Origin of the sequence: Nannocystis exedens (assembly GCF_002343915.1) — a bacterium.
GTDB classification, from domain to species: domain Bacteria; phylum Myxococcota_A; class Polyangia; order Nannocystales; family Nannocystaceae; genus Nannocystis; species Nannocystis exedens.
The window spans coordinates 6,824,634-7,055,319 of record NZ_NETK01000001.1 but is presented as its reverse complement, the minus strand read 5'-3'; the positions used below and the strand labels follow the sequence as shown (position 1 = coordinate 7,055,319).

Here is a 230,686-nt window from a genome sequence, read left to right as displayed (position 1 = left end):
GCTGGGCGGCGTCTTCGGCGCTCCCGGCTGTGCGACCTCAGTGGAGCCTGCGCGATCTCCTGGGGAGGCGTCGATGGCCCCGCAGGACGGCGGCGGAGGCGACGCCTGCGAACGCTGGCCCGCCGGGCAGCGCGAACAAATCGCGGCGGTGCAGCCGCACGTGCGGTCGGCGGCCAAGAAGAACAAGCTCGACCCGCGGCTCATCAACGCGGTGATCTGGGTCGAGAGCAAGTTCAACGCGCGGGCCCGAGGCCCGGGGGGCACGCAGGGGCTCATGCAGCTGATGCCCTCGACCGCGCGCGAGCTGGCGAGCAGCCTCGGCGAGCGCTCGCGCCCGCTCGACCCCGGCTTCAACGTGCGCGCCGGCAGCCTCTACCTGGCCCGCATGATCCGCAAGTTCGACGGCAACACCGAGCTCGGGCTGGCCGCTTACCACGGCGGACCGGGGCACGTGCTCAAGTGGCGCAAGGCCGGCAAGCGCGGCGTGCCCGACGGCAGCAAGAAGTACGTCGAGAAGATCAACGCCGCCAAGAAGATGTTCTGAGCCGCCCGCGGGGATGCGCGCCGGCCCGGAGCCGCGGAGTCAGAGCCGTGCGCGCGGGCCGACCCTCTTGAGGGGGCGCCCTTCGCGGGATCCCGCCCGAGCTCCTGTCCCGAGCGCCTGTCCCGAGCGACAAGTCCCTCCGAACAGGGCCCTCGGGACATGCCCGTCAGGACATGTCCCGGAGCGCCGAAACTCAGCGGGCGGCGGTCTTGCCGGTCTTCTCGAGGAACTCCTCGTAGTTGCCGGGGAACAGGTCGTAGCCCTTGTCGCCCTTGAGCTCGAGCACCTGGGTGGCGACCTCGGAGACCATGGCGTGGTCGTGGGACACGAAGATCAGCGTGCCCTCGTACTTCTGCATCGCCTCGGTGAGGGCGCGGATCGACTCGAGGTCGAGGTGGTTGGTCGGCTCGTCGAGCAGCAGCAGGCTCGGCTTGATCAGCGTCATCTTGGCCAGCAGGAGGCGCACCGTCTCGCCGCCGCTGAGCGCCTTGACCGGCTTGTCGGCGTCCTCCGAGGGGAACAGCATGCGCCCGAGCAGGCCGCGGATCTCCTCGACCGTCGACTTCGGGTCCCACTGGTACAGCCACTGGAACGCGGTCCGGTTCTCGACCTTGCCGAGCCCCTCCTCGTGGTCCTGCGGCAGGTAGCCGAGCACGACCTCGTGGCCGAGCGTGACCTTGCCGCGGTCGGGCTCGTAGGTGCCGGCGATGCACTTGAGCAGGGTCGTCTTGCCGATGCCGTTGGGGCCGACGATGGCGATCTTCTCGCCGCGGGTGGCGTTGAAGGTGATGTCCTTGAGGACAGGCTTGCCGTCGAACGACTTCCACAGGCGGTCGACCGACAGCGCCAGCTTTCCGCTCGGGGTCTTCTGCTCGAAGCGGATGAACGGCCGCTGGATGTTGCTGCGCTTGAGGTCGACGAGCTCGATCTTGGCGATCGCGCGCCGCCGCGACTGCGCCTGGCTGGCCTTCTTGGCGTTGGCGCCGAACCGCTGGATGAACTCCTTGAGCTCGGAGATCCGCTTCTGCTTGCTCTGGTTCTGCTTCTCGGCCGAGATCCGGTACTGGATCTTCTGCCGCAGCATGTCGTCGTAGCCGCCGGTGTAGGTGATGATGTTCTCGTAGTCGACGTCGGCGGTGTGGGTGCAGACCTCGTTGAGGAAGTGGCGATCGTGCGAGATGACGACCAGCACGCCCTTATACTCGAGCAGGAAGTTCGTCAGCCAGTGGATCGACTCGAGGTCGAGGTGGTTCGTCGGCTCGTCGAGCAGCAGGATGTCGGGGTTACCGAACAGCGCCTGGGCCAGCAGCACGCGCAGGCGCATGCCGCCGGTCAAGGTCGACAGCGGCTGCTCGTGCTCGGCGGCCGGGATGCCGAGGCCCTCGAGCAGGCGCTCGGCCTCGGTCTCGGCGCCGTAGCCGTCCTCCTCGCTGATGATCATCTCGAGCTCGCCGAGGCGCATGCCGACCTCGTCGCTCATGTCGCCGCTGGCGAGCAGCTTGTCCTTCTCCTCCATGGCGTCCCACAGGCGGCGGTTGCCCATGATGACGACGTCGCGGATCCGGCAATTCTCGTAGCGGAAGTGGTCCTGGTGGAGGACCGACAGGCGCGTCCGCGGCGGCTTCCACACGCCGCCCTTGTCGGGGTCGAGCTCGCCGGCGAGGATCTTCATGAAGGTCGACTTGCCGGCGCCGTTCGCCCCCGTCAGACCGTAGCGGTGACCGGGCTCGAACGACGTCGTGACGTCGTCGAACAGCACCTTCCCGCCGTACGACTTGGTGATCTCAGATACCGTCAGCATCGCTGGCTTCCTCGCAAATAACCTCGTTCAGGGCCGCGCCCCGATCGGCGACGATCGCAAGGCGCCACAAGGCCCCGAGGCCGGCACGCCGCTTGCCGGGCGCGCCGGTGCGTGGTTAGCTTGCGGGACTTGCACCGGCAACGCCCAATCCTCCTCGCCGTGAGCCTCATCGCGGTCGCAGCGTGGGGGGTTCCTCACGAGGTGCAGGCCTGCAGCTGCATGCCGCCGCCCGCGCCCACCGTCGCCCGCGACCAGGCCGAGGCCGTGTTCGAGGGCCGCGTCGAGCACGTGCAGACCTCCGACACCACCGGCATGGTCCGCTACGTGCTCGCCGTCCAGCGGGTGTTCAAGGGCGACCTGCCGGCGTCGACGACGATCGTCACCCGCTCCAGCAGCGCCGCCTGCGGCCGCAGCTTCGTCCTCGGCAAGCACTACCTGGTCTACGCCCACCGCACCGGCGAGGGCGATCTCGGCGACACGATGTGCTCACGCACCCGGCAGATGGGCACCGCCGACGAAGATCTCGCGGCGCTCGGCGCCGGCACGCCGCCCCCGGCTCCGGCCTCGCCCGAGACGCAGAGCCGCGAACCGCCGCGCATCGAGCCTCCAGCCGCGCCGCCGGCCGTGGACGGCCCAGCCCCGGCCACCCGCCGCGGCTGCGACCTGGCCGCCAGCGGCCCCGCCAGCCTCGCCGGCCTCGCCCTCCTCGCCCTCCGCCGTCGCCCGCGCCGCCGCTGATGTGCGCGATCCCGCGCATGCAGACCCCTGTCAGCGAGCCCGGAGCCTGATAGCCTTCGCGCCCGTCTGGGCGGCATGCCTGGAGCCACCACGACCGTCGCCGACGGCCGGGATTCCGTGCATGCTTGCGCCAGCCTGGAGACCGCCCTGATGTCGTTTGGCCTGTTCCGCGTCCCCGACCCAGTCAACGAAGCCGTGCGCACGTACGCGCCCGACACGCCGGAACGGGCTTCGCTCAAGGCCTGCTACGCCGACCTCGCCGGTAAGAAGTTCGACCTCCCGCTGTGGATCGGCGGCAAGGCGGTCCGGACGGGCAACATCAGCCCCATCATCTGCCCCCACAACCGCAAGGCCGAGCTCGGCGGGTTCCACCAGGCAGGGACCCGCGAGGTCGGCGACGCCATCGCTGCGGCTCAGGCCGCTCGCGCCGACTGGGCGGCGATGCCGTGGGACCAGCGGGCGGCGATCTTTCTGCGGGCGGCGGCGCTGCTGCGCGGGCCGTTCCGCGACCGGCTCAACGCGGCGACGATGCTGAACCAGTCGAAGACCGCCCACCAGGCCGAGATCGACGCCGCCTGCGAGCTCATCGACTTCTTCCACTTCAACGTCCACTACCTGACGCAGCTCTACGCCGAGCAGCCGATCTCGGCCCCCGGCACGTGGAACCGGGTCGAGTACCGCCCGCTCGACGGCTTCGTGTTCGCCGTGACGCCGTTCAACTTCACGTCGATCGCCGGCAACCTGCCGACGGCGCCGGCGCTGTGCGGCAACACGGTGGTGTGGAAGCCGGCCTCGACCGCGGTGCTGTCGGGCTCGGTGATCATGGAGCTGCTGCAGGCCGCCGGCCTGCCGCCGGGCGTCATCAACTTCGTGCCCGGCTCGCCCGCGGCCATCGGCGAGCAGGTGCTGGCCCACCGCGACCTGGCCGGCGTCCACTTCACCGGCTCGACCCCGGTGTTCAAGCAGATGTGGCGGTCGATCGGCAACAACATCGACAACTACGTCAGCTACCCGCGCCTGGTCGGAGAGACAGGCGGCAAGGACTTCGTGTTCGCCCACCCGAGCGCGGACGTGCAGTCGCTGGCGCACAACCTGCTGCGCGGCGCCTTCGAGTACCAGGGCCAGAAGTGCTCGGCCGCCTCGCGGGCGTACATCCCCGACAACCTGTGGCCGCAGGTGCGGGAGATCCTGGCCGACGGCATCGCCGGCATCAAGGTCGGCGACGTCGGCGACTTCACCAACTTCATGGGCGCGGTGATCGACGCCCGCAGCTACGCCAAGCTGCGCGAGGCGATCGAGGAGGCGCGCAGCCGCCAGGGCGGGCGCGTCGGCGAGGTCATCGGCGGCGAGAGCGACGACAAGACCGGCTTTTTCATCCGCCCGGCGATCATCGCCGGGGTCGAGCCCGACTACCGAACGATGAAGGAGGAGCTGTTCGGGCCGGTGCTCACGGTCCACATCTACCCGCAGGGGCGCTTCGAGGAGACGCTGGCGCTGTGCGAGCGCGGCAGCGAGTACGCGCTGACCGGCGCCATCTTCGCCGAGAACCGGGGCGCGATCGTCGAGGCGACCGAGACGCTGCGCCACGCGGCCGGCAACTTCTACATCAACGACAAGCCGACCGGCGCCGTGGTTGGCCAGCAGCCGTTCGGCGGCAGCAAGGCGAGCGGCACCAACGACAAGGCGGGCAGTCTGCTCAACCTGGTGCGGTGGATCTCCCCGCGGACGATCAAGGAGACCTTCACGCCCCTCCGCGACTACCGCTATCCGTTCATGAACGCCGGCTAGGGCGGCGTCCTCGGCCGCACAGCGGGCTGCGCGCATCCGCGCCTCGACTTCGTCTACCTTCGCCCGTAAGCCAGTCCCGAGGACCCCTCATGCGACACGTCACCCTCTCCGCCTGCGCGTCCCTCGTCCTGCTCCTTGGGGCATGTTCCAACGGCAAGGCGACGGAGGCCGAGTGCGCCCAGTTCGCGGCCCACTTCGAGAGGTTGATGGCCGGCGGGGCCAGCCCGGCCGAGGTCGACAAGACCACCCGGCTGGCGAAGGACATGGCGAAGGACCTCCAGGCCACGTGCCTGAGCGAGGGCACCGCCGCCGAGGTCCGCTGCGCGCTGGCGGCCGACTCGATGGAAGCGCTGCAGCGCTGCGGCGACGCCAAGTGAGGCGACCATGGCCACGGCCCCGGACGAGCGCGGCGTCGTCGTCGGCGTTCACGTCAACCCCGCGGGCGGGGTGCCGAAGCACGCCGTCGGCCTTGCGCTGGTGACCACGAGCGGGGTCGCCGGCGACCGCCAGCGCGACCTCAAGCACCACGGGGGCCCCGACCGCGCGGTCTGTCTGTTCGCGCTCGAGCGCATCGAGGCGCTGGCCGCCGAGGGTCACCCGATCGCCCCCGGCACCACCGGCGAGAACCTCACGATCGCCGGCCTCGACTGGGACCGCGTCGGCGTCGGCGACCGCCTGGCCGTCGGCGACGACGTGCTGCTCGAGATCACCGGCCCCGCCCCGCCCTGCAACACGATCGCCGGCTCGTTCACGGGCGGCGAGTTCAAGCGGATCTCCGCCAAGCTCCACCCCGGGTGGAGCCGCCTCTACGCCCGGGTCCTGCGCGAGGGCGTGGTCCGCGAGCGAGCCGCGGTCTGTCTGCTCGGGCAGGACCCTTAGGACCTGCCCTTCCGCACATGCACTCAGGGACATGCCCGAAGGGGCATGCCCGGACGGGCACGCCCCTCGCGCGCCGCCGGCGGGCTCAGCAGCCGCGCTTGCGCCGGCGCAGGCTGCTGAAGAAGCCCTTCTTCGGCTCGGCGACCGACTCGCCGCCGAGCTCGGCGAGCTCGCGCAGGAGGTCCTCCTGGTCGCCCGACAGCTTGGTCGGCACGGTGACCTCGACGTGGATGTGGTGGTCGCCGAAGCCGCGCCCGCCGATCACCGGCACGCCCTTGCCCTTGCGGGTGATGACGTGGTTCGGCTGGGTGCCGGCCTCGAGCTCGAGGTCGATGTCGCCGGACAGGGTCGCGGCCTTGACGGTGCAGCCGAGCGCCGCCTGGACCATCGAGATCGTGACCTTCGAGTGGACGTCGTACTCGTCGCGCTGGAACCGCTCGTCGGGCTGGACGGCGACCTCGACGTAGAGGTTGCCGGGCGGGCCGCCCTTGACGCCGGCCATGCCGCGGCCGGGGATCCGCAAGGTCTGGCCGTCGTCGACGCCGGCGGGGATGTTGACCTTGAGGGTGGCCTCGCGCTGGACCGCGCCGGTGCCCGAGCAGGTCTTGCACGGCGAGGTGATCATCGACCCCTGGCCCTGGCAGCGCGGGCAGGTGGTCTGGATGGTGAAGAAGCCCTGGCGGTGGATCACCTGTCCGTGACCGCCGCACTGACTGCAGGTTTGCGGCCTGGTGCCGGGGGCGGCGCCGCTGCCGTTGCAGTCGTCACAGGCCTCGCGGCGCTGGACCGTGAGCTCGCGCTCGACGCCGGACACCGCCTCGGCGAACGGGATGACCACGCGGGTCTTGAGGTCCCCGCCGCGCTGCGGGCCGTCGCGACGGCCGCCGAACCCGAGGTTGCCGAACAGGTCGCCGAACAGGTCGCTGAAGCGGCTGAAGATCTCGTCGGTGCCCTGGAAACCGGAGAAGCCGGCGCGCGACGGGCCCTCGTGGCCGTATTGATCGTAGAGCCGACGCTTGTTGTCGTCGCTCAGCACCTCGAACGCCTCGGCCGCCTCCTTGAACCGCTCCTCGGCCTCGGGGTTGCCGGGGTTGCGGTCGGGATGCCACTGCATCGCCGCCTTCCGATAGGCGCGCTTGATGTCGGGCGCAGGAGCCGTTCGTTCGACCCCGAGAACCTCATAGTAATCGCGTTTTGCGGGCACCGCGCGCGAGAAGCTAAACACCTGAGTGGTCGCTGTCAACGACGGCTCCCCCGAGTCGGCGGGGGCGGCCGTGCGGACCGCCACGCGCTCAGCGGAGCGCGCGCGGCGATGACGCTTGTGGTAGCGTGGCGCCCCCGAGGACACTGCCCGATGCACAAGACTGCTCTCATCCGCGCGCTCGTAGCGACCACCTGCGCACTCCCGGTCCTCGCCGCCGGGTGCAAGGAAGAACCGATCCCGCTGTTCGACGAGCAGGGCACCTGGGTGCTCTCGCTGTTCGCGCTCGAGGACGGCGACGTCATCGGCGACTTCGGCTCCGGCCTGCGTCAAGAGAAGTACATGATCTTCTTCGACAAGGAGGCGAAGGTCGTGGCCGCCGCGGCGTGCAACGACTCGATGGGGGACCAGGGCCTGAAGTCGAGCCAGTGCGACCTGAGCAAGGAGCAGGGCGGCTACTACTGCCGCTGCTTCGAGTACGAGTACGACGAGACGCTGATGACCTGGACCGAGTTCGTGCCCAAGGGCCAGCCGGAGCCGCCGCAGCCGAGCGAGGAGGACATCGCCGCCGGCGTGGTGCCGCCGAAGGAGGGGGTCCGGATCCAGCTCGAAGAGTACAGCCCGGAGACGTACAACGAGACCTACCGCTACACGCCGCTGCCGTTCGGCGTGTTCGACAGCAACGGCGTGACCTCGCAGTACGTCTTCCAGGGCCGCAGCGAGGCGTTCTTCGACGTGACCGGCTGCCGTGAGGTGTGCGGCATCGCCGGCGAGCCCGAGATGTGAGCCCCGCGCCGTTCCCTCGCCGGAGCGCTTCCGCTATCCTCGCCCGCGGAGGCGCTCGGCTCGCTGGTGCGGCCCCCGGTCTTCAACACCGGAGTGGGGTGCGAGGAGCGCCCTGGGCAGGTTCGATTCCTGTGCGCCTCCGATCTCCTCGGCACTGACGCATGTTCGATCCCACTTCCGGCCTGCTCGCGCTCCTCGTCGCCGTCTTCGCGTCCGCCGGCCTGCTGGTCGCCGCCCTCGGCGGCGCCCCGCAGCTCCGCGGCCTGGCGCAAGCGTTCCGCCCCAGCCGCGCGCGGCTCCGCCTGTGGGCGGGCGCCGGCCTCGGCGCGGTCGTCGGGGCCGCGTTCGCGCTCGCCGTCGGCGGCCCCGGCGCGCTCGCCTGGTGGTGGCTCGCCGGCCTGCTCGGCGCCGGCCTCCACTGGGCCGAGGCGCGCCTCGGCGACGGCGAGGCCGATGACGTGTCCCGAAGTTCCGGTCGCTTCGGACATGTCTTGAAGTTCCTGTCCGCGTGCGCAGGTCTTGCCGCCGCCCTCGCCGCCGGCGGGCTGCTGCTCGCCCAGCAAGGCGGCGAGGTCCTGCGCGACGGCCTCGGCCTGGCCCCGTGGGCGGCGGGTCCGCTGCTGGCCGCGATCGTGCTGGCGCTCGCGCTGGTCGCTCGTCGTCGGCCCGACGGCGACGACCTCGCCGGCGTCGGCCTGCTGGCGGGCTTCGCCCTGGTGGCGTGGGCCACCCTGGCGCTGGCCGCCCTGCTGGCCGCCCCGGGCGCGCTCGCGGCTGGCCTTTCGACCATGGTCGAGGAGGCATGGACCGGCGAGGCCGCGCTGGCCGGCGCGCTGGCGGCCGCGGGCCAGGCTGTCCTTTGGAGCAGCTTCGCGGCCGGCCCCGGCACGGGCGGCGCCGAAGGCGGCGACCCGGCCGAACCAGCCGAGCGGGTGGTGGCCGTCGCCCCGCTGACGGCCGCCGCGGCCACCCTCGCCGGCCTGCTCGTGCTCGCGGGCGGGGACCCGCGCGCGCCGGTGTTCTCGGTCGAGCCGAGCGCGCTGCCCGGCGCCCCGGCCGGCGCGGTCGCGCTCGAGCAGCACCTCGGCGTCGGTCTGCAGCCGAGCGACTACGGCCAGACCATCGTGCTCGCCGACGGCCTCGGCCTCGAGCCGGGCAAGCGCTACGAGGTCGTGCTGCGCGCCGACCCGCGCGGGCACCGGGCCGGCGAGATCATCCCCGGCGACAACCTCGTGGTGGTGCCGGCCTACGCCGTCGCGGCCGACGTCGACACCGTCATCCTGCGCGACAAGGACCCGGCGCGCGCCGGCAACCCCGGCTTCGACGTCCACGTCGCCTGCACGCGCGAGCACGTGAAGACCCGCGTCGGCGAGTTCTACAAGCTGCGCCCGCGCGACCCCAACATCAACCTGTTCCAGCTCATGCGGGCGCGCGACCTCGACGGGCCGTACGTGCCGCTGCGCGACTACCACTTCGTCGCCAGCGTCCGCGCCACCGTCACGCTCGGCAGTAACCAGACCCGCCACCTCCTTTACGAGGAGCCGCGCCCCGACGACGCCCCGGCCGACCCCAGCCTGCGCGAGCTCGTCACGCTCAACTACGCCGGTCCGTACCTCGACCCCGGCGGCGCGACCGAGGCTCCGCCGCTCGCCTTCGTCGGCGCGCCGGGGGCCGCGCTGGCGCTCGACCAGCGCGTCCACCTCCGCCTCGACCCCCCCACCCGCGGTCTGGAACTCGGGTTCGTCAATCGCCTCGGCGAGCTCGAGGTCCCGCCGTGGGATCTGCTCGCCGGCGCCACGTTCGCGGTGCTGCCCCACCGCGACGATCCGCAGCTCGACCTGCGCGTGCCGGTGCAGAGCCGTCTCGCCTTCGGCCGCCTGCGCTTCACCAGCGCCGACCCCGCGATCGCGTTCAGCGAGCTGGCCAAGACTCACCCCGAGCACGGGGTCCCGCGCCTGGTGCCGCCGAGCCACCGCTTCGCCGCCGAGGTCCGGGCCCCCACCCGCGTGCCGCCGCCGCGCCCCGCGGGCTTCGTGTTGATTCCGCTTCACCGCGACCTGCGGCCGACCGGCAACCCCGGCTACTCGCTGTACACCCCGCACCCGGCCGAGCTGCTGCTGGCGGGCATGCAGGCGCCCGTGCGCGACCAGTTCGGCGCCGCGCAGGTGCTGCCCGGGCTGCACGCCGCGCTGGGCCAGGCGGGGTCGGTGGCCGGCGGTCTCGTGCTCGGCGCGCTCACCCTCGCGGGGCTGATGTTCTGGCTGCGACGGAGCCAGCGCTTCGCCGCGCGCTGCTTCGGCGGCGGCGAGGCAGGGGCCGCGCTCGTGTTCCTCGTCTGCGTCGTCGCCGGCCCCGCGTGCGATCCGGCCGCGCTGCTGCGGATCGCCGTGCCGAGCGTGGCGCTCTGCGCTGTGCTGGGACTCACCGGCATCCTCGTCCGGCTGCCCCAGTTGCGACGGCGCTGAGCGCACGCGCCGGGCCGCTCGGCCTCGGGGTCTTCACAGGCCCTAGCACTGCGACGGCTCGCCGCGCTTGTCGGGCCCGCGCGCGCCGGATAGCGTGTCCGTATGACGCGCCCCCAGCTCTCGATCTCCGCAGCCCTCGCGCTCGTGCTCGCCCCTGCGTGCGGCGACAGCACCGGCGCCACTTCCACGGACGGCCCGGCCTCCAACGTCAACGTGACCGACGACGAGCCCGAGGGGGCCACCGACAGCGAGTCGGACGGCTCCGAGCCGACCACCACGGACGCGCCCGAGCCGTTCGTGCCGGTGCCGGCGGTCGGCGGCATCGAGCTCGAGTGGGTCGAGGCCAACCAGGGCATCGGGGTGGCGATCGGCCGCGACGGCGCGGGCGTCGGCGGGTCCGACCGCACCTCGTACCTGCTGCAGAACCGGCTCACGCTGATCCGCGCGTTCTGGAAGAAGCTGCCCGAAGACTGGGTCCCGCGCCAGATCGAGGCCCGGCTGATCATCAGCGGCTACCCCGAGGGGGAGAAGGTGCTGACGAGCAAGGTGGTGGTCGAGGGCGACTCGTTCGTCGGCAACCTCGAGAAGAGCTTCTACTGGGGGCTCATGCCGGCCGAGGTGATCCCCGGGCTCAAGTACCGCATCGAGCTGTGGGAGACCGAGAAGGGCTGGGCGCAGATCGATCCGGCCACGCAGCCCGGCAAGAACCCGCCCAACCTGCCGCTGTCGGGCAACGCCTTCATCGGCATCGAGGACAGCTACCAGGTCTTGAAGGTGACCATCGTCCCGTACAACTACAACTTCGGCGGCTGCGTCACGACGCCGGACACGTCGGCGGAGACGATGAAGAAGTTCGAGAACTACATGTTCATGATGAACCCGATCGAGAAGCTCGAGATCACGATGCACGAGCCGATCGATTGGCAGGGCGAGCTGACGCACTTCGGCCAGCTCAACCAGTTCATGGTCGACCTGCGCCAGCAGGACGGCGCGCCGCCGGAGCAGTACTACTTCGGCTACGTCGACGTGTGCTCGAGCGGCCTCGGCGGCGCCGGCGGGCAGGCGATCGACATCCCGAGCGGCGCGCTCAAGTCCGACGCGTGGAAGCGGATCTCCTCGGGGCTGTCGCTGCCCGGCAACGTCGAGTACGCGGCCGAGACCTTCGTCCACGAGGTCGGCCACTCGCAGGGCCGCTACCACATCGCGTGCAACGGCGAGGCCGGGACCGACAACACCTATCCGATCCCGGGCGGCGACATCGGCGAGTGGGGCTTCGGCATCACCAACTTCAAGCTCTATCACCCCACCGTCCACAAGGACTACATGACCTACTGCCACCCGGTGTGGGCCTCGACGTTCGGGTGGAACAAGGTCTACCCGACCATCCAGCAGCTCAGCTCGTGGGACATGTCCGGCGCGCCCGCGCCCGAGGACGACGGCGCGATCCTCCTCGGCATGGTCTACCCCGACGGCACCGAGTCGTGGATCACCACCCCCGGCGCGGTCGACGAGAACAACCTCAGCGCGGTGCAGAGCGTCGAGTTCTTCGCCGGCGGCGAGCAGCTCGCCGTCCACGCCGCCGAGGTCCGGCCGCAGCCCGACAGCGACGTCGTCAACATCGTCGTCCGCCTGCCCGAGGGCTTCGATGACGTGACCCAGATCGCCCGCGTCGACGGGGCCCGCCGCACCGTCACCAAGGCCGAGCACATCAAGATCAGCCACAAGTACAAGTCGCTGCCGCTGACCGACAAGTAGCGGCTCGGTTCACTCTTTGTCCGAAGGGACATGTCGCGCGCGACATGTCCCTTCGCGCATTGTCGGCATCGAAATAGTTTTAAAAAGTGGAAGGGCCCCGGCGCGGGTGCGCCGGAGCCCCTCGGGTCAGGCGAGGCCTGGACTCACGCGCGCTTGCGCGAGCGGCGGACGCCGAACACGCCGAGCAGCAGCAGCGAGCCCCAGAGGCCGCGGGTGCCGCTGCCGTCGGCGACGCAGCCGCAGCCGTCGTCGTCGAGCTGGCACTGGCCGTCGGCGCCCGGGGCGGCGCCGTCGGGGCACTGGCCGTCGCTGTCCGTGGCAGTATCGCCGCAGTCCTCCGGGCAGGTCTCCTCCTCGCCGGGGTCGCACACGCCGTCGCCGCAGACGGGGCAGTCCTCCGGGCAGGTCTCGCCGCCGGTCGGCTCGCACACGCCGTCGCACTCGCCGCTGGTGTCGCCGCAATCCTCCGGGCACACCTCGCCGTCGTCACAAGTGCCGTCGCCGCACACCGACCCGGAGTCGCTCTCCGAGTCGGGGCAGTCCTCGGGGCACACCTCGTCGGGGTCGCACACCCCGTTGCACGGGCAGTCCTCGGGGCAGATCTCGTTGTTCTCGGCCGGCTCGTCGCACGTGCCGTTGCCGCAGGTGTTCTCGCACATCACGCAGGTCGGCGAGTCGTCGTCGCAGGCCTCCCACTCCTGCACGACCCCGTCGCCGCAGTCGTCCGGGTCGACCTGCAGCTCGACCGAGAACGGGCCGACGCAGGTGCGATTCTCGGCGGCATCGATGGCGCAGTACTGCCAGGTCAGCGTGTCGGTCTTGCTGCCGTTGTAGGGCACGGTGAAGCCGACCCGCCACAGCGCCTCGCCGAACCAGATCGACGGGGCGATGAACTTCTTCGGGTCGTCGTCCGCCATCGTCACCAGCTCTTGCGGGTCGGCGAGGCCGAGCGCGAACTCCATGTACGGCAGGCGGCGGCCGTGGGTGGTGAGGGTCGCGCCGTCGCCGGTGAGCTTGAGGCTCGTCAGGTTCGGGTCGAACCAGTAATCGTGCCAGTGGCTCGGCGTCTTGTAGTCGTTGACGCGGGCCTCGAAGCCGGCCTCTTGCCCGAAGAACAGCAGCGTGCCGAGCTTGTCCTCGAGGTTGTCGTCGTAGATCCGCGGCGGCTGCGTGTCGACCGGCACGCCGTCGGCCGGGTCGTCGCGGCCGAACAGCACGAAGTTCGGCAGGCCCGCGTCGCGCGTGGCCAGCGCGACGTCCTCGCGCTTGTCGTGGTTGAAGTCGGCGAACATCAGGCCGAACGTCTGCGCCAGCTCCGGCACCACCGGGAAGGCCGCGTCCATCGGCACCGAGGCCGGCGTGAACTTGCTGCCGTTGTTGAGGAACAGCCGCGAGTTCTTGTCGTTGGGCCCGAGGCGCAGGCCGGTGGTCACGAAGTCGGGCGTGCCGTTGCTGTCGAAGTCGAGCGTCGCGGCGTCGAAGTCGAGCTTCGGCGGGTTGTGCACGATCTCCCAGAAGCCGGCCGGGTTGTCGGCGAAGTCGCCGCTGCCGTCGTTGATGATCACCGAGTTGCGCTTGGCGCAGTAGTCGATGCCCATGATGTCGACGCAGTTGCCCATCTGGCCGACGCCGTCCTGCAGCGTGACGACATCGATGAAGCCGTCGCCGGTGAAGTCCATCGGCGTGAAGGCGGCGTTGACCTGCTTGGCGACGTTGCTCTCGAGCGCGGCGATCGGCAGGTGGGTGAAGTTGCCGTCGCCCCCGTTCTTGAGCACGATCGCCCAGCCGACGCCGCGGGTGGCGACCAGCACGTCGAGCGCGTAGTCGTTGTCGATGTCGGCCAGCTCGAGGTCGAACGACCAGACGGCCCAGCTCTCCATGCCCATCGGCAGGTTGGCGGCGCCGTCCTCGAAGGTGCCGTCGCCGTTGCCGAGCCACAGGCGGAGCGACGCGCCCTGGTCGACCGGGTCGCCGTAGGGCTGGCTCGAGCCCCAGTCGGTGGCGACGATGTCGAGGTCGCCGTCGCCGTCGACGTCGCCGAGCTCGAGGTCGCCGATGCTCTTGTTGAGGCTGGGGGCGATGTCCTGGCGGGTGAAGGCGCCGCCGCCCTCGTTGACGAGGACGTAGCTCTGGCCGGTGTAGTTGACGCCGACCACGAGGTCGGCGTCGCCGTCGCCGTCGATGTCGCCGGCCTTGATCGCGTAGGCGTTGTCGGGCTCGTCGAACACGCCGCCCTGGGCGGTGAAGCCGGTGCCGGCGTTGTTGACGAACAGCTGGTTCGGCTGCGCGTTCTGGTCGCCGCCGGTGTTGTCGCCCGAGCTGTTGGCGAACACGACGTCGACGAAGCCGTCGTTGTTGATGTCGACCAGTTCGACCTTCTGGGTGATGAGCCCGGTGTCCGGCAGGGTGATGCCGGCGTCGAGCGCCCACGGGGCCGCGCCGGCCAGCGCCGGCAGCAGCGCCGTCGACACGGCCGTGACGGCCTGGAGCACGCGACCCGGACGAGGACAGGAGATGGACCTAATGCGAGCGTCGAACATGGCGTTTCACTTTCAAGCGAGGGACGAAATCGTCAGCGAAAGACAGGTCAAAATCGAACGGGGCCGAAGGCGCGGGCGGACGAGCCGCCGGGCCCTCGGCCCCGGTGGTGCCGGCACTACGCGCGCTTGCGGAAGCGACGCACGCCGAACACGCCGAACAGCAGCAGCGACGCCCACAGCCCGCGCGTGCCGTCCTCCGGCTCGGCCACGCAGCCGCAGCCGTCGTCGTCGAGCTGGCACTGGCCGTCGACGCCGCCGGCCGTGTCGGGGCACTCGCCGTCGCTCGCCGACGCGCCGCTGCAGTCCGCCGGGCAGTTCTCCGCGTTCTCCGGCGGGTTGGTGCAGATGTCGTCGCCACACACCGCGCAGTCCTCGGGGCACGACATCGGCGTCTCGTTGGCATCACAGACGCCGTTGCCACAAACGCCGCCGTCCGTCGGCTCGGGCAGGCAGTCGTCGGGGCAGTTCTCCTCGTTCTCGGGCGGGTTCTGGCAGATGTCGTCGCCGCACACGCCGTCGTAGTCGCAGTCGTCGGGGCAGTTGGTCGCGTCCTCCGGCGGCTCGCAGGCCCCGTCGTGGTCGCACGGCCCGCAGTCCTCCGGGCAGTTCTGCTCGTTCTCCGGCGGGTTCTGGCAGGTGCCGTCGCCGCACACGCCGTCGTAGTCGCAGTCGTCGGGGCAGTTCTGCGCGTCCTCGGGCGGCTCGCACGCGCCGTCGTTGTCGCACGGCCCGCCGCAGTCCTCCGGGCAATTCTCGGCGTTCTCGTTCGGGTCGCAGGTCCCGTTGCCGCAGGTCTCCTCGCACTCGACGCAGGTCGCCGAGTCGCTGTCGCAGGTCTCCCACTCCTGGACGACGCCGTCGCCGCAGTCCTCCGGGTCGACCTGCAGCTCGACCGAGAACGGGCCGACGCAGGTCTTGTTCTCGGCGGCGTCGATGGCACAGTACTGCCAGGTCAGCGTGTCGGTCTTGCTGCCGGCGAAGGGCACGGTGAAGCCGACCCGCCACAGCGCCTCGCCGAACCAGATCGATGGGGCGATGAACTTCTTCGGGTCGTTGTCCGCCATCGTCACCAGCTCTTGCGGGTCGGCGAGGCCGAGCGCGAACTCCATGTACGGCAGGCGGCGGTTGTGCGCCGTCAGCGTCGCGCCGTCGCCGGTCAGGTTGAGCGCGGCGAGGTTGTTGTCGATCATGAAGTCGTGCCAGCGGACCGGGGTCTTGTAGTCGTCGACGCGCGCCTCGATCCCGGCCTCCTGGCCGAAGAACAGCAGCGTGCCGAGCTTGGCGGCGAACCCGTCGTCGTAGATCCGCGGCACCGTGGTGTCGACCGCGACGCCGTCGGTCGGGTCGTCGCGGCCGAACAGCACGAAGTTCGGCAGCGCCGCGTCGCGCGAGGCCAGCGCGACGTCCTCGCGCTTGTCGTGGTTGAAGTCGGCGAACTGCAGGCCGAACGTGAACGCCAGCTCGGGCACGATCGGGAACGCCGCGTCGAGCGGGACCGACGCCGGCTCGACCGCGGTGCCGTTCTTGTTGAGGAACAGCCGCGAGTTCTTGTCGTTCGGCCCGAGGCGCAGGCCGGTGACCACGAAGTCGGGGCGAGCGTCGTTGTTGAAGTCGAGGGTGGCGGCGTCAAAGTCGAGCTTGGCCGGGTTGTTGACGATCGCCCAGTAGCCGCCCTGGTTGTCGGTCGGGTAGTTGCCCATCCCGTTGTTGATCAGGACGGAGTTGCGCTTCGCGCAGTACTGCACGTTCATGATCTCGATGCAGTTGCCGCCCTGGCCGACGCCGTCCTGCAGCGTGATGAGGTCGATGAAGCCGTCGCCGTTGAAGTCGCTCGGCGTGAACGAAGAATTGACCTGCTTGGCGATGTTGACCTCGAGCGCCGGCACCGTCAGCTTGGTGAAGGTGCCGGTGCCGTCGTTCTGCAGGCCGAAGCCGAAGCCGACGCCGCGGTTCGAGACCAGCACGTCGAGCGCGTAGTCGTTGTCGACGTCGACGAGCTCGATGTCGAACGACCAGGCGGACCAGGTCGCCATGCCCATCGGCAGCTGCGGGTCGCCGTTGTCGAAGGTGCCGTCGCCGTTGCCGAGCCACAGGTGCAGCGAAGCGCCCTGGTCGACCGGGTCGCCGTAGGGCTGGCTCGAGCCCCAGTCGGTGGCGACGATGTCGAGGTCGCCGTCGCCGTCGACGTCGCCGAGCTCGAGGTCGCCGATGCTCTTGTTGTTCCCCGGCCCGATGTCCTGGCGGGTGAACTCGTTGTTGCCCTCGTTGAGGAGGACGTAGCTCTGGCCGGTGAAGTTGACGCCGACCACGAGGTCGGCGTCGCCGTCGTTGTCGAGGTCACCGGCCTTGATCACGTAGGCGTTGTCGGCCTCCTCGAACACCGAGCCCTGCTCGGTGAAGCCGGCCCCGCCGTCGTTGATGAGCAGCTGGTTGGGCTGGGCGTTCTGGACGCTGCCGGTGTTGTCGCCCGAGCTGTTGGCGAACACGATGTCGACGAAGCCGTCGTTGTTGACGTCGACCAGCTCGACCTTTTGCGCCACGAAGCCGCCGTCCGGGAGCTGCACGTTCGCATCGAGCGCCCACGGAGCCGCGCCCGCGGCCGACGGCATCAGCGCCGCCGTAAGGGCCGTCACGACCTTGAGACTCCGGGAGAGGGGTTGAGACTTCGGCAGACGGACGAACTGCATGATGTTTGAACCTTCAATCGGGGGGAACAAAGTCGAGGCAGACCCGACGGGGCCGCCCGCGACGCGGCCCTGGAGCGCCGTAGCCAGCATAAGAAGGGTCTCGCGCCGGCGTCCAGTAAAGAGTGAGGTCACGCGCGGTCTCGAGCCTCCGGGCTTACACCCCTGCGCAATGGGAAAACCGGACGCCGGGCCCTTGGAACAGGCGACGTCCGTGTGACACATCGGCGGCCACGCCGCGACCACCTGTCTGCAAGAACAGGTGACCTCAGGCGCGCTGGGCGCTACGCACCCCCCGGACCTGCACCCGCGGTCCGACGTCGCGGAGGTCTCAGATCCCGACGACGTCGCCGTGCTTGCGGACGACGTAGCCGAGGCTGAGGCTTGCGCGCCCGTAACCCGGCAGCTCGACCTTCCAGCGCACCAGCCCGTTGCTGTCGGGCCGCGCCCGATCGCTGGTGCTCGCCGCGTCGACCTCGATCTTCACCTTCTCGAGCTCCGACACCGGCACCCGTTCGCTGACCTGCACCGTGCGGGGCTGCGGGCCGAGGTTGCTGAGCTTGACCTCGATCTTGTGGATCTGCGACGTCCAGCCCGACAGCATCGCTCGCTCCTCGCGCGCCTGCGTCACCGTCCGCTGCACCCGCACGGCCCCGTCCGGGCCCCAGCCGATGGCGAAGTTCTCGTGCGGCGCGATGAACAACACGCTGGTGCGACCGACGAACCCGCCGTTTTTGATCAGGTCGACCGGGCCGGCGAGGATCGGGTGATGCAGGCGGTCGTTGACGTGCGTGGTCTTCAGGATCACCGCCTCGGCGAGCTCAGCCATCAGCACGTACTCGCTGGTGGTCTTGAGCGTCCCGCTCATCAGCGGCACGCGGTACGGCCGCCCGTCGCTCGGCACGCTGGCGCGGGCGGCGGCGCGCAGGGTCAGCACCTCGCCGCCGTCGTCGATGCCGGGCAGGTCCTGCGAGCGCTGCTTCGGCGCCGCGCCGAGCCCGGTGGTCTGCACCTCCTGCTCGCGCGCCTCGACGACGATGGCCTCGCTCTTGCGCTGGACGAACAGCACGTCGCTGGCGAGCTGCGGCGGCTCGGTGCCGAGCGACGGCCGCTCGGTCGAAAAGACGAGCTGCACGTCGCTCCAGTCCTCGCCGGTGTTCTGCCACACGCAGCCCTCGCTGCTGAAGTGCAGCACCGGGTCGGCGCCCTTGACCAGCTCGACCAGCTGCGCGCGGTGGTACGGCCGCCAGCACGCGCCCGGGACCACGTAGTCGACCTGCACGCCGTAGACGCCGGCGGCCGCGACCCACACCTCGATCACGACCTCGGCCGCGACCGCGTCGCTGACCTGCGAGGTCGCGCCGATCCGCTGGTTCAGGCGCTTGAGCTCGTGCTCGACCTCGGTGATCTCGAAGTCGAGCTCGAGCCGCTTTTGCCGGGCCTCGCGCTCGCGCGCGGCGACCCGCTCGAGCGCCTCGGCCCACTTCGCCGGCTCGTCCTGGCCGTAGCAGACGTCGACGCCGATGTCCTGGATCGTGACCTCGCCGACCCCGGCGAGCGCCGCCTCGTGGCGCTGCGCCAGCTCGCGCGCGGCCTGCAGCTCGGCTAGCCTCTGGGACAGGCGCTCGCGCTCGCGCTGCAGCTCGCGCGCGCGCTCGGGCTTGTCGTCGCCGAGCACCAGCTTCGAGCGGCGGACCCGCACGTCGCTGACGCGCTCGCGCGCGCCGTCGCCGGTCTTCTGGCCCTGCGGGACGATCGCCGCGCACAGCGTCTTGTCGGCCAGCACCGGGGCGACGCCGGCGATCCGCAGGCGCGTGAGGCCGGCGCGCAGCTCGAGCGCGGCGCGGCGGACGACGTGGGCGCGGTCCTCGAGGACGGTGACCTCGACGATCGGGGCCTTGAACTCGACCGGGGCGATCGACGGGGTGGCGGGCTCGTGCTTGTCGATGACGGAGGGCTCGGACATGACTCACTCCCGGCGGTTGCCGCCGACCAGTTCCTTCTTCGCGGAGATCCGGACCACGTAGGTCGCGCTGAGCTTCTTCTGCTGGCCGGCGGGCACCTGCACGCGCCAGCGATGGCCGCCCTGGAGCTCGTAGTGCTCGGGCTCGAACGGGGCCCAGGCCGGCTCGACCGCGCCGACGTCGATCTGGATCTCGTCCTCGCGCTCGCGCAGGCTCGGCAGCCGCTCCTGCACCTCGACCTCGACCGGCCGCGCCGAGCGGTTGGCGACCTCGATCTCGATGTCGTGGCGCAGCGACAGCGAGCCGCCCATCAGTCCGGCCGCCTCTTCCCTGTAGTGGGTGTTGCGCGAGACCTTGATCGCCTGCTCGACGCCGAGGCCGATCTGCACCTCGCCGCGCGGCGGGGCGACCTTGAGGTCGGCCGACAGCAGGTAGTCGCCGCCGACGTAGATGTCCGCCGGACCAGGCAGCAGCGGCGCGTCGAGCGGGTTCTTCAGCTTGACGAAGCGGTACACGTCGGTGCTCTCGCGCGGCACCACCACGTAGCCGAGCTGGATCGGCGCCTGCTGCTTGAGCAGCGGCACCGAGTGGTAGTCGCCGTCGGACGGGATGTCGATCGGCGTCTCGGCGGCGTACACGTAGTCGAAGCCGAACCACGACTCGGCGAACCGGTGGCGCGGCGGCAGCCCGCGGGCGCCGGCCTGCTGCGCCCGCGCCACCGCGCCGTCGATCAGCGACACGACGTCGATCTCGCGCGTCACCTCGCGCACCCACAACATCTCGAGGTAGCGCTCGCGCCGGTGCGACAGCGTCAGCACGCCGCGCCGGCTGGCCTCGGGGCCAGGCATGCGCAGGTCGCCGTACGCGAGCTGCTCCGGCGCCGCTTCGTGCTCGGGCTCCGGCTCGAGCCGCGCCAGCCCGCCGCGCGGCGCCCCGCCGCCCCCGCCCTCGGACCCGCCGAACAGGCCCGCCAGGGCCCCGCCGGCGTCTGCCAGCGCCCCGCCGAAGCCGCCGCCCTTGCGCTGCGCCGCGGCGAACGTCATCGCCTGCGGAGCCGCGGGGGTCGGCGGTGGCGGCGGAGCGGGCGGCGGCGGGGCCGAGCGCATCGGCGGCGCCGTCGGTCGCGCCGGCGCGCCGACCTTGGCCTCCAGCCGCGGGCCCCCGGGCGGCGTCGGCTGGTTGCGCGCCTGCTCGAGCTGCTGCAGCTGCGAGAGCAGCTGTCGCTGCTGCGGGCTCACCATCCCGCTCTGCGTCACCGCGCTCGGCATGTCGGCGGCCAGCGTGTCGATCTCGCGGTCGACCCACTCGTCGCTCGGGGCCGGCTCGGGCGTCGGCTTGCGCCGCGGCGGCCCGGCGCCGGCGAGGAAGCGGTCGTAATCGGCGTACAGCTCCGCGGCTCCGGCCGGCGGCGCCCGCCAGCCGCGGCGCTGCGGCGGCGGTTGGCGGCGACCGATCCGCAACGCCTGCATCTCCGGGAGCTCGACCCATCGCTGGGCGTCCGCGGTCGCCAGCGTGAGGCGCACGCCGGTCCAGTCCTCGCCGGTGTCCTGGGCCACCACCGCGCGCACCGCCACCGTCGCGCGGGCCATGTCGCGGCTCAGGCTCACCGCGTAGGCCGGGGCCCAGCGGGCGCCGGGCACCATGTACTCGAGGATCACGCGCACCGGCGTCGTCGGCACGTCGTGCGCGCGCAGGCTGATGAGCGCCGCCTTGCGCAGCTCGTGCGGCTTGGCCTGGCGCGCCTTCGAGGCCGCCTGGCGCCGGGTTTCGAGGTGCTCGCGGCGCTCCTCGGCCTGGCGCTGCTCGCCGTGGAGCTGTTGCAGCTGCACGTCGATCGCCGCCAGCTGCTGCTGCTGGAACTCGATCAGCGACAACCTCGCCGTCGTCGGCGACGGTAGCGGCGAATGCCCGCGCTTGTTGGCCGGGCGCTCGAACACCTGCAGCCGCTCGATGCGGGCCCGCTGGGCCTCGAGGTGAGCGCGGCGGTCGGCGAGCGAGCGGACCTCGCGGCGGGCCTGCTTGAGCTCGGCGTCGTCGGGCGGCGGCAGGGCCGGGTCGGGCACCGCGAGGTCGAGCGCGACCCGCAGGTCCACCGCCACCGGCAGCTCGCCGCCCTCGCCCTCGACGCGCACGCGGACCGAGCCGTCCTCGAGGCTCAGCGGCAGCCCGAGCACCTTGACCTGCGGCGGGACCGGCTGCGCCGCCAGCAAGATCGCCGAGCGACAGACCAGCGCGCCCTGGCGATACACCGTGACCGAATCGATCCGCGAGGTCAGGACGGGGACGTTCATACGCCGGCGGATTATGCCCGCGTCTCGGCCGGCGATCGTCGGCCGACCGACGCGACGCCGCGAGTCGCGGCGAAATCGCCGTTCCACGCGGTTCCACGGGCTCTGCGCGGGCCCACGCGCCGCGAGTGCGACGCCTCCGCGCCCGGGCACGCGGGCGAGCGCGAGCCGCAGCGCGGCCGCGCTCGTCCGCGGGGCGATCACGCCGGCACGCGCTCGACGCTCTTGCGGTCGAAGAAGCGGTGGGCCGCGATCGCCTTGACGAACTGCTGCGCCACCTGCTGCGCGTCGGCCGGCTTGCGCGAGCCGACCACACCTGGCTCTTTGAGCAGGTCGTTCTCGGTCCCGCCCGGCGGCACGATGCCGCTGGCGAGCAGCAGGTCGAGACCCTCGCCGGTGGCCGCGAGCGGCTTGTAGTGGGCGAACGCCTCGGCGACGAAGTGGAGCGCCAGGCCCTCCTTCTTCAGCGCCGCCGCGCTGTCGGCCCCGCCGGGCACGTAGACCGCGTCGTAGAACACCGACGCCGCGGTCTTGAGCGACTTCTGCGGCGCGAGCTGCTTGCCGTCGCTGCGCTTGACCGGCGCCATCGACGGCGCGACGACCTCGACGAGCGCGCCGCCGGCGGTGAGCGCCGCCTTGATCGCGTCGACCTGGGCCCCGTCGACCCCGTCGGCCACCAGCACCGCGATCTGGCGGGTCTGGATGGTGTCCTTGACGGTGTGGGCCATGCTGAGCTCGGGCGCCTTGATGTTCGCGTAGTCCTGGCGCAGGCCCGGCGGCGACGTCACGCCGTACTTGGCCCACTCGGCCTTGAGGCGCTTCATCGCCGACGCGGGGTCGTCGACGGTGAGGCCGAGGTTCTTGGCCACGCGCTCGGCCAGCTGGACGTCGACCTGGGTCAGCAGGTCGATCATCCGCTTCCGGATCGCCACCGTGTCGACCATGCTGAGCTCGAAGCTGAACGCGTCGACGATGTGCTGCTTCTCGGCGTCCGACTGGTTGCGCCAGAACAGCTCGGCCTGGCCGAAGTGGTCGCCGAACCGCGGGCTGCGCTCACGGACCTTCTTGCCCTCCACCTTCTCGGGGAAGGTGTTGAAGCCCCGGGCGCCGGCGTGGAACGGGCAACCCTTCGCCAGCGAGTTCGGCGAGTAGGCGACCGGCCCCTTGTTGATCATGTGGCGCATGTGCCCCTCGCGCTGATTGTTGACGATCGCGTTCTCGGGGCGGTTGATCGGCAGCTCGTGGAAGTTCGGGCTGCCGAGGCGGCTCAGCTGGGTGTCGAGGTACGAGAACAGTCGGCCCTGCAGCAGCGGGTCCTCGGAGAAGTCGATGCCCGGCACCAGGTGCGACGGGCAGAACGCTACCTGCTCCGTCTCGGCGAAGAAGTTGTCGGGGTTGCGGTCGAGCACCAGGCGGCCGACCTTCTGCAGCGGCACCAGCTGCTCCGGCCACACCTTGGTCGGGTCGAGCACGTCGAACGGGAATTGGCCCTCCTCGCCCTCGGGGATGGTTTGGATGGCGAAGTCCCACTCGGGGTACTGCCCGCGCTCGATCGCCTGCCACAGGTCGAGGCGGTGGTAGTCGGGGTTCTTGCCGCTGATCTTCTGCGCCTCGTCCCACACGACCGAGTGGAGGCCGAGCTTCGGCTTCCAGTGGAACTTGACGAAGTGGGCCTTGCCGTCCTCGTCGATCAGGCGGAACGTGTTGACGCCGAAGCCCTCGATCATGCGCAGGCTGCGGGGGATCGCCCGGTCGGACATCACCCACATCAGCATGTGCGTGCTCTCGGGGGTCAGCGACACGAAGTCCCAGAACGTGTCGTGGGCCGAGGCCGCCTGCGGGATCTCGTTGTGCTGCTCGGGCTTCACCGCGTGGATGATGTCCGGGAACTTGATCGCGTCCTGAATGAAGAAGACCGGGATGTTGTTGCCGACGAGGTCGAAGATGCCGTCCTCGGTGTAGAACTTGACCGCGAAGCCGCGCACGTCGCGGGCCAGGTCGGTCGAGCCGCGCGAGCCGGCCACCGTCGAGAAGCGGACGAACACCTTCGTCTTCTGCCCGACCTTGCGCAGGAACTTGGCGGTCGTGAATTTCTTTAGCGACTGCGTCACCTCGAAGTAGCCGTGGGCCCCTTCGCCGCGGGCGTGGACCACCCGCTCGGGGATCCGCTCGTGGTCGAAGTGGGTGATCTTCTCGCGCAGGATGAAGTCTTCGAGCAGCGTCGGGCCGCGCGGGCCCCCCCTCAGCGAATTGTTGTCGTCGCCGACCGCGACCCCCTGATTCGTCGTCAAGTCCGGGCAATTGCCGGGGCCACGCGGCGCCTCGTCCTTCTCGTTGCGATCGTCCGTCGACATCTCGTCCTCCCTTGGGCCGTCCGTGCCAGCGACGCGACGGCCGCCCTCCTTAGCACCCTGGTCGATCGGTGCAACCGCGCCCGCCGCGAACGACGCCGGCCGAGACTCTCGGGGCCGCTCGACGAGGCCGCGCGCAGCCGACCGCCGCGTCCGCGCGGCGCCATCGATCTGTCCTTCAGGACATCAGCCGGCGGTGCTCGGACCCAAGCACAGCGGCCGCGGCAGTTGCATCGTCAGGCAGTGCAGGCTGCCGCCCTGCTCGATGAGCGGCAGGCAATCGACGCCGACCACCTCGCGGCCGGGGAACGCCTCGGCGAGGCGCGACAGCGCCTCCGCGTCGGCCGGGTCGTCATACGTGGGCACCAGCACCGCGCCGTCGATCACCAGGAAGTTGGCGTAGGTCGCGGGCAAGCGGCGCCCGCCGAGGCCGAAGCGCGGGCGCGGCCACGGCAGCGGCACCAGCTCGTAGGGTTCGCCGCTCAGCGTGCGCAGCGCGGCCAGCTCGGCGGCCATCGCCTGCAGCTCCTCCCAGTGCGAGTCGGCGTTGTCGGTGCAGCTCTGGTACGCGATCGTGCGCGCGTCGCAGAAGCGGGCCAGGGTGTCGATGTGGCCGTCGGTGTCGTCGCCCTCGAGCCAGCCGCGGCGCAGCCACAGCACCCGCTGCGCGCCGAGGTGCCGGCGCAGCGCCGCCTCGAGCGCCGGCGCGGCGAGCCCGCTGCGGTGGTCGGACAGCAGGCAGCGCTCGGTCGTCAGGATCGTGCCCTCGCCGTCGGACTCGACGCTGCCGCCCTCGAGCACCAGCGGCACGATCTCGAGCGGCGCCGCGGCGAACGCCCCGAGCGCGTGCAGCCGCTGCGGGATCACGTCGTCCCGGGTCGCCGCGAACTTGTCGCCCCAGCCGTTGAACACGAAGTCGAGCACCCGCGGCGCCCCGTCGACCATCACCGTCAGCGGCCCGTGGTCGCGGGCCCAGGTGTCGTCGCACGGGACCGCGTGCAGCACCGCGCGCGCGTCGTCGACCCCGGCGCGGCGCAGCAGCGCGCGCACGTGGGCGGCCAGCGCGGCGTCGTGGCACGCGATCACCGCCACCTCGCGCAGCGCGATCTGCCGCGCGATCTCGACGAACACCGGCTCGACCTGGCGCAGCGTCGGCCCCCAGTCGCTGCCCGCGTGCGGCCACGTCAGCAGCACCCCGGCCTGCGGCGCCCACTCCGCCGGCAGCACACGTGTCTCTTCGACCATGTCCCTTCGCCCCTGTCTTTTAAAACCTGTCTCTTCGCTCAGGGCACCGCCGCCGGGACCGCCCGCGCCGCGATCACCTGCCGGATCGACAGCCCCGGCGAGCCGGGCACGATCAGCCGCAGCGGCCCCTCGTCGGGCGGCAGCCCGAGCGCGACGATCACGTCGTCGCGCCCGACGGTGGCCGCGCTCACCGTCTGCTTGTAGCCGTCGGCGGCGATGACCTCGACGTCGACCCCGGACGCCACGCCCGCGGCCAGCAGCGCCTCGCGCAGGCGCGGGCCGGCGTAGCGCTTGTCGCCGACCGCGACCTCGATCTGCGGCAGCTCGGCCAGGCGCGCGGCCGCCAGCGACTCGGAGCGCGACCCCGTCTGCACCTCGAGCGCGCCGGCCGGCGGCGTGGCGGAGCAGGCGGACGCGGCGAGCACGGCGGCGAGGGCGAGCGCGGGGCGGAGCATGCGCGCGAGCATATCCGCGCCCCGTGCGGCGGGCAAGGTGCGGCTCAGTCGACGCGCTCGATCGCCGTGCAGTCGCTGGTCACCTGCGCCTTCTGCTTGCCCTGGATCGGCTGGTACGTCGCCAGCAGCTCGCCGTCCTTGCCGAGCAGGAAGAGCTGTTCCGCGCCGCCGGTGATCGTCTCGCGCGCAGCATTGAGCAGGAGGACCTTGCGCCCGCTGCCCGCCGCGGCACCGACCTCGACGGTGACGTCGTTGCCGCAGGCGTTGAAGATCGAGACGTGGAACTCGGTGACCGACGACGACGGCGGCGGCGCGCTCGTGGTGGCGGGTTTGTCACAGCCGACGACGGACAGCAGCAGCAGGGGGATGATCGGGGCCAGACGCATGGGCAGATCCTCTCGCCGCCCACTCTATCAATTCGTGGCGCCCGCGCCTGCGCTGTCCGACCACCCAGCCTCGGCACTCGCCGCGCCGCTCAGGATTCATGCTCTTGTCAGGACTCGTGAGCTATCGAAGCTTTAGGTGCAGTTCACCCGCGAGCGAGGGATCTGGCGTCAGCGAGACCGTGAGTACGTGGCGCCCCGGCCAAAGGACACCCGGGGCTGATTGACCTTCGCTGGCGAGGATGACATTGGAAGAACCCTTATCACCGACCGGACACGAATCGAGCATGGCGAAAAGCTCGTCTCCGCCGCCGGCCGAGGAAATCGTCATGCGCGAATTCCCCTGCTGCACGACGTCGAGCGAGAAGGCCGTTCGAAAGGTCCCGGAGATCCCGAAAGTCACCCCATCACCGCAGGCCCAGGACAACGTCGTGTCAAGAGAGCCCAGACCATCCCACTGGATCGTCGGGGAGTCGGCACATAGTGGATCGACACCGTGACCCACGACAGGAGCCATAGACGCATCCTCGAGGAAATCATCCAGAGATGTGCCGAACACCTCCTTGTATGCCGCGGCAAGTTGGGCGAGACCATCGTCGTAATCCAGGCGGGACCGAAAGTCGACGTACTGAGCCATGCTGCCGCGGGCGAGCAGCGCGCCGACGAAGTGCATGGATAGGACACCTCCTGGGTGTCGGCCTGGTGCGACGCCGGCTTTGAAGACCGCCGGAAACTCCGGGAGGACCTCCGCGCTTGACCATGCCGTGCTCAGGTAGTTCGCCATTCCCTCCTCGAACACTGGATGAGAGCGTCCGAGCGCGGGAATCTCGACGGCATGAACGAGTTCGTGCAAGAGATCGAGCTCGGTCGAATAGACGACCCCGTGCCCGTCGGGACCGTCCCGCTCGAAGCAGCCGAGCGCATTCGGGGGACAGATCCACGTGTCCTCGCTGTGGAGCGCCCGTGGAACCCAAACGTAATGGATCGGCGTAGATGGCGGGTCGAGCTCCAGCGTCTCCGCGACGAACTCGACGAATCGGTCCATCGAGGCCAGCTTGTCGCTCATGCAGACCACAGCCTCGTCGCTGAGGCCGTCCGGATACACCCAGGTGTGATACTCGATGTATTGACTTGAAGCGACGGTGGCCGGGAGGCCCGGCTCGCATACGTCGCAGGCCGACAACAAGCACAGACTTGAGAGCCGGCGCAGGCGCGCAGGGCGCCAACGAGAGCGGGGTGTCGTCGGCTGAGGCACGGCGTGGATCAGAGGAAACGCGCCGTGAAAGACCAACTGCCCAGAAGATCTTGATCGGCGTGCGAGATCTCTAGCACGCCGTTGTCGAGCGTGCCAAACACAAAGTTGCTGATCGGGTAGACTTCGTCGTAGCTGCCGTTCTCACCGAAGGGCTCTGGCGTCCCTGACACCGTCCCGGCGATCCGAAGGTAAATGCTCCCGGGCGGGAAGATCACGTCCTCGGTGCTCGGCAGCCTCGAGCGCCGGCGCGGCGAGCCCGCTGCGGTGGTCGGACAGCAGGCAGCGCTCGGTCGTCAGGATCGTGCCCTCGCCGTCGGACTCGACGCTGCCGCCCTCGAGCACCAGCGGCACGATCTCGAGCGGCGCCGCGGCGAACGCCCCGAGCGCGTGCAGCCGCTGCGGGATCACGTCGTCCTTGGCCGCCGCGAACTTGTCGCCCCAGCCGTTGAACACGAAGTCGAGGACCCGCGGCGCCCCGTCGACCATCACCGTCAGCGGCCCGTGGTCGCGGGCCCAGGTGTCGTCGCACGGGACCGCGTGCAGCACCGCGCGCGCGTCGTCGACCCCGGCGCGGCGCAGCAGCGCGCGCACGTGGGCGGCCAGCGCGGCGTCGTGGCACGCGATCACCGCCACCTCGCGCAGCGCGATCTGCCGCGCGATCTCGACGAACACCGGCTCGACCTGGCGCAGCGTCGGCCCCCAGTCGCTGCCCGCGTGCGGCCACGTCAGCAGCACCCCGGCCTGCGGCGCCCACTCCGCCGGCAGCACACGTGTCTCTTCGACCATGTCCCTTCGCCCCTGTCTTTTAAAACCTGTCTCTTCGCTCAGGGCACCGCCGCCGGGACCGCCCGCGCCGCGATCACCTGCCGGATCGACAGCCCCGGCGAGCCGGGCACGATCAGCCGCAGCGGCCCCTCGTCGGGCGGCAGCCCGAGCGCGACGATCACGTCGTCGCGCCCGACGGTGGCCGCGCTCACCGTCTGCTTGTAGCCGTCGGCGGCGATGACCTCGACGTCGACCCCGGACGCCACGCCCGCGGCCAGCAGCGCCTCGCGCAGGCGCGGGCCGGCGTAGCGCTTGTCGCCGACCGCGACCTCGATCTGCGGCAGCTCGGCCAGGCGCGCGGCCGCCAGCGACTCGGAGCGCGACCCCGTCTGCACCTCGAGCGCGCCGGCCGGCGGCGTGGCGGAGCAGGCGGACGCGGCGAGCACGGCGGCGAGGGCGAGCGCGGGGCGGAGCATGCGCGCGAGCATATCCGCGCCCCGTGCGGCGGGCAAGGTGCGGCTCAGTCGACGCGCTCGATCGCCGTGCAGTCGCTGGTCACCTGCGCCTTCTGCTTGCCCTGGATCGGCTGGTACGTCGCCAGCAGCTCGCCGTCCTTGCCGAGCAGGAAGAGCTGTTCCGCGCCGCCGGTGATCGTCTCGCGCGCAGCATTGAGCAGGAGGACCTTGCGCCCGCTGCCCGCCGCGGCACCGACCTCGACGGTGACGTCGTTGCCGCAGGCGTTGAAGATCGAGACGTGGAACTCGGTGACCGACGACGACGGCGGCGGCGCGCTCGTGGTGGCGGGTTTGTCACAGCCGACGACACACAGCAGCAGGGGGACGATCGGGGCCAGGCGCATGGGTAGATCCTCTCGTCGCCCACTCTATCAATTCGCCTCGTCGCGCGTACACGTGTCCTGCGCCGGCGGTCGGCCGCAAGCCCCCTTGACGGGCGGCGCGCGGGCGCGTCTTGTGGGCGCCATGCATTCATTACGGACCGTCGTACCTCGCCTGTCGCTCCTCCTGTGTCTCCCCGTGGTCGCCTGCGGCGACTCGAGCGGCAACGTCACCGACTCGGGCCCCGGCGCCACCACCGCCGGACCGACCAGCACCGCCACCGAGCCCACCGCCACCGGCCCCACCACCGCCGGCCCCACCACCGATAGCCCGCCCACCTCGACCAGCACCCTCGGCACCGACACCGCCACCGGCACCGAGACCTCGCCCGGCACCGACACGGTGGGCACCGAGACCTCGCCCGGCACCGACAGCACCGACGGCACCGTCACCGACACCACGGCCACCTCGCAGACCAACACCGGCACCGACACCGGCAACGGCGCCCTCGACATCAACCCCAAGGACGTCACCCTCGAGATCATCGACGGCGCGATCGTCACTCAGGCCTTCACCGCGACCTACAACGGCGTCGACGTCACCGGCGACGTCGCGTGGAGCTACAACAAGCCGGAGATCGGCGAGATCCAGGTCAACGCCGAGTTCGTCCCGACCGGCACCCTCGGCGGCACCGGCACCCTCAAGGCCACCTACCAGGCCGACCAGGCCGAGACCTCCGTCTCGGTCAAGATCATCAAGAAGCTCGACCCCGGCGGCCTCGAGCCCGGCTGGGGCAACCCCGTCGGCCCCGACCCGTCGATGACGATCGTCTATCCGTACAACGAGACGGTCTTCCCGCTCAAGGTCGCTGCCCCCGTCGTCCAGTGGAACAACGTGCAGAACGGCGACCAGTACAAGCTGCACATCAGCGAGCAGTTCTACGACTACACCATCTACTTCACCACCAACGTCCCCGCGCGGCACCTCATCGACGCCGCCGAGTGGATCGCGATCTCCGAGTCCGGTCAGGGCGCCCAGAGCGACCCGATCAGCGTCGAGCTCCAGCGCAAGAGCGGCAACAACGTCTACGAGTCGGTCAAGCAGACCTGGCGCATGGCCCAGGCGCGCCTGCCTGGCCGCGTCTACTACTGGGAGCTCCCGGGTCAGTGCGGCGGCAACGCCAACGGCCGCGTCCTCAGCATCAAGCCGAGCGAGGCCCAGGCCAACGAGTTCTTCCAGCCCGGCTTCTGCTGGGGCTGTCACACCGTCAGCCGCGACGGCCGCACCGTCGCCGTGGTCGCCGACAACGGCAACATCCCGTTCCCGACCTTCACCATCGACGTCTCGCAGGAGCCGGCCGTCTACGGCAACATCCAGCCGAACCCCGGCCTCGGCGGCACCTTCAGCGCCTTCAACCACGACGGCACCAAACTGTTGCAGTCCAACGACCCGATCGACGCCATCAACTCGGTGCTGCGGGTGATCGACGTGATGAACGGCCAGGTCTTGAACCCCAACGTGCTGATGCCCGGCTGCGGCGAGCCGGCCTGGTCGCCCGACGGCAAGAAGATCGCCGCCACCTGCGGCTACCCGAACGGCGGCTGGACCTTCGACCAGAACCAGGCCGACCTCGTGGTCGCCGACGTCAACCCCGACGGCATCACCGTCACCAACCAGAAGGTCATCGTCCCCAAGGGCAACGACGTCGGTCGCCCGGCCTACCCGAACTTCTCGCCCGGCAACGAGTGGATCGTGTTCGGCCGCCCGACCCAGGGCGCGCGCTCGACCGGCAACGGCAAGCTGTTCCTCGTCGGCACCGAGGGCAACGACCTCGTCATGCTCGAAAAGGCCAGCTCCGACAACAAGAGCTTCAACCCGACCTTCGCCCCGCTCCGCGCCGGCGGCTACTTCTGGGTCGTCTTCATGTCCCGCCGCGACTACGGCAACACCCTCGTCGGCGCCAACCGCCAGCAGCTCTGGATCACCGCCATCAACGATCCGCCGAACGCCGGCACCGACCCGTCCAACCCGCCGTTCTACGTCCGCGGCCAGGAGGACTGCGCCCTGTCCGAGAACGCCTACTTCGCCCCCGACCCCTGCATCGAGGAGCCCAACAAGGTCTGCGAGTCCGGCATCGACTGCTGCTCCGGCCACTGCATCCAGATGGGCGAGATCAAGGTCTGCGGCGAGAAGGGCCCCTGCAGCGAGCCCGGCAACGCCTGCGAGTCCGACGCCGACTGCTGCGAGCCCGGCACCCCCTGCATCGACGGCTACTGCCAGCAGGTCTTCCCGCAGTGACGTGATATGTCCTTCGGGACATATCATGGCATGACCGCCCGCCGGCGCGGATCCGCGCCGGCGGTCGCGCTTTCTCCCACCCCGACATGTCCTCCGGGGCCTGTGATGATTTCGCGCCCTGTCGCGCGCTCGAGGGGACGCCACGCGCGCCTACAGGGGGATCCACCCGTCCGCCAATTCGACCGTCGCGCCGGCGCGCGTGCGCGCGGACGGTTTCGGGCTGCGCCTCGCGACCTGTCCCGAGCAACAGCCGACGTCGCTTGACGGCCGGCCGGCCTGCGCGTCTTGTGGGCGACATGCATTCGTTACGGACCGTCGTACCTCGTCTGTCGCTCCTCCTGTGTCTTCCGGTGGTCGCCTGCGGCGACTCGAGCGGCAACGTCACCGACTCGGGCCCCGGCACCACCACCGCCGGACCGACCAGCACCGCCACCGAGCCCACCGCCACCGGCCCCACCACCGCCGGCCCCACCACCGACAGCCCGCCCACCTCGACCAGCACTCTCGGCACCGACACCGCCACCGGCACCGAGACCTCGCCCGGCACCGACACGGTGGGCACCGAGACCTCGCCCGGCACCGACAGCACCGACGGCACCGTCACCGACACCACGGCCACCTCGCAGACCAACACCGGCACCGACACCGGCAACGGCGTCCTCGACATCAACCCCAAGGACGTCACCCTCGAGATCATCGACGGCGCGATCGTCACTCAGGCCTTCACCGCGACCTACAACGGCGTCGACGTCACCGGCGACGTCGCGTGGAGCTACAACAAGCCGGAGATCGGCGAGATCCAGGTCAACGCCGAGTTCGTCCCGACCGGCACCCTCGGCGGCACCGGCACCCTCAAGGCCACCTACCAGGCCGACCAGGCCGAGACCTCCGTCTCGGTCAAGATCATCAAGAAGCTCGACCCCGGCGGCCTCGAGCCCGGCTGGGGCAACCCCGTCGGCCCCGACCCGTCGATGACGATCGTCTATCCGTACAACGAGACGGTCTTCCCGCTCAAGGTCGCCGCCCCGGTCGTCCAGTGGAACAACGTGCAGAACGGCGACCAGTACAAGCTGCACATCAGCGAGCAGTTCTACGACTACACCATCTACTTCACCACCAACGTCCCCGCGCGGCACCTCATCGACGCCGCCGAGTGGATCGCGATCTCCGAGTCCGGTCAGGGCGCCCAGAGCGACCCGATCAGCGTCGAGCTCCAGCGCAAGAGCGGCAACAACGTCTACGAGTCGGTCAAGCAGACCTGGCGCATGGCCCAGGCGCGCCTGCCCGGCCGCGTCTACTACTGGGAGCTCCCGAGCCAGTGCGGCGGCAACGCCAACGGCCGCGTGCTCAGCATCAAGCCGAGCGAGGCCCAGGCCAACGAGTTCTTCCAGCCCGGCGGCTGCTGGGGCTGTCACACCGTCAGCCGCGACGGCCGCACCGTCGCCGCCGTGCGCGACAACGGTTCGCCGTTCCCGACCTTCACCATCGACGTGTCGGTCGAGCCGGCCGTCTACGGCAACATCCAGCCGAACCCCGGCCTCGGCGGCACCTTCAGCGCCTTCAACCACGACGGCACCAAGCTGCTGCAGTCCAACGACCCGGCCAACGCGGTCAGCTCGCTGCTGCGGGTGATCGACACCATGAACGGCGCGATCCTCAACCCCAACGTGCTGCAGACCGGCTGCGGTGAGCCGGCCTGGTCGCCCGACGGCAAGAAGATCGCCGCCACCTGCGGCTACCCGAACGGCGGCTGGACCTTCGACCAGAACCAGGCCGACCTCGTGGTCGCCGACGTCAACCCCGACGGCATCACCGTCACCAACCAGAAGGTCATCGTCCCCAAGGGCAACGACGTCGGTCGCCCGGCCTACCCGAACTTCTCGCCCGGCAACGAGTGGATCGTGTTCGGCCGCCCGACCCAGGGCGCGCGCTCGACCGGCAACGGCAAGCTGTTCCTCGTCGGCACCGAGGGCAACGACCTCGTCATGCTCGAGAAGGCCAGCTCCGACAACAAGAGCTTCAACCCGACCTTCGCCCCGCTCCGCGCCGGCGGCTACTTCTGGGTCGTCTTCATGTCCCGCCGCGACTACGGCAACACCCTCGTCGGCGCCAACCGCCAGCAGCTCTGGATCACCGCCATCAACGATCCGCCGAACGCCGGCACCGACCCGTCCAACCCGCCGTTCTACGTCCGCGGCCAGGAGGACTGCGCCCTGTCCGAGAACGCCTACTTCGCCCCCGACCCCTGCATCGAGGAGCCCAACAAGGTCTGCGAGTCCGGCATCGACTGCTGCTCCGGCCACTGCATCCAGATGGGCGAAATCAAGGTCTGCGGCGAGAAGGGCCCCTGCTCCGAACCCGGCAACGCCTGCGAGTCCGACGCCGACTGCTGCGAGCCCGGCACCCCCTGCATCGACGGCTACTGCCAGCAGGTCTTCCCGCAGTGACGTGACCTGTCCCTCGGGACACGTGTGATGATCGACGGCCCGCCGGCGTCCACGCGCCGGCGGGCGCGCTTCCTCGCCGCACGGCCATGTCCGAAAGGACAGGCTCATCCTCGCCGCGTCCGCCATCGCCGACAGTCTTCACGCAACAGAGAGCGCGGCCTCCGAAGGCCGACTCTGGAAACGCCGCACTCCGAACGCACCGTCGATCAAAAGCGCCCGGCCGCCGGGTCCCGCGCCTGGCGAACTCCGCTACCCTCGGAGGTCATGCACGATCCGCTCGGTTTGTACGCCCCCGACAATCGCGACGACCCCTACCCCGTGCTCGCGCGGCTGCGGCGCGAGGCGCCGCTGTACTTCGCCGGCAACGAGGGCGCGGGCTCGTTCATCGTCACGCGCTACGCCGACGTCGCGGCCGGCTTCCGCGACGGTCGCCTGTCGGCCAGCCGGGCGGAGGCGATGGCCAGGCGCCTGCCGTCGGAGGCGCGCCAGTGGTTCGCGCCGGTGGTCGACAACCTGGCGCACTGGATCTTGCTGCGCGACCCGCCGGACCACACGCGCCTGCGCAGCCTGCTCGGCCAGGCCTTCACGCCGCGCCTCGTCGAGACGTGGCGCCCGCGGATCCAGGAGATCCTCGGCGAGCTGGTGCGAGCGATCGAGCCCGGCGAGGTCGAGCTGGTGGGGGCGATCGCGGGCCCGCTGCCGGTGCTCGTGATCGGCGACATGCTCGGCCTGCCGCCGGAGGACCGCCACCGCCTCAAGGCCTGCTCCGACGCGATCGCCGCTTTCTTCGGCGCCACCGTCATGAGCCAGGCGCTGCTCGCCGGCGCACGCGCGGCGATCCTCGAGCTCGAGGAGTACTTCCGCAAGGCGCTCGCCGAGCGCCGCCAGACCCGGCGCCAGGACCTGCTCTCGGCGCTCGCCGCCGCCGAGGATCAGGGCTCGATGCTCAGCGAGCAGGAGCTGCTGTCGACCTGCACCGCGATCCTGTTCGGCGGCCACGAGACCACCACCAACCTGATCGCCAACACCGTCTACACCCTGCTGCGCTTCCCCGACCAGCTGCAGCGGCTGCGCGCCGAACCTGACCTCTTGGCCAGCACCATCGAGGAGGTCCTGCGCTTCGAGTGCCCCGTCTCGCGCATGGGCCGGGTCGCGCGCGTCGACTTCGAGTGGCACGGCCAGCAGGTCAAGGCCGGCGACCGCCTGTTCCTCTCGTTGGCCGGCGCCAACCGCGACGAGTCCCAGTTCCCCGAGCCCGACCGCTTCGACATCGCCCGCGCCGACAACCGCCACCTCGGCTTCTCGACCGGCCCGCACTACTGCATCGGCGCCGCCCTCGGCCGCCTCGAGGCTCGCCTCGCCCTCGAGGCACTGTTGAAATTTCCGCGCTGGGAGCTGCTCGAAAAGCCGACCTGGCTCGACAACCTGACGGTCCGGGGTCCGAAGGCGTTGCGCGTGGCCCTGAGCTGACCGCGCGGCGACCGGCGCGACGATTGTGGTACGCTCGAGGCGATGTCGGTGAGAAGGACAGCCTGGGTGGTGCCGGCGCTCTTGGGGACCTTTGCATGCGGCGGACCGGCCGCGCGCGAAGGGGAGCCGGCGAAGAGCCGGGAGGTCCTGGCCGCGGAGATCAAGGCCGCCGCGACCAAGGCCGAGCGGGACGACGCGGCGGAGGAGGCTCGGGAAGCGGAGAAGAAAGCCGCGCAGGAGCTGAAAGCCGCGCAGGAGCTGAAAGCCGCGCAGGAGCTGAAAGCCGCGCAGGGCATGGTCGAGACGAAGGCCGAGCCGGCGAAGCCCGAGGCCAAGGCGCCGGCGACGACCCCGGCCGCGGGCATCGAGTTCGGCAAGTGGACGCTCGCGAGCGCGACGTGGAGCGACGGCGGCGCGGCCGAGCTCACCGAGGCGCCGGCGCGATCGATCGCCGCCTGCCTGCGCACGGTGAAGCAGCCGCGGGCAGAAGTGGCCGTCACCGTCGAAGCCGGCAAGATCGCGCGCGCCGAGGTCAAGGGCGAATCACTCAAGTGCGTCGAGGAGCTCCGCGGCGTGGCGACCCCGGAGCTCGGCCGCGACGGCGAGTTCACGGCGATCTACCGCCAATAAGCCTCATTCCCCCACGGCGGGCGCCGCCCGCGAGCGACCCGCGCGCCGGCGGCGAGGTCTGCGGGCGCCTGTCTCTTCAGACAGCTTGAAGCCCGCGCCTGCGCCAGGCGAGCCCGGCGATCATCAGCCCGAACACGCCCGCCCCGTCCGTTCCGCCGCCGCGGCAGCCGCAGCCGGCCTCGCTGCCGTCCTGGGCGCCGTCGCCGGTGCTCGCGCCGTCGCCCGCGCTCGTGGTCGTGCTCGTGCTCGCCGCGTCGCCGCTGGTCGGCGCGCCGGTCGTCGGCGCCTCGCCGCCGCTGCTCGTGGTCGCCCCCGGCTCGCCGGTGCCCGTCTCCGCGGTGGTCGCCGGCAGCCCGGTGCTGGCCTCGCCCGTCGTCGATGCGCCGCCCGTGTCACTCGTGCTCGTCTCCGGCTCGCCCGTCGTCTCGCCGCTCGTCGTCGACTCCCCGCCGGTGGTCTCCTCGCCGATCGGCGCCGGCGGCTCGTAGGTGCTGCCGGGCTCGACCAATGTGATGACCATGCGGACCTCGGTCGGCATGTACAGCGCCGCCGTCTCGGGCCCGACGTTGTCGGCCGACGGCTTGCCGTTCATCGTGTCCTTGAGGATGCACGCGAACTTGTTGACGCCCTGCGTCCAGTCGACGAACTCGCCCGGCGGCGACCAGAACTGCGCGAACGTCGACTCCCACTCGTAGATCCCGACCTCGGTGTAGGTCGGCGACTGCAGCGTACACGCGTAGGTCGGGTTGGCCTCGAAGCACACCTGGAACTTGGTCTCCTGCGCCGTCGGCTTGGTCAGCACCTCGAGGTGGACCCACACCGAGCCCTGCGTCCAGTCGACCGGGCTCGTCCAGTCCGCCGGCACGTCCATCATCGGCGTCACCCGGTAGTGTGAATCGGCCAGGTCGGGCGCGTGGACCCACGTCTCGTCCATCACCACCAATTGCCCGGCTCGCGCCGCTCCGCCCGCCACCGCGACGAATGCCCCGAGCGCGAGCGCCAGTCCCTTCGTGTTCATGCGCGCCAAAATATCGACCTCGCCGCGCCCTCGCCACGGCGAACGCCGTGCGACGAAACGGGGCCGCGCCCGTGACGCGTGGGGGCGGCGATCGACTGGGCGATCGCCGGACCTGCATGCGCTCACTTGCGCCGGTACGTCAGCGCGTACTTGAGCGGGACCTCCAGCCGCGACGACGTGATCGTCACGCTCATCGTCAGCTTGTCGCCCGACTCGTCGAGCGTGAACACGCTGCGCCGGCCGCCGTCCTCGGCCTTGAACTCCATCACCAGGCGGCCCTTGACGAGCGAGAACGCGACCGTCAGCGGCGAGCCGTCGTCGGCGGTCCACGGCACCGCCGGACCGCCCAGCGTCCCCGAGATCGTGCGCCCGGCCGCGAACGTCGCCGTCACCCTGGTGCCCTCGACCACGAACGATATCTGCTCGCGGATCGGGTTGGCCGTGGTCAACCGCTTGCGGCCGATCCCGCGGATCAGCGCGTTCAGCTGCTGCACCGTCGTCTCGATCGCGTCGGTCAATTGCTGCCGCTGCGCCTCCCCGCCCGCGTAGCGGAACGTCCCCGCGAAGCGGTTCTGCTCCGGCTGGGCCGGCGCCGCCGGGGTCGGCGCGGGCGTCGGCGTGGCCACCGGCGCGGGCGTCGGCGCTGGCGTCGGCGGCGGGCTGTCCGCAGGGACAGGTGCCTCGGGCGCCGCCGGCGTCGTCGGTGACTTGTCCTTCGGGACAGGTTGCGGCTCGGTCGTCGGCTTGACCTTCTTCGCCGCCGCGGCCTTCTCGCCCTCCGCCTTGGCCTCCGGCCTGGCCTCCGCCACCGCGCTCGCCGGCGCCGCGCCGGTCGGCGCCGCCTCGGCCGGCGCCCCGGCGGTCGCGCTCGCCGCACCCGGCCCCGCGACGCCGGGCTCGACCGGAGCGGCCGCGGGCTCGGCCAGCGCCACCACCGGCTCGACCTTCGCCTCTGCGGCCGCCTCGGCCTTCACCTCGGCCTTCGCGTCCTCGGCGAACGGATCGTCGAACTCCTCGGGCACCGCGGGCGCAGGCGCCGGTGGTGCCGCTTCACCGCATCCCACGGCGAGGACGGTCGCGCACACGAGGAACCTGCGGAGCTGAACGGTAAGCATTGTCGCCACCATACCAGCGAACCCGCGTCTCCGTCGCGCGATCCGGCAATCCCCATTTCACGGGTCCTAGCGCCCCGCCGTCGCCGCGACCGGCTTCTTCGCCAGCCAGGGGTTCGAGTCCCCCGCGCGCACGCTCTGGAGCGTCTCGCCGACCACCGACGAATCGGCCGCCTGGGCCAGCGCCACGATGCTCTCGTGGTCGCGCAGCCAGATCCCCTCGAGCGCGCCCGCCGACGGATCGAACACCGGCAAGAACACGGTGAGCGGCCCGCTGCGCCCGCGGATCGGCACCTCCGGCGCTTGCACGAAGCTCACGGGCCCGCGGATCCGCGAGCGCGTCGTCTCCGACACCACGATCGGGCTCGCCAGCTGCTTCGTCAGCGCCTCGAGCCGCGACGCCACGTTGACCACGTCGCCGATCGCCGTGTACTCGCGGCGGCGGGGCGAACCGATGTCGCCGACGATCACGCGCCCGCTGTGCAGCCCGACCCCGATCTTCAGCGGCGGCACCCCCGAGCTCTCGCGGCTGACGTTGAAGCGGTGCAGCGCCTCTTGCATGTGAAGCGCGCACCACATCGCCCGGTCGGCGTGATCGGCCTGCTCGATGGGCGCGCCGAAGTACGCCATGATCCCGTCGCCCATGAATTTGTCGAGCGTCCCGCCGGCGGCGAAGATCACGTCGACCATACAGGTCAAATAATCGTTGAGCAGGCGGACCACCGCCTCGCTCGGCATCGACTCCGCCAGGGTCGTGAACCCGCGGATGTCGCTGAACAGCACCGTCAGCTCGCGCGACTCGCCGAGCGCCTGCTGCTCGCGGGCCTGGCTGAGCAGCTCCGCGACCGCCGGCGAGAAGTAGCGGCCCATGCGATCGAGGCGCAGCTGGTCGCGCGCCGTCGTCTCGATCAAGAACCGGAACCGGCCCATCAGGTAGGCGCAGGTCGCCGCCACCAGCGACAGCAGCAGCACGGTCGCCACCATCGCCCCCACCGTCACCCCGGCCGTCACCTGCAGCACGATCTCGAGCGCGCTGCCGACCACCGCGCACGCGACCACCAGCGGCCGCTGCAGCGTGATCGCCGACAGGATGATGAACAGCGCGAACACCCCGACCGCGAACCCGGCCGTGCCCGCCGCCGAGCCGGTGCCCATCGTGCTGTAGAGCAGGATGAAGATGAACGGCACGTCGACCAGCGCGATCGCCATGCCGAGCAGCGACGCGCGCGCGCCGAGGCGTCGGCCGGCGGCGTAGAGCACCCCCGCCGCGCCCCAGTAACCGGCCACGATCCACACCCCGCCCGCGCCCCACTCCGCCTGATGCAGCAGCAGGTCGAGCACCGTGTACAGCGCGAGCAGGCCGCTGGCGCCGACGAAGCGGATCGCGTTGACCCGGCGGACGGCTTGTTCCTGCTCCCGGCCGATCGCCGAGGCCATCGCGCTCTTCTGCCGCCTGCCGACTCGGGACCAGAACATCGTCGTCGTGGCGGATGATACGCCGACGGTCCGCCGCGCGAGCGAACGTCTTCGCTCGCGCATCCGCCCGGGCTCCGGTCAAGGTTGTGTAAAAGCCCACGTCGTCGCCGGCGAGCTCGCTGCCTCGCGCGTAGGGTGCAGGCATGCGCCACCGCCCCATGGAAGTCCTCGCCGCCAGCGCCATCGCCGTCTGCTGCCTCGCCCTGGCGATTCACCCCACGCTCCGCAGCCCCGCCGAGGTCGTCCCGGCGCCCGAGGTCGCGTCGGCCCCGCTGGCGGTCGCGACCCCGGCGCAGACACCCGCGGCCGCGCGCCCCCGCATCGACGTCGTGTTCGTCCTCGACACCACCGGCAGCATGTCGGGGCTCATCGAGGGCGCGAAGCAGAAGATCTGGGCGATCGCCAACCGCCTCGCCTCGGGCGAGCCGCGACCCGACCTGCGGATCGGCCTCGTCGCCTACCGCGACCTCGGTGACGAATACGTCACGAAGCGCTTCGACTTCTCCGCCGACATGGACGCCGTCTACGCCGAGCTGCTCGGCTACGAGGTCGGCGGCGGCGGCGACCACCCCGAGCACGTCGGCCGCGGCCTCGAGGACGCGCTCGACCGCATGCAGTGGAGCGCCGGCGACAAGGTCCTGAAGCTCGTGTTCCTGGTCGGCGACGCCCCGCCGCACGACGATTACCAGGACTCGCCCACCACCGCCGAGCTGGCCAGGCTGGCCGCGCAGCGCGGGATCCTCATCAACACCGTGCAGTGCGGCGCCTCGCCCGAGGCCGAGGCCGCCTGGCGGGCGATCGCTGGCGCGACCCGGGGCGAGTACAGCCAGATCGCCCAGAACGGCGGGGTCGTCGCCGTCTCGACCCCGTTCGACGACCGCCTGCAGGCGCTCAACAACGAGCTCTCGGCCACCGTGCTGACCTGGGGCAGCCGCGGCGACAAGCTGAGCGCGCAGGTCAAGCTCGGCAACCGCATGGCCATGTCGGCCAGCGCCGCCGCCGAGGCCGCGAGCTACAGCGCCAAGGTCGAGCGCATGAACAGCGAGGACCTGATCGGCGCGCTCGACGGCGGCCAGGCGCTCGCCGACATCCCGACCGACCGGCTGCCCGACGTCATGCAGGCGATGACCCCCGCCCAGCAGGCCGCGCACGTCGCCGACATGCGCCACAAGCGGTCCGCCGTGAACGAGCAGATCCGCGAGCTCTCGGCCCAGCGCGACGCCTATCTCCGCGACGCCGAGCGGGCCGCCGGCGCCGGCGACGGCTTCGACGCCACCGTCACCGACACCCTGCGCCGCCAGGCCGGCGCGATCGGGGTCGCGTACTGACACGATCAATCGTTCCATAGGACATGCTGCGCAGGACATGTCCGACCAGACATTCGCTCCTCGGCCCGGGCATGCCTCCAAGGACATGTCCCGTCGATCATCCACGCCCGGTGCGGCCCTGGAAGCGGGCGGACGGCCTCGCCTCACCCGAGGACATGTCCCGAGGGACACCCGCATCCTGCCGCGCGACGCGCAGCCGCGGCGGGCGGGCGGCCGCGCGTCGGGGCGGGCGCGGCCCGTCGCCGCGGATCAGCACGCCCGGGCTTGACGGCGGCGGGCGCTCGCCAATCCTGCGGGGCCATGAGAGCCGTTTACGTGTCCCTCTGTGTCCTCCTCGCGGCCGTCGCGGGCTGCCACAAGACCTCGGCCGACCGCCCCGTCGAGCACCCAGACGACGTCGCCGAGCGCGACGACGAGGCGCTGATCGTCGAGGCCGAGGAGCGCGAGGCGTTGCCGCCGGCGGTCGGCGTCGAGGCCGAGCCCGCGGGCGAGCGGCGGGTCGAGATCACCGGCGTGTTCATCGACGTCCCGCTCGCCACGGCCTGCGGGATCCCGCTGGCGCCGGAGGCTTACTTCGAGTTCGACTCGGCCGCGCCCGAGCCCGAGGACAACATCCTGCTGCGGCGCGTCGCCGAGTGCCTGACCACCGGGCCGCTGCGCGAGCACAAGGTCGAGCTGCGCGGCTACGCCGCGGCGAACCGCGACGAGTACAACGACAAGGTCGGCATGTCGCGCGCCGAGTCGGTCCGCGAGTTCCTCGCCACGCAGGGCGTCGACCCGGAGAGCATCGTCGTCCGCTCCGGCGGCGAGGCCGGCGCTGCGCCCGAGGCCCCGAGTGATTGGCCCTACGAGCGGCGCGTCGACGTCGTCTTGCTGCCCACCGACTGACGTCGCGGTGGGCGCCGCCGCTTGCCCGCGCCCTGGCCATGCACAAGACTAGAGGCGCGGAGGAAATCCGATGACCCGGCGCAGACAACCAATCGAGGACGGATTCCGGCATCCAGGCGATTTCGGGCAGGGGCCGCGATTCCCCGGGGGATTCGCCGAATCCAGAGTCCCGCTCGCCGATGCCTCGTATCAGGGCTATGGCGCGTACGCCACGCTCGACGGCACACGCGTCGACGAATCGGAGTATGCCGAGCTCGACTATACCGGCGTGGAGCTCGAGAGCGAGCTGACCCCGCCGGACCACAGCGGACGCGGCCCGCGCGGCTACCGTCGCTCGGACGAGTCGATCCGCGACGATCTCCACGTCCTCCTCACCGCTCACGACGAGATCGACGCCACCCAGGTCGAGGTCCTGGTCGAGCGCGGCGAGGTGCTCCTGCGCGGCCACGTCCGTCGCCGCGCGACCAAGCGCCTCATCGAGGACATCGCCTACCAGGTCGCCGGCGTCCGCGACGTCACCAACCTGCTGCGGATCGGCCCGCCTCCCCGCGCGCCGGAGCCCGAGCGCTTCGCCGACGACGACGTCGAGAGCAAGCCCCGCAGCACCCGCAAGGACGACCACCCGTCGCGCCGCGACGCGTGGGTCAGCGAGCACCTGCGCGACCGAGGCACGCTGCAGGACGAGGTGCAGCGCGCCATGGACCGCCGCGACCTGCGGAGCCACGTCTACACCGGCCCGCGCGACACCTCGGCCGGCGAGCGCATCTCTCCGCCCGAGCGCCCGCTCATCGTCCCCGACCCCCACCGGCCCCCGCCCGCGCCGGCCGACGAGGCGGTCGACCTCGACACCAAGGACCTCAACGCCGAGGCCCCCACGCTCGAAGACATCGACGAGGACGCGGCCGAGTCGTGATTTTATGACGAGACATGTCCGAACGGACATGTCCCATCATAAAGAGTTTGAGCTCATGGCCCGTACTTGCGGACCATCACGTCGCTGTTGAGGCCGGGCGCCACCGTCACGGTGCCGGTCACGACCACCCCGCCGTCGGGCGTGGACGCCACGTCGGTCGCCCCGTCGACCCCGCCGTTCATGCCCGCGACGACGTCGGTCCACATCACCCCGCCGTCGGCATCGTAGCGGCGGATCCACAGGTCCACGTCGTCCTCGCCCACGGCCGTGCCGCCGGCCGCGACGAAGCCACCGCCCGCCACCGCCGCGATCGCGGTGGCGTCGTCGCTCTGGCCGAACTCGCCGGCGAACGTGTCCGTCCACAGCACCTGGCCCGTCGCCTCGTACTTGCGCAGCCAGGCGTCGGCGAAGCCCCCTCCCGTCTCGACGCGGCCGGCGACGTACACCACCCCGTCGAGGTCGACCGCGACGTCGAGCGCCCAGTCGTTGCCGCTCATCCCGCCGTCGACCGTGTCCATCCAGCCGGGCGCTCCGTCGGGCCCGTATTGCAGGATCAGGATGTTGAACCCCTGCGTATCGGTCGATTCGCGGCCGACGGCGTAGACATTCCCGGCGCCGTCGACCGTCACGCCGCTGAGGCTGTCGAGCCCGCCGCCCGCGCCGACGTGGACGCGCGACCAGAGCTCGGCGCCGTTCTCGTCGTACTTGCGCACCAGGCCGTTGGTGTCCTGGGCCTGCTTGATGGTACCGGCCACCACCGGGTCGTCGCCGGCCATCGCCACCGCCGCGCCGGCGATCGGCGCGTCGTCGGTGAACTGCCACACCAGCTGTCCGGTCGGCGTGCACTTGCTGAGCCAGAACAGCCCCGGCTGCCCCTGCGCGATCGTCTGCCGGCCGACCGCGACCATGAACCCGCTCGGCTCGGCGGCGAGCCGGAGCGCAGAGTCGGCGGCGTTGACTCCGCCGTCGTACTGCTGCGTCCACTGGCTGACCCCTCCGGGGTCGAATTTTTGGATCAGCGCGTCGGGCCCGGCCGCCATGTCGACCACGCTGGCGGCGATGTAGATCTCGCCCGCCTCGTCCACCGCGATGCCGCCGGCGAGGTCCTCGCCGTTCTTGGTGCCCTCGACGATCACCGTCCAGCACACCTGCCCCGGCTCGGCCTGTCCCTTGGTACAGGCGGTCGTGCAGCAGTCGTCGTCGACCTGGTTGCCGTCGTCGCACGCCTCGTCGCCCGACACGATCCCGTCGCCGCACACCGGCACGGGCGGCTCGCTGGTGACGGTGGTGAGGGTGAACGAGGGATCGACCGTCGGATCGACCGTGGTGGTGGGCCCCGCGGTGGTCGGGCCCGCGGTCGTGCCCTCCGTCGTCGTCGCCGTCGCCGTCTCGGTGTCGCCGCCCGGGGAACTCGGCTGACAGGCGAGGAGCGGCGAGGAGACCACGACAGCAGCGCGGGTAAGCCAATGCATGGTCCGCGACTTTAGACCATGGCTTTCGCCGGTGAAAGTTCGTCCGCTTGCGCGCTCGCGCCCTTCGGCCTGCAGGCCCCCGACGACCTCGACGTCGCCTGGCGGGCCCGCGACGCGCCTCGCACGATGCGGCCGCGAGGTCCGCCGCCTGCGCGCCCGTCCGGCCGGCTCGCCGCCGCCGCGGCCGGTTCGCGGCGCCGGGCCCCGGGCTCCGGGCGGCGCGCTCGCCGGGCCTGCGGCGCTATACCTCGCCACCTTTTATGGCCGGCGACGTCGTCCATTACATTCAGGACCTGAGCGTCATCCTGGCGACCGCGGCGGTCACCAGCATGCTGTCGCAGCGGCTCAACCAGCCGCCGGTCCTCGGCTACGTGCTCGCGGGCGTGCTGATCGGCCCGTACGTGCCGGGCATCGAGGTCGCGCGCGACAGCGGCCTGCTGACCCACGACCTGTCGGAGTTCGGGGTCATCATGCTGATGTTCAGCATCGGCCTCGAGTTCAACCTGCGGAAGATCGCCCGGATCGGCCCCGCCGCCGGGCTCACCGCCCTGTTCGAGGTCGCGCTGATGATGACGCTCGGCTTCGGCTGCGCGCGCCTGTTCGGCTGGGACCGGATCCAGAGCCTGTTCGTCGCCGCCTGCATCTCGAGCTCGTCGACCATGATCGCCGCCAAGGCGTTCGAGGAGCACCGCCAGCGCGCCGACTTCGTCGACCTCGCGTTCGCCATCCTCGTGTTCGACGACATGCTGACGATCCTCGTGTTCGCGCTGCTGACCGCGGTCGCCAGCGGCAGCGGCGTGTCGGCCGGAGACTTCGCCTGGTCCGTGGGCCAGCTGATCGCCTTCTTGCTCGCCCTGCTGGCCCTCGGCCTGCTGGTGATCCCGCGCTTCATCCGCCGCGCCGCCGCCCACGAGCGGCCCGAGACCCTGCTGATCGCCAGCGTCGCCGTCTGCTTCATCATGACCTCGCTGGCCGCCGCCGCCGGCTACTCGATCGCCCTCGGCGCCTTCGTGGCCGGCATGCTGGTGTCCGAGTCCGGCGAGGGCCACAAGCTCGAGCCACACGTGCTGCCGCTGCGCAACATCTTCGGCGCGGTGTTCTTCGTGTCGGTCGGCATGCAGTCCGACCCGCTCGAGATCGGCGCCCAGTGGCCGCTCGTGCTCGCGCTGACCGCCGTGGTCCTGGTCGGCAAGATCGTCGGCGTGTCGACCGGCGCGTTCCTCACCGGCAACGGCCTCACCAACGCCGTGCGCGCCGGCCTCGGCTGCGCCCAGAACGGCGAGTTCTCGTTCATCATCGCCGCCTTCGCCATCGCCGCCGGGATCCTCGACAAGAGCATGTTCCCGGTGGTGGTCGGCGTGTCGCTGCTGACGCAGATCAGCACGCCCATGCTGGTGCGCCGCTCCGAGCGGGTGGCCGACGCGCTGCAGCGGTGGTCGCCCGGCCGGCTGCAGACGTTCGTCGACTTCTACGAGTCGTGGATCGAGCAGCTCCGCACTGCGCCGCGCACGGTGACGGTGTGGAGCCGGGTGCGCAGGTCGGTGATCCTGCTGGTGCTCGACGCGGCGCTGCTCCTCGTCAGCGCCGCGGGCTCGAGCCTGATCCACTGGGACGTGGTCAAGTTCTTCGCCGACCGCTTCCACCTGCCGCCGTCGCTGGTCGACGTCGTGTGGGTCACGCTGTCGCTCGTCGTCGTCGGCCTGTTCTTCCTCGGCGTGCTGCGCCACCTGCGAGCCGTCGCCCGCACGCTGGCGCGCATCGTCGTGCCGGCCCACGCCGACGACGGCCCCGACCTCGGCGCCGCGCCCCGCCGCGCGCTCACCGTCGCCCTCGAGGTCGCGCTCAGCCTCGCCGTCAGCGGCCCGCTGGTCGCCATCGCCCAGCCGTTCGTGCCGCTCAGCACGATCTTGTTGGTGCTCGGCCTCATCGCCCTGGTCCTTCTCTACGACGGCTGGCGCAGCCTCGCCAACCTGCAGGGCCACGTGCACGCCGGCACCGAGCTCATCGTCGCCATGCTGGCCAAGCAGAGCCACGAGGGCGGCGACGTGGACGAGGACCGATCGCTGCCGGGCGCGCGCGACCTCCTGCCCGGCTTCCCCGACCTCGCGCCGCTGCGCCTCGACCCTGGCGACTTCGCGATCGGCCGCACGCTCGCCGACCTGCAGCTGCGCCAGCGCTCCGGCGCGACGGTGATGGCGATCCACCGCCACTCGACGCCCGACACCTCGCCCGCGCCGTACGCCCCGCTCGCGCAGGGCGACGTGCTCGCGCTCGCCGGCACCCCCGAGGCGATCGCCCGCGCCCGCCAGATCCTCGAGCGCGGGTGACTCGCAAGCAAGCGTAGACCGCCACGCGAGTCGAAACTCGACGACCTGACCCGAAGACAAGGTGTCGGCCGCGTCAGCCGGCTCGCTCGCGTCCACGTCCGCCCGAGGTCCCGTCGACCATGCCACCAGGCCGCCGCTGGGCGAGCGTGCGCCGGCGCCGGGCCGTGCAGACGGCCGCGAGACTCGTTACTCTCCGCCCTGGTGCCCGCCCTCCCCCTCGCCCTCGCCCTCGTGGCCGCGTTCGCGCCCGCGGGCCTCGACCTCGAGTGGCAGGCCCCCGAGGGCTGCCCTCCGGCCGCGGAAGTCGCGGCCGCGACCAGCAAGCTGCTCGGCCGGCCGCTCGACCCCGGCGGTCCCGCCGAGCGCGTCCGCGCCCGCGCCCGCGTCGTCCGTGAGCCCCGCGGCTTCCGCCTCGACCTCGAGCTGCAGAGCCCTGCCGGCAGCGAGCGCCGCAGCCTCCGCGACCGCCGCTGCCAGGTGCTCGCCGACGCGGCCGCCGAGATCGTCGCCACCGCCGTCGACCCGAGCCTGGCCGCCGGCGTGCCGCCGGCGCTGCCGCCCGAGTCCGATGGGACATGGCCCGAAGAACCTGCCCCTTCAGACATAAATCAAAGCACACTTCAATCGGCCTCCGCGCCCGCCCCGCCGCCCGCGCCCGCCCCGGCTCCGGCGGCCGCGCCCGCCCCGGTCGCCGCCGACGACCCGCTCGCCGCCCCGCTCGCCGCCCATGCCCGCGCCGACGACCCGCTCGACGGTCCGACCCCGCCGCCCGCGCCCGCCCCGCCGCCCGATCCCTGGCGGGCCTCGCTGCGCCTCGCCAGCGTGTTCGATCAGGGCAGCCTGTCCGGGCCCACCGGCGGCTTCGCCGTCGCGCTCGGCGTCATGCGCCGGCGCTTCCGCGTCGAGCTCGGCGCCGCCGGCCTGGCGCCGCGCGAGACCCGGCCCGACCCGACGCTGGCGGCCGGGGCTCGCCTGTCCTTGTGGACAGCCACCCTGCGCGCCTGCGGCGTCGCCGGCATACGCCCGCGGCTCGAGCTGGTTGGCTGCGGCGGCCTGGAGGCCGGCGCGCTGCTCGGCGCCGGCCTCGGGGTCGAGGGCGCGCGCACGCGCGCGCAGCCGTGGTTCGCGGTGGTGGTCGGGCCCGAGCTGGCGGTCCCGCTCACGCGTGGGGTCGCGGTCACTCTCGGCGCCGACGCGGTGGTCCCGGTCGTGCGGCCCCTGTTCGTCCTGGACGGCGTCGGACCGGTGTTCCGCGCCAACCCGGCCGCCTTCCGCGCCGTCCTCGGCGTCCAGTTGAGAATTCCGTGACGGACCGGAAGCCCGGCGGCCAATCCCCGCACGACATGCCTCCGCTCGCCGCGCGGTCCGGTCCTTCTTCGGGGGTCGCCCCCGAGTTCGCCGTCGTCTTCCGCGAACACCACGACTTCGTGTGGCGGATCCTCCGCTACTTCGGCGTGCCGGCCGAGGCCGTCGACGACAAGGTCCAGGACGTCTTCCTCGTCGTCTATCGCCGCTGGGACGACTTCGACCGCCGCAGCTCGATGCGCAGCTGGCTCTACGGGATCGCCCGCCGCGTCGCCGCCGATCTCCGCCGCGGCACGATGCGCGCCGAACGTCGCCTGCGGGCCGTGCCCGATCCGTCGCCGGCCGTCGAGCCCGACCAGGCGCTCGCGCAGATCGAGGCCGCCGAGTTCGTCGAGCGCTTCCTCGCCACCCTCGACGACGACAAGCGCGAGGTGTTCGTCCTCGCCGAGCTCGAGTTCCTCACTGCGCCCGAGATCGCCGCCGCCACCGGCGCCAACACCAACACCGTCTACTCGCGACTTCGTGCCGCGCGCGCCCTGTTCGATCGCGCCGTGCGACGCTTCGCCCCCGAACTGCGGAGGACCCATGGCCAGCCACGATGACGATTCGCGCGATCTCCTGCTCGCCTACCGCGCGCGGCACGCCCCGTCGGCTCGCAACGCCGCCGACAACTGGCAGCAGCTCGTGCGGCGCATCGACGCCGGCGAGCCCGCGCCCGCCCTCGGCCCCGAGCGGGTTCCCGCGCGGCCCCCTTTTTCCTCCGCGCGGACGTGGGCGTTCGGCTTGCTCGCCGCCGCCGCGGCCGCGCTGCTCGCCGCCCGCCTCGTCTGGCCCGACAGCTTCTCGGCCCGCGGACGCGACGTCGGGGCCGCCGCGCCCTACCAGCACCAGCCCGACGCCCGCCCGCGAGCCGTCGAGGTCCCGGCCCCGCCCGCCGCCGCGGCCGCGGCTAGACCTGTCCCTTCGGACGTCTCCGAGGCGCCTGCCCCGGCCGCGCCGAGCGTCCATCGACCTGTCTCTTCGCCCATGCCCGAAAAGCCAGCCACGGAGGCCGACCTCGCGCGCGAGCTCGCCTCGGTCCGCGCCGCCGCCCAGGCCGTGCGCGACGGCGACGGCGCGACCGCCCTGCGCCACGCCGACGCCTACCTCGCGGCCCACCCCCGCGGCTCGCTGGTGCCGGAGGCGCGGCTGCGGCGGCTCGAGGCGCTGTGCCTCCTGGGCCGCGGCGACGAGGCGCGCCGCGAGGCCGACGCCTTCCTCGCCGACTACCCGCATTCCCCGCTGCGCGAGCGCGCGGCCGCGGCCTGCAAATAAAATCCGACGACTCGGACGGCCCGCGGCCATTGCCCGGCCGATGACACGCCTACCCCTCACGCTTTCCCTGCTCCTCCCCCTCGTCGCCGCCTGCGAGCTCAAGGGCGTCACGCTCACCGGAGACACCGAGGACGCGCCCTCGACCGGCGACGCCTCCGGGAATGGGAGCAACGACCCGAGCGCGACCACGGCCATCGACCCGACCGGCGAGACCACCGACCTCACCACCGGCAACGACACCTTCGAAGGTACGACCGGCGAGCCGCCCGTGACAGGCGCCGTCGACATCCTGTTCGTCATCGACAACTCCGGCAGCATGGCTCGCCACCAGAGCCTGCTCGCCTCGAGCATGCCCGCCCTGCTCTCCGACCTCGACGGCGTCAACCTGCGGATCGCCGTCACCACCACCGACACCGGCAACCCGCGCTGCCCCGCCGCGCAGAACACCCCCGAGGGCGGCAAGTTCGTCCTGCGCAGCTGCGTCGCAGCCGCCGCAGAGGGCGAGTTCGTGTTCAACGGGCAGGACTTCTCGAGCGCCTGCACCAACAAGTGTGCGCTCTCGGAACTCACGATCACGCCCACGGCCACCGCCCTCGACCCCGACCCCAAGCCACGCGCGTGGCTCGAGCGCACCGGCAGCGACCTCAACGTCACCGCCGACCTGGTCGACGCGCTCGCGTGCGCGTTGCCGCAGGGGGTCGCCGGCTGCGGCTTCGAATCGCCGCTGCAGGCGATGGCGATGGCGCTCGCGCAGGCGACCTCGCCCGACAGCCCCACCAACTACGGCTTCTTGCGCCCGGGGGCCGACCTGCGGATCGTCATCGTCACCGACGAGGCCGACTGCAGCTACGACCCGGAGTTCGACGAGATCTTCACCGGCAACAAGGCCTTCTGGTCCGACCCCAACGCGCCCGCGCCGACCAGCGCCGTCTGCTTCAACGCCGGCGTGAGTTGCGTCGGCGCCGGCCCGACCTACGCGAGCTGCGAGTCCGCCGACTTCGACAGCACCGCCACGATGACCTCGGACCCCGAGCAGGCCGTGCTGCACCCGGTGTCGAAGTACGTCCAGATCTTGCAAGACATTCAGGCGACCAAGACCGGCGGCGCGACGGTGAGCCTGGTCGCCATCGCCGGCGTCCCGAGCGGCTTCGAGACCGGCAACGTCCCGCTGACGTACGCCGACGACCCCGACCCCGTGCAGCAGGATCTGTTCGGCATCGGTCCCGGCTGTGTCAGCCCCACCGACGAGACCGTCGTCGCCATCCCGCCGACCCGCATGCTCGACGTCGCCGAGGCGCTCGGTACCCCGCAGTTCTTCTCGATCTGCGAGGGCAGCTTCGACGCCGCGATGATCGCCGCCGGCGCCGCGCCCTAGGCGTTCGGCCGCGGAGAGGGCCGCGCCTGTGTCACGGCTGTGTCACGGGCGGTTCCGCGCCGGTGCGCGCCGAGGCGGGAGATCGCGGCCCGCTCGGTGCTCGGGTCGCTGTGCAGGTACTCGGCCGTCGTCTTGATGTCGGCGTGCCCGAGCAGCCTGCGCAGCGTCTCCAGATCGATCCCCGCCCGGAGCGCGTGGGTCGCAAAGCTGTGCCGCAGCCGATGCGGCCCGAACGGACTCAGCTTGGCGCGACGAGCGGCGCTGTCGAGCAACGTCTCGACCGTCCACCTGGTCGCCGGCCGGTCGAGGCGGTCGTGGAGGAGCCACCCATCGGCGGATGAGGTGGCGAGCTCTCGCAGCGCCGCCGCGAGGCGCTCCGACATCGGCAACGTCCGCGGCTCGCCGCTCTTCGTCGGGTGAACCACGCGCTCGCCGCGAATGATGGCGATGGAGCGGCGCACGTGCAGGTCGTCGCCGTCGATGTCGCCCACCTGGAGGCCGGCGATCTCGGAGGCGCGGAGGCCGGCGTCGAGGCCGGCGAGTACGACGGCGAGATGCCGCGGACCGACTGCCTCAGCGCCCGCGATGAGTCGTTCGGCGTCGTCCTCCGCGAGCGAGACACGCTCGGTCGGCGGCTCCGTCCGGAGCACGCGGAGCGGACCGACGAGCGCGGGGCGCAGGCCGAGCCTGTGCGCGGCGTTGAGGCACGCCCGGACGATCGTCAGGTACGTGTTCGTCGTGGAGGAGTGCAAGCTCTCCATCTCCCGCTGCACCCGGGACAGGTCGAGCTCGCTGAGCTGGGCGACGGGCTTGTCGCCCAGCACCTTGCCCTGCTCGCCTGCCGCGCCAGCCTGCTTCGTTTGGCAGAGGTAGCGAAGCGCCTGCCGCCGCCGAATGAGGCTGCTCTCACGCACGCGCCGCGCTCGTTCGTTGGCTTCCCACTCCTCGCACCACTCGGCGACGGTCATCGCCGCGAGGCGCTGTTGCTCGGCTGCCGCCTCCTGCTCGACCTTCTCCGCGGTGGCCTTCTTCCGACCCTCGCGGCTCTGCGGGGGCGGCCTGCCGGCCTCGATCTCTCGGCGGACCTGCTCGCCCCATCGCTGGGCCGCCGACTTGCTGGTGATCGAGCGCGGCGCGTTGTAGCGGTAGCGCTCCGCCTTGAGCTTCCCCGGCGGCACGGCCCAGATCACGACCTGGAGCCGTGGCGTGCGGGCATCGGTGCGTTCAATCACATTTACACTCATCTGCGCGTTCTCTTTCCGCGCAGCCCTCAGCTCGACCCGTAGCGCCGAGCCGAGGGCGCGTCAAGCAGCAGGTGCGGGCTCAGCGAGCCAGACTTCGACCAGGGATCTTCACCAGGGACGGGACGTGGTCGCGGGCGACCATATCGTCGATTTGCCACGCTGTAGTGCCGAGGAACCGCGAGATCGCGGACCGCCGGACTACATCACCCCGGCGCTTTTGACATTTAACTGTCAACGGCGCTCCCCCAGTTTGACGAGCCACTTCTCAAGGTCGCTTCGAAGCCACCGCACACCCAAACCTGGAACTTTGATGGGAGGGGGAAGCTGGGCACGAGCCCGCATGTTCCTTACCTGCGTCTCGGTAGAGCCGATGAACTCGGCGACTTCGGTGGCCCGCATCAAGGCCGAAGAGCTCTTGGTTGGCCCCCGGGTTTCGCCGGCGTTTCCTGAGCCGTCGAGAGACTCATCGCAGGATACTGTTCCGTCTTCCCCACCTTCCACCATCCCTTCGCGTCCTATTTCAGAAGCGCTCGCCGACTAGGCTATGTCCGAAATCGCGCATCGGGCACAGGCGCAGGTAGCGGTGGATAAACGCCAGTTTAACCATCGCGCCGAAGTTGATGGCTTTCTTCTCGAACCGAGTGGCGATCCGGCGTGACTCCTTGAGCCAGCCGATGAGGCACTCGACGATGCTTCGACGCCGGTACGCGGCGCTGTCGAATGCGACAGGCCGAAGGGAGCGGTCCTCGTTCTCCTTACTCGGGATTACGGGCTGGATGCCGAGCTCCAACAGGTACTGGTCGACCCAGTTCGCTCGGTAACCCTTATCGCCGGCGAGCGCGACGGGCCAAGCCATCGGTGTCCCGTGCGTAAGCGTCCGGCGAGCTGCGTCGTGACGAGGAGCCGGCCGAGAGCCTACAAGGGCCCTCGGAGGCTGAATGTCGAAAGAGACCGAAGAAAAACGTGATGACCGCGGTGCTGTCGTGCCGCAGCCCGAGCCGCCGGCGCGAGGGACGTTCGCGCTGCTGATCCCGAGCAACATGTCCTGGCAGGCGAGCTCGTTCGGCGGGGCGCTGCGGCTGGACTTCCGGCCGATGCGGCCGAGAGAGCGGGCCAGCCGCGTGCGGGAGAAGGGCAAGCCATGAGCAGGGCGACGGAGGCGACGTGGCGCAAGCGGGTCGAAGGCTGGATCGCCAGCGGTCAGACCTGCAAGGAGTACGCAGCGCGCATCCGGGTCAATGCGCACACTCTGGGCTGGTGGAAGTGGCGCCTGCACGGTGCGCAGGACGGCGCCCAGGACCGGGGAACGGGCGGCGCCGGCTTCGTCGAGGTGACGCAGGAAATCGCCGCGTCGCTGACGAACGAGGCCGGCGTGCTCGAGCTCGAGGTCGGGCGCGTGGTGCTCCGGATCCGCGGTCATGTCGAGGCCGACATGCTCGGGCGCGTGCTCGACGTGCTGGAGGCTCGACGATGATCCCCTCGTCGGTGCGGATCTTCGTATGCACGGAGCCGCAGGACATGCGGCGCGGGTTTGATGCGCTCGCGCTCACGGTGCGGCAGGTGATCGGCGAGGACCCACGCGGCGGGGCGGTCTTCGTGTTCGCCAGTCGCAGGTCCGATCGCGTGAAGGTGCTGTGGTGGGACCGTAACGGCTACTGCCTGATGTACAAGCGGCTGCATCGGGCGCTGTTCCGCGTACCCGCGGCAGACGAGCCGTCGCAGCGCTCGGTGGTCGTCGACACGAAAAGCTTCGCGGAGCTGCTGCGAGGCGTCGAGCGAGCTCCACGCCGTGCGGGGCGAAATCGCTCTTGACGTGAGCTCTCAAAAGCGTACGTAGGAGACGTGACCGAGGTCGAGCTCGTCCGCCATGAACTCGAGAGCCGCATCCGCGAGCACGCGGACGCGATCGACAAGCTGACCGTCGAGCGCGAGCGGTACAAGAAGCTGTACATGGAACTGCTCGAGCGCTGCAAGCTGCTCGAGAAGGGCATCGTCGTCGGCAAGAAGGCCGAGCGCTTCACCGCCGGCGACGACCCGCAGCTCGCGCTGCAGATCCTCGAGATGATGCTCGCCGGCCGCGACGTCGTCGTCGAGGAGGTCGAGGAAGAAGTCGAGCTCGACGATGCCGACGACGAAGACGCCGACGACGCGGAAGTCGATCGTCCCGCGCCCACTCGGCGGCGCTCTCGCGGCCGCCGGCCCCTGCCCGAGAACCTTCCGTGGGTCGAGATCGAGGTGCTGCCGCCCGAGGTCGTGCGCGAGGGCCTCGACGCGTTCCAGGGATCGGCCAAGTCGTCAGCGAGGTGGTCGAGCGTCGACCGGCCTCGCTGGTCGTGGCGCGGATCGTCCGGCCGAAGTTTGTCCGCAAGGGCGAGGCGCCGGGCACGATCGACGGCGAGGGGCCGGCCGTGCAGATCGCGGAACGACTGGAGCTGCCGATCGAGCGCGGCCTCGCCGGCCCCGGCCTTCTCGCCGACACGATCGTGCATCGCTGGCAAGACCATCTGCCCGCGAACCGCCTCGAGGCGCTCTACGCCCGCGACGGCCTCCAGCTCGCGCGCTCGACGATCTGCGGCTGGCACGAGCAGCTCGCCGACCTGGTCGAGCCGCTCGTCGAGGCGATGTTCGCCGACGCCTTCACGCAGCCCTACCTCTGCATCGACGCGACCGGCGTCCTCGTGCAGGCGAAGGAGCAATACCAGCGCGCCCATTTCTGGGTGCTCGTCGCGCCGGACCGCCACGTCCTCTTCCGCTTCTCGCCGGCCCACGACAGCGAGGCCGTCGATCGGCTCCCGAAGGGCTATACGGGCTATCTCGTCGCCGACGCCCACGCCGTCTATGACCACTTGTATGCCAGCGGCGAGGTCGTCGAAGTCGGCTGCCGAGTAGGCGGGGGCGTCGCCGCCCCCGCCCCTCACAGACCCGGACGTGCAGGTTTCCCGCATCCGGTTCCTCGTGCGGCAGATTCGCTCGCTTCGGCGTACTTGTGAACGATGTGTGGCGCAGGGAGGGGATAGGCAGACAAGAGCCGATCGAACTGCTTCCATCTGCCTTGAGAGCCTCTCGAACGACGGTCGAGCCAGTAGTGCCAGACGCGCTGCACCTGGTGCGCGAACCAACGGATGCGTCGGCCATTCCCACTGATGCCGTAGTACGAGTAGTGCCCGGTCATCATCTGGGACAGTCGCTTGTGCTGGGCCGCCATCGGCTGGTGACGGTTCACCCGGCACCAGTCGCGGATGGCCTTGAGCGCACGCGCATAACGGTCCTTCGCCGTCCGCTGATGCACCACGTTCTTACCTCGCCTCGATTTCCCCCACACATGGGTGAAGCCGAGGAAGTTGAACGTGGTCGCCTGCGTGGCAGGGTGCCGCCCTCCGTCAGGGCGCTTGAAGCGGAAGTCGACCATCTTGGTCTTTTCGGGGTGCAGGCTGAGGCCGTACGCAGACAGCCGCTTGCCGAGCACCTCGCGGACGCGGATGCAGTCGAGGAAGTCTTCAAACCCCATGACGAGGTCGTCAGCAAATCGCACAAGAAAGCAGCGCCTCTTCATCCGAGGCCGAACGTCCCGCTGGTACCACTCATCCAGCACATGGTGCAGGAAGATGTTGGCGAGCAGCGGCGAGATCACTCCCCCCTGCGGCGTACCCGTCTCGGGGTGGCTCACCTGTCCACCCTCAAGTACGCCAGCCTTGAGCCATTTATCGATCATCTTGCGGACTACGCCGTCCACGACTCTCCGGTCGAGAAACTCCCTCAGCCGACGGTGATCGATCGTGTCGAAGTATTGCCGGATGTCGACATCCAGGACCCATCGGATCGTGCAATCCATGATCTGGTTGCGGATCTCCCGGAGTGCCATGTGCGCCGACCTTCCGCGCCGGAACCCATACGAGCATGGCTGGAAATCCACCTCGTAGATCGGCTCCAACAGCAACGCGATCGCTCGCTGCGCCACCTTGTCCTCGAACGTCGGGATCCCGAGCGGTCGCGTCGAGCCGTCCGCCTTGGGAATGTGCGCTCGTCTCACCGGCGGGGCTTTGTAACGGCCGGACTTGATCCGGTCCAGGAGGCTTTGAAGGTTCGCCTCCAGGTCCTTCTCATAATCTGCCGCGGTCTGCCCGTCGATGCCCATGGCGCCATCCTTCCGCGTCAGGTTGTACGCGTGTCGGAGCCATTCGATGTCGAGGTGGTGATTGAGCGAGGTGATCACCAACTTGGGATTGTTCCTCGCCAGCGTGGCTATCCGCGTCTGTTTCGTGGACACGCTTTCGGGCCTCATAGGACCCTCGTGTTTCTCAGACGCGGTTCTGCCGGCACGGCGCCCCCCTTCCCTCCGCTGGGTCCCCATGAGCCGAGTTCCCCAGCCTCCGCGGTACTACGAGAGCGCTACGACTTCCCGCCGCCGATACCCGTACACTTATGTATTCGCTTCCGGGCTCCACATGCTGCTCCCAGGTTCGCTCCCGTGCAGCAGGAGCGCGCTGCACGAGCCAGGTCCGTTCGGGTGCCGTGGACCAAAGCGGCATCTCACATGTGGCGACGACGGGATCTCCCAGGTTCCTGGGCGATCCATCCTGTGCCTTTGCCCTGTTCTCAGACCCCGGCCGAGCCTCCCGGTCCTCGCATAACGGACCGGAAAATGCTGTCCCCGTTTCCAACAAAACGAGGACCTCAGCAGCACATGATGTCGAGGCTCCATAGCAGGGCTTCAGCACCCGCTGTCTACGCTTCACGACGCACGTTACCGTACGCCGTGCAAGACTCGCTTCCGGCTGGCTGCTCGCCTTTACCGTGGGGGAGTCGAACCCCCTGGATCGCTTTGGAAGGTTTCTGATTTTCCTCTTTCTCCTTCCCCAGGCTTGGCCTGGCGCAAGCTGGGCCCATTGCAGGAGGTACTTCTTCAAGTGCCTCGGCTCGGAACCGGAGCTGGCCAGGCACGCGCTGTCGCTGATCAAGGCGCTCTTCAAGATCGAGCGGGCGCTGGCGACGGCGCCACGCAAGAAGCGAGAGTCGGTCCGGCAGGCGAAGTCGAAGCCGATCGTCGACGCATTCTTCCTCTGGTGCGACCAGCAGGCCGCGCTCGCCCTCGACGGCACGCCGCTGGCCAGGGCCCTCGGCTACGCTCGCAATCAGCGGACCGCCCTGCGGCGCTTCCTCGGCGACGGCCGGCTGCCGCTCGAGAACAACATCTCCGAGCGCAACCTCCGGCGCGAGGTCATCGGGCGCAAGAACTGGCTGTTCCTCGGCAGCGAGGAGGGGGCCCGCGCCAACACGCTCTTCGTGTCGCTCCTGGCGAGCTGCCAGCTCCACCGCATCGAGCCCTGGGCCTACCTCCGTGACCTGCTGTGCCTGCTCCCGTCGTGGCCCCGGCGCCGCGTCCTGGAGCTCGCCCCGGCCTTCTGGCAGGAGACTGTGAAACAGGAGGACACTCAGCAGCGGCTCGCCACCAACGTCTTCCGCCGCGTGTCGCTCGGGATGCATGCGAACGAGGTGTAGCCGAACCGCGGCTCAGCCAGGAACGCAGCTCGCCGGACGAATACGATACTGCGCCGTCTGTCACAGGTGATTCATTCTAATCACCTGTGACCCCTTCGCTTTTTGGGCTTTCCCTTGCCGGCGTGAGGGCGCGTCCGAGGAGCCCGTGACGGATCCGTGACAACTGGCTGCGCCGATGCCCGCGCGTTCTCGAGGGCCGTCACCGCGCGCCCCTGCGCGTCGCCAGTGTCGTGGAGGTAGGCGGCGACCGTGGTAGCGAGGTGTTGATGGCCGAGCAGCTTCTGGACCGAGCGCGGCCCCGCGCCGGCTCTCGGCGCTAAGGACAGGCGCAGGCGTCCTGGCGCGTTTTGCCGGCCCGTGGACGGCCGCCACCGCGCGCCGGAGGCGGCATGCACAACTTCAAGGGCAGGGCGTGGTCACGCTGTCGCGCTCGGTTGTGCTCCGAGAGGTCATGGGTCGCACGCCAAAGACGCACCTGCTCGCTGCGGCCGCAGCGTTCGCGGGTGTTCTCCAGCTCGTCGCCACGCTCGAGCTCGGCGCCTGCCGCGACCGCCTCGAGACCGACTCGCTCGTGGCTGTCCTCATAGGCATGTCCGAAACAACCTAACCTTCAGGACATGTCCTTTGAGGAGATGTCCTGATCATCACGGCAAGCACGGGCACTCGCACACCTCGCGCTGCGTCTCGCCGGACCAGCACGGCGCCAGATCGATCGGCGTGAACTCGCAGGGGATGTCGCGGAAGATCTCGGCCGTATTGTTCAGCGCGCCCGGGATCCCCTTGAAGTACGGCTGCTCCGGCCGGCCCGCGCACACCGACGGCGGTTGGCCGTTCCAGCAGCCCTCCCCCTCGCCGCGCAGGTTGACCGCGACGCAGCGCCCCACTGGCGGCTCGCGGCTGCACGTCTGCGCGTCGACGCGGGTCTGCACCGCCGACTCGGTCCACACGCAGCCGTTGAATCCCACCTCGCCCTGGAAATGGTTGCAGCTCGCCGCGTCGGCGAACCCCTCGCACAGCGACAGGATCGGCGTCTTGCAGCCCTCGTCGAGCTTGCACGCGCAGGCCGCCGGCGCGTTGGCGTCGAAGCAGCTGCACGCGACCCAATCGTCCGGTACGTCCTCGTGGTGCCCGACGACGCGGTACGCCCGCGGCTCCGGTCCTGGCACGTACATGATCGACCAGACCTCCGAGGACATCCCCAGCTCCTCGCTGCAGAACCCCACCGGCTCGCCGGTCCGGCACCCGTCGGCCCCCGCCACGATCTCGGTCGCCGCCCAGTAATTGCAGCCCGCCGCCTCGCAGCCGCTCTGGTCGTCGTTGTGCCGCGCGCAGCGCTCCGCATCGGTCGCGCACGCCGCCGCCATGGCCAGGAGCAAGAACAGCCACCCACGGGATATAAGCCAGGTCATCACCCCGCCAGGTTACCCCGACCACCGCGCCCTGAACACTGCGCGACTTGCGGCGCGCGCCGCCGGATCCCCGCGCATTCAGAACCGCAGCCGCAGCTCGAACTGCGCCCCGATCGGCTGCTGGAATTGCGTCGTCCCCCCCAAAGTTGCCCTGCGACGGCACCGCCACGCGCCTCGGAACGGCGTGCAGGAGCCTAGTGGACGGCCGCCACCGCGCCCCGGGAGCGGCGCGCAGGACCCTCATGGCTGTTGCGCCGCGCGGGGTGGATCAGGGCGCCGCGCTCGTAGCGCTGGCGGATGACTTCGTAGAGGTCGAGCGGTTCGTCGTGCTGCAGCGGGCGCAGGCCGAGGTCGTCGATGATAAGCAGATCGGGGGCGGTGAAGCGGAGCAGGCGCCGATCGTAGGTCTGATCGGCGCGGGCCATGCGGAGCTGGGCGAGCATGTCGGCGGCGGCGGCGCAGAGGACCTGATGGCCCTGGCGGCAGGCGCGGTGGCCGAGGGCCTGGGCGACGTGCGACTTACCGACGCCGGTGGGGGCCGATCAGCAGGGCGTTCTCGTGGCGCTCGACGAAGTGGCAGGTCGAGAGGTCGATGATCTTGGCGCGCGGCTCGTCGTCAGTCCCAGTCCCAACGCTCGAGGTGCGTGCGGAACCTGGGCTTCGCGTGGATCGTCAACCTGGCGCCGAGACGGGCGGCCAGCGCCTTCATCGCGGCGCGGCCGTCCTTGTGTCGGTCGACAACGCGGGCATCGATCTCGACGGTGGTGATCGCCCCCGTGGGGATCTTCATCGCCGCGATCTTGCCCTCGAGCCACGCCGAGGTGGCGAAGAAGAACAGCTGCGCGCCGCGCCCGGCGTACACCAGCTCCAGGCTGTCGAAGCGCACCGCTTCGAGCGCCGGAAAGCGCGGCCGCTCAGCCAGCGCCATCGCGATCTGGTGCCCGGGCCGGACGCCGATCCGTCGCAGTCGCTGGCGCGCCAGCTTCGAGCGCGCGAGCCAGCCATGCACGCGCTCCGCTCCCGCCTCGCCGTCATCGTCGTCGTCGTCGCCGAGGTCGTGCAGCGCGAAGCGCTCGAGCGCCCCGAACGGCTCGAGCAGCGCGGGGGTCAGGTGCTTCCGGTGCGCCCCGTCAGCGAAGGCGCTCAGCGCCCGCAGGCGCGCGGCCACGGGCCAGGCGGCCAGCTCAGCCACCGCGTCGATCGGCAGGTTGCGCAGGCTGACGAGCTGATCGAGGCGGCCGTCGCGGAGCAGCCCCTGAGGCGACCCGCCGTCACGCGCGTGCAACCACCGGACCCCGCGCCAGCGCGGGTCGGCCACGAGGGCGGCGGGCACGGCACGCACGAGCACACCACCCGCGAGCGTGCGGCGCTCGAACGCGAGGTCGTCGACGTCGTCGGAGAGCACCGCTGCGAGCGGTCCGAGGCCGGCCGCGAGGTGCTGGCGCTGAGCCGCCAGCAGGGCGCGCGACGGCGGACGACTGCGCGCCGCCAGCCCCACCGCCGTGCGCACCACCTCGCCCCACGGGTTGCCCTGCGCGGTGAGCCAGTCGGCCCACGCCAGCCGCGGATCGTCGCTCTCGGGATCGTCGTGGATCGCCGCGATCAGGCGCGCCTCCTGGGTGAGCTTCGGGACCGTCGCGCCGAGGCTACGCTGGATCGACCCCGAGAGCCAGCGCTCGCGGCCGACGTTGATGCTGCACCGATCGCCTCGCGGGTCCGGACCTCGACGTCCCGCAATGCCCGCGAAACTGCGCTGACGGCCCGGGTGTTCGACGGCCTGCGCTTACAGCATATCGTCTCAGCGTTCGCCGGGGAGCACGTGCCTGCTCAAGCGCGCGGTCTACAAGGGGCGCGCCGCTCCCGCGGCCATCCAGGCCTAACCGGCACCGGCGGCACCAATCGCAGCACCTCGTCCGGCTCGAGCGGCCCTTCGAGCGTCTGCACGAGCGGGCCGCGCAGCTGTTCGCCTGTCAAGAGTTCGAAACCGTGCATCTGAAACGCCGGTTCCACTTCGGCCTGGATTCAGGCCGAGGAGGGAGCTCCAGACAGTAGTCCGTGGAAGATCTTGGTGATGTGGTGTACAGGAAGCGCTAGGCCCCTCTACGTGGCCGTATACGAGGGGTTGTCGCGAAAACGGCCCGAATCGCGACAAAATCGAGACGAATTTTCGAGACATCCGGGAGATCGCACCGTCGCGCATCTCGGTTCCTGTGCCATCCCAGACAGTCCAGCGGGACAAGCCTTGAGGCCGCCAGTCGGCGGGCCGCCATGACAAGGGCTTCGTCCCACGTCAAGCTCAGCGACGTTCATGACGAGCGACGGCGAGCGCGAGCAGCGGGCCGTCGCGCCTCAGTACGTCCCGCCGACCCGAAGCCGTGCAGGAACGTCTCGAGCAGCCACGTCTGTGCGTCCGCGGTGGTGATGCGCTGCCGGGCGACGGAGGACCAGGCGCCGTACACCATCGCCTCGAGGATGTCCCCGAAAAACTCGCTCGGGACGTCGCCGCGGATGACACCCTCGCGGATCGCCGCGTCGAGCACCGGAGTGACGTGCGCGTCGACCTCCTCAGTGGCACGTGTCAGCTCGGGATCTTCGAACAGCTCGGCGGCGACGAGCAGGAAGTGGGTCCGGCTGCCCGCCTCGACGAGGATCTTGAACAGGTGCTGCAAACGCTCGCGGATCGGACCGCGGGCGAGCTCGGGTGCGCCGAGCCGCGCGCGGAGCTCGGCCAGCGCGCTCAGGCCGGCGGCGCGCACCAGATCGGTGCGCGTGGGGAAGTGGCGAAACAGCGTCGCCCGACCCACGCCCGCGCGCTGCACGACGACGTCGAGCCCCGCGCCCGGGTTCGCGGAGAGCACGTCGATCGCGGCCTCGAGGATCGCCTCGCGCGCGGAGGGTCGCAGCGGCGGCTTCGCCGGTTGGGTCACTTCAGGAGCTCCGCCCACGGTCGGCCGTTCGCGCGCGCGAGGAAGAGCGACGACAGGCACATCTCGTCGTCGGTGTTCTCGCCCCACGCGATCGGCGCCTGGTCGCCGCGAGTGTCGTAGGTGCAGGTCGTGTGGAGCAGTTCGTCGGGGGCCAGCGGCACGGGCTCAGTGTACAGGCCCGAGTCCTGCCAGTGGAAGTCCCAGCGCGGGACGTCCATGAGGCACGTCGACGTGCCGTCTGGACGTTCGACGACCAGCCGCTGCGTGCGCCCCCGCGTGTGCATGTGCGGGCCGACGCCGAAGGCGAGCATCGGCTCGTCCAGGCCCAGGTCGGTGAACCGGAAGCTGTGCTCGTGTTTCGCCGAGCTGAGGCCCGGCTCGAGCTGCAGCGCCAGGTCGTCGTACCCGAACAGCAGCACAGGCCACTCGACCTGCGGCGCGACCTCGAACGCGACGCGCGTGAGGTCGGGCCGGGCGCCAGCGGCCAGGTTGTAGTGGACCTCGAGCACGAGGCTGCCCGCTGCCGGGATCTCGACGCCGACGCCGGCGGGGTAGCGCTCGCCCAGCGACCCGGGAGCCCACCCGAAGACGCCGAGGACACCATCGTCGACCAGCCCACCGAAGCACGAGAAGCCGGGCCCCGGCGCCGCCGCGTCGCGCTCGGCGAATTTCGCCTCCGCGGATGGATCCATGATCGCGTAGCCGATGACGTGATGCACCTGCGCAAGCTCCCCCGGGGTCAACTGGAATCCCGTGACGAAGGTCGGCGTCGCGAACCCCGGCACAACGAAGCAGCGGTAGTCGTCCATGGGGTGCTCGGGCGTACCTGCGGGCGTGTAGGGCTCGGTCATGCCGAGCTCGACGGTCAGCGCCAGCGGCTCGGTCGTCGGCGCGACGAGCGGGCCCCGCGGCTCACCCTCGGGCATGCCGGCGTCGACCCACGCGGCGAACGTAGCGATCTCCTCGTCGGACATCCATCGCGCGTTGTCGTACGTCTGGCACGTGCCCGAGTTGTCGAGATTCCACGGGGGCATGGTCCGCGCCTGCACGGCAGCGACCAGCGCAGGGCCGAAGCTGCGGGCGTCGGCGTAGGTCTCGAGCGCGAAGGGTGCGACCATGCCCGCGGAGTGGCAGCTGACGCAGTGCTTCTCGAGCAGCGGGGCGACGCTCCGGGCGTAGTCCGGCAGGTCCGTCTCCTCGGGTTCGCTGCACGCGGTAGGCGCAAGGCAGGTGAAGAACAGGGCGATGCATGATACTTGTTGATCTCGCATGATACTTTGAAGTATCATCCGTCTACCCCCTCGTCAACCACCTTCCCGGGCTCGGGTTCGTGCTGCGGACCCAGCTCGACCCGATCCTGGGCATCGGGACCGCCCGAAACCGGACTCGGCCATCGTCCTGCCCGCGGCACGACCTCAGCGCCGGCCGAAGGCCACCCGTCACATCATCAAAGGGATGTCCTCATGAAGATCCTCGTTGTGGGCGCCGGAATCGCCGGCAGCGCCGTCGCTCTCATGCTCTCGCGGAGCGGACACGACGTCACCGTCGTCGACGCCGCCCCGGAGCCCCCCACCGGGGGGTTCCTGCTCCTCTTCGACTCGGTCGCCATGGAAGTCTTCGGGCAGCTCGGGGCGACGTCGATCGCCGAGCAGCACAGCGTTCCCACGCCCGAGATTTCCATCCGCATCAACGGTCGTCGTCTCACCTCTTTCACGTGGCCGGGGGCGCGGCTTGCTCGACGCGGCGCACTGATCGGGGCCCTCTCGCGCTACGTTGCTGAGACCGTCTCCATGACTTTCGGTCGCAAGCTCACCGGCATCGAGCAACGACTGGGAAGTGTCCAGGCGCATTACGAGGACGGATCCCACGAAACCTATGATCTCATCGTGGGAGCGGACGGCGTGAACTCGACCGTGCGTCGGCTCGTCATCGGCCCTGACGACGGCATGGTCTACCGCAACGGCCGCGTCCACCACTGGATCAGGGTGCCCGGGACCCTCGCCGGCACCTCGCGCGCGACCGTACTGCTGGCCAACGGGGTGCAGTGTCAATTCTTCCCGTACCCCGACCAAGACGCCACCCTCCTCGCGACGGTCATCCACGCCGGTGATGGCCGACTCGAACCAGCCGAACTCTTGCAGGCGTCCACCGACGTCCTCAGGCGTAGCGGACGCGAGTACGCAGCGTTCATCGAGCGTGTCAACGCCGTCGACCCGGACAGCACCCGCATCACCCGGTTCACGCAGGTCCGAGGGGAGCGCTGGCACGCCCCCCGGGTCGTGCTCGTCGGCGACGCCGCGCACTGCATCGACCCTCTCTCCGGGCTCGGCGCGCACGGCGGTCTCCTCGGCGCCGCGATCCTCACCGAAGAACTGAGCCGGACCCCACGGGACATCTGGGCAGCCAGCGAGCGATACACCCGACGCACTCGACGGTTCGTGCGCCCCAGCCAACTCTTCACCGCCGCACTCGTCGAAGCCAGCACCGGGAAGGGCATCCGTCGCTACCGCACCGTCGTGCCAGACCTCGTCCGAGCCTCGATCTCCTACCGCAACGTGCGGGTCCCGTCCGCCTCCTACGCGCCGCACAGGCGCTGAGAACCAGCGTCAGGTGACCCGATAGGCACAGAGCCGAGGTGCCAGACGCATCGAGGAAAGCATCGACGAAGATTGGATGATCCTCGGGATGGAGGAAGGCTGGAAGAAAGCTCGTGAGGCGCTGGATCCCGTGGCGAAGCGGTGTATTTATTTGATGGTATCCGATTACCTGACAAGGAAGGCAACGCCTGATCGCGTCCATCGCCAGCTTGGGCAGTTGATTGCGGAAGCGGATGTCAGGCTCTTGAGCATCCTCCTCCGCGTTGCGGATGGGTTGCATGAGGCCAATTACCCCGAAGCATCGCTTGCGTGGGTTTACGGCCCAACAGACAAACCCGGCCCCAAGTTCCATGAACTCCTGCTGCATGGGAAGGACTCACAGTGAGCCCGGCGTGTGGCGACAGCGGGGGTGACGGCAGCGCGTCCACCTCGAGCACCACCGAACCCGGCGCCACGAGCCCCGACACGTCGGCGGGCGAGTCGACGATGTCGGCCAGCGCGCCCGACACGACCATGGGCGCCGATGCCACGTCGAGCCCGACCACGTCGACCACGACCGAGCAGCCGACGACCAGCGACACGATGGCCGTCGACACCACGATCGGCGACACCACCACGACCGGCGACACCACCACGACCGGCGACACCACCACGACCGGCGACACCACCACGACCGGCGACACCACCACGACCGGCGACACCACGACCGAGAGCTCGACCAGCGACGGCAGCACTACCGGGATCGGCGGCGAGGCCAACGTGCTTTACGTGCGTGGCGACGGTCAAGACGGCAACCCCGGGACCGTCGAGCTGCCGCTGCGGACGATCCAGTGGGCCATTGACAGGGCCGGACAGCTGGGCACCATCGACACCATCCGCGTCGCCGAGGGCGACTACGCCGTCGACTACAGCAACGACGACCACATCGTGATGATCGACGGCGTCTCGCTGTACGGCAGCTACCGGGCCGACTGGGGCGAGCGCGACCCGGCGCAGTACGTCACGCGAATCATCGACGAGTCGGCGGTGGCGCTCCCGTCGTCCGACTCCGATCCCCACCGGTCGATCGAGATCCCCGCCGGCGTGTCCGGCGGCACGGTGCTCGACGGCTTCCACGTCGGCGTCTCGCGCGGGGAGCACCGGGCTGCGCTGTTCGTGGCGGGCGACGCCACCATCCGCAACAACGTCATCGAACCGACCGAGGACGTCGCCTCGACCCGGATCGTCGGCAATGGCGTCGACTTCGGCGACCCGAACATCGTCGCCAACCGCTTCCGCTTCGACGTCGTCGACGTCCCGAGGCCCTCGTTCGCCGTCACGGCGGTCAGTTCCAACGGCCTGATCGCCGACAACGTGATCGATATGTCCGCCGTGCTGGGCAAAGCGTACGGGATCTACCTGGAAGGCGGCGCGGCGAAGGTCCTGGGCAACAGCATCTACCTGCAGGACGTCGACATCGGCACCCCCTACGGGATCTGGTTGGGCATGAACGCGACGCCGACCGTCGACAACAACCTGATCGAGTCGGAAAACATCTCCGCGACTTGCGTCTTCTCGAACAGCGGCGGGTCGGTGCCGAAGAACGCGCGCAACAACGTGCTCGATTGCAACTGGACCCTCTACGGGAGCAGCCCGATGCGACAGTGGAAGACGGTGATGGAGTTCGAGGACGGGCTCGCGAACGCCGCCGACAACCTCAAGCTGGCGCAGACCATCGTCGGCCCCGACGACGACATGGTCCTCGACGCCCTCAGCCCGTGCACGGTGACGCAGGGCGGTCGCGACATCACCGCGGAAGTGCCGGACGACATCGACGGCCTCCCGCGCACGCTGCCGCTCAGCATCGGCGCGCACGAGTGGGACGGCGGCTGCCAGTGACCGCGCGCGAGCGGGCGCCCGGATCGCGGCGTGCTCGCGCGGTCACGGACCGCTCGCCGCCTCGAAGGCGCGCATGAACGTGTCGGCATCGACGGCGCAGGCGCGCAGCAGCTGGGGGAGCAAGGCCTGGAGGCGCTCGCCGCCCTCCCTGGCCGGGACCTTGTCGCCGGCCCACATGCGGGCGATCGCGTCGACCATGCCGATCAGGACCTCGACGCGCACGCTGCCGCTGAGGGACGGCGAGTCCTCGCTGCTGCCGCGGCGCTCGGCCTCGTCGGCGAGGGCGATGCAGCGGGTGCGGACCTCGTCGTAGCGGCCGGCGGCGAAGTGGACGTCGAGCTCGAGCGGGTCGGCGAGGTTGCGATCGCGCAGCAGCTAGCGTACCCTCGTTGACGGACCCCACCGCGCCGGGGGCCGCGTGCAGGACCGAATAGTCCGCGAATAGCGCAAAGACCCGAAAGCGTTCGGACTCCGCTTACTGGTCGCGCCGCAGGCCGCCCACGATCTACCTCCAGCCGCAGGGCGCCCGCGGCTATCGCACGATCGTCGAGCAGGAGCGCGTCTGCACCCGCCCGTAGTTTGTGCTCGCCCGGCGTCAGGCTGTGCGTCCTCTTGTTCGCCAGCTTCGTTTGACATGTCCTTCAGGACATCCATGCGATCACGAGCCATCGAAGGCCGCGACGAAGACCCGGATGAATCCATCGATATTCGCGGCCCCGAGTAGATACAGCGAGCCGTCGGCGCCGATCGTCACCCGGGCGCTCGCCAGCGCGTCCGTTGCGCAGGTATGGGACACGCCCGGGTCGCCCGAGGCCTCGACCTTGGCGACCCGCATCTCGCCGAACCAGTCGATGCCGATGGCCAGCTCGCCCGCGCCGTTGGAGGCGAGGTCGACGACCGAATCGTTGATGTCGAATTGCGGACCCGGATGCTCCCAGACGACCGTGCCATCTGCGGTGTAGCGCCCGACCGTCGAATTGTTGGTGCCGGAGAACATGGACGCGAACAGCATGTCGCCGCCTGCGAGCCAGCGCGCGTGCGCCCGATTCATCACCCCCTCCGGCTCGTGCGACCACAGCACCGCGGCGTCGGGCGAGAGCTTGACGGCCGAGCCCTTGGCGACACCCGACTGACTGCTCCAGTCGAAACCCGCCATCGTGCCGGCGGTGTCGACATCGAGCACGCTGATCGTCGCGCCGGGCAGCTCCTTGTCGAAGACCAGCGCGCCATCAACATCGTGCTTGATGAGCCGCGTGCGCGGGTCGTCCTCGGAGATCATGCTCAGGACCGTGTCGCCGGTGGAATTCACGGCGAATACGACCGGGGTGGGCTCGGGCGCTCCGAGCTCGCGCTCCCACACGAGCACCCCGTCTCGATCGTACTTGCGGATCCCGGTGGCGGGTTGGCCGCTGTAGCGCACATACGCGATATACCGGCTGTCCTCGGCGTCCACGCCGGCGAAGTGGTGCACCGTCTCCGGATGGGGGCCGACGATCACCGCATCGAGCAGGGCGCCCTCGGCGTCGAGCTCACGCACCACGAAGCCGGGACATTCGGGCCCGGCGATCAGCACGTGGCCGCGCGAGTCGACCGCCAGATCACTATAGGAGGCGGTCGTGCTGGTCGACACGTAGATCCAGCGTGCGCCCGGGCAGGCAAACTCGACCGGGTCCGGCATCGGCTCTCCGGTGCTTTCACCACTCGGAGCCCAGAGCGGCGAGAAGCCCTGCTCCGGCCATCCCTCGCACTCGCCAGGACCGCCGCTCTCCGTCGGCTGGTCGGGTTCTCCATCCGTCCAAGTCGCCTCACTGTCCGAGGTCGAGGTCGAGGTCGAGGTCGAGGTCGAGTCGGACGGCCCGCCCGTCGTCGCGTCGGTCGTCGAGCCTCCTGACGGACCCTCGGTGACGAAGAGCGGGGATTCCACGTTGCACTGGCAGAGGAGCAGCATGGCGAGTGTAGAAGTCGAACGCATGAACTACGCGCCGAGCAAGAAGCGCGCCGGACGAGAATCGAGAGCAGTGGCACCCGCGCAGCGGACCGCATGTCAACGCTCACGACAGGCGTGTCGGGCGCCGGCGCGAAGTAGCGGACCATGTGGAAGCCCGGCGGCGGGACGAGGGCACACAGGCGCGCCAGAAACTTGTCCGCGTCCATGTCGGCATGGGCGATGCCGCGGCGCCACGGGGTCTTGAAGTGGACGCGGACGCGGCCATCGGGGAGCGCCTGGACGGCGTTGTGTGCGAAGGGCGGGCGAAGGAGGTAGCGGCAGAGGCGTTCGAGCTGCTGGCGATCGCGGCCATCGACGGTCGTCGCGGCGTGGAGGTGCATGCCGAAGGCCGACATCGTCAGCGGCGGCGCGGCGACGGGCTCGGCTGCGGGCGCGAGGTGCGGGCCGGCGAGCGAGCGCTGCACGCAGGCGCGAAGCGTCGGGTCCATGTCGAGGTCGTCGTCCGCGTGCGCGGCGAGGAGCGCGTCATGCACCTGCGCGAGCACGGCGGTCATACGCGCTGGCGTCGGCGGGTCTGCATGCAGGAAGCGAATGCCCTCGCCGAGGTCCTCGAAGACGCCGTCCGTGACCAGGCAGTGCAGGTGGACGTAGAGACCGAGGTCGCTGCGGAATCGCTGCACCGCGACCATGACGCCGGCGTGCAGCGGCGTGACTGAGGCGAGGTCGTGCCGCTGCTTCACGGCGCGCCGCATGCCCTGCATCACCGCCCGCGCCAGCTCGCAGACCGCGGCGAGCAGGTCGGTGTCGTAGCCGAGCCGCACCGCCAGCGGGCCCTGGAACGAGAGGACCCATTGTCGGTACCCGCCGGCGGGCAGCACGTAGTCGACCAGGAGCGCCGCGCCCTCGGCCATCCGCCGGCCCATGCAGGACGGGCAGAAGCCGCGTCCCCGACACGCGAACGGCACCCGTAGCTCGTCCCCGCAGGTGCGGCAGGCCGTCCGCACGAACCCTCGTGCGAAGTCGCCGCAGCCCTCGAGACCCTCCAGCTCGGCCTTCACGAACTCCGGCAGCGGGCCGTGGCCGCTCTCCTCGAGCCGCTCAAGGAAGCCGGCGAGGTGCCGGCGCACGAGCACCGCTGCGTCGCAGTCGTGGGTCTGCCGCGGGACGTAGACGCCCGGCCTCGCGCACGCGGGCATGACGCCCGGCTCTGCATCCGCACGACCGCGCGCCCCCGCTCACCAAGTCGGCGAGATCGTTGCCGAGCCCGCGCCGCGTCACCGCGCCCTGGCCCGCACGCGGGACGGGTGGCCCGCACGCGGGACGCCTGCCGGCGTAGAGCGCCCAGGGCGAGTCGCTCGAGGTCGGCGCCCGCCGTCGCCAACGCCTCGACCAGCCCCTCCGAGCGCGCCGCGGCGCGACGCCGGACGGAGCCGGACGATCGCCCCCGAGCTCGCCGAGCTGGTGCGCCCGATGAAGCGCGACTCGCGCTTGCTAAGCTGACGGAGATTACCCAATCTAAGCGGGTTTTTGGGGCAGATTTGTGGCAACCAGAGGCACCCAGAGGCAACCCGTGGCAAGTCGCCCTCCCCGCCCAAGCCCCTCCGGGTGGAGATCCGCGGCGTTTTGGCAGCGGAGGAGCTTTTGGCGAGGATGGGTCAGAACTTGTTCCACAGATACTGGTTCACGTGTCACAGATGATTCGAGCTAATCACCTATGATGCTTACGCTTTTTGGGCATTCCCTTGCCCACCTAGGAACGGGTCCTCGGCGCCCGTGACGGATCCGTGACAACTTTCGGAGCCGACGCCCTCGCTTTCTCAAGCGCGACGACGGCGCGCTCCTGCGCGTCGCCCGTGTCGTGGAGGTATGCGGCGACCGTGGTAGCAAGGTGTTGGTGGCCGAGGAGCTTCTGGACCGACACCAGATCGGCGCCACCGGCGAGGGCGGAGGTCGCGGCGGAGTGGCGCAGGACGTGAGCGCCCTTGGTCTGGAGGCCGACCATCGCCTGCACGCGAGCGAGCCGATGACGGATGCCAGGCCGGCTGATCCGACCGCCGCTGCGTCCCTCGAACAGCGGGGCATCCTTCGGGCGGCCATCGACGAAGGGAACGAGCGCGGCCGTCAGCCGCTCGGTCATCGACAGGGTGCGCGGCTTGCCGTTCTTGGGCGGCGTGACCTCGCCGGTCGGGCTCACCGAGCGCTCGACTCGGAGCGTGCGGCGCTCGAGGTCCACGTCGCGGACCTCGAGCCCGATGAACTCACCCACCCGCAGCGCCGTCTCGCCGCACACCAGCAGGAGCGCGGCGTACTCGGGGCCGAGCTCCGTGGCCACGGAGACGAGCGCCTCGAACGTCCCGTCGTCGTACGCCTTCGAGACCGCCGCCTGGCGGTCCCTGATCTTCTCGATCTCCTCCGGCGGGGCGCTGCGCAGGCGAAGCACGTGGCAGCGCCGCAGCATCATGGCGAAGTCGTCCATCGCCTGGTTGATGGTCGTGGTCGCGTAGCCCCGCGCCCGCATCGCAGCGCGAACCTGGCTCGCCTCGGCCTCGCCCGCCTCCGCAACCGATGCGTCGCCCACGATCGCCACGACATGCTCGAGCTTCAGCCTCTTCGCCTCGATCGTCGAAGCCGCGTTGCCCCGCCCGGCGCAATCGGCGAGGTAGACCTTCACGGCCTCCCGAATCGTGTTGGGCCGCTTCGCCGATTGCACCGGCTGAGCCACCGGCTCGACCTTCTCCTCGACGGCCCTCGCCTTGCCGGCCTTGGCCTGCGGGGGCGGCCTCCCGGCTTCGATCTCCCGGCGGACCTGCTCGCCCCACCGCAGGGCCGCCGACTTGCTGGTGATCGAGCGCGGCGCGGTGTACCGGTACCGCTGTGCCTTGAGCCCACCGAGGGGCATGGCCTTGATGTCGACCTGCCATCCGGGCTCTTTCGTGTCCGTTCGTTGTCTCACCTTAACCATCTGCGCGTACCTTTCCGCGCAGTCCTGTGCCGGAGTTACCTCTGGCCAGGGCCGCGATCAAGTAAGGAATGGAAGATGTTGTTCGAGAGAGGCCGGGGCCGAACCTCTGGGTGCGTCTTCCCCTCCCCTCCCCTCCCCGTCGTCATACCCGCGATTAGTGCCGCTCCCCGAACTGAGCGAGCCACTTCTCAAGATCGCTTCGAAGCCATCGAACCCCCAGCCCCGGGATCTTGACGGGGGGCGGGAGTTGGGCGCGCGCCCGCATGTTCCGCACCTGCGCTTCAGTAGAGCCGATCCACTCGGCGACCTCGGAAGCCCTCAGCAGGGCTGATGAAGCGCTGGCCGGCTTCCAGCCCATGTCCGTGTTCCCTCCGCGAGCAGTACCTACCTTCACCACATTCCACCTCCGGTTAAATTGGCCACAGCCATCATTTCTTCCGCATGCTCAATCCAATGCCGATGCCGCACAGCACGCCGAACGCACCGGACACAGCGGCGCAGACCAGGGCCCGATTCTGGTCGGCGATGCCGAGGCGATGCAGGTCCGCGCGGGCCTGGCGGAGCTGATCAGTGAGCGCGCGCGCCTCGGCTCGCGCGAGCTCGAGGGCCTGCTCGACGTTCGAGGTCGTCATGGCCCTCGTCTCCGTCCCTTCGGCCAGAACGCGGCCGCGAGGGCGACGCCCAGCGCGCCGGTGATGACGAGCTTCTCCTCGAGGCCGACGGCCCTCATGGCGACGGCCTGGCCGCTGCCGTCGGCGTTCACGGTGCCCCGCCAGCGTGCGCCCGGGTAGAGCCGTGCGGTCAATGTCCACGGCTGAACGGTGACGACGAACACGTTGTCGGCGCTGCCGGCCATCCGCGAGATTTCAGCGAGCGCTGCGTTGAGATCCGGGACGTACTCGAGGACGCAGGACACGAACACGACGGCGGAGTCGTCGGCGATGTCGGCGATCGGGCCCTTGGTGATGTCGGCGACGACCGTGACCGGGCACCCGCGGCAGCCGTTCAAGTCGACGCACACGTCGCCGCAGCCGTAGGCACGCATCAGCCGGGTGTGCATGCCGGCGTCGGGGTCGCCGATCACGACGAGCCGGCGCCCGAGGGCCTCGGCCCGTTCGGTCGCGGCCTGAAAGGCGGCCGTTCGCTCGCGGAAGCGAATGAGGGCCGCGGCGCCTTCGACCAGGCCGACGTAGCCCAGGATCATGCGGGCTGCGATTTTGGGTGACGACACGTCAGCGCCACCTTTCGAGCGATGGGCCGCCGACCGTCGGCCAGAGATCCGCGGCGTCGGTGACGCAGATGCGATTGTCGAAATCGGTATTCACCCAATCCTCCGTTCTCGCGCCGGGCGGCGCGTCGTCGCATGTGCTTGTTTCCAAGGGCTCACTGCCGTGCAGCGGCCAGGGCGGCCGTCGCCAAGCCGAGGACGGCGATCCCCGTGGCGACATACGGGGCCCACTTCAGGATCGTCGCTACTCCTCTCGCGGCCTCGTTGGCGCCCGACGCGACCTCGCCGGCAGTCTCCGCTGCGGTCATGGCGGCTGTCTCAACGGACAGATAGAGCTGGCTCAGCGAGTTGTCGCGCAGAAAGTCGACGTCCCAGGTACGGATCGCATCGGCCCAGCCGTACTTGACCGTCTCCCAGGTCGTGTCGTCGGATGGGTCGTCGTGTAGTCCGCCGTCGTGCGTGGAGCCCTGGTTCTCGATCAGGATCGAGACTGGTGGCGGGTTGCCGTCGTGAGGCAAGACCGTCAGCCACGGGTCTTTGAACCACTCCTTCGACAGGCCGCGCATCCTCGTGATGAAAAGGTCGCGGGCGTCGCCTCGAGCGCCCGCATAGGCGTCGGTGGCGAGGGCCCGCGCGAGGTCGGTCAACGGGTCACGGTCGGCGGGCGCGATGAACTGGAGCGCCTGGAGGCGAGTGCGAAGATCGCGGTGCGGGTTGTCCAGGGCGCTCTCGAGGGCGTGTTTGATGGCAGGAGGCTTGCCGTCGTCAATACGCAGCAGCCACTTCGGATGCAGCCGCGCCAGGATCCCCTCCTCCTGGATCTGGGCGCCATAGCGGGCTTCTTTGTCGGCGTGCGTCCGTGCGACACCGTCAGCGGTGGCGGAGCTGATCGCCGCGTTGACGATCAGGAGCGCCTCCCACTTGCGGTCCTCGAGCTCCTCGAGTGTGAGGGTCGACAGCTCGTAGACCTTCTTCGCCAGGACGGCGATGTCCTTGTTGTCAGCCATCGGCCGAGGCTCCGGCGGCCTGGCGCTCGCGTTCGACGAGCGCCCGCATCGCGCTCACCTCATGCTCGAGGGCGACGACGCGGACGAGGCTCTGCGTGTGGTGCTGGTCGACCACCTCGGTGAACTCGCCGATCAGCTCGACGGCGCGCGCCACCTCTTGCTCCGTCGCCGCGAGGGGCAGCGGTGAGGCGACGGCGGGCTCCGTGATGGCCGAGGGCGTGGTCTCAGGCGCCGCTTCCGTGCCGGCCGAGGGCGCCTCGGCGGCGACCTCGCCCGTCTGCTCATGGGGGGCAGACCTCTGCCCTCGCGACGGCGCCGTGACTGGGGCGGGCGCGCTCTTGCCGGCGCGAAGTTCGTGGAGCTCCTGGCGCAGCTTGGCCAGCTCGGCCTCGGCGTGCTTCAGACGGAGGTCGAGCTCGGCCTCGTGGGCCGCCACGCGACGCTGGAGCGCGCCGAGCCGTTGCTCGACCAAGGCGACCAGCGAGGGCCGCGGCTCCGCCACGTTTGCCGTGGGCGGCGTGGCCGAAGCGGCAGCAGCGGCGTTGGACCAGGGCGTCGGCGGCTTGCCAGCAGCTCGGGCCGCGTCGAGGGCCTCGCGGGTGAACTCAGGCCGGACCTTCAGCAACCCGGGCGCGGTCATCGACGCCGGCGGAGTCGGCCACGTGGGCATCGCTCCTGGCGCCGGCATCGGCGATGCGGTCGTCGACGCCGGCGGGGTCGGCCATCTGGGCGTTGCTCCCGGCAGTGTCGGCGGCTCCATCGTCGGTGAAGGCGGGATCGGCCGCGCGTTACTCGGTCCCGGTTGCGGCGACGGCGGGGACACCGCTGCGTGCGGATTCGGCGGCGGCGTGACAACCGGCCCCGCATTCGTCGGCATCCCGCAACCGAACAGGACTGGCCGTCATGCTCGCACCGAACCGCCAAGCCTCACGTATCCGGGCCCGCGCAGGTGGTGCGGGCCTCGTATACTCATTCTGAGCGCGCCTGCGCGTGGAGGTCGCCCATGTCCCGCTGGGTCTCATCTGCCATCCTCGCCGTTTTCACCCTTCCCGCCTGTGCCGATCATGCACCGTCGTTCGCGGCCTTCGCAGCCTACGACTCGAAGATGTCCGGAGGGACAGGTGGCGGCAGCACCGACGGCGCGCCGATGACGACCGCGGAGGGGGGCACGAGCGCGTCGCCCATGGCGACGGCGGGCGACGCGGATGGGACCGACAGCGGTGGCGTGAGCAGCGGCGAGACCGGCTCCACCACCGCGAGCGACGCGGAACTGCTACAGCCGCGGATCCTCGAGGTCGATATGCCCGCGAAGGTCCACCTCGCGGGGCCGGTCGCCGTGAGCGTCACCACCGAGGACACGAGCCTCGTCCGCGCCTGGCTCGACGGCGTCGAGCTGGAGCCCTTCGCCGACCAGGGCGACGGCGTGTTCGTCGGTGAGGTGCCCATCTTCGGGGCGGTCGACAACGGCGAGCACGTGCTCGAAGTAACGGCGTCGAGCGGGCCGCTGGTGGCCCACTGGCCGCCGGCGACGTTCACGGTCGCTACGCCAGCCCCCGGCGGGCAGGCGTGGGCGACATTGGGGCCGAGCGGCTCGACCACGAGGCGCGTCGCCGTCACCCCCGAGGACGACGTGATCGAGGTCGGGTCGGTCGAGGTTGACGGGGTGTCGAAGCCGTCGATCCGCAAGCGTTCCCGCGCGAACGGGAGCGAGCTGTGGCCGGAGGGGACCATCGTCCTCGACGAGCGCGAGGGGTCGGCCGACGCGCTGGCCGTGCTCCCCGACGGGCGCATGTGGATCGCAATGAACGTCAAGAACGCGAACAAGCAGTGGCAGCCGCGGATCGTGCAGCTCGACGCCGCGGGCCACGAGACCGGCGTCGAGGCACCGACCGAGCCCGGCGCGACTGTGCGGGGGATCGCCGCCGACGACGAGGGCGGCGCCTTCGCAGTCGGGTTCGGAGGGTCGGGCTTCGGGGACATGGACATCGTGATGTGGTGGCTACGGCATGACGGCGTCGCCATGCACAGCGCGAAGACATGGGATCACGTGCCGGTCGGCGACCCGAATGCACCGGAATTCGACGATCTCGCGTTCGACGTGCTGCTCAAGGACGGCGTTGCGTGGATTGCCGGCGCGAGCACCGGCTTTCACGAGATCGACAAGAAACACACACGCGGCATCCTCGTGCAGATGGACCCGGAGACCGCCGCTCCGCTGGAGCCCCCGATTGTCGCGCCACCCTATGGCGACTGGAGCGATAGCATGTTCCTGGTCATCGGCGATCACCCGGACGGGGCGATCGTCACCGGCATGGAGGGCAAGAGTAGCGGCAATGCGCAGCAGATCACCGTGCAGGTGTACCAGCCTGACGGCGCGCGGACGTACTTGTGGAGCGGCTTTGCGAGCCCGGTGGCCTACGGGACGGGTGTCGCGTGGCTCTCCCACGGCGTGATGATCGTGTCGGGCGTCGTGCAGGACGGTGACGTGCTTCGCGGCCTCCTGTCTGGTCGCGGAGGGCCGGGGACGAATTTCGACCATTACTTCCCGGGTATCGAGCCCTCGGCCGCGAACGGCCTCGCACGTACGGCCTACAACCAGGTGCTCGTGGCGGGCGAGCGGACTTTGGGTGGCGTACGCCAGGCTCGAGTGGCGCGGATCCATCAGTGAGCGGTTTTACTGAGGGATAAAGGCGTTGCATGCGTCGTGAACGAGGCTCGCGGCGGCGCCGTTGAAGAACGGCGCGTAATTGTCCGCGCAGATGTCACCCTCTTCGCGGTAGGGGAACAGCCCGATCACGTCGCGGAGGTGCTGCCCGTAGGGTGGCGAATCATAAACGCAGCCCTCCACAGCCTCGCCCACCTGAAGCTGTGGGATGACAGCGAGTGCGACGATGGCGTGATCATCTCCACCCTTGGCGGCGACCACGGCCTCATAAACCTTATTCGCGCTCAACCATGAGTTTTCGTCGTCGGTGTCGGCAATGAACACGACGACGAGCAAGGCGTCGGGGCGGAGAAAGCCCGCGTTGCAGCCATCCGGTCCGTTGAGTTTAGGCGACACTGCCTCGACGAGCGAGTCGGCCATCTTCGTGTCCTTGCCGTCGCCCAGGGTGCCGACCTGGGCGATGCACTCGAACGCTTCGGGCTCCTGCTCACCAGCTATGTAGCGGTTGCCGTCGAGGTCGCAGGGCTTGTTGTACGCGTAGGGCCCGGCGTTGAAGACGAGCCCAGCGCCGAGGCGTTTGTCGCACGGCCCGACTTGATCGACATATTTTCCGCACTCGTAGCCGATTGCGTTCTCGCCGCAGTGACCCTGGTTCAGGCACCAGTCGGGCGACTCGCACACCTCGCCGCGCCAGTGGCCATCCGTGTTCACACTCATGATGTGCGTGTCGAACTCGGCGAAGTCCGCCGCGATCGTCTCGACGAACCCGGGGAAGCTGGCGAGCAGCTGAGCTTGCTCGTGTCGCATCGTGTGCATCGCCGAGATCAGGAACATGAAGTCGATCTTGCCCTTGCAGCCCTCGGGCGTCGGGTCGTCCAGGTCCGGCGGCGGCGCCATGTCGAACGTCGACACGGCGCCGGAGCTGCTCGCGGCGCTGTCCTCGCCGCCGCTCCCCGTCGAGGTTGACGAGGTCGATGTCGAGGTCGACGACGCCGCGCCCGAGCTGCTCAACGAGGGCTGGAAGGTCGTCACCCCGGGGCCCGTGGCGAAGCCGGAGGGCGCGTCGTTGTTGCAGCCGGAGAGGACGGCAGCGGCGAGCGCGAGACGGCGCATGGCTCCCCTAGCGTAGCGCGGGTGGCGCGGCATGTCACGCGCCTCGCCGGACCGTCGCGGCGCTTCCGGCAGCACCACTCCGTCGGCGGACCCGCCGTCGCGGGCGAGGGCCGCTCCTGCGAGAACCCGGGGCCGGGGGCGAAGTTGGGGAACGCGTCGTCGTTGCTCGGCCGACCACCGGACTCGCCGGGAGCGCGATCTGCCGGGTCCCGAGCGTCCGTCGTCTTTTCGAGGTCCGTCTCCCGTCACTCATGGTCAGCAGGATCGAGAGCGCCCTTAGGCGCCGCAGGAAGGACCGGGTCAACAGGCGAAATCAGTCGCTGGCGCTGAGCAGATGCGCGGACGAGCTTGGTAAGGCCGATGATCCACAGGACGCCCAGGGCCTTCGTCCACCAGCCTGGGTAGAAGATGAAGATGAGGAACGCAAGGTTGACGGCGTGATGTACCAGGCGGTTGTATCTTCCGAACAACCGGGTCATGAAGTGCTCATAGTCATCGAGACCGCTCAAACGAGAAGCGGGCGCAGGTACTTTTTCCGTCGATGAGGACTCGGCATCAGCAACCAGCATGCGCCGATGTCGCTGGACGAGCCGCTTGCGGGCAAGCCGCTCCACAAGGCCCCCCCAAAGTTGATAGTACAGGTAGAAGCCCAGCGCGGTCTGCCACCAGGCCACGTTAAAATGCAGCGTGAGCGGAAAGATGAGGGCGAAGAAGGGCAGCCAGAAGATGAGTGCGATGGGTGTCAGCAATGCCCGCGCCCAGAATTGATCAGTCGGCAACCAGCCCCAAGGCTGGGGGGGGAGCGGCGTATGAACTTTGAGCGCAGACATGGGCACCGTCTCGGCTAGTTCTGCGCGTTCTGGCATTTGTCATGCACGATGGCCCCGGTCTGCTTCCCCAGCCCGGTGCCCAGACTGACACAGGCGGCGGTGCCGAGACCTGTCGTCGCCAATTCACAGCCAGCGAACGCGCCGGCGGCGATTGCCAGGCCGCTGATTCCGGCCGCGAGACTGCAAAGGAGTCCTCGCGTCTCCGCCAGCACCTTGATGACCCCGTCATGGTCCCAGACTTGATAGACGCTTGCGACCAGGAGATGCGCTTCCTCATCGGTGAGAGCACCGAACGCGGTGCTCTCCGTGGTGACTTTGCCGTTTACGAATTCCTGCTCGGCGAGCACGCGCTGGTTGAGGATCAATCGCGCCACGCCGGTACCATCCTCGTCCATGCTTGTGGCAATGGTCACGTGACCGAGCGCGATGTGATAGTCGACCTGCATGTGGAGTCCGTCCGCCGTCTCCACGAAGGCGTCGACATGATGAAGGTCGATCGGCAATTCGAGGTTATTCAACGCTGTCTCTAGGTCAGCCTCGGCGGCATCGTTCGCCGTGGGCGCCCTGTCCGAAAACTCGTCCGGCGTGGCGGGCGCGGGACCGGCAGCGGGCGCTGCGAAGAGCGAGACGGCGATGAAGAGTTCGGTGAGCATATCCCGCCATGGCAAATGCTGGGCCGCTAACAAGCGGACGGCAAGATTCCCGGCCGCCGCTTCGGCGGCCCGGCCGTCCCGCCTGTGACCGAACAGGCCCCACACAAACAGGCGGAGGCTGCGACTCTCGCTCGCCCGGCGGGCGGAACTGTTCCGCGCCGACGTGTGCGAGCTGGCCGCCCTGGGTTGAGGCGCACTGCTGTGCCGGTCCGTGACTTCGCGGGTTCTCGAGGCGCGTCGAACTTCCCATGTTCACCCGCCCCCCGTTAATCTCGAACTCGTACACATAAGGAACCGCTCGCAATTTAAGAGCCGCCCGGCCGTCCGCGCCGCGACTCGGTGAGCAAGCCAGTGTAGCGGATGGTTAAGTGGCGGTACTCGTGTGGTGCGGGCGGCCTAAAAATTTTGCGGTCGCCCGCTGGATCATGCCAGACATGCGGCTCATGTTCATCGGAGGAGAAAACGAGTCATGAAGCGCATGCAATTCTTGAAGCTACTTCCGTCGGCGGCCTGTTTGGGGGCACTTCCGTGCATGGCCTTGGCGGGGGACGGCGCGCCCGCCGAGTACGAAGAGGTGAAGACAAACTCGGCGGGGGAAGCGCCCGAGGAACGCAGATTCGTTCTCCAAACGTATAACTGGCCAGAACTTGAATCATACTTGGGAGGCAGGAATCCGATCTCCTCCTGCGCAAGTCTTTATGGAGAGTGGCGTTGTGATGAGATCGCCAGAGCGAAGATCGCGTCCGTCTTCTGTGAGCGACAGGGCGCACTCGACTGGCAGTCTTTTTTGCCAGACTGTGGCGATTGGCCCTTCATGATGAAAACTGTCTATCAGGAGTTTGTTATCAACGGACAAGTCCGTCGACAGTGGACTACGGGACCGAGCGCCTGCCGATTTCGCTACGTGGTTTGCTCGTTCGATGTGCCCTAGCGACGATCCGCCGGCGCCCATGCAGCTCCGCGGGGGATCACATCGCTATCTTGCTCGGTCTGCACCAGCTCGGCCTGGTAGGTCCGCATCGACTCGACGGCGATGCAGAGTCAGGCCAGACGACGGGCAGCGCGGACGACAGGGGGAGCACGTCGCGGTGCGGCGCGGGCGAGCGCCGCCAGGTCCAACGTCGAGGGAGGGGTATGCCTTTCGACATGTCCTGGGACCCACGTGGCCGATGCCGAGCTCGCGCGCGGCGACGAAGAACGTAAGGGGCGCGCGGACCGCGAGCCCGGCGCCGACGCACGCGTCAGTCCGTCTCGTCGTTACCGAGCCGCTCCTGGCGGCGCCACCTCGGCAGCGTGACGAGAATCTCAGCAGTTTCGAGCTCGCGCACCCGCGCGAGCAGCCACGTCATCGCGGCCTCGTGCTCGAGATCGCCGTGGATCGGCCGCGACGCGCCGATCCACGGCGACACCCGGTTCCAGTCGACAGTCCAGCCCGGCGGCAAGTTGGTGGCGAGCGCCGCGATCGCGTCGTATGCAGCTCGGTCATCCGAGAATGGTAACTGTACGATGAACCGCGTCATGACGGCGCGGGCGCGTCCGGACTATACCGGCGGGGCATGGTCGGCGAGCGTGATGGCGCGGAAGACGTTGGCGGCGAGACGCTGCTGAGCGTCCTCGTGCTGGCGGGTCTGCTTCCAGGAGGCGGGAGCGAGCTCGAGGACGCGGCTCTTGGGCCAGGACGGCAGGACGCAGAAGAGGTCGCGCAGGTAAGCCCAGGGCTCGATGCCGTGGAGCTGGCAGCTGGCCAGGAGGGACACGAAGAGCGTGTTGGTGCGGGCGCCCTCGTCGCTGCCGAGGAACAGCCAGTTTTTCCTGCCGAGGACCTCGCGGCGGAGGTTCCGCTCGCTCACGTTGTTGTCGAGCGGCAGACGGCCGTCGACGAGGAAGCGCGTGAGTGCGGTCCGCTGGTTCTGCGCGTAGCGGATCGCCCTGGCGATCGGCGTCTCGTCGAGGACATCGGCGGCTTGCTCGTCACACCATGCGAAGAAGGCGTCGACGATCGGCCGCGACTTCTCGCGGCGGGTCTCTTCGCGCTTCTTCCGCGGCGCGGTCTTGATGGAGCGCTCGACGCGGAAGAGCCCCTTGATCAGCGCCAGGCCGCGTTCGGCCCGCTCGGGGTCCGAGCTCAGCGCCTTGAAGAAGTACCTCCGCGCGTGGGCCCAACACGCGACTTCGACGACGTTGCCTGTGTCGTACAAATGATCGTAGACCGAGTGGGCGTCGGCCACGAGGTAGCCCTTGTAGCCGGCGAGAAAGCGGTCGACCGCGGCGCTGTCGTGCTTGTGCGAGAAGCGGTAGAGGACGTGGCGCTCGGGCGCGACGAGGACCCAGAAGTGAGCGCGCTGGCACTGCTCCTCGGCGCGCACGAGGACGCCGGTCGCGTCGGTGCACAGGTACGGCGCCTGCAGAGCGTCGCGCAGCATCGCCTCCACGAGCGGCTCGACGAGGTCGGCGAGCTGCTCGTGCCAGCCGCAGATCGTCGAGCGCGACAGCTCGAGACCGTCACGGGCGTAGATGCTCTCCTGGCGGTGCAGCGGCGTGTGGTCCTGCCACCGACGGACGATCGTGTCGGCGAGCATCCCGGGCCCAGCGAGCCCGCGCTCGATCGGCCGCTCCGGCGGCTCGGCGATCTTCACCGGCGAAGGATCGGCGAGGTCCTCGACGATGCGCACAAACTTCGGCCGCACGAGCCGGACCACGACCAGCGACTCCGGCCGGCGCTCGATGACCTCGCTGATCTCCTCGCCGATCCGCTTGAACGCAGCGAGGCCCTCCTGCTGCACTTCAGGCGGCAGCACCTCGATGTCGACCCGCGGCAGGTTACAGCCGTTACATCGTCCACTGGGACCTCCGCGAGTCGATGACCGAACGAGACGTCGAGTGCATCCTGCAGCGCGCCCGGGAGCTGTTCCCCGGGGCGCGGCCCCGCATCGTCACCGACAACGGCCCCCAGTTCATCGCCCGCGATTTCAAGGAGTTCATCCGCGTCGCCGGCATGACCCACGTCCGGATCTCACCCGGCTACCCGCAGTCCAACGGCAAGCTCGAACGCTGGCACAAAACCTTCAAGTCCACGGCCTTACGGCCCGCAGCGCCATCGACGATCGATGAGGCCCGTCGCGTCACCGCCGACTTCGTCGAGCACTACAACGCCCGCCGCCTCCACAGTGCCATCGGCTACATTGCGCCGGTCGACAAGCTCGCCGGCCGCGAAGCTGCGATCTTCGTCGAACGCGACCGCAAACTCGAGGCCGCGCGAGAGCTCCGCCGTCAACGCCGAGAACTTGCTCGCCGACAACAAACCCACCATCATCCCAACCAGACCTGCCCACCCGCAAGTCCGTAAGCCGCACCTCCCTCGGTTGCATTCACGCTGAGCCAATACACCCGCATCCTCTACGGCGCCCGAGCTCCGCCCAGGCCGCCACGGCCCATCCCCCGGGCCAGGTGTTGTTGTTCGCCTGCTGCGCCCGGGTTCTTGCGGCCAGTTCGCCATGGTGTTCGCGCTGTAGCCCCGTTCGATAACGAGCGCCCTGGACCACGGTATAGCCCTCATCCGAGGCCATCGGCACCTCGAGCGCTGGACCCGGCGCGAGAATTGTGGTCTGAAACTTCTCAAGCGCGCGGCCTTCATCGCGGTTCTGTACGGGTGATGTACAACCTCCATCCTCTCCTTCTCGCCATCCTCGCGGTGGGTGCGACCGCCTGCGACGCGACGCGCCCTCGCGCCGTCACCCAGCCGCCTCCGCACGAGAGCGCGAAGCCGTCCGAGAAGCGCGTCACGCTCGCCGACGTCGGGCTCGATGCGGCCTCGCTCGATCGCACGGCCGATCCATGTCAGGACTTCTATCAGTACGCGTGCGGTGGCTGGCTCGCCACGCACGAGATCCCGGCCGATCGCGTGCGGTGGGGCAAGAACATCGAGGTCGGCGATCGAATCCAGGGCGAGCTGCGGGCGCTGCTCGAGAGCGCAGCATCGGAGCCCGCCGGCACGTTCTACGCGACGTGCGTCGACGAGGCGGCTCGCGAAGCCTCCGGCACCGCCGGCATCGATCCACTGCTCAAGACCGTGCGCGCGGTGCGCGATCGAAAGTCGCTGATCGCCGCGGTCGCCGAGCTCCACCGTCACAAAGTCGCCGCGCTGTTCGTGATCGCCAGCGAACAAGACGCGCGCGACGCGTCGCAGATGATCGCGAGCATCGATCAGAGCGACTTCGGGATGCTCGACCGGCACCACTACCTCGACGACGATGCGCGAGCGAAGGAGATCCGCGCGTTCTACGTCGAGCACGTCGGCCGCATGCTGCAGCTCGCGGGCACCAAGCCCGCCGAGGCGAAGCGGGCGGCGGCCGGTATCGTGGCGCTGGAGATCGAGCTCGCGAAGGTGTGGAAGACGCCGGTCGAGCGGCGCGATCCGGCGGGGATGTACAACAAGCTCGACCGCGCCGGGCTCGCGCGCCTCGCGCCGGCGTGGGACTGGGACGCGTACTTCAAGGCGCTCGGGTTCGCAGGCCTGCGCGAGGTCAACGTCACCGCGCCGGCGCTCCTGCAGGGCATCGAGCGGCTGCTCGGGTCGACCAAGCCGGAGCTGTGGCGCGCCTACCTCGAGTGGAAGGTGCTGAGCACCACCGCCGCGGCGCTGCCCAAGCGGTTCGAAGACGAAGCGTTCGCGCTGCGCCACCTGGTGACCGGGACGGAGCGGCTCCCCGACCGCTGGAAGCGATGCGTGATGACGACCGACGAGCTGCTCGGCGATGCGCTCGGCCGGCTGTTCGTCGGCCGCCACTTCGCGGAAGGCGACCGCGAGGCCGTGCGCGGGATGATCGCCGTGATCCGCGAGGCGTTCGGCAAGCGGCTCGATCAGCTCGATTGGATGGACGCCAAGACCAAGCAGCGCGCCCGCGAGAAGAGCAAGCAGATGAGCTCGCTGATCGGTTATCCGAGCACCTGGCGCGTCTACGACTTCCCGCTCGACTCCAAGGTGCACGCGGCGAACGTGCTCGCCGCGCGCGCGTTCGAGGTCAAGCACCAGCTGTCCAGGGTCGGTAAGCCGGTCGACCGCGAGGAGTGGCACATGACCGCGCCGTCGGTGAATGCGTTCTACGATCCACAGCGCAACCAGATGGGCTTTCCGGCGGGCTATCTGCAGCCACCGTTCTACTCGCGTCGCGCGAGCGTTGCCGTGAACATGGGCGCGGCCGGCGAGACCATCGGCCACGAGCTGACGCACGGCTTCGACGACGCGGGCTCGCAGTACGACGCCAAGGGCGACCTCGTCTCGTGGTGGGAGCCCGAGACGCGCAAGCGCTTCGAGGCCAAGACCCAGTGCGTGGTCGATCAATTCTCGGCCTACGAGACGCTCGGCGAGAAGGTCAATGGCAAGCTGACGCTCGGCGAGAACCTCGCCGACCTCGGCGGCGTCGAGCTCGCGTTCGAGGCGTACCGAGCGTTACGCGCCGGCGCTGCGGAGCGCCTCGTGGCCGACGGCTTCGACGAAGATCAGCAGTTCTTCCTGGCGCTCGCTCAGAAGCAGTGCACGAAGTGGCGCGAACCGCGAGAGCGCGCGCTGCTCAAGACCGGCATCCACGCGCCGAAGCGATTCCGGGTGAACGGGGCGGTCACCAACATGCCCGAGTTCGCCGCCGCGTTCTCGTGCGCCGAGGGCGCGCCCATGAACCCCCGGCAGCGTTGCGAGGTCTGGTGAGATCGTTCGCGCCGTCGCTCGCGATCGCTGTGGCTTGCGGCTCGCCACTGGCACCTCGCGCGCCGTTCGCGATCGAAGGCGCGGCCGCGTTGCTCGGCGATGGGGTCTGCTGATCGGCGAGGCGATCGAAGACCGCCGGGCGGGGCGGCGCGGGTGAGCCGACCGCGCTCCGGTGATCGCGTCCTTCGCCTCGTAGACGCTGGCCGTCGCGCCGGAGCCGATCCGCCAGATCAGCTTGTAGCGCTTGCCGAGGATCTTGCCGCTGCGATCGACGTCGTCCACGTGACCCGTCGATCCGCCGCCACCGCCCGCGCAGGTCGCGAGCGAGACGCCGGCGCCGGCCGAACCGGCGGTAGAAGCCGTGCGGCCAGCGCCGCCGTCGATCGCTGACGGCACCGACGAACCGCCTGCGCAGCGGCCGGGTCTGATCTGAAACCGGCCGATTCCACTTCCGAGAGGAGTGAGCAGGGGCGAGGCTTGAACGCCGTTCTGGCAGACGCCGAGGTCGGGCTTTGGTGATGTGGTGTACAGGAGGCGCTAGGCCCCTCCACGGGGCCCTATACGAGGGGTTGTCTCGAAAACTGCCCGAATCGCGACAAAATCGGGACGAATTTTCGAGACGTCCGGGAGATCGCGCTGTCGCGCATCAGGGGCCTTAGACGGGGCTGGACGCGTCCCCGGACCAAGCTTCGGGGCCGGAGGTCGCAGCGCCGTCGCGACAGCCGCGACGCGCCCGGGGAGCTGGACTTCCGCTGCGTGGAACGCATCCCTGACCAGTGCCAGGAGCGGCGGGCGCGACTGCGGCGGCACTCGCTGTTGTCCTCGAACGAACCAGGTCCAGCTCGACCGGCGTCACCAGGTCGAGCTTGACCTCGCGGCGCGACGTCACGCTCACGAGAAGGAAATGTCGAGGATCGTGAAGGTGCGCGGGCCGGCGGCCTCGAACGACGGCTCGCCCGCCCCGCGTGCGATCGCTTATCCTGTCGCGGGCTCATGAGCATCCCGAAGCGCGGTGCGAGGCGGATCATCGTCGACGGTCAGGAGTATGGGTGGCAGCTCCGCCGGCGGCCGACGCCCGATCAGCGGAGCGGCCGGACGCCGCTGCTGCTCGCCGTCGCGGCGCGCGACCGAGACGGCCCCGCGTTGCTCGTCCGCCTCCATCGTCCTCACCCGGGCAACCAGGTCGGTCTCACCTCCGCCGCCGTCACGCCGCGCGAGGTCGCCGAGCTGGTGCGCGAGGGTCTTCGCGCCGGCTGGCAACCTGCGCGACCCGGCCGGCAGTTCATCCTCGAACCGCGCGCCGCGGCCCGCGGCCCGCAGACATGGCCCCGAGGACAGGTACCATGTTCGCGCGAGCAGCTGCTCGCGCTCGCCCGCGGCCGCGAGTCCTGCGATCGACTGCGCCTCGCCGACACTCCGACCCACGTCTCCTGGCCCGCCGGCGGCGGGTTTCAGCCATGCGCGATCGTCATCAACGACCGTGACTTGATCGAGTGGGTCCGCGAGGTCGAGCGCCCGCACGCCGCCCGAGAGATCGCCGAGCGGCGCCGCGACGACCCTGGGCTCGACCTCAACGTCGACGGCCTCGTCGGCGACTACCTCCACCTCACGCGCCGCGAATTGGCCCTCCCGAGCCGTCACCTCTTCGAGCCCTCGGACGACATCCGCCACAGCTTCGGCGTCGCTGCCGACGACCCGATCCACGCCAAGACCACGGTCCTCCAGTGCACCTGCGGGATCCTCGAGTGCTGGTTCTTGCTGGTTCGCATCACTCTCTTCGACGCCTACGAGCGCGCGCTCGCCGAGTGACCCCGTGGCGCCCGAGCTCCACCTTCTCCGCGGCCCACCTGCGGCATGCCCCGCGTGTCAGGTCCGCCGAGTCCCGCCGCCGCGCGGACAGCGACATCCAGGTCTGGCGACCCGACCGCGACGGTCGCGGGGTCGTCGACGTGCTGCGCCACGCCGGTTGACGCGTTACATTGCCGCATGAGTTTCTTCGACCGCTTTCGCAAGAAAAAGCCTCCGACGGAGGACTCCGAGCAAACCACGGTCCCTCGCGGGCACCGCGTGGTGGTACATGCAGCGCCCGTCGAGCCGAGCGTGCAGTCGACTACGGGCAACGTCGTGATCGCGGGCTTCGGCGTCGCCGGCGACGATCCGGAGCGCGAGCTCACCTATGTCCTGGGTGCGCTCGACGCCGCGTTGCGCGAACCCGCCGGTCCCGCGTTGGTCGTCCACGTCAACCGCGAGCTCCGTATCTCCGAGCTGTTCGCGCCGGCGGATCCCGAGGTCGTCCAGTTTCACGCGCCCGTACATTGGGTATTTCATCAGGGCAGCGTGGCAGCCATGACGGCCGACTCGCGCCGCCTGCAGGCGCTGCTGCGGACGATGCATCGACTACGAACAACCGCGAACCCACCGATCTCGCAGGCCGTCTATATCGTCGATCCGCCCGGACCGCAGACCCTTCCGTTCGCCCGGCTCGTCCGCGGCGTCGGCATCCCGGTCAAACAGCCCGACGACCGTGACGGTGGCCTCGTCGTCCTGATCGAGGTCGAGCGACCAGAGGGCATCGTCCTGTGTGTGCACGCCGGCCGCGACTACCCCGACGACGCGCCCTTCGATCCTTATGCACACACCTGTAACGAGGCCAGAGATCGCGCCGAGGCGGCCGGCGACGCCGCGCTCGTCGAGCACCTCGCCGCCGAGGAGCGCGCCGGGCTCGCCGGGCGCATCGCGGCTCCCGAGGCCGCGCCCGCGGTCCTGCGCGCGCACCGACTCGGCCGCATTATCCTCGCGCTCGAGCGCGACGAGCCCGGCGCCCTTGAGGCGCTATGCGCCGAACTCCTGGCCCGCGCCGCGCCCCTCTACATGATGCGCGAACCCGACACCGGCGCGATCGAGGTCCGCGTCTACGGCGACGCCGGTCGTGCGCTACCGGCGTTCACCGATCTCCTCTGCCTCGAGCGAGCGAGCCGGGACATGGGCTTGCCACGCGATGCCTTCGAGATCGGCGTCATCCACCCGTACCAGCTGCTCGCCATGGCGGCCGACGGCGGACTGGGCGTGGCGATCTGCACGTATCGCGACGATACACCGGTCTATGCCGTACTCTCCGGCGAGCGGGTCCAGGCCATGACCGCAGTCGTGCCATGACCGCGCCTGACGTCCGGCGTGGTCTCCTCGACACTCTTGGCCAACCGAATCCTCACCGCGGGGCGCATTGCCGCTCTCCGAGAACGCCGGTTCCACTTCCCACAAGGAGAGTCGCACGACCCTATAAACAACGTTCAGGCGAGCGTCTGAGGCCAGATGTTGGTGATGTGGTGTAGAAGCACAGCTGCACCCCCGTGTGGGCTCGATTACTGTCAGCGACGATCTCGATCTGCGTAAATCCAGCGGCGAGGCGACGAAATGGTTTTGGTAGAAACTCGACGGGCCGCAGGCTTGTAGGCCAGATCACAAGAATTTCTGGTCGAGCGTAGCCGGGCCGGAGGCGTGTCCGGAGATTGGCGCCGCGTGGCGAGGCCGGGTAGCGGGGAGGCGCCGGAAAAAAAAACGGGGACGCCGGGATCAAGAGTTGGCGCTCTCCGGCGTCCCCCAACAACCTCCCCCAGCGACATTGTCGAAGAGACAGGTCGCGTGAAGGCTGCCACAGGACGGTGGGATCCGCAACGGGGACCGGCACGGAGGTGTCGTCGATCGAGAGCCGAACGAGCCGCGGGAGCCGAGGGGGATCCCGCTGCGCTGTGGAGCGTGCGGGAGCGCGACGTGGGTGTGCGACGCGTGCTGGTGCGGGCGGCGCTACTGCGGGCCGGGCTGCGCCAGGCAGGGGCGGCTGCGGAGGCAACGGGCGTCGAATCGACGGTATCAGCAGTCGAGGAAGGGTCGGCGCAAGCACGCTCAGCGACAGGCGAAGTATCGAACGGCGCAGCGGGCGAAGAAAGTGACGGAGCAGTGTCTCCCGCAGGACGGCGGAGACGGCGATGACTACCGGGACGCGGGATCGATCAGCGTGGAGCTGGTGACCGCGTCAGAAGGAGATTCATCGCATGAACATCGGGACATGGTCGATGAGGCTGAGGCCGCGACCGACGACGATCGAGCTGAGGCTGCAAGCGCGGGGGCAGGAGCTGCTGCGGGCGATCCTGCCGCGGCCCTCCCATCCGCGGGCGCTGGTGGCGCTGCTCGAGGGCCTCGCGCTGTGGCAGGGGGATGCGCTGCGCGTTGCTGTGTGTGTGGACGGCAGCTGCGATTCGTCTGGGCTCACGGGTCTGGGACTCTTCGGCGCGACTCTGGATGATCCCGGGAGCCCGCTGGTGCACGCTTACGAGCTCGCTCCCTTGCGTCTTGTCCTCCGTCTCCGACGACCACGGCCGCCGTCGACCGTGCAGTGGGATCTCGATCTGACCGGAGGTGAGAAGTGACGACGTCGGCCTTGACTCGGGCGAATGTCCTGCGGCTGTTTCACGCCGAGGGCTGGCGGATCGGCACGATCGCCGCGCAGCTCGGCCTGCACCACGGCACGGTGCGCAGGATCCTCCAGCACAACGGCGTGAAGCTGCCGGCGCCGAAGCGGCGGACGAAGGTGGATCCGTACCGCGCCTTCATCCGCGAGACGCTCGAGAAGTACCCGAAGCTGCGCGCGACGCGGATCCTGCAGATGGTCCGCACGCGCGGCTACACCGGCCAGATCTCGCGGCTGCGCGAGGTGGTCCGCGAGCTGCGACCCCGCCGGGCCGAGGCGTACCTGCGCCTTGCGACCTTGCCCGGAGAACAGGCCCAAGTGGACTGGGCCGACTTCGGCAAGGTCCGGGTCGGCCGGGCGACGCGCAAGCTGATGGCCTTCGTCATGGTGCTGAGCTGGTCGCGCGCGCTGTTCGTGCGCTTCTTCTACGACGCGCGGATGCCGAGCTTCCTCGCTGGCCATGTGCATGCATTCGCGTACTTCGGCGGCGCCGCGCGGGTCGTGCTCTACGACAACCTGAAGAGCGCGGTGCTCGAGCGACAGGGCGACGCGATCCGCCTCCACCCGACGCTCGTCGAGTTCGCGGGGCACTACCGCTATGAACCCAGGCCGGTCGCGCCGAGGAGGGGAAACGAGAAGGGTCGTGTCGAACGCGCGATTCGCTACCTGCGCGACGCATTCTTCGCCGGCCGCACTTTCGTCGGCCTCGACGACCTCAACGCGCAGGTGCTCGCATTCTGCCAGACCCTCGCCATGCAAAGACTGTGGCCCGACGACCGCGCCCGCACGGTCGAAAGCGCCTTCGCCGAGGAGCGCCCCTTGCTGCTGGTGGCGTCCGGCGAGCCGTTTCCGTGCGCCGAGCAGCAGCCCGTGCGCGCCGGCAAGACCCCGTACGTGCGCTTCGATCGCAACGACTACTCGATCCCGCACACCCACGTCTGCAAGGAGCTCGTCGTCGTCGCCGACGCCGAGCGCGTGCGCGTCGTCGACGGGACGCACGTGATCGCCGAGCACGCCCGCTGCTACGGCGCCGGCGAGGTCCTCGAGGACAGGTCGCACATCGACGCGCTGTGGTCCGAAAAGACCGGCGCCCGGACACATCGGGAGCTCGATCGCCTGCGGCGCGCGGTCCCGCGGAGCCAGGACTTCCTGCGCGCCCTCGCCGAGCGCGGCGAGCCGCTCGCCCGCGCCACCCGTCAGCTCGAGGAGCTCCTCGACGCCCACGGCGCCTGTCTCTTGGAGCAGGCCATCGACGACGCGCTCGCACGCGAGTTGCTATACATCCCGGCGCTGCGCAAGGCGATTGAGCAGCTCGCCCCGCCAGGACACCGGGAGGCGCCGGAGCTCCCGACGCGCCTGCGCGCGATCGTCGTGCGCCCGCACGACCTCCGCACCTACGACGCGCTCACCGCCGAGGAGAACGACGATGGCGACGAAGACACCTGACGCGACGCTGCGCGAGCGCGCCGCCGCGCTCGGGCTCTACGGCCTGCTCGCCCGCTGGCACGCCATCGAGGCCGAGCCGTGGCTGCGCCCGCTCATCGAGGCCGAAGAGGACGAACGCTGTCGACGCAGCCTCGCGCGTCGCCTCGAGGGCGCCAAGATCGGCGCCTTTAAGCCGATCGCCGACTTCGATTGGACGCACCCGCGGAAGATCGACCGCGAGGCGATCGAGGCTCTCTTCGAGCTCGACTTCCTCCGCGAGCACACCAACGTCGTCCTGATCGGCTCGGGCGGCGTCGGTAAGACGATGATCGCCCGCAACCTCGCCCACCGCGCGATCCGGGCCGGCCACACCGTCCGCGTCGTCGAGGCCGCCCAGATGCTCGGCGATCTCGCGGCCCAGCCCGACACCACGCGCCTGCGGAAGCGCCTCCGCCGCTACACCTCTCCCGCGCTCCTCGTCGTGGACGAGGTCGGCTACATGTCCTATGGGCAAGGCTACGCCGATCTGCTCTTCCAGGTGGTCAGCCAGCGATACCAACGACTCTCGACAATCGTAACCACCAACCGGATCTTCAGCGAGTGGCAGGAGGTGTTTCCGAGCGCGACCAGCATCGTCGCCGTCATCGACCGCCTGTGCCACAACGCCGAGGTCCTCACCATCGACGCCGAATCCTACCGGAACAAGGAGACCGTCGAACGCAACACGACCCGCAGAGCCGCCAGGCGCTCTCGTCGCAAATCCTGAGCCGCCACGGTCACCCTCGCTCGACGCCGGCCTCGCCGGCGTTTTCTGCCGCCGATTTTCGCCGCTGATTTCTGCCGCTGGATTTACGCGGATCTACGCCGTCGTCAACAATTACGAGGGTTGTCCCGAAAACAGCCAAATTCGCGACAAATTCGAGACGACTTTTTGAGGCAAGCGGGAGATCGCGCTACCGCGCATCCGGGTCCTGGCGTTGCCGTGGACCACCCGCAAGGCCAAGCCTCGTGGCCGCCGGACGGCGGGCCTTCGAGCCAAGGCGAAGCGAGCGCGCCATGCGACTGTTGTTCACCGCCGCGCGCGACCTCTGATCTCGAGCGTGACGACGTGCCGCGTCGTCGCGTCCGAGGTGGCAGGTCGAGCGTCGAGACGATCGAACGAAGGCAACTGTCGAGGAGCAGCGTCGGATCGAGCTCGACGTGTTGCACCTCGGCGAGCTCGACACGTCGGCCGACGTCGATCGCGAGCGTGAGCCGAGCGGGCCTTGTGCAGGCTTTCCGCCCCACCGGACCAAGCCCCGGGGCCGGTGGCCGCGCGGCCGTCGAGACAGATAGTTGGACGGCCGTGGCGTTGTTCGAGCCGATCGCGGCTTATCGAGAGGCGTGAGCGCGGCGAGCCGCCTCGTCGGGGTAAGCTCGTCCAAACGTTGATGCTCCTGGCTACCGAGACGGGATCGCGGACTCCGCGGCCGTCGAGGAAGATGGCACACACCATGAAGATGGGTACCGCCGACGTGATGTGCGACGTGTTCCCAAGGTCACCTGCCCTGGACGCCATGTTCTTGGAGCCGGTTCTAGCGCTCGCGCCGCAGTACCTCGATCAGCGCCGGGTATGTGAAGTGCATCTCGGTGTAGCCGCCGGACGCACGGAAAACCTCGCGACCGGTGGCATCGATGAATAGGTGAGTCGGATAGCTGTTGATCCCGACCGTATGCCGCCAGCCATCGTCCTTGGCAATCGTCGTGTGGAACCCCGCGCCCTCGTGCAGCGCCGCAATTCCGTCGGGATCGCTGGTCACGACCAAGAACTGCACGTCCTTCCGTCCGCGGTAGCGCCGCTGCAGCTTCGCCAGCTCGGGCGCCTCGAGCCTGCATCCGGTGCACCACGGCTCGGTCGCTATCACCACGATGACGCGCCCACGCAACGAGTCGCTCGAGATCCGGCCGCCGCTGCGCAGGTCGAGCTCGAACGGCGCGAGGGGCTTCGGCGGAGCGGCCCGCGCGGCGAGCACCTCTGCAATCCGTTCGTCCTTCCACTCGCGGTCGAGCCGCGCGATCGTGCGATCGAGATCGGCCTCTTTCCCGCCCCGCGCGCGCATGAGCTCGAGCAACCGGTCTCGGCATGCCCGCGCCCGCGCCCCCTCCCGTACTATCGCGCGCGCGAGGATCTGCTCGGCGTGGCGGAAGTCGCCGTCGCGCTCGGCCAATTCGGCAGCGAGCAGCGCGATGTCCGGCCGCGTCGGCCAGAGCTCGTTTGCACGCGAGATGTCGGCTCGCGCCTCCTCCAGCCGCGCCGCGCGCAGATGCACGAGCCCGCGGGCGTGATGGGCGAGCGCCTGCGAGGCCCGTCGATGTCGCTCGAGCTCGTCGGGTGCGACCACCATCTCGAACCCGGGTGGCATCTCGCGCGCGAGCGCGACCGCGCGCTCGGCGAGTGCACGCGCGAGCTCGAGGTCGCCGCCGCGGCTCGCCACGAGCACCGACGCCTGGGCGTCGTACCCCATCCCGAAGGGCGCCTCGAGCACGGCGCGCGCCACCGCTTCGACCCGCTGCAGCGGCGCTCCCGGCTCGCACTGCAGGAACTCGACGAGCGCGGCCGCCGTCGCCGCGCGCAGCGACGAGTCGCGGATCCTCGGCCGATCGAAGAAGGCGTCGACGGGCGCGCGCGCCTGCACCAGCGTGTCCGCCTCGGGCAGCGTGCCCGCCTCGTTTGCTAGCCTGCAGTCCCCCACGGCGCCGAACACCGACGCCGCCTGAAAGTCCCAGCGCTCGACCGCACGCGCCCCGGGGAAACGCCGACGCACGTCGTCCTGGATGGCCTGCGCGGCCTCGGCTGCCCCGAGCGACGACAGACCGTCGGCGAGCTGCGCGAGCGCGTCCGGATCGGTGCGGTGCTCGTCGGCGAGCGCCGCGAGGTCGCCGACCATCGCGCTGCGCAGCGAGGCGTCCTGACGCACGCGAGCCTGCGCGCGCAGCACGGTGAAGGCCAGCGCGTCGGGGCGCCGCGCCAGCGCCCGCTCAACGAGCTCGACCGCCAGATCGACTCGGCCGAGGCGTAGCCATCCCTCGGCCGCCCTGACAACGGCGAGCGTCCCCGAGGGCGCGGTCCGCTCGGCGCGGGCCACGAGTTCCTGCACTTGCTCGAGGCTCGGTCGCATCGGCGGCGGCGCGGACCCGAAGCGGAAGAACACGAGTCCGACTTGCTTCGCGTGCACGAAGTCCCGCACGCTGTCCGGCAGACCGGGAACAGCCGCGAGCGCAGCGAGCCCGTTTTCGTCGCTCTGCTTTGCCAGCACCTGCGCATGCAGCCACACGGCGTCGGGATGATCGCCGAGTTGTCTGCGGGCGCTCGCCACCAGTGCAACCGTCTCTTGCCGCGGAAGCATGCTCGAGCGCTCCTGCGCGTGCAGCAGGAGCGACCACCCGGATCCGTCGGGGACCGCCTCGCGGTGCGCCGCGAGCGCCTGAAGGTCGCTGTCCGCGAGCGCGGCCACGGCCGCGAGCCAGCGCAGCCGGACGTCGTCGGGAGAAGCCGCGAGCTGCACGTCGATGCGGGCTCGCGCGGCTTCGATGCGCTCTTCCAGCAGCAAGTCGCGAATCTCGTCGGCCATACGCGCGCTCGCCTGCGGGTCGAGCGCCCCCGCACGATCTGCCTTGTCTGGTCGCTCCACGGCCGGCGGATCCGGCCGCCGACACGCGAGCAAGACGGCGCCGAGGGCAGCCGTCACCCCGAGAACGCGCAGCGACCGGGTTTGCAGCGCGGTCGTCGCATCGATGCCTTCGGTGCTGGGTTGGAGTCCCACATCCGGCATGTTGCCGCGGAACTCGCCGGTCTCAAAGCGCGACATAGCAACCGCGCGTAGCGTCGACAAGCTCTTGCGACGGCCGCGATCGCGGCGGGGACGGTCAGGACGGTAGCCGCATCTGGAATGGTTCCACTTGGGGCCGTCTAAGACCGTGCTAGCCATTGTTCTAGTGCTCCGACCGCGACGTAGTGATCTGGCTGATTCTGAACACCGCTCGGGCTTGCTCCTTGGTGAACCGCCAAGTGATCTTCCGCCGCCGGCGGTGGGCGTCCTTGTTCCACAGAGACGTTCGACGGCGCAGTTCGGAGAGAGAGCCGATCCGAAGCCGTCCAAGGCATTCACGTGACCATAAGCTCGCCTCGTTCTCGGCAGGGTTGAGCCAACTCCCGTGCTTGGGAGTATAGTGCACGGTAAACCGGCTCCAAAGCTCGCGCCCCGCGTCATCGCCGAAAGCGGTGCATAACGAGTTCTGGCGGTGGGTGTTAAGATTGTCCATGACGAGGTGAATTGTCCGCGCCGAACGATATCGTTGAGCTATCTTGCGGAGAGCCCGAGCGAACTGCTTCGCCGTGCGGTTCGGCGTCGCATAGGTCAGGTGGCGCCCTGCCTTGGGTTCGACGATGCAGAAGACATTTGCGGTTCCGCGCCGCACGTATTCATAGTCTTGACGGGCCATGCGGCCAGGTGAGGCTGGCCGGCCAGGTCGAGCGGGGTCTCGAAGCACGACCGGTCGTTCATCCAGAGCGACGACCGGCTCCGACGCGTCGGCTGGTCGCGCCAGGGTGTCGAGGACGTCGTCCATCCGCGCGACGTACTCCTCGTCGATCTGAGGAACGCACCACATTTTTTTGGCTCTTCAGGGTTTGTGGTGGATACCGCTGACTCAGCGCGTGATCCCGGCAGGATAGAGGTCGAGGCCGCCGAGGTGGAAGTAGATCGCAGCTCGGAAGCGGTCGCGGTTACGGAAGCCGCGGGCGACGTACTTGAGCTTCTGGATGACCGAGTTAAGGCCCTCGGCAGAGGCGTTGGTGATCCGTTCGGTGGCTGCATGGATGATGCCGCCGAGGTGATTTTTGACCATGCGCGCGGCGGCCTTCATCGGCTCCAGGCGAGAGCGGATAGCCCAATCGTACCACATGCCCCATTGGTCCCGCATGTTGCTCGGCGAGGTGTGCTCCCAGACCTCCATCGCCGCCTCCTTGAGCGCCCACGCGCGGGCCGTCCGCAGCGAGCTCGTCCGCAGCGCCTCGAAGTCGTCCCAGACCTCCTTGCTCATCCGTTCGGGGTTGCGCAGCCAGAGGTACTTGGTGCCCTTGAGCCGGTTGTCGCCGAGGCCGTGGAGAGCGCGGTGTTCCTCGCGTCGCACGTGGTCGACGGCTTGACCGAGGCGCGCGGCGACGTGGTACTTGTCGAAGGCGATCTTCGCGTCGCCATCGGGGATGGCCTCGCGGACAGCTTGAATGTAGGGCTCGTGCATGTCCATGACGACCACGGAGACCGCAGCCCTCTCTGGGCGCGAAAAGCCGCTCAGGAAGCCCTTGAGGGCCCCCTTGCCGCGTCCGTCGGCGACGTGGATGACCCGCTTGCTGGCGGACTTCGGGTCATGCACGATCGTGACGTACTCGTGGCGCCGCTGGAAGGAGGTCTCGTCGACGGCGAGCATCTCCGGCAGCGCGACCTCGCGGCGCTCGAGTCCGCGTTGTACTGCACGCTCCTGGACGCCGGCGACCTGATCCCACGAGAGCCCGAGGCGCTCCGCGACCACTGCAATCGGCGCATCGCGGAGCCAGTCGATCACGAGCGCCTCGAACAGCGCGGTGAGCCGAGCGCTACCGTCCGCCCATGAGACGCGCATCGTGAGCGTACCGTGCTTCGGGCACGACGTCCGCGGTACGCCGGCTTCGATGATCGTCCGATACTGACACGTATCGAGGTGCCGCCATCGGCGAGTCCGCGTATCGTGACGGGGAACAGCCTGGCCACACTCCGGGCACGTCGTCGGCACATCGGGGTCGTGCTCGACCTCGATGACGATCTGCCCCTGCCCGAGCTGCAGCTTCACCGCAGCAACTCTCCAGGGAGCCTCGATACCGAGAATTCGGGCGTAGAGTTCGGTCTCTGCCATTTCGCGCACGATATCACGGCGCGATTTCGCGCGCAACCTGCGCCACCCTCAACCCTGAAGAGCCATTTTTTTCCCGCCACGGTTTGAGCGCGTGGTTTTTCAGCAACACCCGGATCGTCTCCCGGCCGACTTGGTCGACGAGCTTGCGTTTCATGCACTCCTCGACGATGAGCATGATTGTCCACCGAGCGCGTCCTTCAGGAGGTGGCCCGCAGACCATGGCGACGATCGCGGCTTCTTGCCGAGCATCGAGCTTCCGCGGTGGGACCGGTCGCTTCGCGTCCTTGAGCGCGACCTCGACGCCCGCAGCGAGATACCGCTCTCCAACCCGCCGAACCGAGGGGACCGCCGATCCAACCGCTGCCGCCGTCGCCGCCAGCGTCTTCCCCTCGTCCAGCAACTGCAGCATGCGAATTCGCTTCCAGGTCCGCACCGTGAGCCGCTCCCGGGCTTTTCGGCGCAGGAGCTCTCGATCCTCGTCCTTGAGCTTGAGTCCGGGGAACCGGGGCCGCGGCTTCTTCTGCCTCATGGCACCCGTAGATCACGTTCCAGGTCAGAGCGCAAATTCGCGCATCGTTTTCGGATCGCTACCTTACGGTCGCAGCACTAGGTCGGCGTTAGATGTCGGGCATTGGTGATGTGGCAGGTGCGCTGGTTTCAGACCCGGGGGCATGAGCTCGCGCGGCCGGCGGGCTGAGCTCGCGCCGCCTCAGGGCTGCCCCTGGCGGAAAGGGCGCGTCCGCCTCAACAGTGCAGCCAGAAAGCTCGCTAGCGCAAGAATCTGTCACAGGTCCTGACCTGTGACAGACTCTGGGACGAAACGTGACCAGCGAAGATAACCGCAGAACAAACCGAGCAAAGTCAACCCCGCGCGCATTTTCGAGAATTCAGGACTGCGCTGGCATTGGCGCGGAGTTTGCTAATACTTGGAATTTGTTCCACAGATACTGATTCGTCACCTCATGGTGGGGGAACTGCATCTCCGCCGGCTTGATCCGCGACCCTCGGCGCGTAGCGACGCCACGAGCCGATCGGGGTGTGACTGGAGCGCGAGCTGCGCCATCTACTTTCGGACTTCAACCGGGTCGACGCTGCGCCCTGCCGAGCCACCCCGCCCGCCTCCGGCGCCGTGCCTGCCGCCCGAAGGTGGGCCGCAACGATCCGTGCCCGTGTGGGAGCGGCTCGAAGTACAAGCGCTGCTGCGGCGCTCTCGAGTTAAGCCGGCCGGTCGAGCCACCACAGGCTGCCGTGCGCCACGGACTCGCGCGGCGCCCCGTGGATCGCGCCGGACCGTTACTACGCGGCCGCCTGTGTCGCCACCGCGCGGTGGTGCCACAGATTCAATCTGTGTCACGGACCAGGATGCAAGGAGACAGAACGAGATACCTACAGAGTAGGCCTCAGGACGGGCAAGTCCACGCGTAGTTTTGAGAAACGAGGGCTGCGCTGGTGTTGGCGCGGGACTTGCCGGTTTTTCGCTCAGTTCTTCTCGATCTGCGAGGGCAGCTTCGACGCCGCCATGATCGCCGCCGGCGCCGCCCCGTGACCGGCGGGCCCGACCACGCCGGGGCCTCACTCGCCCCGGCGCGGGATCAGGGGCCCGTCCGCTGACATCGCAGCAGACGATGAAGCGCGGGCGCGGCCCCGGCTCGGTGGTGACCACCACCCCCGGAAGTACCGCCGCGGCTACGCGCCCGACTCGTTCAGACCGAGGCCCGGGTGCCAGATCGGCCGCGCCCCGCGGGCCCGCTCCATCGCGTCGAGCAGGTGCAGCGCGCCCAGGCCGGTGGCGATGCATGCCTTTTCGGCCATGTCCTTCTGGGCAGGCGAGATGAACACGTCGTCGGCGCGGGTCGCATACACCGCGCACACCGCCCCGGCCACGAACCCGCGCAGGGTCGCCAGCGTCAGCAGGCACGCCGTCTCCATCTCGAGGTTCTTGACGCCCTGCCGGGCCAGGCGCTCGACGATGTCGGGCTCGCGCGGCGGGAAGCCGGCGATCGCCCGGCCCTGGCCGGCGTAGAAGCTCGGCGACGTGGCCGTCACGCCGACGTGGTAGCGCTGGCCGATCGCGTCGGCGGCGGCCGCCAGGGCCATCACCGCCTGCGGGTCGGCGACCGCGGGGTACGAGTCCTCCACATAGAAGCGCGTGGTGTTCTCGAGCCGCAGCGCGGCCTGCGAGATCACCAGGTCGCCGAGCGCCATGCCCGGCTGGAGCGCGCCGGTGCTGCCGCAGCGGATCATCACCGGCCGCTCGACGCACTGGCACAGCTCGACGATCGCGATCTCGGTGCTCGCGGCGCCCATGCCGGTGCCCATCACGCTGACGCGCAGGCCGTCGTGGCGGCCGGTGATCGTCACGTACTCGCGGTTCGAGCGCTCGAGCTCGACCGCTTCGAAGTTGCCGGCGACCCGGCGGGCGCGCTCGGGGTCGCCGACGAGGATCACGTGGCGGGCCACCTCGCCGGGCTTGAGGGCGATGTGGTACTGGCGGCCCTCGGCGTCGCGGACGTTTGTGGCGGACTCGTAGCCTTGCGTCATGTCTGCTCCTGACCTGTCCCGACGACCCTGTCGAAGGGGACATCTTCGTCCCAGCCGGCGACGATCGCCACCGACGCGCTGGCGCCGAGGCGCGAGGCGCCGGCGGCCAGCATGGCCCGGGCGGCCGCGGCGTCGGCGATCCCGCCGCTCGCCTTGACCCCCAAATTTGGGCCGACGGCGGCGCGCATCCGCTGGACCGCCGCGACCGTCGCCCCGCCCGGCCCGAAGCCCGTCGAGGTCTTCACGAACCGGGCCCCGCCGGCCACGCTGAGGCGACAGGCGACGTCGATCTCCTCGGGGGTGAGCAGCGCGGTCTCGAGGATCACCTTCGTGAGGTGTTGACCGCCGGCCGCGCCGACCACCCCCTGGATGTCCGCGAGGACAGCCGCCTCGTCGCCGTCGCGCAGGGCCCCGAGCGCGATCACCATGTCGAGCTCGTCCGCCCCGTCGGCCACCGCCCGGGCCGCCTCGGCGGCCTTGATCGCCGGCGTATTGGCGCCGAGCGGGAAGCCGATCACCGTGCAGACCTTCGTGCGCGCGCCCAGCGACGCCAGCGCGCGGCGGGCCAGCACGACGCGAGACGGCTGGACGCACACGCTGAAGAACCCGCCCTCGTGGGCCTCACGGCACAGCTGCTCGATCTGCGCCGCGGTCGCGGTCGCGCGGAGCAGCGTGTGGTCGATGGTGGCGGCCAGCTCGGCGCGGCGCATCGACCTCAGTTGCGGCACTCGGCCAGCTCTTGATTGATGTCGTTCGGCAGGTCGGGGCAGTCCTCGAGGTCCTCCGCGGCCTCCCCGCCGCAGCCGAGGCGGGCCAGGTCGGTGCAGGACTTGCTGTTCAGGCAGCTCGCGAGGCGGTTGTTGACCGCGGTACGGCAGTCGAGCTGGGCCTCGTAGTTGGCCTCGGCGTTCTTGAACAGCGCCTCGATGCAGGCCTGCTCGCCCTCGTCCGGGGGCGCCTCCGCGCGGCACTCCTCCTCGGACGAGTAGCCGATGTTGCCGCAGGCGCACCCGGCCACTGCCGCGGCGACCAGGGACTCGTTGAAGTCGTCGACGTGCGGGCCGACCCCGCAACCAGCGGCGAACGCGACCAGGACGGACACGATGGGCATGGAGAGGCGCTTCATGGGCAGTTCGCTCCTGCGGCCGTGACGGCCGGCGGGGCGGACGATAACAGCAGGGACCGCGTGCGACAACCGCGTTGTCTACCCGGTGACCGCCCGCGACCTGGTACATTGCGCGCACGTGATGGTCGCTCGCTGGTTCTGGTCCTTCGCCTTCACCCAGCTGGTGGAGGTGCCGATCTACCTGCGCGCGCTGGGCGGACCCGACCGCGTGCCGTCGCTCGCGTGGCCGCAGCGGGTGGGGCTCGCCTTCCTCGCCTCGGCGCTGACGCACCCCTACGTGTGGTTCGTGTTCTTCGGGGTGTTCTACTCGCGCGCCTACGAGGACCTCGCCTACCGCTGGCCGTTCCTCGAGACCCACCGCTACACCGTCTACTTCCTCCTCGCCGAGACCTTCGCCGTGGTCGTCGAGGCCCTGCTGCTGCGGGGCTGCGGCCTGAAGCGCGCCTTCTTGTGGTCGCTGCTGGCCAATGCCACCAGCGCCGGCCTCGGCTTCTTCAGCCGCTACCTCATCGGCTGGCCCGGGTGACATGTCAAAAAGGACAGGACTCTGGGGCCCTGTCCTTCCAACCATGCCCCAGAAGACATGCTCGTTCGCTCAGTAGCGGCGGGCCGGCGGCGGCGGCGCGTACTGGTTGTGGCGCTCGCTGGTGGCCGGGAACGGCCGCGGGTCGTGGGGCGGCGGCGGCGAGAAGTACGGGTCGACGATGATTCCGCGGGCGCGCAGGTTCTCGGCGCTGTCGTAGTAGACCGTCATCATCACGTCGGGCCGGCGCTTGTGGCGGCGCTCGAACGTCACCTCGCGCACCGAGCTGTAGGTCGTCTCGCCGTACTGGGTGCCGAGCCGCGGGCTCGGGTCGTACGGGGAGGCCGCCTCGGCCTGCGCGGAGCCGCCGCCGTGCGGGGCCGCGGCCGCGCGCTTGGCCTCCGGCGCGTCGGCCGGGGCGGGCGGCGGGGCCGAGCGCATCTGGCTCTCGACCCCGCCGGCGTCGTAGTCGCCGTAGTACGGCTCGTAGTACGGCCGCGTGGCGATCGGCGGCGGCGGCTGGCGCCGCAGCTTGCGCGGCTGGTGCTCCTTGAACACCGCCACCCCGATCACGCCGACGTGCTGCGGCGTGCCCCAGCGCCCCGAGTAGCTGTTGCCGACGTCGGTGAAGCGGAACGCCGCCACGTGGTCGAGCGACTGGCGGAAGCCCTCGATCAGCACCGAGCCGTACGGCTCGAGCACGTAGCCCCGCTGCGTCTTGTAGTTGCCGAGCTGCCCGCTCACCACGTCGCGCCCGTCGACCGTCACCACCGCCTCGACGCGCTCGCCCGAGTTGTTGCGGACGCGGATGTTGTAGCGCTCGCCCATCTGCCCGGCGACGAACACCGAGCCGCCGTGCTGGTAGGTCGGCAGCGCCCCGCCGTACCCGCTCTCGATCGTCAGCGACACCTCCTGGCCCCACGGCGGCGCCACCATCTGCCCCGAATCGCTCCACGGCCGGTGGGCCTCGGCGACGCCCGGTCCGCAGGCGAACACCGCCGCGCCGAGGAGAAGGGTCGCCATCAAGCCGAAGGACTTGCTGCTGGGTCGTCGCATGATCGTCTGTCTCCGCAGGCCCGCCGGGGGCAGGGCGAGGCCGTCCGCCGGCCTCGCGCCCCGAACGCCCCCCTGTCCGCGCGGCTTACAGCCGGCCGATCCGTGAAGATCGTCACGCCTCCGGCCCCCGGGTCGCGAGCGCCCGCGCGCTACCCTTCGCAGCCGTGCCGCTCCGCCGCTCCGCCCTCGCTGTCGCGCTCGCCTTCGGCCTGTCTCTCGGGACAGCTTGCAAGGGCCGCGGACCCGCCGCGCCCGAGCCCGGCGCCGCGCAGGTCGCCATGGGCTCGTGGCAGGAGTGGCTGCTGCTGACGCCGCTGGTCGACGCCGCCCGCTCGCACGCCGGCCCCACCACCGTCGCCGCGCTCGAGAAGGCCAGCAAGCTGCTGCAGGACGGCAAGGCCCGCAGCGCCGACGAGGTCCTCGCCGCGCTGGCCGACAGCGAGGGCCGCCACTGGATCACCGTCGCCCGCGCCGACCTGGCCGCGCTCTACTTCACCACGTGCATCCGTGGCGTCGCCTGGCGGCTCGTCGACCTCGACCCCAAGACCCCGCCCACGCGCAAGAGCGACTACAGCGAAGACACCAAGCTCGGCCCCGGCGACATCGCCGTCGAGGCGATGCTGACCAACCTCGACGCGGCGCTGACCGCCAAGGAGCCGATCCTCCAGACCCAGGCGCGGATCGCCCGCGCGCGCGCGACCGCCTACGTGTCGCGCTGCCCGCCCTCGAAGGAGGCCGCCGAGATGGCCCAGGGCGTGCTCAAGGGCGACCTCGCGGCGCTCGCGGCCGAGAACCACCTCACCCCCGACCTCGCGTTCCTGTGGGCCGGCGTGCAGATGGGCGAGTACTCGGGCGCCGCCGCCAAGCCGTTCCTGCTGCTGGCGCGCGAGGGCGGCTACGACGAGCCGACGATCTCCACCATGCTCGCCGTCATCGCCCTCGAGCAGCGCGAGTTCGCGGCCGCCGACAAGCACGCCGCCGAGGCCGAGGCCAACTACAAAAAGCTCGGCGACGTCGGCCAGCAAGCCCAGGCGCTGTTCCTCCGCGGCGAGGTCGCGCGCAACAAGGGCGACCTCAAAGCCGCGCGCGGCTTCTACGAGGCCGCGCGCAAGCTCGACGGCACGCACCTGCCGTCGCTGCTCGGGCTCACGCGCATGACCCTCGCCGCCGACGGCCAGAGCGCGGCGATCCGGCAGCTCCAGGCCGCCTTCCCGTCGATCCTCCTCGAGGGCCCGCTGGTCACCGACAAGCTCGAGCTCGCGCTCGACAACCTCGAGGCCTACGTCACCCTGCCGCAGGAGAACGACCTCATCACCGTCTGCCGTGACGCCCTCCTCGCCGACGTCGAGTCCGAGAAGGACCTCATGCGCCGCGGCCTGCGCTACTTCTTCGCCGCCACCATGGACGCCCGCCTGGCCGAGTACGACCACGCCCGCTCGCACGCCGTCCTCGCCCGCGACGAGTTCGACAACGCCAAGATCCCGCCGCCGATCGACATTGGCGCGTTCATCGAGCGGCTCGACCGCGTGCAGTGACGGGAATGCGCCGCCGAGCCTCGAGGTTTCGTCGGCATATGCGAACCTCCGCAACCTTTGTCTCGCTCACGCTCCTCGCCGCCTGCGGCGACGGCGAAGAGGCTTTCACGCAGCCGGAGATCCTCACCGACCAGAGCGGCGCCGTATTCGGCTGGGAGTGCGACGACGACGGGCGGTGCCGGCTGAGCCTGCTCGACGGGTCGCCGCCGCTGCCGGTCGACGACTGCGGGCCAAAGCTCGAGCCCGGCTACAGCTATTCGTGGAACCACATGATCGAGCTGTCGGCCGTGTGCGCCGATTCGCAGGGCTGGGTCAGCTTCGCGCGCCTCGGCCGGTTCGTCGTCTGCGAGTCCGACAGCGACTGCCCGCTCATCGGCGACGACGCCTACGAGTGTAACGCCGGCTTCTGCAAGAACTCCGACCAGGCGGAGTCCTTCGACGATCTGCCGAACCGCTGGGCGATGGAGCAGATCTGCCTGGGCCACATCCCGCGCTACGAGCCCTACGAGCCCTCGCCCGAGCTCGCCGCCGCGATCGACGAGGCCTGCCCCGGCGGGCCCAACGATCCCTGCCCGAGCCTGCCCGCAGGCTGCCCCGACCCGCGCGGCTGAAGGCCGTCGGAACGGCGATTCTCCGCGCCCGCCGGCCCTTTACCCGCCGCTCGCCTGCGCCGCGGCGGGCTCGTGTTAGGATGCCGCCATGCGACGTCTCGCGGTCCTCCCGCTGTTCGCGGCCGCCTGCATCATCGGCGAAGATCCGGTCGAGGAGCTCAACCCCGAGCGGCTGACCGATCAGAGCGGCGCCGTGTTCGCGTGGGACTGCACGCAGTACACCGGCTGCGAGGTGCGGCGGATCGAGGGCTCCGCGCCGCTGCCGAGCTGCGACGGCGACGAACGGCCGTGGTACGGCTACTCCTGGTCGCGCTTCATCTCGATCGACGGCGCCTGCGTGGTCCCGGGCGGCTACGGCGCGTGGGAGTTCGTCGACGAGTGGAGCCGCATGGTCGTGTGCGAGACCGACGCCGACTGTCCGCAGCTCAACTTCTTCCTCGACCCGGACGAGTTCGAGTGCCGCGCCGGCTACTGCCAGAGCACCGACCACATCGCCTACCCGCCGGAGGCCCTGCCCCGCCGCTTCGAGATGATCGACCTCTGTCTCGGCGACGTCGCCCGCGAAGACGGCTGGAACGACAGCCAGGAGTTCTGGGCCGCCCTCGACGAGGCCTGCCCCGCCGACGAACCGCTCGCGCCCTGCAAGTCGCTGCCCCCGGGCTGCCCCGACACGCGCGAGTGACTCACGGCGGCGTTCGTGCGCCTCCGCGAGTCGCTGCGCTCGCGTCCCGCCCGCGACGAGTCCGCGCCTGCGAGTGATGCGAGCGCTGATCCGCGAGTCCGAGCCCGCACGTGCCGCGAGCCCATCCCTCGCGGTCGCCGCCCGCTCAAGCGATGAGGCCCGAGCGCGCGTCCTCGGGCAGGTGCTCGAGCGCCGCCGCCAGTTGGTCGCGCACCGCAGCCGCGATCTTCTTGAGCAGCGCCTGCGCCTGCTCCTTGTTGCCGCCGGCGTCGACGAACGCGTCGTACTCCATGCGGGCGAACTCCAGCATCACCACCGGACCTGGCTGAAGGGACAGCAGCGGCCACGAGTAGCGCTCGACCGCGTGCTCGGCGTTGGGCGACAGCCGCCAGCGGTTGGCCAGCATGAAGCGGTCGTGGCCCTCGAGCGCCGCGGCGAGCGGCGCGCCGAGCTTGCCGATCACCGCGTCGCGGCTGGTCAGCAGGCGGTGCTGCAGCTTGAACGCCTCGAGCCGCTCGCGCCGGTCGTGCGGCGGGTAGCGCGGGTCGTCGCGGCGGAACGCCAGCCACGACAGGAACTCGTGGTTGTGCCGCCAGGCCAGGCGCTGGGCCTCGATCTCGGCCACCAGCTTGGCGATCCGGTTCGAGTGGCGGCGCTTCAGCGACACGCCGGTCTCGGTCATCATCTCGCGGATCTCCCGCGAGAACAGCGACAGCGAGGTGTGGCTGCGGGCCTCGTCGATCGCCTCGAGCGCGAGCCCGACGCCGAGGCCGACGTGCGCCGCGATCTGGATCGTCGTCACCACGATCCGCTCGTACAGGATCGGCATCACCTGCTTGAGATCGTCCTGCGCGACCGTGCGCGCCTTCTCGAGCGCCTCCTGCTTGGCCGCGGTCAAGCTGCGGCGGAGCTCCGCCACCGTGGGGTCGTACGCCGGATTGTCCGCGTGCGCGAGGAAGACTTCCTTCGCCGAAGCCATGGAGCGCTAACAGTAAGCAACATCGCCGCGCCTGGCTATAACTTGGCGAGAACGGGCGCGGATCGTCGGCGCCGCGCAGATGCGGGCGGCCACGCGCGGGCCCGCCCGGCCGTGCGCCCCCCGCGAAGGCCCCCGCGGCGCCTCCGGCTGTGTAAGGATGGCCCGCTGCCCCGCGTTTTTCGGGCCGAGCGCCGGGCGAGACCACACCCATCCCCGGGACGTTCCCCGCCCCGCCGGAGCCACCATGCCGCACGCGCGACGCCTCCTCTGTTCGACCCTGTCCCTCGCGCTCGTCACCGCCTGCAACCCGCCGGCGCCAGCCGCCACCGAGGGCCCGGTCGGCCCCGGAGGTACCCCCGTCGCCCCTGCAGACCCCAAGGGCGAGGCCGTCGCCGAGCTGACGAACTTCTCCGGCCCGGTCGGCGCGCGCACCGAGGACCTGCCCGAAGGGACATTCCTCGGCCCCGGCGCCAAGCTGCGCGCCGGCCAGACCCTCCTCGTCCCCCGCGGCACCATCGTCGAGATCCGGCTCAGCGGCGGCACCGTGCTGCGGATCAACGAGGACACCCGGCTCACCCTCCCCGACGCGCCCGACGCCCGCGCCCTCGACCTCGACCGCGGCGAGCTCGTCGCCATCGTCGCCGCGGGGCAGCCGCCGCTGGCCCTGCGCGCCGGCGCCGACACCTTCGACGTCTCGACCGGCGAGGCCCGTGTCCTCGCCCGCGGCGACCGCCGCAGCTACGACGTGGTCTATGGGTCAGCTCGCCTGCGCACCGCCGGCCAGGACGTCCCGCTCGGCCCCGGCGCCCACGTCGACACCCCGCTCGCCCCGCAGCAGCCGGCCCAGCCCGAGGTCAGCCTGCGCCCGCTCGAGGACACCGCCTGGTCGCGCGCCTTCGAGGTCGCCGCGCGCATGGCCGACGCCGTGCCCGCCGGCGTCGGCAGCCTCACCGCCCGCCGCGCCGGCAGCCAGACCGAGCTCTACAAGCTCGCGCTCGTCGATCAGAAGGTCCACGTCGCGATCTCCGGCCGGATCGCGCGCACCGAGATCGAGCAGACCTTCTACAACGAGGCGGCCGAGGTGCTCGAGGGCACGTACCGCTTCCCGCTGCCGGCCGACGCCTCGATCTCCGGCCTCCAGCTGCTGGTCGGCAACACGTGGATGAACGCCGAGATGCTGGAGAAGCAGCGCGCGCGCGCGATCTTCAAGCAGATCGTCGACGCCACCATCCCGCGCGACCCGGCCCTGCTCGAGTGGGAGCGCGGCAACATCTTCAAGCTCAAGATCTTCCCGATCCCCGGCCGCGGCGAGCGCAAAATCCGTCTCAGCTACACCCAGGTGCTGCCGGTCGTCGGTGACGACCTGCGTTACCGATACCCGATGACCGGCGCCAGCAGCGGCGCCAGCGGCACCGAGATCGAGAACTTCGAGTTCGCCATCGAGGTCGACAAGTCCGAGCTGCCGGCGACCGGCGAGCTCGTCACGCCGATGGCCGCGCTGCAGCGGCGCGACCTCGGCGACCGCGTCGAGCTGGCGACGAAGTCGCAGCGTTTCCGCCCGGTCCACGACCTCGGCGTCGACATCCCGCTGCCCGAGGGCGAGCGCCGGGTCCACACCGAGACCCACCTCGACCGCGACGGCCAGGCTTACTTCATGCTGGCATTCAAGCCAGATCTGAAGCTCGCGGCCAGCGACCGCCCGCGTCACTTCGCCTTCGTCCTCGACCGCAGCCACAGCACCACCCCCGACCTGTGGACCGTCGCGCGCAGCCTCGTGCAGTCGACCGCCGCCACCTTGCGCGACGGCGACCGCATCACCGTGCTCGCCTGCGACGCCGCCTGCGACGTCGCCCCCGGCGGCCTCGGGCCCGCCTCCGGCGCCCACCTCGCCGAGGTCGAGCGCTTCCTCGACGGCCAGCTCCTCGCCGGCGCCAGCGACATCGGCGGCATGATGCGCGCCGCCGCCGCCGCTCTCGGCACCGACGCGGCTGACCCGAAGGCCAGCCAGGCCGAGCGCGTGATCGTCTACCTCGGCGACGGCAGCCCCAGCGCCGGCGCGCTCGCCCCCGACGAGCTGCTCCGCGACGTCGAGCGCCCGCTCGCCGGCACGCGCGTGCAGGCCGTCGCGCTCGGCGCCCGCTCCGACCTCACCGTCCTGTCGGCGCTGGCCCGCAAGACCGGCGGCGACCTCCTGCGCGCCGACGCCAAGGACGACCTCCGCGGCCTCGCGCGCGAGCTCGGCCTGCGCGCCGCCCTCCCGGTCGCCCGCAACGTCGACATCAGCCTGCCGCACGGCATGGTCTACACCCACCCCGAGCAGATCGCCGGCGTCCGCCCCGGCGAGACCATCACCCTGGTCGGCAAGCTCAGCCAACCGGTCCACGGCCCGCTGACGATCCAGGCCACCGGTCCCGACGGACAGGTCGTTTCGGACAGGATCCAGGTCGACCTCGAGGCCGCCCCGGGCCCCGACGCCTCGCGCCGGGCCCACCTCCCGCGCACCTGGGCGCGCGAGGAGATCGAGGCGCTCACCGCCGGCCGCGGCCACGCCGCGCGCGCCGAGATCATCGACCTCTCGCGCCAGTACACCGTGCTCTCGCGCTACACCGCCCTCCTCGTGCTCGAGAACGACGCCATGTACCGCGAGTTCAACGTCGTACGTCAGTCCGGCCGCACCACCGGCTGGACCGGCAAGCTCGAGCCCGACAAGGCCGACGCCAAGGGCACGGTCGCCCCGACCGGCGGCGTGCCCGTGGCCACCGCGCCGGCCCCCGCGCAACCTGTCCCGAAGGACATGGAAGCCGCGCGCCCCGAGCCCCGGCCGGCGGAGAGCCCGGCCTTCGATCCGGCCCCGCCGCCGGCGCCGATGGCCGACGCCGCGAGCAGCACCCGCGAGAACAGGGGCAAGAACGCGGAAGAAGAGCTCTACGACAGCCTGGCCGGCGCGCAGGAGCGCGACGACGACCGCCGCGCCCGCGGTGCCGAGCAAGCCCCGGCCGCCGAGCCCGAGGCGCCGATCGATCTCGACGACGCGCCCGCCGACGAGAAGGTCGCCTCCCGTCCCGCGCCGACCTCGACGCCCGCGCCGGCCCCGGCCAAGAAAGAGGCCGCCAAGTCCAAGATGGACATCGCCGAGAGCTGGGACGGCGACGCGATCGCCAGCGGCGGCGGCGTCGGTCGCGGCTACGGCCCGCGCCCGTATCGCCCCAAACCTGTCTGGAAGGTCAGCCCCGCGACCGCCCCCACGGCCGCCACCACCGCCAAGATCGACGCCCTGCGCCGGGCCGTCGACATCGACCCGACCAGCCGCTCTGCGCACCGCAAGCTGGTCCAGGCGGCGATCCGCGCCGGGGCCACCGACGCCTTCACCTACGCCCGCGCCTGGGCCGAGGCCGACCCCGACCACGCCCCCGCGCTGATGGCCGTCGCCGACCTCCTCGCCGCCCGCTCCGACCCCGCCACCGCGCGCGCCTACGCCTCCGCGGCCGAGGTCAAGCCGTTCGACAAGGCGCTGCACCAGCAGCTCGCCCAGGGCTTCGCCAGCAAGGGCGACCTCGCCCGCAGCTGCGCCCACCGCCGCGCCCTCGTCAGCATCGACCCGGCGCGCGCCGGCTTCCGCGTCGACCTCGCCCGCTGCCTCTCGGGACAGGGCCGAACAGACATGGCCCGAGAGACACTCGCTGCCGCGCCCGCGCGCACGGCCGAGATCACCCGGGCCCTGCGCGACCTCGACCTCGGCACGCTGCGCCCGCAGCTCCCGGACCTGCCCGGCGGCGCCGACCTGCGCGCCAGCCTCGTGTTCACCGGCGTGGGCGACGTCGACATCGCCGTCGTCGACCCGAGCGGCCGCCGCCTGAGCGCGCTCCGCCCCGACGACGTCCTCGTCGCCGAGACCGCCAACGCCGAGGAGCTGATCTACCGCAGCGTCCGCAAGACCCTGGCGATCGAGGTCTCGCGGCTCTCCGGCCAGGGCGCGGTGACCGGCCAGCTGACCCTGCGCACCCCGACCGTCACTCGCACCTACCCCTTTACCCTCGACCAGGGCAGCTTGCGCCTCGCCACCGTCGGCTACAGTCTCAATTACGGCCGCGTGTACTACGACGAGTGACGCACGACCGAGACCCTCAGCCGACTACCGACGTGCCCGCTCGTTACGCCACCGTCCTCCTCCTCGTCGCCGGCCTCGCCGGCTGCAAGACCGCCGCGCGCGCCGGCGCCGGCGAGCCGGCCGTCGTGCTCGACCCTGCGGGTCCCGAGCCGACGGCGATCGGCGACCTGCCGATCTTGCGGCAGAAGGCCGCCATGGGCCTCGTCGACGTCGTCCGCGCCGAGCTCGTCCCGCGGCTCGCGGAGGCGCCCGACGCCGGCCCGGATCCCGGGCGCGACGCCCTCCGCGCCCTCGCCATCGAGCTCGCGCTGCGTCAGGACGACCAGCCCGCCGCGCTGAAGCAGCTGCAGGTCCTCGCCCGCGACCTCGACCGCCTCGGCCCGCGCGCCAGCGGGGCCGAGCGGGCCCGCTGGCACATCCTCCACGGCGCCCTGCTGAGCGCGCAGCAGCGCTACGCCGAGGCTCGCGGCCAGGACCTCGAGGCGCTGGCCGCCATCGACCTCACGCGCGAGCCCGGGCTCGCCGGCGACGCCTTCCGCGGCCTCGCGCGCGAGCAGCTCGCCCTCGGTCAGCCCGACAAGGCGCTCGAGTCGGTGCGCCGCGCCATGGCTGTCCACAAGGACAGCCTCGATCGGTTCGAGGACGGCGTGCTCGCGGTCGACATCCTGCTCGCCGCCGGCCAGCCGGTCGAGGCGGTGATCGCCGCCGGCAAGCTCTACGACGACGCGATCGCCACCGTCGGCCCCTCGACCCTCGCCCACGCCGAGGCGCTGGCGGCCGCCTCGTCCGCCACCTTCGCCTCCGGCGACCTCGAGGCTGCGATCACCTTCCTCGCCGACGCCCGCAAGATCTGGGGCGAGCTCCAGGCCGCCCGCAGCGACCCCAGCTTGCCGCTCAGCGCCCACCTCGAGCGCCGCCTCGGCGAGCTCGACGTCGTCACCCGCCGCGCCGCCGCCAACTCCGCGCCCGCCGGCAAGGCCGGCGAGTAGCCGCAGCCGCTCGCCTCGCCGGCTCCGCCCTGCATCCACGAAGACCGCGAACAGCCGTGGCCGCCAGCATCGCCGGAACCGGCTCTGCAGCGACGACGACCGCTCGCGTCACGCGGCCGCGGCGCAGCCTGGTGCGGGCTCGGCGACGCGCTCGACTCGTCGCAGGCCGCACGACACACCGTCACATGTCCCCAAAGACATCTCCTGCCTCACGCCCGCGCGGCCTGCCCCTGCGGGCATCGCCTCTCCGCGCTCGACCTGTCCCGGCGGACATCTCCGCACCCACCGCCCCCGGCGTCGGCGCCATATGTCCCGAGAGACAGCTCGCTACGCGCCATTTTGACCCGGGGCGTGGGCGCGCCGACCGGGCTTTTTGGACAGGCGTGTAACAACCGGAGGCGGTGATAGAGGTCACTCGCAGATCTGCGGGTGCGTCACGCTGTCGTCACGAATTACGCCGATCGAGGGCCTCGTCGCGGGAATAAAACGCCGCCGTGGATCCTGGGCCTCAGGGGATCCCCCGACGAGGGTGCGCTTCGGTCGTGGACTTGAGCCGGAGGGCGCCTGCGGGTACCTTGCCGCGAACCATGTCCGGAACCACCCGCCATGCAAGCATCGAGCTCGAGGCTCCGCGGACTGGGCTTCTCGCCTTCCTCCGCGACTTCCACAACAAGACGATCTTGTTCCGCGCCGGTGACTGGATCTTCGTCACCTACGGCATGATCGCCGGCCTCGCGTTCCTCGTCGGCGTGTCGACGGCGACCTGGTACATGGGCATGGTCGGGGCCGACACGGCGCAGACGGCCGGCTTCTACCTGTTCTTCGCCATCCCCTCGATCCTCATGGTCTCGCGCCTGACGAGCATTTTGCTCGAGTGGCGCGAGCTGTTCCGAAAGCCGCTGCAGACCCTGCTCAAGCCGGGCTACATGCTGCACGGCGGCATCTTCGGCGGCATGATGGCGTTCGCCGGCTACTCGCTGTTCACCAACATCAGCCTGCTGGCGCTGCTCGACGCGGCCGGCTTCTGCATGCCGCTCGGCGAGGCCATCTGCCGGCTCGGCTGCTACGTCTACGGCTGCTGCTGGGGCCGCCCGACCGACAGCCGGTTCGGCGTCGCCTACACCAGCCCGCACAGCAAGGTGCTGCGCTTCCGCCCCGACCTGCAGGGCGTGAAGATCCACCCGGCCCAGCTCTACGCGCTGACGGCCCACCTGGTCCAGTTCACGATCTTCTACGCGCTGCTGCCGTTCAAGGTGTTCGACGGCATGTTCGCCGCGCTGTACCTCATCAGCCACCCGGTGATCCGCTTCGCGCTCGAGCGGTTCCGCCAGGACGACCGCGGCAAGGTCGGTCGCTGGACGCACACCAACATCTACAGCCTGATGATGATCGCCTTCGGCCTGCTGGTCCTGGTGTTCGGCCTCGCCAGCGACGCCAGCAACCTGCCGATCAACCTCCAGCTGCGCTACGTCCACGTCATCGCCAACCCCGCGTCGATCCTCTACTTCGTCTTCATCTTCCTCGCGGCCTGCGCAGCCTTCGGCGTCCACTACAAGTCGGTCGGCTCGTGGCTCAGCAAGCCCTCGGGCGGGGTGAAGGTCGACATCAACGAGATGGGCCTCGGCGCCAACGACCGCGATCGCTGACCGGCGCCCCGTGAAGGCCCCCGACGGCCCGCACCCGCAAGGGGCGGGCCGTCGTCGTTTCTGCGGGCATTCCCTCCAATTGCCGGCGCCCCGGGGCGGACGCGCGCACTTGCCCCGCGGACGCACGCGGGACACCCTCAACGTGTGCGCTCGTCGACCCGTACGGCTTGCCTGCATCACGCGGCGTCCCCATCCGACGAGCCGGGCCGTGCTCCAGGGCCCGCGCCTGCCCGATCCGCGGTTGCGGCGAAGCGAGTGATTCGGCCGGCCGGGGGCTGGCCCGTCGGCGACACCGAGATCATGCCCCGATCGCGCTCCGCGATCGCTCCTGCTCCAGGTCCGAGGTGTAGGGCCGCGTGCGAGCTCGCTCTGTCACCTGGCCGTTCGACCATGTCCTTTGGGGCCCTCAGCATCGCCGCCGTCTGCACGCTGCTCGCCGCGTGTCGCGAGCCGGTCGGCGGCGGGCCCGAAGTTCTCGCGGAGGCCTGCACGGTCACCGAGCCCACGCGGGTGGTGGCCGCCCCGCCCGGCTTCGTCGCCGACCCCGCGGTCTGGTACGGCCTGGAGGTCCTCGGCGATCACCTCCTCTTCACCTTCGACCGCTTCGACGCCCCCGACCGCGTCTACTGGCGCTTCGATCGCTGCACCGGGGAGCTCGCCCCGTTCCCCGCGCTCGCGCCCGGCCTCCACAACCCCCACGCCATCACCACCGCCGACGGGCTCGTCGTCTACGCCAACGACGCGATCGGCAGGCCGTATATCCTCGGCCGCCTCGACGGCGACGAGGACCACGAGGCGCGGCCCGTGCCGGGCCTGCCCGAGAGCCTCGACGGCGCCGCCTCCGCGGGCGTGAATCCGGCGCCCTTTCACCTCTTCTACGAGCGGCACCCCAGCGAGCGCGGCGCGTACGCGGCCGGGATCGGCGGCGCCACCACCACCTGGTACCGCCACGACGGCGACCCCGACGTCCCCGCGGTCGCCCTCGGCGAGTTCGTCCTGGTCCGGGGCATCGCCGGCGAGTTCGGGCAGTACCACGTCCTGTACGACGACGGCGAGCTGCACCGCCTCGACATCCTCACCGGCGACAGCGAGCTCCTCCTCGCCGGTGTCCGTCACTTCCAGCCGCTCGCCGAGCAGAACAAGGTCGTCTGGCAGGAGCTCGGCGACGACCTCGTCGAGACGATCTACGTCCACGACTTCGCCACCGGCGACGACCTCGCGATCGCCGTCAACGACTTCGCGCAGCAGTCGTGGCTGCGCGACCCGGAGCAGGGCGACCTCGGCGGCGTCCGCGTCAGCGACCACGGCGACCTCGTCGCGCAGCCGGGCCCGGACCGCGTCCTCGTCAGGGTCGTGCGCACCACCGACGCCGAGAGCTTCGCCATCCCCGAGCACATCAGGTTCATCGGCTTCGCCGGCGAGCAGATCATCCTCCTCACCGAGGACGACCCCGAGCGCGTCCTGGTGCTGTGGGACCCGGTCGGCGGCGGCGTGCGCGAGTGGTACCGCGGCGCGGACGTCACCGTCGCCCTGCGCCGCGTCGACGGCGACCAGGTCGAGTACTTCCAGGGCGATCCCGGCGATTCCGACACCGGCACCCTCTGGCGCGTCGATCTGAGCACCGGCGAGCGCGAGCGGCTGCTCGTGCGCACGACCTGGAACCCGCTCGAGCTCGCCGACGGCCGCTACTTCATCGCCTTCGACCGCCAGGTCCTCCTCGGCCCGCCGCTGTCCGGCTCGGCCTACGTCGCCGAATTCACCCGCGACCTCAAGCTCGTCGACCCCGGGACCAGCCTCTACACCGCGATCGCCGACGACGTCACCGCCTACGCGCTCCTCCCCGACGTGGGCGTCGCCTACCTCGCCCCGCAGGGCCCGGCGCCCGGCGTGTGGATCCATCCCCTCCCGCTGAAGCAGTAACCCCAACACAAGTCTTCAAGGCCATGTCTCTTCGACCAGCATACCTCGCCGCCCTGCCGCTGCTGCTCGCAGCGTGCGGCGAGGACGCGGTCGCGCCGGAGAGCCTCGCCGCGGCCTGCCCGCTGCACGCGCCGGTGCGCCTGGCCGCCCCGCCCGACGGCTGGCAGCCCGGGCCCGCGCGGGTCTACCCGTTCAAGCAGCTCGGCGATCGCCTGCTCTACAGCTTCGACGACGCCGGCGACCCCGACCCCGGCTACTGGCTTATCCATCGCTGCGGCGGCGCCCCCCGGCGCTTCACCACCTTCACGCCCGGCACGGTCCTGCCGTTTTCGCTCGAGACCGCCGAGGGCACCCTCGTCTACGCCGTCGACCGCGAGGGTCGCCACGTCGTGCTCGACCGCCTCGACGTCCCCGGCTTCGACGTCCCGCGCCCGGTAGGCGGCCTGCCCGGCTACGACGTCCCCGGCGGCAGCCCGCACGAGGCCGGCTACGCCCTGTTCGCCAGCGTCAATCGCCCGACCGGCGCCGCCCGCCAGGCCGCCGGCGTCGAGGCCGGCACCGCCGTCGTCCACACCCACGACGGCGACCCCGACGCGCCCGCGCTGCTCCTCGGCGACAATGTCGTCAGCCTCGCCCAGCACGGCGGCCACGTCTTCGTCCTCGACGACGACGGCGTGCTGCGCAAGGTCGACCCGTTCACCCGCGAGCGCGAGCCCCTGCAGGACGGCGTCCGCTACTTCACCCTCGCCGGCGACGGCCGCCACCTGATCTGGCAGGCCATCGGCGACGACGACGTCGAGCCCGTCTACCTGCGCGACCTCGAGGTCCGCGCGCGGGTGGCCGTCGCCGACTTCGGCGTCGATCGCGAGATCGCCGTCAACGACTTCGCCGCCCGCTCGTGGAACCGCATGCCCGACCAGGACCTCGCCGCCGTCGGCCGCTGGACCTGGACCGGGGACAGCACCGCCGCCGCGCTCGTCGGCCCCGACGGCACCTTCGTCACCGCCGTGCGCACCGACACCGGCGAGCCGCTGGCGATCCCCGAGCACCGCGGGCAGCGCGGCGCGCTGGGCGACGACTTCGTGCTCGTCATGCCCGACGAGGGCACCCTCGTGCTCGCGCTGTGGCACCCGACCGACGGCGACCTGCGCGTGTGGTACCGCGGCCCGGCCGACGCGACCGTCGAGGCGGGCGCCCGCGTCGGCGACGAGCTCGAGTACTTCCTCGCCGATCCGACCGACGAAACCGCCGGCAGCCTCCTGCGCGTCGACCTGGGCACCGGCGAGCTGACCGAGCGGGCCCCGCGGATCGGCCGCGACTACCGCCCGCTCGACGCCCACCGCTACTTCACCGCCGTCCGCGCCGAGCCGGTGCAGGCCGGCGCCGAGATCCAGTGGACCTACGACCTGCTCGTGTTCGACGCCGACACCCGCGTCTACACCACCATCGCCGAGCGCGTCGACGACTTCGTCCACATGCCCGACCAGGGCGTCCTTTACCTCGACAGCCGCGGCGACGAGCCGGGCCTGTGGGCCGCCCCGCTCGCCTCGCACTGACATGTCTTCTCATCATGTTTTCAAAGACATGTATCCACAGGCAGCTCGACCTGCGGCCCGAGCGACGACGGCGCCCGCTCGACCCCGATGCCCGCGTGGCCCCCGGCCGCGCCGCTTCAACGACGACGCCTCCTCCGCTCGCCGTCGTCTTCGGCCTCGACGCCCCGGTTCGGACCCCTCGCTCCAGCCCAGTGAGTCGAGAATCCCATGGTTTTGGGAACATGTTTTGAAAGGCATGGTTTTTAAAACATGCTCTGTCGGCCGATCCTCGCCGCCCCGCTGATCGCCCTCGCCGTCGCGGCCTGTCAGCCCGACGAGCCGGCCTCGCTCTGCCCGCTGACCGGCCCGGTCCGCCTGGCCGCCCCGCCCGACGGTTGGGCCTTCGACCCGGCGGCCGAGCCGGAGGTCCTCGGCGTCGAGGACGGCCGGATCGCCTTCACCTACGATGAGCGCGACGCGACCTCCCACTGGCAGATCGACGCCTGCGGCGGCGAGCCGGAGCGAGTCGAGGAAGACGCGATCCCCTACCGCGAGCAGCTCCGCACGCTCGACACGCCGGCCGGCGAGGTCACCTACTACCTCGACGAGCTGACGCAGAAGATCCTCGTCGACCGCGACGATCTCCCCGAACCGCAGGTGCTCGCCGGCCTGCCTCCGGCCGACTACCGGGCTGATTATTGGCCCGACCGCATCGTGTTCGTCCGCAACGAGAAGCCGGGTACCCCCACCGGTTACGCCGCCGGCCTCGGCATGGCCACGTACACCCTCTACAGCCACGACGGCGATCCGGCGCAGCCGGCCCTGTTCCTCGCCGACGGGGTCGTCCGCTCCGACCGTCACGGCCTCGATCTGCTCGCGCTGCGTGACGACGGCGAGCTGCGACGCGTCGACGTCGACACCGGCGAGACCACCATCCTCCTCACGGGCGTGCGGGCCTTCTCCGTGTCCTCGCCCTCTCTGATCTGGCAGGAGATGGGCGACGACGTCGCCGAGCCGGTGTACCTCCGCGACCTCGACACCGGCAGCGAGCGACCGCTGCTAATCAACGACTTCTGCCAGCGCTCGTGGGGCCGCGATCCCGACTTCCCCGGCTCCAACTACGGCAGTTGGGGCTTCGACCACGAAACCGGTCTCGCCGGCCTCTCCGGTCCCGGCTACAAGCTCGCCGCCATGCACCGCCTCGCCGACGGCGCCGCGCTCGAGATCCCGGCGCACGACCAGTGGGAGATCTGGGACGACGGCATCGTCGTCTTCGAGACGTTCGAGCCCGGCGAGACCGTGTCGTTCAAGCTCTGGGACCCTGTGACGGGCGCCGAGCACGTGTGGTACCGCGGCGCGTTCGCCGACAGTCCGGCCTTTCTCGCCCACGACGGCGACGGCATCGACTACCTCGTCTTCACCGACCGCGACGCGTGGCTCGGCAGCCTGTGGCGCTACGACTTCGCCAGCGGCCGACACGCCGAGGTCTTGCCGCGCATGTCGTATTACCACTCCCGGCTCGACGACGGCCGCTACATCGTCCGCTTCCCGAGCTCCGACCTCGACGGCGCCGTCGACCTCGTCGTCATCGACCGCGACACCGGCAGCTACACCACACTCGCCGAGCGGGCCCACTCGCCCTGGCCGCTGCGCACCGACGAAGACCAGCTCGCCTACGCCTGGCTCGACCTGCTCGGCCCGGAGCCTGGCCTGTGGATGACGCCGTTGCCGCCGAAGTGACGGGTGCGGCCGCGCGCGCCGTGCGCGACCTCGCTCCCTGCGGGGCTGGCGGTGATGCGTCACCTCTGCTACCTCCCCGCGGGCCGTGAACGAGCTCGCCGCCGAAGTCGCCCGTCGTCGGACCTTTGCGATCATCAGCCACCCGGACGCCGGCAAGACCACGCTGACCGAGAAGCTCCTGCTGTACTCGGGCGCGATCCAGCTCGCGGGCGCGGTGCGGGCCAAGAAGGCCGGGCGGGCCACCACCTCCGACTGGATGGAGATGGAGCGCGAGCGCGGGATCTCCGTCACCACCTCGGTGATGAGCTTCGAGTACCCGCACCCCGAGCTGCCGCCCGACGCGCCGCCGGTGCAGGTCAACCTGCTCGACACGCCCGGCCACGCCGACTTCGGTGAGGACACCTACCGCGTGCTCACGGCCGTCGACGCCGCGCTGATGGTGATCGACGGCGCCAAGGGCGTCGAGGAGCGGACCGAGAAGCTGATCGAGATCTGCCGCCTGCGCGACACGCCGGTCGTCACCTTCATCAACAAGCTCGACCGCGAGTGCCTCGACCCGCTCGAGCTGATGAGCGACGTCGAGAAGAAGCTCGGCATGACCTGCTGCCCGCTGACCTGGCCGATCGGCATGGGCAAGCGCTTCAAGGGCGTCTACGACCTGATGCACAACCGCCTGCACCTGTTCCAGGCCCAGGGCCACGACAAGATCCAGCAGGGCATCCTGGTCGAGGGCCTGCACGATCCTCGGCTCGACGAGCTGCTCGGCGACCAGGTCGACGAGCTGCGCCAGGCCGCCGAGCTGCTCGGCGAGGCCAGCGCCCCGCTCGACCACGCCGCCTTCCTCGCCGGCAAGCAGACCCCGCTGCTGTTCGGCTCGGCGATGAACAACTTCGGCGTCCGCGAGCTGCTCGAGGCCTACATCCGCCTCGCGCCCGGCCCGCTCGCGCGCGAGGCGATCACCGGCCCCGCCGCCGCGACCGCGCCCGCCCCCGGCGAGCCCGTGCCCACGCGCAGGGTCGCGCCCACCGAGGAGGCCTTCTCCGGCTTCGTGTTCAAGATCCAGGCGAACATGGACCCGAACCACCGCGACCGCATGGCCTTCCTGCGCGTCTGCTCCGGCGTGTTCGAGCGCGGCATGCGGGCCCACCACTGCCGCCTCGGCCGCGAGGTCGGGCTCGGCAACGCGACGATGTTCATGGCCCGCGACCGCGAGATCGTCGAGGCCGCCTACGCCGGCGACATCATCGGCCTGCCCAACCACGGCACGATCAAGATCGGCGACACCTTCACCGCCGGCGAGCAGCTCCGCTTCACCGGGATCCCCAGCTTCGCCCCCGAGCTGTTCCGCCGCGTCCTGCTCAAGAGCCCGCTCAAGGCCAAGGCGCTGGCCAAGGGCCTGCAACAGCTCGCCGAGGAGGGCGCGATCCAGGTGTTCAAGCCGCTCGTCGGCAGCATGTTCATCGTCGGCGCCGTCGGTCAGCTCCAGCTCGAGGTGATGAAGCACCGCCTCAAGAGCGAGTACGACGTCGACGCCGACTACGAGAGCGTCGAGTACACCACCGCCCGCTGGATCACGCCCAAGCCGACCACGAAGAGCAAGATCGAGGTGCAGAAGATGCTCGAGGGCTTCCAGCAGAAGAACCAGGGCAACCTCGCCCACGACAGCCACGGCGACCTGGCCTACCTCGCGCCCAACAAGTGGAACCTGGCCAAGGTCGAGGAGCGCTTCCCCGACCTCCGCTTCAGCTCGACCCGCGAGCACACCTGAGCCGGCCGTGGCTCCGCGGCGCGAAAGAACGAAGCGAGCCCCTCGGCTCCTCCAGCCCGAGTGAGAGTCCCCCGCGACCGCCGCGCGGCTGCGAGCAGGTGACGGCGAGCACGGTCTCACCGTCCGCGCGAAAGTCCACGACCCCCTCGCGTAGACTCGCCCGCGTGTCTGCTCGCGTCCCGAGTTTGCCCGGCCTCGTCGTCGCCGCCGCCTTGAGCTCCGCCTGCCCCGACGATCGCCGAGCAGGTCGCGCGCGGCGAGTGGCATCGCGCCTGTCGCCGGGCTGACAGCGCCAAGGAGGTAGCCGAGCTCGAGCGGGCGCTGTGGCCCGAGTTCGCGGCCGGACTGACGCTCGACCTCCAGGTGTTCGACCGCCCCGCCCTCACGCGCGAGCCGGTCGAGGGCCCGCTGGCCGCTCGCGTGCTGCTGGTCCGCTTCGCCGGCGAGCTCGTGTCGCCGAGGCTGCAGCAGACCCGGGTCGAACTGGCCTACATCAGCGACGGCGACCGCCTGCATTTCGGCCCGCCCGCCGGCATCGACACCCCCCAGCTCCGCGAGAGCGAGCGAAGGCTGTACACCGGCCCGTTCGACGAAGGGCTCAGCGATCTCGGCATCGCCGCGCTGCTGCTGGCGCCCACGGGCGAGCCCGGCTACCCCGACGCCCTGAAGCCGCGGCTCGTCGACGGCATCCCGATCCCGCTGCGCGGCGGCGACAAAGTCGGCAAGCTGCGCCAGCGCTGGCATCGCGACGCGGTCGAGAGCGCCAATCGAGAGCGCTACGCGTGGGAGGTGGCGCGCGCGAAGGCCATCCGCAGCGACCCGACCTACGGGCCGGCCGCGGCCTTCATCGAGCAGCGCCTGACCCGCGGACAATGGTCGCTGCTCCTGCCCGCCTACGGGCCGCTGAAATCGACCCTGCGCGTGCGGGTCCAGGGCGTCGTCGTCCACGACGCCGGCGACGCGTGCCACGTCTACACCGAAGCCACGATCGCCCTCCCGGGCGACGGCGACCTGTCCGCCCGCGTCGACGCGCTGTTCGGAGCCGGCCCGCGCCGGCTGGCGGAGCTGCCGTGGCGGCTCTAGGTCGGACGCAGGCTGGCACTGGCATCGCCTGTCCCCGAGGCCATGTCATTCGCCGCGCGGCCTCCCAGCGCCGGTCCCGGCGCTCGCGCGAAGCCGAGTCTTCTCGCCGCGCGACGGGCTCGACGCGCGCGGCTTGAACCTGTCCCTTCAATCATTTCACGGCGCACCCGGGGTCCGTGACGCGCGCGATCCGTCGCGCACGGCCGACCCGGAGGCCGCCTGCATCTGTCCCTTCAGACATCTCGCCGGTGACGCGCACAGCCTCTGGCCGCGAGCACGGCGCGCCCGGCGCGACTCGCACGCGCGCAATCAACTGTCCTCGAGGACAGCTCGAATCCCAGCCCACGCCGCGGACCAGTGTCCGCTTGCGCCACCGCGAGCGATCGCGCCCCGACGCTCGTCACGGTCCTCACGGTGAACCGGTGATCCGCCGGGCCCCTCGCGGTCGCTCATGGGGGCCATGCCCGTGCAGCCCGGGATCGACGGCGACGCCAGCACCATCTGCGCCGACCTGTTGTCGGCGCGGTCGCGGCCCGAGCCGACCGCCGAGACCGGCGGCGAGTCCGCGCTGAGCACCGAAGCCGCGGCCGAGGCGAACGGCGGCGCACGACGCGGCCGCGGCCCCGCGGCCGGCGACGAGATCGGCGACTTCACCCTCCTGCGCCGCCTCGGCGAGGGCGGCATGGGCGTCGTGTTCGCCGCGTGGAGCCACAAGCTGGCCCGCCGCGTGGCGATCAAGATCCCGACCCGCAGCCTCGACGAGGTCGTGCGCGCCCGCATCATCCGCGAGGCCCAGAGCCTGGCCCAGGTCGACCACCCCAACGTCGTCCGGGTGTACGAGATCGGCGAGGAGGGCGAGAACCTCTTCATCGCCATGGAGCTGGTGGAGGGCGTCACCCTCCGCAAGTGGCAGACGGAGGCGCCGCGCGGCTGGCGGGAGATCGTGCAGATGTACCTGCAGGCCGGCCAAGGCCTGGCGGCCGCGCACCACGAGGGGCTGCTGCACCGCGACTTCAAGCCGAGCAACATCCTCGTCGACGGCGAGGGCCGCGTGCGCCTGATCGACTTCGGCCTCGCGCGCATGCGCGACTCGAGCCGCGACATCGCCGCCACCGTCGACGGCGACGAGCCCTCGGGCCCCGAGTTCGTGCTCACCAGCCGCGCCGGCACGCCGCGCTACATGGCCCCGGAGCTGTACGACACCGGCGCGACCGTCGACGCGCGCAGCGACCAGTACTCGTTCTGCGTCGCGCTGTGGGAGGCGCTGTTCGGCGAGCTGCCCGACTGGCGCCGCTCCGCGCCGCAGCCCCGGGCCGTGCCCGCCTGGCTGCTCGCCGCCCTGCGCCGCGGCCTGGCGCTCGACCGCGCCGATCGCTTCCCGACCATGGACGCCCTGCTGGCCGAGCTGACCGCCGGCCTGCAGCCCCGCCGCCGCCGCCCGCTCGCGGTCGTCGGCCTCGCGGCGGCCCTCGGCGCCGGCCTCGGCGCCGCGCTCCAGGGCAGCGGCACCGCCGACGCCTGCGCCGACCCGGCCGCCCTCGCCGAAGCGGTCTGGCCGGCCGAGCAGCGCGCGGCCCTGCGCTCGGCTGGCGAATCGGGCATGTCCATCGAGACATGGTTCTCGGAACATGTCCTGCAGTGGGCCGAGGCCCGCGCCCAGGCCTGCCGCGCCGGCGCGCGCTGGGACGAGGCGGCCCGCGCCCGCGCCCAGACCTGCCTCGACGAGCGCGAGCGGGCGCTGCGGGCGGTCGCCGGCGCGCTGGTCGACGCGCAGAGCCCCGCGAGCGAGCCGGCCGCCGGATCGGGGCAGCGCCTCGACGATCCCCCCGGCGCGCCCGCCGTCCCCGAGCTCGGCCGCGGCTGGGACGGCCGCCTGGCCCTGTGGGACCGCGCGCTCCCGCCGGCCGCCGACTGCGTCGACCCGCGCCGCCTGGCCTTCACCGTCGCGCCGCCTGTCCATATCGACCTGGCGGAAACGACATGGCTCGAGGAACAGCTCCAGTCCGGCGCCGCGCTCGCGCTCGCGGGCGACCCGGCGACCGCGGCCGCGCGGCTGTACCCGGCCCGCGCCCGCGCCGAGCAGGTCGGCGACCGCTGGCGCGCGGCCCGGGCCGACCTCGCGCTCGGCGTCGCCGCGATGCACGTCGGCGACGAGGCCGGGGCCCGCCGCCGCTTCGAGGCCGCGGCCAGCGACGCGGGCGCGGTCGGCGACGACTTCCTGGTCGCCGACGCCTGGCGCTGGCTGGTGTTCGTCGACGCCGCCCGCGACCCCGACCCGGAGCACGCGCTGCTGCTGCTGCCGCACGCCGAGAGCACGCTGTACCGGATCGGTCAGGCCACCGGCGCGCGCATGGTCGACCTGCAGCTGTCGGCCGCGTGGGCCGAGCTGCGCCGCGGCGACCTCGACGCGGCCCACGCCCGCCTGGCCCGCGCGCTGCAGCACGGGCAGGTCGACGAGGCGCTGGCCGCCCGGATCTTGCGTCACCACGCCGAGCAGGCCCACCAGCGCGGGCAGCACCTGCCGGCCGTCGACCTGGCCCGCCAGGCGCTGAGCCTGCAGCTCCGCCGCGAGGGCCCCGACTCGCGCGGCGTCGCCGACACCCGCCAGAGCCTGGCCCGCTACCAGCTCGCCGCCGGCCAGTACGCCGAGGCCGAGGCCAACCTGCGCGCCGCGCTGACCGTCGCCGCCGACGACCCCGACGCGCGCGAGCGCGCCAGCCTCGAGCTCGACCTCGCCGTCGTCCACTACACCCGCGGCGACCTCGCCTCCGCCCGCGCCGCCGCCGAGCGCGCCGCCGCGGCCTTCGCCGCCGTCGTCGATCCGTCGGCCGGCCGCGCCGACCGGATCGCGCTCGCCAAGCTGCGCGGCGACCTGTCCCTCGGGACAGACGATCGCGCCGCCCTGCGCAGCTACGAGGCCGGCCTCGCGCTGGTCGCCGCCGGCCCCGAGCTGCCGGAGACGCGCGACAACGCGGTCGCCATGCGCGTCGGGCTCGCGGCCGCGCGCCAGGGCCTCGGCGACCTCCCGGGCGCCGCCGACGCGATCCGGCGCGCGCTCGCCGAGCTCCGGGGCGTCTCGCCCGCCGTCGCCGCGTACGCCTGGGGCACCGCGGCCGAGCTCGAGCTCGAGCGCGGCCACAGGCGCGAGGCCGAGGCGCACTGTCGCCGCGCGCTCGCGCTTCTGCCCGACGACGACGCCACCGCCCGCGAGCTGCGGCAATTGTTGGTACGGATCCGAGCCTCCGGCCACGCCCGCCGGAAATGATCGGAGGATGTCGGATCTGCATGATCCGATCGACCTCGTCGCGCCACCCATAAGCGCCGATGTCGACCCGAATGACCTTCGTCCGCAGCCCCCGCCCGCTGATCGCGTCGTTCGTCCCCGTGACGCTGCCGGACGGCCTCCTCACCGTCCGCTACGGCACGAGCGGCAGCCTCCCGGTGTTCGAGTGCGTCGGGCAGCGCGTCAGCGGCGGCCGTATCAACCTGTCCCCAGAGACATGGATCGCCTGGCAGGACCGCGGCCTCGACCTCGTGGTCGAGCCCGGCGCGCCGAGCCCGGCCCGCACCGTCCGCGTCACCGCGACCAGCGGGCGCAACCTGCTGACCCCCGCCGGTGACCCGGTCCCGCTCGTCGCCACCGCGCGGCTCGGCGCCCGCCTCCTGTTCGATGGCGACGCCGGCATGAGCTTCAAGATCGCGCTGGACGGCCTGGGCGCCGTCGAGATCGACCTCGGCGACATCAGCAGCCAGATCCGCCCCCCGCCGCCCAAGCTGCCGCCGGACGCGCCCAAGCCGAACTGACGCGGCCGACCTGTCTCAAGCGCCACGTCTTGACGGCCGCCCGCGGCGCGGCTATTCGCGAGGGCGATGCCCCGCCGCGTCCTCCGCGTCGTCTTCTGGCTCCTCGGCGTGTTCGTGCTCATCACCGTCGGCGGCCTGTTCATGCCGCGGCAACACATCGCCATGGAGAGCGTGGTGCTGCCGGCCGCGCCCGAGGTTGTGTACGCGGCGGTGCGCGACGTCGAGTCGCAGCCGAGCTGGCGCTCCGACCTGAAGCGCGTCGAGCTCCTGCCCGACAAGGGCGACCGCCGGGTCTACCGCGAGATCGGCGACGACGGCGTGAACACGTTCGAGATCACCGAGGACGTGCCGAACGAGCGCTTCGTCAGCGAGATGGCCGACCCCGGCCGCTCCTTCGCCGGCCACTGGGTGTTCCAGTTCGCCCCCGCCGAGGGCGGCGGCACGCGCCTCACCCTCACCGAGGTCGGCGACGTGCCCAACCCCGCGCTGCGCTTCCTCGCCGGCGCCATCTTCGGCTGGGAGGGCGCCACGAAGCAGTACCTCGCCGACCTGCAGGCCCACCTGGCCAAGTCCTGAGGCGCGCGCTCACAGCAGCGCCACGCGCTCGACGGGCACGCCGCAGCGGCGCGCCGCCTCGACCTCGAAGCGCACCCACCGCGAGAGTCGGCTGTGCGGCGTCGCCACGTAGATCACGCGGTCGGCCGAGCGCACCCACTCGACGATCGTGCGCTGCGCCGACGTCGACCACCGCTGCGGGTAGTCGAGGAACACGAACTCGTCGCAGGCGCGCAGGCGCTCGAGGTGGGCGCGCGACAGCGGCAGGTCGCGGACCGCGTAGCTGATGAACGTGCGCCGGCGGTCGAACCGGCGGAGCGGGTTAAGCATGGTGCGTCAGCGCCAGGGCGACGAGCACGACCACGCCGACGTAGAAGTAGAACAGCTGCGACGCGTTGAGCAGGCTCGACAGCACCGAGCCGACGGCGTCCTTCTCGAGCCCGAGCGGCGACACCGAGTTGCCGAGCCCGCGGGCCAGGCGAGCCCGCCCGAGCGCCGCCGCGATCCCGCGCCGGGTCTTGCGCTGGTAGTAGAAGTTCTGCGCGTCGGCCAGCCAGAAGAACACCAGCAGCGCCAGGGCCAGCACCGCGCACTGGACGAAGCGGACGTCCTTGTCGACCAGCCACACCACCAGCGCCGCGCACAGGGCCACGCACAGCTTCTTCAGCTCGAGGCACTTGCCGGCGAACTGCAGCGTCGCCGCGTGCAGTTGGTCGACCTCCTTCCAGGCCACTTGCTCCTCGAAGCGCCGCCGCTCGGCGGCATTCTCCACGGCGCGGGACGGCTCGGGCTTCATCGGCGAGGAGATCGAGTCTGCCGCCTGCGCCGCGCGAACACCAGCAGCGGCAGCGCCCACGCCAGCGACTCGCGCTCGCGCGAGATCGCGCAACCCTCGGCCGGCTCGGCCATCACCAGGCAGTCGCCGTCGGGGCAGTCGTCGGGCAGCAGGTCGGCACCTGTCTCTTCGCGCAGCCAGGTCAGGATCGGGTACGGCACCCCGTAGACGCTGTCGCCGGTGCCGCATGGGCGAACCCCGCGCGACGTCACGCCCGCCAGGCGGTACGCGCCGCTCGACAGCCGCACGAACGCCGGCCCGCCCGAGTCCCCGCCGCACGCGTCCTGCCCCTCGCCGCCGGCCCGGAACTCGCGCCGGCTCTTGCTGAACGTGTCGATCGGCGTGGTCATGATCCGCTTGTGACCGACGTCGGCGGTGGTCTGCAGCGGGTCGTCCTCGGCGTCGCTGACGGTGCCGAAGCCGACCACGTGGATCTCGTCGCCCACGTGCATCGTCTCGTCCCACTCGTCTTGCGTGGTGATCGGCGGGATGATCTCCACCCCGTACGCGTCCTGGGCCAGGATCACGTAGCCGAAGTCCCACGCGTCCGACTTGCAGTCCTCGACACAGGCCGTCGGGTACACGCCGTAGCGCTCGACCGCGGCCACGCGCCGCTCGTCCTTGGTGTAGATCGAGTCGCCGAACACCACCGCCATCTCGTCGAGCTTGGGCTCGTGCGACAGGCAGTGCGCGGCCGTCAGCACCACCCGCGGGGCCACCAGGGTGCCGGTGCACAGGCTCGCGGTCGAGACCGTCTCCTGGCTGAGGATCGCCACCACCGAGGTCCACTCGTCGACCGGCACCTCCTCGCCGCCGACGATCGGCACCGGCCGCGGCGCCCCCGCGCCGAGCGGCAGTCCGCACAGGACGGAGAGCAGCGCCGCGGTCGGAAATGCGAGCATGGCCGCCAGCATATCACTGCAACATCGTCCGCGCCCGCTCGCCGACGTCCGGGTTCCGCCCGGCCCCTTGCGGGCGGCCGCGCCCGCGGGTACTAGGCCTTCACTCCAAGGAGCGTCCCATGTCCGTCGCCGTCGGCAGCCCCGCCCCCAACTTCGACCTCTTCGACAACGCCAGGCAGCGCGTCAGCCTCGCCGCCCAGAGCGGCAAGACCGTCGTCCTCGCCTTCTTCCCGGCCGCCTTCACCGCCGTCTGCGAGAAGGAGCTGTGCTCCTTCCGCGACTCGCTGGCCGCCCTCAACGGCCTCAACGCCACCGTGTTCGGCGTCTCGGTCGACGCGCCGTTCGCCAACAAGGCGTTCGCCGAGAAGAACGGCCTCAATTTCCCGCTGCTGTCCGACTACGCCCGCGAGGCCGTGCGCGCCTACGGCGTCGACCACGACGACTTCGCCGGCCTGCCCGGCTACACCGCCGCCAAGCGCTCGGTGTTCGTGATCGACCCCCAGGGCGTCGTCCGCTACGCGTGGGTCGCCCCGAACCCGGGCGTCGAGCCCAACTACGACGAGGTCAAGGCCGCCGTCAGCCAGATCGGCGCGTCCTCGGCCTCCTGAGCCGCCCACTCGCCGCGCTGCAGCCCGCCCGTCGCGCTGCGGCGGCGCTGCCCGATCGGACATGTTTTAAAAAACATGTCCCTTAAACCATCCCATGTCCTCGACCGGCGACGTGGGCGGCCACCCGACCCCCGTCGGCGCATGCGCGCGACCACACGCGACCGGAGCGCCGGCCCGCGCGCCGCCCGGAGTAAAGTGCCGGGATGAGCGCCCGTCCCGTCGCTTCCCGGCCGTGCGCACGGCGGTCCGCCGCGGCTCGCCCGCACCTGGGCCTCGAGGTCCGACCTCGCATGCTCGACGGGGGCATCGCCTCGCGCACCTCGCTGCCGGCGGCGATCGCCTCGCGCCCTCGCGCCCCCGCGACGGTCGGTCGCGCCCCCGCCCCGCGCTGCGCGTGGCTGCTCGCCGTCCTCGCGCTCGCCCCCGCCTGCTTCAGCGACGGCGGCTACCACCCGGCCGGCGCCACCGCGCTCACCACCGACGACGCCACCACCGACACCACGACCACCACGACCACCACGAGCACCACCGGCCTCGAGACGCCCGCGACCACGACCACGACCACCGGCGAGCCGGCGCCGGTGTGCGGCGACGGCGTCGTCGACCCCGACACCGAGGCCTGCGACGACGGCAACCGCGACGACGGCGACGCCTGCCTCGGCACCTGCGTCGCGGCGAGCTGCGGCGACGGCGTGGTCTGGCTCGGCGTCGAGGACTGCGACCAGGGCGCGGACAACCACCCGACCGCGCCCGACACCTGCCGCCCGACCTGCAAGCTGCCGGCCTGCGGCGACGGCGGCCTCTACGTCGGCCCGCTCGGCCCCGACGTCGCGCTCCCCGTCGGCGAGGAGGCGATCGACGGCGGAGACGACGCCCCGCGCATGATCGGCGCCGCGGCCGACGGCAGCTTCGTCGTCACCTGGCACGTCACCGGCCTGCTCGGGAAGGTCCAGACCCGGCGCGTCGACCCCGACGGTTTGCCGCTCGGCGGGGTCGTCGAAGTGGTCGAGCAACCGTTCCTGCAGATCCGCGACCCCGTGATCGCCGTCGCGCCGAACGGCGACTACGCGGTGGCCTGGCAGACCGAAGGCGACAGCGACCAGTTGACGGTCCGCGGCGTCGCCGCCGACCTGCCCGCCGCCGCCTTCGCGCTCACCGATCGCTCGGCCGCCTCTGCCGCGCTGGGCCTCGATCCGGGCGGCGCCCTGATCGCCGCCTACCGCGCCGGGGGCCTCAAGCAGACCCCGCAGATCTATCTCCGCCGCTTCCCGCTGTTCACCGACTCCGCGAGCCCGCCCGAGCAGGCGATCAGCGACCACCCGCTCGGCGCGGTCGGCTCGCCGACGATCGCGCTGCACGCCGACGGCGGCTTCCTGGTCGCGTGGAGCGACCCCGACGGCGCGATCGTCTACCGCCGCTTCACCCCCGACCTGGTCGCCGGCCGCCTCGTCACCACCGGCCTGGTCGTCGGCGGGGGCACCGGCGGCAACGCCCGCCCGTGGACTGGCGCCGCGCTCCAGCCGGACGGCGCCGCCGTGATCGCCGGCCGCGACGCCGACGGCCACCTCGTGCTGCAGCGCTTCGACGCCGCCGACTTCGCCCGCGGCAGCGTCCAGGTCGACGACGTCGACGCGCGCCACGTCCCCTTCGTCGACGTCGCCGCCGACGCGTGGGGCCACCTCGCCGTCGCCTGGTCGACCTGCGGCGCCCCCGGCGACGTCGCGCCGACCTGCGCCGACCTGCCCTCGGTCTCCTCGTTCCGCCGGTTCTACGCCGACCTGACCCCGCACGGCCCCGCCGCCGAGGTCACCACCCGCAACGGCATGCCCCGCCCGCTGTCCCTCGCCGTCGCCCCCACCGGCGCCGCCGCGGTGGCCCGGGTCGAGGGCGACAAGGTCCTTTTGAACATGTCCCCCGTGCAATGTCCTCCCTGACATTTCTGAAAGGGCATGTCCTCGAGGACAGCGTCATCACGAGCGAACGGCGACGACGCGCCCCGGCATGCAGGCCCGCTCGGCGAGCCCCGTCCCGCCGCTCGCGCGCTCCGGCGCGTGAACCCCGGCGTGCGGGAGCTGCCCGGCGAACGCCTTCCCTTCAGAGCATGTTCTCCTCGCCATCCGGCCCCGACCGAGCGCGGCCCAGGGCCGGCCGACCTCGCCGCTCGGGGCTTTTTGCCCCGCGTCCGCGCCCGTGCGAGCGGGGGCACACGCCGGCCCGCCCGCGGCGGGCGTGAGCCGGGGTAAGCTGGCGCCATGTCGACCCGGGCGATCGTAGCCGTGGTGTTCGCCTGCGCCGCCGCGGCCTGCTTCAGCGACGGCGGCCTGCACACCACCGGCGCCGCGACGACCTCCACCTCGACCTCCACCTCGACCTCGACCACCGGCAGCGCCACCGACGAGCCGACCGGCAGCGACCCGACCACCACCTCCTCGACCTCGACCACCGGCGACCCTGACCCCGTCTGCGGCGACGGCCGGCTCGACCCGGGCGAGCAGTGCGACGACGGCAACGACGACGACGCCGACGTCTGCCGCAACGACTGTCAGGCGGCCAGCTGCGGCGACGGCGTGGTCCAGCGCGGCGTCGAGGAGTGCGACGACGGCCCGGACAATCACCCGAGCGAGCCGACCGCCTGCCGGCCCGACTGTCACGAGCCCGCCTGCGGCGACGGGGCTTTGTACGTCGGTCCGCTCGGCGACCCGGTCCTCGCGACCGGTGACCCGAGCGCCCAGCAGAGCGACGATGTCCCGCGGGCGATCGGCGTCGACGCCCAGGGCACCTTCTCGGTCGCCTGGCGGATCAACGCCCTCCTCGATCGCCTCGACGTCCAGACCGTCGCCCCCGACGGCGCCCTCGTCGGCGACCCGCTCGACCTCGCCGACCCGCCCGTCCAGGCCCTCCGCGACCCCGTGATCGCCGTCGCGCCGGGCGGCGACCTCGCGCTCGCGTGGGAGGTCAACAGCAACAACGACGACATCATCGTCCGCGGCGTCGTCGCCGGCGTCGCCGAGCCCGGCTTCAACGCGATCGTCGGCAAGAACCCGATCCAGCAGTCCCCCGCGATCGCCCTCGACGACGCCGGCCGGCTCACGCTCGCCTACGTCAGCGGCGTGCTGCCCGACCTCTCGCAGGTCTTCGTGCGCCGGATCGACAACTTCGATCCTGACTCGCCGCCCGAGTTCGCGGTCAGCGACCACCTCGTCGGCGTCCCCGGTCCGCCGACGGTCGCGACCTGGCCCGACGGCGCCTTCGTGGTCGCCTGGGGCGATCCCACGGGCCCGATCGTCTACCGCCGCTTCACCGTCGACGGCGCGCCGGGGCCGACGATCACCAGCGACCTCGCGACCGGCGGGATCGCCGTCGCCGGCAGCGCCAACCCGTGGAGCGGCCTGACCGTGACCCCCGATCTGCGCGTCGTGCTCGGCGGCGTCGGCGAGGACGGCCGCGTCGCCCTGCAGACCTTCGACATCGCCGACGTCCCCGGGGCGATCGTCCCCGTCGCCGACGTCCCGCGGATGCACGCCCCGTTCGTCGACCTCGGCAGCGACGCGTGGGGCAACCTCGCCGTCGCCTGGGCCGAGTGCGGCGACGTCGACGTCCCGGTGCAGCCCGACTGCAGCGCGCTCGCCTCCGACCTGCGCCTGCGGTGGTTCCGCGCCGACCTCACCCCGCACACCGCGGTCACGGACGTGTACGCCACCGCGATGGGCGCTCCGCCGGCGATCGGCCTCGCCGTCGCGTCCTCGGGGCTCACCGGCGTCACCTACGTCACCGGCGAGGGCGTGGTCGTCCGCGTCGCCGGGCTGCAGTGTCCGGCCCCGTGATACCGTCGCGGCTCCACGCCTCTCGATGCACGCGGGCCGTCACGATCCCCTCGAGCACGTCATCCTGTGGACCCGGCGCGATCTCGCCGCTGCTCCAGCGGCGCGGCGAGATCTTGATGTAATTTTGACAATGTGAAGACCTGTCCCGAAGGACCTATCTTCACACCAGCAGATCGGGGTCGTCGGGGAACAGCCGCGCGGCGATGGCGGCGGCCCGCGACGACTCGCGCGGCAGCTCGAACACCATCACCTGGGCCTCGCTGACCGCGATCGACCATACCAGGCGCTCGTCCCCGCAATAGGTGCGGAGTAGCTCCTCGGGCGGGCGGCTGGCCAGCGCCTCGGCGAAGTTGGGGCCCATCGTCAGCGCCAGGCGGTCGACCAGGTAGGCCTGGACGCTGGTCCAGGTGCCCTTGTAGCCGCGCTCGGCCGCGTCGAGCAGGCGCGCGTCGGTGGTCCCGAGCGCCAGCGCCAGGCGCTCGCGGAAGCCCTCCGGGGCGTCGGCCGGCGGCGGCGTCACGACCTCGACGTCGATCGGCACCTCGAGGTCGCTGTCCGCTTGGGCCAGCCGGCGCAGCAGGATCGGCGACGAAGGGGTCCGGTCGCGTCGCGGGCGGGGTTTCAGTTCCATAGGTTCCATGGCCTCTTCCTCTCTCCGGTCCGCGGAGCGAGTGACCCGCGCGACTGCATGTCCATGCAATGATCCATTTCCACGTGCGAGCAATGGACAAACTGCTCGATCCCGCGACCCGGCGCGCGCACGCGCACGCGCGATCGCGCGCAAGCGGCCGCAATCGCCGTTTACCGCCGTCCCGAGGCCACGTGCGGCCTGCGCACGCGGACGCGCCGCTGTGACGGTCCGCGCCCCGGCCGCCGGCCGTCGACGACCGCGGAGCCCGGATCACACCCATCACATTCGGCGCGAATCAGCGGACCCTGTGCGACGTTCCACCGCTCCCTCTCGGCGCGTCACAGCCGGCGACGCGGACGATCCCGGCGCAGCCGCGGTCCGGAGGCCCGGCGAGCCAGCTCTTCCATGTAGTGGCGATCGTCGAGGTCCGGCACGCGCGTGCGGATCTGCGACAGCAGCTCCTCGACGTCGGGCTTGTCACAGCCGCGGTGGAGCTCGTCGACCAGGCTGAGCAGCAGCCGCTCGGAGCGTGCGCGGTCCGCTTCGATACGCCGGCGCAGCACGGTCCCCCGCACCACCAGGCCGATCACGACCGCCAGCGCGAGGCCCAGCACCCACGCGATGATCTGGCTGATCTGGATGCCCCTGTGCAGCATGTGGTCGAGGCGGGTCCACATCGACTCCTCGAGCTGGCCGAGGTCGCGCTTCACCTCGAGCTCGGCCAGCGCGTCGGCGGCGCCGAGCACCAATTGCTTGCTCGCCTCGCGCGAGACGATGCCGACCACCGGCACCAGCTCGTCGCGCACGGCGTCGCGCAGGGCCGGGGCCAGGTCCGCCCGCACCATCTTCTTCAGCCCGGGGCCCAGGTCCTCCTCCAGCACCTGCCGCAGCGCCGGCCCGAGGTCCTCCGTCAGCCCCTTGCCCGCCGACTGCGTCAGCGCCGTGACCGTCGTGCGCGTGAGGTCGTCGACCATCGCGCTGGCCTCGCGGCGCGTTCTCGGCGACAGCGCGGTATCGAGGGTCTGGCGGACCGTCGCCGCCAGCGCCGGGCTGATCTGCTCCTTCAGGCTCGTGCCCGCCGCCTTGGCGACCGCGTCGAGGTAGCGCGTGGTCATGTCGCGCAGCGCGGCCTGCCGCTGCTCGTCGGTGAGCCCGTCGAGCGCGCCCTCGACCAGCGACTCGGTCAGCTCGCGGCTCGCCTCCTGGATCTGCGGGTCCTGCAGCAGCTTCTGGATCCGCTGCTGCGCCTGTGGGTCCTCGAGGAAGCCGACGGTCTCGTCGAGCGCCGCCGGTACCGATTTGCGGACCACGCCCTCGGCGGTGAGACAGCCCGGAGCAGCGGACACGAGGAGAGCGATCAGGGAGACGCCGCGCAGGTCGATGGTTCGCATGTCAGAGCCATGTGTCGTGTCGTCGCAGCGGCCAATGCGTCCTTCGCAACAGGTGACGCGCGCCCAGGCTCGCGAGCGAAAGATCGCCGCAGATCCATCCTCCACGGCGCGATCGAACCACCGCTGCCGCGCGCGCGCGCCGTCTTCGCGATCGCGTTCACCGGCCTCGCGGCGGAGGACGCGCCGCAAGTTTCGCCGCCGAACGCCGTCGTCGCTTGACTCTGCTCGCACCTCGATCACGGTTCCCGTGGGAGCCGCGAGGCCCCGGAATGGAGGTCCACCGTGCTTTACTGGTCCATCGTCTTCTTCATCGTCGCCCTCGTCGCCGCCGTCTTCGGCTTCGGCGGCATCGCGGCCGAGAGCGCCTACATCGCCAAGATCCTGGCCTTCATCGGTCTCATCCTCGCCGTGGTCACCTTCGTGCTGCGGCGGTGAGCGACTTCCAGCCTGTCCTGCGGGACAGCTCGCTTCGTCCGTCCCACGAGGCTCGAGCTGTCCCGCAGGGCACCTCCTCGCGGGGCCGTGCTCACGGCTCCGCGCTCGTTTCTCCCGGCGGCGGGCCGCCGCAGCGGCACCAGCAGGCCGGCGGCACCGCGGAGAACTCCTCGTACGGGCACTTCGTCCACGGCCCGCTGCCGTCCACGGCCGCCGGCGCGGCGCAGCCGGTCGGCAGCTGCCGCCACAGGTAGCCGACGCCGTCCGACTCCTGGTAGTGCTGCAGCAGCAGCTCCGCCTCGAGGCAGGCGACCGGCCCGAAGTCGACGCAGGCCTCGTCGGCCGAGGTCGCCGGCGCGCACAGCCTGCGCGGCTCGCCGAGCACGCACTCGCCGGCCTCGACCGCCACGGTCACGACCTCGCCCCAGATGCACACGAGCCCGCCCGGCAGCTCGACCGCGGCGCAGGCCTCGGGCGTCTTGGCCAGCCAGCACAGGTCGGTCGCCGACAGCGGCGGCGGCGCGTCCGGTGCGGGCGCGGCGGTCGCTCCGACGCTCGAGCTCGCCGCGTCGCCGGGCCCGCCGGGCTCGGGCGCGCAGCCGATCAGCGCGAGCGCGACCAGCCCGGCGACGCGGATGCTACCGGGCCCCGAGGACATGTCCCGAAAGCCATCCCCTGCTCACGGCCCGACCGGGTAGCGGCTGGCGATCGCGATCCGGTTCCACAGGTTCATCTGGATCGCCAGCCACTCGACCGCGGCGATCTCCTCCGACGACAGCACCTCGGCGGCCTCGGCGTAGACGGTCTCGGGGATCTGGTCGTGGGCGACGAGGGTGACCGCCTCGGTCAGCTCGAGCGCCGCCCGCTCCTTGTCGGTGAAGTACTGCGTCTCGCGCCAGGCCGGCAGCACGCTGATGCGGTCGCTGGACTCGCCGGCGGCCAGCGCGTCGCGGCTGTGCATGCGCACGCAGTAGGCGCAGTGGTTGATCTGCGACGCGCGCAGGCGCAGCAGGTGGACGAAGCCGTCGGCCAGGCCGGCCGCCCGGGCGCGCTGCGTCACCTGCCCGTCGAGGGACACCACGGCGCGGTACAGCTCGGGGGCGATCTTGCCGAGGTTGACGCGGTGGTCCTGATTCATCGCCCGTCCCCCTGCTTGGCCTCGAGCTTGGCCCACGAGTCGCGCAGGCCGATCGTGCGGTTGACGACCAGGCGCTCGTCGGTGCTGTCGCGGTCGACGCAGAAGTAGGCCAGGCGCTCGAACTGAACGCGGGTGCCGGTGGGCGCGGCGGCCATGCTCGGCTCGACGCGGGCGTCGCGGACGACCTCGAGCGAATTCGGGTTGAGGTTGTCGAGGAACGTCTTGCCCTCGGGCGCCTCGTTCGGGTCCTCGGTCATGAACAGGCGGTCGTACAGGCGCGCCTCGACCGGCAGCGCGTGCGCGGCCGAGACCCAGTGGATCGTGCCCTTGACCTTGCGGCTCGCGTTCGGCTGGCCGGGGCGCGACGACGCGTCGAGCGTGCAGCGCAGCTCGAGGATCTCGCCCTGCGCGTCCTTCACCACCTCGTCGCAGCGGATGATGCCGACGTGGCGCAGCCGGACCTCGGCGCCCGGGCTCAGGCGGAACCAGCCCTTGACCGCCTGCTCCTTGAAGTCGTCGCGCTCGATCAGCAGCTCGCGGCCCAGCGGCACCGGCCGGGTCCCGCGCGCCGGGTCGTCGGCGAAGTACGGCGCGTCGATCCACTCGACCTCGCCCGCCGGCCAGTTCGTCAGCGTCACCTTGAGCGGGTGGAGCACGCCCATCACCCGCGGGCTGGTCGCGTTGAGGTGCTCGCGCAGCGCGTGCTCGAGCAGCGTCACGTCGATCATGCCGTTGCGCTTCGACACCCCGACGCGCTCGCACAGGTTGCGGATCGCCTCCGGCGTGTAGCCGCGGCGACGCAGCCCGGCCAGCGTCGGCATGCGCGGGTCGTCCCAGCCGGACACGATGCCCTCCTGCACCATCTGCTTGAGCTTGCGCTTGCCGAGCAGGGTGTAGCTGAGGTTCAGCTTGGCGAACTCGATCTGCTCCGGGTCGCCGGGCACCGTCAACTGGTCGAGGATCCAGTCGTACAGCGGGCGGTGGTCCTCGAACTCCAGCGTGCACAGCGAGTGGGTGATCCGCTCGAGCGCGTCGGAGATGCAGTGCGCGTAGTCGTACATCGGGTAGACGCACCACTGGTCGCCGGTGCGGTGGTGATGCACCTTCTTGATGCGGTAGATCGGCGGGTCGCGCATGTTGATGTTGCCGTGCTCGACGTCGATCTTGGCGCGCAGCACGTGCTCGCCCTCCTCGAACTCGCCGGCGCGCATGCGGCGGAACAGGTCGAGGTTCTCCTCGACGCTGCGCTCGCGGTACGGGCTCGCGGTGCCCTTCTTGTAGAAGTTGCCGCGGTAGGCCTTGATCTCCTCCGGCGTGAGGCTGTCGACGAACGCCTTGCCGGCGCGGATCAAGTCCTCGGCGAAGTCGTACAGCTGCTGGAAGTAGTCCGACGCGAAGTACTTGTGCTCGCCCCAGTCGAAGCCGAGCCAGCGGATGTCCTCCTGGATCGACTCGACGAACTCGACGTCTTCGGTGGCCGGGTTGGTGTCGTCGAAGCGGAGGTGGCAGCGGCCGCCGAACTCGGCGGCCATGCCGAAGTTGAGGCAGATCGACTTGGCGTGACCGATGTGGAGGTAGCCGTTGGGCTCGGGCGGGAAGCGGGTGCAAACCCGGCCGCCGCGCCGGCCGTCGGCGATGTCCTGGGCGATCCGCTCGCGGATGAAGTTCGAAGGTCCATCGTCGACGGGCGGCTGGCTCTCGCTGGTCATGGCGACGAGTTTCGTACTCCAGATGGGCCCGCAGGGTCAAACGGCGGCCCGCGGCGGCTTTGTGGCGGGAAATTTGCCCCTCCCGCGCGGCCCGTGTTTCCCTCGCCCCGTGAGCCTCGGATCTCCGCGCTGGACCGCCGTTCGCGCCTTCCTCGGCCGGCACGCCTACGTCGCCCTGGCGGCCGGCGCGCTGCTCGTGCTCACCCGCACCGTCGACTTCGCCCCGCCGCCGCTCGTCCGCGCCGACCCCTCGGCCCGCGGCGGCGCCGGCGAGCCGGTCGCGGTCCAGGAGTTCTCGCCCGAGCTGCGCAACCCCCGGGTCGTGCAGCTCCGCCTGGTCCTGCGCCGCTACGACGACCCCGCCCTGCCGGTCAAGGCCGACGACCACGCCCTCGACGACCGCGGCGACGTGCTCTCGTCCCCGCTCGTCACCGCCGTCGTCGGCACCGAGGCCGCGGTCGACCAGAAGATCGCGCTCGAGGGCGGCGACCTCCAGGTCCGCCTCGGCCTGCGCGCGACCCCGCGGCTGTCCCTCGGCGACGCCACGACGCTCGAGCACACGCTCGAGGTCCGCAGCGAGCGCACCGGCTGGCGCGGCCACCCGGAGATCCCGGTGTTCATCGCCGGCGGCACCCTCGGCGACCTCGACGGCCGCGGCCAGCGCTGGGTGTTCACCGTCGACGACCACCTGTTCAGCCTCGACCTCGAGGCCGTGCGCCCCGCCGGCCCGGTGTGATCCTCAGCCCGCCCGCGAGCCCGATGGGGCCGCGTGCGATCTTCGACCCCGCGCGCGCGCCGGCCGTCCCCGTGTGCTCTTCTGCCTCGCCCACGAGCGTGCGCCGGCCGTCCCCGTGTGCTCCACGGCCTCGCCCACGAGCCCGCCGCCGGCCTCATCGTCAGCCCGGACCACGAACCCGCGCCGCCGGCCTCGCGTGCTCTCCAGCCTCGCCCGGAAACCCGTTGCCGGCCTCGTGTGCTCCAGCCTCGCCCGGAAACCCGTTGCCGGCCTCGTGTGCTCCAGCCTCGTTCAGAAACCGCCGCCGGCCTCGTGGGCGCTTCAGCCTCGCCCGCGAGCGGGCCTGCCGGCCTCATCTTCAGCCTCGACCACGAGCCGCTGCCGGCCTCATCTCCACCCCGATCCCGAGCTCCGCGCTGCCGGCCTCGTGTGCTCGGCGAGACGGGCCCTGCGCCCGCCGCGAGGCCTCCGCCGCGAGGTGTCCGGAGCGACATGTTCTTTCAATTATGCTTTGAAAAGCATGTCCTGAAAAACATGCCCTTTCGGACCGCCGCGTCAACGCCGGTACGGGTCGTTCACGCGAGCCAGCAGGGTCGCCTCGAACGCTCGCAGCGCGATCATCGTCCGCCGCAGCTCGGCAAACACGTGCGCCAGGTCCGGGGCCTCCGGGTACAGCACCTCTTCCCACAGGTCGTCGCTGCGGTCGAACACCCCGGGGCGGAACAGCGCCGCGTAGAACGGCCCCGGCGACAGCCCGAGCCCGAGCAGGACCAGGCGCTCGCGCTCGTCGAGCCGGCGGAACAGCAGCAGCCACTCCCACAGCGCCCGGCGAGCCTCGCCGATCGCCCGGTCGTAGGCGTCGCAGCGGGCCCGCCGGCCCCACGGCGTCTCCGGGGCCAGCGGGTTGTCCCAGTACGACAGCGGGGTCGCCAGCGCGTGCCGGACCCATCGCGCCTGCCGGGCCAATTCGCCGAGCCCGCGGCTCAGGTGCGCGGTGCTGAGGCCGTCGCCTTCCTCGCTGAGGGCCGTCAGCTCGCGCAGCCGGGCGTCGCGCTCGCGCTCCCGCGACCACCAGCGCGCCGCTGCCGCGGCCGTGACCCCTGCGCCGACGGTGATCGCCCAGCTCACTGCCGTCAATGTGACCGATGCCGGGCGCCCGCTCAAGGCCGGCCGCGGGCGCACATTCGCTCACCACATGTCTCTTGAGACATGTACTCACATTGCCCCGCCGCTCGCCGGCGGTCGGCTGCCGTGATTTTCGCACGCCATTCGACGCGCCCGCACTCTCGATCCGCGGACGCGAGCGCCGGGGAGCGCGCGCCAGGCAGATCACGCGAGCCGCCCGTCCGCCTCCTGGACCGTCCCGCACCCCGCGCGGCTCCGGAAGAGTCGTCCTTGGCGCGAGCCCGCGGCCGGATTGCGCATGCGCGGGCTGTCGACCCACGACCTCAGGACCCCTGGCTCCTGGAGGAGACCTCACCGCACCGCGGACGTCGCGAGGGAGTCATCCTGCGCGGCACCGACGACGCGGGGAACACTGCTGGGTGAAGTCCGGAGGTCGCGAGCACCGCTCCAGGATCCCGAGACCCTCCCGCACCCGACTTCGTCACGCTCGAGCCGGCGTGGATCCATGCTCGGCTCCGACCCCCTCGCGCGAGGGGTCGAAGCCCACGAGCACGAGAGCAGGAGAACCCCCATCGTCCGTCCTGCCGCGACGTCACCTCCGCGAGCCCAGGCTCCGCTCGCAGCGCCTCCCGCTTCCGTCTCCCCCGCCATCGGCCCACGCGAGCTGCACGCAAGCTCCAGCATCCCTCGCCTCCCGGCGTCTTCCGCTTCGATGGCGAGGCCGTCTCCCTCTGACGATCGGCCCACGCGAGCTCCAGCCTCACTCGCCCCCGGCGCTCCGATCGCTCGACGCGAGCCCCGGCTCCGCGAGCCCGCCGGATCAGGGTCTTCCGCTTCGATGTCGCCGGACCGTCTCCCTCGGCGCTCGCGCGACGCGAGCTCCGCGAGCCTGCTCCCTTGCACCGGTTCCAGCTCGCGGCTCTGCCTCTGCCGAGCTCCGGCTCGCATGCTCCACGAGTCGAGCGCCACCTCGGCTCCTTGCTGATGCAGCGATCGGACTCGCCTCGAACCGATCGGGGACCGCCGCGGACGGACGACCGCGGACAGCAGACTCGTGTTGGCTCCACTCACCCCAGGGACAAACGCGAGGCGGGGCTGGTACCGTGCGATATCTGGATGACTGCGAGCTCCGAAGTCCGTCCCTTCCTCGATCTCCACGGATCCGACTTCTCGCGTGACCCGCACGCGGTGCTCCGGGCCGCGCGCGAGCAGAGCTGGTGCGCGGACACGGCGCTGGGCCCGGCGATCCTGCGCTACCGCGAGGTTCAGGCCACGCTGGCCCAGCGGACGCTGCGGACCCCCGGACCTGACTTTTTGGCCATGCAGGGGATCCACGACGGCCCGCTGGTCGAGATCATGTCCGGCTTCCTGCTCAACACCGAGGGCCCCGCGCACGATCGGCTGCGCCGGCTGATCAGCCGCTCGTTCACCGTCCGCCGCGTCGAGGCCGTGCGCCCGCGGATCGTCGCCATCGCCGAGGAGCTCACCGACGCACTGGTCGTCAAGGACCGCTGCGACCTCGTGGCCGAGTTCGCCGACCCGTTCGCGCGCCGCGTGCTGTGTGCATTCGTCGGCATCCCCGCCGACGCCCAGGCTCGCGTGCGCCGCTGGACCGCCGACCTCGGCCTGCTGTTCGGCCTCAGCGTCGCCGCCCACCGCGCCCAGATCGAGGCGTCGATGCTCGAGCTGCGCGCCTTCATCGACGATTTGATCGCGCTTCGCCGGCGCGACCCGCTCGACGACCTGCTCAGCGAGTTGGTGGCCGCCGAAACCAACGGCGACGCGCTCACGGACCTCGAGCTGCGGGCGATGATCGTCACCTTCATGTCGGCCGGCAGCGACACCGTGCTGAACCAGCTCGGGCACGCGTTCGCCGCCTTCCTCGCCCACCCGGAGCAGTGGCGCCTGCTCGCCGCGGACCCCTCCCTCGCGGCGGCCGCCGCCGAGGAGGTCGTGCGCTACTCGCCCGCCTCGCTGCTCGGGGTGCCGCGGATCGCCACCGCCGACGTCGAGGTCGCCGGCCACGTGTTCCCGCGCGGCAGCTTCCTCCTCCCGATCACCGGCTCCGCCAACCGCGACGCGCAGGTGTTCGCCGACCCCGACCGCTTCGACATCACCCGCAAGCGCGACGTCCACCTCACCTTCGGCGGCGGGATCCACTATTGCCTCGGCGCCGCGCTGGCGCGCGTGCAGCTGCAGATCACCCTGCCGATGCTCGCCGCCCGCCTCGGCGAGCTCCACCCCGACGGCCCGATCCCCTGGCTCCCGCCCACCGAGGCCGTCTACGGCCCGCTGAGCGTGCCGGTGGGCTACCGCGCCCGCGCCTGACCCCGCTCGCGCCGGTGGCGGCGAGCGCTCGGATGCAGGAGCCGCGACGCGAGCGGCGAGGCGAACTCGAAGAGGGCCGCCGGCACGGCTGTCGACCTACGACCCGGTCGCCCACCCGCACGGCAGCCCGCTGGACGCCTCGCGGAACGAACTCGGCCTCCGGGTCGGGAGGGTCGCGCGCCGACCCGCTCGCTGCCGCGATCGTCGAGCTCGAAGCCTGCGCGCCCGCCCGCCTGCCTGTACGATCATTGGAACTTTCGGACATATGCGCATACTCGCAGCGGACCGGCGCGTCCAGCGGACCGCGAGCATTCGGGGCCGCCGCGGCGGCGACCGGCGCGAGCCCGGTTTCGCCCGCGACGGGCCGCCGCCGCGGCGATTCGGGCGATAGGGCGGCTCACGCTCGAGCCCGCTGTATTGGTGCCAGTCGTGGCTCCGGGTCATAAGCCATCCGACCATTTTTTGGCGCGCCTCGGTCGCGACCGACCGGCGCGGCCCCCAGGTTCAAGGAGAATTCCCCATGCTCGCACGTTCAAGTCTGACCTTGCTGCTCTGCTGCACCTCGACCCTCGCGGCGGCGAAGGAGCCCGCGCAGGTCGCGGCTGCGCAGGCTCCCGTCGCGCGCCCGCTGGCGGCGCGCAACGTGGAGCCCGCGAACCAGCCGGGCCTGATCTCGCCCGGCAAGGAGCCGGACATCGTCCCGCCCGACTACAAGCGGGACTGGCGGACCGAGCAGCGCTTCCTGCAGGTCGGCACCGGCGTCTCGTGGGCGCTCGCCGGCCTCGGCACGATCGGCCTCATCGTTCCGCTCGCCATGCTCGGTCGCTGCAACAACGCGCAGGACGCCGGGGCGATGATCGACTGCAGCCAGGAGCGCCGCACCGCCGGCATCATGGCCCCGATCCTCGGCGTCCTCACGGCCGCCGCGATCGTCCCCGCCGTGATGTTCACCCGCCGCCTCGTCAAGCACGACGACAGGCGACCCGACAAGCGGCGCGCCGCCGTGGGCGTCGGCGCCGGCGGGCTGCAGCTGCAATTCTAGCAGGGCGCGCGAGGGTCCCGGCCGGCCGGGGCCGACATGTCCCTTCGGACAGGAGCCAAGCAACTGGGCGGCCGCGCGGCGCTCCGTCGCGGCTCCGCCACCCGCCACTCTGTCGCGCGGCTCCGCCACCCGCCACGGGCGGCTGGCCCGCTCGGCGACGGCGCGCCGCTCGCATGTCGGCGGGCCGCGGTTTATCCTCGCGGCCATGCCCGCTCGCCTGCGCGCCGCCGGTCCCGCCGACGCGGCCGACATCCACCGCCTGATCGTCGACCTCGCCACCTACGAGCGCGAACCGGACGCCGTGGAGGTGACCGTCGCCGAGCTGCGCGACCAGCTCGCCAGCGAGCGCCCGCCCTTCGAGTGCCTCCTCGCCGAGGACGACGGCGTTGTGGTCGGCTTCGCCCTCTACTTCCACAACTACTCGACCTGGCGCGGCCGGCCCGGCCTCTACCTCGAGGACCTGTTCGTCGACCCGGCGCGGCGCGGCCGCGGGATCGGCAAGCAGTTGCTCGTGCGCCTGGCCCAGATCGCCGTCGAGCGCGGCTGCGCCCGCATGGACTGGGCCGTGCTCGACTGGAACGCCCCCGCGATCGGCTTCTACGAGTCGCTCGGCGCCCGGGCCGTGGCGGACTGGACCATCTTCCGCCTCACCGGACCTGCGCTTTCAAACCTGGCCCAAGCGACATGACCCTCGGACTCGCTCGCCTGGACATCGACGCGCTCCTGGTCGCCCTGCTGGCGCTGGCCGCCGCGGCGGTCGTGGGAGTCGTCTGGCTGGTGGTCGCCGCGGTCCGGGCCGGCGTCGCGCGGGCCCGCCTGCGCGCCGCCATGCGCGAGACCGACGATCGCTGAGCGCTCGACTCCCGTCATTGCCGACTGCGACGATTCGCAATCGCATCAGGAACCCGGCGTGAGCGGGACCTGCTCGCCGCTGATCACAGCTGCGAGAGCATGCCGACGCGGGCGACCAGCGACTTGCTGCCCATCACGACCAGGCGACCGGTGGTGGCCAGCGCGTCGGCCATGTCCGGATCGCCGGTGACCAGGCTCTTGAAGTCGGCGCTGTCGATCGCCAGCTCGCACTGGGCGCCGGGCCAGTAGCCCTGCCACACGCCGGTTTTGGTGCGAGTGACCTCGACCCACCATTCGCCGCCGCCGGGGCCGGAGATCCGGAATTGATAGGTCCCGCCGATCTCGGCCGCGCCTGTCGGATTACGGCGGAGCGCCGCTGGCAGGTCCTCGTTGAAAAAGCGCTGGACGTTCATCCGCGGGTGCCGACGGTCACCCTGACACGCTGTTCCGCTGGAGTCAACGTTCCGGCGGCTCCCGCCGGTATCGCAGGAGCGCCGCTCGTGAAGGGCCCTATTGATCGCGGATGCCGCCGCCGAGTACGTCAGCGCACGGCCGTAGAACCAATGGTAGTACCCGGGCACACTGCGCCCTATGGCGCGCCATCGCGCGGAATGCGATGTCGCGACATCCGGCTGCTGCGCTGACGACAATGACGCGTCGCCTGGAGCGGCGCGCAGCGCGTGTCGCTCCAGGCGGCCGCGAGAGCGGGGCGCGCGGCTCGGGAGGCCTGCTCCGCCCGCCGTCAGTAGCGCGCCTTCGACAGCTGCACGAGCGTCTCGCGCAGCGTCTCGCGGGTGTGGCGCTCGCGCTTGATCCCGCCGTCGTGGCCGCCGAGCAGGATCTCGAGCGCGCGGCGGGCGACCTGCTCTTCTTGCGGGGCGAGCGGGTTGTCGGCGCGGCGGTCGTCGGCGAGGAGCTCGAGCATGCGCTGGATCCCCCGGGCCACCACGCCCTTCTGTTGCCGGTAGTAGTCGTCACGCAGGCGGTAGAAGTAGTCGGCGAAGATCTCGGCGTAGGCCGGCTCCTCGTCGGGGTGGCTCAGCGCCCAGGCGCCGATCCGCGACAGCAGGTCGGTGCGGAAGTGCGGCCCGGCCTTCGGGTCCATCGTCTTCTCGAGGCCCTGCATGAACTTCTCGTCGGGGTCGCGCAGGTTGCCGGTGACCGGGTCGAACATCTTCTCGCGCTTGACCGCGTGCTTGACGTGGACCACGTACTTCTTGAAGACCTCGAGGTAGCGGGCCTCGTCGACCAGGCCCATCGCCTCGCGGACCTCCCAGTCGGACGCGCTGAGCCAGTAGTTCCAGGCCGCCGCGGTGATGCTGCCCTCGCCGTCGAGCAGGTGGAACCCGCTCGCCGCCTTCGGCAGCAGCATCCAGCGGTGGTTGAGCGCGTCGCCCATGAACTTGCGCAGCTCCTTGAACAGCCGCGGCACGGTGACGCAGGTGGTGCCCGGCTCGCTGGCGGCCGCCAGCAGCACGCGCTTGAGGTCGCGGACCGAGGCGCCGAAGCTGCCCTCGTAGTCGCCGAGCAGGTGCTCGGCCCCCTCGGCGCGCACGACCGCCTGGGGGAACCGCTCCTGATGCATCTGCGGGACCGCCAGCAGCAGCTCGCGCGCCTCGTCGCTGGTCAGGCCGGCGGGCACGCGGCCGTACGCGTAGAGGTCGGCCTTGTCGAGCGGCCCGAGGCGCGACAGCACCGCCTGCAGCTTGGGCGAGTACTCGGCCGGGTTGGGCGGGCGCAGGCGCGTCATCACGCCCCACAGCGCCAGGATCCGCGGCACGTGCGGGGCGATGTGGATCCCCCGCAGCACGTCGCCGACCTGCTCCTGGTAGACCTTGCGCTCGACCCGGTAGTCGAGCAGGTACGGCACCGGGATCAGCTCGAGGCGCCCGCGCAGGCTCTGGTACTCGCCCGAGCGCAGCGCGCGGAACTCGAGCAGGTTGAGGTCGTTGGCCGAGCCGCTGAACACCACGTCGAGCGCCAGCACCACGTGCTCGAGCGCGACCTGCCCCGACTCGGTGGCCGTCAGCAAGTACTTGTAGTGCTCGTACGGCCGCTTCAGCAGATCGCTGAAGTTGATCAGCCCGCGGTTGGCGTCGACCAGGTCGCCCTGACAGGCGAACAGCACCTGCCCGCCGACCGCCGGCGGCAGGCTGGCGTAGGCGCGGTCGCCGGTGACCGGGAAGCTGCGCGCGTCGGCGGTCTGCTTCGGCTCGACGGTGACGAGCCCGCTGCGGTACTGCCGGCTGAGGAACAGCCGCTCGACCTGCACGTGCTGGTACACCTTGCGCAGGTCGCCCTGGTAGATGTTGAGCAGGGCGTCGAAGATCCGCCGGTTGCGCTGCGACAGGTCGCCGCGCAGCGCCGCCTCGCTGATCACGAAGTGCTCGAGCTTGCCGTCCTGCGGGTCACGGGCCTGGGCCGCCCGCAGCTGCGACTCCAGCAGCGCCGCCCGCTCCGACATCGGGATCAGGTAGAGCGGCGGGTCCTTGTTCTCGTCGCTCAGCTTGGCGTCGATCGCCTCGGCGCCGAGCTTGGCGAACGTCGCCTCGCCGATCGCCGCGCTCCACGGCCCGCTGCCGAACCCGATGCCCCCGCTCTTCGAGGTCTTGCTGGGGAACACCCACGAGAAGCGATAGAGCGCCCCGCCGTCGGTCTCGGAGTAGGCCTCGAGCGCGCGCATCACCGCGTCGAGGAAGGTCGTCTTGGCCGAGCCGTTGGGCCCGTGCAAGAGCAGCAGCTTGTTGACGCGGCCGATCCGGACGAAGCTGTCGAGCGCCTCGTAGAACGCGTTCTGGGCCGGCTCCTGGCCGACCAGGCGGCCCGAGCCGCCGTCGAACTCGCAGTCGAACAGCTTGAAGCGCGAGACCTTGCCGCTGGGGATCCGGACATCCCTTCGGCCGTAGAAGTCGAAGCAGTCGCGCAGGTACTGCGCCGCGTTGCGCGCGTGGACGTGCGGCTGATCGCACAGCAGCTCGAACCACTCCTCGAAGCTGAGCACCCGGCGGGTGCTCTCGAACTCCTGGGCGACCGCGGCCGCCAGCGCCTCGATCCTCGTCTTGGCGCTCACTGGCTCGTCCATCGCTGCCTCCGTTCGCGTCACTTCGCGGTGACGAGAAGTCCCATGGTAATCGAGCTCGCCGCGCTCGGCAAAAAGGCCGGGCGCCCGGGGCGCGAGCCCGACCCCCCCGAACAGCGTCCGCGGGGCCGCGCTACTTCACGGCGACCTTGAAGTCGACCTTCTGGGTGACCGGCGAGCAGGCCTCGTCCTGGCACACGGCGAACTTGAACTCGCCCGTGAAGGCCTTGTCTCCGGCCGAAGTGGGCGTGAACTTCACGGCGAATTCCGCGCTCTTCTCGTCGAGCTTGGCGGCGTCGGCCTTGGCCAGCTCGGCCTTCGGCAGGGTGACGCCCTCGGGCGCCGACAGCGCGAGCTTGGTCGGGAAGTCGAGGTTGATGTGCCAGGGGCCCTGCGGCACGGCCGCGACGGTGACGACGCCCTCGCGGCCGACGGCGGCGTCCGCGGGCGGCGTGATGCGGAGGGCGAAGCGGTCGTCGCCGGGGCCGTCGACGAGCTTGATCTTGTCGCCGGCCGGGGCGGCGTCGGCGGTCTTGGCCGGTTCGGCCGGCTTCGCGGCCTCGGCGACCGGCTTGGCCTCGGGGCTCTTGGCATCGGGGGTCGCGGGCTTCTTCGGGTCGCCTCCGCAGGCGACAGCGAGACCGAGCACCAGCAGCGCGTAACGCGGCGAACGAATGGTCATGGCGCGCGAATCATAGCCGATCGAAGCGCAGGTCAACCTCGCGGGTCACGTGGCCGCGGCGGACGTCGGTCTGTAAAGTCACGGGTGCCAGCAAGTCGGCGAGCCCCGGCGGTGGGATCGCCTCGACCGTCACGTCGCCCTCGGGCAACCCCTCGACCGACCAGCGACCCTCGGTGTCGGTGGTGGTCTCGGCCAGCACGGTGTTGCCGTCGCGCGTGCGGACGTAGAGGCGCGCCCCGGCGACCGGTTCGCCGCGCTCGTCGGTGACCTCGCCGTCGAGCCCGGCCGCCTCCTCGAGGTCGACCACCAGCGTGCCCGGGGCCCCGCCCGCCGGCCGCGCGAACGAGGTCGACACGCCGACCCAGCCCGGCGCCTCGACGCGCACCCGCACCCGCTCGCGCGCCAGCCGGGCGGCCCGCACCTCGCCGGCCTCGTCGGCGGCCCACACCTGGCCGTCGACCTCGACCCGCGCCCCGGCGATCGGGTCGCCGCTGCCGGTGGCGCGGACGACGACCTCGAGCGACCAGCCGCGCGCGAGCGCGAGCTCGACCGGCGCGTCGCCGCGGCTGGCCTTGTCGATCTTCACGCGCTTGCTCGCCGGCGCGTACTCCGGGTGGTCGAGCTCGAGCGTGGCTGTCCCCGGAACCAGGCGCGAGAACTCGAACAGCCCGCGCGCGTCGGTGTACGTCACCTCGGTCGGCGCGAGCTCGCCCGCCGGCAGCAGCGTCACCCGCACGCCGGCGATCGGCTGGTCGTTGCCGTCGCGCACGCGGCCCTCGAGCCCGCCCTCGGCCGGCTGCAGGATCTGCTCGATCGACGTCGCCCTTCCTTCGAGGTCGACCTCGACCACCGCCGGCACCATGCCCGCGGCGCGGATGATGATCCGCTGCTTGCCGCGGCGGTGGCCCGCGCTCCACATGCCGAAGCCGTCGCTCGTCACCTCCGAGCCGTCGGCCAGCTCGATGCGCGCGCCGGCGATCGGCTGGCGGTTGCCGTCGAGCACGCGCCCGCCGAGCGGCACGCCCTGGCCGAGCGTCAGCACCACCCCGTCCTCGCGCTCGCCCGGCGCGAGGTCGACGATCACCGTCGCCGAGCCGGCGTGGTCGCCGTGGACCGCGCGCAGGCGGTAGCGGCCGGGCATCAGCGTGTCGAGCGAGAAGTCGCCGCGCTCGTCGGTCTCGGCCCAGGTGCCGACGGCCTCGTCGTCGCCGACCAGCGGGATCGGCGGGACCGCCCCGCGCGTGACCCCGAGGCTGCCGCCGCGCTGCAGCGCGCTGAAGGTGCGGGCGCGGATCATCGCCTCCCCGGGGCTGTAGAGCGTGTCGGCGTCGACGACGATGCTGGCCTCGGGGACAGGTCGGCCGTCGTCGTCGATCACGGTGCCGGCGATCCGCCCCGGGCGCACCAGCGTCAACGTCTGCCGCGCCGGCGCCTCCTTGCCGACGTCGACCGCGACCGACTCCGACGGCAGGTAGCCGTCGGCGTCGGCGCGCACCACATAAGGTCCGGGCACCACCGGGCCGAGGTCGGCCAGGCCGGCGTCGTCGGCCTCGGCGATCTGCTGCAGCAGGCCGACGCTGGCGTAGCCGAGGGTCACGCGGGCGCGCGGCACCGGCGAGCCGTCGGGGCTGACGACCTGGACCGGCACGCGCTGGGCGGCGATCAGCGCCAGGCTGACGTGCGCGCCGGGGCTGAGGTTCTCGAGCGGGATCGAGGCGTACTCCTGCTCGCCGGGCCGCTCGGCCCGCACCTGCGCGACCAGGCCGTAGACGCCGTCGACCAAATCGGAGAACAGGAACTCGCCGGTCTTGCCGGCCGGCTGGACGATCGGCGGCCACAGCGACGAGCCCTCGAGCCGCACCTGCGCGCGGGCCACCAGCGCCGGATCGCCGACCACCGTGCCGCTCAGGTCCTGCAGCGAGTCGACGACGATCACCACCCCCGCCTCCGGCGCGAACGCCTCGACCACCGACAGCGCCAGCCCCTGCCCGGTCGCCCGCAGCCGCAGCGGCCCGGCGGGCACGGTGTCGAGCACGAAGGCCCCGGCCGCGTCGCTGTCCGTCCGCCACGGCTCCGGCTCGCCGAGGCCCGGCAGCGGCGTCGCCTCGATCCGCACCCCGGTGACCGGCTGCCCGCGGCGATCGATCACCTGTCCCTTGAGCCAGGACGCGGGCCCGAGCGCCAGCGTCGGCAGCACCGCCTCGGTGCCCGCCTGCGCCGGCGCCGTCAGCACCCCGCGCAGGTGGCCGGGCACCAGCGCCTCGACCGTCACCGCCGCCGGCGGCCCGGCCGGCAGCGCCAGGTCGAGCGCGAATTGCCCCTCGGCGTCGCAGCTCGCCTCCGCCAGCAGGAACCCGCCCCGCCACGCCCGCGCCTTGCACTCGCGCGGCGGCGCCAGCGGCACCGGCGGCCCGTCGGCACCTGGCTCTTTGTCCAGGGCTGAAGGGTCATAGCCGTCAGGACCGGTCCCATCGGCCATGTCCTTGTCGACAGGTGCCTGCGCCGGCGCCTCGACGGCCCCGCCGACCTCGACCATCACCTTGCCGCGGACGCGCGCCGGCGGGGCGGCCGGGGCCGCGGTCGCCTCGCCGGGCAGTTCGCCCGAGCCGCCCGCGACCTCTCCGTCGACGGGGGAGCTCGGTCCGCAGCCGCGCAGGAGCAGCCCGCCGGTGGCCGCGAGGGCGACGACCAGGCCCGCGAGCGCCGCCTGGGTTCGTCGCTGCATCAGCCGACGGCGATGGCGTCGATCTCGACCAGCACGTCCTTCGGCAGGGTGGCCACCGCGACGGTCGAGCGGGCCGGGCGGTGGTCGCCGAAGTGGCGCCCGTAGATCTCGTTGACCGCCGCGAAGTCCTTCATGTCCTTGAGGAAGATCCCGCAGCGCACGACGTTGGTGAAGTCCATGCCGGCGGCGCGGAGGATCGCGGCGAGGTTCTGCATCACGCGCTCGGTCTGGGCCTTGATGTCGCCGTCGCCGACGATCTGCATCGTCTGCGGGTCGAGCGGGATCTGGCCGGCCGTGTAGAGCGTGCGACCGCCGCTGACGACGATCCCCTGGCTGTACGGGCCGATCGCGGCCGGCGCGTCGGGGGTGGAGATGACCGTACGGACCACGGGCGGGGCGTCATGCTGCATGGCGGCAAGGGTCGCCGATGCCCGCGGCTGGGGCAAGGCCCGATCGCCGGGCCGCGACCCAACACGAGGAGCGCGCCGGGCCACGGGCCCTGGCGCGCTCGACTCGAACGGTGCTGCTCCGCCTCGGCGCGGCGGCCGACGCTCAGGCCGCCGGGGCGTTCTTCTTGTTGAACGCGAGGCGCACGCGCGACGCGTAGCGCGACGCGGTGTTGCGGTGGATCACGCCCTTGCTCGCCGCCTTGCCGATCGCCTGCAGCGCGAGCGGCAGGGTCTCCTTGGCACCCTCGAGGTCACCACCTTCGAGGGCCTTGCGCAGCCGCTTCATGTACGTGCGCATGGTGGACAGGTGGAACACGTTACGCTCGCGCCGCTTGAGGCGTTGACGGTTGCGCTTCTCTGCCGACTTGTGATTCGCCACGGCTCTTGCTCTTCGTTTCCTGGAGGGGAGGGAGCTTATGGACCCGAGGCGCGGCCCTTGTCAAGGCGACGCCCGGCTGCCACTGTACGCCCCGCGCGCCAGGGTCCGCGGCCCCACGGGCCAGTAGACCCGAGTTTTGACCGTGCGCGGGCGCCCCGACGCGTGTAGACCCTCACAACCATGCCGACCTGCCCTTCGCCGCGCCCGTGGAGCCTGCTCGCCGCCCTCCTGGTCGGCTGCGTGTTCGTCCCGCCGCCCCCGCTGCCGGAGGAGATCGCCGCGATGGAGGCCGCCAAGGCGGCCCGCAAGTCCGGCCGTCCGCAGGCGCCGGGCGAGGCGGGCGCCGAGGAAGGCGGCGGGGGCGGCACCGAGATCGCCTTCAAGAAGGGCGACGCGGCCCCCGAGGGCATGACGGCCGCCCAAGTGCGGGCCTACGCCGTCGCCCAGGGCGACCCGGAAGCCGGCGAGTTCACGCTCGAGGAGGCCCTCGCCGGCCTGCCGGGCCGCCCCGACGACGCGCTGTGGGTCCTCTTCAAGACCCCGCGCGGCGTCCTCGAGTGCGAGCTCGAGGTCGAACGCACGCCGAAGACGATCGCCAATTTCGTCGGCCTCGCCCGCGGTCTGCGGCCCTGGTACGACAAGGCCTCGGACGCGTGGGTCAAGCGGCCCTACTACGACAACACCACCTTCCACCGCGTGATCCCCGGCTTCATGGTGCAGGCCGGCGACCCGACCGGCACCGGCCTCGGCAACCCCGGCTACGTGATCGAGGACGAGATCGATCCGGAGCTGATCCACGACGCGCCCGGCGTGCTGAGCATGGCCAACCGCGGCCCGAACACCGGCAGCGCCCAGTTCTTCATCACCCTCAACCCGACCCCGCACCTCGACGGCAAGCACACCGTGTTCGGCCACTGCAACGACGCCGCGATGCGCCTGGCCGACGACATCGCCCTGGTCCCGCGCGACGCCAACGACAAGCCGCGCGACCCCGAGCTGCTCAACTCGGTCGAGATCGTCCGCCGCCCGCGCGTCCGCTGAAGCCTGTCCTCGAGGTCATGTCCGTCGGGGCATGTCCTAAAAAACAGCCACTGCCGCCCCGGCCGCGCGGCGCCGGCTCCTGCGCCTCGGGGCATCTTCCCCGTGAGGTCGAGCGGCCCCGGCCTTCGCTCGCCCCTCGCCGCCGCCCGACCTCTGCTATGGTGGGGCGTGCTCGTCGTCCATGTCCACGTCCACGTCGTGCCCGACCAGGTCGAGGCGTTCCGGGCCGCCACCGTCGCCAACGCGTCCGCGAGCGTGCGCGAGCCCGGCGTCGCCCGCTTCGACGTCCTGCAGCAGGAGGGCGACCCGACCCGCTTCATCCTCGTCGAGGTCTACCGCGACGAGGCCGCCCCGGCGCGCCACAAGGAGACCGCGCACTACCAGGCGTGGCGCGACGCGGTCGCGCCGATGATGGCCAGCCCGCGCACCAGCGTCCGCTTCGCCAACGTGTTCCCGGCGGACGACGCGTGGTGATCCCGTTCGAGCTGGCGACCGCCGCGCGGATCGTCTTCGGGGTCGGCGCCGCCGCCCAGGTCGGCCCGATCGCCGCCGAGCACGGGCGCCGCGCCCTCGTCGTCACCGGCCGCGACCCGGCCCGCGCCGAACCTGTCCTCGAGAACATCCGCGCCGCCGGCCTCGCGGCGACCGTGTTCGCCGTCGCCGGCGAGCCGACGGTCGCCGACGCCGAGCGCGGGGTCGCGGCCGCGCGCGCGTGCGACTGCGACGTGGTGGTGGCGATCGGCGGTGGCAGCCCGCTCGACGCCGGCAAGGCGATCGCCGCGCTCGTGCGCAACCCCGGCCCGCCGCTCGACTACCTCGAGGTCGTCGGCCGCGGCCGCCCGCTGGCCCACGACCCGGCCCCGTTCGTCGCCGTCCCGACCACCGCCGGCACCGGCTCGGAGGTCACGCGCAACGCCGTGCTCACGGCCGAGGCGCAGCGGGTCAAGGTCAGCCTGCGCAGCCCGAAGATGCTGCCGCGCGCCGCGATCGTCGACCCCGCGCTGACCCTCTCGCTGCCGCCGGCCGTCACCGCCGACTGCGGCCTCGACGCGCTGACCCAGCTCATCGAGCCCTTCGTGTCGCGCAAGGCCAACCCGATCACCGACGCCCTGTGCCGCGACGGCATCGCCCGCGCCGCCCGGGCCCTGCCGCGCGCCTTCGCCGACGGCCGCGACCTCGACGCCCGCAGCGACATGGCCCTCGCCAGCCTGCTCGGCGGCCTCGCCCTCGCCAACGCCGCTCTCGGGGCCGTCCACGGCTTCGCCGGCCCGATCGGCGGCGCCTTCCCGGGCGCCCCGCACGGGGCCGTGTGCGCCCGCCTGCTGCCCGAGGTCCTGCGGATCAACGCCCGCGCCCTCCGGGCCCGCGAGCCGCAGAGCCCCGTCCTCGCCCGCCTCGACGAGGTCGCCCGCCTCGTCACCGGCGACCCCGCCGCCACCCTCGACCAGGCGGTCGGGCAATTGAGATCGCTGGTCGCGTCGCTGCAGATCCGCCCGCTCGCCGCCTTCGGCCTGCGCGCCGCCGACCTGCCCGACCTCGCCGACCGCTCGCGCCGCGCCAGCAGCATGAAGGGCAACCCGATCGACCTCACCGACGCCGAGCTGCACGAGGCCCTCGCCGCCGCGCTGTGAGGCATGTTCCAAGGGACATGCCCAGGCCGACATGCTTTTTCTGGCATGTCTCGCGGGACATGCTCCGAAGCACAGCCTGCGGCGCTGCAGCCCGGGAAGAGCCGCGAACGCCGGCTCTGGTCGCCGCGCGCGAGGCGATGAGGACCGCAACTCGCCGTTCACGGCCCGTACGAGCCGCGACGCCTGTACGGCCGCGAGGGACCGCAGTCCCCCGCCTTCGAGCAGGCCGCACAGGAGCGCCGAGTCCTCGCCGACCGGGCCGGCGCCGCGCGACCGGCGAGGTCCCTCGCGCGGGTCTTCCTCGCCGGCCGGCCTGCGCGGCGCGTGCGGCATCCGGTCGAGCCGCACGGGAGCGCCGAGTCCTCGCCGACCGTACCGGACTCCGGCGTCACGCGAGCGGCGAGGTCACTCGCACGGGTCTTCCTCGCCCGCCGGCCCGCGCGGCGCGTGCAGCATCGACGCCGGGATCGGCTTCGGCGGGTCGTTCTCGTCGAAGCTCGCCAGCACCTGCACGTGGGCGTCGCCGGAGAACTCGCTGTAGTCGACGCGGACGTGGTGCACGCCGGCCTCGAGCTGGGCCTCGCCGCCGCGCGACTGCGTCTTGCCGCGGGTCCGGTTGAGCACGATCAGGTCGCCGTCGACGTAGACCCGCGAGCCGTCGTCGGAGATCGACTGGAAGATCGCCTTCGTCGGCGCGTCGAGGTGCAGGCAGCTGTCCCAGCGGACCGAGAACTGGTCGGCCGGCACGTCGTCCATCGGCGCGTCGCGGCCCCAGTCGAAGTCGATCTGGCGGTCGTAGCGGATCTGCCACTTCCCGCTGTGGTCCGAGCGGGCGTAGTAGGTCCCGCGCCACGGCTGCAGCGTCAGCGTCCACCACGGGCGCACCGCGATCAGCAGCACCACCGCGGCCGCCGCGGCGATCGCCGCCCGCCGGTGCCACTTCGGCCGCGGCGTCGCCTCGCCGCGCGCCAGCGCGAGCAGCTGCCCGAGCCGCCACGTGTGCGCCTCGACCTCGCCGCGCCCGAGCGCGAAGCTCCCCGGCTCCCACGCCGGTCGGGTCCGCTCGGCCTGCAGCGCCGGCAACGCCCGCCCCAGCTCCGCCACCGCGCGCGGACCGACGGCCGCCTGCAGCCGCCCCGGCAGCCACGCGGCGACGTCGGTGATGTCCTCCGGGGCATGTCCCTGGGGACAGACTGCGCGGGCCAGCGCCTCCCACGCGCCGACGAGGTGGTGCGCCGCCAGGCGCGGCTCGCACGAGGGGTCGACGGTCACCGCGCGCGCGGCCCGATGGGCCGCCTCCGCCACGGTCAGGGCACGTTCGGTCTCGGTCATCATCCGCTCGCCTCCTTGTCCTTCTCGCTCACGCTCGGCGCGGCCTCGGGCCGGGGCAGCCGCTTGCGCGCGCCCTTCTCGGTGCGGTGGGAGATCGGCAGGCCGCGCAGGTCCTTCACCACGTTGAGCACCCCGCCGTCGCGCTCGACCGCCACGATCTGCGGCGCGTCGGGGAAGCGCGTGTCACAGCGGTCGCGCAGGTAGCCGACGCTGAAGTCGGAGTACTGCTCGCCGGGTCGGGTCTTGAACGAGCGGAAGTTGCTCGGCACGTGCAGCCGCATCGCCTTGCCCGAGAGACAGCCGGTGAAGTAGTACACCGAGTCGAGGTACGTCTCGCGCTCGTTGTCCCACAGCCACCGCTGCAGCCCCAGCATCGCCTCGGGGTTGGTGTTGCCGTAGTAGTCGGTGTCGTAGTGGCCGATCGCCCCGGCCACGCCGCCGATGAGGCGGTTGAAGTAGACCACCTGGTGCGGGTGCAGCCGGATCGACTGTACCAGCAGGTCGACGAGCAGCGCGCCCGTCAGGGCCCACGCGGCCGCCCGCGCCCACCGCCGGCGCAGGCGGACGATCAGCGCCTCGGTCGTCACCGCCGCCAGCGCGACCATCGGCGGGACCACGAACAGGAAGTGGCGATAGCCGTCGTACAGCGGCGAGCCCTTGTAGACCGCGTAGACCGGCGGGACGAAGATCGACATCCCGAGCACCAGCAGCGCCAGCGCCGGCCGCACGTGCTCCGGCCGCCCGCCGCGGCGCAGCAGCGCCGCCACGCCCCACAGCGTGCCGATCGCCAGCATCGCCAGCACCAGCTCCGGCGTCTGGAACCCGAAGTAGTGCGGCAGGTACTCCCAGCCGATGTCGTAGTTCCACAGGTACGCGTCGCCGAACGGCATCTTGCGCTGGTGCGCGTCGAAGCTGCTCATCCGCCGCAGGGCGATGAACGGCCGCGTCAGCGGATCCAGCTGCGCCCACGGCCAGCCGACGAGCATCACCGCCCACGCGCCCGCGGTCACGCCCACGCCGATCATCAGCGCCCGCCGCACGTAAGCCGCCAGCGCCGCCCAGCTGCGGCGCAGCCAGGTCGCGTGGGCGACGAACAGCCCGAGCACCAGCGCGAGGAAGCACAGCAGGATGAGGCCGGCGATCCGCACGCTCAGCGCCAGCCCGATCGCCACCGCCAGCTTGGCCAGCGTGCCCCGCGACGGCCGCGGCAGCTCGCCGATCGCGACCACCATGTAATAAAGGCTCCACGCGTAGGCGACCGCGAACGGGCTGTCCTTCGGGTTGTTGAACATGTGGCCCCACCACACCGGGTGGAGCGTCAACATCACCAGCGCCAGCAGCCCCACGCGCGGCCCGGCGAGCGCCCGCCCGAGCTTCCACACGCCCATGAGGCCGAGCACGCCGACCAGCCCGCCGAGCAGATGGATCGCGGTGAAGCCCTCCATCGGCCTCGCGATGGCGCGGAAGATCGCCCCGAGCAGGTCGTAGCCGCCGCCGTACAGGTAGTTGATCCGGTACGTCAGCGCGCCGGTGTCGGTGAAGCCCGAGGTGTACCACTGCCAGATCCGGTGACCGTACGCGAGGTGCCACGCCTCGTCCCAGGTGACCCCGTACTGGCGGAAGGTCGCCAGCACCGTCACCAGCGCGCCCGCGAGCCACACCCACGCCGCGCGATCGTACCACCGCCCGGACGCGGCCGACGTCGACGGTAACAGGCGCGACAGCAACGACGATGATCCGTGTGACAAGTTGCCCGACCTCGAAATTCGCCCCCAGTGTGGCGAGCACCGCGGCCGGTTCAAGCGCCCGCGTCACTGTTCGCGAGCTCGCGACCTCCGGGTCACGCGCGGCGCGACAGTTCGCGACCGCGACGCCGCGCTGTGACAGAGCCCGCGCGCCCGCGCACGCCGCCACCTCACGACCTGCTCCTCGGGACAGTTTATCCTCCCGCGGGACGCCGACGGGTCGGAACATGTCCCTTCGGACATCCTCATCGCGCCCTGTTCGAACCTGTCCCTTCGGGCATCCGCAGCGAGCCTGTCGACTCCCGTCGCGCCGCGCTCGACCGCCGGCGGCACCCAGGCCGTACGGGCCTCTCGCCCCTCTGCAGACGGGGCGACCGTCGCTCTGGCCGACCGAGTCGAGCGCTCCAGGCGAGCGCCGGTGACTCCTCCTGCTTTTGCAGCCGAACCCGCTCGCTCTCGCCCCGCCTGCGCGTCCCCGCCCTGCCACGTCGACCTCTGCCGCGCCGGCGCGCGTGTTAGTCTCCCTCGCGCCTGTGACCGCTCCGACCTCTGCCCCGCCGGTCCCCGCCCCGCTCGCCTGGCTGGCGCCCGGTCCGCTCCCGGCGCGCCGGGGCCTCGCGCTGCTCGGCTGGGGCCTCGCTCAGCCGCTGCTCGGCCTGCGCGTCGTCGTGCGCGAGCCGGCCCTCCTCAAGGCCGCGGCCTGGCCGGTGCTGCTGTTCGCCGGCTTCTGCGTGCTCGTCGCGCTCGGCACCGAGGACGACGGCGCCGGCCGCCTCGACATCTTCCTCACCACCCTCGTCACCCTCGCGCCGGCGCCGGTGCTCCTGTTCGGCAAGACCTACCGGCGCCTCGCGGCCGCGGCCCGGGTCCCGCTCGGCCTGTCCCCGAGGACAGCCGAGATGCCCGGCCTGCGCACCGCGATCGCCGACGCCGTCCGCCAGGCGATCCTCCTCGGCATCGGCCTGGTCCCGGTGTGGCTCGCCTTCGAGCTCGTGCAGGCGTTCTGGCCCGCCGCCGCCCCCGGCTTCGTGTGGATCGCCTGGGCCGTGACCGGCTTCTGGGCTCTGCACTGGATCGTCGTCGAGGCGCTCGACAACGGCCACACCGTCGACCCCGCCGCGCCGGTCGGCGCCGCCGCGCCGCAGGTCGACCCGTGGTTCGTGCGCCTGTGGCAGGTCCCGCTGCTGCGCAAGTTCTCCGGCCTGCTGCGCCGGCTCAGCCGGCCGTGGCGGCGCGAGCTGCAGCTCGTCGCCAGCCACCCCGAGCTCGTCCTCGGCTTCGGCCTCGGCGTCGCCGCCATGCTCGCCGTGCCGTTCGTCGCCCTGGTCTTTCGCCCAGCCGCCGTCGTCGCCGCGGTCCACGTCCTCGGCCGCGTCGACGAGGCCGCCCCGCCGGCGTGAACCGGCGGCTCCCGCGGCGACGCCCTGCCGCGCTGCCCCTGCAGCCGCCGGCCGCCCCGCCGCGACCCGCCGAAACATCCGTGTGCTTTTGTACCTGTACCTTCGGCCCTGTCCGAATGCGCAGGCAACCATCACTCCGCGTGCGCCACCATGAACTCGAGCGCCGCCGTGCAGGGGAAGGTCACCTTCGCCACCGCGGCGGCCAGCGGGCACTGCGAGCCCCTGCACACCACCCGGGCGTCACGCCGTCCGCTGCCCTCGGTCTCCGAGGTGAAGCTGCCGACCTCGGTCATGCTCACGTCGAGCGTCACGTCGGTCCCGGAGATCGTCACCCGCACCAGGTGCTCCGGGCACTCGAACTCCATGCCCGCGAGCTCGCACGCGATCGTCCCGGTGGCGTCGACCGGCGCGATCGTGAACCTGCCGCCCCGCTTCATCTCGAGCATGAAGTCGACCGACAGCCGCTCGGTGATCTCGCCGCAGCGCTCGTCGAGCACCTCGCCGGAGAGGAATTCCCACCGCCCCTCGCGCGGCTCGAACTCGGGCCCACAAGCAGACAACAGCGACAGACCCACCAGCCACGCGCGCGACATGCCGGGCAGGCTAGCAGAGCTCAGCCCGGCTTGCGCATGAACACCAGGTACTGGTACGGCAAAAGCTCGCGGTCGGTGCGCTCGTGGGTGAGCCCGAGCTTCTGGAGGTGAGCCGCCACGATCGCGTCGTCGACGCGCATCGCCGCCGGCGGGCCCGGAGCGTCCTCCGGCGCGTCTTTCTTGAAATCGACGACCACCAACAGCCCGCCCGGCTTCAGCGCGTCGCGCACCTTGCCGAAGAAGCGCGAGGGCTCGTCGATGTGGTGGTAGGTGTCGACCATCAGCGCCACGTCGAGGCCCTCGGGCAGCTTCGGGTCGGCGCTCGCGCCCTCGACCGTGGTCACGTTGGCGAGCCCCTCCTTGGCCGCGCGCTCGCCGATCCACTTCACCATGTCGGGCTCGAGGTCGTTGGCGATCACCCGCCCCTCGGGCACCGCCTTCGCCAGCCGCATCGTGAAGTAACCGGTGCCCGCGCCGAGGTCGGCCACGGTCATCCCCGGCGTCAGCTTCAGCGCCGCCACCACCTCGTCCGGCTTCTGCCAGACCGCCCGGTCGGGGCTGTCGAACTGGGCCGTCCACTCGGCCGCGTTGGTGAAGCGGTGGTGCTTGTGGTGCCCGCGCCCGCGGTGGTCGGCGAAGGCCTGCGCCTGCTCCTCGTGCTCCTGCGCGTGGAAGGCCCGCTCCTTGCTGGCCTCGTGGTCATGTCCTTCCGGACCTGTGTGCCCGGGCATGTTCTTCGAGTCATGTCCCGCGGGCGGGTCGGACGGTCGGTTGCACCCGACCAGGCCCAGGGCGATCGCGGCGATCACGGCGTTGCGCATGCCCCGGACGATACCCTCAGCGCAGCAGCGCGGAAAGCCGCGCGCGCACCCCCGGCCACGGCGTCCACGCCGGGTCCGGCGGCTCGCCGCCGGCCAGCACCCCGAAGAAGCGCATGCCGCAGGTCTCGGCGAACCGCTGGTCGGCGAACGCCCGGTCGCCGACCATGACCATGCGCTCGCCCGGCAGGCCCATGCCGGCCAGCGTCCGCGCCGCCATCCGCGCCGCCGGCTTCATCGCCCCGTGCTCCTCGGTCACCAGCGAGAAGTGGAACAGCCCCGGGTCGATGCCGAGCGCGCGCAGGCGGTCGTGGGCGCCGCGGTAGTCGCTGACGAGCCCGAGCCGCAGCCCGCCGGCGCGCAGCCGCAGCAGCAGCGCGGCGACGCCGGGGTAGGCCCGCCCGGCCCGCTCGACCGCCCGCAGCACCTGCGGCTCGTAGCTGTCGGCGATCCACCGGCGCCAGCGCTCCTGCCCGCGCGCGTCGCTCGCCAGCCGCTGCAGCGTCTCGCGCGCCAGCGCCCCGGCGTCGTCGAAGTCGACCCCGGCCAGCCCCGTCCGCACCCTGGTGTAGCGCCACAGCCGCGGCAGCGCCGGCAGCATCCGCGTCAGCACCCACCGCTCGACCGGCCGCTTGTCGTACAGCGTGCCGTCGAGGTCGAACACGACCCCCGCGATCGCCCCGTCACTCGTCATCGTCGAGCGCCCCCCTCGCGCGAGCTCTTTCCGACATGTCCTTCATCCCGTGCCCGAAAGACATGCCTTTCAAGACATTCTCCATCGGCCAGGCACACTTCAAAAGACCTCGCGGACCAGCTCGAGCACGCGCCCGCCGCGGGTCACCCGGGCCGAGCGGCGCGTCCCTGCGTCGGCGCCCGGCAAATCGGCGATGAAGCGGTGCAACTTCGGGTCGTGCGGCTCGCGCGGCGGCCGAATCGCCCCGCGGACGAACGCCAGCAGCGCCGCCCCCGTCCACAGCGCCTTCTCGAGCGCGGGCACCACGGTGCGGCCCGCCAGCGCGTCGCCGCCGCGTCGCCGCAGCCGCAGCCCGATCGCGCGGTAGACCCGACTCGCCACCACGATCGCCAGCCGCGTGCGCCACGGGATGAACCGCATCCCCGCCTCGGCGCTGGCGTAGTAGCGCTCGGCCAGCGCCAGCACGTCGAGCACGACCCCGGCGACCGCCTCGCGGCCGGCCGTGCCGGCCAGCAGCGCCTCGGTGCTGGTGCCCGCGAAGTCGAGCCGGTTCGCCGGCAGGTAGACCCGCCCGCGCGCGGCGTCCTCGGCGACGTCGCGGGCGATGTTGGTCAGCTGCATGGCGATCCCGAGGTCGAGCGCGAACGGGCTGGCCTGCGGGTCGCGGGCGCCGATCACCCCGCACATCATCAGCCCCACCGTCCCGGCCACCTGATAGCAGTAGCGCAGCAGCGCCGCGTCGTCGGGCAGCGCCACCGGCCCGGCGTCGGCGCGCACGCCCGCGATCAGCTCGCGGGCCACCTGCAGCGGCACGCCCCAGCCGGCCAGCAGGTCGCGGTAGCAGGCGACGAGCGGCCGCGCCGCCGCCGCGCCCGCCAGCTCGGCCTCGATCGCCTCGATCGCCGCCAGCCCCTCGCCCGGCGCCTGCGCCAGGTCGACCGCGTCGTCGACCAGGCGGCAGAACGCGTACACCACCGCCGCCTCGTCGAGCCGCTCCGCCGGCAGAAACCAGCCGGCCAGGTCGAACGTGCGCGCGTGGCGGGCCAGCGTCGCCCGGCTCTCGGCCACCACTCGGGCGCGGTCGTAGCTCACCGCGCCGCTCCACGCATGTCCCGGAGGACATGTCCCTTGCGACCTGGCCCTGGCATCACCCGCTCGAGCACCTTGGCCGAGCACAGCACCCCCGGCATGCCCGCGCCCGGGTGGGTCCCGGCGCCGACGAAGTACAGCCCGCGCACGTCCTCGGACGCGTTGTGGTAGCGGAAGTAGGCCGACTGCGTCAGCCGCGGCTCGGGCCCGAACGCCGCCCCGCCGTACGAGCGCAGCTCGGTCTCGAAGTAGCGCGGCGTCACGTGCTTGCGGGTGACGATGTGCTCGCGCAGCCCCGGCACGTGCTGCTCGCCGAGGAAGTCGACGATCTTGGCGAAATAGGCCTCTCCGAGGCGGTCCCAGTCGAGCCCCTCGGCCTGGGTGTTGGGCACCGGCGACAGCACGTAGAACGCCTCGCACCCGGGCGGCGCGAGGTTCGGGTCGGTCCGCGTCGGCGCGTGCAGGTACAGCGAGAAGTCGTCGGCCAGCACCTTGCGCTCGAAGATGTCCTCGAGCAGCTCGCGGTAGCGCGGCCCGAGGATGATCGTGTGGTGCGCCAGCTCGGGCCAGGTGCGGTCGGCCCCGAAGTAGCCGACGAACAGCCCCATCGACAGCTTCTTGCGTCTTATCAAAAAGTCGCTGTTCCACCGGCGATGCCGCCGCGCCACCAGCTTGGTGTAGACCGTCGCCGGGTCGGCGTTGCTGACGACCGCCGCGCAGGCGAGCCGCTCGCCCGCGGCCGTGCGCACCGCCGTCGCTCGCCCGCCCTCGACCTCGATCTCCGCCACCGGCGTGCTCACCCGCACCTCGACCCCGAGCTCGCCGAGCAGCCGCACCATCGCCTTGACGATCGCCGTCGTCCCGCCGACCGCGAACTCGACGCCCCACTTGCGCTCGAGCCAGTGGATGAGCGCGTAGATCGCCGGCGCGCGGAACGGGTTGCCGCCGATCAGCAGCGGCTGGAACGTGAACACCTGCCGCAGCCGCTCGTCCTCGATCGACGCGCTGACCCACTCGTACATCGAGCGCCAGCAGCCGAGCCGCGCCAGGTCGGGCACGATCTTCAGCATGTCGGTGAAGCGGTCGAAGGGCCTGTCGACCAGCTCGGTGTAGCCGATGTCGAAGATCTGCCGCGCCTGGGCCGCCAGGCGGCGGTAGCCGTCGACGTCGCGCGGCGAGAATTGCTCGATCTGCGCCAGGATCCGCGGCTCGTCGCCGACGTAGTCGAAGCGCGAGCCGTCGGGGAACAGCACGCGATAGAACGGGTCGACCGGCACGAATTGCACGTAGTCCCGCCGCTCGCGCCCGACCAGCGCGAACAGCTCGTCGAACAGGTGGCTCGCGGTGACCACCGTCGGCCCGGCGTCGAACGAGAACCCGTCCTGCTCGAACACCGCCGCCCGCCCGCCCGGCTGGTCCATCGCCTCGAGCACCAGGACCTCGTGCCCGCGCGCGCGCAGCCGGATCGCCGCCGCGAGCCCGCCGAGCCCCGAGCCGATCACGATCACCCTGTCCTGCTCGCTCATGCCGTCGCACGAGTGTATCGCCGCGGCCCGCCGGAACACGCCGCGGGCACCCGTGGTATCCTCACTTCGTGACCGCCGCCACGAAGCTCGCCACCTACGCCGACCTCGTCGCGCTGCCGGAGGACGTCAAGGCCGAAGTCCTCGGCGGCGAGCTCATCACTCAGCCGAGCCCCACCTTTGGGCATGGCCGGGTGCAAGGCGGGCTCAGTCGTTATCTCGGCGGTCCGTTCGACTTCGATGACGGTGGCGCGGGCGGCTGGTACATCGTCACGGAGGTCGACGTCCGTTTTACCGCCCACGACATCGTGAGGCCCGACGTCGTCGGCTGGCGTCGACAGCGTCTCGAGGGTCATCAGCAGCGGCTCCCGATCGACATCATCCCCGACTGGGTCTGCGAGGTCCTCTCGCCCTCCTCGACCAAGCGCGACCGCTTGACCAAATCCCAGCTCTACGCCCGCCACGGCGTCCCGCACTGTCGGCTCGTCGATCCCGACGCGCGTCTGCTCGAGGCCTACGCGCTCGACGGCGGCCACTGGAAAAACATCGGCGTGTACGACGAGACCGCCCACCCCCGCATCGCCCCATTCGAGGCCGTCGAGCTGCCGGTCGGTCGTTTGTTTTTACCCGAGACGCCACCCACCCCGGACGAGCTCCGTTGAGCCCCGAAGACGACCTCGCGCGGCTCTTCGCTGCCGGTCCAAAAGGGTGACTTCCCGCCGCGCATCGGCGCTTCGTGCTGTCGGGGGCGCAAGCGTGACGCGATATCGCTGCCGGTGACGCGGATCGGGGGCCGTCCGTGCCAGGCCGTCCTCGGGCAGAGGGATGACGAGCCGCTCGGCGAGCGGCAGGTCGCTGCGCCGCGCCCTCAGCCCTCGCCGGCCCAGCGGGCGAACAGCCCCTGGCTCGTCGCCGCGAACCCGGCCCGCTCGAACAGCGGCAGCCACGGCGAGTCCTGCGCCGGCGCTCCGTCGACCTGACCGATCAGCAAGGTGCGCCGCGCCGGAGACAGCAGCCCCGTCAGCGCGCGGGCGGCGGCCTCGGCCACGCGCGAGCGCTCGGGCTCGTCGGCGGGCGCGAACAGGACCACGCTGCGGGCGTCCCTGCCGACGTGGGCGGCCAGCATCCCGTCGACCAGCACCACCGACGTCCCGGCCGCGCGGCTGACCCGCACGCCCGGGTGCTCCGGCCACGGCAGGGCCGCTCCGTATGGGTTGGCCGGGTCGGTGCTGGCCAGCACCACCGCCTCGGGCTCGGCCGGCGGGTCGCGCAGCGCTCGCAACCTGTCCTCTGCGCCAGGTACCGCGAATTGCGTCGCCCCCAGCCCGTCGATGAAGTAGCCGCGGCGGACCTTGCCCGCCTCCTCCATCGCCTTGAGCACCTCGTACACCGCCGAGAACCCGCCGGCGATCTCCTCGGCCTGCGCCGCCTCGCGGGTGACGATCCCGTGCCGCTCGAGCAGCGCCTGCGCCAGCGCGTGGCGCCGCCGCGTCTCGAGCGCGCTCGAACCATCTGCCCCATCGGACATGTCTTTCAAAACGTGTCGCGGCGGCCAGACCAGCGACCAGCGCCCCTCCGAGCCCGGCGGGCCCAGGCGGCGCGCGCGGAACGGGCTCGACGGCGGAGGCGCCCCGCGGCGGCGGTCGCTGGCCGAGCCGAACACCAGCTTGCGCAGCGCGACCAGCGTGTCGTTGCTGACCTCGCCGGCCCAGACCATGTCCCACAGCGCCTGCAGCAGGTCGGGCTCGAAGCCGCCGACCAGCGGCGCCAGGTCGCTGAAGAACAGCGCCCCGCGCGCGCGCAGGGCCGCGCGGACCTTCGCCGGCAGCTCGCCGGGCACCTCCGAACCTGGCCTTCGGAGCATGTCCATTTGGTCCGCCAGGAACAGCGCGATCCGGCCGTCGCCGGCCCCGACCGCCTCGACCCCGAGCCAGCCGACCTCGCCCGCCGCGCACAGCCCGTCGAGGTCGCCGGCGCGGTAGTCGACCAGGCGGGCCGGCAAGATCTCCGTCTCGAGCGCCGACGCCAGCAGCGGCGCCCCCTGCAATTGCCCCACCACCTGCAGCAGCGCGTCGCGCCCGCGCAGGCGCGGCTGCAGGTGCTGCCAGCGGCTCAGGAAGCGGGCGTAGGCCGCCTGCGGCGCCGGCTCGACGGCCTTGCGCAGGCGCGCCAGGCTGCGCCGCTTGATCTGCCGCAGCACCTCCGGGTCGCACCACTCGGCCCCCGTGCCGCCCGGCGTGAATTCGCCGGCGATCGCTCGCCCCTCCGCCGACATGCCTTGGAGAACATGCTCGATGGGACCTGTCCCGATGCCCAGCCTCGCCGCCACCGCCGCGGTCGTGAACGGCCCGTGCGTGCGCGCGTAGCGGCGGACCAGGTCGCCGAGCGGGTCGGCGACCGGAGCCCGCAGCGCCGGCGGGATCGCGGTCGGCAGCGCCACCCCGAGCGCCCCCGCCAGCCGCCCCGCGTCCTCGACCGCCGCGAACCGTCCTGTCCCTCCGGCCAGCTTCTCTACCGAGAACACCCGGCGCGCCGCCACCAGCTCGCCGAGCCACTCCCCGGCCGCGGCCGGCGGCGCGCAGCGGTCGGCGATCTCCGCGCGCGACAGGTCACCCACCGCGATCAGCAGGTCGTGCAGCGCGTCGGCCGAGGTGGCCGGGCGCGTCAGTCGTTGCAGCCCGCGCTCGACCTCCGCGATCGCCTCCGCGTCGAGCAGCTCGCGCAGCGACGACTCGCCGAGCAGCGCCCGCAGCTGGCCGGTGTCGATCGCCAGCGCCTGGGCCCGGCGCTCGGCCAGCGGCGCGTCGCCCTCGTACATGAAGTTGCCGACGTAGCCGAACAGCAGCGACCCGGCGAACGGCGACGGCCGCTCGCTGTCGACCGTCACCACCCGCAGCTCGCGGGTCTGCACCCGCCGCAGCAGCTCGCGCAGCGCCGGCAGGTCGAACACCTCGCGCAGGCACTCGCGGAACGTCTCGAGCACGATCGGGAACGAGCCGAACCGCCCGGCTACACTCAGCAGATCGGCCGCCCGCTTGCGCTGGGCCCACAGCGGCGCCCGCCGGCCCGGGAACCGCCGCGGCAGCAGCAGCGCCCGCGCCGCGTTCTCGCGGAACCTGGCCGCAAAGACAGCCGTCTGCCCGAGCTGCTGCACCACCAGGTCCTCGATCACCTCCGGCGCCAGCAGCAGCGCCGACATGTCGGGCGCCGCCTCGGCGTCGGGGAAGCGGAACACCAGCCCGTCGTCGGACCACAGCCCCTCGACCTGCTCGCCCCGCTGCTCGCGCAGGCGGGCCAGCGCGGCCGTGGCCCACGGCGCGTGGACGCGGGCCCCGAACGGCGACAGCACGCACACCCGCCAGTCGCCGACGTCGTCGCGCCAGCGCTCGACCACGACCGCCTCGTCGCTCGGCACCTCGCCGGTCGCCGCGCGTTGCGCCTGCACGTAGTCGAGCAGGTCGTCCGCGGCCCTGTCGTCGAGGAAGTGCTCGCGCGTCAGCTTGCGCCGGGCCGCCGCCGGGGTCGCGGCCGCCAGCTCGCGCGTCAGCTGCCCGATCGCCCGCCCGAACTCGGCCGGCCGCCCCGCCGCGTCGCCGCGCCAGAACGGCATCTTGCCCGGCTGCCCGGGCGCCGGGCTGACGATCACCCGGTCGGGCGTGATGTCCTCGATGCGCCACGACGACGCCCCGAGCAGGAACACCTCGCCGACGCGCGACTCGAACACCATCTCCTCGTCGAGCTCGCCGACCCGCCGCATCGTCGCGCCCGGCTCGCCCCGCAGGAACACGCCGTAGAGCCCGCGGTCGGGGATCGTGCCGCCGCTGACGACCGCCAGGGTGCGCGAGCCGGCGCGGGCGGTGAGCCGGCCCGACTCGCGGTCCCAGGTGATGCGCGGCTTCAGCTCGGCGAACTCGTCGGACGGGTAGCGGCCCGACAGCATGTCGAGCACTCCCTCCAATGTCTCTCGGGACAGGTCGGCGAACGGCGCCGCCCCGCGGACCTCGGCGTGCAGCGCCTCGACCGTGGTCGCGTCCATCGCCACGCTGGCGACCACCTGCTGCGCCAGCACGTCGAGCGGGCTGCGCGGGTAGGCGATCGGCTCGACCTCGCCGGCGGCGATCCGCGGGGCCGCGGCCGCGCACGCCAGCAGGTCGCCGCGGAACTTCGGCACCAGCACCCCGCGGGACACCGCCCCGACCTGATGGCCCGCGCGGCCGATCCGCTGGATCCCCGCCGACACCGACGGCGGCGACTCGATCTGGATCACCAGCTCCACCGCCCCGACGTCGATCCCCAGCTCGAGCGACGACGTCGCCACGATCGCCGGCAGCTCGCCGGCCTTGAGCCGCGCCTCGATGATCTGCCGGCGGTCGCGCGCCACCGCCCCGTGGTGCGCCAGCGCGATCTCGGCCTGCGCGTGGTCGTTGATCGCCGCCGCCAGCCGCTCGGCCAGGCGGCGGTTGTTGCAGAAGATCATCGTCGAGCGGTGGGCCCGGATCCGCTCGACCAGGCGCGGCACGATCGACGACCAGTTCGACCTCCCCGCGCCGCCCAGCCCGCTGCCCCGCGCCGCCTTGCGCCGCCCCGGGCGCGTCGCCGCCCGCGCGGCCTTCTTCGCGGGTGGCCTCTCGGACATGCCCTCCAGAGCCTGTCCTTTCGGCCCTGTCCTATCCGACATGCCCTCCGGCACCTGTGCCTCGGGGCTCTCCTCGGCCGGCACCTCGATCGTCAGCTCCCACGCCTTCTTGCCCGGCGGCGCCGCGATCGTCACCGGCCGCGGCCGCCACTCGCCGTGGGCGTCGACCGCCCCGCCGCCGAGCAGGCGCGCGACCTCCTCGAGCGGCCGCTGCGTCGCCGACAGCCCGATCCGCTGCAGCGGCGGCGCGGCCGGGTCGTGGCGGCGGCGCAGCGCCTCGAGCCGCTCGAGCGTGAGGAACAGGTGGGCCCCGCGCTTGGTCGCCGCGACCGCGTGGATCTCGTCGACGATCACCGACTCGACCGCGTGCAGCCCGTCGCGCGCGCTCGACGTCAGCAGCAGGTACAGCGACTCCGGCGTGGTGATGTAGATGTCGGGCGGCGTCCGGCGCAGCTGCCCGCGCTCGGCCTGAGTCGTGTCGCCCGAGCGCACCCCGATCGTCGGCCGGTGGATCGCCGCGCCCATGGCCGCCGCGACCTCGGCGATCCCCGCGAGCGGCCGCTGCAGGTTGCGCTCGACGTCGACCGCCAGCGCCTTGAGCGGCGACACGTAGATCACGCGACAGCGCCGCTCCGGCGGCGGTTCGGGCGCGGACATCAGGCGGTCGATCGCGGCCAGGAACGCCGCCAGCGTCTTGCCCGAGCCGGTCGGCGCCAGCAGCAGCGTCGACCGCCCCGCCGCGATCTCCGGCCACGCCGCCGCCTGCGCCGAGGTCGGCGCCCCGAACGCGTCCGCGAACCACCGCCGCGTCGGCGGCTGAAACAGCGAGAGCGGGTCCTTCGGGCTCACGGGCCCGCGAGTGTACGCGCCCGCCCGCCCGCACGCACGGGCTCCCCGCTCAGCCCGGTACGTCCGCGGGTCGAGCGGCCCGCGTCGGCGACCCGCGCGACGAATCGTCGGTCGGGGCGCGCCCCCTCACGGCGTCAGCACCCCGGTCATCGCCCGCGACACCCAGATGTCGTGCGAATCGGCGTGCGCCTCGGTGACCCCGCGGCCGCGCTCGGCGGCGACCTGAACGTAATAATGCCCGCCCGGCTCGAGGAAGCCGTCGGGGATCGTCACCTCCGTGAATTCGGTGCGGATGCTGCCGAGCGAGCGGCGCAGGATCGGGCCGTCGGCCCCGTCGATGTCGTCGATCGTGCGGATCGTGATCGTATAGACATCGGGCGCGCCGAACTCCGGCGCGGTGAAGCTGATCGTCGGATTGACGCCGACCCCGGACAGCGACGAATCGGGCGGGACCGCGACCCCGTTGACCGCCAGATCGCGCACCAGCCCCAGCTTCGGCACGATCGGCGCCTGCGCCAGATCTTCGAGCCGGCCCTGCACGCTCAGGTCGGACGCCAAATAATCGTACACCCCGCCGCCGCCCGGATCTTCGACGAACACGTAGCGCGAGCACTGCACGATCAGCGTCGGCGTCCCGACGGGGTACGGGTTGCTGAACTCGAGGTCGAGCACGCGGTCGCCCGGGGTGACGAACATCGTCTCGCAGTCCTCGCCCATGCACGCCGGATCGACCGGCGCGTCGAGGCCGTACACGTTGATCCCGCCGAGGTTGGGGGTCATGCCGACGATCGGGTGGTCGGCGCCGGGCTCGAGCACCGCGGCGACGAAGCAGCCGACCGACTTGAGGTCGGCGTCGTAGATCTGCAGCTCCGCCATGAACTCGCCGGCGCGCACGTCGAGGCTGACGACTTCGCTGGGGCTCTTCGTGAACGAGCCGGTCGCCGCCGTCGCCGCGCCGGCCGTCATCGGCGACAGCGACAGCGCGGCCGCCTCGGCGAGCACGTAGCGCTGCGCGAACGACCACGGGTCTTGCAGCTCCGCGCCCATCGGCTCGGGCACCAGCGGCCCCGCGACCAAATGGCCGAGCCACAGGTCGTCGCCCTCGGCGGGGTCGACCAGCGGCCACCCGGCGCGCCCGGTGTCGGGTCGCCACGCGATCGTCCACTCGCCGATCTCCGTCGCCCCGAGCTGCGGCGACCCCGACATGTCCTCCGGGTCGAGGTTGGGGAACTGCAGCAGCTGCGCGTCGGCGTTGTACGAGTACAGCTCGAACTGATCCTCCGGTCCGAGCGGCAGCATGTCGCCGACCGACGCCGTCAGCGCGGTGGAGACGTCGTCGGTGGACGCGACGTCGGGCCGCCCGGCGAAGATCCGCGCGTAGTTGCCGAGCTCGCGCGCCTGGCTGACCGTCACCTGCTGCTGCCCCGGCGCGCCCGGCAGCTCGGCCTGCGGCGGCAGCCGCGTGCGCAGTTGATACACCGCCTTCGGCACCCCCGCGAACTCGAGCCGCGCCTCGGCCTCGTCGTAGATCGCCGCGTAGGTCTGGCCCACCGCGACGATCGCCATCTCCACGTAGTCGAGCGAAGGGTCGTGCGCCGCCGCCACCTCCGGCCCGCCGAGCGGTCGATACGTCCGCGTCGCCGGGGCGATCACCCCGTCGAATTCCTCCTCGGCGCCGGTCGTCGGCGTCGGCGGGTCGGTGGTGACGGTCGTCGGTGGCTCGCCGGTGGTCAAATCCTCGGTGGTACCGCTGCTGCTGTCGCCGCCGGTGGTCGGCGTGTTGGCGACCGGCGGCGGGCAACCTGCGAGGACGACCACGAGGCCGAGCGCGCCTCTGTGCTTCTCCAAAAAATTCAGGCGAGCGGGCATGCGCCTCACTTCAGCAGATCGGCGCAGCGGCACAACCCTCTCGCGCTCGAGCTCGCGGCGCCGTTCGGCCCCGGAACGGCGAGCCGGGGCACGGCGGCGAGCCGGTGCCCGTCGCCCGTGCGGGCCGCGATGCGCCTGCCGCCGAACGTCGAACCCGCGCGTGGAGGGCCGACGCATGCGCGGCCCGTCGCCCGTGCGTCCCGCGACGCCCGCGGCCGTCGCGGCCGCGCGGCGCAGCGACGATCCGCGGTCGTTCCGCTCGCGGCCGTGATCCCGCAGCGGTCGCGGCCGTCGCGGCGCAGCGACGACCGGCGATTGTTCCTGCTCGCGGCCCCGTGGTCTCGCAGCCGCGTCCGCGACCGCCCGCGCGGCGCGGCGAACGCACGCGAGCGTTTCCGCGCAATCGGCCGCGGGCCTGCGAATGGCCGCCGCGGCTGCGACTCGGGCATCATCGGCGCCCGTGCTCGCCCGCCGCGAAATCGGGGCCGCGCTGGCGATCGCCGCGATCGCCGGGCTGTCGTGCCTGGTCCGTCTGCCCGGCTTCACCGAGGGCGGGTTCGCCTCGCACGACGTCGGCGGGATCCTCTACGAGGCCATGCTGCTGCGCGCCGGCGGCCTGCCCTACGTCGACGCGATCGAGCTCAAGGCGCCGGGCACCTTCTACCTCGCCACCGTCCTCGCCGGGCCCGAGGGGCGGGACATCGCCGCGTTCCAGGTCGCCGCCAACCTGGTCGCCGTCGCCTCGCTGCTGGTGTTCGCCGCGCTCGCCTGGCGGCTGTGGGGCGCCCGCGCGGCCGTCGTCGCCGCCACGCTGTACGCCCTGCACGACGCCCACCTCGACAGCATGGACGCCAACTACGTCACCTGGGCCCAGCTGCCGGCGATCGCCGCCGGGCTGTTCGCGGCGCGGGCGGCGACCTGGCGGGAAGACCATGCCCTTTTCAACAGGTCCCTTCGGACATGGCTCCTCGGCGGGGCGATGTGCGGCCTGGCCGCGCTGTGCAAGCAACCCTCGGGCGTGGTGCTCCTGCCGGTGCTGTTCTGGGCCCTGTGCCCGCCCGGGCGCCGCGACCTCCGCGCCGCCCTCGCCGTGGTCGCCGGCTTCCTGCTCGCGCACGTCCCCGTCGCCCTGCACTACCTCGCCCACGGCCAGCTCGGCGCGCTGCTCGGCGGCTACGTGTGGAACCCGTGGGGCTTCGAGTACATCGCCCACAACGCCGCGGGCACCGGCCCCGCGCGCGCGGCCTGGGAGTTCGTCGCCGCCGCCGTCCACTTCCTGGCCCTGCCGCTGGCGCTGGCCGCCTTCGCCCTGGCCGCCCGTCCGAGGGGACATGCCCCGAAGGACAGCTCGCCGGCCCCCGGCGCCCCCCTCGGCGCCCCGGCCGCCCCTCCCCCAGGACATGTCCCCGAGGACACGTCACCGACCGCCCATCCCCCAGGACATGTCCCCGGGGACACATCACCGGCCGCCCATCTCTCAGGACATGTCCCCGGAGACATGTCGACGGCCCCTGCCGCCACGGCCGCCCCTCTCTCGGGACATGCCGCGAAAGACAGCCCGCACGTCCCCGGCGCCACGCGCTTCCTCGTCGCCTGGACCGCCGCCGCCATGCTGGCGGCCGCCACCGGCCTGCGCTTTTACAAGGGCTACTGGCTCGGCGCGCTGCCCCCGCTGTGCCTGCTCGCCGCGGCCCCGTGGGGCGCGAGCGCGCCGGCGCTGTGGCGACGCGGCTGGCCGCGCCTGCTCATCGCGCCGCTGGTCCTGGCGCTGACGGTGCGCGCCGCCTGGGCCCTGCGGCTGACGCGAGACGACCGCGCCCGCCCGCACGACGAGGGCGCCCGCGCGATCGGCCGCTGGCTCGGCGAGCGCACCGGACCCGACGACAAGATCTGGGTGTGGGGCTGGCACCTGTGGGGCGTCCACGCGTACAGCGGCCGCCTGTCGGCCAGCCGGATCTACAAGACCCTCGGCCTGCTGACGACCACGCCCGACGACACCTGGCGCACCCCCGCCGGCCCGCCGCAGGTGCTGACCGACGGCCCGGCCGCGCGCCAGCTCCTGAGCGATCTGGCCGCCGCCCCTCCGGCCTTCGTCGCCATCGGCGGCACGGCCCCCAAGCACGAATTCCCGGCCCTGCGCCGCTTCCTCGGCGAACGCTACGTCCGCGACTACGGCCTCCGCGTCGGCAAGGTGGAGCTCTGGCGCCGCGCCGACCGCTGACACAAGACCGAGTCATCGCGTTCGCGCCGCGCGTCGGCGAGATGCGGGCTTGCAACCTGTCTCTCCGTTCATGTCGCTGCCGCACGCTCCCGCCGCCCCTGCCGCGGGCCGCCGGCCCATGACCTGTCTCTCCGTTCAGCTCCGCGCCGCCTGCCCCCCCCTCTCGCCCGACCGCGAGGCGCCGACCATAATCTGTCTCTCGGGTCAGCTCTCCCGAACACGAGTCGCCCCCGCGCCCCGCTCGCGCGGCAGCCGCCCCTCGCCTCCGCCCGCCCCGGCGAAAGATCGGCCGATCGCAGAGAAACCCGCGCCCTGGCGCCGCCGCCCGGCAGCGCCGACATTCACGGCATGCGGACGCGGCGGAATCATCGTGGAGGTCTCACCCGGCGCGCGGTGCTCGGCTGGGCCGGCCTCGCCGGCCTGGCAGGGTGCTCGCGCCGACCTCCGCCCGCGGCCCCGCAGGAGGGCACGACCATGGATCTCGACATCGTCATCGTCGGCGGCGGACCGGCCGGCCTCAGCGCCGCGCTCGCGCTCGGGCGCGCCCGCAAGCGCACGCTCCTGTGCGACGCCGGTGCGCCGCGCAACGCCGCCGCCGCCCACATCCAGGGCTTCATCACCCGCGACGGCACCCCGCCCGCGGAGTTCCGCCGCCTCGCCCGCGCCGAGCTCACCGCCTACCCGAGCGTCGTCGTGCGCGACGTCCGGGTCCAGGACATCGCCGCGCGCGGCCCCGACGCGTTCGCCGTCACCCTCGCCGACGGCAGCCGCGTGACCGCCCGTCGCGTGCTCCTGTGTACCGGCCTCGTCGACGAGCTGCCGGCGCTGCCGGGCGTCGCCGAGCACTGGGGCACGAGCGTCCACCTCTGCCCCTATTGCCACGGCTGGGAGCTGCGCGAGCGGCCGACCGGCTACCTCTGCCCGGACCCGGCCATGCTCGAGTGGGCGCTGCTCCTGCGCGGCTGGACCCGCACCGTGGTGGTGTTCACCGACGACGCCTTCCCTGTTCCGGACGAGACGCGCGCCCGCCTGACGCGCGCCGGCGTGGCGATCGAGCCGCGCAAGTTGAAGCGGCTCGTCGGCGCCGACAGCCTGACCGCGGTCGAGCTCGCCGACGGCGCCCGGGTGGCGATCGAGGGCCTCTACGTCCGCCCGAAGCAGCATCAGGTCGGGCTCGTCACCGCCCTGGGGCTCGCGCTCGACGAGCACGGCTTCGTCCAGGTCGACATGCACAAACAGACCTCGCACCCGGGCGTGTACGCGGCCGGCGACCTCACGACCGGGCTGCAGGGCGCCGTGTTCTCCGCGGCCGCCGGCTATCAGGCGGGCGCGATGATCAACCACGCCCTCACGATCGAGCTGGCGCTCGCCGGCCAGCTCGAGGGACGGGCGCGCGAGTGACACGGCGGCGAGCGCCGACGCCAGCCACGCGCTCGCCGACCTCGCCGCGACCTCGAGTGATTCTCTTCGCCAGCACCTACGAACAGCGATGATGCGATGACCTGCATCGCGCTCCGCAAACTTGAGCGACTTCTTCGACCCTAGCCGCGCGCTCGCCCGCCTGCGCCACGACCGCGAGTATTCGCCCCGCCGGCACTCGCGTACCCCCCTCGCCCGTCGCCCTCACGCGCGCGGCCGGCGATGCTCCGCGCGCCAGGCCGCCGGCGTGCAGCCGTGCTCGCGCCGGAACATGCGGATGAAGTGGGTAGGGTCGAGCCCGCCGACCCGCTCCGCGATCGCCTCCACCGTCTCGTCGCTGGTGAGCAGGCGTCGACGCGCCTCCGCGAGCCGACCGGCGGCGATCCACTGCTGGGCCGTGCGGCCGGTGGCCATCCGCAGCGCCGTCGTCACGTAGGCCGGCGACCGGTCGAGCGCCGCCGCCACGTCGCGCAGCGAGATCGGCGCCAGGCAGCGGCGCTCGATGTACCGCAGCGCCTGCGCCACCACCGGCGCCGTCGCCGACTCGCCGCCGCTCGGGGCCGCGCGCACGACCTCGGCCAGCACCAGCGTCAACAGGCTGCGCTGCACCTGCGCCTGCAAGGCCGTCGGCGCCTGCGCCGACTCCTCGCGCAGCTCGGCGATCAGCCGCCTCAGGTGCTCCTGCCGGCCCGCCGGGATCGGCATCACCGCGGCGGCGCCGGCCCGCACGCGCTCGAACGGCTCGAGCAGCGCCGCGTGCTCGGAGGCGGCCAGGATGACCGGATTGAACCCGACCCCCACGCCTCGGCCCCGCCGCCGCAGATCATCCGGTGCGCCTCGCCGGCCGGCACGAGCTGCACATCCCCCGCCTCGACGCGCACCCGCCCGCGCTGCTCGACCTCGGCCCGGCCGTCGACGTAGAACACCATCGCCGCGAACTCGTGGACCACCGGCCGCGGCGGCCTCGGCCACCGGCCGACGTGGTGGTGCCTCACGAACACGGGGCGGTCATCCTGCCAGCGATCGTCGACGCGCATGCCTCGATGTTGATGCAATCATCCATCACTTGCAATCGCATTGCAGGAGTGCGCCGATCCGTCGCAGCCCCCGGCGTCGCGCGCCGTCTGCGCCAGCCGTTCGCCGGCGACCGCCACCCCCCGCGTCGGACCTGCACCGGCCGACCCAGCCGACCGCGCGCGCTCGACCGGGCTGCACGCGACGTCCTCGAGCCCCGTCGACATCAGCCCCGGGCTCGACCGCTCTCGACCTCGAGCCCCCGCGACGTCCTCGACCCCGCGCACGCAGCCGACGATCGCCCCGCGCACGACTTCCGTTTCCGACCCACGATCGTCGCGGTCGGCTTCGCGCCGGACACCGACGATGGCCCGCGCAGTCACGCGGCCACCGCTCCCGCAGCGACGACATCCCGGGCATGTGAGCCGCTGCACGGTTCGCGCGGAGCCTCGCGGCCGCGTCGTCGCGGTGCGTGATCGATCGGCCCCACGTGTCCGCACGTCCGCCGCCGCGCTGCGCGTGAGCCCGGCGACGCCTCACCCCTGGCGACCGCCCGCGGCCTTCCGCTATGGTCACCGTCCACTTCCATGTCGACACCTCGCCTGCTGTTCGTCCCGCTCCTCCTCTCTCTCGCCTGCGGCGGCAGCGACCCGGGCGGCAGCACCGGCGGCACCGACGATTCGACCTCGACCGGCCCCGGGACCTCGACCGGCACCACCGACACCCCCGGCCCGACCGGCACCGGCGTCGACCCGACCACCCCGACGTCCTCGACCACCTCGGCCACCACCACCACCACCACCACCACCGGCGACGAGACGACCACGACCACGAGCCCCGTCACCTCGACGACGACCACCACGGGCGGCCCCGACACCACGACGACGACCACCACCGGCGACACCGACACCACCACCGGCGGCCCGATCGACGGCTTCCTCATCGGCGTCCACACGGCCGACGTCTCGCCGAGCGACGCCCACCTCGACCAGAACGTCTACATGGGCGCTTACGGGGCCCCGTTCACCCGCGGCCCGGCCCAGGGCGTGCATGACGCGATCTTCGCCCGCAGCTTCGCCATCGAGGGCGAGGGCGGCGGCGTCATCATGGCGATCGTCGACCTCCCGGGCATGGGCAACCAGAACACCCGCGCGGTGCGGCAAAAGGTCGCCGAGCTCACCGGCCTCGACGAGGGCCAGGTGTTGGTCGGCACCACCCACAGCCACTCGGCGCCCGACCTCATGGGCCTGTGGGGCGGCGTCCCCGACGACTACCGCGACTTCATCAACGACGAGATCGCCCACAGCATGGCCGCCGCGTGGGACGCCCGCGTGCCGGCGACGCTGGCGGTCGCCACCGTCAAGGCGCCGAACAACAACCGCCGCGGCTGGGGCTTCACCGACGACGACATGACGATCCTCGACGCCAAGGACCTCGAGGGCAACCGCCTCGGCACGCTCGTCAACTTCGCCGCCCACCCGGTCATCCTCGGCGAGGACAACAAGGAGATCTCCTGCGACTACGTCGGCTACTCGGTCCAGAAGATCGAGGCGGCCCTCGGCGCGCCCGCCAGCCTGTTCAACGGCACCCTCGGCGACGCCACGCCCAAGGTCCCCGACGGCCAGTACCCCGACGACTTCGCCCGCGCCCAGGCCTACGGCGAGCTCTTGGCCGACATCGCCATCGCCGCCGTCGAGACCGCCGAGCCGGTCGAGGGCACGCTGGTGTGGTCGCACACCGAGTGGGAGCAGGGCGTCGACAACCTGCTGTTCCAGCTCGCCGCCGGGCTGGGGATCCTCCAGTTCGACTTCGAATCGATGGGCCTGTCGCAGGTCGTCACCACCCAGAGCACCTACTTCCGCCTCGGCACCCAGGTCCAGGGCGTGGCCTTCCCCGGCGAGTCGCTGACCCGCAACGGCCTGGCGATCAAGGAGGTCATGAAGACCCCGCACAAGATGATCCTCGGCAACACCGGCGACGCCCTCGGCTACTTCATCCCCAGCGACGAGTGGCAGACCGGCAAGAACGACAACTACGAGGAGACCGTGTCCCTCGGCAAGACCGCCGGCGACACCGCCCGCGACAAGATCAACGCCCTCGTCACCGCCGACAACGCGAACTTCTGAGCGCGGACGCGCCTCGAAAGACATGTCCTCGAGGACATACGGGCGCGGCCGAGCCGCGCAGCACTCCTATCCCATCGGACATGTCCTTTCAGACCTCCTCGCCCCCGCGAGCGCGCGGGCCGACCATGCCCGCGGGCGCTCAGCCCGGCGCCCGCGCGGGCCGGCCCTGGTCGGGCGCGACCAGGCGGAACGTCGCGCGCACCCGATCGACGCGCCCGTCGCTGTCGGCCACGGTGATCGGCAGGGTCCAGTCGCCCGGCGCGGGGAAGCCGAGCTCCAGCGTCCACTGCGTCCCGTCGGCGTTGGTCGGCCAGGCCTCGGGGTAGAACGTTTGGCCGATCGCGCTGGCCGGCGGGACCACGGCGTCGAAGGTCAACATCAGCGGGTAAATCGGCATCTCCGCCGCGGCGGTCTCGTCGACGGCCGCGTCGTCGTCGTCCACCACGAACCCCGGCCCGGTGCGCACGTCGAGGGCGATCCGCGTCCGCCCCGGGGTCGTCGGCCAGGCGAAGTTGCTGCCGGGGAACGGCGAGAACTCGAGCAGGTACAGCCCGTCGTCGGTCTCGAGGGGTCGACCCGCGACGACGAAGTTCACCATGCTGTCCGGCCGGTCCTGGCCCGGCTGCGACTCCGGCGGCGCGCACCCGCCCGCGACCAGCCACGCCACCACTGTCGATCCCATGAGCCCGCCGACGACCTTCGACATACGACCTCCTGACGGCAAGGGTAGAACCCAGCCGGCGCCCGACCACCGCAGGCCTTGCGCGAGCCGGCCCCGCCGCCGGTAGGATTTGCTCGGGCGCCCGGCCGCAGCGGGCGAGCGACCGACATGGTCTTCGAGACATGTCGCCCGCCGCCGTCCCGGGGGCGCTGCGGGCGAACAGGCGACCTGCTCTTCGAGACAGGTCGCCCCGCCCGCCGCGACCGCTGCGGGCGAGCGGCCGACATGTCCATCGGGACACGTCACATGTCCCCCAGGACAGCTCGTTCCGCTCGCCCCGCCGGCGGCCTCAGGTGATGTCGTGCTTCTTCAGCAGCCGCTTGAGCTGGTCGCGGCTGCGCAGCCCGAGCTCGCGCCAGGCCCGGTCGCGCACCCCGCCGACGCGGGCCAGGGCGGCGACGATCTGCTCGCGCGACAGCTCGCGCGGGTCGGTCGAGTCGCTGCTGGCCGGCGCCGGCGCCGGCGTCGTCGGGCGGGCGACGAAGTCGGCGGGCAGGTCGAGCAGCGAGCCCGAGCTGGTGGCGACCGCCCGCCACAGCAGCTCGGTGAGCTCGCGGGTGTGGGCGGTGAAGCGGTGGCGGGCCAGGGCCACGACCAGGCGGGCGCCCAGCGCCGGCTCGCCGTTGACGAAGAATCGCTCGGCCAGCGTGCTGTCGCGCGCCGCGAACCCGCGCAGCAGGTGGCGCGCCACCAGCACCACGTCCTCCGGCCGCTCGCCGAAGCCGGGCACGCGCACGCGGTGGAGGAAGCGGGCCAAGAAGTCGTGCTTGAGCTCGCCGGGCTGGCGGTTGGTGGCGGCCAGGATCCGCACGTCCGTCGCGCGCATCGACGAGTCGCCCAGCCGCTGGTACTCGCCGCTGTCCATCACCCGCAAGAGGCTGGCCTGCAGCGTCTCCGACAGCTCGCCGATCTCGTCGAGGAACAGCGACGAGCGGTCGGCGTCGCCGAACAGCCCCGAGCGGTCGGGCGTCCCGGGGCTCGGGTAGTCCTTGAGGTTGCCGAACAGCTCGGCGTCGCTGAGCCGCTCGGGGATCGTCGCCGCGTTGCGGGCGATCAGCGGCCGCGCCCCGCGGGCCGAGGCGGCGTGGAGCGCCCGCACCACCAGCTCCTTGCCGGCCCCGCTCGGGCCCTCGACCAGCACGTGCCCGTCGCGCTGGGCCAGGAACAGGATCTGCTGCCGCAGGAGCCACGCCGCCGGCGACTCGCCGACCAGCCCGAACCGGTCGGCCGCGCCGAACGGGAACGGGTCGGGCCAGCCCCCGGGCCGCGGCCAGTCGAGCGGCCGCCGCGTCGCCTGCAGCACGAACCGCCCCACCGCCTCGATGGTGTCGCCGGGCACGACCGCGGCCCCGCGGGTCGGCTGGTCGTTGATCCGCAGCTCGCCCTTGCCGATGCCCTCGATCGCCAGCTCGTCGCCCTGCTCGACGGTGATCCGGATCTGCCAGCGCGACACCCGGGCCGACTGGAACGGCCCGCGGTCCTCGCTCGAGAACGGCCGCAGCCGCCGCAGCGTCAGCGGCAGCGAGCCATCCTCGTAGCTCTCGACCGCCCGCCCCAGCGTGAAGCTCATCCCCCGCGCCGTCGGCGGCAACACGACCACCTCGCCGACCCGCTCCGGTTCGTCGTGCGACCACAGCACCACCAGCGCCGGCGCGAACCGCTGCGGCGCCGAAAAGTCGCGGTCGTAGTTGGTCTCCGCCGTCTCCGACAGCGTCGACTCGTGCGGTTGTCGGAGGCCCTGCATGCTCGTCGGCCGACGTTATGCAGTTCGCCCGCGCAATGCCAGAGAGAAGCGTCCTTTCGCGGAATGCGCGCTTCCGCGCGCGGGGCCTGCGGGCCCGTTCGCTGCGGCGCAGGCAATCCCCAACCAGAGCCCGGTTTTCCGCGGACACGTGCTCGCCGGACACGTCATGCCGCGAGCTCGTGGCGCCCCGCGGCAGGCCCGCCGCCGAGGAAACACGTGTCACCGTTTGCGCCTCGCCCCAACCCCACCGCGGACGAACACGCCCCACCCTCGTCGGCCCGAGGCCACCGCAAGCCGACCGAGCCGGCGCGCCGACCTGCGCGCGCCCCGGCGGCCGCGCCCCCTCCGGCGACCTCGACGGCCCGCAGTCGCTCGCGCTTGCCCGGCCCGACGGCGGCACCGCGACCGCCCCATCGGACCGCGCGCCGCAGCGCTGCAGCACGTCGCTGCGCACCTCGACCGCCGCCCCGCGGTGTCGCTTCGAGGACAGGGCCGCCGGCGTGCTGACCACCGAGACGGCACAGTCGGCTCAACCTCGCCGCGCGGCCCGTCGGCTGCGACGGGGGCGGGAACCACCGCCACCGGCGCGTCGATCGCCCGCGCCAGGCCAAAGTCCATGCCCCGCACGCGGCCGTCGTCGCCGACCATCACGTCGTCGGGCTCGAAGCCGCGATCCTCCAGCCTCGCCGCGTGCACCGCCGCCGGCCTCCGACCTGCCTGAAAGAACAGGTCGACGATCGCCTCGAACCCACCCTCGCGCCGGCGCGCCGCCCTCACCTCGGGCGCGTGCTCGATCGCCAGGACCGCCGCCCTCCGCAGGGCGCTCACGGCGGGGCGCGACTGCTTCGCCGGCGCCCTGGATCGCCGCGCCGCCGCCGCCGGCGGGCCGATCTTCATCGACGTCGACCCGCGCGTGTGGCTCGACGCGAACTTCTGTCGCGCCCTGGCCGCGCGGATGAAGCGGCCGATCCCCGCCGGGTAGCGATCGCCCCGCGCCAGCTTCGGCGCGGCCCTCCGCTCGAGGTCGTGCGCGTGGATCCCCCTCATCCCGCTCTGGCCCGGCAGGCGCAGCGACCGGAAGCGGCCGAACTGCTGGATCGCCGCGCCGCCGCCGGGGCCGCCGGGTCCCTCGCCGCCGGATGCGTCGCTCGAGGGTCGAACCGACGGCTCCGCGCCCCGATCGGTCGTGGCCCCGAAGAGCCCGTGGTCCTGGACCGCCGAAGATCGCCGAACCCCGACTCGCCCCGCCCGCCCGCCTCGGGCTGCGCTCGCACGCCCCCGAACGCGCCCGCTCCCGCGGCCCTCGTGGACGCTCGTCCGTGGTCGGGACCGGTCCCTCGAGACATGCGTCTCCCGAGCCGATCTCCTTGCGCCTGTCCTTGGGGACATCCCACACCACGCCGCGCGCGGGCCTGCCCGGATCGAACATGTCGATCGGGACATGTCTGTGGCGCCATGCCGCGCGCCGGACGGCGACCGGCTCGCGCGCCACCGACCGCGGCGCTTCGCCGGTTCTGCCCCCTCCGCCCTGCCCCCTCGCCCGCCGCGGGCGCCCGAGCGCCCCCCGCAGGTCCACGCGGCGGACCCCGGCCCGCCGCCCCGCCATCTGTCTCTTCAGCCATGTCCTCGTCGACATCCGCGGACTCCCCTCTCGAACGCGCGAACGACCCGGAGCGCGGAGGCGCTCCGGGGACCTGGAAGGCCGTCCGGCAGCCGCGGCGCCCGCTCCCTGGCGCGAGCGCGGCGGCCCTGCGGACGGTCGGCGGCGCGAACCATCAGAAGTTCGCGTCGAGCCACACGCACACGTCGACGTCGATGAAGATCGGCCCCCCGCCGTCGCCGTCGTCGTCGTCATCGTCGTCGTCGCCGCCGTCCCAGCGCGCGCCCTCGGTGCAGAACGCCGCGCCGCGGCCGTCGCACTGGCTGCGGCAGGTCGCCGCGCGCTCGGCCAGACAGGCCTGCAGCCCCGCGGCCGAGCGCGCGCGGTCGCCGAGCTCGTGGAGGCACAGCGGCGTCATCGCCTCGGCCGTGCAGTTCGCCAGGCACTGCGGGCCTCGCTGGATCTCGCACTCGTAGTCGCGGTCGACCGCGAGCTGCACCTCGACGCAGATCAGCAGCTCGATCGACTCGTCGCCGCACTCGTCGCCCCGGCAGAACTCGGCCGCGGGGGCCGGCGTGGCCAGCGGGCGGGCCGCGACCGACGAGGCCGTCGCCAGCGGGAGCGCGAACGCGAGGAACGGCGCGGCCATCAAGATCGTACGCATCATGTTCGACAATCCTTTCGCAGCGGCGCCGGTGTGCATTCCGTCGCCGCTCCGAATCGTACGTCGGCGACCCGGACGTGCAACCGCGTTATGTGGAGAGCCTCACGCTTTATCATGGCAGTCACACGATCGACATTCTCAAGACGTCGACGGGCGCCGAACACGGCGCCGCCGGGGGCGTCGATTCGACGCCCCCGGCTCGGCTCCGTCCGCAGCGCCCTGCGGCCGCGACGATCCGCCCCGAAACGCGGGGATGGCCCCCGCTCCGCCGCACGCCCGGGAAGACCCCGAGACCCCCGACCTGTCCGTACTCCCCAGAACGTCAGGTCGCACCGGCCTCGGTGCCTGCCCCGCGGCGAACCCGTCGTCGTATGCCTACGCGGGCCCGTCGCAGCGCGCGGCGGAATCGGGACGATCAACGCCCTTCGCTAGCCATTCTGCTCGATGTCGAGCTTGAGCTCGATGCACTCCTCGATGTTCACGAAAACCGTGGTGTCTTCCCCGTCACCGTCGTCGTGATCGTCGTGATCGTCGTGATCGTCGTGATCGTCGTGATCGTCGTGATCGTCCTTGTCGTCGTGATCGTCCTTGTCGTCGTGATCGTCCTTGTCGTCGTGATCGTCCTTGCACTTGTCCTTGTCGAAGTGCGGGTTCATCGGATTGCAGTGCCCCAGGGCCAACCCGGGGGGATCCCCGTCGTCCCAATCGTCGCCGCGCGCCTTCAGCTCGGAGTCGTCGAGCTCGCAGAACGCGGCGCCGCCGGCCTCGCACTGGCTGCGGCACACGGCCACGCTATCGGCCTGGCAGGCCGCCAGCTGGCGCGGGGTGGCCCGATCGCCCACCTCCGCCAGACACGCCGGGCCGACCGCGTCGAAGGTGCATGCGGCCAGACACGCCGGCCCCTTCCGGATCTCGCAATCTCGCGTCTCGATCTCAATCTTGATTTCGACGCACAACTGGAGTTCGATCTCGATCAGCGTGTCGCCCCCGTCGTCCCCGTCGTCCCCGTCGTCGTCGTCCCGGTCGTCGTCGTCCCGGTCGTCGTCGTCACCGTCGATGAACCCGGTCAGCGGGGCTTCCGTCGCCAGCGGCCGCGCCGCCGTCGCAAACGGCAGCGCGAACGGCAACGCGAACGCACAGGTAGTCGCTAACATCATGGTAAAACGAAGCATCTCTTTGCAGGTCCTCCGGTCGCCGGCCGTCTGCCGGGACGCACGGTCCGAATATTCGTCGACCGGTCGGGGCTGCCACGATACGGTGTGGAGAGGCGCAAGCCGGAGGCGACGCGCGCGCGCCACGAAAGCCCGCAGAACCCCGTCCATTCGCGCAAGAACGGCGTTATCAAGCGGCGCGGCGCGCTCCGGACGGCGGCCCGGCCGCCCGTGCGGGTCTCCACAATCGGTCGCCCGAGAATCGCTGGTGCCGTCAATCGCCTACATCGGCGACGGTGCGGCGCTCCGGCGGGTCTGAACAATCGGCGGCCGGGCCGCCGCGGCTAACTCCGCAGAATCGTTGCGACGAGGCGGCGAGGCGACGACACCGCCGGAGCCGACCGCGCACCCGCGGGCCCGTCCGCGGCGGCCTCCTCGCCGCTTTCCGCTATTTGTCGAGCGAGACGGAGCCTACGTCGAACACCTGGCCCGGCTTCATCTCGACCCCCAGGTCGGAGCCCATCGTGATCCGCCACTTGCCCTCGGACTTGAGGGCGATGCCGTAGGCGCCGAGCGGCACCGCGTCGAACTTCCACTCGCCCTTGTCGTCGGTCTTGCCGGTGAACTTGACCGAGCTGTCGGCGCACGGCGACTTCGTGAACAGCATGCTCGGGCTCGGGCACAGCTCGACCTCGACCCCGGCCACCGGCTGACCGCCGCGCAGCAGCTTGCCCTTGAGCCCGCCCGTCTGCACCGGCCCGGTCGCCGGCAGCTCGGCCGGCCCCGCGCCGGCGACGGCCACGCCGACCACCTCGCCCGACAGCTCCGGCACCGACCCCGACGGCCACTCGACCTTGGCGTCGCCCGGCCCGAGGATCGCCACCCCGATCTCGCCGCCGACCCACACCCGCCCGCCGGCGTCGACCGCCAGCGCCCGCACGCCCTCGGACATGTAGTCCTTCTTCCGCCACACCTTCGTCGCCGTCGGCGTCGAGATCACGAGGTCGAACAGGTTGCGCGCGGCGATCGTGCCACCTGCCCCGAGGGCCAGGTCGCTATAGGAGGGGATGCTGCCGCCGCCGAGCTTGACCGCCGCCGCGTCGACCGGCCCCGGGCCGAGCTTGATCAGCGTCGCCGAGGCCAACGCGTAGACCGTGCCGTCGGCCGCCCGCTCGACGCCCTCCATGAACAGCTGGTCCTTGATCTTGCTCAGGTCGAGGGTGCTCCACGCGCCCTTGTCCTTGACGTGGATCCGGTGCGACGACGCGACCCACACCTTGCCGTCGCGGTCGACGGCGATCCCGTCGATCGTGTCGTCGCCGGCCCCGATCGCCGCCTTCTCCTCGCGCGTCCACGCCTTGCCGTCCCAGTGCGACACCCCGCCGAAGCCCGCGACCCACAGGTCGTCGTCGGCGATCACGAAGAAGTCGTCGATCGTGCCGGTCTCCTGGAAGTCGCCGCGCGCGACCTCCTTGAAGCCGTCGGCGTCGAGCTTCGGCAGCTTGTAGATCGTCTCGAACCCGAGCACCCACAGCGTCCCGTCGTCGGCGACGTGGAGGTTCTTGATGAGCTTGTCGGGCCCGTCCTTGAGCGGCGTGAACTCGCCCTGCTCGAGCCGCACGACCCCCTTCTTGTCGACGGCGAAGAACGCCGGGCCGGGCACTTGCGGCGCCGCCGGCGGCGGCGGGGTCGGCTCGCTCGGCGCCACGACCTCGGTCGTCGGGGGCGCCTCCGCCTTCGCCTCGCCCTTCCCCCCGGCCTTGGCCGGCGGGCTCTCGGGCGCCGGCGGCGGCGCGGCCTTGGCCTCCTGCGCCTCCGGTTTGGCCACGATCGGCGGACTCGTGGTCTCGCCGCAGGCGACCGCGAACGACCCGAACAACAGCGCGAGGGACCGGGGGGCGTGCTTCATCGCGCGCGAGCGTGCCACGAGGGCGCCCGCCGCGAGAAGCCCCGCGCGCCTCGCCCCTCCGGCAGCGCCCTCGCGCGTCGCCTGGCGCCTGAGATGGATCGGCTCCGCGCCGCCGCGTCCCGCGGCAGCATCACCGCCGCCATGGCACCCTCGCCCGCGGATCTGGCAACCATGTCCTGCTCTTCGTCTTCGTCCCCGAGAGCCCGGTGTCCACGCGCAAGGAATCACCGCACTCCCCCCTGGTGCGGTTGTTGCAGCCTCCCCCCCTCACGACCCATGAGACCCCGGTCCAAGCCCCGAGCCACCTCCCTGCTCGTCCTCTGCCTCACCGTCCTCGCCCCTGCCTGCGGCCCCAAGGAGGCCCAGGAGGTGGTGGTGGCTTCCAGGCGCTCCCCCTGCGTCGGCGCCTTTCCGATGCTCTGTCTCAGGTACTCCGAGGACGGCGGCGAGTTCGAGACGACCTACAATTATTTCGAGGGCTTCACCCACCGCTGGGGCGTCGAGACGCGGCTGCGCTATCACGTCGAGCCCGTCGCCGACCCCGGCGCCGACCAGTCGGACGAGCGCTGGATCGCCGACGAGATCGTCAGCGAGGAGCACGACCCGGTCGGCACCCGGTACACCCTCGGATTCTCGAACGACTCGCCGGACAGCGGCTGGTTCGTCCCCTCCGGCGACCGGCTGCTCATGCTCGACACCGAAGTGGACTGCGCCCCGGAGCTGTGCGCCGACGTCCTCCAGCGCATCGCCGACGGCACCCCGTTCTCCGCGACCTTCGAGCTGACCGCCGACGAGGACGTGCCGCTGCGCCTGCTCTCGCTGGCGGACAAGTAGCGCATTTCTGGACATGCCCTTTCGGACATGTACCATCAATGACCTCGGCTCACTTGCGCAGCACGAACGAGTCGTAGAGCACCGCGCCGTCGGCCTGCAGCCCGTCGAACCACGCGAAGAACTTCGGCAGCGTCGCCTTCTGGTCGGGCGTCAGGTAGTCGAAGTTGGAGCCGCGGTCGTTGACCTCCCAGAACTCGGGCGTGTCGAGGTTGGCCAGCTCGACCCACATCGAGCGCAGGCGGCGGGGGTCCTCCATCCGCATGTCCTCGGCGATCCGGCGCGCCAGCGAAGTGGCGCCGTACACCAGGTAGTGGGTGGCCAGCTTGATCTGGGCCTTCCGCACCCCGCGCAGCGTCTTGGCCTTGTCGGCCGACTCGGTCGCGTCGTCGACGGCGAGGAAGATCTTGAGCAGATCGTCGTGACACTCGCTGCTGAGCTGGAACGCCCGCTCGCACAGCGTGCCGATGTCGTGGGCGATCACCTCGGCGACGAACGCCATGTTGCGCTGGAACGCGACCCCCGAGTAGTAGCGCATGCGGTGCGCGATCTCGATGGTGCGGTCGGCCAGCGTCTTGTCGCGGTCGATCACCGTCGGCTTCGAGCGCTTGCCGATCTCGAGCACCGTCTCGCCGAGCTGCCGGTACTGGTGGAGGATGTTGTACGCGGTGCGGATGTCCGACGCGTTGAGGGTCGCGCGCAGGTAGGTGTTGAAGAACTTGATCGTCAGGTCGAGCGCGCGCAGGTCGCCGTAGACCGAGGCGGCCTCGCCGAGGCGGCGGGTGTTGATGGCGATCAGGTAGCAGATGTCCTTGATCTGCGACTGGCCCTCGGTGAACAGCATCTGATACTGGCGCAGGACCTTCCACTCGAGCCAGGTCCGGCGGTGGCGCAGGTCGGTGATCGCCTCCGGCGACAGCGACACGAAGTCGGGGCTCTGGCGGTCCGGGATCTTGAACCACTCGAGCACCATGCCGTTCTTCATCTCGCCGTACTCGACGCAGAACTCGCGCAGCGCGTCGATCGTCGCCGAGACGATGTTCTTGTCCTTCTGCTGCAGCGCGTTGAGGCCGATGTTGGTCAGGTGCTCGACCGCCTCGACCGCGGTGCGCTGGCGCTGCTCGATGCTGATCGACTGGCGGCCGAGCTTGGTCGTGCAGGCGTCGAGGCCGTTGGTCTTGATCCGGCCGATGATCTTGTTCGGGTCGAGGAAGTCGAACACGTACGCGAAGTACGGGAACAGCAGCAGCAGGCTGGTCGTCATCAGCACCATGGAGAACATCACGTCCCAGCGCGGGCCGGCGTAGTCGGCCCCGTCGAGCGAGAAGTTCACCCACACCACGAACAGCGTCGACACCACGAAGAACCCGAGCACCAGCATGTTGGTGCGGGCGCGGAAGAACAGCACCGTGATGTGCGGCGTGAACCGGGTCGCCGCCAGCTGGACGATGATGCTCGAGACGGTCAGCGCGAGCCCGAGGACCGCGGCCATCACCTCGCCGAGGCCGCCGACGGTGTTCTGCGCCTTCTCGAGGTCCTGGTGGATCAGGCCATGGCTCGCCGGCGGATCGGTCAGGCCGACGAGCTCGCGGTGCTCGTGCGCCATCCGCAGGTCGACGCCGACACCCTCGCGCTGGTCGCCCGCTGCGGCCCGCCGCGCGCCTGCGAGGCGATCGCCCTGGCCCACGCGCGCCTCCTGGCCGCCCCGGCGATCCTCGCCGCCCTGGCCCGCAACCCGCGCTGCCCGAGCGCCGCCCTCCACGCGGCGGTCGAGCTCGGCGCCCGCGAGCGCGTGCCCGGCCTGCGCGGCCTGTTGCACGCATTGCTCTCGGGACATGTCCCCCACGACAGGTCCGACGACCACGCCGCGCGCCTGCTGGCGGCCATGCGCTCGCGCGCCGGCGAGGACCTCGCCCCCGCGCCGCCGCTGCCCGCCGACCCGCCCGACCCCGGCGCCGACGACCTGCCGGCGCCGGTCGAGCTCGGGCCCGCGCCCGTCGCGGCCGCGCCCCCGCGACCCGTCGCGGCCCACGCAGCCGGCGTCACCCGCGTCCTCGACCCTGCCACCCCGCTGCCGCTGGCGATGAGCCTGCTCTGGCGCCTGCCTCGCTCCGACCTGCGCCGCGTCGCCGACGCCCGCCGCCTCCCGCGCCCGCTCGTGGCCGCCGCCCGCCGGCGGCTCGGTTTGCCATGACCGCCGCGCCCCCGCGCCGACCCGCGAATCATTCCTCCGCCCGCGCGCGCCTTTGCATCCCACCCCGCGCCGACCCGCCAATCATCCCTCGCCGCCCGCCTCGCCTCGAACCTTTCTTTCGCATCCCGCGCCACGCCGACCCGCGAATCATCCCTCCGCCCGCGCGCGCGCCTCGACCTTCCTTTCGCCTCCACGCTCCTTCCGCCGCGCACGCCGTGACTCGCTCCGCGCCCCTCCATCCTCCCTCCGCCCCCTCATGAATCACCGCATCACCGCGCCAGTTCACCGCGTCCGGAGGCTCACCCGCCCATGAACCGTCTCCGCACCACGCTCGCGCGCTGGGGTGGCGCGCTGCTCCGGCCGCGCACGACCTTCGCCGCGCTCGCGCCCGACGACGGCCCGCGCGACGGCCTCCTGTTCCTCCTCTTGTTCGCCGCCGGCGCGCACCTCCTGGCGATCGGCGACGCCGCGGCCGACTTCGCCGCCATGGCCGGCCTCGCCGCCCTGCCCACCCTGCTGTCGGGCTTCACCGTCCTGATCCCGTGGCTCGTCACCACCCTCGCGGTCGAGGCGATCCTCGGCCCGCTGCGGGCTCACCGGGCCGCCCTGTGCATGTTGCCGATGCTGCTCGTGGTCGTGCTCGCGCGCCTCGCCGCCGGCGTCGGCCACCCGCTACCTGTCCCGAAGTACAGCATCGAGATCGCCGCCGCCGTCCTCGCCGCCGGCCTCGCGGTGTATGTCCGCCCGGCCGTCTGCCTGTCCCCAGAGACAGCTGCCCCCGCGCCCCCGGCCGGCCGCGCCTCGCTCGTCGTCGGCGCCCTCGTCGTGCTGCTGCCGCTGGTCAGCGCCGGGCGCGACGCCGCCGACCTGGCCGCGCACTGGCAGACCCTCGCGCCCGTGGCCGTCGGCGACGCGCTGCCGGAGTTCCACGCCGAGGACCTCGACGGCGGCGACTTCACGACCGCCGACCTGCGCGGCGGGGCCCGGCTGCTGGTGTTCTTCACCAGCTGGTGCGGCGTGTGCAGCGACGAGATGAGCAAGTACGTCGCCGTCCACCGCGAGCTCGGCGAGCGCGGCTTCGAGGTCATCGGCGTCAATTGCGACCGCGAGGGCGACCAGCGGGCCATCGCCGCCCGCTACCGCGACGACAAGCAGCTGCCGTTCCGGATCGTCCTCGACCGCGGCGCGATCGCCCGCGCCTTCCGCCTGTCCGTCTATCCTCACCTGGTGCTGGTCGACGCCCACGGGCGGATCCGCTGGGTCCACCAGGGCCGGGCGCTGGACAGCACCCTGCGCGCCGCGATCACCGCGGCCACCCGCCCCGATCCATGACCCCCTCCGCCCGCCTCGCCCCCTTGCTGCTCGCGTTCGCCTGCGCCCCGACCGGAGGCGAGGACGACGGCCTCGACCGTCACCCCGCGCTCGGGGCTTGCCCCGAGGACATGTCCGCAAAACCATCCGACCCGTTCGCCGACTGCGTCGACGAGTTCTTGCCGATGGGCGGCGGCTGGGGCGAGGAGTCGTTCCCCGACATCGTCCTCGGCCCGCCCGAGGCCGGCGAGAACGGCAACGCCGGCCTCGACGTGCTGTCGCTCGGCTGCGGCGGCCAGATCACCCTCCACTTCGCCGGCGACGGCGTGGTCGACGGGCCGGGCTCCGACCTGCTCGTGTTCGAGAACCCGTTCGTGGTCGGCGACGGCACCTTCGCCGAGCCGGCGCGCGTGCTCGTCAGCGACGACGGCCTCGACTGGCGCGCTTTCGCATGCGACCCGGCCGGCGACGATCTCCTGCGCGGCTGCGCCGGCGTCGCGCTCGTCCGCGCCCGCCCGGGCAACGGCCTCGATCCGACCGACCCCGCCGAGGCCGGCGGCGACGCCTTCGACCTCGCCGAGGTCGGCCTCGCGCGCGCCCACTACGTCCGCCTCATCGACGTCGGCGACGAGTACGATCCGTCCGGCCAGTGGTGTACCGGTCGCAGCGGCGGCTTCGACCTCGACGCCCTGGCCGCCGTCCACGCGCCATGAGCTTCCACCTCTACAACCGTCACGCGCTGGCCCACGTCGGCAAGCGCTTCCCGGGCGCCACCGTCCTCGACCTGACCTCGCGCGGGCCTGCGCCTTGGGTCCGGTTCAGCCCGTTCTACCCGCACGGCGGGATCCCGGTGCCGTTCACCCCGGGGCGCACCGCCGCCTCGGTGGAGGGCGTGTGGCAGGCGCTCAAGGTGTTCGCCACCCAGGACGTCGACCCGAGCAAGCTCGACGTCACGACCATGAAGGGCCTCAAGCGCACGGTGCAGCGCCTCGGCGCCTGCCTCGGCCACCGCGACGGCCTCGGCGGCACGCGCCTGCTGTCCTACGCCGAGGCGCGGCGGCAGATCTACCTGCCCACCTACCGCTGGGTGCTCGCGCACCACCTCGGCCCCGAGCTGCTCGAGCTGCAGCGCCTCGGCGCCGCGGGCCAGGTCGTCCTCCTCGACTACGAGATCAACCCCGACCCCGACGACCTCAGCCGGCCGCTGTCGCACGTCGGCCTCGTCATTCACATGCTGCAAGGGACATGGCCGGAAGAGCATGTCTCTTCGGACCGAGACGCCGAGGCCTGATCTCTCGCGCAGGCGCGCGGCGTGACAGACGCGATCCACCGGCGGGCTCGGGTAAGTGCACGCCGACGGGCGCCCGGGGCCCGCGGCTCCCTGCAGGGTTGAGGTGAGCAACGCCTCTCCCCGCCCGCGTCGCCCGCGCCGGGTACGCGCCTGAGGCCGAGGCCGAGGCCGAGCGATCTGCCGACCCGCCGCAACACCTTGTTCGCCCCGACGACGGTCGCCTCACGGCGACTCCATGACATGTCTCCGAGGACAGCCCGCTGCGATCGTCCTCGTCTTCTCCGGCCACCGGCCCGACCGCGGCGAGTCGCCCCATCGCTCTCGGCATCCCTGCCCGAGGAGTCAGCCGCCGCGAGCCGTCACTGGCCGCGGCCGCGCAGGCGCTCGAGCGCATGGACCAGCGACTCGAACGCGATCCGCTCCGCCTCCGTGCGCGACAGCTCGCCGTCGATCTCGCAGATCGCCGCGCGCTCGTCGAAGCGCAGCCGCAGGTCGTCGCGCAGCGCGTCGTCGCGGACCTGCGCCAGCAGCGTCGCCGCCTGCCGAGCCCAGCGGCTCGGCCCCGTCCCCGCACTCACGGCCTTCACGCCCCCTCTATGCCCGAGCCCTCGCCGCCTCGCCATCACCGAGGCGCGCGCCGTTCCGCGCGGCGCACATTCGCCCCGCGCGGCGCTGCGCATCACATGTCCTTTCGAACATGTGCATGATCGCTCGCCGCGCGCTGCCCCGCGGCCCTTCGATCTACAGCATCATTCACCTGTCCAAAGGAACATATCGCAGTGCGCGCGACGCCGAGCCCGCCGCCGGGTCCGCCGGTCGGAACAAGACTCACGGCTCGACCCGCCCGCCGGGCCGCGCGATTCGAGCCGACCGGGGCGGGCGCCTGCCCGACCCGCCGCCTCGCCTGCGCGGTCCCTGCCGACGGCGACGGCCCGGTCATGTCTGGGGCCGGCGAGGCTCGCCGTGATATCGCAGGCTGAGCGGCTCGCCACCGCCGGATGCGCGAGCTCGCCGGGCGGGATGTCCCGAAAGACAGGTCAAGGCTGCCGCGCTGCGCCGCGGCGCCCGCCCCCGTCGCGTGTCAACCTGTCCCGAAGACCATCCTGCCTCCGCTCACGGCGCCGGCGGGTCGCCCTCGCAGATCCACTTGTGCGGCACCCCGCAGCTCTCGTCGACCCACCGCGTCTGGTTGTTGCCCATTCCGGCGGCGACCAGCGCCAGGCAGTCGGCGCCCGCGTCGCCGCTGCCGTTGTCGTCGGGCTGCTGCGGGCCGAAGCGGCCGTCCCACTTGGGCACCTCGGAGCCGTCGAGCCAGCGCCAGTTGCCCTCCTTGTTGCCGTCGCCGTCCTGGGCTCCGAGGTACCACTGCCCGCTGTCCTGGGCCAGGTAGCTGACCAGCAGGTTGTGCTCGGGCCAATCGATGTCGATCGCCAGATCGAGCCCGCGCAGCTGACAGTCGGCGCGCGCCTCCGACCACGCCCGCGCGCCCTCGCAGAACGCGTAAAGCCGCCCGGCCGCGAGGATGTACGTACACACCCCGCAGGCGATGTTGCTGCGCAGGTCGAACTCGTCGACCCATTGATCGCAGTCGTCGTCGACCACGTTGCAGGTCTCGATCTGGCCGGGGAACACCGCCGCCTCGCCGTCGTCGCAGTCGCCCGCCTGCGGCGAGAAGCCCGGGCCCGCGCACGTCGTCACCGGCTGCCCGGCGTCGCCGAAGCCGTCGCCGTCGCCGTCGACGTACAGCGGCTCCGGCGTCGCGCACGGCTCCCCGGTGGTGTCCGGCTCGCCGGTGGTCGTCGTGGTCGCGTCGGTGGTCGGCCCCGGCCCGGTCGACGTCACCGCCGCCCCGGTCGTCTCCGCGGTCGTGCCGGTGGTCGACGTCGTCGGCGCGAGCGTGGTCGCCGGCGGCGCGCCGGTGGTCGTCGACGTGGATGTCTCTTGGGGCAGGTCGTCGGGCTGGGCCCCGAAGCCGCTGCCGTCGAAGGTGCACGCCAGCGACAGCGCCGCCGCCAGCGCGGTAGCCTGCGCCCGCCGCCGGTCCGCCCCGCCGATCACGGCAGCGGGCCCTCGCAGATGAACTTGAACCCGTTGTCGCACATGTGATCGGCCCACTTGCCGCCCGTGCCGCCGCCGGGATAGCCGACCACGCCGTTGCTGTCGACGAGCAGCATGCAGTCGGCGTCCTCCCAGCCCCACCACTCCTGATCGTTGGGCTCGTTGTTGCCCCACGAGTCGCCTGCCACGTTCGTGCCGTCGGACACCCACTGGAAGGTGTCCTCGGTCATGCGGTCGTTGCCGCCGATCCACCACAGCCCGGTGTTGCCCATCTCCTGCAGCAGGAACGTGCGCTCGTCGCCGCCGTCGTCCTTGGCCAGGTGCAGCCCGTGGGTCACGCAGAACTGCTCGGCCGGCTCCCAATCGAGCTCGTTGCTGCAAAAGTAGTACAGGCTCCCCTCGCGCACCCTGAACTTGCAGTTGCCGCAGCTGTCGCTATTGGTCTCGGCGTCGTACTCGTCGAACACCCCGTCGCAGTCGTTGTCGATCGTGTCGCACATCTCGGTGACGCCGGGGTGCGCGTTGGCCGACATGTCATTGCAATCGGTGTTGTCCGGCACCCACCCCTGCTCGCCCTCGCAGACCAGCATGGGCGTGTTCGGGTCGCCGTAGTAGTCGTTGTCGAAGTCCTTGTAGGCCATCACCAGCGGGCAGCCGGTCGTCTCCGGCGTCGTCGTGCTGGTCATCGGCTGCGTGGTGGTGGTCGTGTCGGGCTCGGTGGTGGTCGTCAGCGTCGGCATCGACGTCAGGTCGCCGCCCGGCCCGGCGGTGCCGTCGGTCATCGACTCCGAGCCCGACACCCCGAGCGTGTCCTCGGTCGTCGACGAGCCCGTCGGTCCGGCGTCGGAGGCCGGCCCCATCTCCGTGGTCGAGCCCGTGGTCGTCGGCCCCGCGCCGGCGCCGGTCTGCGGCGTCTCGCCCAGCCCCGTCGCGTCGAACGTGCAGCCCGCGAGCGCGAGCAAGAAGACCCCGACCCTTCTCATCGCTCCACACTCTAGCTGGAACCGCGTCCGGGGGGGCCGCCTGCACCCGCCGAAGCCTCACGCACGCGGGCGCGAGCGCGCGCCGCGTTTGATACACTCGCCCCATGCGCACGCGCCTCGCCCCCCTGCTCGCAGCCCTGCTCGCTTGCACGCCTGTCACGACCGACGCGCCGCCCAGTCAACCACCGACCTCCGCCCCGCCGAGCCTGCCGGCCACCGCGGCCCCGGCCCCGAATCCGACCCCGGCCCCGGCCCCTCAGCCCGCCCCCGAGACGCTCGAGGAGCGCAACGTCTCCAAGTCCGCGGGCACCGCGGGCGGCGTGACCGTGCTGTGGCCGCGCATCATCCCGCGCGAGATCGTCGACGACAACCGCGGCCTCGCCTCGGCCCTGCAGCAGCAGATGAAGCGCATCGTCGAGAAGCACCTGCCCGGCCGCCCGATCGACTTCCGCCCCGAGCCCGAGCGCGTGTGCCCCAAGGAGGGCTGCGCCGGCGTCTCGGTCGGCCTCCTGCTTTCGCGCCAGAACCAGGGCTGCCTGGTCATCGCCCTGATCTCCCGCCCCGGCGTGTCGCCGACCAAGATCGTCCCGTGGGTCGGCAAGGTGCAGCTCCGCTCCGACACCGTCGGCTTCCGCGAATGGCCCGAGTCGCAGATCACCGTCGACGACTACGTCCCCTGCAACTCGCTCCTCACCACGATGGACGCCCAGGAGCCCGCCATCGCCGCCGCCCTCCAGGCGGCCGCGCAGTAGGACCTGTCCCTCGCGCCAGACGTGTGGCCCTCGCGGCGGCCTGTCCCGTACGCCAGGTCGCCTGTCTCTCGCGACAGGCCGGCCGAGACCGCTCCCCGCCGCGGGCGCTCGCTGCATGAACAATCAGACATGTCTATGAAGACATGCCCCCCTGCGCAGGTCGACGCCCCGGCCCCCACGCGGCGCCCCCACAGGCCGCTCGGGACATGCCCCCGTGTCCCGAGCGCCAGCTCCCGCCGGGCCACCTCCAGCCGCGAGCGCGACCTTGAGCCTCGCGCGCAAGCCGGGCCCTCGCGCGGCTCGCAAGCCACATGTCTCTCGGGACATCTGCCATGTCCCTCGCGCCAGCACCTCGCCCCCCGCCGCTCGGCGACCGCGACCACGCGCGCGTGACGAGACGCTCGTCCTCCGCCGCCGGGACCCGCCACGGCCATCGGGACCGCGTTCCTCGCGACGCCCGCCGCAGCCGCCCGCTCGCTCGCCGCTGAAGCCGGCGCGACAACGTGCCACACTCGCTCGCGCCGGCATGTCGCCCCTCGAGCCCAAGCGCCGCGCGCTCCTGCGCTGGACCGCCGGTTACGCCCGCGCCGACTTCGCCGCCGACCTGCTCGCGGGCGCGACCACGGCGGTGCTGCTGGTGCCGCAGGCGATGGCCTACGCCATGCTCGCCGGTTTGCCGCCGATCGCCGGCCTCTACGCCGCGCTCGCGCCGCCGCTGATCTACGCCGTGCTCGGGACCTCGCGGCGGCTCGCGGTCGGGCCGGTCGCGCTCGACTCGCTGCTCACCGCCGCCGCCCTGGCCCCGCTGGCGGCCGGCGACGTCGCCACCTACGTCGCCGCGGCGTCCGCCCTGGCGATCCTCGCCGGCGCGTTCCAGGCGATCACCGGCGCCCTGCGCCTCGGCTTCGTCGTCAACTTCCTCTCGCTGCCGGTCCTGCGCGGCTTCACCTCGGCCGCGGCGATCCTCATCATCGCCAGTCAGCTCGGCCCCCTGCTCGGGCTCAAGCTGCCAAGCAGCGCCGCCCTGTGGCCGCTGCTGGTCGCCCTCGCCGAGCAGCTGCGCGGCGTCCACGGGCCCACCGTCGCGCTCGGCGTCGGCGCCGTGCTCGCGCTCGTCGCTCTCGGCAAGTTCCGCGGCAAGGCGCTCCTCGTGGTCGTCCTCGCCACCGTCGCCGGCTCCGTGTTCGCCCTCGAGGCCCGCGGCCTGGCCCTGCTCGGCCCCGTGCCCTCGGGCCTGCCGGCGCCCGCGTGGCCCGCGGTCGACCGCGAGCTGCTGCTCGGCCTCGCCCCCGCGGCCGCGCTGATCGCCCTGATCTCGTTCATGGAGGCGTTCTCGTCCGGCCTCGCCGTCGCGCGCCGCGGCGAGGTCGTCGAGCCCGACCAGGAGCTGCTCGCGCTCGGCTTTTCCAACATCGCCGCCGGCCTCGTGCGCGGCTACCCGATCGCCGGCGGCCTGTCGCGCACCGCCGTCAACGCCCAGGCCGGCGCTCGCAGCCCGCTCGCCGGGGTCGTCTCGGCCGCGATCGTCGCCCTCACCCTCGCCCTGTTCGCCCCGCTGCTGGCCACTCTGCCGCGCGCCGTGCTGTCGGCGATCATCGTCGTCGCCGTCGCGCGCCTGGTCGACGTCGCGTTCGTGCGCGAGCTCCGGCGCACCCGCCCGCGCGAGCTCGTGCCGCTGGCGATCACCTTCGTCACCACCCTCGCGCTCGGCGTCGGCCTCGGCCTCGCGTTCGGCGTCGGCGCCTCGCTGCTGCTGTTCGTGCTCCGGACCACGCGCCCGCACACCGCCGTGCTCGGCCGCCTGCCGGGCACCCAGGTCTACCGCAACGTCCTCCGCTTCCCCGACGCCGAGACCGTCCCCGGCGTCGTCATCATCCGCCTCGACGCGCCGCTGTACTTCGCCAACGCGACCTACCTGATCGACGAGATCCGGCGCCGGATCGCCGCCGAGAAGGCGCGCGCCGTGGTCATCGACGCCGGCGGCGTCCACGACATCGACGTGTCCGCGCTGGCCAACCTGCGCGACTTCCTCGGCGAGCTGCGCCGCAACGGCATCGACCTCTACGTCGCCGACCTCAAGGGGCCGGTGCGCGACGTCCTGGCCCGCAGCGGCCTCACCGCCGAGCTCGGCCCCGACCGCTTCAGCTTCACCGCCCACGAGGCCGTCCAGCGCGCCAGCAACGCCCCGACCCCCGCGCCCGACCCCGCGCGACCCAGGCCTGGCCGTGACCCCGCCGGCCCCCGGGGGCCGGGATGGTTTAAAAATCATGTCCTGGGGGACATACGGCTGCTCGCCCCGGCGGCCCGCGAGCCGTGGTCTCGTCACCTGTCCGTCCGGACATCCAGACGCCCGCCGGCAGCTGCACGTCGCCCGTCGGCGCCGAGATGTCGCTTCGGACATGTCATCCGCGGAGGTCGAACCGTCGCGCACAGGCTCGCCGCGCGGGGCCTCGCGCGGCGGCTTGTCGCTCACCTCAAGCCCGGTCGAGCGCGCGGCGGATCGCCGCCTCGACCGGCACGTAGTCGCCGGCGGCCCGCTCGAGCCGGAACGGCTCGCGCGGCATCAGTGGCGGCTGGGCCAGGAATCGCGGCCGCGTCCCGCGGTGCGGCTGGGCCGCGTGGACGAGGAACGGATGGCACAAGTACACCGTCCCGGCGGTCCCGACGGCCAGCGCCTCGGGCAGGTGCGCCGAGTGGCCGAAGTCGTCGGCCACGAGCTCGCGCAGGGTCAGCCCCGCCTCGCCGGCCGGCGCCAGCCGGCGCGCGATCGCCAGGTGCGAGCCGACGCGGATCCGCGTCGGCGCATCGTCGTCGCCGACGTCCGAGAACAGGAACAACATCAGCAGCGCGCGCCCCTTCGAGACCACGTTGGCGCGCCATTCCATGAAGTCCGGCGTGTCGAAGCCGAAGCTGACGTCGACGTGCCAGCCGGCGTCACCGGGATCGGCGGGCGACGGGAAGCGCACCGGGAACGTGCCGAGCGTCGTCCGCGGCCACCAGCGCTCGCGCCCGACCAGCTTGTCGAAGGCGTCGTGGAGCACCGCGGTGTTGGCCGCGGCGACGAACGGCGGCTGGCCGAACTGATCGAGCCGGATCACCGGCCGCGTCCAGGTCGCCGGGTCGTCAGGATCGCAGCCGGTGGCGCGCCAGAGGATCGCGCGGGCCTCATCGGCCACCTCGCGCGGGAAGGCGTGATCGATGCGGACGAAGCCGTCGCGGATGAAATTCTCGATGTCCGCGTCGCCGAGCGCGCGGGGGCAATTGTCGTGGGCAGTCATGAAAAAATTCTCCGATCGCGCCGGCCCGCAGCGCCACGCGCGTGCGGAGGCCGGCAGTTCAGCCGTGGGCGGGGTGCGCCCGGTTCGAAGCGACGAGCCTCAAACGACTTGGAAGAAGGCCGAAGCGATCGTGAACATCATCATGCCGCGCTCACCGTAGCCGAACCGCCCCGGCGCTGCAAGCCGGCCGCGTCGATCGCGTGACATGACCGGATGAACATGTCCCATAAAACATGAATCATCCGCACGCGCCGCGACGCCCGCACCGGCTCTGCCCGCTCGGTCCGACCGCCGCCCGCGCGTCGCCACGAGCGGGACCGCCGACTCGGTCGCGCCCGTCGTGCGAGCCGTCGATGCAGCAGACGACGGACACCCGTCGAGCGCCCCGTCTGCCGGCGATGTTGCAGCCGAACGCGAGGAGACGAGAGGGACGTCGCGGCGAGTGATCCTGCCGACCGAGGACGCGTCGTGTGACCCCGTTCGCAGGCCGTCTCCCTCGCCTGAAACCGCGGCGCGCAGCCGCTGCGCGGGCCGTTCGGCGGCCCGCGAAGCGCGCTTCAGCGCCCGCCGCGCAGTTCGGGACGAGCTCGCGCAAAAGGCCGCCTGGAGCCCATCAGCAGGGCTTCCGCAGGCCGATCGCATGGTCCGCACCAGATAAGGCGACTCGCCTATACGAGCCCTACCTCCGCGCGATGACCATGGCCTTCGACAGCGACACCCTCAACTCGATCTACACCTCCACGCAGGGCTTCTGTCACCGTTGCCGCCGCAAGCTCGCGTTCTCGCGGTTCGGCTGCGGCGACGGCCGCGGCGCCTGGGACATCGACGCCGTCAGCCCGCACCCCAAGGTCCTCGCCTTGCTGCCGGGCTGCCTGCGCTGCGTGCAGAAGCCGACCCCGCGGCGCCTGCCGAAGTCCGCGCCGGCTCCTGCCGTCCGCGACGACGCGCCGACCGCAGCGGCCGAGGACGCGCCGGATCAGCCGGAAGCGCCCGCCGAGCCGCCGATCAGCGACACCGCCCTCGTCGGCGGGGCCGCCGGCGCCGTCCTCGGCGGCCTGTGGGGCGCGGTCCTCGGCGGGCTAATCGCCATCGGCCTCACGCTGTGGGGCTGAGGCTTGCGACATGTCTTGAAGGACATTGATGAGACCAGCGCCGGCGACCCGCGCCAGCTGGGGCGCCGCGAGCTCGCGCGGGTCATTCCTCACCCCACCGCACGCGGCCGCGCCTTCAGCCCGGCAACAGCTCGAACGGGTAGCTGACCTGTACCGAGCCGCCGGTCGGGGCCGGGAACTTCCACGACTGCACCGCCGAGGCGATGCAGCCCTCGACCTTCGCGTCGGCCAGCGTCGAGCCCTGCTGGATCTCGCTGCTGTTGACCTCGCCGCTCGGCGCGATCTCGAAGTCCACCGTCAGCTTGCCGGCCAGCGTCGGCTTGCGCGCCAGGCCCTCGTTGTAGCAGGCGCGGATCTCCTGGAGGTGCGCCTTCACGACCTCGCGGATCTCGTCCTTGTCGAGCGATCCGCCGCCGGCCTGGGCCGGGGCGGCCGCCGTCACGATCGCGGTGAGTAGCATCGCCGGGTACCATTTACGCATATCGTCGCTTCCTCCGTTCGCCCCGTCACACGGGAGCGGGACGACGAGGTTCCCGGGGCCCGCGATCTTTCTCGCGATTTTTCTTATTAGAAAGAGAGAAGACCGACCCGATCGCGGCGTGCCTCCGCGAGCTTGCCGGGGGACCGACCTCCATGAAGAGAAGGTCGCCCTCGTGGCCGTGGCGTCCGCGCTCTCGAAGCCGGCCAACCGGCGCGGGTCGTTTTCGCGCAGGCGCCTCCATCGCCTCGTGGTGCCCGTTCTCATGCTTTCTGGCGTCGATCGGGAACCTGCGGGGGGGCCGCCCGTGACACCCTCGCGTGACCGCCCTCGCCTCGCGGGACCCCGAAGCCGTGCCGCCCCGACCACCACCCGACGAGCTCGACGAGCTGACCTTGGCCCGCGCCCAGCGGGGCGACGCGCGGGCGCGGAGGGACCTCGTGGTCCGCTATCAACGCCCCGTGTTCGCGCTGCTGTCGCGCATGCTGCACGGGCGGGCCGCGGCGCCGCTGGTCGAGGACCTGGCCCAAGAGACATTCTTGCGAGTGTTCCGCGCCCTGGAAGGGTTCGACCGTCGCGGGCCCGCGCGGCTGTCGACGTGGATCCTGACGATCGCCGGTCGGCTGGCGATCGACGAGCTGCGGCGGCGAAGGCTTGAGGTCGCGCCGATCGATCCGGCTGCCGAGCCCGCGGGTCCGGCCGCGGCCGACGCCGACGCCGAGCGCGTGCGCCTGGCGGCCGCGCTGCAGCACGCGATCGACGACCTGTCCCCCGAGTTCCGCGCCGCCTTCTTGCTGCGCGAGTACCACGAGCTCGAGTACGCCGAGATCGCCGACAACCTGCAGATCGATCTCGGCACCGTGAAGTCCCGACTGTCTCGCGCCCGCGCCGCCCTGCGCCGCGCCTTGGAGGAGGTGTACCGTGCATGACGAACCCCGCACCGACGCCGAGCGCCGCGCGCTCGCGGCGTTCACCGCCGCCGAGCCGCCCGCCGACTTCGCCGACCGCGTGCTCGCGGCCCTCGCCGCCGAGGCCCCGGCGGGCCCGAGCGCGCGCCGTTCCGCCGCTTCTTCGGCCTCGGCCTGCCGCGCCTCGCCGGCGTCGCCGTCGCCGGCGTGCTGGCCGTCGCCGTCGCCGCGGTGGCCGCCGCGGCCGCCGGCTGGATGCCCGAATGGACAGGTCTCTCGCGACATGTCCCGGAGATCGTCCCGGCCGAGCTGCCGCGCGACGACTCGCCGGTGAGCGCGGCCCTGCCGGCGGGCCCGCCGGTGCCCGCGCTGGCGCTGCCGGCCGACCTCGCCGCGCGCGTCGACGCCTACGTCGGCGCGTTCGGCCGCAGCTACGGCGACGCCTTCAAGTTCCACGGCGTCGTCGGCGTGGTGAAGGACGGCGAGCTGGTGCTGACGCGCGGCTACGGCCGGGCCGACCTCGCGCGGGAGAGCCCGATCGACGCGACCACGAAGTTCAAGATCGGCTCGCTGACCCAGACCTTCACCGCGGTGGCGGTGCTGCAGCTGCGCGACCGCGGCCTCGTCGACCTCGACGCACCTGTCCGCAAGTACATCCCCGACTACCCGGCGATCGGCGATCGGATCACCGTCCGCCACCTGCTCACCCACACCTCGGGGATCCCCAGCTACACCGACGCCGCGGTGTTCTCGGTCGGACACGCTCGCGCGGTCTCGGCCGCCGACGTGCGGGCGCTCTTCCAGGACCTGCCGCTCGAGTTCGTGCCCGGCACGGACTTCGACCTCAGCAACTCGGGCTACTTCCTGCTCGGGCAGTTGGTCGAGCAGGTCGCGCGCCAGCCGTTCGCCGACTATCTGCGCACGAGCGTGCTGGCGCCCGCGGGCATGAAGGACAGCGGCATCGGCCTGGCCGTCGACGCCCTCGGCCACGAGTTCGACGAGGACGAGGTGCTCGTGCCCGCGGCCCAGCGCCACTCCTCGGCCTACGGCGGGGCCGCCGGCATGGTCTCGACCGCCGCCGACCTGGCCCGCTGGGACCGCGCCCTCCGCACCCCGGGCCTCGTGCTGTCGCAGAAGAGCCTCGACGAGATGACCACCGTCGTGCGCGAGGAGTACGGCATGGGCTGGTTCGTCCGCCAGGACGGCGGCGGCACGATCGCCTGGCACCCCGGCGGCGTCGAGGGCTATAACGCCACGATCGCCCGCTTCCTCGGCGACGGCGTCACGGTGTTCGTGCTGGCCAACACCGAGGCGGTCGACACCCGCACGGTCGCCTACGACCTGGCGCAGATCGTCCACGGCGGCGAGGTCCAGCCGCCGCGCGAGTTCGACGAGGTCCGGCTGTCGGCCGCGCAGCTCGGCCGCTACGTCGGTACCTACGCGCTGACCGAGACGACGCACAAGCAGCTGAAGGGCCTGGTCGGGGAGGACGAGCTCAGCGCGATCGAGCAGGTCCGGGTGTTCCGCAAGGGCGATCGCCTGTGGATGAATGTCCCCGAGCACGGCGACAAATGGATGCACTTCATGGGGGAGGACCGCTTCTTCTTCAAAGATCCGTCGGCCACGATCGCGGAATTCGGCCCGCCCGGCGCGCCCGTCGCCCATCTCACGCTTCAGGCCGGCGAACTGCGTTTCATCCTGAAAAGGTCCGAGAAGGGCGAGCAGAACGGTATTTGACAACCCCGCGCCCCCGCTCGTATCGTGCGCGCTGGGGGATCTGCTCATGTCCAAACGTTCTGTTTTCTCGGACCATGTCGTCACGCGCAGCTTGATGTTCGTCCTGCCGTGGGCGCTCATGGCCGCGCCCGCGTGCGACGGCGGCGAGCGCAAGTCGATCGCCGAACAGATCGGTCCGCCGACCAAGAAGCTGTCGGAGCTCAAGCAGGACGCCGGGGTGTCGGAGGAGGAGCTGGCGCGCCGCCGCAAGGAGGCCGGCTTCAAGACCAAGGCCGAGATCGACGCCGAGCTGGCGGCCGAGAACGCCAAGGAGATGGAGAAGGTCGAGCGCGAGTGGATCAAGACGCGCATCAAGGAGTACAAGCAGCTCGACGTCGACACCGGCAAGTTCATCGACGACCTCGAGAAGGAGGCCGGCAAGTGGGCGGCCGCGAAGGACCCGCAGAAGGCCGCCGACAAGGGCATCAAGCCGCTGCAGGACCGCTTCAAGGCGCTGATCAAGCAGATCGACAAGCTGTCGGAGCGCAGCACCAAGGGCGGCAACACCCAGGCCAGCTACAACAAGCTGTTCCGCCCGCTCGAGGAGGTCGTCAACAACCTCGGGCCGCAGATCGCCAGCGAGGCCGCGTTCACCGAGGCCATCAAGAACGCGCGCACCGAGCTCGAGGGCATCAACAAGGCGCTCGAGGAGATCGAGAAGGACGAGACCCTCACCACCAACAAGTTCAAGGAGGGTGAGGGCGAGGCCGAGGGCAAGGACGAGAAGAAGAAGAAGTGAGAGCGGGCGTTGCCGCGCGCCCGGGGGCGCTCGGCCTGCGCGACGGCCACGCCTCCGCCAGGGTCCTCCCGTCCGCGCGCAGACGCCTGCGAGCGGCGAACAGCGGTTCGGTCGCGTATCCTCCCGGCCACCGATGTCCGCCCTCACCGTCGCGCTGTTCGTCCTCGGCCTCGTCCTCCTCGTCGTCGGCGCCGAGCTGCTGGTGAGCGGCGCCGCCCGTCTGGCCGCGCGCCTCGGCGTGTCGCCGCTGGTCATTGGCCTCACGGTCGTCGCCTTCGGCACCTCGGCGCCCGAGCTCGCCGTCTCGGTCAGCGCCGCGCTGTCGCCGGGCGGCGCCGACGTCGCGCTCGGCAACGTCGTCGGCAGCAACATCTTCAACGTCCTGTTCATCCTCGGCGTGTCGGCCCTGATCGCGCCGCTGCTGGTCCAGCGCCAGCTGGTCCGCTTCGACGTGCCGCTGATGCTCGTCGCCAGCGCGGCCTGCTGGCTGATGGCGCTCGACGGCGTGATCGGCCGCGTCGACGGCATCCTCCTGTTCGCCGCCCTGCTGGTCTACACCGTCATGCTGCTGCGGATCGCCAGGCGCGACGGCGAGGGCGGCGACGAGGAGGTCCCGCTGGCCCGGCCCGGCAGCCTGACCGCGAAGCTGCCTGTCCAATTGGTCATGTTGGTGGCCGGTCTGGCGATGCTGGTGCTCGGCTCGCGCTGGCTGGTCGACGGCGCGGTCGCGTTCGCCCGCCTGCTCGGCGTCAGCGAGCTCGTCATCGGCCTGACGATCGTCGCCGCCGGCACCTCGCTGCCGGAGGTCGCCACCTCGGTGCTCGCCGCCATCCGCGGCCAGCGCGACATCGCCGTCGGCAACGTGGTCGGCAGCAACATCTTCAACGTGCTCTGCGTCCTCGGCATCAGCGCCGCCGTCGCCCCGAGCGGCGTCGCCGTCGCCCCGGCCGCGCTGTCGTTCGACATCCCGGTGATGACCGCGGTCGCCGTCTCCTGCCTGCCGCTGTTCATCACCGGCGGCGGCCTGGCCCGCTGGGAGGGCGCGCTGTTCCTGTTCTACTACTGCGCGTACACGGCCTACCTGATCCTCGCGTCGATGCAGCACGAGGCGCTGGCGACCTACGGCATGGCGATGCGCTACGTCGCCTTGCCGCTGACCGCGATCACCCTGCTGCTCGGCCTCGTGCTCGAGCTGAAGCGGCGCAACGACCAGGCCGCGTGAATCCCGCGTGACCGCCCGGCGCGGATCGGCTACCGTCGCCCGCGTGTCCGCCGGCGAAGCCCTCCCGATCCCCGTCCCGCCCGACCGTGACCCGCCCGAATTGACGCGCGGGCCGCTGCTGCTCGGCGTCGTGCTCGGGGTCATCTTCGGCGCCTCGTCGATCTACCTCACCCTCAAGGTCGGCCTCACCGTCTCGGCCTCGATCCCCGTCGCGGTGCTGGCGATCACCGTGCTGCGCGCGCTGAGCCGCGCGCTCGGGACCCGCCGCGCGACCATCCTCGAGAACAACACGGTGCAGACGGCCGGCTCGGCCGGCGAGTCGATCGCATTCGGCGTCGGCGTGACGATGCCGGCGCTGATGATCCTCGGCTACGACATGGACATCGGCCGCGTCATGCTGGTGGCGATCCTCGGCAGCATCCTCGGCGTGCTGCTGTTCTCGCCGATGCGCCGGCCGATGATGGCCGACAAGTCGCTGGCGTTCCCCGAGGGCACCGCCTGCGCCGAGGTGCTGAAGGTCGGCGAGCGCGGCGGCGCGACCGCGCGCACCGTGTTCACCGGCTTCTTCGTCGGCCTGTTCTACAAGCTGGCGATGGCGGGCGCGCACCTGTGGAAGGAGGTGCCGACGTGGGTCTCGGGCGGGACGAAGACGATCGTCACGCCGCAGGGCAACCTCACCGTCAATTCGCCGGGGGTGTTGCCGGGCGGCTCGGTGGGCGCCGAGATCTCGCCGGAGCTGCTCGGGGTCGGCTACATCGTCGGCCTGCGCGTCGGCGGGATCATGCTCGGCGGCGGCGTGCTGTCGTATCTGGTGCTGATCCCGATGATCAAGTTCTTCGGCAGCGCCAGCCCCGACGCGCTGGTGTTCCCGGCCACCAAGCCGATCGCGTCGATGGGCATCGACGACATCCGCAACGCCTACGTGCTCTACATCGGCGCCGGCGCGGTCGCGGCCGGCGGCATCATCAGCATGGCGCGCTCGCTGCCGACGATCGTCTCGTCGCTGCGCGCCGGCCTGTCCTCGCTCGGCGGCGGCAAGGGCCAGGCGGAGGTGGTCCGCACCGAGCGCGAGCTGTCGATGAAGGTCGTGCTGCTCGGCGCGCTCGGGGTGATCACCGCGATCAGCCTGTCGCCGTTCTTCCCGGTCGGCTTCCTCGGCGCGCTGCTGATGGGCCTGTTCGCGTTCCTGTTCGTCACCGTGTCGGGCCGCCTGACCGGCGAGATCGGCTCGTCGTCGAACCCGATCTCCGGCATGACGGTGGCGACCCTGCTGCTGACCTGCCTGATCTTCCTCGCCGCCGACTGGGTCGGGCCCGAGCACCGCCTCGGCGCGCTCACCATCGCCGGCGTCGTCTGCGTCGCCGCCAGCGTCGGCGGCACCACGGCGCAGTCGCTCAAGACCGGCGCGCTGATCGGGGCGACCCCGCGGCGGCAGCAGATCACGATGATCATCGGCGCGGCCGCCTCGGCGCTGGTGATCGGCTTCACCCTCTTGCTGCTCAACAACGCCAGCACCGTCTACACGCTGAAGCACGAGGCGGCCGGCGTCCACGCGCCCGCCGACGTCCCGCTCGGCCCGGCCGAGCCGCTGCGCGGGCCGGAGGCGCTGACCGACTCGGCCAGCTACCGCGTGCTGCAGCTGCCCAAGCCGCGCGACGGCATCCCCGCCGGCAAGTACCTGGTCGACGAGACAGGCAAGATCAAGTACCTGGTCGACCCGGGCATCAACGGCCGGGTCAAGAAGCGCGACGACGACACGCCGGTGGTCAAGTACGACGCCCCGAAGGCGAGCCTGATGGCGCTGATCACCGACGGCATCCTCACCCAGCAGCTGCCGTGGGTGCTCGTCATCCTCGGGGTGATGATCGCCGTCACGCTCGAGCTCGCCAGCGTCAGCGCGCTGCCCTTCGCCGTCGGCGTGTATTTGCCGATCTCCGCCAGCGCGCCGATCTTCATCGGCGGCCTCGTGCGTCACTTCGCCGACCGCGCCCGCCAGCGCCGGCGCGCCGAGGCCGGCCTGGCCGCCGAGAGCGAGCTCGAGGCCGAGTCGAGCCCCGGCGTGCTGATGTCGAGCGGCCTCATCGCCGGCGGGGCGATCGCCGGCATCGGCCTGGCCCTGCTGGCGCTCGCGCCGTCGGTGCAGCACGCGATCGACTTCGGCGAGACGGCCGAGCTCGGCGACCTCGGCTCGCTGATCCCGTTCGGCCTGCTCATCGCCGGGCTGGTGCTGTTGGCGCGCCGCTGACCAGCGCGCCCCGTCACCGCGCCTCGTAGGGCCGCTCGCCGAGGATGTTGCCGGGCGGGTCGTAGTTGCAGACCCACACTTCCCTGTCGCCGCAGCTCGCCACACCACAGCCGAGGCGCTTGCTGTCGGCCCACACGACCTGCGTGTAGTGGCCGCACACGTCGCTGCAGGTGTGGGTGATCGCGTCGTAGTCCTGGACCTCGGAGACCCAGTTGGCGATTACGTGCGTGGCGCTCGACGCGTAGCCCCGGCTGCCGAAGATGTTCTCGCCGTACTGCTGCGCGTCGGGCCCGTCGGACGGCCGGTGCTCCATCACGCAGCCCTTCTGGGCCAGCTTGTCGGCCCACTCCTGGGCGAACCCGGCGACCTGCGACGACCAGGTCAGCGGGTCGATGCCGAGCTCGCCCCGCACGACGTTGTGCGCCGCGGTGATGCCGGCGAGGCGACCCGGCTCGGGGTCGGACCGCGGCACGAGCGTCACGTCGATCGCCGAGACGTCGTTATATGTCTCCAAGGACATGTCTGGTCGGCAAGCCGCGGCGAGCGCCAGCAGGCCGGCGACGAGGAGGCCGGCGGCGGGGCGCGCGACGCACGGGGGATGGGGAGTGATGGCGGTGGACATCGGGTGCGAGCGTGGCTCGAGCACCCGCCGTGACCGGCGAACCCCGGCTCGGCCCGCGACGGCCCGTCGAATCCCGGGCAACGCCGAGGCGTCGCGCGAGGTCGACCGCGGCGAGGCGCGCTCGTCGTCGCCACGCGAGAGCTGGCGCTCGGCCCACGCGCCGTGGCGGCGAGAGCTTCGCGCGGGGTCGGACCGCGCAACCCGCCGCGGTCGGGCTCGAAATACCCGCGCCCGCTCGTTCGCCGTCGCGTCACACCGGCAGGCGATAGCGCCAGTGCGACAGCGGGTCGCGGCGGATGAACACGTGCATCTTCCCTTCGCCGGCCGCGAGGGTGAAGATCGATCGGTCGACGCTCCACTCGTAGCCGAGGGTGGTCACGTCGACATGAATCAAGAGCCATGTCGGAAAGGGCAGCCGCCACAGGAAGTCGCGGACGAACTCGGTGACGCTGGCGAACTTGCCGGCGTAGACCGGGAGCGCCTCGTCGACCCCGTCGTCGCCGAAGCGGGCGCGCAGCAGCCGGCGCACGTGCTCGGCCTGCTGCGCCTCGCCCTCGCCGCCCTCGTCGCCGAGGCGGAAGGCGTACAGCGTGCCCTCGCGCTCGACCGTCCAGAAGTGCCGCTGCAGGTGCATGTCGAGGCCGATCCCGGCCATGTCGGTGCGAGGGTGGACGCGGCCGGTGAAGCCGAGCGCGCCGCGGGCGAACGCGTCGAAGTCGCTGTAGGCCCCGAAGTACGTGCCGACGTAGGAGAACGGCCGCGCCGGCTCCGGGACGCCCGGGTCCGTCGGCCGGGCCAGCCGGTTGCCGCGCCGCAGCACCCGCGCGTTGCTGAGCTCGCGGTGGTGGCTGCGAAAGCGGTCGACGAGCGCGTCGACCTCGTCGAAGAGCCGCACGACGTCGGGGTCGCTGTCGCTGATCGCCGCGCGCTGCAGCGACGCGACCGCGGTCTTGACGAGCTCCTGGGCGAACCCCGCGGCGGTGATCCGGACGTCGCGGGTGATCTCGTGTCGAGTCCGCTGCCTGAAGTCCATGACGATAGCCTCGCTCTCCACCCACCATACCCGAGCCCGCCGGGTCCCCACAAGTCCCCTCCCGTCTGCTCCAGTCCCCTCTAGTCCCCACAGGTCCCACCGCACCCCGGCCGCGCGCCCCCTCGCCCGCCTCGTGCTCGAAACCACTTTTCGTCCGGGGGCGAAGACGGATAAGATGTTGGGTCGCGCGCGCCGGGGCCGACCGCGAGGCGCCGCGGGCCCGCGCGTCGCCTGCGACGCGTGACGCCCCGGCCGAAGCTGGCTAACGTGGGCGCGTGGCGCTCACCGACGAACAAGCGTGGACTCTGACCTCGGCCGGCCTCGTCGCGCTGGCCGACGGCGTGCTCAAGGGCGGCGAGGCGACGCGGATCCTGGGGCTGGCGAGCGAGCAGGTGCCCGCCGAGGAGCAGGACGCGTGGATCGATCGGTTCGCCGACGCGGCGGCGCTGTGGGAGTTCGCCCGCGGACTGCCGCGCCCGCCGGCCGAACGGGCGCCGGAGGTCCTACGCCGCGCCTGGTCGATCGCGCTGGTCGACGGCGAGGGCAGCGCGGAGGAGGCGGAGGTGCTGGGCCGTGTCGGCGAGCTGCTCGGCGTCGACCGCGAACAACTGACGGGGTGGCGCAAGGCGTGGACGGCGGAGGCGAACGAGCTGGCGCAGTACGTGGCTGCGTTCGCGGCGATGATGCTGCACCGCCGCGCCGACGCGGCGCGCGAGCCGATGCAGCCGATCGACGCCGACGGTCGGGCCGAGTTCGCGGCCCTCCTGGCCCGCCTGCCGCTCCGCGAGCCGCGCCGCAACCGGGCCCTGCGCCTGCTCGACCAGGCGCCGACCCTCGACGAGCTCGGCGGCGCCTTGCAGCTCGCCGAGCCCGAACGCCGCGGCCGGGCGCTCGAGGAGATCGCTCGCCTCGTCCGCAGCAGCAACCACGCGGCCGTCGGCCGCCAGTTGTTCCTCGCCCTCACCGCGCGCATGGGCCTCGACCAGGAGGTCGCTCGCGTGATCCTCGGCTGACGCAACTTGTCCCCAGGGACAGGTTTAAAAAGGGGCGCCGCCCGAGCGCAGTGAAGCGGTCCCGCGGGACATGTCGCGGGCCGCCCGACGGGCTCCGCCGCTCACTGCTGGAAGCAGCTCTGCGGCGGCGCGACGTCCTCCGCGACGAGGCCGGGGCACTGGCAGATCCCGTAGCCCTCGCCCCGGTGCGCGCCGCACACCAGCCCCGGCTCGCAGTCCTCGTGGCGGGCGCAGATGCTCCCGGGCGGGCCGTCGCTCGGGTAGGGCCAGTCGCGGCAGTCGAAGCCGTCGGGGAACTCGCAGCAAGCCAACGCGCGGGCCTCGGAGGGCGAGCAGGCCCAGCAGGTGCCCTCGCCGTAGCCGATCGCCTCGCCCTCGCCGCCGCACCAGATGTCGATGTCGGGGAAGGTGCACACGCCCGGGCCTCCTGCGGTGCCGCGCAGGCAGATCCCGCTGCACGGCGGGTCCTGGGGCCTGCCGCAGGCGACCGCCGTCAGGCTCTCGCAGTCGAGGTCGGTCCAGTCGTCGAAGCGGGGCCGCGCGTCGGGGCCGATGTTGATCGGCGGCAGCGGCGGCGCCGGCTCGGGGAACGGCACCTCGCAGTCGAGGTGCTGGGCCCCGCCGCTCGTCGAGCTCTGCGAGTCGGCGGCGGTGGTGAGCGGCTCACCGCTGCTGCTCGTGGTCTCGCTCGGGCTGGTGGTCGCACTCGCGCCCTCGCTCTCGCTCTCGCTCTCGCTCTCCGGCGCCTCGGTCGCGCTGGCGGCCGGGCCCGACGCGTCGGTCGAGGGCTCGCTGCCGCCGCCGGTGTCGGCCTTTTGGGGCACGCAGGCGGGGAGCAGACAGAGCGCGAGCAGCGAGGGACACAACAACCCATCCAACCATCGTAAGTGCATGCACGCACGATAGACGGGGCGACCGCTCGCGTCCAGGCGCCTCAGATCATCGGGCGATTGGGCGCGGCGGGCAGCTGCTCGAGCATGGTCTCGAGCCGGTTCAGGTGGTCCTGCGAGCGGTCGAGCAAGTTCTGGAGCTCCTGCACGACGTCGCTCTCCAGCGACGGGTCGGACAGCAGCTTGGCGTAGCCCTCGTAGCCGACCGTCTCGCCGCGGTGCAGCACGCGCAGCGGGACCTCGTCGTTGACGATCGAGGCCAGACGCTCGAGGCCGGTCGTCAGCGAGCCCCACGCGCCCGAGCTCTCCGGCTCGACGCCGCCGTGCTGGCGGATGATCGCTCCGAGCCGGCGCACGGCGCCGACGTGGTCCTCTCGCAGCCGCTGCAGCTCGGGCTCCTCCGTCTGGCCGGCGAACTTCTGCAGCGCGCGGTCGTAGGCTTCGATCGCGGACAACTCGCCGCGGTATTGCGACAGTAGCGAGTCCATGAGCGGCTTGGGTAGTGCCATGGCGCGTCCTCCGAACACAACCGTGACCGACGACATCGAGCTGTCAAGGGACCCGCGCGGCGGCCCGGGCGCGGCCAGCGGGCGCGACCGTGGCGGCGACGGCTGGCGCGGCGCGTCATGTGCCTTTCAGGACATGTTCCGATTTACATGGCTGAAAGGACATTTGAGCGCACGAGCGCCCGGCGCGTGGCCGCGCGGAGCCGACCGCGTCACGCCGGCGAGTGGCCGGGCGACCACGGCCGCGTCACACTGAACGCGATGGAGGCGCTCGTGGCCATGCTCCTGTTGCCGCTGCTGCTGGTGGCGCCGCTGGGCGAGGCGCTCGAGCGGCGGCGCGACCGACTGCACGACCGCGAGGTCGAGCGGGCCTGGGGCCAGACCTGGATGCGGGTCCACGGGCCGCGCGTGGTGCCGGGCTCAGAGGGCCGCGGGCTTTACGAAGCGCACCACGAAGCGGTCGGCCGTGCCGCGCTTCCCCGCCGCCGCCGCGGCCGGCGGCGCCGCGTTCCAATCGCGCGGGTCGTCCGGGCTGCGGAGAAATTCCGCCGACCCCGCGCGCTCGAAGCCGGCCTGTAGCACCTCTTCGACGACCGTCGACTCCTCGACGCGGTGGAGCGACTCGGCCACGCTGGCGCCGGCCCCTGCGCGCGCGCTGTGATCGACGATCACGTAGAAGCCGCCGGGGCGCAGCGCGGCGAAGATGGCCCGGTTCATGCGCGCGCGGTCGGTGCCCATCCAGTAGGTGTCGTGATAGAAGAGCACGTTGATCACGCCGTCGAGGTCGCGGGCCTCGGGCGGCAGCGGGTCGTCGAACTCGCGATCGACGCGGACCACGTTGCGCAGCTCCGGCGTCGCCAGCCGCTCGCTCCAGGCCGGCTCCAAGAACCGCTCGGTCACGAACTTGTTGTTCTGCGCGTACACCACCCCGTCGGCCCCGACCGCGCGGGCCAGCAAGAAGGTCGTGTAGCCGTGGCCGGCCCCGAGGTCGGCGAGCCGCATGCCCGGGCGCAGGGCCAAGAATTGCAGCAGCTCCTCCGGCTTGCGCCCCGGGTCGAGCTCCCGCTCCGCCGCCGGCCTGGCCGGATCCTCGACGATCGCCCGGATCGCCGCCTCGTCGAGCCCGGGGCCCGCGTCTGGCGCGCGGACCACGGCCGGCTCGGCCGCCGGGCGACAGGCGGTCAGCGCGAGGACGAGGAGCGCGGCGCAGCGGCGGAGCATCGCGCGCAACCTAGCACCGCGGCCTCGCGACGTCACATTGTCGGCGTCCCGGGCCGGTTCACGGCGCGACGCGTGACGGCCCTTCATCCGCCGGCGGTCCGATCGAGGTCCGAGGCCTGCGGCTCACAGCGGGACCGCGACGCCGCGCAGCCACAGATCGGCGAGGCGGTCGTCGTGCATCACCGGGGTGACGAAGTAGCCCTTGGGTCGCGAGTCGGCGATCGCCTGCGCCGACACCAGCGGCTCGTCGGTCACCACCTGCGCGCCGGTATAGGACGCGTGGACCAGGCGGACCTCGCCGCCGTCGACCACGACGAAGCCGATGTGATTGGCGAGGCCGATGATGTAGAGGCCGTCGCCGAGGCCGGCGATCCGGGCGGCCAGCGATTCGGCGGGGACGCTGAAGTAGCGGTGGAGGTCGGCGGGCCTCGGCGCCAGCGCCTTCTGCACCGCCAGCGCCGGCGCCTGCGCGTACTTGTAGCGGCTCGACAGCGCGAGCCCGGCGTTCTCGAGCACCGCGGCGACGAAGTAGCCGCACGCGACGGTCATGCCCGGGGCGTGCGGCCGGTCGGCGGTGCTGTTCTTGCCGAGGCCCCACGGCGTCCCGAGCCACGCCGGAAACACCTCGCGCACCACCGCCTCGCGGAAGTACGCGCGCGCCTCGGCGCGGATCGCCGCGCGCGTCGCCTCGTCGCCGGCGGCCGCGTAGCGCCGGCCGAGCCGGGCCCGCTCGCCGGCGATCGCCGCCAGCGTGGCCTCGAAGTCGCGCGCCGGCGCCTCGACCGCCGCCACCTCGCCGGTGCCGGCGGCGACGCTGGGGTCGCCGCGGCAACCTGTCCCGAAAGCCATGGCCGCAGCGAACGCGACGACCGCCGCGAGGACGAGCGCCGCGGAGCGATATGTTCGAGGGGACATGTCCGCGGTGACAGCCGCGAGCCCGGCGCTCCGGCGCGAATCGCCCGCGCCCCGGCGATCGCTCTCAAAAGGCTCTTCTGCCGAGAAATCGGGCGAATCGACGGCCCCGAGCGAGCGCCGGCCGAGCGTGCACGCGCCTGGGCGGCCGCCGACGGCCAGACACGACCGGCGGCGGCAGATCGGCGCACCCCCGCGAGCAGCTTTTAAAAGCTCGGACGGATCGATCACGCCAGGGCCGGCCATTCGGCGCGAGCGACGGCGGACCGGACGCACGGCCCAGTGACATGTTTTTAGAGACATGTTTGAAGCGCCAGCCTGTTTTCCGGCGCCGGGAGACCTGCGACGAGCGAGCGCGCGCACCTGCAGACAACGCGCGGCACGGGTGCAGACATTCCACGGCGGTCCGAGCTCCTGTCCTCGCCCGGCCTGCTCCTCCTTCGTGCCTGCCCCGCGTGGTCTCGGGGCATGTTTCAAGGAGCGCGGCGGAGCTCCTGTCCTCGCGCCGGCCTGCTCCTCCTTCGTGCCTGCCCCGCGCGGTCTCGGGGCATGTTTCAAGGAGCGCGGCGGAGCTCCTGTCCTCACGCCGGCCTGCTCCTCCTTCGTGCTTGTCCCGCGTGGTCTCGCGACCTTCCAGGGCGCGGCGTGCCTCGTCTTCGCGCCGGCGCCTGCGCCTCGCTCGTGCCGGGCCCGCGTGGTCTCACGCGCCGGCGGGGCCCCGCGCGGGCGCGGACGTGCGAAGCTCGGCGCGTGCCTGGCCTGCCGCTCTGGACCCGCCTCTGCCCTGTCGATGTGTCGCGCCACCCCGTCGTCGCCGGCGTCGCCGAGCTGCTGGCCGCGCCCGACATCCAGGCGGCGCTGCACGAGGGTCAGCGGGCCGGCACCTACCCCGCCGAGGTCGTCGCCGTGCTGCGGCGGATCGGCGTCGCCCGGCTGTACACCGACGAGGCCGAGGTGTTCCACCTCTGCGGCCTCAACGCGATCGCGGCGGCCGTCGACGGCTCGCTGGCGATCACCCTCGGCGTCAACGCGCTGGCGCTGCTGCCCGTCCACCTCGGCGCCGGCCCCGAGCTGCGCCGGCGAATTTTCAAAAAAATCGCCGACGGCGCGTTCGCGGCGATGCTGCTGACCGAGCTCGATCACGGCTCGAACCTCCTGCGCAACGAGGCCGCCGCGGCGCCCGATCCCGCAGGCGGCTATCGCCTGACCGGCGAGAAGCACCTGATCAACGGCGCCACCCGCCACGACGTGCTGGTCGCGCTGATGCGGACCGCTCGCGGCGGCGCGGTCGCGTTCGGCGACTTCTCGGTGTTCTGCGTCGACCGCGACGACAGCGTCGAGGCCCTGCCGCGCTGGTCGACCTTGCCGGCGCGCGCGGCCGACATCGCCGGGGTCCGGTTCCACGGCACACATGTCCCCGAGGACAGCCTCGTCGGCAAGCTCGGCGACGGCTTCAGCCTGGTCCAGCGCACCCTCACCCTGTCGCGCGGCGGGATCAGCGGGCTCGCGTCCGGCTGCGCCTCGGGGGCGCTGGCGCTGGCGCGCGCCTACGCCCACACCCGCGACGTCTACGGCGCGCCGATCGTCGCCCTCGACGCGATCGCCGATCACCTGGTCGCCCACGCCGAGCTCGACCTCGTCGCCGCGGCGATGGCGGTCAAGGCGGCCGTGGCCGCGAACGCGCTCGGGATCGGCGCGGCCATCTACACCGCCGCGGCCAAGCTGGCCTGCTGCGCGCTGGCCGAGGAGGCGGTCGAGCAGGGCCGGCGGGTCGTCTCGAGCCGGGCGCTGCTGGCCGATCGGCCCTATGAGAAATTCGTCCGCGACGTCACCCTCTACGGCGTGTTCGACGGCACCAGCCACCTGATGCTGACCGACCTGAGCCTGCGTCTGCCGCAGATCGTCAAGGCCCGCGACGAGGTCGAGCCGACGCTGCCGCGCGTGACCGCGATGTTCGCCGCGCCCGCGCGCCCGCTGGCGGCCCTCGGCGACGCCCGGGCGCCCGTGCGCCACCTCGACCTCCCGGCCCACGCGCGCGCGCTCGAGGCGGTCGACGGCGGCGTCGGCTTCACCGCCTTCGTCGCCCTCGCCGACGCCCTCGTGGCGCTCGGCCGCGGCCTGCGCGGGCACAAGGCGTGGAACGACCAGGGCGTCCGCTTCGCCCTCGCCGAGGCGCTCGCCTGGCTCGAGTGCGCGTTCGCGGCGGTCGAGCTGGCCGACCCGCCGCGCCGCGCCGCCGTCGGCGCGCCCGCCTTGCCTTCGGGACAGGCTGTCCCCCGGGACATCCTCGTCGGCGCCCTCGCCGACCTCGGCCTGCGCGCCCGCGCCCGCCTGCTCGAGGTCGCGGCGCTCGCCGGGCTGCCTGTCCCGACGGACATGTCCGAAGTGGAGCGCGACCTCGTGACCGCCCGCGCGGCCGCCCGCCCCGGCGCGCGCGCGTGGGTGCGCACGCAGGCGCTCTGACGGCCTTCCGCGACCCGCGGGTCGTGGTAGGTTCGCGGCCGCGACGATGACGCTGTCCTATCGACTCGAGCGCGAGCTGGCGACCGACACGGCGATCGGCCAGCTGCGATTTTCCCCCGACGGCGAGCGGCTGGCGCTGCTCACGAGCGACAAGAACAACAGCGTGCGGCTGCTGCGGGCGGCCGACCTCGCGCCGGTGCCCGCGCCGCGCTTCATCCGCAACGACCTCGACTTCGCCGGCGACGGCGCGCTGTTCGTCGCCGGCAAGGCCGTCCACCGCCACGAGCTCGGCGAGGCCGGCCCCGGCAAGGCGACGCTGACGATCGAGGGCGAGAAGAAGGGCCTCACGCGGATCGCCGCGGCCCCCGACGGCCGCTGGCTCGCGCTCCACAAGCACCTCGACGCGCTCGAGGTGTGGTACGTCGGCGACCCGACCCCGACCCGACGCGCCACCGTGCGGGCCAGCGCGCTCGTCGACCTCGGCTTCCGCCCCGACAGCGCCCAGCTGTGGTTCACCACTCGCGTCTCGCGTCCGCTCCTGCTGCAGACGATCGACCTCGACCCGACCCGATCGAACCTGCAGCCGACGCCGCAGCAGCCGCTCCCGGCCGTGTTCGTGTACAGCCCCGTGCGCGTCGCCCCGTCCGGCCTCGTCGCCGTGAGCGACGAGCTCGGCGACCTCGTGCGGCTCGAGTGGGGCACCTGGGCGCCGCGCCCGCTCGGCCTGCGCGCGCTGTGGGGCGAGCGGCTGCCCGAGGAGCTCGTCGTCGCGCCCGACGGCAGCCACGTCGCCGCCGTCGCCCGCGACGCCGACGACCGCCTGCGCGTCCGCGCGGCCGCGCTGGCCGGGGACGGCGAGCCGTTCACGTTCCGCCCGGAGGCCCCGGCCAGCGGCCTCGCCCTGGCCCTCACCGCCGGCGGCGCCCGCCTGGCCGTCGCCGCCCGCACGGCCGCGAGCACGCTCTACCTGTTCGCTCGTACATGAACTCGTGGACATGCTCCATCGGGCATGTCCAGGACCTCATGGGACTCGGCCCGGGCCGCGCGGGCGACCCGCCCTCCGGGACATGTCTTTAATCACCCGAGCTCGGGCCCGGGCCGCTCGGCGACCTCGCGGGCGAGCCGGCCGAGCGTGCGGACCGCGTGAGCCAGCAGATCGGACCACGGGTAGCCGCAGCTCATGCGGATGCAGTTGGCGAACCGCGGCTTGGCCGAGAAGATCGGCCCGGGCGCGACGCTGATGCTGTGGGCCAGCGCGCGGGCGTGCAGCTCGAGCGCCGACGTCCCGGGCGGCAGCTCGACCCACAGCACGAAGCCGCCGGCCGGGCGCGACACCCGGGTGCCGGCGGGGAAGTGCTCGGCGATCGCGGCGCTGACCTGCTCGACCTGGGCCTGCAGCTTGCGCCGCATCGCCCGCAGGTGGTGCTCGTAGCCGCCGTTCTCGACGAAGTCGGCGATCGCCAGCTGCGGCAGCGTCGGCGTGGCCACGCTGTTGGCGAACTTGAGCTGCTCGACCTGGTCGCGGAACCGGCCGGGCAGCGCGTAGCCGACGCGGTAGCCGGGCGCCAGCGTCTTGGTGAACGACGAGCACAGCATCACCAGGCCGGCCTCGTCGAACGCCTTGGCCGGGCGCGGCATGGTCTGGCCGAAGTACAGCTCGCCGTAGATGTCGTCCTCGATCAGCGGGATGTCGCGGCGGGCCAGCATCTCGACCAGGCGCTGCTTGGCCGCGTCGCTCATCGACGCCCCGAGCGGCTGGCTGACCACCGGCAGGGTCAGCACCGCCTTGATCTTGTGCAGCGCGATCGCCTCCTCGAGCGCGTCGAGGTCGATCCCGGTGCTCGGCTGGCACGGGATCTCGAGCGCGCGGATCCGCAGGCCCTCGATCAGCTGCAGGAGCCCGAAGTACAGCGGGCTCTCGATCGCCACCGTGTCGCCCGGCTGGGCCACCACCCGCAGGCACAGGCCCAGCGCCTCCATCGCCCCCACGGTCGTCACCACGTCGTCGGCGGTGACGGTGCAGCCGCGTTCGACCGCGCGGCGGGCGATCTGTCGCCGCAGCGCGGGGCAGCCCGGGGGCGGGTCGTACGACACGCCGACGGCCCCGGAGGCGCGGGCGATCCGCGCCAGCGTGGCGTTGAGGCGGTCGGTCGGCAGCAGCTCCGGGCTCGGGGTGGCCGCCCCGAAGGGCACGATGTGCGGGTCGCGAGCGGCGCCGTACACCTTGGCCACCAGGCTCGCCACCGACACCTTCGACGGCGTGGTCGACGTCCGCGGGGCCCGCGGCTCGGGCAGCGCGGCGCAGCGGCGGCGCACGTAGTGGCCCGACTGCGGCCGCGCCTCGATGAGCCCGCTGTCCTCGAGGTGCTGGTAGGCCTGGATCACCGTCGACACGCTGACGCCCTGCTGCTTGCTCAGGCGCCGCACCGACGGCACGCGGTCCCCGGGGCGCAGCGCCCCGCGCTCGATCAGCCCCGCCACGTGCGCGGCCACCCGCTCGTAGAGCAACGCCTGCGCGTCCACGACACCAGCCTACCTCGACGCGGCGGGTGCGACCAGCACAGCCCGGCCCGCGACGGGCCGGCACAGTCTGCAGCGAACCGGAACTGTACCGGTACGATCGCGGCGTTTCTGCATCTGTTACGGTCGGGATCGCCGGCCCATGCTCTGGCCATGGCTTCTCCCTCCGGCGTCTGGATCGCCCCGCCCGTGCGGATCGCCTGGGACCGGGCCGCCGCCGCCGCGGCCCGCCCGGCGCGCGCGAGGCCCCCGCTGCTCGTCGTCGCGGCGATGCTCGCGGTGTACTTCCTGTGGGGCTCGACCTACCTGGCGATCCGCGTCGCCCTCGAGACGATCCCGCCGTTTTCGCTCGGGGCCGCCCGGTTCTTGATCGCCGGCGGCGGCCTCTACGCGGCGCTGCGGCTCTTGGGCGCCCGGCGGCCGACGGCGGCCGAGTGGCGGACCTCGTTCCTCACCGGCGCGCTGCTGTTCGTCGCCGGCAACGGGTTCGTGGTGCTCGGCGAGCAGTGGGTCAGCTCCGGCCTGGTCGCGCTGGTGGTCGGGACCATGCCGCTGTGGGCGGCCCTGTTCGGGCGCGCCGCCGGGCAGCCGCCGACGGTCCGCGAGTGGCTGGGCCTCGGCCTCGGCTTCCTCGGCGTCGCCGTCCTCCAGCTCGGCGGCGAGCTGGCCGGCGCCGGCTTCGGCGCGCTGCTGGTCCTGCTCGCGCCGGTGTGCTGGGCGCTCGGCGTCGTGCTCGGCCGCACCCGCCCGCTGCCGCCCGGGCCGATGGGCGCGGCCACGCAGATGCTGGCCGGCGGCCTGATGATGGCCGTCGTCGCCATGGTGCTCGGCGAGGCCCCGACTGTCCCTTCGGCCAAGTCGCTGGCCGCCGTGGCCCACCTGATCGTCAGCGGCTCGCTGATCGGCTTCACCGCCTACGGCTACCTGCTGCGCCGCACCCGCCCCGCCGTCGCCAACAGCTACGCCTACGTCAACCCGGTGGTCGCCATCGTCCTCGGCGCCGCCCTGGCCGGCGAGCCGGTCGGCCCGATCACCTGGCTGGCGACCGCCGTGATCCTGTCCGGCGTGGTCGTGATCGGCCTCGGCGGCAAGCGCTGAGCCTGTCCCACGGCGCATGTCTCTTCAGACATGCGTCAAGTCCTGCAGGACATGCCCGAAAGAGCATGTCCCGTGACGCGCCTCTCCGGTCAGACCCGCGGCCCGTCGTAGACCTGGACGACCACGCGGAGCTGGCCCGAGTTGTCCTCGTTGTTCGAGTCCCAGTAGTAGAAGCTGAGCGTGCCCTCGGTCAGGATCGTCATGCTCAGGTGGGTGCCGACGCCGAAGAAGGTGGCGCCGCCGTCGAGGCTGCCGACCAGCGCGCCGAACAGGAACGCCTGCGAGCCGCGGCCGAACAGCCCGTAGTCGCCGCCCATGGGGTTGCCGAGGCCGTTCGCGTTCGAGGTGCGGTCGGCCGCGCCGGCGCTCCACGTCTCGTCGGGGTCGACGTGGACCGTCAGGAGCTGCCCCGGCGACAGCGCGATCCCCGTGTCGAGCCCCGTCCCGCCCGAGATGCTGTGCGTCCTCGCGTCGACCGTGAAGCTGCTCTGCGCCATGGACCCGACCCTCCCGCGACCGCGGCTTTGGGCCGGGACCGCGGGAGGGTCAAGCGGCCCGCGCGTCACGCCCGGCGAACGGCGAACGACCGCTGCCACGGCGCCCGCGAGCGGCGGCGCTCCGCCTGTCCTGGGGTGTGCGGGGTCGGCGTGGCGCCGGTTCGGCGCGCGGCCGCGCACGGGTGACATGTCCGAACGGTCAGGTCGCCGATCACGCCGGTCCGGGCGGTCAGGCCGCCGGCGCGGACGTCCGACCTGCTCGAACGGCCAGGTCGCCGCTCACGCCCCGTCTCGCCGTCACGCCGCCTCGTCCGCCAACATTTGAAAGCTGCGGCGGGCCAGCTCGAGGTTGTCGTTGTCCCACGGGTGGAAGCTCGGGCGCAGGTACTCGCGCAGGCCGCGGAGGAACACCCGGCGGATGATCGGCTCGCGCTTCTGCGTCGCCCGCAGCTGCCGGGCGATCTCGCGCAGGCCGAGGCCCTTCTCCTGGCGCAGCAGCATCGTCGCGCCCGCGAACCAGAACGCCCCGAGCAGCGTCGTCGCCAGCGCCATCCCGGCCATCCGCAGGGCGTAGCTCGGGTGGACCTGCTTGAGCACGTCGAAGGCCACCGCCTTGTGCTCGATCTCCTCGGCCGCGTGCCAGCGGAGCAGCCGCTGCATCTTCGGGTGGACCATCTCGAGCGTCCCCTCGCTCGCCAGCGCCCCCTCGGCCAGGATCGCCGTGTAGTGCTCGAGCGCCGCGGTCACCGACAGCCGCAGCGCCGGCGGGCTGATGCGCTCGATGAAGTCGAACGCGACCCGCTTGTACATGCGCAGGAACGTGTCGATGTCGTAGCCCTGGCCGCGCAGCGTCTCGAACACCCGCTCGTGCTCGTGCGCGTGGCGACCCTCTTGCCCGAAGAACCCGCGGATCTGCTCGCGCAGCGCCGGGTCCTCGATCTCGCCCATGTAGTGACGGACGGCGCGGACGAAGAAGCGCTCGCCCATCGGAAAGATCAGGTGCAGCGCGTTGCCGATCGCCGTCGACACCGGCAGCCCTGCCATCCAGTAGCGCGGCATGTCGTTGAGGTCGAAGTCCATCGCACGCGGCTTGATCGGTCCCAGGTCGGCGGGGGCGTGTTGCATCGAGATCCTCCTCTGTCCCCGAGCCTACAGGCTATTGAATCAGAGTCAATAGACCCCGAAACGCGCCTGGGGCGGGTGCTAGGGGGCACCCGCCACGTCGGCGCGCGAACTCGCCCTCAGCGATCGACGAGGTCGTGGAGGATCCACGGGCTCGGCCACAGCGACGGCTCGACGCGCGCGAGGTCGACGGTCGGGTCGATCAGCGGCTGCGGCGTGCGCCCGTTGAGCGACACCAGCGCGACCACGCGGATCTCGATCGCCGGGTGACCGCGGCGGCGCAGGTCGTCGGCGAGGAAGCGGGCGTACTGCAGGATCATCTCCGGCCGGCCGCTCATCTCCTCGCGCTGCCAGCCGGGGAGGCGGCCGGTCAGGTCGATCTTCCACGTCGCGCCGAGATCGGGGTCGGTGGCGAAGAAGCGGACGTAGCCGTCCTTGTCGCGCAGCTTCATGCGCCACGCGAACTTGTGGCCCTCCTCGGTCCAGGCGACGTCGCCCGGGTAGAGCCAGTGGCGCAGCGGGAACAGCAATTGCCAGCCGACGTAGATCGCCAGCGCCGCGAGCGTGGCCCTCTGGGCGCGTCCGAGCTGCGCCGGCGGCGGCGCGAGGATCGGCGGCGGCGACGGGGGCGCGCCGACGCGGGCGGCCACGCGGTTCCGCAGGCGGCGCGGCCAGTCGGGCTCGAAGAAGATCGTCGTCGCCGCGATCATCAGCCACGGGAAGATGCCGATCGAGAACACCGCGGTGTTGATCAGGTGGAAGCACAGCGCCAGCACGTACGCGAGCGCGCGGGTCGGTCGCCAGAGCAGCGCCGGCACCACCAGCAGGTCGAACAGCAGCCCGCCGTAGCTGAAGAAGTAGGGCGCCCACCACTCGCGCAGCAGCGGCCCGGCGATCGGCAGCTCCTCGCGCTGCAGCAGCCACATCCGCATCGGCTCGCCGCGCAGCCAGTCGGGGTTCAGCTTGGCCAGCCCGGCGTAGAAGTACGGGATCCCGACCTGGGCGCGCAGCAGCCACAGCGCCCACGCCGGAGCCGTGTCGGCGCGCAGCCCGGGCCGCAGCCAGGCGTCGACCGACAGCGCGCGGTGGGCCGGGACGAAGATCATCAGGAAGCTGACCAGCGCGATCAGGTAGATGTGATTGAGGTAGAGGCCCTGCTCGACCAAAAACACGTAGGAGATGCCGACGAAGAACGCCGCGGCGGCCAGGCGGTAGCACAGGCCGATCGTGACGCACAGCGCCGCCAGGCCGAGCACGCCGAACACCACGTACATGCCGTCGCCGGCGAGCGGCCGCACCCACTCGAGGCCGTAGAACGTGAAGTGGAACTCCGGCTCGACGTAGAACTCGCCGACGTCGGGCAGGTCGGTCCACACCTCGACGAACATCAAGAGGCCGAACAGGACGCGGAAGCAGGCCAGCGAGGCGATGTCGACGGTGGCGAACAGCCGGCGCGCCAGCGAGGCGCGCGGGGCGTCGAGCGTTGCAGCGGTGAATGGCATGACCGGCGGCATAGCGCCGATCGGCGGCGATGCAGCCCGCCCGCTCCCGGCCCGCCCACGCGCGCGCACGGCCGCCGCCGCGGCGCCGAGCGAGGGCCCGGCGGGGCCGCCACGCGAGCGGGCGTCCGGTCCATGGACGCTCGCCGGGTCCCGTGATTCGCGACTGAGCTCGCTTGATGCTCCGCTCGACCCGAAGCATAGACGCGTACCTGTGTTGCCACTGGCAAATGGCGTGGAGGAGTTGTCATGCGAATGAGAATCACCGAGTACACCTGGATTCATACGAGCATCTTCGCGCTCGCGACCGCGTTCGTCACGAGCGCGTGTGACGAGGCGGAGGCGATCGACGAGGAGGACCTCGCCGTCGAGTCGATCGACGAGGAGGAGCCCGAGGCGGCGCCGGTCGACGGCCTGGCGGTCGACGAGCTGACCGACGTCGACGCCGAGGCCGAGGAGGAGGTCAGCGCCGACGACGAACGGCGCCGCCGCTGGGACGACGACGACGGGTGGGGCCGACGCCGCCGCCGCCACGACGATGACGGGTGGGGCCGTCGCCGCCGCCACGACGACGACGGGTGGGGCCGTCGCCGCCGCCACGACGACGACGGTTGGGGCCGTCACTGGTAAGTCGCATTCGCCGGCCGACCGCGTCGCCGCGACCTTTCGGCGCGGGCGCGGCCGGCCGTCGCTCCGTCGTCGGAGTCCGCCATGACCCTTAGACGTCGCCTACTCTTGCTCGCGGCCGTCGCCGCCCACCTCGTGCTCGTCGTGCTCGGCGGGCTGGGGATCTGCCTGTGGAGCGCCGGGCCGCTCGGACCGCTCCTCACCTACTACGGCGCGCTGACCGGGGCCGACAACGGCTACGGCTTCTACGCGCCCTCGGTCGGCGACCCGCCGACGCTCACGCTCACGCTCGTCGACGACGCCGGTCGCACCAGCCCCGCCCGCCTCACGCCGGGCATCACCCGCGAGGCCGACATCCGCGTCGAGGACCTGATCGAAGTGTTCCACGATCGCCGCAGCGACGACGCCGTGCGCGCTCGCCTGGCCGCCTCGTGGGCCGCGAACCTGTTCGCGCGCCACCCCGAGGCCCGCAGCGTCACCGTCGACATGGGCTTTCACCGCGTGCCCTCGCTGGCTGGCGCCGCCCGCGGCGCCAGGGCCCGCTGGCGCTCGGTCTACCGCGCCCGCGTCGTCCGCCCGTCGCCCGCGGACGCAGCCGGAGGTGCGCCGTGAAGGCCCGGCTGCGCGCGGTCGCCGGCGCGATCGATCGCTTCTTCTTCGCCCCCGCTCGCCCGGCCCCGCTGGTGGCCCTGCGGATCGGCCTCGCCGCGGTGCTGCTGGCCCAGGCGCTGCAGATCGCCCCGCTCTTCCACGAGCTGTACCACCACCGCGGCCTGCTCCGCGGCCCGCTCATGGACGCGTTCGGGTCGCGGCATTTGCCGGCGCTCGGCGAGCTGTTCGCCACGCCGTTCGAATCGCAGGTGCTCGTCGTTCTCGGCGCGCTCTACGTCGCCAGCCTGGTCGGCATGCTGCTCGGCTGGCGCACCCGCCTGTCGACCGGCGCCGCCTGGCTGCTGCACCTCGTGTTCATGCGCCTGGCGCCGCACACCAATTACGGCGCCGACGACTTCGCCAACATCTTCCTGTTCTATTCGACGGTGGCCCCCGGCGGCGCCTTCCTGTCGCTCGATCGCCGGGCCGGCCGGGCCGGCGACGGCGCGACCGCGGGCACGCGCCTGGCGATCCGGGTGATGCAGATCCACCTCTGCATCGCCTATCTGCTGTCCGGAGTGGAGAAGGCGACCGGCGAGCAGTGGCGCGACGGCGAGGCGATCTGGCGCTCGCTCGTGGCGCAGGGCTACGCGCTGTTCGACTTCACCTGGCTGGCCCAGGTGCCGTGGCTGCCGACCGCGGCCGGCTGGCTGGTGCTGGTCGTCGAGACCGGCTACGCGGTGTTCATCTGGCCGGCGGTCACACGCCGGTGGTGGGTCGCCGCGGTCGCGGCGATGCACGCGGGCATCGGGGTGTTCATGGGCCTCCACGTGTTCGCGGCGGTCATGATCGTCCTGACCGTGGCGATGTTCGGGGTCAGCGCGGAGCCCGCTGTGACCGCCCGGAAACAATGCGAGGACGGTCGCGACTTCTTGTCCGCCGGGGGTGCGTCTTCGGGTACGGTAGACCGTGGCCAAGGCGCCCCGCCGCAGCGAACCGGATGAGGCGCGCGAACGCGCGCGCCTGCAAGTCGACGAACGGCGGGCCCAGCTCGTCGAGCTGGGCCTGCGGCTGTTCAGCGAGCGCAGCTACGACGAGCTCTCGATCGACGACATCGCCAGCGCGGCCGGCATCTCGAAGGGGCTCCTCTATCACTACTTCTCGAGCAAGCGCGACTTCTACGCCGCGACCGTGCGCAGCGCCGCCGAATCGCTGCTTTCGCGCACCGACCCGGCCGGCGACGGCCCCGACCCCGAGGCGCTGCTGGCCGCGCTCGACCAGTACCTGCTGTTCGCCGAGGAGCACGCCAGCGCCTACGTCGCGCTGATGCGCAGCGGCGTCGGTCACGACGCCGAGGTCGCGGCGATCGTCGAGGACACCCGCGCGCGCTTCGTCGCCCGCCTGGCCGGCCGCCTCGGCCTGGCCGAGCTGACCCCGCGCGTGCGCCTGGCGCTGCGCGGGTGGGTCGGCTTCGTCGAGGGCTCGAGCCTCGACTGGCTGGCGCGGCGCGACCTCCCGCGCGAGGAGCTGCGCGACCTGCTGGCGCAGATGCTGCTCGCCACGCTGATGGCCGTCGACGCCGCGCCGCCCACGGCCGCGTGACCGCAGGCGGCGCGCCCTATGATCATAGGCGAATAAAACGCAGGCCCGACGGGGACGAGCCGGAGCCGGCCCCCGCCGGACCTGCCGCGGGCGCGTGACGCATCGTCGTCTCGGTCACGCTCCCCGCACCATCAATCGCGCTCGCCGAAGCACCAGTCATCGAGCCCGCCGCGGCCGCGGCAGTGCTTGTAGGCGCGTCGCTCGCAGTAATCGCGGTTGCCGCGGATCTTGATCCGATCGGTCACCGCCCGGTAGCGACGGCCGCGCTCGCAACGGGCGAGGCAGTAGCCGCGCCGGTGGTGGTCGTCGTCGTAACACTCCCACCGCTCGCTCTCGCTGGGGTCGACCTCGTCGGTGAGGTCGAACTCGTCGGTCGACACGTCGCCCGCCTGGGTGGCCGCCTCGTCGGCGATTTCCTCGACCGGCCGCTCGGGCGCCGCCAGAGCGGCCCACGCGCTGAACAGTACATTGAAGATCATCATGGCACGTCTCCTCTCACTATCGATTGTCCGTCCCCACGCGCGACGTGGCCCCGGCGCAAACAAATGCGACGGGGTGCAGAGAACCATGAGCCCGGTCCGCGGCGGCGTCGAGCAGGCTCTGCCGCGAAATTATGCGCCGCGCGGGCCGCCCGCGGCGGGCGGACGACAGTATGTTGATATGCCCTTTAGGACATCTATGACGAAAAGCGCGGGTCCGCGCAATGACCCGGCGTCAGCGCTCGCGGTCGCGCCGCGCCAGCACCACCGCCGCGAAGCCGACGCACAGCGCCGTGTACGCCAGGAGCACGCCCCAGACCTCGAACACGTGCGCGGTCGAGGGGTCGTAATCGACGGTCGGGTAGACCGGGCAGCTCAGCGGGTTGCCGGGGATCGTGCAGGCCGCGAAGTCCCGCGGCGGCTGCAGGTGCGCCAGCGACCCGAACGCCTCCATCGCCCAGCGCGCGCTGGTGACGTACGACAGCGGCGCGAGCCCGGCCGGCAGCGACACCAGCGCCAGCGCCAGCAAGAGCTGCGGCACCAGCACCAGCGGCACCACGCTCATCGCCCGGTCCGACGTCCGCGAGGTGCTCGACAAAAGCAGCCCCATGCCGAGCCCCGACAACGAGCTCAAGAAGGTCGTGACCAGCATGCTGCCGAAGAACCCGAGCCCGGCCACCCCGCGCACCACCGACACCGGGCCCTCCGCGGTGAAGGTCGTCACCGCCGCCGAGAAGTCGACCTTCAGCGCCAGCACCGACAGCAGCACGACCGACTGCACCAGACACACCGCCGCCAGCACCACGAACTTCGCCAGCAGGTACGGCCCGATCCGCAGGTTCGCCAGCCGCTCGCGGCGGTAGATCGCTCGCTCCTTCGTCAGCTCGCGCGCCGAGCACAAGATCCCGCACCACACCGCCACCAGCGCGACGAGGAACAGCACCAGCCGCCCGTGCGAGCTCTGCAGGTCCTGCAGCGCGCTTGGGCGGGCGACCAGCACGAGGATCGCGCCGATGATCGGCGCCTGCAGCAGCAAGGTCGCCAGGTTGCGCCGGTCGACCGCGAGCAGCCGCACGTTGCGGCGGACCAGGATCAGCCACTGCTGCCACGCCGACGCCTTCGCCGCCTCCGGCCGGTCCTCCGGCGCGGTGCCGCCGACCTTCATCGAGGTCATCGACATCGACGCCCGGCTCTGCGCGCTGTGCGGCTTGTTCGACTTGACCGCCGGCCCGCGCGTCTCGCCGGCCAGCCGCTCGACGATGTAGCGCGTGCGGGCGTCCGAGCGGCGGAACCGCAGCTCCCACAGCTCGGCCAGCGTCGGCTCGCCGCGCTCGTGGGCCTCGCGCCAGCGGGCGTACTCGGTCCGCAGCTCGCCGAGCACCAGCGGGTGCGACTCGTGGGCGTCGCCGTCGACCTTGGTGTAGATGTCGGCGAAGTCGCCGCTGCGCACCCCGAAGTGCTGCAGCGCCTCGGCCGGCGGCCCGAACCACACCAGCCGCCCGTCGGCCATGAACGCGATGTGGTCGCACTGATGGATGTTGGCCGTCGCGTGCGTGACCATCACGATCGTGCGCCCCGCGTCGGCCAGGCGGCGCAGCGTGTACATCAGCCGCTTCTCGAGGCCCGGGTCGAGCCCCGAGGTCGGCTCGTCGAGGAAGAACAGGCTCGGGTCGGCCAGCAGCTCGGCCGCGATCGAGACCCGCTTGCGCTGCCCGCCCGACAGCTCGCTGATGCGGGTGGTGCGGCGGTCTTCGATGTCGACGTCGGCCAGCACCCGCTCGACCCGCGCCGCGATCTCGGCGTCACCTGTATCTTCGGGCAGGCGCAGCTGGGCCGTGAAGCGCAGCGCCTCGTCGACCGTGAGCGTCTGGTGGAGGATGTCGCTCTGCGGGACGTAGCCGATCTGGCCGCGGTAGGCGTCGAAGTTGGCGTAGTAGTCGTCGCCGTTGACCAGCACGTCGCCCTCGCTGGCCCGGCTGAAGCCCGACAGCGCGCCGAGCAGCGTCGACTTGCCCGCCCCCGAGCCGCCGACGATCGCCACGAACTCGCGCGGCTGGATCGCCAGCGACACGCGGTCGAGGATCACCTTGCCGCCGCCGACCCGCCGCACCAGCCGCCGCGCCTTGAGCTCGATCGCCCCGCGGTGGTCGTACGAATCGAGCGAGCGCCCGTCGTAGACCAGCTTGAACGGCCCCACCTGGATGATGTCGCCGCGCGCCAGCTTCTTGCTGATCTGGACCCGCTCGCCGTTGACGAAGGTGCCGTTGGCGCTGCCGAGGTCGCGCACCTCGTGGCCGTCGGGCAGCGCCCGCACCGTCGCGTGCCGCCGCGACACCAGGAGGCTCGCCAGCGTCAGCTCGCAGCCCTCGCGCCCGATCGTCACCTCCGGCTGGTCGAGGCGGCAGCGCGGCACCGACTCGTCCGGCGGCGCCATCGTCCGCGCCAGCCGCTGGTAGGTGATCGTGACGAAGCTGCCGGTGTACGGGTCGCCGACGCGCAGCACGTCGCCGTGGCGCAGCTCGTGCTCGGACACCTGGTGCCCGTTGAACATCAGGCTGCACGGCCCGCCGAGGTCACGGACGCGATAGCCGTCGCCGACGCCGGTCGGCTCGAACCGCAGCTGGTGCGCCGCGACGAACTCGGCCTTGACGACGATGCGGTTGTCGTCGGCGCGACCGAGGCGGAACGGCTTGCCGTCGAGCGGGTACGGCACCTCGCGCTTGTTGGGCTCGCGCACCACCAGGCGCGACGCCTGCAGCCGCACGGCCCAGGTCACTTCCGGCGACGGCTCGTCGCTGTCCGGCGTCAGGTCCACGCAGGCCTTGGATTCGCAGGATCCTGCCGGCGCCCGCGAATGTCAACGTTTCTGGGCAATTTCCCCACGATGTGTATGCTTGAGGCATGACCACGAGGACCCAGATCTGTCAGACCCTGTCCCGCCTGCAGGCCCGGTGGGCCGTGAGGCATGTTCCTCGCGGGCTCCTCCTCGGCGGCGCGCTCCTCGTCGCCTGCGACGACTCCGCCGAGCAGCGTAAACCAGGCCCGACGCCGGCGGTCCCGGCGGTCGACCGCAGCACGGAGACGCCGCCCGCCGAGCCCAAGCCCAAGCGTCCGGCCACCGGCTCTGACACGCCGAGCACCCCGCCCGTCACCAGCCCGCCGCCCGCCACCGGCTCGCCCACCGACGTCGCCGCGATCGTCCGCACCTACAGCGGCTGTTACACCGACTGCGTGTCCGAGAAGAAGGCGACCAACCGCGAGACCTGCAAGCTCACCTGCGACGACGCCGCCGAGGCCGCGATCGAGAGCATGCCCGGCGGGCCCTCGAAGGAGAAATTCAAGGCCGCGGCCGCCAGCTTCACCGGCTGCGTCAACTCCTGCTTCGCCGACAAGAGCCTGAACTCGACCAACCGCGCCACCTGCGTACTGACCTGCCAGGACGCCGCCGAGGTCGCAGCCCTCGGCAAGTAATCGCCGGTGCACCGCGCTCAAAACCGCGCCATCACCCCCAACCCGGTCGGCAGCACCCGCGCGCTCCGGGCCGGCCGCGGCGCGCGGTTTCGCACCAGCGCGACGATCCCCAGCGTCACCAGCACCGCCCCCGACACCGCCAGCGCCGCCCCGCCCCAGCCGGTGTTGTAGAGCCAGCGACAGTCGCCGTCGGCGTCGATTTCGGCCCCGGTGCAGCGCCTCTTGAACGGCGCGTCGTCGAGCGCGAGCAAGGCCACCCCGGCCCCGAACAACGCCAGCCCGCCGCCGAGCGCCGCGCCGCCGAGCGCCCGCCGGCGCGGGTTGCCCGGCGTGCGCTGCAGCTCGATCACCACGTCCTCGCGGGCGCCGGCGACGAACGTCAGCTCGCGCTCCTCGGTGATGTAGCCCGGCATGGTCACCCGGATCTTCCGCGCCCCGGCGAGCAGCGGCCGCTCGAGCGGGGTCTTGCCGACGACCTCGCCGTCGACGTGGACCAGCGCGCCGCTCGGCCGGGTGTCGAGCACCAGCACCGGCGGCCCCTGCCCGAGCGCCGCCAGCCGCGTCTGCAGCAGCGCGCCCTGTGAATCGAGAAGATCGGCGACCTCGCCGACGCCGCAGATCTCGCACGTCTCCTGCGACTTGAAGATCACCGCGCCGGAGCCCGCGTCGACCAGCTCCAGCTCGAGCAGGAAGTCGCGGCTCTTCACCGTGATGCCGGTGCGCACCACATGAGTCGCGCCCGCCTCGCGCAGCGCGTCGAGGCACGCCTGCCGGACGCAACCAGGCTCGCCGACGCGGTCGGCCACGTCCTGCTCGACCAGCGTGAAGCTCCCGCGCATCAGCCCGCGCCGCAGCCCCGCGACCCAACCCTTGCGCGTCGCCTCGTCGACCTGGCCCTCGACCCGCAGCGGCGCCACGGCGATCCGGACCGACTCGGCCTGTGTCGCCGCGCCCCCGGACGGCGCGGCCCACACGACCCCGGCGGGCGGCATCGCCAGCAGCCACCCGAGAAGCACGCAAAGCGGGACCCGCACCCCGCTACCCTAGCACCAACGCCCTCGGCCCAGGGCCTCCCGGGGCGCGCGCGCACCGCGCGGAACCGCGCACCGCGGCACTCGCCCCTTGTCGCGCCCCCCATGGCCGCCCACACTCGAGGCGCCCGCCCGGATGCCCGCGCCGCCCCGAGACCTGATCCCGGCCCCGCTCGTGCCCGCCCCGCCGCGCGGCCCCGCGGGGCTCACCACCGCCGGCGACGCCTGGACGATCTCGTTCGACGACCCGGCCCCCAAGGCCCGCGTCGACGACCGCGCCGTCACGCGCAAGGACCACATCGGCGACGAGCCGCCGGCCGTCCGCCACGACGACCGCGCCATCACTCGCAAGGAGCCGACCGGCCCCGAGCACGCGCCCGGCCGCCCCGACGCCATCACCCGCCGCGAGCCGAGCATGCCCCAAGAGCTCGCGCCCGGCCGTCCCGACGCCATCACCCGCAAGGAGCCGAGCGGGTTCGACGAGCTCGACAAGAACCGCCCGCTCATGCGCCCGCTCGCCGGCAAGACCGGCCGCCCCGTCGCCGCCAGCGGCCGGATCTCCACGCGCAGCAGCAGCTCGCAGGTCAACGCCGAGGGCAAGCAGGTCCGCCTGCTCCCCGGCCGTCGCGTCCCCGGCACGCGCTACCGCCTGATCCGCTGGCTCGGCGAGGGCGGCATGGGCGTCGTCTACGAGGCCGAGCACGAGGACATCGAGCGCCGCGTGGCGCTCAAGATCCTCCGCCACGAGGCCAGCGAGGACCCGCAGCAGGCGGCCCACTTCCGCGACGAGGCCCGCGCCGCCAGCCGGATCGGCTCGCCCAACATCGTCGAGATCTTCGACTTCGGCGAGCTGCCCGACGGCCGCCTGATGTTCGCGATGGAGCTGCTGAACGGCCACGGCCTCGACAGCGAGCTCGACAAGTGTCCGATGGACCAGGCGCGGATGATCGGGATCCTGCGCCAGGTGTGCAAGGGCCTGGCGGCGGCGCACGAGGTCGGGATCATCCACCGCGACGTCAAGCCCGACAACATCATCCTCGTCAGCCACAACGGCAAGGCGGATTGGGTCAAGGTCGTCGACTTCGGCATCGCCACCGTCCACGCCGAGACCGACGCCGGGGCCGCCGGCACGCCGCACTACATGGCGCCCGAGCAGGTGCTCGGCCAGAGCTTCGACGGCCGCCTCGACATGTACTCGTTCGGCTGCACCGCCTACGAGCTGCTGGTCGGCAAGCCGCCGTTCGTCGCGCCGACGATCGAGGAGATCCTCGAGAACCAGCTGACGCAGACGCCGACGCCGCCGTCGGAGCTGTGCCCGCCGGGCGCGGTCCACCCCGCGCTCGAGGCGGTGATCATGCGCTGCCTCGAGAAGGAGCCGGCGAGGCGCTACCGCGACATGCGGGACGTCGAGGCCGCGCTGTGCGAGGCCCAGATCGCCGCCGGCCTGCACACCGCCTACGACGACCTGCCGCTGCCCGACGTCGAACCCGACCGCTACGAGCGGCTGCGCCGGGACATGCCGCAGCCCGGCGTGATCAAGCAGCGCCGCCGGTGGTTGTGGCCGGCGATCGCCGGGGCCAGCACCCTGCTCGCGCTGCTGCTCGCGCTGGCGCTGTGGAACATGCGCCGGCTGCCGGCGCCCGAGGAGCAGTTGGTCGTCGACAACCTCGTCAACGAGGCGCGAGCCGCCGGCGCGCGGGCCCACTGGGTCTACCCGCCGGAGGAGGAGCCCGAGCTCACCGCGCTGCTGAAGATCCGCGCGCTCGAGGAGCTGCGCGGCGGGGCCCGCACGCTGGCCCGCGGCAAGGCCACCGAGCTGCGCGAGGAGTTCGCGCAGACGCTGGTCCGCCTCGGCGACCAGTACTGGGACATGGACGGCGGCAAGCCGTTCGCCCGCGACTACTACATCCAGGCGGTCCTGTTCGACCCGGGCGACGTCCGCGCCCGCGAGCGCTCCGGCGTGACCCCGGGCTTCCTCTCCGACCTCGAGGAGCGGGCCCTGAGCGGCGGCTTCACCCAGGCCGAGCTGCGCAACACCGGCGTGCTGGTGGCCCTCGCCGAGCAGGACACCGCCAAGCGCGACCAGGCGCTGCTCGAGCTCGTCGACGAGGAGGACAGCACGTCGCTGGTGATCGCCGCCTCGGCCGAGAAGCTGGTCCAGTCGACGCAGGCGCGGCCGAAGGGGCGCCGCCCCAACGACCCGACGCCCGAGGCGCCCGCGAGCGAGCCCGGCTCGCCGCCGCCGACCACCGCCGCCGAGGCCGAGCCCGGCCCGCAGGCCCCCGGCAAGCCGGCCGCGAGCAGCAAGCGCGACAGCAAGCAGTCGACCGCGCTGGCCCAGGACGCCCGCGCAGCCCTGGCGAGCGGCGACCGCAAGCGCGCCGAGACCCTGTTCCACCAGGCCCTCGCGTCCGACAACCGCAACGCGGTGGCGCTGATCGGCCTGTCCGACCTCGAGTTCGACAAGGGCGCCCACCAGCGCGCCGCCGACTACGCCGAGAAGGCGATCGCAGCGGCGCCCAAGACCGCCCTCTACCACCTCAAGCTCGGCGACGCCTATTTCAAGCTGCTCCGCTACGCCGACGCCCGCCGCGCCTACGAAAAGGCCAGGGAGCTCGGCTCGCGCGACGCCGACGAGCGCCTGACCCGGCTCAAGGCCAAGCTCGGCAAGTAAGCATGGCCTCGAGGGAATGCCTGAAAGGACATGTCCTCGGCGGTATGCCTCAAAGGACATGCCCTTTCGGGCATGTCCTACGCATCCACGGTCGACGGCGGCATCGCCCCGCCGGGCGGCGAGGACCGTCGCCGCCGGCGGCCGACTCACGCGGTCCCGGGTCGACTGTCGCTCGGTCGCTTCATGGAACTCACACCGGAATCGCGACAGCGATCCGATGGGCTGCACAGCCAAGAGCGCGCCGGTGAAGCGTGGACGCGCGCCGTCTCCGGGCCGCGACGTGGCCGCCGGGGCGCCCGCGCGTCAGCCCGTCTTGACCCGCCGGATCAGCATCACGAAGCTCTCCGTCGAGTGGCAGCAGTCGTTGTAGATCGCGCTCTCGACGTCGATGGCGAAGCTCTCGGCCGCGTCGATGGCGAGCGCCCCGCGGTGGCCGGAGAACAGGCTCAAGGACTGATCGGCGAGCGTGAAGTCGAGCTGGTAGGACCGGGCCGACATGTCGTTGACCACGGGCCCGCAGGCGGTCGCCAGCTCGACGGCGATCGGCGCGAACAGCTCGGGGATCAGCCCGCCGACGCGCGGCGCGACCCCGGCGGCCAGCAACGCGTCGTCGGCCCCCCGCAGCTCGAGCTGCTTCTCCGAATAGACCTCGAAGTTCTCCGACCGCGAGGCGAGCTGCACGCTGTCGCCCGCCGCCCACGCGACCTCGCCCTCGGGCGCGACCGGCAGGCTCACGATCACGGCCCGCGGCGTGCCGTCCTCGTCGCAGAGCATGCGGGTGACCGACCGGCCCGCCTCGGTCCCCACCTCGTCGACGATGCAGGGCAGCGCGATGTCGTGCAGATCCGAGGAGCCGTCGATCTCCACCTCGAAGTCCGCCGACACAGCCGGGTCGGTCTCCGCGCACTCCGCCGGCAGCGCGCCCTCGGTCTCGCCCGCCGTCGGCTCGCCGCCCGTCTCGGTCGGCGCTCCCTCGGTCGGTGACCCCGCGGTCGCGCCTTCCGTCGCCCCCTCCGTCGCGCCCTCCGTCGCCTCGGGCTCCGTCTGCGACGACCCGTCCTTCGCCGTCGAGCACGCCAGCGCTCCGCACCACAACCCCGTGCACATCCAAACCTTCAAGCCCCGTAACGCGATCATGCCGGCGGCATAGCACACGACCGGGCCGCAAAAGGCTCGCAGCCCCTCGCAACGCG

General features: G+C 71.8%; 189 protein-coding genes, 1 tRNA gene and 4 pseudogenes. 95 read left to right on the top strand and 99 right to left on the bottom strand.

Annotation, left to right across the window (positions count from 1 at the left end; translation table 11 throughout):
• Positions 1-73 precede the first annotated feature (73 nt).
• Positions 74-544 carry a lytic transglycosylase domain-containing protein gene (locus NAEX_RS27790; protein WP_170136063.1) on the top strand — a complete coding sequence of 157 codons (471 nt, stop codon included), beginning with the start codon at positions 74-76 and terminating at the stop codon, positions 542-544.
• 193 nt (positions 545-737) lie between these two features.
• On the opposite strand, the gene NAEX_RS27785 is transcribed toward NAEX_RS27790, so the two are convergent.
• Positions 738-2,345, bottom strand: a complete 1,608-nt coding sequence (locus NAEX_RS27785) for an ABC-F family ATP-binding cassette domain-containing protein (protein ID WP_096330502.1) — start codon at positions 2,343-2,345, stop codon at positions 738-740.
• A gap of 159 nt (positions 2,346-2,504) precedes the next feature.
• Here NAEX_RS27785 and NAEX_RS27780 point away from each other — a divergent pair, with 159 nt between their 5' ends.
• From NAEX_RS27780 to NAEX_RS27765, 4 genes are all read left to right on the top strand, one after another.
• Positions 2,505-3,083 (top strand): hypothetical protein, encoded by a 579-nt coding sequence (locus NAEX_RS27780; RefSeq protein ID WP_143140336.1) that lies wholly within the window; start codon positions 2,505-2,507, stop codon positions 3,081-3,083.
• Positions 3,084-3,233: 150 nt separating this feature from the next.
• Positions 3,234-4,871, top strand: a complete 1,638-nt coding sequence (gene pruA, locus NAEX_RS27775) for an L-glutamate gamma-semialdehyde dehydrogenase (protein WP_096333752.1) — start codon at positions 3,234-3,236, stop codon at positions 4,869-4,871.
• An 89-nt stretch (positions 4,872-4,960) separates the two neighbouring features.
• Positions 4,961-5,248, top strand: coding sequence for a hypothetical protein (locus NAEX_RS27770; RefSeq protein WP_096330500.1), 288 nt, complete (start codon positions 4,961-4,963; stop codon positions 5,246-5,248).
• A gap of 7 nt (positions 5,249-5,255) precedes the next feature.
• A complete protein-coding gene (locus NAEX_RS27765) occupies positions 5,256-5,750 on the top strand; it encodes an MOSC domain-containing protein (protein WP_096330499.1) in 495 nt (164 codons plus the stop codon).
• 85 nt (positions 5,751-5,835) lie between these two features.
• On the opposite strand, the gene dnaJ is transcribed toward NAEX_RS27765, so the two are convergent.
• On the bottom strand, positions 5,836-6,954 hold the full coding sequence (gene dnaJ, locus NAEX_RS27760; protein ID WP_096333751.1) for a molecular chaperone DnaJ: 1,119 nt from the start codon (positions 6,952-6,954) through the stop codon (positions 5,836-5,838).
• Positions 6,955-7,104: 150 nt separating this feature from the next.
• On the opposite strand from dnaJ, the gene NAEX_RS27755 reads away from it, so the two are divergent.
• The 4 genes from NAEX_RS27755 to NAEX_RS27740 all read left to right on the top strand — a co-directional run bounded on the left by NAEX_RS27755 (position 7,105) and on the right by NAEX_RS27740 (position 11,957).
• On the top strand, positions 7,105-7,737 hold the full coding sequence (locus NAEX_RS27755) for a hypothetical protein (RefSeq protein ID WP_096330498.1): 633 nt from the start codon (positions 7,105-7,107) through the stop codon (positions 7,735-7,737).
• A gap of 47 nt (positions 7,738-7,784) precedes the next feature.
• A tRNA-Sec gene (locus tag NAEX_RS27750) sits at positions 7,785-7,880 on the top strand.
• Positions 7,881-7,898: 18 nt separating this feature from the next.
• Positions 7,899-10,202 carry a hypothetical protein gene (locus NAEX_RS27745; protein ID WP_096330497.1) on the top strand — a complete coding sequence of 768 codons (2,304 nt, stop codon included), beginning with the start codon at positions 7,899-7,901 and terminating at the stop codon, positions 10,200-10,202.
• A gap of 102 nt (positions 10,203-10,304) precedes the next feature.
• Positions 10,305-11,957, top strand: coding sequence for a zinc metalloprotease (locus tag NAEX_RS27740; RefSeq protein ID WP_096330496.1), 1,653 nt, complete (start codon positions 10,305-10,307; stop codon positions 11,955-11,957).
• Positions 11,958-12,100: 143 nt separating this feature from the next.
• On the opposite strand, the gene NAEX_RS27735 is transcribed toward NAEX_RS27740, so the two are convergent.
• From NAEX_RS27735 to NAEX_RS27680, 12 genes are all read right to left on the bottom strand, one after another.
• Positions 12,101-14,449, bottom strand: coding sequence for an FG-GAP repeat domain-containing protein (locus tag NAEX_RS27735; protein WP_170136062.1), 2,349 nt, complete (start codon positions 14,447-14,449; stop codon positions 12,101-12,103).
• Positions 14,450-14,613: 164 nt separating this feature from the next.
• A complete protein-coding gene (locus NAEX_RS27730) occupies positions 14,614-17,130 on the bottom strand; it encodes an FG-GAP repeat domain-containing protein (protein WP_170136061.1) in 2,517 nt (838 codons plus the stop codon).
• 382 nt (positions 17,131-17,512) lie between these two features.
• A complete protein-coding gene (locus tag NAEX_RS27725; protein WP_096330493.1) occupies positions 17,513-19,147 on the bottom strand; it encodes a mucoidy inhibitor MuiA family protein in 1,635 nt (544 codons plus the stop codon).
• Positions 19,148-19,150: 3 nt separating this feature from the next.
• On the bottom strand, positions 19,151-21,436 hold the full coding sequence (locus NAEX_RS27720; RefSeq protein WP_096330492.1) for a DUF4139 domain-containing protein: 2,286 nt from the start codon (positions 21,434-21,436) through the stop codon (positions 19,151-19,153).
• Positions 21,437-21,633: 197 nt separating this feature from the next.
• The gene (locus NAEX_RS27715) at positions 21,634-23,787 is read right to left on the bottom strand and encodes a catalase (RefSeq protein ID WP_096330491.1); all 2,154 of its coding nucleotides are present in this window, start codon (positions 23,785-23,787) and stop codon (positions 21,634-21,636) included.
• A 183-nt stretch (positions 23,788-23,970) separates the two neighbouring features.
• The gene (locus NAEX_RS27710) at positions 23,971-25,029 is read right to left on the bottom strand and encodes an agmatine deiminase family protein (RefSeq protein ID WP_096330490.1); all 1,059 of its coding nucleotides are present in this window, start codon (positions 25,027-25,029) and stop codon (positions 23,971-23,973) included.
• Between the two features lie 38 nt (positions 25,030-25,067).
• Positions 25,068-25,484, bottom strand: a complete 417-nt coding sequence (locus NAEX_RS27705) for a molybdopterin-dependent oxidoreductase (RefSeq protein ID WP_170136060.1) — start codon at positions 25,482-25,484, stop codon at positions 25,068-25,070.
• Between the two features lie 44 nt (positions 25,485-25,528).
• Entirely contained in the window at positions 25,529-25,870 is a 342-nt protein-coding gene (locus NAEX_RS27700) for a hypothetical protein (RefSeq protein WP_096330489.1), read from the bottom strand.
• A 121-nt stretch (positions 25,871-25,991) separates the two neighbouring features.
• Positions 25,992-26,933: a hypothetical protein gene (locus NAEX_RS27695; protein WP_143141608.1), complete on the bottom strand. Its 942-nt coding sequence runs from the start codon at positions 26,931-26,933 to the stop codon at positions 25,992-25,994.
• Between the two features lie 330 nt (positions 26,934-27,263).
• Complete coding sequence (locus NAEX_RS27690; RefSeq protein ID WP_096330487.1) at positions 27,264-27,908, bottom strand: agmatine deiminase family protein; 645 nt, start codon at positions 27,906-27,908, stop codon at positions 27,264-27,266.
• A 38-nt stretch (positions 27,909-27,946) separates the two neighbouring features.
• Positions 27,947-28,363 carry a molybdopterin-dependent oxidoreductase gene (locus NAEX_RS27685; protein ID WP_170136060.1) on the bottom strand — a complete coding sequence of 139 codons (417 nt, stop codon included), beginning with the start codon at positions 28,361-28,363 and terminating at the stop codon, positions 27,947-27,949.
• Positions 28,364-28,407: 44 nt separating this feature from the next.
• Positions 28,408-28,746 (bottom strand): hypothetical protein, encoded by a 339-nt coding sequence (locus NAEX_RS27680; RefSeq protein WP_096330485.1) that lies wholly within the window; start codon positions 28,744-28,746, stop codon positions 28,408-28,410.
• A gap of 121 nt (positions 28,747-28,867) precedes the next feature.
• Here NAEX_RS27680 and NAEX_RS27675 point away from each other — a divergent pair, with 121 nt between their 5' ends.
• From NAEX_RS27675 to NAEX_RS27660, 4 genes are all read left to right on the top strand, one after another.
• On the top strand, positions 28,868-31,021 hold the full coding sequence (locus NAEX_RS27675) for a PD40 domain-containing protein (protein ID WP_143825641.1): 2,154 nt from the start codon (positions 28,868-28,870) through the stop codon (positions 31,019-31,021).
• A gap of 296 nt (positions 31,022-31,317) precedes the next feature.
• On the top strand, positions 31,318-33,468 hold the full coding sequence (locus NAEX_RS27670) for a hypothetical protein (protein ID WP_143825640.1): 2,151 nt from the start codon (positions 31,318-31,320) through the stop codon (positions 33,466-33,468).
• A 264-nt stretch (positions 33,469-33,732) separates the two neighbouring features.
• Positions 33,733-34,938, top strand: coding sequence for a cytochrome P450 (locus NAEX_RS27665; protein ID WP_170136059.1), 1,206 nt, complete (start codon positions 33,733-33,735; stop codon positions 34,936-34,938).
• A gap of 42 nt (positions 34,939-34,980) precedes the next feature.
• Positions 34,981-35,568, top strand: a complete 588-nt coding sequence (locus NAEX_RS27660; RefSeq protein WP_143141496.1) for a hypothetical protein — start codon at positions 34,981-34,983, stop codon at positions 35,566-35,568.
• Positions 35,569-35,644: 76 nt separating this feature from the next.
• Here NAEX_RS27660 and NAEX_RS27655 read toward each other — a convergent pair whose 3' ends face one another.
• The 3 genes from NAEX_RS27655 to NAEX_RS27645 all read right to left on the bottom strand — a co-directional run bounded on the left by NAEX_RS27655 (position 35,645) and on the right by NAEX_RS27645 (position 39,174).
• The gene (locus NAEX_RS27655) at positions 35,645-36,586 is read right to left on the bottom strand and encodes a hypothetical protein (protein WP_096330480.1); all 942 of its coding nucleotides are present in this window, start codon (positions 36,584-36,586) and stop codon (positions 35,645-35,647) included.
• Positions 36,587-36,708: 122 nt separating this feature from the next.
• On the bottom strand, positions 36,709-37,701 hold the full coding sequence (locus NAEX_RS52285; protein WP_177326071.1) for a hypothetical protein: 993 nt from the start codon (positions 37,699-37,701) through the stop codon (positions 36,709-36,711).
• A 66-nt stretch (positions 37,702-37,767) separates the two neighbouring features.
• Positions 37,768-39,174 carry an adenylate/guanylate cyclase domain-containing protein gene (locus tag NAEX_RS27645; RefSeq protein WP_170136058.1) on the bottom strand — a complete coding sequence of 469 codons (1,407 nt, stop codon included), beginning with the start codon at positions 39,172-39,174 and terminating at the stop codon, positions 37,768-37,770.
• Between the two features lie 143 nt (positions 39,175-39,317).
• On the opposite strand from NAEX_RS27645, the gene NAEX_RS27640 reads away from it, so the two are divergent.
• From NAEX_RS27640 to NAEX_RS27630, 3 genes are all read left to right on the top strand, one after another.
• On the top strand, positions 39,318-40,502 hold the full coding sequence (locus tag NAEX_RS27640; RefSeq protein ID WP_096330477.1) for a vWA domain-containing protein: 1,185 nt from the start codon (positions 39,318-39,320) through the stop codon (positions 40,500-40,502).
• Positions 40,503-40,802: 300 nt separating this feature from the next.
• On the top strand, positions 40,803-41,390 hold the full coding sequence (locus NAEX_RS27635) for an OmpA family protein (RefSeq protein WP_143141495.1): 588 nt from the start codon (positions 40,803-40,805) through the stop codon (positions 41,388-41,390).
• A 268-nt stretch (positions 41,391-41,658) separates the two neighbouring features.
• On the top strand, positions 41,659-42,303 hold the full coding sequence (locus tag NAEX_RS27630) for a BON domain-containing protein (RefSeq protein ID WP_170136057.1): 645 nt from the start codon (positions 41,659-41,661) through the stop codon (positions 42,301-42,303).
• A 53-nt stretch (positions 42,304-42,356) separates the two neighbouring features.
• On the opposite strand, the gene NAEX_RS27625 is transcribed toward NAEX_RS27630, so the two are convergent.
• Positions 42,357-43,775 (bottom strand): DUF4215 domain-containing protein, encoded by a 1,419-nt coding sequence (locus NAEX_RS27625; RefSeq protein WP_096330474.1) that lies wholly within the window; start codon positions 43,773-43,775, stop codon positions 42,357-42,359.
• Between the two features lie 260 nt (positions 43,776-44,035).
• Here NAEX_RS27625 and NAEX_RS27620 point away from each other — a divergent pair, with 260 nt between their 5' ends.
• The 5 genes from NAEX_RS27620 to NAEX_RS27600 all read left to right on the top strand — a co-directional run bounded on the left by NAEX_RS27620 (position 44,036) and on the right by NAEX_RS27600 (position 50,096).
• Positions 44,036-46,102, top strand: a complete 2,067-nt coding sequence (locus NAEX_RS27620; protein WP_096330473.1) for a cation:proton antiporter domain-containing protein — start codon at positions 44,036-44,038, stop codon at positions 46,100-46,102.
• Positions 46,103-46,303: 201 nt separating this feature from the next.
• On the top strand, positions 46,304-47,410 hold the full coding sequence (locus NAEX_RS27615) for a hypothetical protein (RefSeq protein ID WP_096330472.1): 1,107 nt from the start codon (positions 46,304-46,306) through the stop codon (positions 47,408-47,410).
• Positions 47,407-48,009, top strand: a complete 603-nt coding sequence (locus NAEX_RS27610) for an RNA polymerase sigma factor (RefSeq protein WP_096330471.1) — start codon at positions 47,407-47,409, stop codon at positions 48,007-48,009. The genes NAEX_RS27615 and NAEX_RS27610 overlap by 4 nt, the downstream gene beginning before the upstream one ends.
• Positions 47,993-48,721 carry a tetratricopeptide repeat protein gene (locus NAEX_RS27605; protein ID WP_096330470.1) on the top strand — a complete coding sequence of 243 codons (729 nt, stop codon included), beginning with the start codon at positions 47,993-47,995 and terminating at the stop codon, positions 48,719-48,721. The genes NAEX_RS27610 and NAEX_RS27605 overlap by 17 nt, the downstream gene beginning before the upstream one ends.
• 40 nt (positions 48,722-48,761) lie before the next feature.
• The gene (locus NAEX_RS27600) at positions 48,762-50,096 is read left to right on the top strand and encodes a hypothetical protein (RefSeq protein ID WP_096330469.1); all 1,335 of its coding nucleotides are present in this window, start codon (positions 48,762-48,764) and stop codon (positions 50,094-50,096) included.
• Here NAEX_RS27600 and NAEX_RS53930 read toward each other — a convergent pair.
• Complete coding sequence (locus NAEX_RS53930; RefSeq protein WP_143141494.1) at positions 50,093-51,328, bottom strand: tyrosine-type recombinase/integrase; 1,236 nt, start codon at positions 51,326-51,328, stop codon at positions 50,093-50,095. The two genes, NAEX_RS27600 and NAEX_RS53930, sit on opposite strands and share 4 nt — an antisense overlap.
• A 532-nt stretch (positions 51,329-51,860) precedes the next feature.
• A complete protein-coding gene (locus NAEX_RS54255) occupies positions 51,861-52,382 on the bottom strand; it encodes a transposase (RefSeq protein WP_338042560.1) in 522 nt (173 codons plus the stop codon).
• On the opposite strand from NAEX_RS54255, the gene NAEX_RS50805 reads away from it, so the two are divergent.
• The 5 genes and pseudogenes from NAEX_RS50805 (at position 52,324) to NAEX_RS27575 (ending at position 54,330) form a co-directional block, all read left to right on the top strand.
• Positions 52,324-52,485 (top strand): hypothetical protein, encoded by a 162-nt coding sequence (locus tag NAEX_RS50805; protein ID WP_170136055.1) that lies wholly within the window; start codon positions 52,324-52,326, stop codon positions 52,483-52,485. The two genes, NAEX_RS54255 and NAEX_RS50805, sit on opposite strands and share 59 nt — an antisense overlap.
• The gene (gene tnpA / locus NAEX_RS50800; protein WP_170136054.1) at positions 52,482-52,814 is read left to right on the top strand and encodes an IS66 family insertion sequence element accessory protein TnpA; all 333 of its coding nucleotides are present in this window, start codon (positions 52,482-52,484) and stop codon (positions 52,812-52,814) included. The genes NAEX_RS50805 and tnpA overlap by 4 nt, the downstream gene beginning before the upstream one ends.
• Positions 52,811-53,152, top strand: a complete 342-nt coding sequence (gene tnpB, locus NAEX_RS27585) for an IS66 family insertion sequence element accessory protein TnpB (protein WP_096330466.1) — start codon at positions 52,811-52,813, stop codon at positions 53,150-53,152. Before tnpA ends, tnpB begins: the two co-directional genes overlap by 4 nt.
• Before the next feature lie 138 nt (positions 53,153-53,290).
• Positions 53,291-53,560, top strand: a pseudogene (locus NAEX_RS54650) (IS66 family transposase); the annotation flags it as partial.
• An 83-nt stretch (positions 53,561-53,643) separates the two neighbouring features.
• The gene (locus NAEX_RS27575; RefSeq protein WP_170136053.1) at positions 53,644-54,330 is read left to right on the top strand and encodes an IS66 family transposase; all 687 of its coding nucleotides are present in this window, start codon (positions 53,644-53,646) and stop codon (positions 54,328-54,330) included.
• On the opposite strand, the gene ltrA is transcribed toward NAEX_RS27575, so the two are convergent.
• Positions 54,255-55,607, bottom strand: coding sequence for a group II intron reverse transcriptase/maturase (gene ltrA / locus NAEX_RS27570; protein WP_245913570.1), 1,353 nt, complete (start codon positions 55,605-55,607; stop codon positions 54,255-54,257). The genes NAEX_RS27575 and ltrA overlap by 76 nt on opposite strands.
• 527 nt (positions 55,608-56,134) lie before the next feature.
• Here ltrA and NAEX_RS27565 point away from each other — a divergent pair.
• Together NAEX_RS27565 and NAEX_RS50795 are read left to right on the top strand one after the other, a co-directional pair.
• Positions 56,135-56,839, top strand: coding sequence for an IS66 family transposase (locus NAEX_RS27565; RefSeq protein ID WP_096330464.1), 705 nt, complete (start codon positions 56,135-56,137; stop codon positions 56,837-56,839).
• A 451-nt stretch (positions 56,840-57,290) separates the two neighbouring features.
• On the top strand, positions 57,291-57,446 hold the full coding sequence (locus NAEX_RS50795) for a hypothetical protein (RefSeq protein ID WP_170136052.1): 156 nt from the start codon (positions 57,291-57,293) through the stop codon (positions 57,444-57,446).
• A gap of 37 nt (positions 57,447-57,483) precedes the next feature.
• Here NAEX_RS50795 and NAEX_RS27555 read toward each other — a convergent pair whose 3' ends face one another.
• From NAEX_RS27555 to NAEX_RS27535, 5 genes and pseudogenes are all read right to left on the bottom strand, one after another.
• A complete protein-coding gene (locus NAEX_RS27555; protein WP_143141510.1) occupies positions 57,484-58,248 on the bottom strand; it encodes a hypothetical protein in 765 nt (254 codons plus the stop codon).
• Positions 58,249-58,442: 194 nt separating this feature from the next.
• Positions 58,443-58,724 (bottom strand): annotated as a pseudogene (locus NAEX_RS27550) (ATP-binding protein); the annotation flags it as partial.
• Between the two features lie 140 nt (positions 58,725-58,864).
• Positions 58,865-59,851 (bottom strand): TIGR02996 domain-containing protein, encoded by a 987-nt coding sequence (locus NAEX_RS27545; protein ID WP_256254128.1) that lies wholly within the window; start codon positions 59,849-59,851, stop codon positions 58,865-58,867.
• A 703-nt stretch (positions 59,852-60,554) separates the two neighbouring features.
• Complete coding sequence (locus tag NAEX_RS27540) at positions 60,555-61,175, bottom strand: TetR/AcrR family transcriptional regulator (RefSeq protein ID WP_170136051.1); 621 nt, start codon at positions 61,173-61,175, stop codon at positions 60,555-60,557.
• Positions 61,172-62,446, bottom strand: a complete 1,275-nt coding sequence (locus tag NAEX_RS27535) for a monooxygenase (RefSeq protein WP_170136050.1) — start codon at positions 62,444-62,446, stop codon at positions 61,172-61,174. Before NAEX_RS27535 ends, NAEX_RS27540 begins: the two co-directional genes overlap by 4 nt.
• A gap of 192 nt (positions 62,447-62,638) precedes the next feature.
• Between NAEX_RS27535 and NAEX_RS27530 the strand changes: the two genes are divergently transcribed.
• From NAEX_RS27530 to NAEX_RS27520, 3 genes are all read left to right on the top strand, one after another.
• Positions 62,639-63,772: an FAD-dependent oxidoreductase gene (locus tag NAEX_RS27530; RefSeq protein WP_096330458.1), complete on the top strand. Its 1,134-nt coding sequence runs from the start codon at positions 62,639-62,641 to the stop codon at positions 63,770-63,772.
• 76 nt (positions 63,773-63,848) lie between these two features.
• Complete coding sequence (locus NAEX_RS27525) at positions 63,849-64,157, top strand: hypothetical protein (RefSeq protein WP_096330457.1); 309 nt, start codon at positions 63,849-63,851, stop codon at positions 64,155-64,157.
• Positions 64,154-65,650 (top strand): DUF1565 domain-containing protein, encoded by a 1,497-nt coding sequence (locus NAEX_RS27520; protein ID WP_100793558.1) that lies wholly within the window; start codon positions 64,154-64,156, stop codon positions 65,648-65,650. Before NAEX_RS27525 ends, NAEX_RS27520 begins: the two co-directional genes overlap by 4 nt.
• A gap of 42 nt (positions 65,651-65,692) precedes the next feature.
• Here the strand turns inward: NAEX_RS27520 and NAEX_RS27515 are convergent, their stop codons facing one another.
• From NAEX_RS27515 to NAEX_RS52275, 8 genes are all read right to left on the bottom strand, one after another.
• Positions 65,693-65,872, bottom strand: a complete 180-nt coding sequence (locus NAEX_RS27515) for a hypothetical protein (RefSeq protein ID WP_096330455.1) — start codon at positions 65,870-65,872, stop codon at positions 65,693-65,695.
• Between the two features lie 436 nt (positions 65,873-66,308).
• Positions 66,309-67,328, bottom strand: a complete 1,020-nt coding sequence (locus tag NAEX_RS27510; RefSeq protein ID WP_170135309.1) for a hypothetical protein — start codon at positions 67,326-67,328, stop codon at positions 66,309-66,311.
• The gene (locus NAEX_RS54645) at positions 67,217-68,794 is read right to left on the bottom strand and encodes a transposase (RefSeq protein ID WP_096330453.1); all 1,578 of its coding nucleotides are present in this window, start codon (positions 68,792-68,794) and stop codon (positions 67,217-67,219) included. The genes NAEX_RS27510 and NAEX_RS54645 overlap by 112 nt, the downstream gene beginning before the upstream one ends.
• A 554-nt stretch (positions 68,795-69,348) precedes the next feature.
• Complete coding sequence (locus NAEX_RS27500) at positions 69,349-70,560, bottom strand: tyrosine-type recombinase/integrase (protein ID WP_096330452.1); 1,212 nt, start codon at positions 70,558-70,560, stop codon at positions 69,349-69,351.
• A gap of 428 nt (positions 70,561-70,988) precedes the next feature.
• Positions 70,989-71,192 (bottom strand): hypothetical protein, encoded by a 204-nt coding sequence (locus NAEX_RS27490; protein WP_096330450.1) that lies wholly within the window; start codon positions 71,190-71,192, stop codon positions 70,989-70,991.
• Positions 71,189-71,791 (bottom strand): class I SAM-dependent methyltransferase, encoded by a 603-nt coding sequence (locus NAEX_RS27485; RefSeq protein WP_170136049.1) that lies wholly within the window; start codon positions 71,789-71,791, stop codon positions 71,189-71,191. Before NAEX_RS27485 ends, NAEX_RS27490 begins: the two co-directional genes overlap by 4 nt.
• 152 nt (positions 71,792-71,943) lie before the next feature.
• Complete coding sequence (locus NAEX_RS27480; protein ID WP_096330448.1) at positions 71,944-72,795, bottom strand: hypothetical protein; 852 nt, start codon at positions 72,793-72,795, stop codon at positions 71,944-71,946.
• Positions 72,788-73,267 carry a hypothetical protein gene (locus NAEX_RS52275; RefSeq protein WP_143825638.1) on the bottom strand — a complete coding sequence of 160 codons (480 nt, stop codon included), beginning with the start codon at positions 73,265-73,267 and terminating at the stop codon, positions 72,788-72,790. Before NAEX_RS52275 ends, NAEX_RS27480 begins: the two co-directional genes overlap by 8 nt.
• Before the next feature lie 531 nt (positions 73,268-73,798).
• On the opposite strand from NAEX_RS52275, the gene NAEX_RS27470 reads away from it, so the two are divergent.
• Positions 73,799-75,463: a hypothetical protein gene (locus tag NAEX_RS27470; RefSeq protein ID WP_096330446.1), complete on the top strand. Its 1,665-nt coding sequence runs from the start codon at positions 73,799-73,801 to the stop codon at positions 75,461-75,463.
• Positions 75,464-75,469: 6 nt separating this feature from the next.
• Here NAEX_RS27470 and NAEX_RS27465 read toward each other — a convergent pair whose 3' ends face one another.
• The 5 genes from NAEX_RS27465 to tnpC all read right to left on the bottom strand — a co-directional run bounded on the left by NAEX_RS27465 (position 75,470) and on the right by tnpC (position 80,854).
• Positions 75,470-76,573 (bottom strand): hypothetical protein, encoded by a 1,104-nt coding sequence (locus NAEX_RS27465; protein WP_143141507.1) that lies wholly within the window; start codon positions 76,571-76,573, stop codon positions 75,470-75,472.
• Between the two features lie 245 nt (positions 76,574-76,818).
• Positions 76,819-77,403, bottom strand: coding sequence for a hypothetical protein (locus NAEX_RS27455; RefSeq protein WP_143825637.1), 585 nt, complete (start codon positions 77,401-77,403; stop codon positions 76,819-76,821).
• 14 nt (positions 77,404-77,417) lie between these two features.
• Complete coding sequence (locus tag NAEX_RS27450; protein ID WP_096330442.1) at positions 77,418-78,161, bottom strand: hypothetical protein; 744 nt, start codon at positions 78,159-78,161, stop codon at positions 77,418-77,420.
• A 1,136-nt stretch (positions 78,162-79,297) separates the two neighbouring features.
• Positions 79,298-79,576, bottom strand: a complete 279-nt coding sequence (locus NAEX_RS27445; RefSeq protein WP_096330441.1) for a hypothetical protein — start codon at positions 79,574-79,576, stop codon at positions 79,298-79,300.
• 21 nt (positions 79,577-79,597) lie between these two features.
• Positions 79,598-80,854: an IS66 family transposase gene (gene tnpC, locus NAEX_RS27440; protein ID WP_100793608.1), complete on the bottom strand. Its 1,257-nt coding sequence runs from the start codon at positions 80,852-80,854 to the stop codon at positions 79,598-79,600.
• Positions 80,855-80,916: 62 nt separating this feature from the next.
• Here tnpC and NAEX_RS27435 point away from each other — a divergent pair, with 62 nt between their 5' ends.
• From NAEX_RS27435 to istB, 7 genes are all read left to right on the top strand, one after another.
• Positions 80,917-81,402 carry an integrase core domain-containing protein gene (locus NAEX_RS27435; RefSeq protein ID WP_096330439.1) on the top strand — a complete coding sequence of 162 codons (486 nt, stop codon included), beginning with the start codon at positions 80,917-80,919 and terminating at the stop codon, positions 81,400-81,402.
• 306 nt (positions 81,403-81,708) lie between these two features.
• Entirely contained in the window at positions 81,709-83,760 is a 2,052-nt protein-coding gene (locus tag NAEX_RS27430) for a M13 family metallopeptidase (RefSeq protein ID WP_096330438.1), read from the top strand.
• 993 nt (positions 83,761-84,753) lie between these two features.
• A complete protein-coding gene (locus NAEX_RS27425; protein WP_096330437.1) occupies positions 84,754-85,569 on the top strand; it encodes a hypothetical protein in 816 nt (271 codons plus the stop codon).
• Between the two features lie 177 nt (positions 85,570-85,746).
• Positions 85,747-86,916: a hypothetical protein gene (locus tag NAEX_RS27420; protein WP_143141576.1), complete on the top strand. Its 1,170-nt coding sequence runs from the start codon at positions 85,747-85,749 to the stop codon at positions 86,914-86,916.
• Positions 86,917-87,812: 896 nt separating this feature from the next.
• The gene (locus NAEX_RS27415) at positions 87,813-88,187 is read left to right on the top strand and encodes a hypothetical protein (RefSeq protein ID WP_096327535.1); all 375 of its coding nucleotides are present in this window, start codon (positions 87,813-87,815) and stop codon (positions 88,185-88,187) included.
• On the top strand, positions 88,184-89,674 hold the full coding sequence (gene istA, locus NAEX_RS27410; RefSeq protein ID WP_096330435.1) for an IS21 family transposase: 1,491 nt from the start codon (positions 88,184-88,186) through the stop codon (positions 89,672-89,674). The genes NAEX_RS27415 and istA overlap by 4 nt, the downstream gene beginning before the upstream one ends.
• On the top strand, positions 89,655-90,419 hold the full coding sequence (gene istB, locus NAEX_RS27405) for an IS21-like element helper ATPase IstB (RefSeq protein ID WP_096325670.1): 765 nt from the start codon (positions 89,655-89,657) through the stop codon (positions 90,417-90,419). The genes istA and istB overlap by 20 nt, the downstream gene beginning before the upstream one ends.
• A gap of 808 nt (positions 90,420-91,227) precedes the next feature.
• Here the strand turns inward: istB and NAEX_RS27400 are convergent.
• The 4 genes from NAEX_RS27400 to NAEX_RS27385 all read right to left on the bottom strand — a co-directional run bounded on the left by NAEX_RS27400 (position 91,228) and on the right by NAEX_RS27385 (position 96,113).
• Positions 91,228-93,501: a redoxin domain-containing protein gene (locus NAEX_RS27400; protein ID WP_170136047.1), complete on the bottom strand. Its 2,274-nt coding sequence runs from the start codon at positions 93,499-93,501 to the stop codon at positions 91,228-91,230.
• A 124-nt stretch (positions 93,502-93,625) separates the two neighbouring features.
• The gene (locus NAEX_RS27395) at positions 93,626-94,303 is read right to left on the bottom strand and encodes an IS630 family transposase (RefSeq protein WP_096325584.1); all 678 of its coding nucleotides are present in this window, start codon (positions 94,301-94,303) and stop codon (positions 93,626-93,628) included.
• Between the two features lie 39 nt (positions 94,304-94,342).
• On the bottom strand, positions 94,343-95,584 hold the full coding sequence (locus tag NAEX_RS27390) for an ISL3 family transposase (RefSeq protein ID WP_096326274.1): 1,242 nt from the start codon (positions 95,582-95,584) through the stop codon (positions 94,343-94,345).
• Positions 95,585-95,597: 13 nt separating this feature from the next.
• Entirely contained in the window at positions 95,598-96,113 is a 516-nt protein-coding gene (locus tag NAEX_RS27385; RefSeq protein ID WP_096330433.1) for a helix-turn-helix domain-containing protein, read from the bottom strand.
• 608 nt (positions 96,114-96,721) lie between these two features.
• Between NAEX_RS27385 and NAEX_RS54640 the strand changes: the two are divergent.
• A pseudogene (locus tag NAEX_RS54640) lies at positions 96,722-96,793 on the top strand (SEC-C metal-binding domain-containing protein); the annotation flags it as partial.
• Positions 96,794-97,270: 477 nt separating this feature from the next.
• On the opposite strand, the gene NAEX_RS27375 reads toward NAEX_RS54640, so the two are convergent.
• Genes NAEX_RS27375 through NAEX_RS27365 form a run of 3 tightly spaced genes read right to left on the bottom strand, consistent with a single transcriptional unit; the run spans position 97,271 to position 99,236 of the window.
• Positions 97,271-98,125, bottom strand: coding sequence for a nucleoside phosphorylase (locus NAEX_RS27375; RefSeq protein ID WP_096330431.1), 855 nt, complete (start codon positions 98,123-98,125; stop codon positions 97,271-97,273).
• Positions 98,122-98,835, bottom strand: a complete 714-nt coding sequence (deoC, locus tag NAEX_RS27370; protein ID WP_096330430.1) for a deoxyribose-phosphate aldolase — start codon at positions 98,833-98,835, stop codon at positions 98,122-98,124. The genes NAEX_RS27375 and deoC overlap by 4 nt, the downstream gene beginning before the upstream one ends.
• A gap of 5 nt (positions 98,836-98,840) precedes the next feature.
• Positions 98,841-99,236, bottom strand: coding sequence for a hypothetical protein (locus NAEX_RS27365; RefSeq protein ID WP_143140334.1), 396 nt, complete (start codon positions 99,234-99,236; stop codon positions 98,841-98,843).
• 133 nt (positions 99,237-99,369) lie between these two features.
• Between NAEX_RS27365 and NAEX_RS27360 the strand changes: the two genes are divergently transcribed.
• On the top strand, positions 99,370-99,777 hold the full coding sequence (locus tag NAEX_RS27360; protein WP_143140333.1) for a hypothetical protein: 408 nt from the start codon (positions 99,370-99,372) through the stop codon (positions 99,775-99,777).
• A gap of 69 nt (positions 99,778-99,846) precedes the next feature.
• Here the strand turns inward: NAEX_RS27360 and NAEX_RS27355 are convergent, their stop codons facing one another.
• On the bottom strand, positions 99,847-100,830 hold the full coding sequence (locus tag NAEX_RS27355) for a hypothetical protein (RefSeq protein ID WP_100792821.1): 984 nt from the start codon (positions 100,828-100,830) through the stop codon (positions 99,847-99,849).
• Positions 100,831-100,994: 164 nt separating this feature from the next.
• Here NAEX_RS27355 and NAEX_RS27350 point away from each other — a divergent pair, with 164 nt between their 5' ends.
• The 3 genes from NAEX_RS27350 to NAEX_RS27340 all read left to right on the top strand — a co-directional run bounded on the left by NAEX_RS27350 (position 100,995) and on the right by NAEX_RS27340 (position 103,658).
• The gene (locus NAEX_RS27350; protein ID WP_096330426.1) at positions 100,995-102,365 is read left to right on the top strand and encodes a tetratricopeptide repeat protein; all 1,371 of its coding nucleotides are present in this window, start codon (positions 100,995-100,997) and stop codon (positions 102,363-102,365) included.
• 38 nt (positions 102,366-102,403) lie between these two features.
• Positions 102,404-102,976 (top strand): hypothetical protein, encoded by a 573-nt coding sequence (locus NAEX_RS27345; protein WP_096330425.1) that lies wholly within the window; start codon positions 102,404-102,406, stop codon positions 102,974-102,976.
• 88 nt (positions 102,977-103,064) lie between these two features.
• Entirely contained in the window at positions 103,065-103,658 is a 594-nt protein-coding gene (locus NAEX_RS27340) for a hypothetical protein (protein WP_096330424.1), read from the top strand.
• A 145-nt stretch (positions 103,659-103,803) separates the two neighbouring features.
• On the opposite strand, the gene NAEX_RS27335 is transcribed toward NAEX_RS27340, so the two are convergent.
• Positions 103,804-104,637, bottom strand: coding sequence for a hypothetical protein (locus NAEX_RS27335; protein WP_096330423.1), 834 nt, complete (start codon positions 104,635-104,637; stop codon positions 103,804-103,806).
• A gap of 244 nt (positions 104,638-104,881) precedes the next feature.
• On the opposite strand from NAEX_RS27335, the gene NAEX_RS27330 reads away from it, so the two are divergent.
• From NAEX_RS27330 to NAEX_RS27280, 11 genes are all read left to right on the top strand, one after another.
• Positions 104,882-108,745 (top strand): VIT domain-containing protein, encoded by a 3,864-nt coding sequence (locus NAEX_RS27330; RefSeq protein WP_170136046.1) that lies wholly within the window; start codon positions 104,882-104,884, stop codon positions 108,743-108,745.
• Between the two features lie 32 nt (positions 108,746-108,777).
• The gene (locus tag NAEX_RS50785) at positions 108,778-109,734 is read left to right on the top strand and encodes a tetratricopeptide repeat protein (protein ID WP_096330421.1); all 957 of its coding nucleotides are present in this window, start codon (positions 108,778-108,780) and stop codon (positions 109,732-109,734) included.
• 587 nt (positions 109,735-110,321) lie between these two features.
• Positions 110,322-111,380, top strand: a complete 1,059-nt coding sequence (locus tag NAEX_RS27320; RefSeq protein WP_096330420.1) for a prolipoprotein diacylglyceryl transferase — start codon at positions 110,322-110,324, stop codon at positions 111,378-111,380.
• Positions 111,381-111,770: 390 nt separating this feature from the next.
• Positions 111,771-113,300 (top strand): hypothetical protein, encoded by a 1,530-nt coding sequence (locus NAEX_RS27315; protein WP_096330419.1) that lies wholly within the window; start codon positions 111,771-111,773, stop codon positions 113,298-113,300.
• A 23-nt stretch (positions 113,301-113,323) separates the two neighbouring features.
• The gene (locus NAEX_RS27310; protein ID WP_096330418.1) at positions 113,324-114,856 is read left to right on the top strand and encodes a hypothetical protein; all 1,533 of its coding nucleotides are present in this window, start codon (positions 113,324-113,326) and stop codon (positions 114,854-114,856) included.
• Between the two features lie 249 nt (positions 114,857-115,105).
• Positions 115,106-116,575 (top strand): TolB family protein, encoded by a 1,470-nt coding sequence (locus tag NAEX_RS27305; RefSeq protein WP_096330417.1) that lies wholly within the window; start codon positions 115,106-115,108, stop codon positions 116,573-116,575.
• 85 nt (positions 116,576-116,660) lie between these two features.
• The gene (locus NAEX_RS27300) at positions 116,661-118,343 is read left to right on the top strand and encodes a peptide chain release factor 3 (RefSeq protein ID WP_096330416.1); all 1,683 of its coding nucleotides are present in this window, start codon (positions 116,661-116,663) and stop codon (positions 118,341-118,343) included.
• 363 nt (positions 118,344-118,706) lie between these two features.
• Positions 118,707-119,426, top strand: coding sequence for a hypothetical protein (locus NAEX_RS27295; RefSeq protein ID WP_096330415.1), 720 nt, complete (start codon positions 118,707-118,709; stop codon positions 119,424-119,426).
• 460 nt (positions 119,427-119,886) lie between these two features.
• The gene (locus NAEX_RS27290) at positions 119,887-122,691 is read left to right on the top strand and encodes a serine/threonine-protein kinase (RefSeq protein ID WP_170136045.1); all 2,805 of its coding nucleotides are present in this window, start codon (positions 119,887-119,889) and stop codon (positions 122,689-122,691) included.
• A gap of 59 nt (positions 122,692-122,750) precedes the next feature.
• Positions 122,751-123,230, top strand: coding sequence for a hypothetical protein (locus NAEX_RS27285; protein ID WP_143140332.1), 480 nt, complete (start codon positions 122,751-122,753; stop codon positions 123,228-123,230).
• A 66-nt stretch (positions 123,231-123,296) separates the two neighbouring features.
• Positions 123,297-123,806, top strand: a complete 510-nt coding sequence (locus NAEX_RS27280; RefSeq protein WP_096330412.1) for a type II toxin-antitoxin system RatA family toxin — start codon at positions 123,297-123,299, stop codon at positions 123,804-123,806.
• A 9-nt stretch (positions 123,807-123,815) separates the two neighbouring features.
• Here NAEX_RS27280 and NAEX_RS27275 read toward each other — a convergent pair whose 3' ends face one another.
• From NAEX_RS27275 to NAEX_RS27265, 3 genes are read right to left on the bottom strand one after another with little or no spacing between them, the layout of a single operon-like run.
• Positions 123,816-124,115, bottom strand: a complete 300-nt coding sequence (locus tag NAEX_RS27275) for a TIR domain-containing protein (RefSeq protein WP_096330411.1) — start codon at positions 124,113-124,115, stop codon at positions 123,816-123,818.
• Entirely contained in the window at positions 124,108-124,581 is a 474-nt protein-coding gene (locus NAEX_RS27270) for a hypothetical protein (protein ID WP_096330410.1), read from the bottom strand. Before NAEX_RS27270 ends, NAEX_RS27275 begins: the two co-directional genes overlap by 8 nt.
• On the bottom strand, positions 124,578-125,522 hold the full coding sequence (locus NAEX_RS27265) for a S1 family peptidase (RefSeq protein ID WP_170136044.1): 945 nt from the start codon (positions 125,520-125,522) through the stop codon (positions 124,578-124,580). Before NAEX_RS27265 ends, NAEX_RS27270 begins: the two co-directional genes overlap by 4 nt.
• Positions 125,523-125,641: 119 nt before the next feature.
• Between NAEX_RS27265 and NAEX_RS27260 the strand changes: the two genes are divergently transcribed.
• The 3 genes from NAEX_RS27260 (at position 125,642) to NAEX_RS52260 (ending at position 129,954) form a co-directional block, all read left to right on the top strand.
• Positions 125,642-126,130, top strand: coding sequence for a redoxin domain-containing protein (locus NAEX_RS27260; protein WP_096330408.1), 489 nt, complete (start codon positions 125,642-125,644; stop codon positions 126,128-126,130).
• A gap of 290 nt (positions 126,131-126,420) precedes the next feature.
• Positions 126,421-128,064: a hypothetical protein gene (locus tag NAEX_RS52265; protein WP_096330407.1), complete on the top strand. Its 1,644-nt coding sequence runs from the start codon at positions 126,421-126,423 to the stop codon at positions 128,062-128,064.
• Positions 128,065-128,382: 318 nt separating this feature from the next.
• Positions 128,383-129,954, top strand: a complete 1,572-nt coding sequence (locus tag NAEX_RS52260) for a DUF4215 domain-containing protein (protein WP_211302484.1) — start codon at positions 128,383-128,385, stop codon at positions 129,952-129,954.
• Between the two features lie 160 nt (positions 129,955-130,114).
• Here NAEX_RS52260 and NAEX_RS27245 read toward each other — a convergent pair whose 3' ends face one another.
• Complete coding sequence (locus tag NAEX_RS27245) at positions 130,115-130,585, bottom strand: hypothetical protein (protein ID WP_096330405.1); 471 nt, start codon at positions 130,583-130,585, stop codon at positions 130,115-130,117.
• Between the two features lie 338 nt (positions 130,586-130,923).
• The gene (locus tag NAEX_RS27240) at positions 130,924-131,976 is read right to left on the bottom strand and encodes a hypothetical protein (protein WP_096330404.1); all 1,053 of its coding nucleotides are present in this window, start codon (positions 131,974-131,976) and stop codon (positions 130,924-130,926) included.
• 282 nt (positions 131,977-132,258) lie between these two features.
• Here NAEX_RS27240 and NAEX_RS27235 point away from each other — a divergent pair, with 282 nt between their 5' ends.
• Positions 132,259-132,411, top strand: a complete 153-nt coding sequence (locus tag NAEX_RS27235) for a DUF1328 domain-containing protein (protein ID WP_096330403.1) — start codon at positions 132,259-132,261, stop codon at positions 132,409-132,411.
• A gap of 91 nt (positions 132,412-132,502) precedes the next feature.
• On the opposite strand, the gene NAEX_RS27230 is transcribed toward NAEX_RS27235, so the two are convergent.
• From NAEX_RS27230 to NAEX_RS27220, 3 genes are read right to left on the bottom strand one after another with little or no spacing between them, the layout of a single operon-like run.
• Entirely contained in the window at positions 132,503-133,069 is a 567-nt protein-coding gene (locus NAEX_RS27230; protein ID WP_096330402.1) for a hypothetical protein, read from the bottom strand.
• 21 nt (positions 133,070-133,090) lie between these two features.
• Complete coding sequence (locus NAEX_RS27225) at positions 133,091-133,549, bottom strand: carboxymuconolactone decarboxylase family protein (RefSeq protein WP_096330401.1); 459 nt, start codon at positions 133,547-133,549, stop codon at positions 133,091-133,093.
• Complete coding sequence (locus NAEX_RS27220) at positions 133,546-135,258, bottom strand: glutamine--tRNA ligase/YqeY domain fusion protein (RefSeq protein ID WP_096330400.1); 1,713 nt, start codon at positions 135,256-135,258, stop codon at positions 133,546-133,548. Before NAEX_RS27220 ends, NAEX_RS27225 begins: the two co-directional genes overlap by 4 nt.
• Before the next feature lie 109 nt (positions 135,259-135,367).
• Between NAEX_RS27220 and NAEX_RS27215 the strand changes: the two genes are divergently transcribed.
• On the top strand, positions 135,368-135,994 hold the full coding sequence (locus tag NAEX_RS27215) for a hypothetical protein (RefSeq protein WP_096330399.1): 627 nt from the start codon (positions 135,368-135,370) through the stop codon (positions 135,992-135,994).
• Between the two features lie 555 nt (positions 135,995-136,549).
• Here the strand turns inward: NAEX_RS27215 and NAEX_RS27210 are convergent.
• Positions 136,550-137,122 carry a hypothetical protein gene (locus NAEX_RS27210; protein WP_096330398.1) on the bottom strand — a complete coding sequence of 191 codons (573 nt, stop codon included), beginning with the start codon at positions 137,120-137,122 and terminating at the stop codon, positions 136,550-136,552.
• A 1,113-nt stretch (positions 137,123-138,235) separates the two neighbouring features.
• On the opposite strand from NAEX_RS27210, the gene NAEX_RS27205 reads away from it, so the two are divergent.
• From NAEX_RS27205 to NAEX_RS50775, 4 genes are all read left to right on the top strand, one after another.
• Positions 138,236-139,447, top strand: a complete 1,212-nt coding sequence (locus tag NAEX_RS27205) for a cytochrome P450 (protein WP_170136042.1) — start codon at positions 138,236-138,238, stop codon at positions 139,445-139,447.
• A gap of 520 nt (positions 139,448-139,967) precedes the next feature.
• On the top strand, positions 139,968-140,489 hold the full coding sequence (locus NAEX_RS27200) for a hypothetical protein (protein ID WP_143140329.1): 522 nt from the start codon (positions 139,968-139,970) through the stop codon (positions 140,487-140,489).
• 205 nt (positions 140,490-140,694) lie between these two features.
• Complete coding sequence (locus NAEX_RS27195; protein WP_096330395.1) at positions 140,695-141,177, top strand: GNAT family N-acetyltransferase; 483 nt, start codon at positions 140,695-140,697, stop codon at positions 141,175-141,177.
• Positions 141,174-141,341, top strand: a complete 168-nt coding sequence (locus NAEX_RS50775) for a hypothetical protein (RefSeq protein ID WP_170136041.1) — start codon at positions 141,174-141,176, stop codon at positions 141,339-141,341. Before NAEX_RS27195 ends, NAEX_RS50775 begins: the two co-directional genes overlap by 4 nt.
• A gap of 83 nt (positions 141,342-141,424) precedes the next feature.
• Here the strand turns inward: NAEX_RS50775 and NAEX_RS27190 are convergent, their stop codons facing one another.
• The 6 genes from NAEX_RS27190 to rpsT all read right to left on the bottom strand — a co-directional run bounded on the left by NAEX_RS27190 (position 141,425) and on the right by rpsT (position 148,655).
• Positions 141,425-141,754, bottom strand: coding sequence for an SCP2 sterol-binding domain-containing protein (locus NAEX_RS27190; RefSeq protein WP_096330394.1), 330 nt, complete (start codon positions 141,752-141,754; stop codon positions 141,425-141,427).
• A gap of 329 nt (positions 141,755-142,083) precedes the next feature.
• Positions 142,084-144,423 carry a serine protein kinase gene (locus tag NAEX_RS27185; protein WP_096330393.1) on the bottom strand — a complete coding sequence of 780 codons (2,340 nt, stop codon included), beginning with the start codon at positions 144,421-144,423 and terminating at the stop codon, positions 142,084-142,086.
• A gap of 130 nt (positions 144,424-144,553) precedes the next feature.
• Positions 144,554-145,102, bottom strand: a complete 549-nt coding sequence (locus NAEX_RS27180) for a hypothetical protein (protein WP_096330392.1) — start codon at positions 145,100-145,102, stop codon at positions 144,554-144,556.
• A gap of 10 nt (positions 145,103-145,112) precedes the next feature.
• Positions 145,113-147,827: a carboxypeptidase-like regulatory domain-containing protein gene (locus NAEX_RS27175; protein ID WP_096330391.1), complete on the bottom strand. Its 2,715-nt coding sequence runs from the start codon at positions 147,825-147,827 to the stop codon at positions 145,113-145,115.
• Positions 147,827-148,237, bottom strand: a complete 411-nt coding sequence (locus tag NAEX_RS27170; RefSeq protein ID WP_096330390.1) for a RidA family protein — start codon at positions 148,235-148,237, stop codon at positions 147,827-147,829. Before NAEX_RS27170 ends, NAEX_RS27175 begins: the two co-directional genes overlap by 1 nt.
• A gap of 142 nt (positions 148,238-148,379) precedes the next feature.
• Positions 148,380-148,655, bottom strand: coding sequence for a 30S ribosomal protein S20 (gene rpsT / locus NAEX_RS27165; RefSeq protein ID WP_096330389.1), 276 nt, complete (start codon positions 148,653-148,655; stop codon positions 148,380-148,382).
• 180 nt (positions 148,656-148,835) lie between these two features.
• Between rpsT and NAEX_RS27160 the strand changes: the two genes are divergently transcribed.
• From NAEX_RS27160 to NAEX_RS27150, 3 genes are all read left to right on the top strand, one after another.
• Entirely contained in the window at positions 148,836-149,696 is an 861-nt protein-coding gene (locus tag NAEX_RS27160; RefSeq protein ID WP_211302483.1) for a peptidylprolyl isomerase, read from the top strand.
• 168 nt (positions 149,697-149,864) lie between these two features.
• Entirely contained in the window at positions 149,865-150,170 is a 306-nt protein-coding gene (locus NAEX_RS27155) for an antibiotic biosynthesis monooxygenase (protein WP_096330388.1), read from the top strand.
• Positions 150,164-151,327, top strand: coding sequence for an iron-containing alcohol dehydrogenase (locus tag NAEX_RS27150; protein ID WP_211302482.1), 1,164 nt, complete (start codon positions 150,164-150,166; stop codon positions 151,325-151,327). The genes NAEX_RS27155 and NAEX_RS27150 overlap by 7 nt, the downstream gene beginning before the upstream one ends.
• 405 nt (positions 151,328-151,732) lie before the next feature.
• Here the strand turns inward: NAEX_RS27150 and NAEX_RS27145 are convergent, their stop codons facing one another.
• Together NAEX_RS27145 and NAEX_RS27140 are read right to left on the bottom strand one after the other, a co-directional pair.
• Complete coding sequence (locus tag NAEX_RS27145; RefSeq protein ID WP_096330387.1) at positions 151,733-152,662, bottom strand: PA14 domain-containing protein; 930 nt, start codon at positions 152,660-152,662, stop codon at positions 151,733-151,735.
• Positions 152,659-154,320 (bottom strand): glycosyltransferase family 39 protein, encoded by a 1,662-nt coding sequence (locus NAEX_RS27140; RefSeq protein ID WP_096330386.1) that lies wholly within the window; start codon positions 154,318-154,320, stop codon positions 152,659-152,661. Before NAEX_RS27140 ends, NAEX_RS27145 begins: the two co-directional genes overlap by 4 nt.
• Positions 154,321-154,937: 617 nt before the next feature.
• On the opposite strand from NAEX_RS27140, the gene NAEX_RS27130 reads away from it, so the two are divergent.
• Positions 154,938-155,804 carry a hypothetical protein gene (locus tag NAEX_RS27130; protein ID WP_096330384.1) on the top strand — a complete coding sequence of 289 codons (867 nt, stop codon included), beginning with the start codon at positions 154,938-154,940 and terminating at the stop codon, positions 155,802-155,804.
• A gap of 131 nt (positions 155,805-155,935) precedes the next feature.
• On the opposite strand, the gene NAEX_RS27125 is transcribed toward NAEX_RS27130, so the two are convergent.
• From NAEX_RS27125 to NAEX_RS27105, 5 genes are all read right to left on the bottom strand, one after another.
• On the bottom strand, positions 155,936-156,397 hold the full coding sequence (locus NAEX_RS27125; protein WP_096330383.1) for a hypothetical protein: 462 nt from the start codon (positions 156,395-156,397) through the stop codon (positions 155,936-155,938).
• Positions 156,398-156,417: 20 nt separating this feature from the next.
• Positions 156,418-157,218 carry a class I SAM-dependent methyltransferase gene (locus tag NAEX_RS27120; protein WP_096330382.1) on the bottom strand — a complete coding sequence of 267 codons (801 nt, stop codon included), beginning with the start codon at positions 157,216-157,218 and terminating at the stop codon, positions 156,418-156,420.
• Between the two features lie 16 nt (positions 157,219-157,234).
• The gene (locus NAEX_RS27115) at positions 157,235-157,909 is read right to left on the bottom strand and encodes an HAD family hydrolase (protein WP_096330381.1); all 675 of its coding nucleotides are present in this window, start codon (positions 157,907-157,909) and stop codon (positions 157,235-157,237) included.
• A 99-nt stretch (positions 157,910-158,008) separates the two neighbouring features.
• The gene (locus NAEX_RS27110) at positions 158,009-159,001 is read right to left on the bottom strand and encodes a phytoene/squalene synthase family protein (protein ID WP_170136040.1); all 993 of its coding nucleotides are present in this window, start codon (positions 158,999-159,001) and stop codon (positions 158,009-158,011) included.
• Positions 158,998-160,524, bottom strand: a complete 1,527-nt coding sequence (locus tag NAEX_RS27105; protein WP_096330379.1) for a phytoene desaturase — start codon at positions 160,522-160,524, stop codon at positions 158,998-159,000. Before NAEX_RS27105 ends, NAEX_RS27110 begins: the two co-directional genes overlap by 4 nt.
• Positions 160,525-160,592: 68 nt before the next feature.
• Between NAEX_RS27105 and NAEX_RS27100 the strand changes: the two genes are divergently transcribed.
• On the top strand, positions 160,593-161,183 hold the full coding sequence (locus tag NAEX_RS27100; RefSeq protein WP_096330378.1) for a Uma2 family endonuclease: 591 nt from the start codon (positions 160,593-160,595) through the stop codon (positions 161,181-161,183).
• A 206-nt stretch (positions 161,184-161,389) separates the two neighbouring features.
• Here the strand turns inward: NAEX_RS27100 and NAEX_RS27095 are convergent, their stop codons facing one another.
• Positions 161,390-166,006 (bottom strand): Lhr family helicase, encoded by a 4,617-nt coding sequence (locus tag NAEX_RS27095; RefSeq protein WP_096330377.1) that lies wholly within the window; start codon positions 166,004-166,006, stop codon positions 161,390-161,392.
• Between the two features lie 126 nt (positions 166,007-166,132).
• A complete protein-coding gene (locus tag NAEX_RS27090; RefSeq protein WP_143140326.1) occupies positions 166,133-167,875 on the bottom strand; it encodes a hypothetical protein in 1,743 nt (580 codons plus the stop codon).
• 460 nt (positions 167,876-168,335) lie between these two features.
• Between NAEX_RS27090 and NAEX_RS27085 the strand changes: the two genes are divergently transcribed.
• Positions 168,336-170,096, top strand: coding sequence for an ArnT family glycosyltransferase (locus tag NAEX_RS27085; RefSeq protein WP_170136039.1), 1,761 nt, complete (start codon positions 168,336-168,338; stop codon positions 170,094-170,096).
• Between the two features lie 474 nt (positions 170,097-170,570).
• Positions 170,571-171,497 carry an NAD(P)/FAD-dependent oxidoreductase gene (locus NAEX_RS27080; protein ID WP_245913811.1) on the top strand — a complete coding sequence of 309 codons (927 nt, stop codon included), beginning with the start codon at positions 170,571-170,573 and terminating at the stop codon, positions 171,495-171,497.
• Between the two features lie 222 nt (positions 171,498-171,719).
• Here the strand turns inward: NAEX_RS27080 and NAEX_RS27075 are convergent, their stop codons facing one another.
• Together NAEX_RS27075 and NAEX_RS53135 are read right to left on the bottom strand one after the other, a co-directional pair.
• On the bottom strand, positions 171,720-172,316 hold the full coding sequence (locus NAEX_RS27075; RefSeq protein ID WP_245913810.1) for a helix-turn-helix transcriptional regulator: 597 nt from the start codon (positions 172,314-172,316) through the stop codon (positions 171,720-171,722).
• Positions 172,220-172,552 carry a cupin domain-containing protein gene (locus NAEX_RS53135; protein WP_245913809.1) on the bottom strand — a complete coding sequence of 111 codons (333 nt, stop codon included), beginning with the start codon at positions 172,550-172,552 and terminating at the stop codon, positions 172,220-172,222. Before NAEX_RS53135 ends, NAEX_RS27075 begins: the two co-directional genes overlap by 97 nt.
• Positions 172,553-173,116: 564 nt before the next feature.
• Between NAEX_RS53135 and NAEX_RS27070 the strand changes: the two genes are divergently transcribed.
• On the top strand, positions 173,117-174,655 hold the full coding sequence (locus tag NAEX_RS27070) for a neutral/alkaline non-lysosomal ceramidase N-terminal domain-containing protein (protein WP_096330373.1): 1,539 nt from the start codon (positions 173,117-173,119) through the stop codon (positions 174,653-174,655).
• A gap of 139 nt (positions 174,656-174,794) precedes the next feature.
• Here NAEX_RS27070 and NAEX_RS27065 read toward each other — a convergent pair whose 3' ends face one another.
• The 5 genes from NAEX_RS27065 to NAEX_RS27040 all read right to left on the bottom strand — a co-directional run bounded on the left by NAEX_RS27065 (position 174,795) and on the right by NAEX_RS27040 (position 182,444).
• Positions 174,795-175,361 carry a hypothetical protein gene (locus NAEX_RS27065; protein ID WP_096330372.1) on the bottom strand — a complete coding sequence of 189 codons (567 nt, stop codon included), beginning with the start codon at positions 175,359-175,361 and terminating at the stop codon, positions 174,795-174,797.
• Between the two features lie 304 nt (positions 175,362-175,665).
• Positions 175,666-177,120, bottom strand: a complete 1,455-nt coding sequence (locus NAEX_RS27060; RefSeq protein ID WP_096330371.1) for a sigma-54-dependent transcriptional regulator — start codon at positions 177,118-177,120, stop codon at positions 175,666-175,668.
• A gap of 1,775 nt (positions 177,121-178,895) precedes the next feature.
• The gene (locus NAEX_RS27050) at positions 178,896-179,387 is read right to left on the bottom strand and encodes a hypothetical protein (RefSeq protein WP_100792816.1); all 492 of its coding nucleotides are present in this window, start codon (positions 179,385-179,387) and stop codon (positions 178,896-178,898) included.
• Between the two features lie 425 nt (positions 179,388-179,812).
• A complete protein-coding gene (locus tag NAEX_RS52255) occupies positions 179,813-180,556 on the bottom strand; it encodes a hypothetical protein (protein WP_177325887.1) in 744 nt (247 codons plus the stop codon).
• 427 nt (positions 180,557-180,983) lie between these two features.
• Positions 180,984-182,444, bottom strand: a complete 1,461-nt coding sequence (locus NAEX_RS27040; protein WP_096330368.1) for a ligand-binding sensor domain-containing protein — start codon at positions 182,442-182,444, stop codon at positions 180,984-180,986.
• A gap of 93 nt (positions 182,445-182,537) precedes the next feature.
• On the opposite strand from NAEX_RS27040, the gene NAEX_RS27035 reads away from it, so the two are divergent.
• Positions 182,538-183,278 carry a DUF4377 domain-containing protein gene (locus NAEX_RS27035; protein ID WP_096330367.1) on the top strand — a complete coding sequence of 247 codons (741 nt, stop codon included), beginning with the start codon at positions 182,538-182,540 and terminating at the stop codon, positions 183,276-183,278.
• A 49-nt stretch (positions 183,279-183,327) separates the two neighbouring features.
• On the opposite strand, the gene NAEX_RS27030 is transcribed toward NAEX_RS27035, so the two are convergent.
• Positions 183,328-184,881, bottom strand: coding sequence for a DUF2254 family protein (locus tag NAEX_RS27030; RefSeq protein WP_170136037.1), 1,554 nt, complete (start codon positions 184,879-184,881; stop codon positions 183,328-183,330).
• Here NAEX_RS27030 and NAEX_RS50760 point away from each other — a divergent pair.
• From NAEX_RS50760 to NAEX_RS27010, 4 genes are all read left to right on the top strand, one after another.
• A complete protein-coding gene (locus tag NAEX_RS50760; RefSeq protein ID WP_170136036.1) occupies positions 184,867-185,469 on the top strand; it encodes a hypothetical protein in 603 nt (200 codons plus the stop codon). The two genes, NAEX_RS27030 and NAEX_RS50760, sit on opposite strands and share 15 nt — an antisense overlap.
• Positions 185,470-185,778: 309 nt before the next feature.
• Positions 185,779-186,801, top strand: a complete 1,023-nt coding sequence (locus NAEX_RS27020; protein WP_096330364.1) for a TlpA family protein disulfide reductase — start codon at positions 185,779-185,781, stop codon at positions 186,799-186,801.
• Positions 186,798-187,493, top strand: a complete 696-nt coding sequence (locus NAEX_RS27015; protein ID WP_177325886.1) for a cell surface protein — start codon at positions 186,798-186,800, stop codon at positions 187,491-187,493. The genes NAEX_RS27020 and NAEX_RS27015 overlap by 4 nt, the downstream gene beginning before the upstream one ends.
• Positions 187,490-188,071: a DUF6939 family protein gene (locus tag NAEX_RS27010; protein ID WP_096330363.1), complete on the top strand. Its 582-nt coding sequence runs from the start codon at positions 187,490-187,492 to the stop codon at positions 188,069-188,071. Before NAEX_RS27015 ends, NAEX_RS27010 begins: the two co-directional genes overlap by 4 nt.
• 359 nt (positions 188,072-188,430) lie before the next feature.
• On the opposite strand, the gene NAEX_RS27005 is transcribed toward NAEX_RS27010, so the two are convergent.
• The 3 genes from NAEX_RS27005 to NAEX_RS26995 form a co-directional block, all read right to left on the bottom strand.
• Positions 188,431-188,658, bottom strand: coding sequence for a hypothetical protein (locus NAEX_RS27005; protein ID WP_096330362.1), 228 nt, complete (start codon positions 188,656-188,658; stop codon positions 188,431-188,433).
• A 526-nt stretch (positions 188,659-189,184) separates the two neighbouring features.
• A complete protein-coding gene (locus NAEX_RS50755; RefSeq protein WP_170136035.1) occupies positions 189,185-190,129 on the bottom strand; it encodes a lectin-like protein in 945 nt (314 codons plus the stop codon).
• Positions 190,126-191,112: a MopE-related protein gene (locus tag NAEX_RS26995; protein WP_143140324.1), complete on the bottom strand. Its 987-nt coding sequence runs from the start codon at positions 191,110-191,112 to the stop codon at positions 190,126-190,128. The genes NAEX_RS50755 and NAEX_RS26995 overlap by 4 nt, the downstream gene beginning before the upstream one ends.
• Positions 191,113-191,216: 104 nt before the next feature.
• Here NAEX_RS26995 and NAEX_RS26990 point away from each other — a divergent pair, with 104 nt between their 5' ends.
• Entirely contained in the window at positions 191,217-191,864 is a 648-nt protein-coding gene (locus NAEX_RS26990) for a hypothetical protein (protein WP_096330360.1), read from the top strand.
• 526 nt (positions 191,865-192,390) lie between these two features.
• Positions 192,391-194,016 (top strand): annotated as a pseudogene (locus NAEX_RS53130) (SulP family inorganic anion transporter); the annotation flags it as partial.
• Positions 194,017-194,338: 322 nt separating this feature from the next.
• On the opposite strand, the gene NAEX_RS54635 reads toward NAEX_RS53130, so the two are convergent.
• Entirely contained in the window at positions 194,339-195,142 is an 804-nt protein-coding gene (locus NAEX_RS54635; protein WP_096330358.1) for a phytanoyl-CoA dioxygenase family protein, read from the bottom strand.
• A gap of 692 nt (positions 195,143-195,834) precedes the next feature.
• On the opposite strand from NAEX_RS54635, the gene NAEX_RS26975 reads away from it, so the two are divergent.
• Entirely contained in the window at positions 195,835-196,254 is a 420-nt protein-coding gene (locus NAEX_RS26975) for a hypothetical protein (protein ID WP_096330357.1), read from the top strand.
• A gap of 115 nt (positions 196,255-196,369) precedes the next feature.
• On the opposite strand, the gene NAEX_RS50745 is transcribed toward NAEX_RS26975, so the two are convergent.
• On the bottom strand, positions 196,370-196,714 hold the full coding sequence (locus NAEX_RS50745; RefSeq protein WP_096330356.1) for an AgmX/PglI C-terminal domain-containing protein: 345 nt from the start codon (positions 196,712-196,714) through the stop codon (positions 196,370-196,372).
• A 338-nt stretch (positions 196,715-197,052) separates the two neighbouring features.
• On the opposite strand from NAEX_RS50745, the gene NAEX_RS26965 reads away from it, so the two are divergent.
• The 5 genes from NAEX_RS26965 (at position 197,053) to NAEX_RS53125 (ending at position 203,622) form a co-directional block, all read left to right on the top strand.
• On the top strand, positions 197,053-197,661 hold the full coding sequence (locus tag NAEX_RS26965) for an RNA polymerase sigma factor (protein WP_096330355.1): 609 nt from the start codon (positions 197,053-197,055) through the stop codon (positions 197,659-197,661).
• 186 nt (positions 197,662-197,847) lie between these two features.
• Positions 197,848-199,377 (top strand): serine hydrolase domain-containing protein, encoded by a 1,530-nt coding sequence (locus tag NAEX_RS26960; RefSeq protein ID WP_096330354.1) that lies wholly within the window; start codon positions 197,848-197,850, stop codon positions 199,375-199,377.
• A gap of 46 nt (positions 199,378-199,423) precedes the next feature.
• A complete protein-coding gene (locus NAEX_RS26955) occupies positions 199,424-200,155 on the top strand; it encodes a hypothetical protein (protein WP_143825635.1) in 732 nt (243 codons plus the stop codon).
• A 133-nt stretch (positions 200,156-200,288) separates the two neighbouring features.
• On the top strand, positions 200,289-201,377 hold the full coding sequence (locus tag NAEX_RS26950; RefSeq protein ID WP_096330352.1) for a calcium/sodium antiporter: 1,089 nt from the start codon (positions 200,289-200,291) through the stop codon (positions 201,375-201,377).
• Between the two features lie 43 nt (positions 201,378-201,420).
• Complete coding sequence (locus NAEX_RS53125; protein ID WP_245913808.1) at positions 201,421-203,622, top strand: OPT family oligopeptide transporter; 2,202 nt, start codon at positions 201,421-201,423, stop codon at positions 203,620-203,622.
• 13 nt (positions 203,623-203,635) lie between these two features.
• Here NAEX_RS53125 and NAEX_RS26940 read toward each other — a convergent pair whose 3' ends face one another.
• On the bottom strand, positions 203,636-204,244 hold the full coding sequence (locus tag NAEX_RS26940) for a CAP domain-containing protein (protein WP_143141596.1): 609 nt from the start codon (positions 204,242-204,244) through the stop codon (positions 203,636-203,638).
• Between the two features lie 250 nt (positions 204,245-204,494).
• Complete coding sequence (locus NAEX_RS26935; RefSeq protein WP_096330350.1) at positions 204,495-205,277, bottom strand: hypothetical protein; 783 nt, start codon at positions 205,275-205,277, stop codon at positions 204,495-204,497.
• A gap of 275 nt (positions 205,278-205,552) precedes the next feature.
• Between NAEX_RS26935 and NAEX_RS26930 the strand changes: the two genes are divergently transcribed.
• The gene (locus tag NAEX_RS26930) at positions 205,553-206,290 is read left to right on the top strand and encodes a TerB family tellurite resistance protein (protein WP_096330349.1); all 738 of its coding nucleotides are present in this window, start codon (positions 205,553-205,555) and stop codon (positions 206,288-206,290) included.
• 101 nt (positions 206,291-206,391) lie between these two features.
• Here NAEX_RS26930 and NAEX_RS26925 read toward each other — a convergent pair whose 3' ends face one another.
• The 4 genes from NAEX_RS26925 to NAEX_RS26910 form a co-directional block, all read right to left on the bottom strand.
• Complete coding sequence (locus NAEX_RS26925; protein WP_143825634.1) at positions 206,392-207,183, bottom strand: hypothetical protein; 792 nt, start codon at positions 207,181-207,183, stop codon at positions 206,392-206,394.
• Between the two features lie 41 nt (positions 207,184-207,224).
• Positions 207,225-207,689: a ferritin family protein gene (locus tag NAEX_RS26920; RefSeq protein ID WP_170136033.1), complete on the bottom strand. Its 465-nt coding sequence runs from the start codon at positions 207,687-207,689 to the stop codon at positions 207,225-207,227.
• Positions 207,690-208,106: 417 nt separating this feature from the next.
• A complete protein-coding gene (locus NAEX_RS26915) occupies positions 208,107-208,907 on the bottom strand; it encodes a class I SAM-dependent methyltransferase (protein WP_096330346.1) in 801 nt (266 codons plus the stop codon).
• A gap of 123 nt (positions 208,908-209,030) precedes the next feature.
• Positions 209,031-209,822, bottom strand: a complete 792-nt coding sequence (locus tag NAEX_RS26910) for a hypothetical protein (protein WP_143825633.1) — start codon at positions 209,820-209,822, stop codon at positions 209,031-209,033.
• A 789-nt stretch (positions 209,823-210,611) separates the two neighbouring features.
• Here NAEX_RS26910 and NAEX_RS26905 point away from each other — a divergent pair.
• Complete coding sequence (locus NAEX_RS26905; RefSeq protein ID WP_143825631.1) at positions 210,612-212,282, top strand: acyl-CoA dehydrogenase family protein; 1,671 nt, start codon at positions 210,612-210,614, stop codon at positions 212,280-212,282.
• 46 nt (positions 212,283-212,328) lie between these two features.
• The gene (locus tag NAEX_RS26900; protein WP_096330343.1) at positions 212,329-213,267 is read left to right on the top strand and encodes a WD40 repeat domain-containing protein; all 939 of its coding nucleotides are present in this window, start codon (positions 212,329-212,331) and stop codon (positions 213,265-213,267) included.
• Between the two features lie 92 nt (positions 213,268-213,359).
• On the opposite strand, the gene NAEX_RS26895 is transcribed toward NAEX_RS26900, so the two are convergent.
• The gene (locus NAEX_RS26895; RefSeq protein ID WP_096330342.1) at positions 213,360-214,805 is read right to left on the bottom strand and encodes an aminotransferase-like domain-containing protein; all 1,446 of its coding nucleotides are present in this window, start codon (positions 214,803-214,805) and stop codon (positions 213,360-213,362) included.
• 150 nt (positions 214,806-214,955) lie between these two features.
• Between NAEX_RS26895 and yedA the strand changes: the two genes are divergently transcribed.
• Positions 214,956-215,900 carry a drug/metabolite exporter YedA gene (yedA, locus tag NAEX_RS26890; protein WP_096330341.1) on the top strand — a complete coding sequence of 315 codons (945 nt, stop codon included), beginning with the start codon at positions 214,956-214,958 and terminating at the stop codon, positions 215,898-215,900.
• A gap of 89 nt (positions 215,901-215,989) precedes the next feature.
• Here yedA and NAEX_RS26885 read toward each other — a convergent pair whose 3' ends face one another.
• The 3 genes from NAEX_RS26885 to NAEX_RS26875 form a co-directional block, all read right to left on the bottom strand.
• Positions 215,990-216,397, bottom strand: coding sequence for a hypothetical protein (locus NAEX_RS26885; protein WP_096330340.1), 408 nt, complete (start codon positions 216,395-216,397; stop codon positions 215,990-215,992).
• Positions 216,398-216,694: 297 nt separating this feature from the next.
• Positions 216,695-217,522 carry a metal-dependent hydrolase gene (locus NAEX_RS26880; protein WP_096330339.1) on the bottom strand — a complete coding sequence of 276 codons (828 nt, stop codon included), beginning with the start codon at positions 217,520-217,522 and terminating at the stop codon, positions 216,695-216,697.
• A gap of 116 nt (positions 217,523-217,638) precedes the next feature.
• Positions 217,639-219,021, bottom strand: a complete 1,383-nt coding sequence (locus tag NAEX_RS26875; RefSeq protein WP_096333745.1) for an HTTM domain-containing protein — start codon at positions 219,019-219,021, stop codon at positions 217,639-217,641.
• 246 nt (positions 219,022-219,267) lie between these two features.
• Between NAEX_RS26875 and NAEX_RS26870 the strand changes: the two genes are divergently transcribed.
• From NAEX_RS26870 to NAEX_RS26855, 4 genes are all read left to right on the top strand, one after another.
• Positions 219,268-219,648, top strand: a complete 381-nt coding sequence (locus NAEX_RS26870) for a hypothetical protein (RefSeq protein WP_143825630.1) — start codon at positions 219,268-219,270, stop codon at positions 219,646-219,648.
• Between the two features lie 81 nt (positions 219,649-219,729).
• Complete coding sequence (locus NAEX_RS26865) at positions 219,730-220,257, top strand: hypothetical protein (protein WP_143825629.1); 528 nt, start codon at positions 219,730-219,732, stop codon at positions 220,255-220,257.
• A complete protein-coding gene (locus tag NAEX_RS26860) occupies positions 220,254-221,240 on the top strand; it encodes an HTTM domain-containing protein (RefSeq protein ID WP_096330336.1) in 987 nt (328 codons plus the stop codon). Before NAEX_RS26865 ends, NAEX_RS26860 begins: the two co-directional genes overlap by 4 nt.
• Positions 221,206-221,838 carry a TetR/AcrR family transcriptional regulator gene (locus tag NAEX_RS26855; protein ID WP_096330335.1) on the top strand — a complete coding sequence of 211 codons (633 nt, stop codon included), beginning with the start codon at positions 221,206-221,208 and terminating at the stop codon, positions 221,836-221,838. Before NAEX_RS26860 ends, NAEX_RS26855 begins: the two co-directional genes overlap by 35 nt.
• Before the next feature lie 131 nt (positions 221,839-221,969).
• On the opposite strand, the gene NAEX_RS26850 is transcribed toward NAEX_RS26855, so the two are convergent.
• Together NAEX_RS26850 and NAEX_RS26845 are read right to left on the bottom strand one after the other, a co-directional pair.
• On the bottom strand, positions 221,970-222,320 hold the full coding sequence (locus tag NAEX_RS26850) for a hypothetical protein (protein ID WP_096330334.1): 351 nt from the start codon (positions 222,318-222,320) through the stop codon (positions 221,970-221,972).
• A 232-nt stretch (positions 222,321-222,552) separates the two neighbouring features.
• On the bottom strand, positions 222,553-225,132 hold the full coding sequence (locus NAEX_RS26845; RefSeq protein WP_096330333.1) for an ATP-binding cassette domain-containing protein: 2,580 nt from the start codon (positions 225,130-225,132) through the stop codon (positions 222,553-222,555).
• A gap of 86 nt (positions 225,133-225,218) precedes the next feature.
• Between NAEX_RS26845 and NAEX_RS26840 the strand changes: the two genes are divergently transcribed.
• On the top strand, positions 225,219-225,788 hold the full coding sequence (locus NAEX_RS26840; protein WP_096330332.1) for a hypothetical protein: 570 nt from the start codon (positions 225,219-225,221) through the stop codon (positions 225,786-225,788).
• A gap of 17 nt (positions 225,789-225,805) precedes the next feature.
• On the opposite strand, the gene NAEX_RS26835 is transcribed toward NAEX_RS26840, so the two are convergent.
• Positions 225,806-226,822, bottom strand: coding sequence for a PEGA domain-containing protein (locus NAEX_RS26835; protein WP_096330331.1), 1,017 nt, complete (start codon positions 226,820-226,822; stop codon positions 225,806-225,808).
• A gap of 172 nt (positions 226,823-226,994) precedes the next feature.
• Here NAEX_RS26835 and NAEX_RS26830 point away from each other — a divergent pair, with 172 nt between their 5' ends.
• Positions 226,995-229,493: a serine/threonine-protein kinase gene (locus NAEX_RS26830; protein ID WP_170136032.1), complete on the top strand. Its 2,499-nt coding sequence runs from the start codon at positions 226,995-226,997 to the stop codon at positions 229,491-229,493.
• A gap of 303 nt (positions 229,494-229,796) precedes the next feature.
• Here NAEX_RS26830 and NAEX_RS26825 read toward each other — a convergent pair whose 3' ends face one another.
• A complete protein-coding gene (locus NAEX_RS26825) occupies positions 229,797-230,630 on the bottom strand; it encodes a hypothetical protein (protein WP_143140322.1) in 834 nt (277 codons plus the stop codon).
• Positions 230,631-230,686: the final 56 nt, after the last annotated feature.

What these genes read in the sequence shown, in the direction of transcription:
- NAEX_RS27740 (WP_096330496.1), top strand. Translation starts at nt 10,305, where the DNA reads ATGACGCGCCCCCAGCTCTCGATCTCCGCAGCCCTCGCGCTCGTGCTC.
- NAEX_RS27145 (WP_096330387.1), bottom strand. Translation starts at nt 152,662, where the DNA reads ATGATGACCGAGACCGAACGTGCCCTGACCGTGGCGGAGGCGGCCCAT.
- NAEX_RS27340 (WP_096330424.1), top strand. Translation starts at nt 103,065, where the DNA reads ATGCGACGTCTCGCGGTCCTCCCGCTGTTCGCGGCCGCCTGCATCATC.
- NAEX_RS27535 (WP_170136050.1), bottom strand. Translation starts at nt 62,446, where the DNA reads ATGCGAGATCAACAAGTATCATGCATCGCCCTGTTCTTCACCTGCCTT.
- NAEX_RS27190 (WP_096330394.1), bottom strand. Translation starts at nt 141,754, where the DNA reads ATGAACGTCCAGCGCTTTTTCAACGAGGACCTGCCAGCGGCGCTCCGC.
- NAEX_RS27285 (WP_143140332.1), top strand. Translation starts at nt 122,751, where the DNA reads ATGTCGACCCGAATGACCTTCGTCCGCAGCCCCCGCCCGCTGATCGCG.
- NAEX_RS27310 (WP_096330418.1), top strand. Translation starts at nt 113,324, where the DNA reads ATGTCTCTTCGACCAGCATACCTCGCCGCCCTGCCGCTGCTGCTCGCA.
- NAEX_RS27020 (WP_096330364.1), top strand. Translation starts at nt 185,779, where the DNA reads ATGAACCGTCTCCGCACCACGCTCGCGCGCTGGGGTGGCGCGCTGCTC.
- NAEX_RS27490 (WP_096330450.1), bottom strand. Translation starts at nt 71,192, where the DNA reads ATGACGACCTCGAACGTCGAGCAGGCCCTCGAGCTCGCGCGAGCCGAG.
- NAEX_RS27620 (WP_096330473.1), top strand. Translation starts at nt 44,036, where the DNA reads ATGGCCGGCGACGTCGTCCATTACATTCAGGACCTGAGCGTCATCCTG.
- NAEX_RS27695 (WP_143141608.1), bottom strand. Translation starts at nt 26,933, where the DNA reads ATGAGCGACAAGCTGGCCTCGATGGACCGATTCGTCGAGTTCGTCGCG.
- NAEX_RS52285 (WP_177326071.1), bottom strand. Translation starts at nt 37,701, where the DNA reads ATGCTTACCGTTCAGCTCCGCAGGTTCCTCGTGTGCGCGACCGTCCTC.
- NAEX_RS27160 (WP_211302483.1), top strand. Translation starts at nt 148,836, where the DNA reads ATGCCGACCTGCCCTTCGCCGCGCCCGTGGAGCCTGCTCGCCGCCCTC.
- NAEX_RS27530 (WP_096330458.1), top strand. Translation starts at nt 62,639, where the DNA reads ATGAAGATCCTCGTTGTGGGCGCCGGAATCGCCGGCAGCGCCGTCGCT.
- NAEX_RS27790 (WP_170136063.1), top strand. Translation starts at nt 74, where the DNA reads ATGGCCCCGCAGGACGGCGGCGGAGGCGACGCCTGCGAACGCTGGCCC.
- NAEX_RS26885 (WP_096330340.1), bottom strand. Translation starts at nt 216,397, where the DNA reads ATGGCGCAGAGCAGCTTCACGGTCGACGCGAGGACGCACAGCATCTCG.
- NAEX_RS27225 (WP_096330401.1), bottom strand. Translation starts at nt 133,549, where the DNA reads ATGAATCAGGACCACCGCGTCAACCTCGGCAAGATCGCCCCCGAGCTG.
- NAEX_RS27510 (WP_170135309.1), bottom strand. Translation starts at nt 67,328, where the DNA reads ATGCCGGACCCGGTCGAGTTTGCCTGCCCGGGCGCACGCTGGATCTAC.
- NAEX_RS27125 (WP_096330383.1), bottom strand. Translation starts at nt 156,397, where the DNA reads ATGTCGCGCGCGTGGCTGGTGGGTCTGTCGCTGTTGTCTGCTTGTGGG.
- tnpB (WP_096330466.1), top strand. Translation starts at nt 52,811, where the DNA reads ATGATCCCCTCGTCGGTGCGGATCTTCGTATGCACGGAGCCGCAGGAC.
- NAEX_RS27525 (WP_096330457.1), top strand. Translation starts at nt 63,849, where the DNA reads ATGATCCTCGGGATGGAGGAAGGCTGGAAGAAAGCTCGTGAGGCGCTG.
- NAEX_RS27785 (WP_096330502.1), bottom strand. Translation starts at nt 2,345, where the DNA reads ATGCTGACGGTATCTGAGATCACCAAGTCGTACGGCGGGAAGGTGCTG.
- NAEX_RS27755 (WP_096330498.1), top strand. Translation starts at nt 7,105, where the DNA reads ATGCACAAGACTGCTCTCATCCGCGCGCTCGTAGCGACCACCTGCGCA.
- NAEX_RS27640 (WP_096330477.1), top strand. Translation starts at nt 39,318, where the DNA reads ATGCGCCACCGCCCCATGGAAGTCCTCGCCGCCAGCGCCATCGCCGTC.
- NAEX_RS26950 (WP_096330352.1), top strand. Translation starts at nt 200,289, where the DNA reads ATGTCCGCCCTCACCGTCGCGCTGTTCGTCCTCGGCCTCGTCCTCCTC.
- NAEX_RS27320 (WP_096330420.1), top strand. Translation starts at nt 110,322, where the DNA reads ATGTCCGGAACCACCCGCCATGCAAGCATCGAGCTCGAGGCTCCGCGG.
- NAEX_RS27240 (WP_096330404.1), bottom strand. Translation starts at nt 131,976, where the DNA reads ATGCGAACCATCGACCTGCGCGGCGTCTCCCTGATCGCTCTCCTCGTG.
- deoC (WP_096330430.1), bottom strand. Translation starts at nt 98,835, where the DNA reads ATGCGCCGCGCCGAGCTGGCCGCCACCATCGACCACACGCTGCTCCGC.
- NAEX_RS54635 (WP_096330358.1), bottom strand. Translation starts at nt 195,142, where the DNA reads ATGACTGCCCACGACAATTGCCCCCGCGCGCTCGGCGACGCGGACATC.
- NAEX_RS27060 (WP_096330371.1), bottom strand. Translation starts at nt 177,120, where the DNA reads ATGCAGGGCCTCCGACAACCGCACGAGTCGACGCTGTCGGAGACGGCG.
- NAEX_RS50745 (WP_096330356.1), bottom strand. Translation starts at nt 196,714, where the DNA reads ATGCTACTCACCGCGATCGTGACGGCGGCCGCCCCGGCCCAGGCCGGC.
- NAEX_RS27290 (WP_170136045.1), top strand. Translation starts at nt 119,887, where the DNA reads ATGCCCGTGCAGCCCGGGATCGACGGCGACGCCAGCACCATCTGCGCC.
- NAEX_RS27600 (WP_096330469.1), top strand. Translation starts at nt 48,762, where the DNA reads ATGACACGCCTACCCCTCACGCTTTCCCTGCTCCTCCCCCTCGTCGCC.
- NAEX_RS27265 (WP_170136044.1), bottom strand. Translation starts at nt 125,522, where the DNA reads ATGCTCGCATTTCCGACCGCGGCGCTGCTCTCCGTCCTGTGCGGACTG.
- NAEX_RS27400 (WP_170136047.1), bottom strand. Translation starts at nt 93,501, where the DNA reads ATGTCGCGCTTTGAGACCGGCGAGTTCCGCGGCAACATGCCGGATGTG.
- NAEX_RS26955 (WP_143825635.1), top strand. Translation starts at nt 199,424, where the DNA reads ATGTCCAAACGTTCTGTTTTCTCGGACCATGTCGTCACGCGCAGCTTG.
- NAEX_RS27070 (WP_096330373.1), top strand. Translation starts at nt 173,117, where the DNA reads ATGTCGACACCTCGCCTGCTGTTCGTCCCGCTCCTCCTCTCTCTCGCC.
- NAEX_RS27470 (WP_096330446.1), top strand. Translation starts at nt 73,799, where the DNA reads ATGTCCCGCTGGGTCTCATCTGCCATCCTCGCCGTTTTCACCCTTCCC.
- NAEX_RS27385 (WP_096330433.1), bottom strand. Translation starts at nt 96,113, where the DNA reads ATGAGGCAGAAGAAGCCGCGGCCCCGGTTCCCCGGACTCAAGCTCAAG.
- NAEX_RS27645 (WP_170136058.1), bottom strand. Translation starts at nt 39,174, where the DNA reads ATGTTCTGGTCCCGAGTCGGCAGGCGGCAGAAGAGCGCGATGGCCTCG.
- NAEX_RS54645 (WP_096330453.1), bottom strand. Translation starts at nt 68,794, where the DNA reads ATGCCCGCGTGCGCGAGGCCGGGCGTCTACGTCCCGCGGCAGACCCAC.
- NAEX_RS27725 (WP_096330493.1), bottom strand. Translation starts at nt 19,147, where the DNA reads ATGTCCGAGCCCTCCGTCATCGACAAGCACGAGCCCGCCACCCCGTCG.
- NAEX_RS26840 (WP_096330332.1), top strand. Translation starts at nt 225,219, where the DNA reads ATGACCACGAGGACCCAGATCTGTCAGACCCTGTCCCGCCTGCAGGCC.
- NAEX_RS27065 (WP_096330372.1), bottom strand. Translation starts at nt 175,361, where the DNA reads ATGTCGAAGGTCGTCGGCGGGCTCATGGGATCGACAGTGGTGGCGTGG.
- NAEX_RS27355 (WP_100792821.1), bottom strand. Translation starts at nt 100,830, where the DNA reads ATGCGACGACCCAGCAGCAAGTCCTTCGGCTTGATGGCGACCCTTCTC.
- NAEX_RS52255 (WP_177325887.1), bottom strand. Translation starts at nt 180,556, where the DNA reads ATGCTTCGTTTTACCATGATGTTAGCGACTACCTGTGCGTTCGCGTTG.
- NAEX_RS27415 (WP_096327535.1), top strand. Translation starts at nt 87,813, where the DNA reads ATGAACATCGGGACATGGTCGATGAGGCTGAGGCCGCGACCGACGACG.
- NAEX_RS26940 (WP_143141596.1), bottom strand. Translation starts at nt 204,244, where the DNA reads ATGTCCACCGCCATCACTCCCCATCCCCCGTGCGTCGCGCGCCCCGCC.
- NAEX_RS27720 (WP_096330492.1), bottom strand. Translation starts at nt 21,436, where the DNA reads ATGAACGTCCCCGTCCTGACCTCGCGGATCGATTCGGTCACGGTGTAT.
- NAEX_RS27040 (WP_096330368.1), bottom strand. Translation starts at nt 182,444, where the DNA reads ATGAAGCACGCCCCCCGGTCCCTCGCGCTGTTGTTCGGGTCGTTCGCG.
- NAEX_RS27170 (WP_096330390.1), bottom strand. Translation starts at nt 148,237, where the DNA reads ATGCAGCATGACGCCCCGCCCGTGGTCCGTACGGTCATCTCCACCCCC.
- NAEX_RS27345 (WP_096330425.1), top strand. Translation starts at nt 102,404, where the DNA reads ATGCGAACCTCCGCAACCTTTGTCTCGCTCACGCTCCTCGCCGCCTGC.
- NAEX_RS26995 (WP_143140324.1), bottom strand. Translation starts at nt 191,112, where the DNA reads ATGAGAAGGGTCGGGGTCTTCTTGCTCGCGCTCGCGGGCTGCACGTTC.
- NAEX_RS27465 (WP_143141507.1), bottom strand. Translation starts at nt 76,573, where the DNA reads ATGCGCCGTCTCGCGCTCGCCGCTGCCGTCCTCTCCGGCTGCAACAAC.
- NAEX_RS27710 (WP_096330490.1), bottom strand. Translation starts at nt 25,029, where the DNA reads ATGGTCGAAGAGACACGTGTGCTGCCGGCGGAGTGGGCGCCGCAGGCC.
- NAEX_RS50775 (WP_170136041.1), top strand. Translation starts at nt 141,174, where the DNA reads ATGACCCTCGGACTCGCTCGCCTGGACATCGACGCGCTCCTGGTCGCC.
- NAEX_RS27420 (WP_143141576.1), top strand. Translation starts at nt 85,747, where the DNA reads ATGAGTTTCTTCGACCGCTTTCGCAAGAAAAAGCCTCCGACGGAGGAC.
- NAEX_RS26825 (WP_143140322.1), bottom strand. Translation starts at nt 230,630, where the DNA reads ATGATCGCGTTACGGGGCTTGAAGGTTTGGATGTGCACGGGGTTGTGG.
- NAEX_RS27455 (WP_143825637.1), bottom strand. Translation starts at nt 77,403, where the DNA reads ATGTCTGCGCTCAAAGTTCATACGCCGCTCCCCCCCCAGCCTTGGGGC.
- NAEX_RS27010 (WP_096330363.1), top strand. Translation starts at nt 187,490, where the DNA reads ATGAGCTTCCACCTCTACAACCGTCACGCGCTGGCCCACGTCGGCAAG.
- NAEX_RS26880 (WP_096330339.1), bottom strand. Translation starts at nt 217,522, where the DNA reads ATGCAACACGCCCCCGCCGACCTGGGACCGATCAAGCCGCGTGCGATG.
- NAEX_RS27220 (WP_096330400.1), bottom strand. Translation starts at nt 135,258, where the DNA reads ATGACCAGCGAGAGCCAGCCGCCCGTCGACGATGGACCTTCGAACTTC.
- NAEX_RS27015 (WP_177325886.1), top strand. Translation starts at nt 186,798, where the DNA reads ATGACCCCCTCCGCCCGCCTCGCCCCCTTGCTGCTCGCGTTCGCCTGC.
- NAEX_RS26900 (WP_096330343.1), top strand. Translation starts at nt 212,329, where the DNA reads ATGACGCTGTCCTATCGACTCGAGCGCGAGCTGGCGACCGACACGGCG.
- istB (WP_096325670.1), top strand. Translation starts at nt 89,655, where the DNA reads ATGGCGACGAAGACACCTGACGCGACGCTGCGCGAGCGCGCCGCCGCG.
- NAEX_RS27685 (WP_170136060.1), bottom strand. Translation starts at nt 28,363, where the DNA reads ATGCTCCGCCCCGCGCTCGCCCTCGCCGCCGTGCTCGCCGCGTCCGCC.
- tnpA (WP_170136054.1), top strand. Translation starts at nt 52,482, where the DNA reads ATGAGCAGGGCGACGGAGGCGACGTGGCGCAAGCGGGTCGAAGGCTGG.
- NAEX_RS53135 (WP_245913809.1), bottom strand. Translation starts at nt 172,552, where the DNA reads ATGCGCGTCGACGATCGCTGGCAGGATGACCGCCCCGTGTTCGTGAGG.
- NAEX_RS27230 (WP_096330402.1), bottom strand. Translation starts at nt 133,069, where the DNA reads ATGTCCTCGGGGCCCGGTAGCATCCGCGTCGCCGGGCTGGTCGCGCTC.
- NAEX_RS26925 (WP_143825634.1), bottom strand. Translation starts at nt 207,183, where the DNA reads ATGCACTTACGATGGTTGGATGGGTTGTTGTGTCCCTCGCTGCTCGCG.
- NAEX_RS27690 (WP_096330487.1), bottom strand. Translation starts at nt 27,908, where the DNA reads ATGGTCGAAGAGACACGTGTGCTGCCGGCGGAGTGGGCGCCGCAGGCC.
- NAEX_RS27660 (WP_143141496.1), top strand. Translation starts at nt 34,981, where the DNA reads ATGTCGGTGAGAAGGACAGCCTGGGTGGTGCCGGCGCTCTTGGGGACC.
- NAEX_RS27315 (WP_096330419.1), top strand. Translation starts at nt 111,771, where the DNA reads ATGTCCTTTGGGGCCCTCAGCATCGCCGCCGTCTGCACGCTGCTCGCC.
- pruA (WP_096333752.1), top strand. Translation starts at nt 3,234, where the DNA reads ATGTCGTTTGGCCTGTTCCGCGTCCCCGACCCAGTCAACGAAGCCGTG.
- NAEX_RS27555 (WP_143141510.1), bottom strand. Translation starts at nt 58,248, where the DNA reads ATGACCTGGCTTATATCCCGTGGGTGGCTGTTCTTGCTCCTGGCCATG.
- NAEX_RS27500 (WP_096330452.1), bottom strand. Translation starts at nt 70,560, where the DNA reads ATGGTTAAGGTGAGACAACGAACGGACACGAAAGAGCCCGGATGGCAG.
- NAEX_RS27080 (WP_245913811.1), top strand. Translation starts at nt 170,571, where the DNA reads ATGGATCTCGACATCGTCATCGTCGGCGGCGGACCGGCCGGCCTCAGC.
- NAEX_RS27050 (WP_100792816.1), bottom strand. Translation starts at nt 179,387, where the DNA reads ATGATGCGTACGATCTTGATGGCCGCGCCGTTCCTCGCGTTCGCGCTC.
- NAEX_RS27425 (WP_096330437.1), top strand. Translation starts at nt 84,754, where the DNA reads ATGAGCATCCCGAAGCGCGGTGCGAGGCGGATCATCGTCGACGGTCAG.
- NAEX_RS27715 (WP_096330491.1), bottom strand. Translation starts at nt 23,787, where the DNA reads ATGTCGACGGACGATCGCAACGAGAAGGACGAGGCGCCGCGTGGCCCC.
- NAEX_RS27435 (WP_096330439.1), top strand. Translation starts at nt 80,917, where the DNA reads ATGACCGAACGAGACGTCGAGTGCATCCTGCAGCGCGCCCGGGAGCTG.
- NAEX_RS50795 (WP_170136052.1), top strand. Translation starts at nt 57,291, where the DNA reads ATGGGTCGCACGCCAAAGACGCACCTGCTCGCTGCGGCCGCAGCGTTC.
- NAEX_RS27395 (WP_096325584.1), bottom strand. Translation starts at nt 94,303, where the DNA reads ATGTGGTGCGTTCCTCAGATCGACGAGGAGTACGTCGCGCGGATGGAC.
- NAEX_RS27635 (WP_143141495.1), top strand. Translation starts at nt 40,803, where the DNA reads ATGAGAGCCGTTTACGTGTCCCTCTGTGTCCTCCTCGCGGCCGTCGCG.
- NAEX_RS27175 (WP_096330391.1), bottom strand. Translation starts at nt 147,827, where the DNA reads ATGCAGCGACGAACCCAGGCGGCGCTCGCGGGCCTGGTCGTCGCCCTC.
- NAEX_RS27185 (WP_096330393.1), bottom strand. Translation starts at nt 144,423, where the DNA reads ATGGACGAGCCAGTGAGCGCCAAGACGAGGATCGAGGCGCTGGCGGCC.
- NAEX_RS27245 (WP_096330405.1), bottom strand. Translation starts at nt 130,585, where the DNA reads ATGGAACTGAAACCCCGCCCGCGACGCGACCGGACCCCTTCGTCGCCG.
- NAEX_RS27195 (WP_096330395.1), top strand. Translation starts at nt 140,695, where the DNA reads ATGCCCGCTCGCCTGCGCGCCGCCGGTCCCGCCGACGCGGCCGACATC.
- NAEX_RS27680 (WP_096330485.1), bottom strand. Translation starts at nt 28,746, where the DNA reads ATGCGCCTGGCCCCGATCGTCCCCCTGCTGCTGTGTGTCGTCGGCTGT.
- NAEX_RS27765 (WP_096330499.1), top strand. Translation starts at nt 5,256, where the DNA reads ATGGCCACGGCCCCGGACGAGCGCGGCGTCGTCGTCGGCGTTCACGTC.
- NAEX_RS26910 (WP_143825633.1), bottom strand. Translation starts at nt 209,822, where the DNA reads ATGTCCCCTCGAACATATCGCTCCGCGGCGCTCGTCCTCGCGGCGGTC.
- NAEX_RS27745 (WP_096330497.1), top strand. Translation starts at nt 7,899, where the DNA reads ATGTTCGATCCCACTTCCGGCCTGCTCGCGCTCCTCGTCGCCGTCTTC.
- NAEX_RS27030 (WP_170136037.1), bottom strand. Translation starts at nt 184,881, where the DNA reads ATGGCGCACGAGCACCGCGAGCTCGTCGGCCTGACCGATCCGCCGGCG.
- NAEX_RS27200 (WP_143140329.1), top strand. Translation starts at nt 139,968, where the DNA reads ATGCTCGCACGTTCAAGTCTGACCTTGCTGCTCTGCTGCACCTCGACC.
- NAEX_RS26975 (WP_096330357.1), top strand. Translation starts at nt 195,835, where the DNA reads ATGACCATGGCCTTCGACAGCGACACCCTCAACTCGATCTACACCTCC.
- NAEX_RS27430 (WP_096330438.1), top strand. Translation starts at nt 81,709, where the DNA reads ATGTACAACCTCCATCCTCTCCTTCTCGCCATCCTCGCGGTGGGTGCG.
- NAEX_RS26990 (WP_096330360.1), top strand. Translation starts at nt 191,217, where the DNA reads ATGCGCACGCGCCTCGCCCCCCTGCTCGCAGCCCTGCTCGCTTGCACG.
- NAEX_RS26850 (WP_096330334.1), bottom strand. Translation starts at nt 222,320, where the DNA reads ATGATGATCTTCAATGTACTGTTCAGCGCGTGGGCCGCTCTGGCGGCG.
- NAEX_RS27625 (WP_096330474.1), bottom strand. Translation starts at nt 43,775, where the DNA reads ATGCATTGGCTTACCCGCGCTGCTGTCGTGGTCTCCTCGCCGCTCCTC.
- NAEX_RS27700 (WP_096330489.1), bottom strand. Translation starts at nt 25,870, where the DNA reads ATGCGTCTGGCCCCGATCATCCCCCTGCTGCTGCTGTCCGTCGTCGGC.
- NAEX_RS54255 (WP_338042560.1), bottom strand. Translation starts at nt 52,382, where the DNA reads ATGTTGCTCGGGATCAGCAGCGCGAACGTCCCTCGCGCCGGCGGCTCG.
- NAEX_RS26935 (WP_096330350.1), bottom strand. Translation starts at nt 205,277, where the DNA reads ATGGACTTCAGGCAGCGGACTCGACACGAGATCACCCGCGACGTCCGG.
- NAEX_RS27180 (WP_096330392.1), bottom strand. Translation starts at nt 145,102, where the DNA reads ATGACCATTCGTTCGCCGCGTTACGCGCTGCTGGTGCTCGGTCTCGCT.
- NAEX_RS27705 (WP_170136060.1), bottom strand. Translation starts at nt 25,484, where the DNA reads ATGCTCCGCCCCGCGCTCGCCCTCGCCGCCGTGCTCGCCGCGTCCGCC.
- NAEX_RS27270 (WP_096330410.1), bottom strand. Translation starts at nt 124,581, where the DNA reads ATGAAGCCCGAGCCGTCCCGCGCCGTGGAGAATGCCGCCGAGCGGCGG.
- NAEX_RS27605 (WP_096330470.1), top strand. Translation starts at nt 47,993, where the DNA reads ATGGCCAGCCACGATGACGATTCGCGCGATCTCCTGCTCGCCTACCGC.
- NAEX_RS26920 (WP_170136033.1), bottom strand. Translation starts at nt 207,689, where the DNA reads ATGGCACTACCCAAGCCGCTCATGGACTCGCTACTGTCGCAATACCGC.
- NAEX_RS27115 (WP_096330381.1), bottom strand. Translation starts at nt 157,909, where the DNA reads ATGACGAGTGACGGGGCGATCGCGGGGGTCGTGTTCGACCTCGACGGC.
- NAEX_RS52260 (WP_211302484.1), top strand. Translation starts at nt 128,383, where the DNA reads ATGTCGACCCGGGCGATCGTAGCCGTGGTGTTCGCCTGCGCCGCCGCG.
- NAEX_RS27655 (WP_096330480.1), bottom strand. Translation starts at nt 36,586, where the DNA reads ATGAACACGAAGGGACTGGCGCTCGCGCTCGGGGCATTCGTCGCGGTG.
- NAEX_RS27260 (WP_096330408.1), top strand. Translation starts at nt 125,642, where the DNA reads ATGTCCGTCGCCGTCGGCAGCCCCGCCCCCAACTTCGACCTCTTCGAC.
- NAEX_RS27665 (WP_170136059.1), top strand. Translation starts at nt 33,733, where the DNA reads ATGCACGATCCGCTCGGTTTGTACGCCCCCGACAATCGCGACGACCCC.
- NAEX_RS27090 (WP_143140326.1), bottom strand. Translation starts at nt 167,875, where the DNA reads ATGCCCGCTCGCCTGAATTTTTTGGAGAAGCACAGAGGCGCGCTCGGC.
- NAEX_RS27335 (WP_096330423.1), bottom strand. Translation starts at nt 104,637, where the DNA reads ATGGCTTCGGCGAAGGAAGTCTTCCTCGCGCACGCGGACAATCCGGCG.
- NAEX_RS27305 (WP_096330417.1), top strand. Translation starts at nt 115,106, where the DNA reads ATGCTCTGTCGGCCGATCCTCGCCGCCCCGCTGATCGCCCTCGCCGTC.
- NAEX_RS27480 (WP_096330448.1), bottom strand. Translation starts at nt 72,795, where the DNA reads ATGGCTGACAACAAGGACATCGCCGTCCTGGCGAAGAAGGTCTACGAG.
- NAEX_RS27205 (WP_170136042.1), top strand. Translation starts at nt 138,236, where the DNA reads ATGACTGCGAGCTCCGAAGTCCGTCCCTTCCTCGATCTCCACGGATCC.
- NAEX_RS27275 (WP_096330411.1), bottom strand. Translation starts at nt 124,115, where the DNA reads ATGCTTAACCCGCTCCGCCGGTTCGACCGCCGGCGCACGTTCATCAGC.
- NAEX_RS27280 (WP_096330412.1), top strand. Translation starts at nt 123,297, where the DNA reads ATGCCCCGCCGCGTCCTCCGCGTCGTCTTCTGGCTCCTCGGCGTGTTC.
- NAEX_RS27330 (WP_170136046.1), top strand. Translation starts at nt 104,882, where the DNA reads ATGCCGCACGCGCGACGCCTCCTCTGTTCGACCCTGTCCCTCGCGCTC.
- NAEX_RS27375 (WP_096330431.1), bottom strand. Translation starts at nt 98,125, where the DNA reads ATGACGCAAGGCTACGAGTCCGCCACAAACGTCCGCGACGCCGAGGGC.
- NAEX_RS27390 (WP_096326274.1), bottom strand. Translation starts at nt 95,584, where the DNA reads ATGGCAGAGACCGAACTCTACGCCCGAATTCTCGGTATCGAGGCTCCC.
- NAEX_RS27675 (WP_143825641.1), top strand. Translation starts at nt 28,868, where the DNA reads ATGCATTCATTACGGACCGTCGTACCTCGCCTGTCGCTCCTCCTGTGT.
- NAEX_RS27035 (WP_096330367.1), top strand. Translation starts at nt 182,538, where the DNA reads ATGGATCGGCTCCGCGCCGCCGCGTCCCGCGGCAGCATCACCGCCGCC.
- NAEX_RS27105 (WP_096330379.1), bottom strand. Translation starts at nt 160,524, where the DNA reads ATGAGCGAGCAGGACAGGGTGATCGTGATCGGCTCGGGGCTCGGCGGG.
- NAEX_RS27445 (WP_096330441.1), bottom strand. Translation starts at nt 79,576, where the DNA reads ATGACGCGGTTCATCGTACAGTTACCATTCTCGGATGACCGAGCTGCA.
- NAEX_RS26865 (WP_143825629.1), top strand. Translation starts at nt 219,730, where the DNA reads ATGACCCTTAGACGTCGCCTACTCTTGCTCGCGGCCGTCGCCGCCCAC.
- NAEX_RS52265 (WP_096330407.1), top strand. Translation starts at nt 126,421, where the DNA reads ATGCTCGACGGGGGCATCGCCTCGCGCACCTCGCTGCCGGCGGCGATC.
- NAEX_RS26875 (WP_096333745.1), bottom strand. Translation starts at nt 219,021, where the DNA reads ATGCCATTCACCGCTGCAACGCTCGACGCCCCGCGCGCCTCGCTGGCG.
- NAEX_RS26915 (WP_096330346.1), bottom strand. Translation starts at nt 208,907, where the DNA reads ATGCTCCGCCGCTGCGCCGCGCTCCTCGTCCTCGCGCTGACCGCCTGT.
- NAEX_RS27365 (WP_143140334.1), bottom strand. Translation starts at nt 99,236, where the DNA reads ATGCCCATCGTGTCCGTCCTGGTCGCGTTCGCCGCTGGTTGCGGGGTC.
- NAEX_RS27120 (WP_096330382.1), bottom strand. Translation starts at nt 157,218, where the DNA reads ATGCGCAACGCCGTGATCGCCGCGATCGCCCTGGGCCTGGTCGGGTGC.
- NAEX_RS27670 (WP_143825640.1), top strand. Translation starts at nt 31,318, where the DNA reads ATGCATTCGTTACGGACCGTCGTACCTCGTCTGTCGCTCCTCCTGTGT.
- NAEX_RS27770 (WP_096330500.1), top strand. Translation starts at nt 4,961, where the DNA reads ATGCGACACGTCACCCTCTCCGCCTGCGCGTCCCTCGTCCTGCTCCTT.
- NAEX_RS26870 (WP_143825630.1), top strand. Translation starts at nt 219,268, where the DNA reads ATGCGAATGAGAATCACCGAGTACACCTGGATTCATACGAGCATCTTC.
- yedA (WP_096330341.1), top strand. Translation starts at nt 214,956, where the DNA reads ATGGCTTCTCCCTCCGGCGTCTGGATCGCCCCGCCCGTGCGGATCGCC.